Origin of the sequence: Rhodopseudomonas sp. (assembly GCF_013377015.1) — a bacterium.
Lineage (GTDB): Bacteria > Pseudomonadota > Alphaproteobacteria > Rhizobiales > Xanthobacteraceae > JARJEH01.
This window is the reverse complement of the sequence record NZ_JACABA010000007.1, coordinates 1-185,694: the sequence shown is the minus strand read 5'-3', so window position 1 is coordinate 185,694 and position 185,694 is coordinate 1. Positions and strand designations below refer to the sequence as shown.

Sequence of the window (185,694 nt, the reverse complement as noted above, 5' to 3'; positions counted from 1 at the left end):
CCTCGGCGCGGAGGTATCCACCGAGCTTGATGCAGGTATCGGTGCCCGGGATGTAATAGAAGCCCGCGCCGTACAGCGAACACACCTTCACATACTCGACCGCCTTGGCCTTGAGCGGAAGATCGGCGGCTTGCGCAGCGGCGGAGGCGACAAGGGTCGCCGCGGCCCCGAGCAGAATGCCCTTAACAAATCTCATGTCGAAGTCTCCAGTTTGCCATTGTTGGGGTCCGCCATCGTCTCGGCTTTCACGCCGGTCGAACGAGCTTCACCCGTGAACCCGCCATCTGATCGCCCGCGAAGCCGATGCGCTGGACGACCTTTACGGCCGGACGACGTCGAGGTGCCCCCTCCGTCTGTGCAGCAAACTTACGGGTTGGAAATAGTGAAAGAAAGTACCAATGTAAAATACATAAATTAGTTTCTGATGGGTGTGGCTTTCGGGCAACGATTGTGACAATTATGTGGCAGGCCAAATCGTCGAAATCACCCTGATTTTGAGGTTCTCTGTTACCTCATTGGAATCGCATGAGTTCCGGAGGTGAGCCGAACAGACATGGCGGACCCGGGACGGCGTGGCGCGTTGCCTGCTTGGATAATTTGGTTTGCGAGATAGATTTTGAAAAAACATACTACTGTTCGAAATCAACAGTGCGCTGGCGAACGACGAACGACACAGCGATCTGAGGGATGAACCGATGGAGGATGGCGGCATGCCGGATCGGCGCGATGGCCTTAAACAGCAGCCTGGCGCGATCGTCGCGGCAGCCGCCGCGGAGCGTGGGGATGCGTCCGGCGCCCACCGCGACTACGGACTGTCGCATCAGATCATCTGGGATTTCGTTTCGATCAGCAACAATCTGGAAGACATGCGCCGATCCTGGGCCAAGCTGTTTGGCATCAGCGGCTCGCAATGGCTGATCCTGATGGCGATCAACGATCTCGACCACGGCAATGGCGTGTCGGTCAGCGACGTCTCGCAGAAGGTCCACGCGGTCTCGACCTTCGTCACCACCCAGACCAAGATCCTGGAGCGGCTCGGCCTGCTCAACCGGGTATCCTCGACCACCGACGCGCGGGTGGTGCTGATGTCGCTGTCGGATCGCGCGCGCGAGCGCATCGACGAACTGATGCCGCGCTGGGAAGCGCTGCACACCTTTATCTTTCGGGATTTCGATCACGAGGCGCTGCGCGACGTCAAGGACAAGCTCGAGACGCTGAAGCGGCGAACCAAGACCGCGATCCAGCGCGTCAGCGACGAGATCTGAGCGAATCCCTGCGCCAAGAAGTTGCGGCCAGCTCTTGGGGGAGAGCTGGCCGCGCACGATCCGGTCTGGGACGGGGAGGGGTGGGGATTCGACCGGCTCGCGTATCTCCTGATTCTAGCGTTGCTTGGCGCTGGCGGTGACCACCGAGGGTCTCGGATCACCTAACGCAACCCAATTGTTCGGATCGCTCTGCGACTGCCGCTTAACGAAACGGTATCCGGTATCGGTCCAGGCCACGACCTCCTCGTTCTGGTTGTCGAGGATGAATTCGCCCTTGTCGGTCTTCACCGTCAGCACGGCGTGGCCGTCATTCTGCTTGTCGCGCACCACGGTGATCAGCAACGCTTCGCGCGGCCAGCCGGCGTCGATCAGCATCTTGCGCTTCAGCAGAACGTAGTCCTCGCAGTCGCCGTAGCCGTCGGTGGGCAGCGACCATTTCTCGACCACACCCCAATGATCCATGTCGGTCATCGGCTTGACGTTGTCGTTGACCCAGCGGTTGATGCGCAGCAGGTCTGTCCATGCGGTCTGGGTCAAAACGATATCGCGCGGCTGCGTCGCACCGCCCCGGCACTCGCCGGGATTTTCGGCGCAAAACTCGATCCAGCCGATCGGTGCCCGTGTGGTATCGCCGACGCTGGCGTAGCGAACCCGTTCCGCCGCGTTTGCCGTTGCTGCCATCGCGAACATCGCGGTGGCGATCACCAGCCTTCTACCCGTTCCCCTGCTACCAAACATTGTGGCCCCCGCTTCTTGTTGGGACCATGTTTTGCACAAGGAATTTGCGCGGCCGCTAAATCGGCCAAGTACAATTGAAGCAATTACAAGTAAAAATTCCGCTAGATTTAATCTATACTTGAATCGAATTCGACTAAAACTTGAAAGAACTGTAGTTGATTCAAATTTGAGGCATTAACGCCTGAACGCCGACGCGACCGGGGTTTTTGCAGCGGGAGGCTGTGCGCGTTAACCGGCGACGGCGCGCCGCGAGGGGCGGCCGGGCGACATCGCACGCCACTTGTCTGCCGTTGTGGTCGGAAAAAATTCGAATTGCGGTGCGGAATTCTTTACCGGGCGGTAACGCTGTCTTCGAGCGTCTCTGCGAGCTGCTCGTGAACGAACTCCAGCGCGAAGCCGTCGTCGAGGTGGCGGACCACCCGGGCCTGCACCCGGCCCAGCGAAACCAGCGACTTCACGGGCGGTCGCTGTTCCGCCGCGATCGCGGCACCCGACCGCGACATGTCGATGATCCGGCAGCTCATCGTGCTGCCGTCTTCGAGCGTGAGCAGGCAGATCGGATTGCGCGGCACGATACGGTCGTGACGGCGATCTTCCGGCAGGTTGAGAATGTCGCGGTTGGCGAGCCAGGTCAGCTGCGCCGCGAGCTTGTCGCGCTTGCGCGGCGTGGCGCCGAGATTCATCGCAAAACCGTTGTCGATGATCCGGGTGATCTTGCCTTCGACCCGACCGATATGGTCGAGATAGGCGATCACGCGATCTCCGACATTGCCGATTCCGGGCGCCAGCATGGCCAGCCCGCCGGGTGACATGTTGATGATCTGGCAGGGAAACTCGCGCCGGTCCGGCAGCATGTAGCGCCCGAGCAGATGAACTTTCACCCGCTGGAAGCGTCGCCGCTCCATCGCGTTCGGCTGAATTGAATGTTTGTGCAGCGCCATCGTTTCCGCCGGTCGACCGGACTCGTCGAGCCCCCGAACCCTACGGCTTCTACGGTTAATGGCTCGTTAGCAATCGGCCCGTTGAGAAAGGTCAGTGCGGCGCCCGGACACCGTCGACGACATCACGCAGCCGTCGCGCCAGTTCCGCCTTGCGATAGGGTTTCGTCAGGATCACCGATCCATCGCGCACCCGGCTGCGGCCGGCGACGGTATCCAGCGCATATCCGGAGGTCAGCAATACGCGCAGATCTGGGTTTTGCTTCTGCGCGAGGCCGGCTAACTCCCAGCCGTTGATGCCGCCTGGCATCACGATGTCGGTGAACAGCACATCGATCGCGACGTTCGAGCCGAGTTTCTGTAGCGCGTCGTTGCCGTCGATGGCGGCGATCACGACGTAGCCGAGGCTTCGCAGGCACATCACCGCAAAGGAGCGAACGTGGGGGTCGTCTTCGACGATCAGGATCACCTCGTTGCCGGTGGCATGGGGCTCGATCACCGGGATTCGCTCTGGCGCCTGCTCCAGTTCCTGTGACAGCGCCGGCAAGTAGATCCGCACGGTGGTGCCGAGTCCAGGCTCGCTGTAGATCGAGACATGGCCGTTCGATTGCTTGACGAAGCCATAGACCATGCTGAGGCCGAGGCCGCTGCCCTTGCCGACCTCCTTGGTGGTGTAGAACGGCTCGAACACGTGGTCGAGCACCTCCTTCGCCATGCCTTCGCCGTTGTCGGTGATGGCGACCAGGACATATTCGCCCGGCAGCACTTCCGGATGCAGACTGTGATAGGGATCGTCGAGCGAGACGTTGGACGTGGCGATGCTGAGGTGTCCGCCGCCGACCATGGCGTCCTGCGCGTTGAGCGCGAGATTGATGATCGCGGATTCCAGCTGCGCGCGATCGGCGAACGCTGGGCGCAGGTCGGGGGCGAAGTCGGCGTTGATCGAGATATCCTCGCGCAACGTCCGCCGCAGCAGCTTGTGCATGGAATCCAGCAACTCGTTGCAGTCGATCTCGACTGGCGCCAGCGTTTGACGGCGGCCGAACGCCAGCAGACGCTGGGTCAGTTCGGCGCCGCGTTCGCCGGCCCGGCCGATGTCGTCGGCGAGGTTGCGCAGGTCCTGCCTCGCCTTGAGCTGCTCGCTGAGAAACTCGGCGTTGCCGACGATCACCGTCAGCAGGTTGTTGAAGTCGTGCGCGATGCCGCCCGACAGCTGACCGACAGTTTCCATCTTTTGCGCCTGAACCAGTTGTTCCTCGATCCGCTTGCGCTCGGTCAGGTCGTGGATGATACCGACGAACACCGGCTCGCCGTCCTGCTTGGTTTCCCCGACCGACAGATCCATCGGAAATATCGAGCCGTTCTTGCGCTGGCCTTTCACCTCGCGGCCGCTGCCGATGATCTTGCGGACGCCGGTTCGATGATAGTTGCCGAGATAGCCATCGTGCTCGTCCCGATATTCATTCGGCATCAGCATTTTGACGTTCTGCCCGATCACTTCTTCCTTCGCGTAGCCGAACAGCGTCTGGCAGGCCGGGTTGAAGGTCTGGATCGTGCCCTTGGCGTCGATCAGGATGACGCCATCGACCACGGTCTCGATCAGGGCGTTGATCCGATCGTCGGCCTCGCGGATCACCTGTTCGGCGCGACGGCGCTCGGTATTGTCGCTGGTGACCTTGGCGTAGCCGATCAGGGCGTCATACTCGTCCTTCAGCGGCTCGATCACGACATGGGCCCAGAACTGGCTGCCGTCCTTGCGCAGCCGCCAGCCGTTCGCCTCGTAGCGCCCGTCGCGTCGGGCAATCCCGAGGTTGTGATCCGGATCGCCGCGCTGCCGCGCCTCTTCGGTATAGAATTCACCGAAGTGCCGGCCGAGAATCTCGTCTGCGCCGAACTGCTTGATGCGATTTGCGCCGCTGTTCCAGCTGGTCACGCGTCCGTCGAGGTCGAGCATGTAGATGGCGTAGTCGGTGACGCCCTCGACCAGCAGGCGGTAGTTGCGCTCGCTGTCGCGCGTCGCCTGGCCGGCGCGCCTGCGTTCCGTCAGGTCGCGGGTGATACCGACGAAAACCGGCTTGCCGTCCTGCTCGGTTTGTCCGATCGATAATTCCATCGGAAAGATCGTGCCGTCCTGGCGGCGCCCCTGCGCGGTCGCCGCGACGTGACCGACCGTGCAATTCAGCCAATCGCGGCTCCAGGCCGGCAGCAGCAGTCTGATATGTTCGCCGATCACCTGATCGGCGGAATAGCCGAACAGCTTTTCGCAGGCCGGATTGAACAGCTGGATGCGTTCGCCGGAATCGATCAGCATGATCCCGTCGACCGCTGCCGTCACCACGGCCTGTAGCCAAGCGGCCTCCGGTTTCTCCTGGATCATCTGGCGACGCTATCTGGCAAACGCACTGTTCGCGGCTGGAGTGGATCGTTCGGCCAGGCAGGCATCGATGACGGCCATCAACGTCGCCGGCGTGAACGGTTTGCGAAGACAGCGAGCGGCCCCCAGTTCGAGCGCCATCCTCAGGAAATCGGGCGCCGGCGACCTGTTCTCCGCAAACACATATCCGGAGATGGCGATCAGAGGCGTCGACGGCGCGCTCTGGTGAAATACCCTGACCGACTCGAAGCCGCGCATGTTCGGCATGAAGATGTCGACGATCATCAGATCGAAGCTGGCGTGCCGCAATGCGTTGAGCCCGGTGACGCCACACTCCGCGGTCACCACTGAGTGACCATTGGCTTCGAGCCAGACTCGTATCGCAGCTCTGATCAGCGGATCATCATCGACAAGAAGTATTCGTGGCATGGTCCACCCTCTAACGTTGCGCTTACTTCACCCTCCCGATCGAGGCTGCGAATCGCCCTCTTTTTGCCATGTTCGGCTCGATCCGCGAGGCTTGTCTGCCCGAATTCGGGAATACCGACGCTGTTGCGCTTATTAGTTGATTCTGTTGAAGTGATCTTGTTATGTCGTTTTCCGATCATAGGGTTAGGGGCGGCTGCGCGCTGGGGCCTCCGGTCTCGATAGTGCGGCTCACCCCTACTATCTTGGGAGATGAAATGGCTTCGTTCCGACAGTCGCCGAACGATGTGCTGACGTCGCTGCCGGAAGCCGACTTCGAATTGCTGCGCCCGCATTGCCGCACCGTCGAACTCGTCAATGGCGACATTCTGGTCGAGGCCGGGGCGCCACTGCTGCAAATCTACTTTCCGCATAGCGCTGTCATCTCCAAGATCGTCAGCCTCGCGGGCGGTGAATCGATTGAGGTTGCGATGATCGGCCGCGAAGGCGTGTTCGGCGGATCGGCCGCGCATTACGGTGAGCTTTCCCCGACGGCGGGGATCGTCCGGTTTCCCGGGGCGGCCTCGGTGATCGACGTCGGGCATTTTCGGGCGGCCTGCGCGCAAAGCGAACCGTTGCGCGCGGCGTTGATGCAACGTCAATGGCAACACATCGTGCAGGCCGAGCGGACCGCGGCGTGCAATGCCGCGCACAGCGTCGAAGCCCGGCTGTGTCGGCGCCTGTTGATGTTGCGCGACCTCGCCCGCTGCGACGAACTGCCGCTGACCCAGGACATTCTGGCGCAGATGCTGGGCGTCCAGCGCAACAGCATCTCGCTCGTCGCCATCGAGCTTCAGCAGGCGGGCCTGCTCCGCTACAGCCGCGGCCACCTGGAAATCACCGACGTCGACGGACTGATCGAACGGTCCTGCGAATGCTACGAGCGCGCGCAGCCGCATGGCGGGGGCCCGAGTGGAACCGGCGACGCGCCGGGGCGCGCGGCGCCTGATTCGGTCGCGTCCGGCCCGACGACTGGATCTCGCCCGCGCGCGGTCTGAGCGCGACGCCTTCGGCTGCGCGGGTCATTTGAGTCAGATCAATTCGCCGGCGGCCAAACCGGGTAGCACTGCGCGCCCGGTAGGAGAAAAAGACGATGACGGATCAGAGGTTCAGCGCGGATCGCTCACGGCTGGAGCCGGAATCGTTCCGGAATGCCAATGACGAGCAGATGCGCGTCCTCACGGCGCTGCTCGGCTGCCTGATCGTGGCGGAGCGAGGCGACAGCGAGGCCGCCGAGGATCGCGCGCCTCGTGCGTAACAGCAACTTTCCGCCTATTTCCCGCGCCATCGATTTGGGCGGAGGGTGGGCCGTTCCCGCTCAGCGGTTTGCATGTCGACTGCGTAGTATTACCAAGTAGATTTTGCTGCGGCTGCTGCGCAAATAATTGTCATGAGCCTGGATCGTTTCGATCCGTGCATTGTTTGGTATTTAGGTGGCGTCTCCGGCTGCCGACGAGCCGCCGCTATGACCAGCGCTCCGGCCGTCTTGGCGGGATTGGACACCATGACGACCATCCGCCAATCACCGAATGACTTGCTGGCAGCACTTCCGCTGGTGGATTTTGAGTTACTTTGCGCTCGTCTCAAACCGGTCGATCTGCGGTTCGGTCAGGTGCTGGTCGAGGCCGGCGGGCCGCTAAAGCTGGTGTATTTCCCTCACGACGGCATCATCTCCAGCATGGTGAGCCTGGGGCAGGGCGAAGCCATCGAAGTGGCGATGGTCGGGTGCGACGGCGTGTTCGGCGGGTCCGCCGCGCTGTTCGGCGGCACCTCGCCGACCGCCGCGGTCGTGCGCTATCCGGGAAAAGCCTCGGTGATCGATGTTGCGCATTTTCGAACCGTCGCCGAGCTGAGCGCGCCACTGCGCGCCGCTCTGATGCAAAAACAATGCATCCAAACCATGCAGGCCGAGCAGACCGTGGCCTGTAACGCCTCGCATAGCGTCGAGGCCCGGTTATGCCGCCGGCTGTTGCAGTCGCGCGAATTGTCCGGCAGCGATCGCCTGCCGCTGACACAGGATATGATGGCGCAGATGTTGGCGGTGCAACGCAACACCATCTCGCTGGTCGCGCATGCGCTGCAGCACGCCGGCGTGATCCGCTACAGCCGGGGGCATCTCGAAATCACCAATCTCGATGGTCTGATCCGGCGCTCGTGCGAGTGCTACGACGCCGATCATGCCCACCTCTCCAACGCCAGCGTCAGCCGCGGCGATCCGCGCCAGCGGGTCCGCAATCGCGGCGATCACCGCATGGCGGATCAGCGTAGCCCCTCATAGACGGTGAAGCCGCGCGCCACCGACCATTTGCGCAACGCCCGCGGGCCGAAACGCCGGGGCGGCTGTCCGATGGTGCGCCACGACGTCAGGTTAAAATCCCCGAGTGTGCCAGGACCGTTATCCTCGAACGGTGCCAGCAATCCGGTCATGCTGAGCGGGGTGTGGGCGCGCGGGTTGAACGGCAGCAGCAGCAATTCCAATTGGGCCGGCGAACCGCCGGAGGCCGCGGCGGTGATGCCCGCCACGATCGCCAGAGTTTCCTCGGCGACGATGCCGAGAACGTCCTCGATCTCGCGGCGGCTGGTGGGCGAAAACAGCGCGGCGAATCCATGCCCCTTGAGGTCGCGTCCGAGCAGCGCGCAGACCCGGGTTCCGGCCACCCGAAACGGATAGTCGGCGGCCGGATCGCACGACAGCACGAAGATGTCGCCGAGCAGTTCGCGCACCGCGTCGGGCTCGATCTCGCTACGGTCCGGCGCCGCGGCGCCGCCGCGTCTGTTGTCCCAGTAAGCGAAGAACGCTCGGTTGGCGGGATGTTTCATGGCTTCAAATACTCGCCCCTGACCGTGGCACCGCGGCTTGCGGGACAGTTCTGTCCCGGTATCACGCAGCGCTGGCCCCCGATGGTGTTGTGCTGGACGGGACTTGCAGCGTCCATGCCGAAAGCCGATCTGGCCGCTGCGGGGCCGGCGTTTCCGGCGTTAACGTTAAATTAACTATCAGCTTGGGTGGCGGCTGGCGGGCGGCTAGGGTGCGCTGGTTCCAAGGCGCCGGTGGTCTCCAGGCATCGGCGCTGATCTTCACAGGGTGGCTGAAAAACAAGCTGGTCGTCGCGCGGGAGGGGTGGGGATCCCCTCGCTTGAAAGACCGGGTTCGAGCAAGGGAGGGCTTTCTCAGAGCCCTCCCTTTTTTCGTCACGGGACGCCCCCGATCGGGACCGCCGCGATCCTTGGCTTGCGCCGCCAAGCCAAGCCGCCTATCTGGTCGTTTCGCTCGCGTGAGCCGCTCGTACCAGGTCGTTGGCCCTTGGAATCTTCGCTTGTATCGCCGCCGGAGCCGCCGCGCGAACCCATCCTGACGATTCCGGGCGCCCTGACAGCCTATGTGGCGCTGCTGGCGGTGATCCATCTGCGCGTGCTGCTGCCGCCGGATCTGGAATACTGGACCATCGAGGTGTTCGGTTTCATTCCGAAGCGCTACGATTCAACCCTGCTGTCGATGCCGTTTCCCGGCGGTTCCGGCGCCAAGGTCTGGACCTTTCTGACCTATTCGCTGCTGCACGCCAATCTCAGCCACATCGTCTTCAACGTGCTGTGGCTGCTGCCGTTCGGCAGCGCGCTGGCGCGCCGCTTCGGCGCCGTGCGGTTCTTCGTGTTCATGGCGGTGACCGCTGCCGCCGGCGCGCTGGCCCATCTCCTCACCCATGAACACGCGCTGGCGCCGATGATCGGAGCCTCCGCGTCGGTGTCGGGGGCGATGGCCGCCGCGATCCGGTTCGCCTTCGTGCAAGGCAGTTTCCTGTCGTTCCGGAGCGGCGACGCCGATGCCGCGGCGCGGGTGCCGGCGCTGTCGCTGTTCCGCGCCTTGCGCGACCCCCGCGTGCTGGGATTTCTCGCGGTCTGGTTCGGCGTCAACATCGTGTTCGGGATCGGCTCGATCGCGATCGGCGCCGAGGGCGCGAGCGTCGCCTGGCAGGCGCATATCGGCGGTTTTTTCGCTGGTCTGCTGCTGTTTTCGCTGTTCGATCCGGTTCCCTCGGCGGGCGACGGCCGGCCCGCGCCGGGCGGGTTCCAAGGCTGAGCGCCACGGCGCTTGCGGCGCAGACCCGTTTCATCCATCATTAATAGGTATCATTTGCATCTGGGTTGTTTGAACCCAGCGCCGCGTGCGCCTGCCGAATGCGTCCGAATGCATTCGAAGCTGATCTTTCGAAGCTGATCTGTTGGTTGAAGACTCGACAATAAGAGACCGTGCCCATTAAGGGCGTGCGAACTTTGGGAGGCGACCATGACAGTCCGTGCAATTCTCAATTCCAAGGGCCACCACATCGTCAGCGTCGAACCGGAGACAAGGTTGTCGGCCGCCGTAAAAATCCTGTCGGAACGGCGGATCGGCGCGGTGCTGGTACTGAACCAGCAGCGCATTGCGGGAATCCTGTCGGAACGCGACGTCGTGCGCGTGCTCGGCGAAAGCGGTGCCGCCGCGCTCGATCAACCGGTCAGCGCCGTGATGACCCGCAAGGTGATTAGCTGCCGGCAGGGCGACAGCGTCGGCGCGATCATGGAGATGATGACGTCCGGAAAATTCCGGCATCTGCCGGTGATCGAGGACGACAGCATCGTCGGACTGATCTCGATCGGCGACGTCGTCAAATGGCGGGTGCGGGAATTCGAGCACGAGCAGCAGGCGCTGCACGACTACATCAAGTCGGCCTGAGGCGAGGCGGACGCGCGCGGGGCGGCGCGCGAGAGTCGTCACAAATCGAGATTGATATCTTTTGTGGCCCGGTCACGACTAGATGCCTTGGTGCAGCGATATGATGCGATAGGCCAGCTCGGGTCACGCCTATCGGTTCGCCGCCAAACTCACAATGGATCCGAACTGGTTATGTATCTCGGCCGAGAGTGATTTGTTGCGGTAATTGGATGCCTTCTTCAAATAGCTTGCAGAAGCAAACTAAGTTCTGAAACACTGCCGGTAGATTTTTTTAGAAAGTACGTCCTGCCGGTTCTTTGGAATGTCCAATCGTCAATTGCTGGCTGCCGTGGAAGCCATCTACAACGCTGCGCCGGATCCATCTCGATGGGTCACCGCACTGAACGCGATTGCGAACTACTTCGGCGACGTTGGTTCGGTCCTGCTTTGGCATCGCGATGATGGCAGTGTGGGGCTGATCGCTTCACCCTCCCTTGCGTTGGTGCACAAGGACTATCAGGAAGGGGGTTGGGACCGCCGCGACATCCGGTCCAAGCGGGCCGAGGAACGCTTTTTCTCGCTGCGCCGGGAGACGATCACGGATCGCGATTTCATGGCGCCCGATGAATTCGATACCGAGCCGTTCTATTCCGAATTTCTCGCCCGCCACGGACTGCGCTACTGCCTTGCGACCAGTATTTCACCCGACGCAAATCTGACCGTCGCGATCAGCGTCCAACGCACGATCGACAAGCCGCCGTATACGTCCGAGGAAATCGACGACATGGCGCTGCTCGGACGTCATGCAGAGAATTCGTTGCGGCTGAGCATGCGATTGTTCGACGCCGAGCTGGCCAACACCAGCCTGCGCGATGCCCTGGATTGCATGGGAGTCGGCGTTTTCGCATTGGACAATCTCGGCCGCGCGGTTTTCGCCAACCGGGCTGCGGAGCGCCTCTGCGGCCAGGAGATAAAGCTGGTAGACTCACGATTGCGCATCGGGCAAGGCAGCCAGCGGGCCGAGATCGATATTGAGATCGCCCGCACGATCGGGGGAGGGACCGCGGAGCTGTTGGCGAAGCGCACGCCGATCCTGGTGAAGCGCACCACCTCGGATCGGCCGTTGGTGATTTATCTGCTGCCAATCCATTTTTCGGGCGATCAGCCCGAACAGTTTCTCACCAGCACCCGCGCCATCGTCCTGATCATCGATCCCAAGGCGAACGATCCGGCAGACCCGGCCCTGGTCCGCGACGTGCTCGGTGTGACGCTCGGTGAGGCGCGGGTCGCCGCACTCGTTGGTTCCGGCCTGGCACCACGCGAAGCGGCGGCGCGGCTCGGCATCGGCGAAGAGACGGCGCGCACCGCATTGAAGCGCGTGTATTCGAAGGTCGGCGTTTCCCGGCAAAGCGAACTGACAGCCCTGTTGACGAAGCTTGTGCTGCGATAATTCACACCGATCGTTCGCGATTGCCCCCAAATGGGAGCTGACCTGGGAACCCGTCCCCCACTTCCTGTTGAAGTCCCTAAACGTGGAGAGGGATAGGGGCGATCAATCGGATTTCAACAATGCGCACAGGATCGTACGTTGCCGCAGCTACCGCCGGGACGCTGTTGTTCTTGACATGCGCGAATGCCGCAGAGTTGAAGACCTTCGCCACCATAGCCGTCGAATCGACCCTGGAAGATTTGTTACCAAAACTGGAAACGGAAACTGGGAACAAGCTCAATATATCTTGGGCAACGGCGGCAATGCTTTCGAAGCGCGTGCAGGATGGCGAAGCAGTCGATGTCTTGATCCTCACAAAGCCAGCCCTCGACGGACTTGCTAGAGAGGGCAAGGTCATTGTCGGACACGATGCGGTCTTTGCCAGTACCGGCATTGCTGTTGCAGTTAGAGCTGGAGCTGCGAAGCCTGACATTTCAACGCCGGAGGCATTCAAGCGAGCACTCTTGGAAGCCAAATCTGTGGCCTTTAGCGATCCGGCAACCGGTGCTGCAAGTGGCGTCTACATCGCCAAGCTTATTGAGCGGATGGGCATTGCGGAAGAGATCAAGAGGAAAACGAAATATCCGCTCCCAGGAGGTTTCGCTGCGACCTTGCTAGTCAGTGGCGAGGCAGATCTAGCCATACAGCTGGAGCCTGAAATTGCCTCGGTGGCGGGCATCGAAAAGGTGGGCAGCCTCCCAGCCGAGCTGAACAACGTTACGATATTGGCAGCTGGTTTGGGCAAGGATTCAAAGAATGAGGCGGCCGCGCGCAGGGTGATAGAATATTTGCACTCGTTCGAAGCGGTGGCCGCTTTCAAAGCTCATGGCATTACCCCTGAAGGCCATTAGCTCCAGGTCTTGAGCCGAAGGTCTTGAGCCTCAGGTCTTGAGCTACGTGTTTGCTAATCGCATGAAACGGTGCAAGTGCCGGATTCGCGGGCTGATCACGATGCACGACCGGATAGCGGCTCGGCATCGGCGAGGAGACGGTCCGCATGGCGCTAAAGCGCGTGTTTTCGAAGGTCGGCGTTTCCCGGCAAAGCGAAAAGACAGCCCTGTTGACGAAGCTTGTGCTGCGATAATTCACACCGATCGTTCGCGATTGCCCCCAAATGGGAGCTGACTTGGGAAATCGCTCCCCTCATCCTGCCGATGTTCGCGACCGCGGAAATGGAAGGGTGCTGAAGCCATCCCGATCTTCACACGCCGCATGGGTCCAACATGAAGGCGCTGGCAGCGTCGGTTTTGCCACACGATTGCCAAGACTACAGTCCCGCGTTTGAGCCAAAAATCGACCGGAAGTAACTTCCGGAATGAATTTGGAGTGTTGCAAGTGAGAATTGTCGCTCTCGTGATCTTTTTCGCAATTTCTGGCGCTATATTTACGGCGTCCGTCGTGCCGGCTCTTGCAGGAAAACAGAACGGCAAGCCGGGTGGCAGGGGTTCGGCGCATTCCGATCAGCTTAAAAAGTCTGGAAAGCATAAACAGGTTGCCCCCACTGCGGCGGCGCCTGCTTGCCGCAATCCCGATCGAGCGTGCTACTGATCGCCGGGTGCGGTTGGTTTCGGAAAGCCAAAGGTGTCGTGGGCGGAACGCTAACCCTCGTCATGGTGTCGCCGCTCGTGATGCCGTGATGTGCTGGACGAATCGATCAATTGCCTCCGGAGGGAAACAGATATGGCTCAATACCGCTGTACGATGACGACATTGGCGACGTTGATGACGTTCGGGTTGGTCTTTTCGCCCGGCGGCACGATGGCCCAACAGAAAGCTCTCAAGGAGCAAATAGTCGGAACCTGGTCGCTTGTGGCGGTGGATAATGTGGAGCCAAACGGGACTCGAAGCCCGCTGTATGGTCCAAATCCGAAGGGGATTGTCGTCTTCGACTCCGGCGGCCACTACGTTCTTCAGCTCACCAATCCGAGCGTCCCCAAATTCGCGGCCAACAATCGGAACGCCGGAACGGCTGACGAGAACAAGGCTGCTGTGCAGGGCAACCTTGCTCACTTCGGCACCTACAGCATCGACGAGGCCGATCACAGTTTCACACTTCGTATTGAAGGCAGTTCGTATCCGAATTGGGCCGGAGCTCAGCAGAAGCGAGGACCTGTCGCGCTCGTGGGTGACGACTTGAAGTGGACCAACCCCGGTTCATCTGTAGGCGGTTCATCAGAGCTTGTCTGGAAGCGAGTGAAGTAGCTTTTTGGGCGGGCACATCGATGACCTGCTTTCTGCTCGTTCTAATTTCGTGCTCGTGCCACGCCTGGAAAGCAAACAAGAAGAATCGAGGAAACCATGCTACGGAGTATGGGAACATTGCCGCTACGATCATGTTTGCCGGAGCGCTTCTGGCGGCAGTCGAGGCCGACGCACAGTCGATGCCGAAGGACGTCGCCGCGCGGGTTGATATCTATGGCGGTCCCTCGCTGACCATAACCGACCATTAATTCCTAACCGGCGATTCCAAAGGCACGGAGGTCACCGTCGCCGCCGAACTGCGCATCGCCCAAGGGACCGGCCGGCTGCCGGTCGTGGTGCTGATGCACGGCTCGAGTGGGGTCGTTTCCAATACTGACCCGTGGGTGCGTCATTTCAATTCAATGGGTATTTCCACCTTGGTGATCGATGGCTTTTCAGGCCGTGGTCTGACGGTGGTCGGCCCGAACCAGGGTCTGCTCGTCCGCCTCAACCTGATTGTCGATATCTACCGCTCGCTCGAAATTCTCGCCAAACATCCTCGCGTCGATCCCGATCGGATCGTATTGATGGGGTTTTCCCGGGGCGGACAGGCCGCGCTCTATGCGAGCCTCGATCGCTTCAACAAACTCTGGAACAAATCCGGTATACAATTCGCCGGCTATATTCCCTTCTATCCGGGCTGCTCGACCTCCTATGTCGGTGATACGGAAGTGGCACCCCGCCCAATCCGCATCTTTCACGGCACGCCGGATGACTACAATCCGGTCGCGAGCTGCAAGGCATTTGTAGCGCGGTTGCAAGACGCCAAACACGACGTGGCGCTGACGGAATATCCGGATTCGCAGCACGCCTTCGATCTTGGCCTGCTCGGCATTTCCAGCAATGTGGTTTCGGCGAACGCACAGACCGCGCGCAACTGCCGCATCAAGGAAGGCGACGGCGGCGTGCTGTTGAACGCCGACACGAAAGCGCCGTTCACCTACAAGGACACCTGCATCGAGCTCAACCCGCATGTCGGCGGAAATCCTGCGACAGCGGAGGCGGCACGAAAGGCGGTGAGCGAATTCCTGCTGGCGTTGTTCAAGACTGGGTAGTGCCGGATTTCGGATGCGGGTCAGTGGGCCTGCGTTGCGCTGCCACAATAGACTGAGCGACGAACTCCGATCCCGACGGATCACACTCAGCTATCCCGCATCCGCCAAACTCGCATCGATCCGAATCCAGCCGCATGCTGATGACCCGCGCTTAGCTCGCGGCTTCGATCCTCTCAGTCGGCTCGTCCGGTTCCGGCGCGACGATCTCGATCGCTTCGCGGATTGATTCGATGGCGCGCTCGGCGGCGCGGGCGCCGTGGCCGATCATCTCGTCGGCGCGATGAAAGTCGAACCAGCCGATCTTGCCGACGCGCGGCGAGATCAACAGGTCGGGCGGATCGCCTGCCAGCCGCGCCCTGGTGATGCGGTCCTGCATGATGTTGAAGGCGTCCACCATCACCTTGGAGATTCCGGGTCGCCCGTTGCTGCCGAAGATCTCCTGCTTGACGATTCGCTCCGGCGAGAAAAACCTGCCGAAGCCGCGTCTTGCTGGCGGTGGCTCGACCGCCGGTTCAATCTCCTCGGCGATCGGGTTACCGTGCGAGAAGATCGTCGTGCCGTGGCCGAACACGTCGCTCGAGACGTTGGCGGCGATCACGATCTCGGCGCCCAGCGCGCGCGCCGCCGATACCGGCACCGGGTTGACCAGCGCGCCATCGACCAGCCAGCGATCACCGATCAGCACCGGCGCGAAAATCCCGGGCAGCGCATAGGAGGCGCGCAGCGCGTCGACGACGCGGCCCTGGGTCAGCCAGATCTCGTGTCCGGTCCGCACTTCGGTGGCGACGCTGGCGAATTTCAGGGTCAGGTCCTGGATCTGGACCTGGCCGAGCGTGGCTTCGAGCTGCGCCGCGAGCTTGCCGCCGCCGATCAGGCCCGATCCGTTCAGACGAATGTCGAGATAGCTCAGGATATTGCGCGGCTGCAGGCTGCGCGCCCACGCTTCCAGGGTGTCGAGATGGCCGGCCGCGTAGGAGCCGCCGACCACGGCGCCGATCGAGGTCCCGACCACCACGTCGGGCACGATGCCGTTGGCGAGCAGTGTCTTGATGATGCCGATATGGGCGAAGCCGCGTGCGGCGCCGCCGCCCAGCGCCAGCCCGATCACCGGCCGCCTGATGCTGCCGAGCCCGATATTGGCCCGGCGTGGCGAATTATTCGTGCCGCGTCCGATCAGATTATCCAGCACCATGGGCCTCCTCGACTGCTGTCCGGTTGCTGCGCCGCATCCCGCCACCGACGGCGCCGAGAATCGCTACTCGATCAGCGATTTAAGCGCGTCCATGGGATCGTGCCATATCGCCTGATACGGATGATTAATGCCGCGACGACCTCCGACCTACGCTGGAATCATGACCGCGCCGCGAACCGGGGCCGTCACAAAGTCTTCGCCGGTCGTTTCTGGGCCGCCAAGTATTGGTCGCACAGGCTTGAATTTGCCGCGTTTTCAGTGAAAACCATCGGCCATGGTTTCGAGCGACAATGATGGTGACATGAGCAGGCGGCGAGGCGGCTTGGTGCTGGCTTTCGCGCTGGCGTTGCTTGCGATTTGCCTCGTCACGAATCCGGCATCAGCGCAATTGTTCGGCGAGCGCCCGCCCCCGATACCGCCGGGGTTGGTCCCCGATGTGCCGGCGGGCGGCGCGATCAGTCTGGCGCCGCCATCCGGCGCAGGATCCGCGCCAAACCTGCCGACGCCGCTGACCCAGCCGCCGGTCGCCGCCGTGACGCCGCCGGTGGGGTCGCCGCTGACCGCGGTGCCGCCGCCGCCCGCGAGCCAGGGCGTGCTGGCGCTGACCGCGCGGTTTGGCACCGACCTGCCGGTGATCAATAGCGGTCTGGTCTGGCGGGTCTATTCGGATCGTCCAGACGCCAGCGGCGCGTTCAAGCTGATCCGCGAAGACCACGGCGCCACCCCCAACATCGTGGTGCCGCCGGGGAGCTATGTGGTCCACGTCGCGCTGGGGCTGGTCAGCGCGGTGCGGCCGGTGACGCTGAAGGCCGAGACGGTTCGCGAGGCCTTCGTGCTGCCCGCCGGCGGCTTGCGCATCGAGGGCCGGGTCGGAACGTCGCGCATTCCGCAGAACCAGATTTCGTTCGGCATCTACAAGGGCAGCCAGTTCGAAGCGACCGAGCGCGCGCCGCTGGTGTCGAACGTCGCCGCCGGCGACGTCGTGCTGGTGCCGGAGGGGACCTACTACATCATCTCCAATTACGGCGACGCCAATTCGGTGGTGCGTTCCGACATCCGGGTGCAGGCCGGCAAGCTGACCGACGTCACCATCACTCATCGCGCCGCCGTCATCACTCTGAAGCTAGTCGGCGACAAGGGCGGCGAGGCGCTCGCCAACACCGCCTGGTCGGTGATCACGCCCGGCGGCGACGTCGTCAAGGAATCGATCGGCGCGTTTCCCCGCGTCGTGCTGTCCGAAGGCGAGTATCGCGCCATCGCCAAGAACGAGGGCAAGGTGTTCGAGCGCGGCTTCAACGTCGTCAATGGCGTCGACGGCGAGATCGAAGTACTGGCGCGATAGCGAACCTATCGCGCGGCTGAGCTAAAACCGCGTGACGATGTCGGCGAACGCCGGACGCGGGCGGTCGTCGGGGGCGCGCTGCGCCGTGCCGATATGGATGAAGCCGGCGAGCTTCTCCTCGGGCGTAAGGCCAAGGCCGGCCATCACCCCGCGGTCATAGGCGAACCAGCCGGTCAGCCAGTTGGCGCCATAGCCGAGCGCGGTCGCGGCGGTGACGATGTTGAGGCAGCTGGCGCCGGCCGACAATTCCTGCTCCCACGCCGGCACCTTGGGATGGGCCTTCGGCGCGCTGACCACCGCGATCACCAGCGGTGCATCCATCAGCCGCGCCTTCTCGACCGCGATTTCCTCCGGAGTGGCCGAGGGGTTCTTTTCCGCGAACCCCTTCGCGATCAATTCGCCGGCGCGGGCGCGCGCGTCGCCCTCGAACACGATGAAGCGCCAGGGCGTCAGCTTGCCGTGATCCGGCACCCGGGCGCCGAGCGTGAGGATGGTGTCCAATTCCGCGGGCGAGGGGCCGGGGCCGCTCATCTCGCGCGGCTTCACCGAGCGGCGGTTTTTCAGGAAGGCGATGACGTCGGACACGGACAATTCTTTCAGCAATGATCGGGTGCGCGCCGCATAGCACGGCGCAAGCGATGTGACGAGGCTCGTTGGTTTCGAACTTATGACGGGGGCAGGGAAGCCAGATAGGCGGCGATTGCGGTCATGTCGGCGATGGTCATCTTACCGGCGTTCTCCTGCATGGGTTCGGCCATGGTGCCATTGCGCAGTCGGTGCTTGAATTCGTAAAGCTGGCGCACGATCAAGCTGGGCGAACGGCCGGCAAGCGGTGGGATGCTGTCGGTGCCTTTCAGTTTTTCGCCATGGCAGCCGGCACAGGCGGGAATGCGTTCGGCCTCCTTGCCGGCCACCAGATCCTCGCCGCGCCTGACGCTGCCAGGCGGCACATAAGCGGTGAAGGTGACGCGGAAATCGCGGTTGATGAAGTTCTCTTCGTCATCCGGCATTTCCACGATGCGCTCGCCCAACGGCTCGGTCGTGCCGTCGCGGCGGGAGGTGTAGTACCAATTCGGGATATAGCTGGTCGGGACGTCCGTGGTCTCCACCACTTTGACCCGCGGAAGCAACGTCATCGCGCTGTAATAGGCGACGATTTGGTCGATCTCCTCATCGTTCAGCTCTTTCATTGCGGCGATCATACGGAACACATGACCGCGTTCCTTGACGCCGGTGGTGCGGGCACCGCGGCGATAGTCGTCGATCTGGCGCCGCAGATACGCCGCCGGAAGGCCGGCGAGGCTGGCGTTCTCCGGTCCGCCGATCCCTTCGGGCCGATGACAAACGCCGCAGGGCCGAAAGTCGGGTCTGTGGCCCTGCGCCACGACAGCGGGCATCGGCGCATGGCCGTCGGGGAACCAGTCGAGCGCAAAGAACAGGTCGCGGATCTCGGTGAGGGTGTAGCCCTTGGCGCTGTCCGGTACATGGCGCATCGTTCCATCGTCACGGGGCGGAACGTACTCTTTCGGGGCGATCGGATAGGCCCAGACCGGAGCAGGCTCATCGGCGGCGGCCGGAGCGATCAGTGCCAAGAGGAGGGGGACAAAGGACAACCGCGCCAAGCTCAAGATGCCCCCCATCTGCTATCCCCCCTTTTTTACTGCCCGGTTTCCGGGTCGCAAGTCGTCACGCCACGCCGGACGACCTACGGTGGGGCATCCCTCGCCGGCATCTTCGCCGCGCGCTCCAGCAGGTCGTTGCCGAGGTCCTCGAGGATCTGCCGCGTCGCCAGGAACAGGCTGTGGCCGGCGTCGGTCTCGATCGCCAGCGCCACCACGGTGGGCTGGTTCGGATCGGGGATCAGCTGATAGGCCCGGATCGGATAGGCGGGCAGTTCCTGTTCGTCGGCGATCATCTGTCTGACCATCTTACGCCTCCTGCCTTGCCCGCTTGACGTCCGGCGGCGTGGCTTCCTCGACCAGCGCTGCGATTGCCTCGTCGGTCGGCAGCACGGTCTGGCCTTCGCTGCCGAGCCGGCGCACCGAGACCTGATGGGTTTCGGCTTCCTTCTTGCCGACCACCAGCAGCGCTGGAATCTTCGCCAGCGAGTGTTCGCGGACTTTGTAGTTGATCTTCTCGTTGCGGAGATCGATCTCGACTCGTAGACCGGCGCGACGGGCGGCGGCGGCCACGACCTTGGCGTACTCGTCGCCTTCCGAGGTGATCGTGGTGACGACGACCTGGGTCGGCGCCAGCCACAGCGGGAAGTTGCCGGCGAAATGCTCGATCAGGATGCCGATGAAGCGCTCCATCGAGCCGCAGATCGCGCGATGCACCATGACGGGCGCCTTCTTCGAGCCGTCGGCGTCGATGTAGAACGCACCAAAGCGCTCCGGCAGGTTGAAGTCGACCTGGGTGGTGCCGCATTGCCAGTCGCGGCCGATCGCGTCGCGCAGCACATATTCGAATTTCGGCCCGTAGAACGCGCCTTCGCCGGGATTGATAGCGGTCTTGATGCTGTGGTTGGAACCGTGCGCCTCGATCTGCGACAGCACCGTCGCCATCACCCGCTCGGCGTGATCCCACATCTCGTCGGTGCCGACGCGTTTTTCGGGCCGGGTCGACAGCTTGACCGTCAACTCGCCCTCGAAGCCGAAATCCGCGTAGGTGGACAGAATGAGATCGTTGATCTTCAGGCATTCGTCGGCAAGCTGCGCCTCGGTGCAGAACACATGGGCGTCGTCTTGCGTAAAGCCGCGCACCCGCATCAGCCCGTGCATCGCGCCGGACGGCTCGTAGCGATGCACGATGCCGAATTCGGCGATCCGCAGCGGCAGATCGCGGTAGCTCTTCAGGCCGTGCTTGAAGATCTGAACGTGGCCGGGGCAGTTCATCGGCTTCAGCGCGAACCAGCGCTTGTCCTCGGCGTCGTCGCCGGCCGACTGCGCAGCGAACATGTTTTCGCGATACCATTCCCAATGGCCGGAGGTCTCCCACAGCGACTTGTCGAGAATCTGCGGCGCGTTGACCTCGCTGTAGTCGCCGGTGAGGCGGCGGCGCATATAGGCGATCAGCGCCTGGAAGACGGTCCAGCCCTTGGCGTGCCAGAACACCACGCCGGGGCCCTCTTCCTGGAAGTGGAACAGGTCGAGTTCGCGGCCGAGTTTGCGGTGGTCGCGCTTCTCGGCTTCCTCGATCTGATGCAGGTAGGCGTCGAGCTCTTCCTGCTTGGCAAAGGCGGTGCCGTAGATACGCGTCAGCATCGGATTGTTGCTGTCGCCGCGCCAATAGGCGCCGGCCACCTTCATCAGCTTGAAGGCGTTGCCGACCTTGCCCACCGAGGTCATGTGGGGACCGCGGCAGAGGTCGAACCAGTCACCCTGCTTGTAGATCTTGATGGTCTGATCGGCCGAGATCGCATCGACCAGCTCGACCTTGAACATCTCGCCATTGTCGGCGAACACCTGCTTGGTCTGGTCGCGGGTCCAGATTTCCTTGGTGAAGGGTTTGTCGCGGGCGATGATCTCGCGCATCTTCTTTTCGATCGCGCCAAAATCCTCCGGCGTGAACGGCTCGTTGCGGAAGAAGTCGTAGTAGAACCCGTTCTCGATGGTCGGGCCGATCGTCACCTGGGTGCCGGGCCACAGCGTCTGCACCGCTTCGGCCAGCACATGGGCGCAGTCGTGCCGGATCAGCTCCAGCGCGCGCGGGTCGTCGCGGCCGATGAATTCGATTTTGGCGTCGTGGTCGATCGGATCGGCGAGGTCGGTGACGACGCCGTCGAGCGCCATCACCACGGTGCGCTTGGCCAGCGATGGCGAAATCCCCTTGGCGATGTCGAGACCGGTGGAACCGCGCGGATATTCACGGCGGTCGCCATTGGGGAAGGTGAGGGCGACCGTGGTCGCCGCGACCGGCTTCAGATTGGAAAGGCCGAATTGGAATCCCGAGGCGGGGGCAGATTTGTCAGACATCGTTGGTCTCCTGTGGCTCACTCCTGCACACGAGCGCAGGTAAGCGAATGCAGCGGTATAGCAGCGGATTCGGCCGTTGCAATCCTGTCGATTGGCGAAGCCAGCTGCTGGCTTGCAAACCGGCGGGGAAAGTTCTTATGATGGCGAGCGGAATTCAATATTACTGGATTTTACGGGACCATGACAGCCTGGTTGTCCCATTGGGGGCGACCAATTTTTTGACTATTTGCGCAAGCTTATTGATTTTGAGAATTCGATCTGAGGACGTCGATCGGAAGACGCCGATTTGAACAGGTCGATCTGAATGTGCTGGCCAATCTCGCACCATGGAGATTCGCAATGGAGCGCTTCTGGCATTTCATCTTCTTGGTTCTGAACTACCTCTGGCGCGTTTTCCGGGTGCTATGGGTCTGCCGGGTCGCGACGGTGAGCGCTGTAGGCGGCGGCCTCCTGATCGCCCGCGTCGCGCAGGCGCGCGATCTGTTCGCCGATACCGGTCTCGACCGGCCGCAATGGGCCTTGTTCTATGGCCTGCTGCTGGCCTGGGCGTGGCTGTTGCACGCCATGGCGCGACGTGCGCTGCAATTCGACGACTGGGTGCCGGATTCGCACCGGCCCGGCGGGTTGAGCGACGACGACCGGGCTCGGCTGCAGGCCCGATTCCTGGGGATCGCGATCTGGATTCCGCGCCTGTTGGGCCTCAGCATCTTCTGCGTCGTGGCCTGGGCGTTGTGGCAAACCCGGCTGACATTGTTGCCGGCGGTCGAACTGAAGCAGGCTGCGGACGCGGTCGCGTGGATCCTGGTGCAGTTGATCGCAACGGCGGTGGTGGCGACAATCTATGCGGTGACGGTGCTGTTTGCGCGCGATGTTCGTGCGCGCCTGACAGGACGCAGAAAGCAGGAGGCGCTGCTCGACGGCGCCCAGTCGATGCTGCTGCTGCTGTTCCATCCGGTGAGGAACTGGCAGACGCTGCGCAGCATCTTTTCGTCACGGTTGAATCAGGCCCTGTTGTTGGCCGCGGTCGTAATCACGCTGCTGTTCGTGGCCGCGGTGGTGGCGCCGAACGCGCTGTCCGACTGGTTCCCGCGGGTGCTGTTTCTCCCGCTGTTGCTTGGCGGCGGGCTGTTGCTGCTCGGCGAGATCGCCTCGCTGTCGCATCGTTACGCGACTCCGCTGCTGCTGTGCTTTTTCGTGGTGGGCGGGGTTCTGGGCTATCTGCAGCAGAACTACAACGACGTGCGGTTCGTGCCGGCCGCAGCGACCTCTGCGACCAGCGGGACGCGCCACGAATTGACGATCGACGAGGCCGTCGCGCGATGGAAGGCCGACAATTGCAGATCGGCGAGCGATTGCCCGCGGCCGATCGTGATCGCTGGGGCCGGCGGCGCCAGCCGCGCCGGCTTCTTCACCGCGAGCGTGATCGGCGCCATGATCGATGCCGGCGCCGCCAATCCGGCGCTCGGGCTCGGCGACGTCCGCAGCCGGATTTTCGCATTGTCGACGGTCTCCGGCAGTTCGGTCGGCGCAGTGATGATGCGGGCGGCATGGATGGATGCGCTTGAGCGCAAGGATCTCGGCAGGCCGCCTTGCACCGATCAGCAGACCACGGCGTGGTTCCGCAGCGAGGCGGCGCGGTCTCCCGACCGCAGCGCGCAAGCCGGCTCGTGGCGTGACTGTTTCCAAAAATTGCTGGCGGGCGATTTCCTCTCGCCGGTGTTCGTCGGCCTCGCCTATCGGGATATTTTTCCGCTGGGTTACCGGCTGGACCGCTCCGGCCTGCTCGAGCAGTCGTTCGAGCGCTGGTATCGGGAAATCACCGGCGCGCCCGTTGCGGCGTGCGGCACCCAGGACAATTCCGGCCTGTGCCGGCGCGTCGGCCATATGCCGGACCGGTCAGATCCGAAGGTGCGCGGCGACTGGATTCCGCTGCTGTTCATCAACGGCACTTCGGTCGCGACCGGACGCCGGATCATCGTCTCCGACGTCAGGATCGGCTGCAAGGGCCAGAAGGGACGTCTGCTCGATTACGCCTACGACTACCGCGAATTGCGCGATCCAAGCATCCGCGTCACCTATGACGATTGCTTGCCGGTTTCCCCGGCGCCTCCGATTCCCGGCGATCCCGAAGGGCAGGCGATCGACATGCGGCTCTCGACGGCGGCGATGATGAGCGCGCGCTTCCCGCTGATTTCCACCCAGGGCGTGATCCGCGACATCAATGGAAAGATCGTCGATAGCGTCGTCGATGGCGGCTATTTCGAGAATGACGGACTGGCCACCGCCGCCGATATCGTGCGCGAACTGCGCGGTCGCGACCTGCAGCCCGTGGTGATCCGGATCGTCAACGAGCCCGATGAGGCCTTTGATGTCAATCGCAGGCTCAGCAACCCGACCCCAGTAGACGGCGAGGTCGAATCGCCACGGCCGCCGCTGCCGAAATCGGAAGAGCGGTCGGTGTTCGATGTCTATACCTCGATCGGCCGCGCGCTCTATGCCACCCGCTCCGGGCACGAGGATGGTCACTTGGCCTATCTGCGCGAGACGCTCAAAGGCCCGCTGGTGCGGATCGGCGTCGATACGATCGACCTGAGCAAGCCTGGTCCGTCTCAAGCTGCTGCGAGCTTGTTCTGCCGCTCGCCGGTGAAGAAAGACACCGCGATGGATATCGTCTCGATGAGCTGGTGGATGTCGCAACCAGTGCAAGCCTATCTCGATGCGCAGTTGTGCCGGCCGCAGATCGAACGGCTGATGTGTGTGCTGCAACTCAAGGCGGGCGAGGCCCACGACAAATGCGACGTGGCGAAGCCGACCTGACCGGAATTTTACATGCAATTGCATTGAAGCGGTGCTATTGATCGGGGCGATGTCCCGCTCCTATGCCCCCACCGCCCTGATGCTCGGCAATTTTGTCACCGGAACTTCGGTTCTGGCGCCAGCCGGCATGCTGGGCGAATTGTCCGCCGATCTCGGCGTCACCATCCGCGACGCTGGCCTGCTGATTACCTTCGGCGCGGTGGTGCTGTGCATCGGCTCGCCGCTGACGGCGTGGCTGACCAGCCGGATCGAGCGCCGCACCTTGCTGGGCGCGACGCTGGCGGTGCTGGCACTGAGCAATCTGGCTTCGGCGTTGGCGCCGAGCTACGCCGCGCTGCTGATCATCCGCCTCATCATGCTGTCGATCGGCTCGCTGTACACGCCGCAGGCTGCCGGCACCGCCGCCTTGGTGGTGCCGCCGGACAAGCGCGGCGGCACCATGGCGTATGTGTTTCTCGGCTGGTCGCTGGCGGTGGCGTTCGGCCTGCCGCTGGTGACGTTCATCGCCAGCCGCTACGGCTGGCGCGCGGCCTTTGGCGGAGTCGCGCTGATCGGGGCGGCGAGCTTCGTGCTGCTGGCCTGGCGGCTGCCCGGCGGCTTGACTGGCGCGCCGGTCAATCTGAAGACCTGGACCGCCGTCGCGCGCAACCGGCTGATCCTGATGCTGCTGCTGGTGACCGCGGTACAGACCTCAGGCCAGTTCGCCGTGTTCACTTACTTCGGCCCGTTGCTGGCGCGGCTCACCGCCGCCAGCGCCGATGCGATCGGCCTGGTGTTTGCGATCTACGGCGTCTGCGGCTTCGTCGGCAACATGGTCGCCAGCCGGATCGTCGACATCTGGGGCGCCTACCGCACCTCGTTGCTGTTCATCGCCGTGCTGCTCACCGGCGCCAGCGTCTGGACGCTCGGCGCCGGCAGTTTCGCCGTGATGGCGTTCGGCGTCGGCATCTGGGGGCTCGGCTTCGCCTCGACCAATTCGATGCAGCAGGTGCGCCTCGTCGGCGCCGATCCGACGCTGGCCAGCGCCACGGTGTCGCTCAACACCTCGGTCTTGTATATCGGCCAGGCGGTCGGCTCCGCGATTGGTGGCGCGCTGTTCGCCAGCGGATGGCTGCGCGAGACCGGCTACGTGTCGATGGCGTTCATCGCGCTGGCGCTCGGCATCGCGGTGTTCGCGACCCGAGGTGGGACGCGATAGCGCGGGGAGGGCGGGCCCTGACAAATCGCGAGGTCCGATGTCTTGGGGAAAGCAGACACCCCATTGAACCCGGCGCATGTCCGCCAAGACCCGACTCGGACATGGGAGCCTCGCCCGGCACGCCGGTTCATCGCATTTTTTTTGAGGTGTTCTGCCACCCAGTCCCGCGATAGGCTGTAGCAGGGCGTTAGGGGCACGTTTTGACGAAAGCAATTGATGCAGAGCGTAGGTTAGTCGCGATCTTCGCTGCCGATGTCGAGGGATACAGCCGCCTGATGGGGGCCAATGAGGTCAGTACCCTGCGGGAATTGACCCAACGGCGCACGATCCTCGACGGCCTGATTTCCGCTCACCGGGGCCGCATAGCCAATACCGCTGGGGATAGCGTACTGGCCGAGTTCGGTAGCACCGTTGATGCCGTTCAGTGCGCCGTCGAGGCGCAGGCAGCCCTTGCCGAAGCCAATGCGGCCCTCTCACCGGATCATCACATTAACTTTCGGATCGGCATTCATGTTGGCGATGTGATGGTGAAGGGCGGTGACCTGTTTGGCGATGGCGTCAATATCGCTGCACGGCTGCAAACCCTCGCCAGTGCTGGTGGCACTTGTATCTCTGGCGTAGCGCACGATCAGGTCAGAAAAATCCTGCCTTTTGCATTCACTGATCTGGGCGCACAGCAGGTCAAGAACATCGAAGAGCCAATTCGGACTTTTGCCGTAGGTACGAAGGGCGTATCGCCCATTGCAGCGTCGTCGAATGCCTGGGTGCCGCTCGCGATCCCCGATAAACCGTCGATTGCGGTTTTGCCGTTTACGAACATGAGCGGTGATCCCGATCAGGAATACTTCGCCGACGGCATGGTCGAAGACATCATCACCGCGCTGTCGAAATTCAAATCGCTGTTCGTGATCGCGCGCAATTCGAGCTTTACCTACAAGGGCAAAGCGGTTGATGTTAGACAAGTCGGTCGCGATCTCGGTGTGCGCTATGTGCTCGAAGGCAGTGTAAGAAGATCCGGGAATCGCGTTCGTGTCACAGGCCAGCTGATTGAGGCGACAACCGACAGGCATCTCTGGGCGGACAAATTCGACGGTTCGCTGGATGATGTATTCGATCTTCAGGATCAAATAACCGCTACGGTCGTAGGCTTGATTGCGCCGCAGATCGAAGAAGCCGAGATCGAGCGTGCGCGGAAAAAGTCAACCAACAGCCTGGACAGCTACGACCTTTACCTGCGGGGTCTCGCTCAACATTACAAAAGGGCATGGGTGGAGGCCCGCGAGTTATTCAAGAAGGCATTTGAGCTGGACCCGGAGTTTGCTGCTGCATACGCGATGGCGGCGATAACACTCCATATGCAGCAGGGTGTGGGAGGCGAACCCTTGACGGCTGAAATGCGCGCAGAGGCGCTCAGGCTTGCGAACATCGCTGCACAAATCGGCAGCGAAGAGGCCTTTGTGCTGGCGCGATGCGGCCATACTCTCGTGCACCTCGGGAACGAATTCGACCGTGGTGCCGCAATGGTCGAGAAAGCGCTCACACTTAATCCAAATCTTGCCATTGCACGTTCTTCTTTCGGATGGATATCAGTGATCGCGTGTGAGCCGGAACGCGCAATCGAGAACTTTCAATCAATGATCCGCTTCAGTCCACTGGATTCCATGAGAGTAGGCTCATCTGCCGGCATAGCGTGGGCGCTGTGGCTTCAGGGCCGATATCAAGAGGGGCTCGCGCTTGCGAGGAGTGTGGCGACCGTCTATCCAAACGTTCAGGCCTTCGGATCACTGCTCGCGAACTGCGTGGCGGCTGGACAGATCGACGAAGCGAGAGTGGCGGCTGCGGAACTGATCAAACTTGATCCCAACCTCCGCTTGGCGCGTGCCCGAGAGATGTTTCCGCTCCGCAAGGCCGAATTTCGCTTCAAACTGGACGAGGCTTTGCGAACGGCCGGTCTGCCGGAATAGGCGAGCGGCCCGGACACGAACACGGCAGGTGTCGACTTCCGGTGTTGGCACGAAACCGACTTGACCCGCCCGGTCGGCCATGTCCGGTCGTGAGGGTACAACGGAAGAGGCCTTGTGTGGCCATCAGATCGCCTTTTGACTCGCATCGGAAGTCGGCCCTAGTCCAACAGCGGCCCGATATGCTTTGATGCGTAGGGCTGAACTCACAAAGTCCAGGGGTGTTCATTGACCGCCGAGCGCGTGGAACGACGACTGGCGGCGGTGTTGGCGGCGGATGTGGCCGGATATAGCCGTCTTATGGGCGTTGACGAGGAAGGCACGCTGGCCAGGCTAAAGGGCGTCAGAAAGGCCCTTGTTGACCCGACCATTGCCGCCCATCGAGGTCGGATCGTCAAGACGACCGGCGATGGCATGTTGGTCGAGTTTGCCAGCGCCGTGGATGCGGTACGCGGTGCAGTTGAAATCCAGAATGGCATTGCCAACCAGAATGCATCTGTGCCGCCGGACCAAAGGATCCAGTTCCGGATCGGCATCCACGTCGGGGACATCATGATCGATGACGACGACATCTTCGGAGATGGCGTCAACGTTGCTGCCCGCCTTGAGGGCATCGCCGAGCCGGGCGGGGTCTGCATGTCTAATGATGCCTTTCGGCAGGTCCGGGGCAAGGTTGACTTTGTCTGTGACGATATAGGACCACAGTTCCTCAAGAATATCGTCGAGCCAGTGCAGGCGTGGCGGGTTCAGTTGACTGATCGAAACCCTTTTGCAGGACAATTAGGTTCGTCATTAAGCGAACCTAAGGCATCTTTTGAGCCGAAAGTAGTCTCAACTCCACGTCTTTCCATTGTCGTGCTGCCGTTCACGAATATCGGGATCGATTCCGAGCAAGAGTATTTCGTGGACGGGCTGACCGAGAGCCTGACCACGGACTTATCGCGCATCGCTGGCGCGTTCGTGATAGCGCGCAACACCGCATTCACCTTCAAGGGAAAAGCCGTTGACATAAAGAAATTGGGACGTGAGCTGAATGTCCGCTATGTACTTGAGGGCTCTGTGCAACGTGCTGGCAACCGTCTTCGGATGAACGTGCAGCTGATCGATGCCGAAACCGGCAATCACCTATGGGCAGAACGTTTTGACAAGCCCCTTGCCGACCTCTTCGATATGCAGGACGAGATTGTATCGAGGCTCGCGAACACGCTCGACGCCGAATTGATTGCCGCCGAAGCCCGCCGAGCGGAGCGTTCACCGCACCCAGAAGCGGTGGACTTGGTCTTCCAGGGAAGGGCTTGGCTCAACAAGGGGCTGACTCCCGATTGCATGGCAAGAGCTCAAAGCTTTTTCGAGCAGGCCGTTTCGCTGGATCCCGAAAATGTCGAGGCGATGGTCGGTTTGGCGCGGGTCGATTGGTCAATTGGGGTTGCGGTTATGACCGACGATTGGTTAGCGCGGTTTGCGGCGGCAGAGACAACTATAACCAAGGTGGTATCCCTCGCACCGAACCATGCTTCTGCTCATTACATTTTGGGAGCTGTGCAAATATTTACGGGACGTGCTGCTCAGGGCATCGCTGAACTTGAGCATGCGTTGGCTCTGGATCGAAATTTGGCCCGCGCCCACGCGCTTATCGGCTACGCTAAGTATCTTCTTGGTCGGGGCGAAGAAACCGAGACTCACATCAACGAGGCGTTCCGCGTTTCTCCCCGCGACACCTTGGCTACTCGATGGTGGGCTTGGATCGGCCTCGCCAAGGCGCAACTAAACGCCGAAACTGATGCGGTCGTCTGGATACGCCGGGGTCTCGACGCAAACCCGAATTATTCCGTCAGGCATTTCGATCTCGCCGCCGTACTCGCACGACTGGGAAAACTGGACGAGGCTCGGGCAGCCGTGAATGCGGGTCTTGCGCTCGATCCGCGTTTCACCATACGACGCTACCGTGATGTTACGTATGCATACAGTGACAATCCGACGTACCGTGCCGGACGCGAACGCCTGGTTGAGGGCATGCGACTAGCGGGGGTGCCGGAGGGCTGACGTCGCTTGCCGACGAGTGATCGGATAGGGCCGCGGCTTCCGCTGTTGGCACGAAACCGCCTTGACCCGCCCGGTCGGCTATGTCCGGTCCTGAGGGTACAACGGAAGAGGCCTTATGGGGCCATCAGGTCGCCTTTTGACCCCTTTTCGGAAATGCCTGCGAGACTATTTTGAAGTTGCCGTCCCGTAGCGAGAGCGTGGAATTCGCGCGCGCGTTGTGGCCGCCGTCTCGCTCGTCTTGAGTTCGGCTTATTGAGCGAAATCAAAGGAGAAACTGCGAGTCGGATCAAAATGAAAAGTTGTGCGAACTCTCCGACCGTGAGATTGAAATGAATGACCGTCCGGTACCGGACACGGTAGACCTCACGAATTGCGATCGCGAACCGATTCATATTCCGGGGGCCATTCAACCGCATGGCGTTTTGATCGCCTTTGCGGAAGACAGCTTCCAGACCGTCAGCGTCAGCTCAAATCTGCCACAGTTCGCCCCGTTCCGGCCCGATGATGTGCTCGGCGGGTCTCTGGCCGACGTGTTCGATGCCGGCAGCACGGCGAGGTTGCGCGAGTTGCTGGGCGAGCCCGGCGTCAGCGTGGGTTCGCCGATCGCGATGCGCTTCGCGCGGGGCGTCGATGCGGAATTCATGGGCCTGATCCACCGCAACGAGGGTTTGACGTTCATAGAACTCGAGATTCCTGAGAAAGACCTCGCCGACTCGCACGCCTTCTTCGGCCGCACCAGCGGAGCCATCAAGAGGCTGCAAGCCGCGAAGACATTGGACGACGCCTGCGCGGCGGCGGCGCGCGAAGTGCGTCGGATCACCGGCTTTGACCGCGTCAAGGTCTACCGTTTCGCCGCGGACTTCAGCGGTCAGGTGATCGCCGAGGACCGCATAGAGGCGGTCGAATCGTTCCTGGGGCTGCACTTTCCGCCCTCGGACATTCCGGTTCAGGCCCGTAAGCTCTATGCGCTCAACCCGCTCCGCATCATTCCCGACATCAACTACCTGCCGGCCCCGATTCTTCCCAACCTCAACCCCCGTACCGGCCGACCGATCGATCTCAGCCTGGCGGTGTTGCGCAGCGTGTCGCCGATCCATCTCGAATACATGCGCAACATCGGGATGCGTGGCACCATGTCGATCTCGATCATGCGTGGCGACAGATTGTGGGGTTTGATTGCCTGCCACAATCGCGAACCGCGCCATGTCGGCCCCGATGCTCGCCAAGCATCTGAACTGGTGGCGCAGGTCCTCGCCTGGCAGATCGGCGTGATGGAAGAGGAAACGGTTACCCGTCAGACCCTGAAAGGCAAGGCAATCCAACGCAGTCTGATCAGCGACATCGAGCAACTACACGATCATCGCGCAGGATTGGTGCGCAACAGCGAAGCTCTGCTCGAGCTGATGGGGGCTTCAGGTCTTTGCCTCCATAGCCAGGAGGGCATCATGACTCTTGGCACCACGCCGTCCGAAGCGGAGATCGAAAGCCTCGTCAATCTGGTTGGAGGGACCGACGATGCCGAGTTGTTTCAGACTGACCGGCTGTCCGCCATCCTGCCTGAAGCAGCCGCCTATACCTATGTGGCCAGCGGGGTGCTGGCCGTTCCGTTGTCCCGCTCGCCGCCACGCCGCGTAATGCTGTGGTTTCGGCCAGAGGTCGCTCAAACCGTTTACTGGGCCGGAAACCCCGACAAGCCTGTTATCGCCGGGCAGGGAGAATTGCGCCTCAGTCCTCGAAAATCATTTGCGTCCTGGACCGAGGAAACCCGCGGCCGGGCCATCCCTTGGCAGAGCCACGAGATTGCAGCAGCCGTTGAAATTCGCGACCTTGTCATCGACGTTATTCTCCGCAACACCGAGAAGCTCGAGCGCGTGAACACGCAGCTCGCGCGAAGCAACGAGGAACTGGAGGCATTCGCTCACGTCGCTTCGCACGACATCAAGGAGCCACTTCGTCACATTGAAGCGTTTGCCGGCATGCTGGGTGAATCGATCCGTCCGATCGGCGACGAGCGGCTTCGAAACCTGGTCAGCGGGATCGAGAGTTCGTCACGGCGACTGCGTAACCTGATCAATGACCTCGCCGAATTCTCCCAAGTCGGACAGCAGGCGAAACCATTCGCGCCGGCGTCACTGCAGGAGATTGCGCAAGAAGTGGTTGCCGACCTGCACCAGCGGATCGATGAGGCGGCGGCGACCGTGGAGATCGACGCTCTGCCGATTGTGTCTTGCGACCGCAACCAGATGCGCCAGGTGCTGCAGAATCTGGTATCGAACGCGATCAAGTATCGCCATCCGGCGCGGCCGTGCCGTATCCGCATCTTCGCCTCGGCATGGCACGAGGAGGAGTATCGTGGCGACGGGACAAGGGCTTCTGCCACGCGGATTTGCGTCAGCGACAACGGCATCGGCTTCGATCCGAAATATGCCGAACAAATCTTCGAGCCCTTTCAGCGCCTGCACGGACCTGACGAATATGAAGGCAGCGGAATCGGGCTCGCGATCTGTCGCAAGATCGTGCAGCGCCACGGCGGTTCGGTCGGCGTCGAAACCGTGCCCGGCATCGGCTCCACGTTCTGGTTCACCCTGGCGAAGCCGGCTGAAAATAATTCGCTTGCAGCGGATCGGCGCTCAACATGAGCAATTCCCAGAAGTCACCGACGCCGCCAAACCTGATGGACATCTATGGGGATCGCACGGCACTCGATCTGACCGAGTGCGACCGCGAGCCGATCCACATCCCCGGAAAGATCCAGCCGCACGGCTACTTGCTGGCATTTGTCGAGCCTGAACTGCAACCCGTTTCGGTGAGCGCCAACATCGAGGCGCTTACCGGACTCTCGCCCGAGGCGGTTCTTTGCGAGCCGATGGCGGCCAGAATGACCGGGCAGAGCTTCGACAATCTGACCGCCGTGCTGTCAAGTCGGGACCTTGCCGCATTCAACCCGATCTCGATCGATCTGCTCACGCCGGCAGGCGAGCAACCGTTCGACGGCATTGTGCACCGCCATGACGGGCTCACCATCCTCGAGCTGGAACCCCGGACCTCGAATGAAAAGCCACCAGCCGAATTCTTCCGTAGCATTCGGACTGCGATCCATCGTCTGCAGGCCGCAACCGATCTCGCGACGGTCTGCGATATAGCGGCTCGCGAGGTGCGGCGCCTGACCGGCTTCGACCGGGTCAAAATCTACCGCTTCGCCAAGGACTGGAGCGGTCAGGTGATCGCGGAGGATCGCGTCGACAGCATTCCGTCACTGTACGACTTCTGCTTCCCGGCTTCCGACATCCCGGCCCAGTCACGCGCGCTGTATACGAGCAACGTGATCCGCATCATTCCCGATATCGGCTATCGTCCGACGCCGCTGGTGCCCGACTTCAATCCGTCGACCGGGGGGCCGATCGATCTCAGTTTCGCGGTGCTGCGCAGTGTCTCGCCGCTCCATGTCGAATACATGGTCAACATGGCAGTCTATGGCGCGATGTCGGTCTCGATTGTTCGAGATGGCAAATTGTGGGGGATGATCTCTTGCCACAACACGTTGCCACGCTTCGTCTCGTTCGAGGTCAGGCAGGCCTGCGAGCTGATCGCGCAAGTGGTAACCTGGCAGATCACCGTGGCAGAAGAGGCCGAGATCGTCGGCCACAACGTCCGGGTACGGGCGATGCAGAACCGGATGCTGCACGAACTCGGCGATGAGCGCGACCTCAAGCAATGGCTTGTCCGAGGCGGCGCCGATATGCTCGCGCTGATGGATGCCTCGGGGTTTGCGCTTTGCGGGTTCGACGGAATCACAACCTTCGGCATCACCCCGTCGGACAACCAGATACTCGACCTGGCGGTGTGGCTGGCGCGCAACGAGCCGCACGACGCGTTCGAAACCGACAGCCTTTCGACCCGCTATGCCGAGGCTTCGCAGTACACGCATATCGCCAGCGGAATTGTCGCCGTTCCGCTCGGCCGAGTGTCATCGACCTTGATGCTCTGGTTTCGTCCGGAGCAGGCGCAGACCGTCACTTGGGGCGGCGATCCGCACAAGCCGGTTCGGATCGGGCCGCACGGGGGAAGACTTCAAACGCGTGCTTCGTTCGACGCCTGGCGCGAGGAAGTTCGCGGCCGGTCCAAGCCGTGGCGGAGCCACGAGATTGCCGCGGCGGTCGAAATCCGCGATCTGGTGGTCGACGTTATTCTAGGCAGTGCCGATGCCCTGGAGCGTGCCAACCGCGAGCTTTCGCGAAGCAACGACGAACTGGAATCGTTCGCCTACGTAGCGGCCCACGACCTCAAGGAGCCGCTGCGCCATATCGAAGCTTTTGCCGGATTGCTCAAGGATTCCTTGTCGCCCGAGGTCAGGGCCCGGTTGAGCGCCATGGTCGACGGGATCGAGGCGTCGTCGCGACGACTGCGGACCCTGATCAATGATCTCAGTGAGTATTCGCGCGTCGGCCGCGATGCGCGGCCCGCTGTTCCGGTGCCGCTGGACGAGGTGCTGGCCGAAGTACTGGCTGACCTCAAACCGATGATGCATGACACCCGCGCGGCCGTTTCATCCGGACCGCTGCCCGTCGTGCTTTGCGACCGTAGTCAGATTAGGCAGTTGCTGCAGAACCTGATTTCCAATTCGCTGAAATACCGCGACGCAGCGCGCTCGCCGCAGATCACCATCAGCGCTACATTCGAGGCTGGAACGCCTGGCGAGTTCTCGCCCGCCAACGACGAACCGCAACGCCTTGTGCGGATCGTGGTTGAAGACAACGGCATCGGCTTCGATGAAAAGTACTGCGAGCAGATCTTCGAGCCGTTCCAGCGGCTGCACGGACCGGACGAATACGAAGGCACTGGCATCGGGCTGGCGATCTGCCGCAAGATCGTGCAGCGCCATGGCGGAAGGATTTCGGCGCATAGCCGGCTCGGCTTCGGCTCCGCTTTCGCTTTCACGCTGCCGCTGCCTATCCCGCACCGACCGGATCACAAGATATGAGTATGCATCGTGATAACACCGTGCCGACTGTGCTGGTCGCCGAGGATCACAACTACGACAAGATGATCCTGAAGGAGGTCTTCTCGCGGGCCGGAATAACCGCCGATTTGCATTTCGTCGGCGACGGCGAGCAGATGCTGGACTATCTGTATCGTCGCGGGAACTTTGCGGAAGAGTTGTCCGCGCCGACGCCTGCTCTGATTCTTCTCGATCTCAACATGCCGCGTCTCGACGGGCGCAAGGTGATCCACATTCTACGTGCCGACGAAACTCTCCGGCATTTGCCGGTGATCGCCCTGTCGACGTCCGAGAGTCAGAAGCACATCACGGAAGCGTACTCGATCGGTATCAATGCCTATCTTGTCAAGCCCGCCAACATTCCAGACTATGTGGCCAAGATCACCTCGCTGTGGCAATTCTGGATGGTGACTGCGTCGCTGCCGGTCGTGGAAACATCGCTGTCATGAGTGGTGGAACCATCAACGCACTGCTCGTCGACGATGCGGAAATCGAGTATCGGTCGCTGGACCGAATGCTGCAAAAGATAGCCGCACCGCGTTACCGCTTGGACTGGGCCTCGAGCTTTGCGGAAGGGCTCGCGGCCCTCCAAAGCGATCAGCATGAGGTCTACCTCATTGATTTCAAGCTCGGCCCGGACAGCGGGCTAGATCTCATCCGATCCGCGCGTGAGCGTGGCCTGATGAAGCCCATCATCCTGCTCACGGCGTATGGCAACGCCGCAGTTGACGCAGCCGCTACCGAAATCGGCGCCAACGACTATCTGGCGAAGGGCGAGTTCGATGCCGTCATTCTCGATCGCGCGGTGCGCTACGCCACGCGCCACGCACAAAAGGTTGCTGAAATTGCACAGCGCCTGGCCCAGACCCGGGCGGTCGTTGACGAACTGAAGCTCGAAACCGAGCGGCGCAAAAATGTCGAAGCTGAACTCTCAAATGTACTCGGTCGCACCGTCTCCGAGCAGGAAGCCGAGCGCCGGAGAATCACCCGGGAATTGCATGACAACATCGGCCAGTCGGTCACGTTGCTGCAACTCGGTCTGGGAGCGCTGGAACACTGCCCTGTTTTGGGGTGCGAACTCGCCCAGAAGGCCGCCGAGCTGAGGGGGGTCACCAGGCGCATGAGTGCCGATCTGCACCGGCTGGCGTGGGAGATCCGGCCGGCTTCGCTCGACGATCTGGGTCTCGAGACTGCGATCAGCCAGCTCGCTGCCGAGTGGGGCAGGCATTCTGGCCTGACCTTCGATCTGCACCTGGCTTTGGGTAACCGCCGATTGGCGCCCGATGTCGAGAGTGCCCTCTATCGTGTCGTTCAGGAAGCGATCACCAACGTGGTGCGACACGCCGAAGCCAAGCACATCGGAATCATCCTGGAGGTCAGGGACAACGAAGTGATCTGTATCATCGAGGATGACGGCCGCGGCGTGTCCGGCGATTCGACGCAGTCTGATGCCGGGGCGAAACGCCTCGGAGTGCTCGGGATGCGAGAGCGCCTCATGCTCGTGCACGGGGTGCTCGAACTGGAGTCCAGCGCCGGCGGCGGCACCACCTTGTTCGCGCGGGTGCCGCTTTAAGGCGCCTCGTCCGCTGCGGTCCCGCTTGGCCGCACAGTGCCTCCGATGTTTGCGCCCAAGGGGCAAGATAGACTTCCCACCACCTGCGACGAGAACAGCGGATCTATCAGCGGATGCCCTTGACCCCCCAAATGGGAGGTGACGAAGAAAAATCTCGCGCTCACGCTGAAGACGTCTCTGGCGACGTCGATCTGCCGATTTCAACCCGGGTTGCGCTTCTGATCGTCATCGTCGTTCCGTACGACACAAGCTGGCAGGGAGCATTGAAAGATGAGAGCCTTTGTTCGATCCGCCTTTCATCGCGTGTCATGTCGGGCATGGCTCGTTCTGGTCTGTGTGGCGGGCATGGCAGCGTGCCCCTCTTACGCATCAGCGGCGGATTATCCAAGCCGGCCGGTGCGATGGCTGGTCGGATTTGCCGCCGGCGGCGCGGTCGACGTTGTGGCTAGGCTGATGAGCCGCGAACTGTCACAGCGTCTCGGGCAGGAGATCGTGGTGGAAAATCGCACCGGCTCTGGTGGCAATCTCGCGGCAGCGGCAATGGTCAGTGCGCCGGCCGATGGCTACACCTTGCTGTTTGTCGCGTCGAACAATGCAATCAGCGCTTCTTTGTACAAAAAACTACCTTACGACTTCATTCGCGACACGACTCCGGTCGCCGGCATCATGCGGCTGCCCAACCTGATGGTTGTTCCTACCGCACTGCCTGTGAAGTCAGTGAAAGAGTTCATCGATTACTGTAAGGCCAATCCGGGCAAGGTTTCTTATGCCTCATCAGGCAACGGCTCGTCGATCCATATGTCGGCCGAGTTGTTTAAGGCGCTGACCGGGACCGACATGGTACACGTGCCTTATCGCGGCACGGCGCTCGCATATCCCGATCTCATCACCAACAAGGTTCAAGTTCTGTTCGACAATTTGCCGGCTGCTCTGGAGCAGATGCGCGCAGGAACCATGCGGGGGCTCGGCGTGACGTCGCCGCAGCGCTGGCCCGGCCTGCCGGACATTCCAGCGATTTCGGAGAGTGTGCCAGGATTCGACGTCGTTGCGTTTTACGGCATCTCAGCTCCGAAGGGGACACCGCCCGAGATCGTCGACGTTCTTAATAGGGCGGTGGCCGCAACGCTTAAGGACCCGAAGTTGGTCGCAAAGCTCGCCGACCTTGGTGGCGTGCCGCTGTCGATGACTTCGGTCGAGTTCGGCAATCTGGTCGCTGAGGAGACCGACAAATGGCGCAAGGTGGTTGAGTTTACCGGCGTGTCAATTGACTAGCGTGCTCGAGAGCAAGAGTTTGCAGGGAGAAGCGTCCGATACTGCATTCGCCGACGAATATCGAAATGATGTATCGCTCAGCTGATCAGTAGTGTCTGTGGAGAATAGTTCTAGCTCAATGCTGCTCTGCGATGACAAAATTCGCGACAATAGTGATGTTCGGGTTGGTGTTTTCATCCGGGGCTTGATGGCCCAGCAGAAATCTCTCAAGGAGCAGTTAGGCCGTGGACTCATTAGCGCGTAGCCAAATTCGGATTGATGCGAGTTTGACGAACGCCAGATAGTTGGCTGCGAGTTTGTCGTATCGGGGGCCCGATGTCTTCCAAGCATCGCGGTTGGACAGTTAAGCTGCCGCATTCTGGTGAATGCGCGGCCAAACCATTTGAAGGGGAAAAATATGGCGATTCTGAAAAGGATCATTGCTCCGATATTTTCGGTATTGGTGGCCTTCGTCGCGTTTGCGCCCGCGGTTTCGCAGGCGCGGATCGTGCGAATCGAGATCACCGAGGCCAAGCCGGCCTTTGGCGGTCGCAACTTCGGCGAGGTTGGCGTTTATGAGCGTGTGATCGGCAAGGCCTACGGTGAGGTCGATCCGCGGGAGTCGTCGAACTCCATGATCCAGGACATTGCGCTCGCGCCAAAAAACGCCAAAGGCATGGTCGAGTATTCCACCGACATCGAGATATTGCGGCCGGCTGATCGCAACAAGGCAAACGGTGTGCTGTTCTTCAATATTATCAATCGCGGCAACAAGGGCGGCCTTGCTCTCATCAATACGGATATTCCCGGTGGCCCTGCGAATATTGGCAATACCAACGCGCTGACCGAAGCCGGCGACGGCTTTATGCAACAACAGGGCTACACCATAGTCTGGTTCGGCTGGCAGCCCGACGTTGTTGCCGGCAACAATCGCATGACGATGCAGGTCCCCGTTGCTCGGAATGCTGACGGATCGCCGATCACCGGCGTTGTCCGCAACGAACTGACCGTACCCGCTCTGACCACGACTGTCGCGCTGCAAAGTGGCTGGTTTACTCCCGCCAGTAGACCATACCCAACGGTCAACACCGACAACAGGACGCCGTTGGCTGACGGTTTCCTGCCGACGCTCACCGTGCGTGTTCGCGAGAACGAGCCGCGGATCGTCATCCCGAACACGGAGTGGTCGTTCGGATCGTGCGAGGTCGGCAAGCCGGCCGCGGCAAGCGACACCCAGCTTTGCTATCAAGCCGGTTTCAAACCGGGCCAAATCTACGAATTGATCTACCGCGCAAGGGACCCGCTGGTATTGGGGCTCGGCTTTGCCGCCGCGCGCGACCTCGGCGCATTCCTGAAGACATCTACAAAGGATGACGGCGGTATCGCCAATCCTGCTTATGTGGCCGGCGGAAAGGCGATCGTGATGGGATCCTCCCAGAGCGGGCGGTTCATCCGGACATTGATCCATCTCGGCTTCAACCGTGACGAACAGGGCAAGATCGTCTTCGAGGGTGCACTACCCCACATCGGTGGCGGCTTAATGCCGCTTAACATCCGCTTCGGGCAGCCCGGCCGTGCCACAACCCATACGGTCGATCATCTTTTCCCCGGGGCTGAGTTTCCGTTCGCGTACGCGAGTGTGACTGACCCCCTGACCGGCCGCACACAAGGCATTCTCGATCGCTGCCAGGCAACCTCGACATGTCCGAAAATCGTTCATGCCGCTACTGCCCTGGAACTGTGGGAGTTGCGCCAGTCGCTCGGCTTTACCGATCCGCTTGGGCTTAAGGACCTCGACGAACCGGCTAACGTCCGGAGCTACATCCTGGCATCAACCCAGCATGCGCAGGCCCAACTGCCGTTGCCGACCAAGGAACCATTTCTTGCCTGCCAGCAACAGCAGAATCCAAATCCGCACAACTGGACCATGCGCGCGCTGCTCACCCACCTGGCCGCCTGGGTGAAAGATGGGACCGAACCACCGCCCAGCAGCCGGCCGACCATCACGGCGGGCAATCTGGTTGCGCCGGATCAGGTGCATTTTCCGCGCATTCCGGCCAACAGCTACGGCGGAGTTACACGGCCTGCCGTAAAGTTCATCGCCGACAACAATCCATTGCATGTCCAGGATTACGGCAGCGCATACAACGGCGCGGACGTATCAGGTATCATCTCAGGCGATCCACCCAAGCTATCCACGGGCCGCTACGGCAATCTTGTCGCGCAGGTGGACGCTGATGGTAATGATCTCGGCGGAATCCGTGACGTCTTCGTTGCGGTTCCAATCGGGACCTATACCGGCTGGAACCTATTCAACAGGAATTTCTTTGAAGATGGAATCTGCACACTTGGCGGCAGTTTCATTCCTTTTGCAGCAACCAGGCAGGAACGCCTTGCGATCGGAGATTCGCGTCCCTCGATTGAGGAAAGGTATCCGACGAAAGAGGCTTATGTTGCAGCGTTCAAGAAAGCCGCAAACGACCTCGTTGCCCAACGCTTCCTGTTAGCCGACGATGCCTCCCGACTGATCCAGGAAGCGGAGCGTGATGGTATTCGCAGCGCGCCATAGAGCGGCTTGCGGGCATCACGCAGTCAAAAACTTCAATCCATGTGTTATCGGGCCTGACTGACGATCGTCGAACACGATGACTTGTCGGCTTCTGGCACTTAGCGTCGTTTCGCTGCGCTGCGGGATTTATTCGCTATCGGAGAATAGCGGACTTTGGCGAGCCGCCCGCCGGCGAATTTTTGGGTTCACGGCCTAGTTGGAACGTGGGCGCTCGTATCGGTAAAGACGTTTCTGCCTGTCCGCACTGGAAGCCCATTATTCGGCCCAACTCCGAAGGGGGATCGTCGTATCTGAAGCCGGCGGCCGCTATGTTCTCCAACTCACTAATCCCAGCGTTCCGAAGTTCGTGGCCACTCCTAACGGCTGACCGCGTTGCTGGCGACCCGCGTCGGCGTCGGCATCGCCGCCATCTTCGCGAGCACGTCCTTCACCGGGTTTTCGGTCCAGGCGTGCGTCACGTAGTCGCGGTGGGTGACGCCGTTCGGGGTCTGTACGAACACCACGCTGCTGGGCCGCAGCGGCTCGTCCATGTCTTCGGCGACCCGGATGCCCTTGTCGCGCAGCATCCGCATCAGTTCGTCGTCGCGGCGCTTGGTGTAGCGAGTGTAGGACGAGACGAAGAAAGCGGAGCGGTTGCTGGCGATCCAGTCGGCGAATTTGTCGAGCTCGCCATACAGCGCGTCGAGCAGGAACACGCCCTTGATGCGGCCGTCGAGTCCGCCGACTGCGAGGCTGTAGGCCGCGGGCACGAAGCCGCCGCTATAGGCGACGATCACCACCGGCATGTTGGCGAACGCCTTGGCGGCGTTCGGATCGCCGGTGAGCCGCGCCAGATGTTCAGCGGATTCGGCGAGGAAACGCTTCAGTCCGCCGGGTTGCCAGAACTTGCCGGCGCTGGAATCGGCGGCGTCCACCGCGAGTTGCGGCGCCAGCAGCACGGCGTTGGCGCCGGAATCGGTGATCTGCTGCGGCACCAATTGGCGGTCGCGGACGTCGCGCTCCAGCGTGGCGCCGTTGCCGTGGAAGAACACCACGATCACGCCGGGCTTCTGCGGGTCGAACTGTTTCGGGATGTGCACCAGCACGCGGTTGTCGCTGTAGGTCTCGTCCTGCCAATAGACCCGGCCGTTGGCGCGATGGCCGCGGCGCTCGCCGTTCGAAATGTTCAGGAACGGCTCGTCGGTGCGCGGATTTTTGCCCAGATAGGGAAACGCCGAGGATTGCAGGCTGACTAGCGTGGTCAGCTCCTGGGCGGTCTGCGGCCGCTGATACGACATCGCCGGCGACAGCGCGGCGACCTTGGGCTGAGCCCGCTCGGCCTTGGGCGGAGCCGGCTCGAATGAGGCGACGCGCTTGCGGCTCGGCTCGACCGGCTGCCGCGGCGAAAACACCTCGGCGGATTGAAAGCGCTGGTCGAAGGAATGCTCTTCCGCGGCCTGGAAGCGATCGTTGAAGGAGGCGCCGGAGTGCTGCGCAGTGGCGCCGCCGTTTGGCGCCGATCCGCATTGCGCCAGCAGGCAGGAGAGCGGGATCAACGCAGACAGAACCGCAAGCCGCGGAAACCGGCGCAAGCCCAGACGACGCGGCCGTGCCGACATCATGGGCCGGCCCGATCGCTCGCGTCTCTGCATCTGGTTGGCCGAACCGTCCATCCACCCCCACAAGAAACGCGCGGGCCAGCGCTCAGCGCTGCCCCGTTTCGGATTTTTCCCATTCCGAACCAACAACCTCAGCACGAAATCGTGTCGCGATTGTGAGCACGCAGCCGCGATTGTGCAGTGCACGCGCGCGACTTCCCGGATTATAGGGTAATCTTGTACTAATTGAGCGAATTGATTAATTCATTGTTAACGCTACTTGAATTGACCGACGCCAGCCCGCAGAGTGAACGGGTCGCGAGAGGGTTGGGGACCGCATGGCCGGATCGGATACGGGGGGCACGGCAACGCCGGTCCCACATCCAGGACAAGGGCCAACAGTCTCGGTGGCGGTGGCCACCGCCATCGTGGTGGCCGACATGGTCGGCGTCGGCGTCTTCACCAGCCTCGGCTTCCAGATCAACGACACGGCCTCCGGCTTTTCGCTGCTGCTGCTGTGGGTGGTGGGCGGCGTGGTGGCGCTGTGCGGGGCGCTGTCCTACAGTGAACTCGGCGCGATGTTTCCGCGCTCCAGCGGCGAATACAATTTCCTCAGCCGGGCGTTCCATCCGGCGTTCGGCTTTCTGGCGGGCTTCGTCTCCGCCACCGTGGGCTTCGCCGCGCCGGTGGCGCTGGCGGCGATGGCGTTCGGCGAATACGGCAAGTCGATCGTTCCCGCGGTGCCGCCGCTGGCGCTGGCGCTCGGCGTGATCTGGCTGGTGTCGCTGGTGCAACTCGCCGGCGTCAGGCATTCGAGCAAGTTCCAACTGATCGCGACGATCCTGAAGGTCGCCCTGATCGTCGCGTTCCTGACCGCCGGATTCGCGGTCGGCACGCCGCAGCCGGTGTCGTTCGCGCCGGCGGCGTCGGACTGGCGCCACATCGCCAGCGCGCCGTTCGCGATCGCGCTGGTGTTTGTGATGTACTCGTTCTCCGGCTGGAACGCGGCCACCTACATCATCGGCGAGATGCGGACGCCGCAACGCAATCTGCCGCGCGCGCTATTGGCCGGGACGCTGATCGTGACCGTGCTCTATGTCGCGCTCAATGCGGTGTTTCTCTACACCACGCCGCTGCAGGCGATGGCCGGCCAGCTCGACGTCGCCCGGATCGCCGGCAGCCATATCTTCGGCGACACCGGCGGGCGCATCGTCGCGGCGATGATCTGCATCGGCCTCGTCTCATCGATCAGCGCGATGATGTGGATCGGCCCGCGGGTGATGATGACGATGGGCGAGGATCTGCCGGCGTTGCGGCGCTTCGCCCGACGGTCGCGCGGCGGCGCGCCGATCGCCGCGATCCTGTTTCAGCTCGCGGTCGCCAATCTGATGCTGCTGACCCAGAGTTTCGAGGCCGTGCTCGATTTCATCCAGTTCGGCCTGCTGTTCTGTTCGTTCTTCACCGTGCTCGGCGTGATCAAGCTGCGCATCACCGATCCCGACCTGCCGCGACCCTATCGTGCCTGGGGATACCCGGTGACTCCAATCGTTTTCCTGCTCGTGACACTGTTCATGATGTACTATCTTGCGACCGAGCGACCATTGCAGTCCTTTCTTGGCATTTTGATCATGATCTCCGGTCTTGCGATTTATGCCGTCTTTCGCAGGCGAACCAACGACGGCCCCGTGAGCGTTCCGGCAGTCAATCAAGATGCATCGATGCTTTAGACTTGCGGCGATCCTGGCGAGCCTGCTGTTCGCCGCCGCTTTGCCGGCGCGCGCCGCAGATGGCGCGACCGCCAACGACACCGCGCTGTTTCTGGCAGGCATGATGCCGTCGGCAGACTCGCCGCTGCTGCCTCTGACCAAGGATCCGGTCTGGCAGCGCCACGCCAAATTCTTCGACACCGCATTCGGCCAGCTCGAGCAGCGCCAGCTCGCGAAGATCCGGGCCTGGACCGAGATCAACCTGGCGGCGCCGAAGCCGACCATGTTCTATATGTTCAGCGGCCCGGACTTCCTCTACGCCAACGCCTTCTATTCCAAGGCGAGCACCTATGTGCTGAGCGCGCTGGAGCCGGTCGGCACAGTGCCCGATCTGTTGAAGCTGCCGCGCGGCGGCGTCGCGCTGTCGCTGCATTCGGTCGAGCGCTCGCTGAGCTCGATCCTGGCGTTCAGCTTCTTCATCACCAAGATGATGAAGACCGATCTGCACACCAGCCAGGCCAGCGGCGTGTTGCCGGTGCTCTACGTGTTCCTGGCGCGCTCCGGCAAGACCATCCGCGATGTATCGCTGGTCTCACTCGATAGCGATGGCAATGTCGTCGCGCCTACGGCCGCCGCGCCGAAACTCGCGACCCGCGGCGTCAAGATCCTGTTCGTCGGCAGCGATGGCGTGGAACGGACGCTGTATTATTTCAGCACCGATCTGAGCAATTCCGGCGTCAAGGCCAGCGGCTTTCTGAAGTTCTGCGAGGCGCTGGCGCCCGGCAACAGCCTGATCAAGAGCGCGTCCTACCTGCTGCACGCGGGCAATTTCACCACCGTGCGCGACTTTCTGCTGAAGAACAGCGCCACCATCATCCAGGACGATTCCGGCGTGCCGCTCGCGGCCTTCGACCAGAAGGCGTGGCGGTTCTTTCCATTCGGCCGCTACGCCGGTCCGATCGCCGAATTTCCGGGGCGCTATCAGCCGAAATATGCCGAGCTGTTCAGGAAAAGCCCGTCGATCGATTTCGGCATCGGCTATCGTTGGCGTCCGTACGAAACCAATCTGCTGCTGGGCATCAAGCTTCCCTGAACGCGATCGACGAAATTGCGCGCTGGAGACGGATGCGAGCCGACGCAGATTCGGCCAGGCGATTTCGTCGGCGAAATGTTTGCCTATCCTCATCGGCATGCGCGAATCCGACACAGTTCCGTCGCCATTCTTCGATCAGCTATGTTGATCGGAACAGGGGGCAGCTTTGCGACTCAAGGCGTATGGGGCTTGTGTCATAGTCTTTTTTTGTTTGGGTGCGCCGGTGCGTGCGGCTGGCGTCCAGCTTCTCGATTCCGACCCAGGCTTGGCAGGCGCCATCTGGTATCCATGCGCGGGCGAGCCGAAGGACGTGCGGCTCGGCACGCTGGCGCCTCCGGCCGATTTGGGGCTGACGGGTGTGAAGGATTGCCCGGTCCCAGCGGTGAAATTGCCTCTGGTGATTTTTTCCCATGGCCGCGGCGCGTGGTTCGGCGCGCATCACGACACCGCGGAGGCGCTGGCCGATGCCGGCTTTGTCGTCGCAGCCATCAATCATCCGGGGGATAACGGCAACGACCTGTCGCGGCGCGACGACCTGTCCGGCTATGCGTCGCGTCCACTGGATATGATCCGCCTGCTCGATTTCATGCTGCGCGATTGGACCGACAGGGCGGTTGTCGATCCCGCCAGGATCGGTTTCTTCGGCTTCTCCAAAGGAGGCTATACCGGCCTGGTGCTGATCGGCGTCACGCCGGATTTCAAACGGATCGCCGAGGTCTGTAAGGAGGAGACCGGAGCGTGCGCGCAGCTTCACAGCGGCGAAGCCGCGCCGAACCCGCCACACGATCCGCGCATCAGAGCCGCGGTGATTGTCGATCCGGCGAGCGGCGCCTTCACGCGGGACAATCTGGCCGCGATCGACGTTCCGCTCCAGCACTGGCGATCGGAACGGGGAGGCCCGGGCGTGGGCGACGGGTCGGGCAATGCGCGCATCGCCAGCAGCCTGTCGGGCAATCCGGACCTGCACGTCGTGCCGGCCGGGCATTTTGCATTTCTGGCACCGTGCTCGCCGCAACTCGCCGCCGCAATTCCGCGGATCTGCGCCGACAATCCGCCGGAGTTCGATCGGGCAGGCTTCCACCGCGAGTTCAACGCCAGCGTGGTGCGGTTCTTCCAAGACCATCTCGATGGCCGGTCCGGGCCGCGCTGAGCGCGGAACCCGGCGGGCCTGCAACGATCGGCGTTCGATTCACCGGTGCGCGCTTTGGTCCCAAGTCTGATCCGGCCCATTGACGCCGCGCCAGAGTCCGCTGTGCCCCGATGGCCGACATATTGCTGCAGAACAGCGAAATGACGTTGTGTGCCATAAACTGCCATTGAAGATGAAGGCCCGATGCTTCTACTCGATTCTGACCTGCTTTCTTCCGGATGTTCCAAAGCCTATCTTGGTTGAAAAGGCGCGAGAGGCAGCGAAATGCTACCGGAACCAATTGCTTATTGCTTCTACCGTTATCGCGGGCACTGCCTTCACACCTGGATAGTCACGACTTTCACATTCATTGTGGCCGCCGCTCCACTACAGGCTTCAGCGGCGCCAAACGCGTCAGCGTGCGGATACCTCGCTGGTCTGATTGATAAGGCACCGCCATCAGGGCCGTTGTTTCTACCCAGCTATCCGAACGTCGAATCGGGGCCTCTGCATGGCGCCGCCTACCTCTATGACAATGCGGTAGCCGCCATCGCGTTGGTCGGTTGCGGTGAGCAAGACAAAGCGTATCGGATTGGCTCGGCGCTTCTCTGGGCCATCGATAACGACCGCACCTGGCATGATGGACGGCTCCGGAACGCTTACGCCGCGGGTGTGGTGGCGAATGGCCCCGTCAAACTTCCGGGGTGGTGGGACAATGCTCAGAACAAATGGTTAGAGGATCGATATCAGGTGGGCAGCGACAATGGTAACATGGCATGGGCCATGTTAGCGTTGCTGTCGCTTGATGATGTGAACGCCGGCTCTCGGTTCCGCGATGGTGCAGCACGGCTTGGCGCCTGGGTCGCGCAATGGGCCGATACGCGCGGTACTGGCGGTTTCACGGGCGGTACGTTTGGGCACGAACCGACGCCGGAAGTGCGGACGTGGAAATCGACTGAACATAATACTGACCTTGCTGCCGCGTTTGGCCTTCTTGCGATCCGTACAGGGGATTCGCGCTGGCGTGATAAGGCAACGGTTGCTGAGTACTTCGTAAATACGATGTGGAATCCGGCATGCGCCTGTTTCGCTGCAGGGACCGCTGAAGACGGCGTCACCCACAATCCGATTTTGGCTCTCGATGCTCAGGTCTGGCCTTTAATAGCGCTCCACGGAGCGGTCGAGAAATTTGCATCGGCAATTACGACCGCCGAACAGCGAATGAGTGTCGACGGCGGCTTTTCTTACGGTGAAGACCGAGACGGTGTGTGGACCGAAGGGACGGGCCAAATGGCTCTGTTAATGAAATTGCTCGGCAGGACTGGGAGGGCAAACTCGTTGATCGCTGTAATCGAATCCCAGAGGTCGCCGGATGGTGGGTTCTATGCCACAACTGTCCGCGAGTTACCGACCGGGTTCGTGTTGGACACCGATCCGACCAAGCCGCGACTCTATTTCCGATTGTCACATCTTGGCGCAGCTTCGTGGGCTGCCCTAGCGGAACGTGGGTTTAATCCCTTTACGGTGACAAGTGGACTTCCGTAGTTGAGCCGCGGTGCTTCTCGTCTCGGCCTCTCTTTTGGTCTTTTTTGATTTCGATATGTCCGCAGCCAATATCTGGCGTTCGTCAAACTCGCATCAATCCGCTTGGCTACGCGCTAACGAGTCCACGCCCTAATTGTTGACGCCGCGCCAACGGCCGTAGCGCCACGGCAGGTACCAGCGCGCGCCGGGCGGCGGCGTGAGCGGCACATTGTCGATCCCGGAGGTTCCCCACGGATTGCAGCGCAGCAGCCGTGCCAGCGTCATCCAGCCGCCGCGCCACAATCCGAATCGCTCGATCGCCTCATCCCCGTAAACCGAACAGGTCGGCAGATGCCGGCAATTGGCGCCGACCAGCGGCGACAGCGTGTGGCGGTACAGCCAGATCATGCCGCGTCCTGCATTGCGCGGACCGCGGAGCAGGAGGCGCGCGCAATCCGGACAGATATTTGAATGGTTCATGGGCGGGTTGCCAAAATCGCGAGCAGTGATTTGCATCGTTCCCTCGCAGGGAACATCGCAAGGTCGGCATTTGCGCCACACTTGGCAAAATATCGCATTTTCGCGCGGGCGGTGCAGCAAGAGTCTTGTAGACGGCCGCAGGCGACCGAAGTTACCGTTTGATAACGAATGGATAACGGATGGATGACAGAATCGCTGAGTTGAACTGGGGACCGTGATCGCTGCCCGTGCCGGGTAGAACAAGGAACCAAGGTGAGACGAGACATTTCGCCCAGAGCCGTCGGACCGACGCTGTTTCGCGTCGCAGCGGTTTGCGTCGTTGTCGCAGGCTCAATCGGTTCCGGCTGGACCGGGTCGGCGCGGGCCGGGGGCAGTCTCGAAGAGCGCAAATTGCCGATGCGGTTCAGCTGGATCGCCTGCGAGCCGGATTGCCGCGGCTGGATCGGCGCGGTCGGCATCGTCACCGCCGACACCCCAAAGGATTTCGACGACTTCGCGCGCGGTCGGCAGCTCGACGGCGCGGCTGTGGTGCTGGATTCCAGCGGCGGCTCAGTCAACGACGCCATCGCGCTCGGGCGGCGTTGGCGCCAGCTCGGGCTGTCGACCACGGTCGGCATTAGCGCCGAAAACCGCACCCCGGCGGGAACAAGGACATCGATCGCGCCAGAAGCCTATTGTGAATCGATGTGCGTGTTCTTGCTGCTGGCGGGCCATGCCCGCTACGTGCCGGACGCGGCCCATGTCCGGGTGCATCAGATCTGGATGGGCGACCGCGCCGACGACGCCCGCGCCGCGAGCTACACCGCGCAGGACATGATGATCGTCGAGCGCGATATCGGCCGACTGGCCAAATACACCTTCGACATGGGCGGCACCGGCGACCTGCTATCGCTGGCGCTCAATGTGCCGCCATGGGAAGAGCTGCATGAATTGTCGTGGCAGGAATTGCGGCTGACCAATCTGATCACCACCGACACCATCGCCGACCTGCTGCCGCCGGCCGGCGCGCCGGCCCGGTCGGTCGCCACGGCCGCAACCAAGCCGCTGCAGGATCGCTTCGTCAGCGCGACGTCGGAAGCCGAACCGGCGGCGAAGTCGGACAAGCCGACCAAGACCGCTGAGGCGACGCCGCCGACCGGCGGTCTGGCAACGCCTGCCGCGCAGCCGCAGCGATAAGCCGTGGATTGATCAGGCGTGCTTGATTGGTGTGGGAGTTGCCTTGCGGCGAATTTTCGCGGCTCAGTTTGACGACGCGACGTGCCGTAACCGGCCGCGACAGCTCTATTCACTCAATCAGCAAGCGCACATAGGTGCTCGCCGCGTCGAGCGAGGTGTCGTGACACGGGTCTGCGATGCTCGGCGTGGCATCGCGCGAGATGCAACAATTCACCCGATTGCGACCGGCGCGCTTTGCATCGTAGAGGGCTTGATCGGCTGCCTTCATCAGGTCCGAGACGTCGTTCATCGCTCGTTCCGAAGTGGCCACGCCGATGCTGACGGTGGCGGGAATCGAATGCGGGGCCGCAACCAGCGAACTGGCGGCCACGTCACGGCGCAATCGCTCCGCTGCGGCTTGCGCCTGCGGCAAATCGGTATCCGGCATCAGCAGCGCAAATTCCTCGCCGCCGATGCGCGCCAGAACGTCGCAGTTGCGCTTGCATCCGCTGGCGAGATTGGCCAGATGAACGATCATTTCGTCGCCGATCTGGTGGCCGAAACTGTCATTGATCGATTTGAAATTGTCGATGTCGATCATCAGGAACGAGAGCGGTCGGCCATAGCGGCGGGTTCTGGTCCATTCACGATCCGCCAGGGTCAGGAAGTGCCGGCGATTGTAGATGCCCGTCATTCCATCCGTCGTCGCCAGCCGCTCCAGGTCCTCGGCATTGCGCACGATGTCGGTGACATCGCTGTAGATCAGCATGCGACCGCCGCCGGGCAGGATGGCCAAATGACACCGCAGCACCTTGCCGTCGGCCATCGTCAGATCCATCGGCTTGTTATCCCCGGATCGCACCCACGCCAGCCGACGCGCGACGTAGTCATCCAGATTGACGGCGACCGCCTGGGCGGACGCCGTCAGCATGTCGGCGTAAAGCGGCTTGGTTTCCCGAATCTCCGCGGAGGAGTTGGCTCGAAACATCACGTGCAGCACCGGATTGCTGTAGACGGCGCGCAGTTCGTCGTTGAGCACAAGCAGGCCACTGTCGACGTTGTCGAGCGCGGCATACAGCGTCTTGAGGCTTTGTTTGGCCTCCGTCAATTCGCGTTGCACCCGCGCGAATTCTGCCGGATCGGCTGCCGATACGTTGAATTCGTTCCTGCCCGATGGTTCTTGATTGTTTGGCAATTTCACAATTCCACAACACGCCTGTAATCCATTGCACTCTTTGCTTGCATGGCGAAGGCAAACAACTTCCAAATAGCTACCGACATTTTGAACAGGTAGTTAATCGGGCGTGAAATCGGCGATCGATCCCGGGGGTAGGCTACGGCAATTCGCGGCCTCGGCGCAGTCGCCGGCATGCAAGGTCTTGCTGATCATTAGCTGGCAGCCTTCGAGGCAATGCCCAATCGCGGCGCGGTGCGGATGGAATCGGAACCCACCGCGAACACGGGAAGGGGGCTGTCGTAGCCCTTGATCGGACGCGCGCCGAGCGATTGCACCGGGACGATGCCGCGCGCCGCCTCCGCCAGCACCGGATCGATCAGCACCTGGGCGTCGACCGCGGAGCCGCACAGCCGCGACGCCAGATTGATCACGCTGCCGATCGCCGTGTAGTCGGTGCGGCCCTCATAGCCGACGGTGCCGACGGTGGCCGGCCCCATCGCCGCGCCGACTCCGAAGCCGATCGCATGACCCTCGGCGCGCCAGCGCTGGATCAGCGCCTGCACCGCCGTCTGCATCTCGATCGCCAACCGCAACCCGCGGATCGCCGGCTCGTCGCACTCCACCGGCGCGTTCACCAGCACCATCAGCCCGTCGCCGGCAAAGCCGGTCAGGGTGGCCTCATGGCGGGTGATCACCGCGCCGAGCGCCTCGTAATATTCGCCGAGCACCCGCATGATCGTCTCCGGCTCGGCATGCGCGGAAAACGCCGTGAAGCCGCGCAGATCGCCGAAAATCGCCACCACCTCGCGGCGCTGGCCGCCGAGCAGCGCCTGGTTCCCGGAATGTTCGAGCAGTTCGGCCACCTGCGGGGCGAGAAATCGCTTCAGCCGACTGATGCGTTCGGATTTCTCCTTCGACACCGCGAGTTCACCCGCCATCTCGTTGAAGCGGTTGGCCAGCTGTTCGAGTTCGTCGCCGCTTGAGATCGAGATCCGGTGCTCGAACTGCCCGGCGCCGACTCGCGTCACGCCGTCCTCGAGCTGCCGGATCGGCCCGGACATCCGGTTCGCCAGCCAATATGCCAGCGCCAGCGCGAATAGCGCGCCGACCGCGATCAGCGCCAGCGCGCGCCACAGCGCCGCGCGGATCGGCGCGAACGCCTCGGCCACCGGCTGTTGCGCGATCACGGTCCAGCCGACACCGGCCGCCGGCGCCGAGATCGCGATCACCGATTGGCCGTCGGCGGCGCTGGTCACCACCGCCTTGCCATTCGCCGCGGCGACCGCCGAACGCAGCCGGGCGAACGCCTCGGAGGCGGCCACGCCGCGCAGTACCAGGCTGATATCGGGATGCGCGATCAGCCGGCCGGAATCGTCGATCACGAAGGCGAGGCCGGAGTCGCCGATCTTGATCGCGGCGATCACGTCCCAGATCAGCTTGAGGTTGATGTCGGCCACCGCGACCCCCGCGGCGGCGCGATTGCCGGCTACCGCGATGGTCATATAGGGCTCGGAATCCCGCTCATAACGCACCGGTCCGATCCAGACTTTGGCGGCGCGGGCGCCGAGAAACGCGGGGTCTGCGGACAGGTCGGCGCCACGGCCGAGCCGATTCAGCCCGAGCCGCGAGATGTAGGCGCGCTCGACGCCGCGCTCGTCGATCAGCGTGATCGCGGAAATCGCCGGCACCTGGCGCAACAGCCGCAGCGCGTCGATCCGGTGCCGCTCGTCGTCGCCGTCGGTCCACGGCAGCTGTACCACCCAGCCGAGCTGATCGCGGATGCCGTCGATGAAGGTCTGGATCCGGCCGGCGGCGGCGCGCGATTCCGCGCGCAGCAATTCGCCCAGCGTCTCGCGCTGGTCGCGGTAGCCGAACCAGGTCTCGCTGGCCGCGCCGAGCAGCAGCGGCAGCACCACCGCGACGAACAGCGTGACGAAGTATTTGACGAACAGCGAGCGCCGCGGCCGGCGCGGCGGCACCGCCGGGTCCTCGCTCACCGGATCGTCTCCATGCGCGCCGCATCCGGACACGCCGACGACGTTGCCCGGACGGACGCGGCGAATGGCCCGATCGGGGCGCGCCATCTCATGATTGATTTTCTCGTCGAAAGAGTGAGAGATTTCGGCTGCACGGGACGAAAGTTCGGCGCTCCGTGCGGCGATGTCAACTCGATCTGCGGCGGCGGGGGGATCGGATGCAGCGGCGGGAATTTCTGGCCGGCACATCGGCGGTTGCGGCCTTGTTGCTCATCCAGCCGGCCGCCGCGCCGGCCCAGCCGGCGGGCAAGATCCCGCGGCTGGCGATCTTCAGCCTGTCGGAGCCGTCGTCGCTGATGACCGAGCAGAGCGAGAACCGCTACTACCGGGCGCTGTTCGCCGAGCTGCGGCGGCTGGGCCGGGTCGAAGGACAGACCCTCGCGGTCGAGCGCTACGGCCGCGAGCGCAACGTCGCCGGCGCCGCGGCGCTGGTGGCGGAGGTGGTGCGCAGCAATCCGGACGTGGTCTATGTGGTCGGCGCGGGAACGCAGTTCTTCAAGGCGCAGACCGCGACGATTCCGATCGTCGGCCTGACCGGCGATCCGATCGCGATCGGCCTGGTGCAGAGCCTGGCGCGGCCCGGCGGCAACATCACCGGCGTCAGCGTCGATACCGGTCCGGGGATTCACGGCAAGCGGATCGAATTGCTGCGGGAAATCTTTCCCGGTCTCGGCAAGCTCGCCTTCATCACCGCCCGGCTGGTGTGGGAGGCCGTCCAGGGTGCGGCGATGCGGGCGGCGGCCGGCGCCGCCGGCGTGCCGCTGGCCGAGGTGCTGTTCGAATTTCCGGTCAGCGAAGCCGTGTTCGCGGCCGCGATCGAGCAGGCCGTCAGCAGCGGCGCCAATGCCATCATGGTCGCCGATCTTCCGGATGCGCTGGCGCACCGCGAATTGATCGTGAAACGGATCGCCACGACCGGGTTGCCGGCGATGTACGCGTTCACCGAGTCGGTCGAAGTGGGCGGGCTGATCGCCTATTCGTTCGACCTCGCCGGATTGAACAAGCGCGTCGCCGCCGACATCGACGCCATTTTGCGCGGCGTCAGCCCGGGGGAAATTCCGTATTTCCAGAATACCAAGTTCGAATTGTCGGTAAATGTGAAGACCGCGAAGGCGCTCGGCCTGACGGTGCCGGCGACGCTATTGGCCAGCGCCGACAATGTGATCGAGTGAGACAAACAAGGTCAGCGTCCTTTCAGGCATCGCGACCTGACCAGCGCCGCGATCACTCGATCACCTCGCTGGCGAAATCGAGCACGGCCGGAGGCAAGGTGAGGCCCAGCTGTTTCGCGGTCTTGAGATTGATCACCAGATCGAATTTGGTCGGCAGGAAGAACGGGATGTCGCCGGCGTTGACGCCCTTGAAAATCTGCGCGACGTCGCTCGCCAGGCGCTTGGCGAGTTCGGCGAGGTCGGGCGCGTAGGCCATCAGCCCTCCCGCTTCGGCATAGTCGCGGTAGGGATACATCGCCGGAAGCCGGTGCTGCGCGGCCAAGGCGACGATCAGCGTCCGCTGCGCCAGGAAGCTGCCGGTTTCGGACACCAGCACGGCGTCGACCTTTTGCTCGGCCATCTCGGCGAAAGTCGCGCGCAGTTGGGCTTCGTTGACATCGGTGATGATCTTCACGCCCGGCGTGATTCCCGAACGCTGCTGCTCGGCGCTCGACCCGAACAGCGACGCGACGTTCGACGCCGCCGGCACCGCTTCTCGCAAGATCTGCAAGCGCTTCGACCCCATGGCGCCGCCGGCGCCGATGCTGGCGCCGGTCAGATTACCGCCCGGGCGGGCGAGGTTTGAAATCAGACCGTCCGAAACGGGATCGCCGGTCAGGCCGACGATCGGAATCGTGGCGGTCGCCTTCATGATGGCCTTCACAAGGGCGTTGAAGTTCGAGACGATGACGTCGGGATTGGAGCTCACCACCGCCGCGGCGACGCTGGCGAAGCGATCGGAGTGCCCCTCGGCGGAATAGCGCTCGACGGTGAGATTGGCGCCCTCGGCGTAACCGAGGACGCGTAGCTCCGCATACAACCGCCTTATCCAGAATGGACCATCCTGCTGGGTGAGCTTGTCGGCCGGGATGCCGGAATGAATCAGCGCGATGCGGCGGGGCTTGCCGAGTTGCTGCGCACGCGCCGCATAAGGCCACGAAACGGCGCCACCGACGAGAGCCAAAAATCCACGCCGGTCCATGTTCGCCCCCATATATGCAACTTAACGCGATAGCTGTGGCGGCGGATGCATCCGCGGTGGTCTGGTCACTCGATCACCTCGTCGGCAAGCGCCAGCAGGGTCGGGGACACGGTGATGCCGAGCGCTTTGGCGGTCTTCAGGTTGATGACCAGGGTGAATTTACTGGCCTGCTCGACCGGCAGATCGCCGGGTTTGGTGCCCCTCAGGATTTTCGCCACGTAGGTGCCGGCATGGCGAAAGCCGTCAAGCGTGTCGCTCGCATAGGACATCAAGAGACCGGCTCGCCCGAATTCCGGATAGACACCGACGCAAGGCTTTCCCGACGCCGCGACCAGCGACATCACGCGCGCCATGTTGTTGAACAGCAGCGGCTCGCCCGAAATATATAAGGCGCTCACTGCGTCGCGCACGCCGTCCGCGAAGGCGCCTTCCAGATCATCGAGAGTGTTGATCGGATATTCCGTCACCTCGAAGCCGAGCTGACTGGACACCTTGTTTAGCGCAATCATCTCCGCCTTGTACAAGATACCCTTGGGGCCGATCATCCCGAGCCTCGTCAGGCCGGGCACAAGCTCCTTGAGGTAGTCCATGCGCTTTTCGGTAAGGCCTTCCTCGCTTCCCATCGCGTTGGTTACGTTTCCGGTGATCATACCTCCGGGCCTTACATAGCTTTGCGCATAGCCGTAGGCGATTGGGTCCACGGAAATCGAGGTAAACACCAGCGGGATGTCCGGAAGCTCGGTGCGCACCGTGCGGGCTGCCGTCGACGAGGCGACGATCACCCGCGGTTTGAGCGCGCCCAGTTCCCTGGCGAGCGATGGCAGCCGATCCAGATCGCCATCTGCAAAGCGCATCGCAAGTGAGTAGTTCGTCCCTTCGACGAAGCCCGCTTCTTTCAGGCCCGCGCGCAACGCCGCCAGAGCATCGTTGGCGGGCTCCTGCTTGCGCGGCACCAAGAGCCCGACCAACGGCAATTCAGGGTTGGGCTGGGCATGTCCCGGACGCGCCACGCTCAGCGCCGCCATGCCCGCCAGCCCGAGGAAATCACGTCGTTGCATGGTTAGTCCTGTGGTTGCCCGAATGATAAGCGGGCTTTGGAGCCGTCCACGCCGCCGCCCAAAGCGCGCCGACGGTCTGGCATCGATCAGACAGTGCGCCCTGAGTGTCAGCGCCATCGTCTTGCGACCCGCCAGACGTAACACTTCTTTGTCGCACGAGGAAATATGCATTCAGTGGGATAACCCATCCTGACGGGAATCCCGGCACAGCCCGAACGGCCTGAGTCGGGCGTCTCGAACGGTGATGAGGCGTCCCGCCTCATGGTTCGAGACGCGCGCCAAGAAGCGCACTCCTCACCATGAGGCCCTTCTGTGCCCGCCTGGTCTGCGCGGGTCGGCCATGGCAAGTATCGAAATCGCAATTGTTGCGCACCGGGATGACCAATAGACGGGCACAGCCCTGCGCGCATGCCGTAGGGCCCTGTCTTGCCGGCCACGCTGCTGGCCAGCGCCGACAATGTGATCAAGTGAGGCGAGCCGCCGCCGCCAATGCCGGACCCAGCCAGATGCGTTCTATTCGATGACCTGATCGGCGAAGGTGAGCAGCATCGGCGGTACGTCGAGGCCGATTGCCTTTGCTGCCTTGAGGTTTATTGCCAGCGTATATTTGGTTGGCGCCTGTACGGGGAGATCCTTCGGAGACGCGCCTTTCAGGATTCGATCAATGTAACCGATGGGCTGGCGTATCAGTTGGTCAAGTTCAAAAGTGTAGGAAAGCAACGCCCCACGTTCGAACGCACCGACCAGGGGATTGACCGCCGGCAGTCGAAATCGCGCGCACTGGGCAATGATCTGATCCCGATGTGCATTGGTAAACGGCTCCGGTATAACGATCAGACCGCCATGCGGCTCCTGACTGAGGGATGACAGTGCGGCTTCAACTTCGCTGTCGTTACGGCAGTATGTCTCGATCACTTGCACGTTTCCGGCCGCGGCTCTGGCCGACGCCAGCAGGGGCGGCGCATAGGGCGCGGTATCCGGATTGCAGAGGACGCCGACATGGGTGACGTCGGGCACAAGCTCCCGAAGGTATTGCATCCACTTGCCGCCGATTGAGAGGTCCCAGACCACAAAGCCGGTGACATTGCCGCCGGGGCGTCCGAGGCTTTCGACCAGGCCGAAGCCGACCGGATCGGCAACTTGCGTGAAGACGATCGGAATGGTCTTGGTTTCCCGGCGGACCGCCAGTGTCGCCGGCAATCCCTGTGCGTAGATGACGTCCGGCTGCAGCGCGATAAGCTCAGCGGCGGACGTATTGGTTTTCGTGAGATCGGCGAGGGGGCCGCCAAATCGATAGTCGATATCGATGTTGTCGCTCTCGATCCATCCGGCCCGCAACATCGCGTCGCGGAATGGCCGGAGGAATCCGTCGGCAACCGGATCGCTTGCGCTCGCCGCCAATCCGACAAGCACGCCCATCCGGCGCTTTTTCTCCGGATGCTGCGCGCGCGCCGCGAATGGCAACGCCGCCGCTCCGCCGACCAGCGTGATGAACTCACGTCGCTTCATGGCCAAATGCACCCAGCTTCCGGTAAGCCCGACCGTATGCAATTTTTCTACTCAGGTTCCAAGCGACCGTTGTCCCGTTCGGGTCAAAAGCGCCGTCTGGGCTGCGCGCCGGTCACCGACCGGTCGCCCAACTCTGGACATGTCCCAGCATTACCGAACGGATGCTTTGTGCCAACTGATTTGCGCACTACAGCAATGACTGGCGTTAGTCGATCACCTCGTCGGCGCGAGCAAGCAGCGCTGGTGGCACAGTGAGGTCAAGTGCGTTGGCAGTCCTGAGATTGATGATAAGCTCGAATTTTGTCGGTTGGTAGAAAGGAATTTCCGCCGTATTCTTACCTTTCAGGACCTCGGCGATCTGGTTGGCGACACGGCGATAAATGTCCAAGAGATCTGCTGAGTACGACATCAATCCGCCAAGCTCGACGTGTTCGCGAAACGGATAGATTGTCGGGATCCGGTACTTAGCCGCCAATTCGACGAGCAACCGGCGATACGTGAAGTGCTCGGGCTGATCGGCAACCACAAGCGCGTCAACCCGGTCGCGTTCCATCGCATGGAAGGCGCGTTGATACGCAGCCTCAGTAATTTCTTCGTCCAGACGGGCAATCGCGAACGAAATGCCGAGCTGCCTCGCCGCCTCCCGGATCGCAGCGCCGCCCGTTCCGTCCCAGGACGATTGCGACCCAAGGAGCCGCGCATTCGACGATTTTGGGGTTGCCTCAACGAGAAATTCAACACGCTTGCCATGAAGCGCCGATCCGGCATCGACGGTAACGCCGGTGATGTTACCACCCGGCCGGGCCAGGCTTTTCACAAGCCCTCCGGTGACAGGATCGCCGGTGATTGCAACGATAGGAATCATCGATGTCGCCATCTTGAAGCCCAGTGCCAAAACAGTGGACACCGGAAAGATCAGGTCGGGAGACGTGCTGACGACGTCGCGGACGAGGCCGGCATAGCGTTCAGTTCGCCCTCCGCCGGAATATCGCTCCACGACGAGGTTTTGCCCCTCAATATATCCAACACGGACCAGTTCCTCAAAAAACGCCTGATAAATCCGACTACCAGTAATGCTCATATCACCGACGGCAGTCGCCGGGCTAACGATTGCGACGCGTTTCATCTGTCCGGTTCGTTGCGCGCGCACAGCGAGTGGCCAAGCTGCTGCAACGGCAACCCCTGCGATGAAATTTCGTCGCCTCATTCGTGCTCCCGTCTAATGTACTCAATCAGAGCGTATGCAATCGTCGGCAAAGCTCCAGCATAGGAAATTTCGGATACCGGTTCCATAACGACTTGAATCGAGCGCTGCAAATAACTGACGCTTTGTGCCAAAGCGCAACTACGCTTTCAGTTCGCTCAATCAGCTCTTCGGCTTGGGTGAGCAATGCCGCAGGCAGCTCCAGACCGAGCGCTCTTGCAGATTTGATATTGATGACCAGATCAAACCTCGTAGCTTGCCGTGTCGCCTCTGCCGGAAAATCGCTGGACGGTGATATTGCGTCCCTCGAGATAGCCAAGCTTTCGCAGCTCTCTGAACAGTGCTGGATAAGCAGGATTGCCGCCAGTTTCATTCATCTCTTGGACCGAAACCGATGCTGTGACCAAGGCAATTCGATACACCTTGTCGGGCTCCGCCGCCCGAACAGCACCAGTGGCCGTCGTAGCAAGCAGCCCGGCGATCAGCTCGCTCCGATTCATCCACTGACCTCGTTGGCGTGCGCCTCAGATTGGCGTCAGAAAGACGTCGTGACCATCGTTGACCACCGGTCGGATGTCAAAATCTGATGTCGGAACGCCAGCGGTCGTACCGGAAATCGGGAATCGACCGGCTATTGTCTGCCCTCTCGGACATCTTGGGCCACGCCTGCGATGGCCTGATGGCTCAGCCCGACGCAGCTGCCGTGTCGGCGGCCTTCTCGGCCCTCTTCGCCTCGATCTGGCCGATCGCATCGACCACGGCGTCGAAGGTCAACAGCGTCGAGGCATGGCGGGCCTTGTAGTCGCGCACCGGCTCGAGCAGGGCGATCTCTTCCCATTTGCCGTCGGGTGGCGCGGCGTTCTCCTTCAGCATCCGCCGCACCGCCTCGCGCAGTTCGCGCAGTTCAGTCGCGGTCGAGCCGACCACGTGCCGCGCCATGATCGAGGAGGAGGCCTGGCCGAGCGCGCAGGCCTTCACCTCATGGGCGAAATCGGTAACCACCGGCCCGTCCATCTTGAGGTCCACCTTCACGGTCGACCCACAAAGTTTTGAATGCGCTGTGGCGGTGGCGTCCGGGTCCGGCAGCCGACCAAGCCGTTCGATATTACCGGCCAGTTCGATGATACGCCTGTTGTAGATGTCGTTGAGCATGGGACTCGCGGTTTTTGCGCCGATCCGGTCGGTCCGGTGCCGCCCTTGGCGGTTCCGGTTGGTGGTCTTATATAGGTGGGGTGCCGGGCGAAAGACAGCCCGGCCGGATGGTGCAGAGTAAGGGAGCGTCAGGCGACCGGTGGCCAATGGCTGCCCCGTCTGCCCGGTGACACTCCGGCCTCGCTGAGGCCGGTCGAACGGAGTGAAGATGGACGCAGTGATCAAGCCGCTTCGCGCGGGCAAGTCGCTAGAAGCCAAAGCTTCCGACGCCAAAGCCGCCGAGTTCCACCCTGCGGAGCTCGACCCGTCGGAATTCCTTGCAGCTGCCGTGCAACCGGACCAGCCGCGGCCGTCGCGCGCCGAGGCCGAGCAGGCGGTGCAGACGCTGCTGGCCTATATCGGCGAGAACGTCGAACGCGAGGGTCTGCTGGACACGCCGCGCCGCGTGATAGAAGCCTATGACGAATTGTTCCAGGGCTATCACCAGTGCCCGGCCGAGGTGCTGAACCGCACCTTCGGCGAGACCGCCGGCTATGACGATTTCGTGCTGGTCCGCGACATCAGCTTCACCTCGCATTGCGAACACCACGTGATGCCGTTCTACGGCAAGGCGCATATCGCCTATACGCCGGTCGAGCGGGTGGTGGGGCTGTCGAAGCTGGCGCGGCTGGTCGACATCTTCGGTCGCCGGCTGCAGACCCAGGAGCATCTCACCGCGCAGATCGCCGCCGCGGTCGACGAGGTGCTGAAGCCGCGCGGCGTCGCGGTGATGATCGAGGCCGAGCACACCTGCATGTCGGTGCGCGGCATCGGCAAGCAGGGCGCCACCACCTTCACCAGCCGCTACACCGGCATGTTCCGCGACAATCCGGCGGAGCAGGCGCGGTTCATGTCGATGATCCGAGGGCGCGGCTAGCCCTCGCCACAAATCGCGAGGGATTGGCCGTGTCCACGTCCGCGTCTTCACCACCGACCATCGACAACGTTGAGGAAGGCCTCGCGCTGCGTCCGAAATTCGACGCGGCCGGCCTCGTCACCTGCGTCGCCACCGACGCCATGAGCGGCGAGGTGCTGATGGTCGCGCATATGAACGCCGAGGCGCTGAAGAAGACCATCGACAGCGGCGAGGCCTGGTACTTCAGCCGCTCGCGTGCAAAATTGTGGCGCAAGGGCGAGAGCTCCGGCCAGGTCCAGCGCGTGGTCGAGATGCGGGTCGATTGCGATCAGGACGCAGTCTGGATCAGGGTCGAGCAGCATGGCGCGGCGTGTCACACCGGCCGTAAATCCTGCTTCTATCGCCGCATCGACCGCGATGGCGAAGGCCAGGCGCTGCTGACTCCGGTCGACGCCGAGCGGCTGTTCGATCCGGCCAAGGTATATCGCTGAAGCAGGTAGGGCGTGAGCGTCGTCACGCCGTTCACGCCAGCCGGTCGGCGATGTTCTTTTGCGATGCAATGGTGCCGTCGCCGTGGGGGTCGGCGATGGTGTCGATATAGTCCACCGCGGCCGAGCGCAGATTGCCGTCCTTCAGGCTCAGCACGCCGGACAGCGTCTGGATGTTGATCGAGCGGATATTGTACTGGGTCCAGGCCTGTTGTTGCTGCTTGCTGCCGGCGCTCGCGCCTTTGTCTTTGTTGTAGAGCTCGAGCGCGGTGTTGGCCGCCTTCAGCGCGCTCAGCCCGGCGACCGCCTTGAACTCCTTGGCAAGCTCGGGATCGTCGGCGAACAGCTTTTCGATCTTCTTTTTCCACGGCCCTTCGGTGGTGACGTTGCCGAATTTGTCGACCTGCAACCGGACGGCGTCGTCGAGATTGACGTTGAGGCCCTTGAATGCGTCAGTCAGCTTGCTGGCCAGCGCGTCGGAGCGCTTTTGCAGAATCTCGTCGAATGACAGCGTCAGGTCCGCGGTGGCGGCCTTGTCGGCGGCGGCCTTGGCGAGGATCGCCTTGGCGCGGTCGGACAATTCGACGCTGTCGGTCGGCTGGCCCGCCGGCGAATCCTTCGGCTTGGCGTCGGCGGATCCGCTCGAACCGGTGGCGATGCCGGCGAGCAGGGTGGTCACGGCTGGATTCGATGGATTGGCAGCGATCGCGGTCATGGCTACCTCCGTGGCCGAGCGATGGAATCAGCGCCGATGGCAACGCATAGAAACAAGCGAAAGTTAACGCCCTGGAAACGATGCGCGCCCGCGGCCACGCTCGGGTAGGGCGAATTCGTTAACGCCGGATTAACCATGATCGTCCAGGGTCGCGGAAACAGGGGCGCTGCTGTCGGCGCCTGGAGCGGCGATTTCGCCGGGAGCGGGGCTCCAAACCATGTCGGTCGACGCGTCGAGCACCTCATCGGCAACAGCGCTCGATTCGTCGCGGACGAAAATCGCCGGCGCGATCAAGCAGGCCGCGGGCTCGACCGGCGCCAGCTTCGAATATCTGCTGACCACCGCGAAGATGGAATCCAACTTCAATCCGTCCGCCAAGGCCTCGACTTCATCGGCGCGCGGGCTGTTTCAATTCATCGACCAGACCTGGCTCGGTACCGTCAAGGAAGCCGGCTCCGCGCTCGGCTACGGCCAGTATGCCGACGCGATCTCGAAATCATCCTCCGGCAGCTATTCGGTCAGCGATCCGACGGCGAAGGCCGAGATCATGAAGCTGCGCGACGATCCGGCCGCCGCCTCGGCGATGGCCGGCGTGCTGACCCAGTCCAACAGCTTCAAGCTGACCGGCAATATTGGGCGACGGCCGACCGACGCCGAACTCTATATGGCGCATTTCATGGGCGTCGGCGGGGCTTCGAAGCTGATCAACGCCGCGGTCGACACGCCGAACGCCTCCGCGGCGGCGCAGTTCCCCAGCGCCGCGGCGGCGAACCGGTCGATCTTCTACGATCGCAGCGGCGCCGCGCGCAGCGTCTCGGGGGTCTATGCCGAGCTGTCGTCGCGTTACGACGCCGCCGCGCAGTCGAAGGCGACGCAGACCGCGATGGCCTCGGTCGGCGGCGCGGCCGCCAGCGTGGCAGTGGCCTCCGCCGCGCCGATCGACAACGCCGCCTATCTGTCGAGCTTTCCCGATGTCCGCAACGTGACCGCGGCGAGCGCGTCGACCAATGCGGCGAACCCCGCGGCCGCGACCGCGCCGCCGCAATTCAGCACGCCGCGCACCGCGCCGCTGCAAACCGCGTCATTGCAGACCACGCCGCAAAGCGAGCCGATGTTCCGCACCCTGTTTCTCGGTGGCGACCGCGCCGAGCCGGTGTCGCCGGCGGTGCGCGACCTGTGGGTCAGCGGCAACGCCGCGACCTCCGCGACGTCGCTGCCGACCACGACGCCGACGGTGCGCCCGCCGACCACGCTCGACCTGTTCAGCGACCGCGCCGGCACCTTCAGCAGCTGACCTGCCGCGGGGGCGCCGGCTCAGCCGCGATTGTCAGGCGACCTCGACAGCAGCTGGCCGGTGCGTGCCTCGGCGCTGGCCAATGGCGGCCAGACCTGATTTCGCCCCTTGGTCTTGGCGGCATAAAGCGCGGCATCGGCCGCATCGATCAGCTCGCTGGCTGACAGCTCCCCGATGTGACAAGCGGCGACGCCGAGGCTAGCTGTGATCACGCCACCCAGGCTGGAGCCTTCGTTCGGGATTGCCGCGTCTTCGATGGCCTGGCGAATTCGCTCGGCAACATGCATGGCGTCGACCAGCTGTAGCCCCGGCAGCAAGAGCAGGAATTCCTCACCGCCGTAGCGAATGGCGCAATCGTCGGTGCCGCGCAAATTCGCGATCAGGATTGCGGCAATGCGTTTCAGGCAGAGATCCCCGGCGCCGTGCCCGTATCCGTCGTTGAGACGTTTGAAGTGGTCGACGTCGAGCATCACGATGGAAGCATAGGACGTCGCATGGTTCGGCGCTGCCCAGAGCTTTTGCAGCTCTTCGTCGAGATGGTGCCTGTTGGCCAAGCCTGTCAGCGTGTCGTGTCTCGCCGCAGCGTCTGCCTCGGCATGGCGCAGGCGATCCCTCAACGCATAGAGATAGGCCCGGCGCAGATCGCGCTCCATCGTGAAATTCGCAACCAGCGTGATGTAGGCGCAGATTGCAATTTGCACCAGGATCATGGCTGCGACTCCCCCCGGGAGGTAACTAACGGACAGCACCAGCGCGGTATGGCACAGCAGGATGATCGCCGTGACGATCCGGGCAAATCGAAACGCCAGACGATGCAGGGAGACGTTCGTATAGAGAATTGTGGGGATCACGACGTACTGATAGTGAGCTGCGCTGTCGCTGGTCGTGACCGCGAAGCCGGCATCGATCTGCAGAATGATGAGGACTGGCACGCTCGCGGCCAGAAACTCGCGCACGACCGGCCTTGGTCGTCTGGAGATCGCCCAGGCGACGATCAGCATCCAGGGCGTCACCACCGCGAAATGCAGCCACGACGCCAACCGCAGCGCGTCCGGCACCAGAAGCCAGTCAGCGATCAGAAAGAAATTATACAGCACCGCCGAGACCAGGATTCCGATGGTCAGGCGCCGGCATCGATTGGCGTTGGTATCTGCCTCGAACTGCCGCTCGATTTCAGCCGGAAAGGTGATCGCCCGCTTCCGCGGCAAGTCCATATATGCTTCGACGGTCACAAGGCTCAAAGGCGCGTACGACATTCGAACCTGCCCGCAATAAGTCTGTTGTGGGAAGAAACTACCATCGAAATGCTTTCAAACTAATTTCGCAAGAGCGGCAAAAACCTGCGCTGGACGGCCATAGTCGGTCGCGCGGCATTTGCGAGAGCGGGCTGGATCAGTTCGATGCAGCCGCGAGGGCGCGGACCGGCGATGCTTGCGAATTCGCCGTGATGTCGTCGCACATCAGGTCTGGTGACCGCGTCGCTGGCGCGCTCTGAGAAGCCCGACGCCATCCGTAGGGCGGTGAGCGCGTCTTGCAGGAGCATGTTCCGCCCGGCGACAAACCGCGACGCCCAGTGAATTCGGCGCAGGTAGTTCGCAGGTTCTGCCGGGGAGTTTTCCTCGTTAATGAAACGTCAACAAAGCCAACCAGTTATGGTGAACCCTTTGTTAAGCGTCGTGGTTTATTTTGTCTGACAGTGGCACCGCGTCACGGTGTCGATCTATGTTGCGTAAGCCGGCTAAACCATGATCGTTCGGCAGTTCATCAGTTGGATTCGAAACGCGCCCGCCAGCGAACGGGCGGAGGCCACGCGCTCGCTGGCGCGGGCCTGGCTGGTTTCCGATCTCACCGCGGACGATCGCGCCGCCGCCGAAGGCGCGCTGTTGATGCTGCTCGACGATGGCTCGCCGCTGGTGCGGCAGGCGATGGCCGAAGTGTTCGCACGCAGCTCATACGCCCCAGCAGCCATCATTCGTGCGCTGTCGACCGACCAGAATTCGGTGGCGCTGCCGGTGCTCGAACATTCCCCGCTGCTGGTCGACGCTGACCTGGTCGACATCGTCGCCACCGGCGATTGTGCCGCGCAATGCGCGATCGCGCGCCGCGCCACTCTGCCGGCTTCAGTTTGCGCGGCGATCGCCGAAGTCGGCTCGCCGTCCTCGGCGCTCGAACTGATTGAGAATCCGCACGCCGAATTGGCGCCGTTTTCTTGGGACCGCATCGTCGAGCGCCACGGCCATCTCGCCGCGATCCGCGAGTCGATGCTGGTGTTGGAAGATCTGCCCGCCGCAACGCGGCTGACGCTGATCGCCAAACTGTCCGACACGCTGGCGCAGTTTGTCGTGGCGCGGCGCTGGCTCAGCCCGGACCGCGCCGCGCGCGCGGTCGGCGAGGCGCTCGACCGCTCCACCGTCAACATCGCGGCGCGCTCGCGCGGCGACGACATGCGCGATCTGATGCGGCATCTGCGCGCCACCGAGCAATTGACCGCGGGGCTGATCCTGCGCGCGCTGCTGTCTGGCAATATGGAGCTGTTCGAACAGTCGCTGGTGGAATTGTCGGGGCTGCCGCTGGCGCGGGTCTCGGCGCTGCTGGACGATCGCGGCGGCGCAAGCCTGACCGCGCTGTTGTCGCGCGCCGGCCTGCCGGAGTCGACGCATCCGGCATTCCGCGCCGCGCTTGAGGCCGCGCACGAGATCGGTTTCATCGGCACCGTGAACGGCGCCGCGCGGCTGCGCCGCCGCATGGTCGAGCGGGTGCTGACGCGCTGCGAGACCAGCGCCGATACCGCCGGCCCGCTGCTGATCCTGCTGCGGCGCTTCGCCACCGAATCGGCGCGGGAAGAGGCCAGCCTGTTCTGCGACGAGCTGATGGCCGACGACGTCGTCTCGGCGAGGGACGATCTGATCGCGGCGTGAGCTGTTAGTTGCTTGCACGCAACTGAGTCTCCACCACGCGTCCAACCAATACCGTCGTCATTCCGGGGTCGCTCGCCTGACGGCTCGCGCCCCGGAATGACGATCGTGATGGTGTCCGCTTGGAGGGCCCGGCTATTCCACTGGCACGATGCTCGGCGCCAGGATCGCTTCGAGATGCTCGGGGCGGTCCTTGTTGACGGCGGCGAGATATTCGTCGGCGACCAACCGCAGCCGGCGGTTCAATTCGCGCTCGACGCCGGTGTTCTCGGTATTGGCGCGGGCGCGGACGATGGCGTGAATCGCCTTGACGTGGTTGGCGATCAGTTCCTCGGGCACGCGGGCGAGGTCGGGCGCGTGTTCGATCACCCGGCACAGGCTTTCGGCGGCGACGGCGGCGTAGGGGAAGCCGAAGGTGGCGGCGTCGCCCTTGATGTCGTGAGCGGCGCGGAACAGCTCGTCGCGCGCCGTGTCGCTCGCGCCGTCCTTGATGATCGCGGCGTGGGCGGCGCCGAGCCGCTCGCATTCGATCGCCATCCAGTTGCCGAATTCGCCGGACAGCGACGCCAGCGCCTGTTCGGCGCGCGCCACCGGATCGTCGAGATCCTTGTCGTTGACGATCCGGCGCAGCACCTTGCGCAGCGGATTGGGCTGGGTGATGACGTGATGGTCGGCGAAGCTCGCGACCTGAACGTCGGTTGGTTTTTTGGCCATGCTTGATAAGCGCCTTGTTCGCTATCCCGGGGTGCGGGCCTTGTCCAACAAAGAGGGGTTCTGAATCACTTCGGCTTCGCCGCCGTGGCGGCGTTCGGGGCCGATATAGCCGGTCGCCTGGTTGCGGCGGCGGTCCGGGCCGAAATAGTTCTTGGTCTTGATGAACGGCCGCGGGCTCGCCACCACGTTGAGCACGCGCTGATACAGCCCCTTGGCGGAGATCGGCTTGGCGAGGAATTCGGTGACGCCGGCGTCGCGCGCCAGCGTGACGCGGCGCTTTTCCGAATGCCCGGTCAGCATGATGATCGGCGCGTAGGGGTTGCCCTTGGATTCCGGCTGCCGGATCATCTGCGCCAGCTCGAGGCCGTCGAAGATCGGCATCGACCAATCGGTGATGACGATATCGGGCGCGTAGTGGGTGTACATCTCCAGCGCGGTGGCGCCGTCCTCGGCCTCGTAGACCTCGCGGGTGCCGAACGAATGCAGCAGCGTGCGCAGGATCCGGCGCATGTGCGGATTGTCGTCGCAGACCAGAAAGCGCAGCTTGTTGAAATCGATGCGGTACATGGCTCACTCGGCGCAAGTGGCGTCGGTATACGTCGCGTTAACCATATCCGGCCGGCGTTAACGAAGGGTTGCGAGTGGGGGCGGGGGGCGAGGGCGGTGGATACCAAACGCCGTCCTGGTTCCTCATCTGGATCCGTGCATCGTGCTCAATGCATTGATCCCGCGTCTGTTTTCGATTGCGCCTGGAGCCGCGTATTAGTAGCCGAACTGCTCGCGCAGGATCCGCTCTTCCAGGCTGTGGCCGGGGTCGAACAGCATTCGCATCGAGATCGACTTGTCGGACATCACCTCGACGCGGCGGACGTCGCGGGCCTCGTCGTGGTCGGCGACCGCCGCGACCGGGCGCTTGTCGCCCTCCAGCACCTCGATCACCACGAACGCGGTGTTGGGGAGCAGGGCGCCGCGCCAGCGCCGTGGCCGGAACGCGCTGATCGGCGTCAGCGCCAGCAAGGCGGCGTTGATCGGCAGGATCGGTCCCTGCGCCGAGAGATTGTAGGCGGTCGAGCCGGCCGGGGTCGCGACCATGATGCCGTCGGCGATCAGCTCGCTCATCCGCTCCTGCTCGTCGATGATGATGCGCAGCCGCGCCGCCTGATGGGTCTGGCGAAACAGCGAGACCTCGTTGATGGCGTGGTGGATATGCACTTTGCCGTGGACGTCGGTGGCGCGCATCAAGAGCGGATGAATCACGGTGTCGCGCGCCGCGGCGAGGCGGGCGCGCAGATCGACGGCGCTGAACTCGTTCATCAGGAAGCCGACGGTGCCGCGATGCATGCCGTAGATCGGTTTGCCGGTGCGCAGCTGCTGATGCAGCGTCTGCAGCATCAGACCGTCGCCGCCGAGCGCGACGATTACGTCGGACTCCGCGGGATCGTGATTGCCATACAGCTCCACCAGCTGCGTCAGCGCGGCCTGCGCCTCGGCGCCGGAACTCGCGACGAAGGCGATCCGGGTGTCCTTGCTGGCTTTGATCATGCAGGCTCTGCGGGTCGGCGCGGCTCGGCGCGAATGAAGCGGGTTTCGCCGCCGTCGTCTATACGACCTTTCTCGCCCTTGTCGAGCCTGCAGCTGCGCGATGGTCGTGCGCGCGATCGCCGCGCCGCAGCTGCATCCGGGGAGCATCAGCCGGCAAACGATCGGCGTCGCCAGCGGGCGGCGCCGATCGCGTTCGCAATGGCGATCAGTAGACGAGGCCGCTGCCGGGCGCCTTCTCGAGCGCCGACGCCAGCGATTTATATTCGTCGCAATTGGTGCCGCACAGCGCGGCAATGCGGCCCAGGTGATATTGCGCCTGGTCGCGGTTGCCCTGTTCGACCTGCCAAAGACCGTAATACTGCCAGGTCCTGACATGCGCCGGATCGGCCTTCAGCGCGCGCTCGTACCAGATCTGCGACACCTTGTAGTCGCCGAGCTTGCGATAGGAATAGCCGATCAGATTGGCGACGTCGGCGCGATCGTCGGCGCCGAGCGCCTTCAGCTGCGCGATCGCGCCCGCGTAGTCGCCGCGGTCGTAGATCGTCGCATAGGCGTTGCGATAACCCGCGAGAAAGGCCGGATCTTCAAGGCCGGAGCTCTTTTTCGGCGTCTTCTTGTCCTTGGTGGATTTGTCGTCCGAGGCCGGCGGCGTCGGCGACTCGCCGCCAGCGGCCTTCGCCGGCGAGAGCATCGGCGCGGCAACGACCGCCACCGAGAACATTGCAAGCGTCAGCAGCCTGAACACGGTCTTGCTCATGCGTTTCTCCCTTTTCGGTGGCGATGATCCTACACCATAGCCCTTCGATGGAAACACCGGGGCGTAAGGAACATTCCCCGCCGCTGGCCAAATTGCCGTGATGACGAAATCGTCATCACGCGGCGTTTGTGACCAAAGCTTCATACAGATGAACATTAGCCTCCGGTTCGCTTCAGGATCGGTTCAGCGCGCGATCGCTAGCGTGGCTGCATGATCGACAAGCCCGGCGAACCGTCCGGTCAACTTCGCGGTCGACGTGCCACCCACAAGCCCAACTGGAGACGACCATGATCAAGACAATTTCCGCCGCGCTGCTCGCCGTTTCGATGCTCGCCGCTCCCGCGATGGCCGCCGGCGCCGCGCGCACCGACACCGCGCCGGTGCTGAACGCCAACGCCAAGATGCATACGCCGCACGCCAGGATCCATGCGCAGCCGAAACTGCTAAAGAGCCACGCGCAGATCGTCCGGCCGCATCACAAGCATGTCCGCCATCATCGTCTCCACAACAAGATGAGCGCGCGCACCCAGCATCATGCCGCCAAGGCCACGATCAAGCACCTCGGCCAGCGCGGCTGATCCGCCGCTGCGCGGCCGCGCCGTTCCCCCCGGCCGTGCAGCGCCGAACCGCCCCGCGATCCATTGCCCGTGCAATGGGTCGCGGCTGAGCCACGGATCGGAATTCCATTCTTGCGGCCGAGCGGCTAAACCGGTGCCGGGACCAACCGGAACCTGGACTCGATGATCAAGCGGGTATTCACGCTGCTGCTGTTCGCACTGGCGCTCGGCGGTTGCGCCGGCGGCGGCAGCTCGATGACCTTCACCGATGATCGGGGCGTGTCGGGTCAGCCATTTCCGGCCAACTACCGCACCGAGCTGGTGGCGTTCTTCCATACCTATCTGACCAATCCGGTCGGCGTCCGCGGCGCCGCGATGGCCGAGCCAGTGCAGCGCAACGTCGGCGGGCGGCTGCGCTATGTGTCTTGCGTGCGCTTCACGCCGCGGCAATCCAACGGCAGCGATGCCGCGCCGCGCGAGGTCGCGGTGGTGCATGTCGACGCGCGGGTGGACCGGGTTCTGGAGGAGTCGCAGGAGGCTTGCGCCGGGCTGGCCTATGCGCCGTTCCCCGAGCTGGAAAAAATGTCGCGGTAGCACCCGACCGAAACCAGCCCGAAAGCGACCAATCCCAAGCGCCCGATTCCGCGCCGCGGCTGCTTCGTCACAGCAATGCATCATTGTTGCTTCGCCGTCGCCGCCACGAAACCAAACTGGCGCCACGTTGTTCTGCTCCTATCTGATGAGATACAAAGGGGAACCGCGATGAAAAAGCTTCTGTTCGGCGTTGCCGCCGTGTTCGCGCTGGCGGCGCCCGCGGCCGCCGCCGATCTCGGCCCTCGCACCACCGCCAAGGCCCCGGCCTATTCGGCGCCGGAACTAGTCTACAACTGGACCGGCTTCTACATCGGCGGACATCTCGGTGGCGCCTTCGCCGGCGACAGCAATATCGAGAGCAATTCGGGTCGGTTCCTGGGCGGTGTACAGGGTGGCGCCGACTTCCAGTTCGCCCGCAATTGGGTAGTGGGCGTCGAGGCGCAGTACAGCTGGCTGCCGTCCAACAACAACAATGGCGGCGTACCGTTCCCCGGTGGCGCGCTGGTGACGCAGGACACCAAGGGACTTGGTTCGGTGACCGGCCGGCTCGGCTACACTTGGGGTCCTGCGCTGCTCTACGGCAAGGGCGGCTACGCCTTCCGTGACAGCAATCTCGACGTCAGCGTCGCCGGCGCACCGGTCGGCTTCACCACCAACGGCAATCGTAACAATGGCTACACCGTCGGCGCCGGCCTGGAATACATGTTCGCGCCGAATTGGTCGGCCAAGGCCGAATATCAATACTACAAGTTCGACAACACCAGCTTCACCGGCGGACCAGCAGGCGTGCTGGGGGCTTCGTTCCGCAACGACGAACACACCGTCAAGGCGGGCATCAACTATCGCTTCGGCTGGGACGGCCCGGTGGCCGCCAAATACTGAGGCGATCGACATCCGTTGCAGGAGGCCGGCGTGATGCCGGCCTTTTTGTTGGCGGCGAGGTTTTGCACGGCGATCCCGCCGGCCGGGCAGGGGAATCGAAGGTTAACGAGCCCTGAATCGGGCGAAAAATATCGGGCGGGACTCGCCGGCTAGAATCGCCCGATGCTTTCCGGGCCATGAATACGACCCTGAAAACCTGGCTCGACGCCCTCCAGATCGGCCTTGTCGTTGCCCTGCTGCTGGCATGCTCGGTCAACCTAGTGGTCTTGTGCCGGCTATTGTGACGCCGGCCAGCCGAATCCGCCGCGGCGATTGAACCGATCCGGTTCCCGCGCGTTATCGAGGTCCACAGAGGACAACCAAATGGCAGACATCAAAGAGCATATGGAAGTGATCGGCGCCGACGGCGTTCATGTCGGTACCGTCGACAAGGTCGAGAATGGCAAGATCAAGCTGACCAAGGCCGACAGCGGCCAGGGCCATCACAAGGGCCACCACCATTTCATCGATCTCAGCCTGGTCGCGGAGGTCGAAGGCCAGAAGGTGCGGCTGTCGGCCAATAGCGACGTTGCGGTGACGATGGAACAAGAGAAGGCCTGAGCCGGCGACATTTGGCTGCGCCGGAACCGCCCGGATCGACAGAAGCCGCCTGCGGGCGGTTTTTTGTTGCGCATACCTGGCGCGGGGCGCCCTGGCGTCAATTGATTGGCATCAAACCGCTGGCGCCGATTGTCGACGATAGTGGTTTGGCTGCCGGCGCTCCGCAAAGCGACGACGCCGACTTGTCCGAAACAGAGGACCATCGTGATGACATCGACAGACGTTCTGATCATCGCCGCGGCGGCCTTGTCGACCCTGGTGATCTGGCTCGGGGTCGTGGTTCAGGGCCGGATCGCGGCGGCGCTGGCGCGACATTGACGTCGCCGACGGGTACCGCAGAAGATCATTGGCTGGATGGTGCCGGTTGAGAGGATTGAACTCCCGACCTTCGGTTTACAAAACCGCTGCTCTACCGCTGAGCTAAACCGGCATTTTCCAGAAAAAACAGCTAGCAGCGCCGCCCGGTCGGGACAAGGCCGTGGCGTCAAGTTTTGTCGGTCGGCGGCCCGTGTCCAATAGGGGGCGCATTAACGAATCGATCTTGCGTAGGCGCGCAATTGGCGGCCGCCAAATCCTTGCGCGTTAGGCTTACCGGAAGATTGGCGCTGCGCCTTAACCCATCGATCAGCGTTTTCGCTTACCTTTGCGGCCATGCAAACGAGATTTTCGATGAAGCGTGTGGCGCAGGCGCTGATGCTGTTGACAGTCACCGCCGTGCCGGCCTTGGCCGACAGCGGCGGCACCGTGATCGTGATTCCGGGTCGGCCCGGCGTGCCGATCATCATCAACGGGATCGACGCGTCGTATCGGGTGGTCGAAGGCGACTGGGGGCTGGGCCGCGGCGTTCAGGTGCAGCCGACCGTCTATGGCGGCCGCTATGTGGATCCGGTTCCACGGGTCGGCCATTATTTTCCGGGCGCCGGCGAGCGGCCAGGATACGGCCGGCTCGAAGTCGAACCGCCGGAGAACCGCAAGCTGCCAAAACCCGCCGAGAGCTTTCACCAATCCTGGTCGGCGCAATCGAATCCGCCGGCGGCGCAGCCCCCGGTGCCGCTTGATCCGCCCCAAGTGATCGTGGCGCCGCCCGAACGCGGTGGGTATTCGCCGGAACGGCGTCCAGATTTCAGCCGACCTCGAGACTAGCACCAAGCAAAAAAGCACCGACAGGAGAGAGTAATGCGTCATACGATTTCAGGATTGTTCGCAGCGTTGGCCGTATTGACTGTGGGCGCCGCGCCAGCGATGGCTTGCGGCGGCGGACTGTTCAGCAGCGGCTGCTCGCCATGCGGCCAGACCTATGTCAGCCCCTGCGCGCAGGAGGCCTACACGGGCTATGGCTACGATTATGGCGTAGCAACCTATGAGCGGCTGCCCGATCCCACCCAGTACTACTACGTCGATCAGGGCCCGACTTTCGTCGGCCCGGGTAATTTCGCGCCATATCCCACCTATCAGGAGCGTGCGGTGTCGGGCTGGCGCGGCTATCATGGCGGCTATGGCTATCGCGGCGGCCGCTATGCCAACGCCACTACACATTACTATGACGGCGCGCCGGACTGGCGCGGTCCGGTGAGCTACGGCTATCGTTCGCGTATGCATGCCCGTCCGTGGCACGCCCACACCGGTTATTACGGCCATCATCGCGGCTACGGCATGCATCACGGCTACATGAATCGCGGCTATGCACATCGCAGCATGGGCTATGGCATGCAACACGCCATGCCGCGCTACTCGCACCATGCGCCGCGCCATCACCACTACATGTCGCCGCGCCGCTACTACTGATCAAGTCTTGCGTTAATTTTGGCGCCCGTTCGCAACAATGCGAGCGGGCGTTTCAGTTCTTACGAGCGCATCAGGCCGAGCCGGCTGGCGCCGATATACAGCGCCAACACGGCGGCGTTGGAGACGTTCAGGCTCTTGATCTCGCCGGGCATGTCGAGCCGCGCCACCACACTGCAGGTCTGCCGCGTCAATTGCCGCAGCCCCTTGCCCTCGGCGCCGAGCACCAGCGCCAGCGGCTGGCGCAGCGGCACATCGCCAAGATCGTCGCCGCCCTCGCTGTCGAGCCCGACGGTGAGGAAGCCGCGGTCGTTCAGTTCGGTCAGTGCGCGCGCCAGATTCTGCACGGTGACCAGCGGCACCAGTTCCAGCGCGCCGGAGGCGGACTTCGCCAGCACCCCGGTGGCCTCGGGGCTGTGACGCGCGGTGGTGACAATCGCCTTGACGGCGAACGCCGCGGCCGAGCGCATGATCGCGCCGACATTGTGCGGATCGGTGATCTGGTCGAGTACCAGCACGATGCCGTCCTGCGGCAGCGCGTCGATGTCGGGCGCGTCGAGCGGATCGACCTCGGCGAGCAGGCCCTGATGCACCGCGTCGGGTCCGAGCCGCTGGTCGATCAGGCTCGGCCGCACGATCTCTGGTGGCACTCGCGTGTCGATATGTTCGTCGGCCAGCCGCCGCGCGGCGTTCTCGGTCAGCCACAGTTTGCGGATCGTGCGCCGCGGATTGCCGAGCGCTGCGGCCACGGTGTGCCAGCCATAGAGAATCGCCGGGCCATCCACGGGCTCGCGCTCGCGCGGGCCGGAGCGGCGGCCGAAACCATGGGCCTTGCCGCGGTCCTTGTCGTCGCGGCGCGCAAACCGCGGATTTCGTTCTCGTGGACTCATAGGGCGCTTGTCCCACGAGGCTTGCCGGTTGGCAATTTCCGTCCCGGCACGTTGCGACCAAGGGCTAGGGATATTCGCCCGGCATTGGTTGACTTTAGGGGGGCGCTTCGCCCATAACCGCGCCTGATTGGATGCCCGCGAGCGGGCTCGCTTTTGCGCCAATGGACCTTTTCAACATCTTCAGGATGGACGGGGGCCGGCGGCGTCGAGCGGGGGAGTGTCCCGAGTGGCAAAGGGAGCTGACTGTAAATCAGCCGTCTTATGACTTCGAAGGTTCGAGTCCTTCTTCCCCCACCAATCTTTTCAATCACTTCTGAGGGTTTGCTGCCGTGGCGCTGGAGCGTCGTCGGGGCCCAGCGAAAGGCTCGGTCGTGATGGTGGCTGCATCGCAGCCGGTCAGCCGGTTCTACGAATCCCAAGGTCTGCGGCTGCATTTTGTCGACTGGGGCAATCCGGCGGCGCCGCCGCTGTTTCTGATCCATGGCGGCCTCGACCATTGCCGGAGCTGGGATCGTCTGGCGCGGGTCCTGCAGCCGCATTTCCACGTCATGGCGCCCGATCTGCGCGGCCATGGTGATTCCGAATGGGCGAAGGCCAGCAGCTACAGTCTGGCCGACAACGTCTACGACCTGTCCAGACTGATGCGCGCCGCCGAAGTCGAGACCGCGACGATCGTGGCCCATTCGATGGGCGGCATGGTCGCGCTCGCCTATGCCGGAACCTTTCCGAGCAAGTTTTCGCGTCTCGCAGTGCTCGACGGGGCGTTCCTGCCGTCGACCGCCTCGGCTCCGATCCACGAGCAGATCGCCGGCTGGGTGACCCAACTCGACAAGATCTCCAATGCTGAGGTGCGCGGCTTTCGCGATATCGGTGCTGCGGCCGCGCGGATGCAAGCGCACAACCGACGGCTGTCGGCCGATTTGGCTTTGCACTTGGCCACCCACGGGTCGCGACCCAACCCCGACGGCAGTTATAGCTGGAAATACGACCCGTATCAGCGGGTGAGGGCGCCGTACCGGCTGTCGCCGGACGACTACGCCGCGCTGTGGGCGCGGATCACATGCCCGACTCTGCTGCTGTACGGCGACGAGAGCTTCCTGGCCGATCCGGAGAAGGCCGGCCTGCTGGCGCACTTCGCCGCGGCGGAATCGAAGACTATCGCGGGCGCCGGCCACTGGCTGCATCACGACAAGCCCGACGAGGTCGTCGCTGCGTTGACCGAGTTCCTCGACCTCCCGGGTGTTGCGCCGTTCGACAGCCAGTGAGCGGTCGGCGCCGGCGAATCCGGGAAATTCCAGGCCGCGCGGGAATTTGGTATTGATGCGTTGCACAATAGGTATTTAGTAACCCCAAACCGGTGCCCGCGCGGTACCTTTGGAGAGGTTCTAACCTATTGATATTCTAAACAAGATCGATTGACGCGAACAGTTGGCATTGGCAGGGTTGGCTTAATCGAGCGCGTTGTGAAACGCGTGGCGAGCCACGGGGGGCCGACCAGAATGTTTCGCTTTATCGCAGTTGCGTTGTGGGCCGCTGCGGCCCTCGGGGTGACGGCCGCGACGGCCAAGGAAATTCCGATCGGCAAGCCGCACAATGTCGAGGCCGCCGGCCTCGAAGTGGCGGCGGTGTATCTGCAGCCGATCGAGATGGAGCCCGCTGGCATGATGCGGGACGCCAAGGAGTCCGACATCCACATCGAGGCCGACATCAAGGCGCTGAAGGACAACAAGAACGGCTACGCCCAGGGTGACTGGGTCGGCTATCTCAAGGTCACCTACGAACTGGCCAAGGACGGCGCCAAGGACAGCATCAAGGGCGACGCGATGGCGATGGTCGCCAGCGACGGCCCGCATTACGGCGACAACGTCAAGCTCGCCGGACCCGGCAAGTACAAATTGAAGCTCAACGTGTCGCCTCCTGACCATTTCGGCCGCCATGTCGATAAAGAAACCGGCGTCGCGCCATGGTTCAAGCCATTCACGGTCGAATACGAGTTCACCTATGCGGGCACCGGAAAGAAGGGCGCCTACTGACGAAGATCAAGGGAGGTCCGGGTCGATGCGGTAAAGATCGCATCCGCCCGCCGACCGTCCGAAAGCGCGAGGCCCACAGGGTAGTTGATGATTGATTTCAACGATGGTTGCCGGACGGCGCGGTTGACGCGTCGTTCGGCGTTGCTGCTTGGGGCCGCGGTCGTGTCGTTGGCGCTGACGGCTGCCGCGCGCGCCGAGGACGATCCCACGTTCCGCATCGAGTTCCGGGACGGCAAAGTGACGCCGCAGCGGCTCGAGGTGCCGGCCAACCGCCGGATCAAGCTGGAGCTGTACAATCTCGGCAACGAGCCGGCCGAGTTCGAGAGCAAGGAATTGCGCAAGGAGAAGGTGCTGGCGCCGGGCGCCAGTTCCACGCTGGTGATCCGCACGCTCGATCCCGGCGAGTATGATTTTTTCGACGACTTCCATCTGGATGCGCCGCCGGCGGTGCTGGTGGCGAAATAGCAGACGGAGCAGATTGGTGGGCGGACAACTCGGCAATGTGGCGTTCGTGATCTGGCGCGAGAGCGTCGAGGCGCTGCTGGTGATCGGAATCCTGAATGCCTGGCTGAGCCGGCAGCAGGTCGATGCCGCGCGCGGCAAGCTGTTTCTGTGGGCCGGCGTCGGCGCCGGGCTGCTGATCTCGGTGGTGTTCGGGCTGGCGCTGGTACTGTTCGGCGAGTCGCTGCCCGACGACGCGCAGCGCGGCTACCAGACCGCCGCGGTGCTGATCGCCGCCGCACTGATCGTGCAGATGGTGTTCTGGATGCGCCGGCACGGCCGCACCCTGAAGCGCGAAATCGAGACCTCGCTGCAAAGCGCCGCCGATCGCTCGAACTGGTGGGGCGTGTTCGTGCTGGCGCTGATCGCGGTGGCTCGCGAGGGCAGCGAGACCGTGGTGTTTCTCTATGGCACGCTGGCGGCGGCGCGCACCGGCACGATCATCGCGCCATTGGCGGTGGCGGCGGTTGGTCTGCTTCTTGCTATAGGGACGTACTACCTGCTGCAGCTCGGAAGCCGCGTCATGTCCTGGAAAGTGTTCTTCGGTATCACCGAAATCCTGCTGCTGTTTCTGGCGGCGTCGCTGCTGGTGACCGGGGTCGACAATCTGATTGATCTCGGTCTGCTGCCGACGCTGTCCGGCCGGCTGTGGGATTCCTCGGCGATCCTGCCCGATCACGGTCCGATCGGCGGCCTGATCGGCGCGCTGACCGGCTATCGGGCAAGGCCCGACCTGATGCAGGTGCTGGTCTATGTCGCGTATTGGAGTGTGATCTACTGGGCACTGTTCTGGCCCCGGCCGCAGGCAAAGACCGCATGAGGGACCCCGATCACGCTCTGGCGCTGCCTCGCCGAGAAGCCGGAGTAGACGCCGTGCTGCGCGAGATCGGCGATTGGCTGATGCGCAACCAGCGCGCGATCCGCGCCACGCAATGGATCGTGGTCGTCGCCTATCTGGCCTTGCTGGTGGCTCCGACGCTGCTGCCGCTGCCCTCGCGCACGGCCCATCTGTGGACCAATCTGACGCTGTTCGCGCAATTCGTGTTCTGGGGTTTGTGGTGGCCGTTCGTGCTGCTGAGCACCGTGCTGGTCGGCAGAATGTGGTGCGGCCTGCTGTGTCCGGAAGGGGCGATCACCGAAGCGGTGAGTCAGCACAGCCGTGGCCTGGCGATTCCACGCTGGATGCGCTGGAAGGGCTGGCCGTTTGTCGCTTTCGCCGCCACCACGATCTACGGCCAGATGATCAGCGTCTATCAATATCCGAAGCCGGCGCTGGTGATCCTCGGCTTCTCGACCGTGGCGGCGATCGCCACCGCGCTGCTGTGGGGCCGCAACAAGCGGGTGTGGTGCCGCTTCCTGTGTCCGGTGACCGGCGTGTTCGCGGTGCTCGCCAAGCTGGCGCCGCTGCATTTTCGGGTCGATTCGCAAGCCTGGGACAGCTGGAGAAAGCCGCATCCGCGCGGCCCGGCCCAGCTCGTCAATTGCGCACCGCTGGTGCCGATCCGCACCATGAAGGGCGGCAGCGCCTGCCATATGTGCGGACGCTGCAGCGGCTATCGCGGCGCGGTGACGCTGGCGCGGCGTTCGCCCAATCACGAGATCGTTCACGTCGCCGGCAGCGACCCGCGGCCGATGGAAACCATGCTGATCCTGTTCGGGCTGCTCGGTATCGCCGCCGCGGCGTTCCACTGGAGCGGCAGCGCGATCTATGTCGAGGTCAAGCAGACGCTGGCCGAATGGCTGGTCGATCACGGCGTGATGTGGCCGCTGGAAACCGTGGCGCCGTGGTGGATCCTGACCAACTATCCCGATCTCAATGACGTCATGACGCTGCTCGATGGCGCGGTGCTGCTCGGCTACATCCTGGTGATGGCGATCGGCGCCGGCGGCGCGGTCGCGGCTTGCGTGGCGCTGTCGACGCGCCTGCTCGGGCGCTGGTCGAGCGCGCGCTTTCATCACCTGGTGCAGAGCCTGATTCCGCTAGCCGCCTGCGGGGTGTTTCTCGGATTGTCGATGACCACGGTGTCGCTACTGCGCAATGACGGCATCGTGTTCAGCCTGATCGGACCGCTGCGCGCCGCGATGCTGATCGGCGCCGGCGTCTGGTCGCTTTGGTTGGGCTGGCAGATCGCCGGGCTGTACGGCAGCGCCGCCCGCCGAGTCGTGGCGCTGCTGCCGCTGATCGTCGCGGTCGCCGCGAGTGGGGCGGTGTGGGCCAGGCTGTTCTGGTCGCTGTAAGCGCCTCCCGCAGCGCGCGATGCCATCCGGGTTCCGCGCTCACGACAGCTACGGGCTCGGCGCCCTGTGCCACCCCGGCAACCGCTTCATAGAACGATATTGGATCGGACGGCGCCGGCTTGGTCGGCCCGGGGGTCACGGTCAACGACCCGCAGCGGGGGAGGGTGTCGACTTGATCTGCGTCAAACCTGTCACGCCGCGGATCGGCATCCTGATGCGCAATTTTTCAAGCAAGAGGGAGGTTGCCGTGCCGGTCGATTCGATTCTGGTGTCCATCGCCGTGGTCGCGATGTTCTTGATCTTTGCCGGCGTGCTGCTGTGGGGCGATCGTCAGACCAGCTCGCTGTCGAACGACAACAGCGCCCGCGGCCAGCGGCATTGAGGCCTCGGATCGGACCGAGGCCGGCCGGCGCGAAGCCGGGGCTGGACCGATTCGAATAAGGAGGCGGGCATTTCTGTCAGCAAAGTCCTGACAGAGGTTGGCGCGTAATTGCGATTTACTGTGCTGATCGTTGCCGGAGAATCTTGCAGCGATGGTCATCTGCTTGATGCCTCCCCAAGGCCGCGCGATGACCAAGCATCCCCCGGGGCCATGCCGTCGTGGCCCTGGGGGATCTTAACATTGGCAAGATTCCGTGACGCTCACGCCACCTTTGACAGCCGCGCCGGCTCCGCTGCGGCGTTCTCGTCGACTTCAAGGGTGATCACCTCGAACTTCACCAGTTGTGCGAAGCCGAAGCTGGTGGAGATCGCCACGTCGGCGGCGTCGCGGCCGCGGGCGATCACGATGCGGCCGATCCGCGGATGATTGTGCCGGGCGTCGAAAGTGTACCACTGGCCATCGAGATAGACTTCGAACCAGGCGGAGAAATCCATCGGCGCCGGATCGACCGGCACGCCGATGTCACCGAGATAGCCGGTGCAATAGCGCGCCGGAATATTCATGCAACGGCACAGCGTCACCGCCAGATGCGCGAAGTCGCGGCACACGCCGATACCCTCGGCATGGCCCTCCGAGGCGGTGCGGTCGGACCGCGCGTGATGATAGCCGAACTCGATGCGGTGGTGGACGTAGTCGCAGATCGCCTGCACCCGCTCCCAGCCGGAATCGATTCCGCCGAACATCGCCCAGGCCAGGTTGGATAGCTTGTCGGTGTCGCAATAACGGCTGCCGAGCAGATAGATCAGCGCTGCATCGGGCAATTCAGCGATCGGATGCTGCCGCGCGCCGGGCGCGACTTCGTCGGGCAATCCGGAATCCTCGATCAGAAATTCGTTACTGATGTCGATCCGCCCCGGCGGGATCACGATCCTGGTGCAGACATTGCCGAACATGTCGTGGAAGTCGCGCGACGTCACCCCGGGTGACAAGCGGATCTGATGCTCGCCAATGATATGCTGCATTCGGGAGGGATGAACGCTGAGCAGCAGGTTCATCGGCGTCTCCTGAGAACACTCGTAAGCGATATTGTAACCCGCGCGAATTTTCACCTGACTCTCCGTTATTCCGACAATCGGATTTGTCGGGAAATAATCGCGAGAGGTTCAGCTTGTTCCAGATTTGGTGAAGTTGCCGCTGCAACAATTGTAGCTACGGCTGCCGCAATTAAGGGCAGTGCCTGTGGATCATTCTGTTAGTCCGAACAGCAGCAGCGATCGCGCCGTGACCTGATACATCGATCCGCACGCAAATTGCTCGCCGGGGGCGCCATCGGGAATGTTGGTGTCGAGCAGCAGCGACCATGTCGAGCCGTGCGGAACCTCCGGCAGCGTGAAGTCGACCAGGCCGTCGAAACCGTTCAGCACTAGCAGCACGGTGTCGTCCTCGGCGTGTTTGCGGATGCCGGTTTTTTGGGCGCGACCGTCGAGCAGCATGCCGAAGCATCGCATCGCAGTGTCCTGCCAATGCTCCTCCTGCATCGGCTCGCCATTGGCGTTGATCCAGATCACGTCGCAGACGTCGAGAACGGGATCGTGAATGCCGGTGAGAAAGCGGCTGCGGCGCAGCGTCGGATAGCTGCGTCGCAGGTCGGTCAAACGCTGCGTGAACTTCAGCAGGTCGCGGGCGTCGTCGGAAAAACCCCAGTCGACCCAGGAGATCTCGCTGTCCTGGCAATAGGCGTTGTTGTTGCCGTGCTGGGTGCGGCCGAATTCGTCGCCGGCCAGCAGCATTGGCGTGCCCTGCGACAGCAGCAGCGTCGCCAGCATGTTGCGCTTCTGCCGTTCACGCAGGGTGCGGATCGCCTTGTCGTCGCTCGGTCCTTCGGCGCCGCAATTCCATGAGCGGTTCGACGAACTGCCGTCCTTGTTGTCCTCGCCATTGGCCTCGTTGTGCTTGTCGTTGTAGCTCGCCCAGTCGTTTAGGGTGAAGCCGTCATGCGCGGTGACGAAATTGACGCTGGCCCAGGCGCGGCGGCCCTGATGGTTGAACAAATCCGCGGAGCCCGAGAGTCGCGGCGCCAACGCCGCCACGTCGGCTTCGCCGCGCCAATAGTCGCGCAGGGTGTCGCGGTATTTGTCGTTCCATTCCGCCCAGCCCGGCGGAAAGCCGCCGACCTGGTAGCCGCCGGGGCCGCAATCCCACGGCTCCGCGATCAGCTTGACGGAAGTCAGCAGCGGGTCCTGATCGACCGATTTCAGAAAACCGCTCTGCTCGTCGAAGCCGTAGACCTCGCGCGCCAGGATGGTGCCGAGATCGAAGCGAAAACCGTCAATATGCATCTCTCCGGCCCAATAGCGCAGGCTGTCATTGACCATCTGGATGACGCGCGGATGCGACAGGTTGACGGTGTTGCCGGTGCCGGTGTCGTTGATGTAGTGGCGCTTGTTCTCGGGCAGCCGGTAGTAGCTGGCGTTGTCGATACCCTTGAACGACAGCGTCGGGCCGAGCTCGTTGCCTTCGGCGGTGTGGTTGTAGACCACGTCGAGGATCACCTCGAGCCCGTGGCTGTGCAGCCGCGCTACCATCTCCTTGAATTCACGCAGGCTGTTGGGGACATCATGGGCGTAGCGCGGGTCGGGCGCGAAGAAGCCGATGGTGTTGTAGCCCCAATAATTGGTCAGCTTCCTGTCGAGCAGAAAGTCGTCATTGACGAAGGTGTGGATCGGCAGCAGCTCCACCGCGGTGACGCCGAGGGCGGCGATGTAATCCACCACCGACTGGCTACCGAATCCCGCATAGGTGCCGCGCAGATGCTCCGGCACGTCGGGATGGCATTTGGTGAAGCCCTTGACGTGAGTCTCGTAAATCACGGACTGGTCCCACGGGATGTTCTTGCGGCCGGGCTCGCCCTTCCAATCGTAATCCGGATCGACCACCACGCATTTCGGCACGAACGGCGCGCTGTCGCGCTCGTCGAAGGTGGTGTCGTCACCGGATTCCATCTTGTAGCCGAACACGGCGGGATCCCAGGTCAGTTCGCCGGCATGGGCGCGGGCGTAGGGATCGAGCAGCAGCTTGTTCGGATTGAAGCGGTGGCCGTGCTCGGGCTCGTAGGGACCATGCACGCGGTAGCCATAGAAGGTGCCGGGGCCGACATCCGGGATGTAACCGTGGAACACCTCGTCGGTATATTCCGGCAATTCGATCCGGCGCTCGCGGTCGCCGTCGAACAGGCAGACCTCGACCTTGGTGGCATGAGCGGAAAACAGCGCGAAATTGGTGCCCTGGCCGTCCCAGCTGGCTCCGAGCGGGAAGGGCAGCCCTTCCCGGATATTGTCATCACTCAATGGATCCCCCAATTCTGGCTTGCCGATTCCGGAGCGGTTCCAACTTACCGGGCGAGTTTAGGTTCCGGAATGACAGCACTGCCCCAACCCGCTGAAAACGCAGGGCGACGCGGCCGTAGATGCGGCCGGCGGCGGCCGCATCTTGGGTTGAGGCGGCTGGCCCGCCGTGTTAGGTCATCGGCGGTTCGCGGGTGTAGCTCAATGGTAGAGCAGCAGCCTTCCAAGCTGAATACGAGGGTTCGATTCCCTTCACCCGCTCCAGCCACCCCACAATCACGAATATGAATCAGGTCACCCGGCCGGCGTCATGGCGTCGAGCAGGGCTTGCGCCAGTCCGATCTGCTGATCCGGCAGGCCGCGGGCGCGCGCGGCCTGTTCGAGCGCGAAGGTGGCTTCGCGATAGACGCGGAAATGCGCCGGATTCTGCTCCACCGCGATGTCCGGCGACCCGGCGTCGAACACGACCTGGCGGCAGCGCGCCACCGAGGTCGAGGTGAAGGCGCGGCAAGACGGCGGCCGCGCCTGATAGACCGAGCAGCGGTCGTCGTCGCCGAGCAGCGGGCAGCGCAGGCGCAACGCGGCGGGGTTCGGAGCGGCGTTGGTCGCGGCGGCCGCCGCCAGTAGTCTGCCCTGCAGCGCGTCGCGCTCGGCGGATGTGAACCGGGTTTCGATGTCCTGGGCAATCGCCGCCGCGACGCCCGGTGGCAGCTTCACGTAGAGATGGCAGCAGGCATTGCAGCCGCTGCCGCAGGCATAGACGGGTTGCTGCGGGAGGCTGGCATGAAGCGCGGCAGCGGCGGCGTCGGCGATCGCAGCTGCGTCGCGGGCGGCATCGGCCATGCTACCTGATCGCGCGAGCGTCGCGGCCAGCGCCATGTGGAGATTGCTGAAAATCCCTTCATAGCGTCCGGACAGCGCGCGCATCAGCGTGCCAACTTCGGCGATATCGGCCGACACCTCATCGATGGCTTGCTGCCGTAGCATGCGATGATTCCCGATCCGATCCCGGCATAGTCCTGGACCGCAGAGTCGTCACGCAGAATCGGATAGGCCGGCACGACGGTGCTTTGCCCGACCAGTTTCGCCGACCGGCGCCGTGACGCTCAGCGCCCGCGCCGCGCCGCAGGCTTAGTGTCGCCCGCGTCGGTGGCTGCGTTTCCCCCCAGCGCCAGCACCGACACCGCGACGATGCGCTCAATCATGCCATCGACATCATCAAGGTCGCATTTTCCGTCCGACAGCCGCTCCAGCCGTTCGCTGTCGCGAATCGTCTGGTGCGCCATCGCCAGCGCGAAGTGCAGGCCCCAATAGATCTCGACGTCGGGCAGGCCGGGCAGCGAGCGCCGCATCGCCGCGGCGAAGCGGCGCAGATGGTCGATCTCGCGGTTCTTGATCTTGCGGATCGGGGCAACCGCCTCGATCGAGGCGCGGATCATGAAGCGCGCGGCGTCGGAGCGCTGCTTGTCGGGGCCGAGGCAGCCGCGCAGCGTCGGGCCGACCAGCGCGCGCAGCACTGCGTCGATCGGCGCGCGGCCGCCGCCCGCGGATTCCGCGGCCTTCAATTCGTTCAGTCGTTCGCGGTTGGTGGCGAGGCTGCGGCTGACGAACAATTCGGCGATCAACTCGTCCTTGCTGCCGAAATGATAGTTCACCGCGGCGAGGTTGACCCCGGCCTCGGCGACGATGTCGCGCAGCGTCACGTCGCCGAAGCCGCGCTCGGCATAGAGCCGCTCGGCCGCGTTCAGGATCGCCGTCCGTGTCGAATCCGTGGACATGCCGCGCCGTGGAATTAGGGGAAACTTGCAATTCAAACGCTTGTATGAAACTATCGTTTTATCGTCGCGGATGTCAATGCGCCTGCCGCATCGACGACCGCGGCGAACCGCCGTTGCAACCGTCGTCGCAGCTCGCGCGCCATGCGCCGCAACCAAATTTGTCTTGCGGACGACGGTGGCCGGGGAGACAGTGCCGCCAAAGATTTTCCGAACAAAAGCGAGGAACGCCCAATGGATTTCACGATGTCTGATCGCCAGCGCGAGTGGCTCGACCGCGTCTCGTCGTTCATGGACAAGCACGTGCGTCCCGCCGTGCCGGTCTACCGTCAGCAGGACGAGGAAGGTCCGCGCTGGAAGGTGATCCCGGTGGTCGAGGAGCTGAAGAAGAAGGCGCGCGCCGAGGGTCTGTGGAACATGTTCATGCCGCCGTCCGCGCACGAGGACGACGAATTCCGCGGCGCCGGCCTGACCAATCTGGAATACGCGCCGCTGGCCGAACAGATGGGCCACATCGGCTGGGCCTCGGAAGTGTTCAACTGCTCGGCGCCCGACACCGGCAACATGGAGGTGTTCATGCGCTACGCCTCCAAGGACCTGAAGCGGAAATATCTGCGGCCGCTGATGGACGGCGAGATCCGCTCCGCCTTCCTGATGACCGAGCCGGCGGTGGCGTCCTCCGACGCCACCAATATCGAGACCTCGATCGTCCGCGACGGCGACGAATACGTCATCAACGGCCGCAAATGGTGGTCGTCCGGCATGGGCGATCCGCGCTGCAAGGTGATGATCGTGATGGGCAAGACCGATCCGTCGGCGCCGAAGCATCAGGCGCAGTCGCAGATCGTGGTGCCGGCCGACGCCAAGGGCGTCACGATTGAAAAGATGCTGCCGGTATTCGGCTTCGACGACGCGCCGCACGGCCACGCCCAGGTGCTGCTGGAGAACGTCCGCGTTCCAGCCGGCAACATCCTGCTCGGCGAGGGCAGGGGATTCGAGATCGCGCAGGGCCGGCTCGGCCCGGGCCGCATCCATCACTGCATGCGCACCATCGGCAAGGCCGAAGAGGCGCTGGAGAAGATGGTGCGCCGGTTGTCGTCGCGCACCGCGTTCGGCAAGAAGATCATCGAATATTCGATCTGGGAGCAGCGCATCGCCGAGGCCCGCACCGACATCGAGATGAACCGGCTGCTGTGCCTGAAGGCGGCCGACATGATGGACAAGGTCGGCAACAAGACCGCGCAGCTGGAGATCGCGATGATCAAGGTCGCGGCGCCCAACATGGCGCTCAAGATCATCGATCAGGCGATCCAGGCCTATGGCGCCGCTGGCGTCTCCGACGACGCGGGCCTCGCGCGCGACTATGCGTCGATGCGCACGATGCGGCTGGCGGACGGTCCGGACGAGGTGCATAACCGCGCCATCGCCCGACTGGAGATGCGCAAATACGCCAACGCGCCGGCCAAGCACTAGGCCGGTTCGATTTGGAGCGAGCACGCCGCCGCAAAGGCAGCGTGCTCCCTCGCCCCGCTCGCGGGGAGAGGGGTGGGGTGAGGGGGCGTCGCGCCTGGTCGAGGCGCCCCCTCACCCGACCGGCTTCGCTGCGCTTCGCCGGTCGACCTCTCCCCGCAAGCGGGGAGAGGTGAAGCGGCGGATCGCCACTGAGAGATTGAGGGAGCGCCAAGTTGGTCGGTTTCAGGAAAGACGAAGACTACACCGGCACCAAGCCGGTCGAGGAGCGCCATCGCGTCGATGAGGCGCGGCTCGCAGCCTGGATGCAGGACCATGTCGAGGGTTTCAAGGGTCCGCTCGAGGTTGCGCAGTTCAAGGGCGGCCAGTCCAATCCGACCTACCGGCTGACCACCCCGGGCCGCTCCTATGTGATGCGGCGAAAGCCGTTCGGCAAATTGCTGCCGTCGGCGCATGCGGTCGACCGCGAATTCAAGGTGATCGCGGCGCTTGGCAAGCAGGGTTTTCCGGTCGCGAAGGCCTACGCGCTGTGCATGGACGACGCCGTCATCGGCGCGGCGTTCTACATCATGTCGATGGAAGAGGGCCGGGTGTTCTGGGACCCGACGCTGCCGAGCCAGCCGCCGGAGGCGCGCTGGGCGATCTTCACCAGCAAGATCGAAACGCTGGCGAAATTGCACAGCTACGATCCCGAGGCGATCGGGCTCGGCGATTTCGGCAAGCCGGGAAATTACTTCGCCCGCCAGGTCGATCGCTGGACCAAACAGTACAAGGCCTCCGAAACCCAGTCGATTCCCGAAATGGACCGATTGATGGAGTGGCTGCCGAGCACGCTGCCGGTGCAGGAGCGGGTCTCGGTCGTGCATGGCGACTACCGGCTCGACAACATGATCTTCCACGCCACCGAGCCGCGGGTGCAGGCCGTGCTGGACTGGGAGCTGTCGACGCTCGGCGATCCGATGGCCGACTTCACCTATCTGTTGATGCAGTGGACCATGCCCGGCCTCGACACCGCCGACTTCAAGGCGCTGAACATTCCGACCATGGAGCAGGCCGCGGCGATCTACTGCAAGGCCACCGGGCTCGCCACAGTGCCGGACCTGAACTGGTACTTCGCCTACAACACCTTCCGGCTCGCCGGCATCACCCAGGGCATCGCAGGAAGAGTCCGCGACGGCACCGCCGCCTCCGACAAGGCCAAGGAATCCGCCGCCCGCACCGTGCCGCTGGCGCAGGCCTCCTGGGCCTATGCGCAAAAGGCCGGCGCGAAGTAAGCGGGCTTGCCGTCTTCACCTCGCCCTGCTTGCGGGGAGAGGTGAAGAGGGCGCCGCGGGCGACTTCAGATTCGATTGTCAAACAGCCACTGATTTCCGGATACACGTTCGCAATCCCGCGACGCGCTGCGCCCGGGGTTTGCGGTGAACGTCCAGCCCTCTCCTTGAAGAGGGCGCGCGGAACGCCGGGTGCCCGATGCACCCGCGGCCTCGTGTGCGAAAGTCAAAAGCACACGAGCATAGTCACCACGGTCACACCGGAATCATCCGGCGTTCCGCACGCGATGGTGTTACGGCTTGTCTCGTGCTCTCCCCGGCGGACGACACGGTTTTTCGTCGCCGTCCCCGATAAGCTCTTCCCTTCCGGATTTGAAAGGGGGACTCCTCGGGTTGATGCCACGCGCGGCATCGGGACCACACGCCTTGGGCCGTACGCGCCAGCTCCGTCGTCAGCGTTTTGCCTGGTCAGGTCATGGACCCTTTGTACAAGGAGCCCACCCTCCCGATCAGCCTCCGCGCCTGACGCTGCCGCGTCCACCGCATCCCGCCCCGCGGATCGTGACGATCGCGAAACGCCCCTCTCAATGGGGCGGGACGGATGCATCATAAGCGAGGGCGCAGCACCGGGGATAAGCAGGTGACCAATATTTTCCCGCGGAAAGCCTGCAGCCGTATTGCGCTTGGCTGTATCCGGGCCACCGCCGCCGCCACACACCAAACATTAACCATGCCGGGCCATCGTGACGTCGGGGCCAACGAGCGAGTGTGTATCATGAGGATCACCGGAAAAATCGCGGCGGGTTTGATTGCGCTGGCGGCGTTCACCGCCGCGGCAAACGCCGACTCCGACCCGAGTGGGGTCTGGCTCACGCAGGCCGGCGACGCCAAGGTGCAGGTCGCGCCGTGCGGTAACGCGCTGTGCGCCACCATCGTCTGGCTGAAGCAGCCGCTCGACCCCGCTACCGGCCGCCCGGTCGTCGACGACAAGAACCCGGACCCGGCGAAAGCGCGCCGCCCGGTACTCGGGCTCAATCTGTTCGTCGGCATGAAACCCGCCGACGGCAAATGGAGCGGCCGGATCTACAACGCCGACGACGGCAAGACCTACGCCAGCACGGTCTCGCTGGTCGGCGCCAAGGCGCTCAAGGTCGAAGGCTGCGTGCTGATGTTTTGCGGCTCGGAGACCTGGAAGAAGATTTCGGGGATCGAGGTCGCGGCGGCGGGAGCGGCACCAGCGCATTAGCGCGCGTTGACATTCGAATTTGATCTCGTGAGCCCATCATTCCGGGGCGTGCGCTTCTTCGCGCGCGGCCCGGAATGATGCTGTGCGACAACGATCCGTGCGCGCCGAACTTACCGGAATCCGCCGGTGACGTGCAGCGTCTCGCCGGTGACGTAGGACGCGCCTTCAGAGGCGAGGAAGGCGACGACCGACGCGATCTCCCCGGCCTTGCCGACCCGGCCCATCGGCGTCGCCGCTTCAATCCAATTGCGCATCTCGCCATTATCGAAGCCGGCCGACACCACGCCTTCGGTGACGATCATGCCGGGATTGACGGCGTTGACGCGGATCTTGCGCGGCGCCAGTTCCTTCGCCAGCACCGCCGTGATCGCATCCACCGAGGCCTTGGTGGCGGTGTAGACCGCGGAATTCGGCGGCGCGATCGTCGACACGCCGGACGAGATGTTGATGATGCTGCCGCCGTCGGCGCTGAAATGCCGCGCCGCTTCCTGCGAGACCAGCAGCAGCCCCAGCACGTTCAGGTCGAAATGCCGGTGGAAGTGCTCCGGCGTGATGCCGTCGAGCGGCGCGAATTCATAGACGCCGGCATTGTTGACCAGCACGTCGATCGGCCCCAGCACTTTCACCGTCTCGGCAACGACGGCTTCCGCGCCGGCCGGATCGGCGAGATTGCCGTGCACGGCAACGGCCTTGCCGCCGTTGGCGACGATTTTTGTGACGACGGCGTCGGCGCCCTGCTTGCTGGAGGAATAGTTGACGGCCACCGCCGCGCCTTGCGCCGCCAGTTGCAGCGCGATTTCGGCGCCGATGCCCTTTGATGCGCCGGTCACCAGCGCCACCTTGCCTTGCAGTGTCTTGGTCATGATTGCGATCCCTGTTTCCATATTCAATAGTTCGGAAGTATGGGACTATTGAACGAAGTCAAGGGACGGCCTATATTTTACTCATGGCTCAGTTCGTTCATCCCGCAAGTCAGGACATCACGCTGGCTGGCGTGCTTGCTGCGCTGTCCGATCCGATGCGGCTGCGCATCGTCAAGTCGTTGCTGGGGCAGGCGGACTGCATGTCCTGCACGGCCGCGGCGCCGTGTCCCGACATGGCCAAATCGACGCTGTCGAATCATTTCCGCGTGCTGCGCGAGGCCGGCCTGATCCGCACCACCAAGAAGGGCGTCGAGCACCAGAACACGGTGCGCGAGGCCGATCTCAATGCCCGGTTCCCTGGACTGCTGAAGGCGATCCTGAAGCACGCCGAGGAGGGGTAGGACGCAGGGCGCAATCAATGGCGAGCATATTGCGCTTCGCCGATCAGCCCTACGGCAGGAACTGGCGGTCTACCAGTATTGAGCGCGGATCACGCGGTAGCGGTTGGTGCCAGGGGTTGGTCAGCGAGCGCGGGAAGGCGGGCGGCTGCGCCGATCCGCGCTCGCCGCGCGGTTGCGCTTCAATAGGCCTTGCGCGTGGCCCGGGGTGCCTTGGCGGTTTCGGTGGGGGCTCGGCCGAACGCATCGAACGACGTCAGGATGACCAGCGACGCCAGCGCGCAACCGGCCGCGGCAACCGCGACGGTAATCAGGAACGGATAGCCAAATGCGTAAATCAGCGCCGCAAAAATGGCCGCTGCATTGAAGGCAAAATAGTACTTCGCATCAGGATGCCCCTGGATGGCGTCCTTGGCCAGCCAGCCGACGACCGGGACGGCGTAGAGGCTCTGAATCAAGACGCTCATGCCGACATTCCTCGATCGATCCCATTGAACCTGTTCATGCCAAGCCCCTTTCGCGACTGCGAATGATTTTCAGTCTCTATATGTCGCACTGCAGCAAATTTCAAGACGTCCAGAAATTTCAACCGCGGCTGGGACTTCTCGGCCCGGACGGGGAGAAGAGGTGAAGCTCCGAGCTCCGGATTGCGCGACGCTTATCCGGGCTAAGCTTGCTTGCTATTCCCGGAGATCGCTGCGCTCATCCGGGCTACGCTTGCTACGAGCTGCCGTCGCGCCTTCCAGCAATCCGATTGCCCTCAGATTTTCGCCAAGCGCGAACTGATCGAGCGCACCGAGCGGCAGCGCGGTGAAGGCGCCAATGCGCTGATACAAGAACCGGTAGGCATCGTTGAACGCCAGTGCAATTTCGGCTGGCGAGCCGGTGGCTTCGGCGGGGTCTGGAATGCCCCAATGCGTGGTCATCGGCTGACCCGGCCAGATCGGGCAGACTTCTGCCCCCGCATTGTCGCAGACCGTGAACACAAAATCCAACACCGGCGCGCCGGGCGCGATGAACTCGGCCCATGATTTCGAGCGAAGACCCAAAATGTTGTAACCTTGGGCTTTCAACAATCGCAACGCTTCGATGTGGACATGCCCCTTGGGATGACTGCCTGCGCTGTAGGCGCGGTAATTCCCCGCGCCGACCGTGTTCAGGATCGCCTCGGCGATGATCGAACGCGCCGAATTGCCGGTGCAGAGGAACAGGACGTTGTAGGGGCGATGCGTCAACTGAAGATCCCTGGAGATCGACTTCACGTAGAATCACGAGGCCGGCGAGCGCGCCGCGTAGGCAACATACGCCAAAGCAGTCAATTGGATAGCGATCATCGCGGGTGGCCGTTCGGATCAAACCTCGCGACGGACAAGACCGAACCGCTTGCCGGCCACGCCACCTTGAGAAACAAAAACCCCGGCGTTTCCGCCGGGGTTTTGCATTTGATACTTCAACTGCGCGAATGATTGGCCGGATCAGAAATCCATGCCGCCCATGCCACCGCCGCCGGGGGGCATACCGCCGCCGCCCTGGTTCTTCTTCGGCAGTTCGGCGATCATGGCTTCGGTGGTGATCAAGAGAGCCGCGACCGAGGCCGCGTTCTGGATCGCCGCGCGGACGACCTTGGTCGGGTCGATGATGCCCTTCTTGACCATGTCGCCGTATTCGCCGGTCTGCGAGTCGAACCCGTAATTATATTGGTCCTTCTCCAAAACCTTGCCGACGATCACGGAGCCGTCTTCGCCTGCGTTGATGGCGATCTGGCGCGCGGGCCAGGACAGTGCCTTGCGGACGATTTCGACGCCGGTCTTCTGGTCGTCGTTCGCGGTCTTGATGCGCTTGAGCTGCTCGGAGGCGCGCAGCAGGGCGACGCCGCCGCCCGGCACGATGCCTTCTTCAACCGCCGCACGGGTCGCATGCATCGCGTCATCAACGCGATCCTTGCGCTCCTTGACTTCGACTTCGGTCGCGCCGCCGACGCGGATGACGGCAACGCCGCCGGCCAGCTTGGCGAGACGCTCCTGCAGCTTCTCACGGTCGTAGTCCGAAGTGGTCTCTTCGATCTGCGCCTTGATCTGGTTGACGCGGGCTTCGATGTCGGCCTTCTTGCCGGCGCCGTTGACGATCGTGGTGTTCTCCTTGTCGATCATCACCTTCTTGGCGCGACCGAGCATGGCGAGCGTCACGTTCTCCATCTTGATGCCGAGATCTTCCGAGATCGCCTGGCCGCCGGTCAGGATCGCGATGTCCTGCAGCATGGCCTTGCGGCGATCGCCGAAGCCCGGCGCCTTGACGGCGGCAACCTTGAGGCCGCCACGCAGACGGTTGACGACGAGGGTAGCAAGCGCCTCGCCTTCGACGTCTTCAGCGACGATCACGAGCGGCTTGCCGGTCTGCACGACGGCCTCCAACAGCGGCAGCAGTTCGTTCAGGTTGGAGAGCTTCTTCTCGTTGATCAGGATGTAGGCATCGTCGAACTCGACGCGCATCTTGTCGGCGTTGGTGACGAAGTAGGGCGAGATGTAGCCGCGGTCGAACTGCATGCCTTCGACGACGTCGAGTTCGGTCTCGAGCGACTTGGCTTCCTCGACGGTGATGACACCCTCGTTGCCGACCTTCTTCATCGCGTCGGCGAGGAACTTGCCGATTTCGCTGTCGCCGTTGGCCGAGATGGTGCCGACCTGCGCGATCTCTTCGTTCGACGTGACCTTCTTGGAGTTCTTGACGAGGTCGGCGACCACGGCTTCCACAGCCAGGTCGATGCCGCGCTTCAGATCCATCGGGTTCATGCCGGCGGCAACCGACTTGGCGCCTTCACGGACGATCGCGGCGGCCAAAACGGTCGCGGTGGTGGTGCCGTCGCCGGCCGCGTCGGCCGACTTCGAGGCCACTTCGCGCACCATCTGGGCGCCCATGTTCTCGAACTTGTCCTCGAGCTCGATCTCCTTGGCGACGGTGACGCCGTCCTTGGTGATGCGGGGCGCGCCGAACGACTTGTCGAGCACGACGTTGCGGCCCTTGGGGCCGAGCGTGACCTTGACGGCGTTGGCGAGGATTTCGACGCCGCGCAGCATGCGGTCGCGGGCATCGACGCCGAATTTCACATCTTTAGCTGACATATGAGTTTCCCTATGTTGGTGTTGGTCCTCATCCTTGCGCGCCCGCACGGGGCCGCAGCCGGGATGAGACGGAGACGATGCTCGCCCAAGGCGGGCGAGCGGGGCTTACGCCGCCTTCTTCTTGGCGGTGGGCAGGTCGGTGAGGACGCCCATGATGTCGCTTTCCTTCATGATCAGCAGTTCCTGACCATCGAGCTTGACCTCGGTGCCGGACCACTTGCCGAACAGCACGCGGTCGCCGACCTTGAGGTCGATCGGGATCAGCTTGCCGGCTTCGTCGCGGCCGCCCGGGCCGACAGCGGTGATTTCGCCCTGCGAGGGCTTTTCCTTGGCGCTGTCGGGGATGATGATACCGCCAGCACTCTTCTCTTCGGCGTCGATGCGCTTGACTACAACGCGGTCGTGAAGCGGACGGAATTTCATGCAAGTCCTCCTAAGTTTCTGAAGATATTTGAATTTCGGAAATTGGCAGTCGCATCCGGCGAGTGCCAGGGCGACGGTGTGGAGATAAGCCAGAGTTGTGATGGGAACAAGCCCTGATAGCAGAAAAATTGGCACTCAAATAGGGCGGCTGCCAGATTTGACCGGCAGCGTTAACGCCGCGGCGGCTCCCGGACCAGGTATTAGCACTAGCGCTAAGTCGCTGCTAACGCTGAATTTTTCAACATATCGTTAAACATTTAAGCTTGTGATGGTGGGCAGTCGTGCGTCAGAATTTTCATGCAAGCATGGAGGTTGGCATGAGCTCTCGGGTCGAGGTTTCCAGTGACTTTCGCAAGCAGGTCCTGGGCTACGGACTGACAACGGCGGAGATTCTGTACCGCCGCCCGGACCGGCACTGGCTGCTGCAAAGCTATGTCTGGCAGAACTACGACCTGTTCCCGAACTTTCCGGCGTTGAAGGATTTCCTCGCCTTCTGGGAAAAGCAGCTGGAAGGCCCGCTGGTCGCGGTCACCGTGGCGCATTCCAAGCTGATCAAGCCGGCCGAGCTCCGCGCCATCGACGGGGTGTTCAGGTTGCACTGAGCCGGGTGCGCTTACTAATTGCCGTTGTCATCAACTGCAGCTAACCTTTCCACGCGGCGCAGCATTCGGGCAAACGAATGCGCCCCGCGATGGGGAGGTTATCATGGCTACCGCACGTACTTCCGCACGTTCCGGGACGAACAAGAAGACCGCAGCGCCCGGGCGACCGGACAAGCCAGCGGCCAAATCGATGGCGAAACTGGTCACCAAGTCGGCGGTCAGGTCGAAGGCCATGCCGCCCGCGAAGCCTCCCGCCAAACCCGCATCCAAGCCCGCCGCCCCATCAGCAACCAAGGCGCGGCCGAAGCAGCGCGTCGCCATCAGCCATCTGCGCGAGGATGATTTCGTCGCCAACGGGTTGCGCGCCTATGCGCAATATCGCGATCTCGGCATCGCCCGCGCCAGCCACGGCCTGGCCCAGGCCCATGTGATCCGGCTGATCGGGCCGTGTAACCCGGCCGAAGTCTCCAAGCTGCATTTCCACGACGTCGAATTCCAGATGGTCTATGTGCTGAGCGGCTGGGTGAAGGCCGATCTCGAAGGCCACGGCGAGATCCTGATGCGCGAAGGCAGCTGCTGGACCCAGCCGCCGCGGATCCGGCACAAGATCAACGATTACTCCGACAATTGCGAATTGCTGGAAGTGATCCTGCCGGCGGAATTCGAGACGGTGGAACTGACCGCGGCGAAGTGAGCGGGCACGGACGGCGTCGCGGCGGACTCATCGCCGCGCCGTTGCAGGCGCCGGGACGTTAGTCCAACGCTTCGTCGCCCGGTCGACGTCATCGCAAATGTGCGAAGCCGACCAAGGTTGCGGCGCGCGTCGGATCGACCAGCCGGACCCGTTGCGGCATCACGATGATGAGTTGTTCCTGCTGAAGCCGGGTGAAGATCCGGCTCACGGTCTCGAATGTCGTGCCGATATAGTCTGCGATATCATGCCGCTTCATCGGCAGGATGATATCCGTCGTATCCGGCGCCCAGCGCGCGAGCTTGCGCTGCCACATCAGCAGAAACGCCAGCAGTCTCTCCTCCGGCGTCCGGCGCCGCAGCAGCACAAGCTTGTCCTGGGCCAATTGCAGCTCGGCGAGCGTGAAATCCAGGATCAGCTTCATCAGCGGCGGCGAGAGTTGCGCGAATTCGAAGAAGCGGGATCGTGCAAACCGCTTGACGGCGACCTCGCCGATGGCGTCTGCCGCGAACGACTTGTGATTGCTCTGCGGCGCAACCAGAAAGTCGCCCGGAAGCGCAAAGCCGACAATGTGGCGTCGGCCGTCTCGAAGTGTCCGGTGACGACGGACCAGGCCGCTCGACAGAAAGTAGACATAGCGGGCGTTGTCGCGCTCGGTGAAAATCACCTCATTGTTCCGGCAAATCAATTCCTCAGCCAGTGAATCCAGCCGGTCGCGCTCGATCGCGCTCAGCGGTAAATGCGCAACGCTCTTTTGGAGCATTCGGTTTCAATCCTGATTGCAATGGATCGGGGTGCTTGCGTGACGGCGTCGACGCTTGTTTTCATACTAACGAGAAATCGGATCGCCGCTGTGAGCCAGATCAAAATTGCCGACGTCGGCGTCTGACTATTTTCAGTTAGCAAAGTAGGAAGCCGTCGTGATCGAGCTGCTACGCGAGCTGGTAGCAATTTGCAGAGCGATCCGCGCTGCTGGTCCGACGATCCAGCCATGCACTAAACTTCCGGTCCGCGATTGCGCGCTGAAATGCCGCAGCATCGTGCGCCGCAGCAATTGATCGCGAACAATGTTTGGATGTTCGCCGAACAAGCACATTCCACCGAACAACAAGATTCTTCAACTCGGCGAGCTGTTCGGCGCACCGAGTCCAAGAGGGAGTGGCGAAGCCCATCTCACAAAGCAAGGAGGGACAATGTTCACTTATCAAGTACAATCGATGCCGTACGACCCAAGCGCCTCGATGACGGTCTGGTTGATGTATCTGGTTGCCGTCGTGGTTTACTTCAGTCCGATCGCGATCGCGTTTGTTCGCAATGTAAAGCATCGGTGGCTGCTGTATTTTTGCAATCTGCTGTTGGGGTTCACCGGTATCGCCTGGGTCTACTGCCTGTTCTCCGCCATCTTCGGCGACAAGGAAGGCGCGACCGGGAAGCTGCCGGCCGCGGCATGAGGTTCTGCGGGAGCGCGCCGCGTCTGGCCGCGACGCGGTGCGTTTCGGTTTCGCGCAGGTCGGCGCGACGAAACAATTGATGCAATCGACGAAGTCATTTTCCAGGAACGGCGAAGGCGGCCGGAAATGGTGACTTGGCAGTCTGGCGCTCTCGAACCACCAAGCAACGGATGGCTGCCATGCTCGCCGAAAAATTTCTGCTGGTCCTGGAATCGGTGATTCACACCCAGCGCCAGTCCTACCCGAACGGAAGCCCGAGGGTGATCAGTACCTCGCCACATATCCCGGTCGAGCTGCCGGTTGAGGGTCGGAAATAGACGCGCGGAACGCGAGATCGTTATCCACCTCGACACTATGGCTCGGCGCGCATACCGTGCGCCGCCGGCCATGAGAGGTGTGATGTGACCAAGAAGACCGTGATCAAGAAGAAGACCGTCGCCAACAAACCGGCGTCAAAGAAAAAGGCATCGATGGCCGGCCGCGTCAGCGCGGCCCGCAAGCCCGAACCGCGGCAGCCCGCCAAGCAACAGCCGCCGAGGGGACCGATCTGGCAGTGGTCGGCAGTGGACACGGCGGCGGCGATTCGCTCCGGCGTGGTTTCCTCGGTCGAGGTTGTCGGTGCTCATCTCGAGCGCATGCGTGCGGTCAATCCGAAGCTCAACGCGGTCGTCGTCGACCTGTCGGATCAGGCGCTCAAGGCGGCGAAGGCCGCCGACAGGGCGAAGCCCGGAAAGGCCGGCCTCGGCGCGCTGCACGGCGTGCCGATCACCATCAAGGAAAACGTCGACTTCGAAGGCCTGCCCAACCCCAACGGCGTCCCGGCGCAAATGCGGATCATCGCGCCCTCGGATGCGCCGGTGGTGCGCAATCTGAAAAACGCCGGCGCGATTGTCATCGGCCTGACCAATACGCCTGAATTCTCGTTCCGCGGCTTCACCGACAACCCGCTGCACGGGCTGACGCTGAACCCGTGGAGTCCCGACATCACCTGCGGCGGCTCGTCGGGCGGCGCCGGCGCCGCGGTGGCGGCTGGCATCGGCGCGATCGCTCATGGCAACGACATTGGCGGCTCGCTGCGCTGGCCGGCCCATTGCAACGGCGTTGCCACCATCAAGCCGACGCAGGGCCGCATCCCAGCCTATAATGAGAGCGCCGCGGCCGAGCGGCCGATGCTGTCGCATCTGATGTCCGGGCAGGGGCCGCTGGCGCGCAGCGTCGGCGATGTCCGGCTGGCGCTCGAAGTGATGAGCCAGCGCGATCCGCGCGATCCGTGGTGGGTGCCGGCGCCGCTGGTCGGGCCGCAGCCGAAGCGGCCGATCAAGGTCGCGCTGGCGAAACTGCCCGCCGACATGGACGTCGATCCCTCGGTGCGCGCGGCGCTGCGGCAGGCCGCCGATCATCTCGAGCGCGGCGGCTATCGCGTCAGCGAGGTCGAGGTCCCCGATATCAATGGCGTCTGGCAGAACTGGTGCGACATCATCACCAATGAGGTCGTGGTGATGCAGGAAGCCGGGATGCTGGCGGTGACCTCCGCGGATTTCCACACCGCCTGGAACGGCATGAAGGCCAAGGCCAACGTGCTCGACATGCAGGGCTGGATGCGCGCCACCGCTGCGCGCAACGGCCATATCCGCGCCTGGCAAATGTTCTTCGAGGATTATCCGGTGGTGCTGGCGCCGACCACGGTGAGGCCGACGCCCGGCCCGCGCGAAGACACCATCAGCGCAGAACGCGTGCGTGAAATCTTCTGGAACGACCTGCGCTTCATTTCCGCGATCAATGTGCTGGGTCTGCCGGGCGCCGTCGTTCCGGTCGCACTGCACGACGGCAAGCCGATCGGCGTGCAGCTGATCGCCGGGCGCTACCGCGAGGATCTCGCGCTCGATGCCGCGGCGGCGATCGAGAAGCGCGCGGGCATGCTGGTGCGCCAATTGTGGGCGCAGATGGGCTAAGGAGCGATCGGACTTACGTTATTGCCCCGACCATCGCGCCCATCAGGCAGGTCGTCAGCGTTCCGGACACGATCGATTTCAGCCCGAGCGCCGCGATCTCCTCGCGGCGCTGCGGCGCCATGCTGGCGAGGCCGCCGATCATGATGCCGAGGCTGCCGAAATTGGCGAAGCCGCACATCGCATAGAGCATGATCAACTTGGAGCGCGGATCGAGCGCGTCGGCGGGCAGCTTCGACAGTTCGACATAGGCGATCAATTCGTTCAGCACGGTCTTGATCCCCATCAGCGATCCGGCGGTGACCGCCTGATCCCACGGCAGCCCCAACATCCAGCACACCGGCGCCATCGCGATGCCCAGCATCCGCTGCAGCGAGATTGGCGCGCCGCGCAGATCGGGCAGCAGGCCGAGCGCCGCGTTGGCGAGATAGACCAGCGCCACCAGCACGATCAGCATCGCGATGATGTTGAGCAGCAGCTCAAGCCCGGCACTGGTGCCCTTGACCACCGCGTCCATGCTGCTGGTGGCGATCGTTCCGGGATCGTCGAGCGCGCCGCCGGTGCGTCGCGGCTCGGTCTCCGGCACCATGATCAAACTCACCAGGATCGCCGTCGGCGCGCCGAGCACCGAGGCGATCACAAAATGCGCGGCGGCATCGGGCAACACCGGCGCCAGCAGCGTTGCGTACAGCACCAGCACGGTGCCGGCGATCCCGGCCATGCCGCCGGTCATCACCAGGAACAATTCGCTGCGGGTCAGCTGTCCCAGATACGGCCGGATGAACAACGGCGCTTCAACCATGCCGAGAAAGACATTGGCGGCGGTGGAGAGACCAACCGCGCCGCCGACGCCGAGCGTGCGCTCCAGCAGCCACGCCATGCCGTGCACCACCGGTGGCAGGATCTTCCAGTGGAACAGCAGCGTGGTCAGCACGCTCATCACCAGCACGATCGGCAGCGCCTGGAACGCGAGAATGAAATCCGCGCCCGGCGCCTTCGGATCGAACGGCAGCGCGGCGCCGCCGAGATAGCCGAACACGAAGCTGGTGCCGGCGCGCGAGGCGGCGGAAATCACCCCGACGGCGTCGTTGATGGCGCCGAACGCATGCGCCACCACCGGCAGCTTAATCAGCAGCACCGCGGTCAACAACGTGATGCCGAGCCCGATCGCGGCCTGCTTCACCGAGACATGGCTACGATTTTCCCCGAACGCCCAGGCGAGCATCAGGAGCGCGAACACGCCGAACGCAGATTGCAGTCGAAGCATGAGTCCCCCGAGGCCGGAGGACGAGTATGATACGAGGCCGCCGCAGGCAAGCCGGTTTTGGGTGCATCGTCTCGGGCATTCTGTGCGCCGGCGCAGCGCGAACGTCTTGCGATGGCAAGCCACCCAGGACGCGCTCGCATCGCCACGCGGCCCTCCGCGGGGAGCAGCCAGCAAGTCTTCAATAGCGGCGACCGGGGGGGCGGGGCGGCGCACGGCGGCTTCGCCGCGCCGCTGGACCCATCAGCGGCAACGGTTGCCCGCTGCGGCGGCGACGGATCTCAAGACCCGTTGATGAATGACCGGCGACGTCGTCAAGGAAACGTGCCCGAGTTCGGGATCGCCCTTGAGATCGGCGTTCTGCAGCGATCCGCGAAAACGCGCGTCGCGCTGCACGGGCTTTCCCCAGCCATTCGAGAGATAGAAATTCTCCAGACGTCGGACATTGCCGGGGGCGGCCAAGGTAACCACGGGGTCGAGGGTTACCACCAGCGCGACGCGGATTCCGGCCTGCCGCAGCCGTTCGGCCATGTCCAACGCCGCGCGCGCGCCCGCCGAATGACCGATGATCACAATCGAACTCACCCGCCCGCTGTTACAGTCCTGGATGGCGCTCGCGGCAAGCGCGGCCGCTTCCGAATTGTTGGCCACCGTTGCCTCGATATTCCGCTGCCGTAGCTCGTCGGCGAACTGATCCAGGCCGGGGGAAAAGACATTCATAAATCCCCGCAACAAATAGACCTTTTCGCGCGAACTGGTTTGCGCGACGACCGACTGCGCAGTCACCGGCGGAGCGAAAGCGATGCAAAGCAAGATTGCGAGGCACTGGGTCAAAGAGCGTGTCATGCTGCAAACAGTCCGGCAAATATCGGGATGGCGCGAGTAAAATAGCCCCGACCGCGAAGTCAAGCCACGTCCGCGGCATGATTGGCCGAGGCTTGCCGCTGCGCTTCGAAACAGATGCGATGCGGGATGGGCAAAAGAGCACACCGACGATTTCGTCAGGAAAATCATCGGGGATCGCATAGGCCTACCGCTTGTACTACGTGATCTTTGCCGACGAGAACAAGGGCGTCAAAAGTCTATCGATAGCCACATAGGCTCGCCCGGCACGCAGTGCGCGGTGCGGATCAGCCCCGCCCGACGAACGGCATCTTGGTCGCCATCACGGTCATGAACAGCACGTTGGCGTCGAGCGGCAGAGCGGCCATGTAGGCGACCGCGTCGCCGACCGCCTTGGCGTCCATCCGCGGCTCCTGTTTCGAGCTGCCGTCCGGCTGCAATACGCCGGGGCCGTTGACCATGCGGTCGGTCATCGGCGTGGCGGCGTTGCCGATGTCGATCTGGCCGACCGCGATGTCATAGGCGCGGCCGTCGAGATTGCTCGCCTTGGTCAGCCCGCTGATGGCGTGCTTGGTCGAGGTGTAGGCGGCGGAGAACGGCCGCGGCGCATGCGCCGAGATCGAGCCGTTGTTGATGATGCGGCCGCCGCGCGGGGTCTGGTCGCGCATGATCCGGAATGCGTGCTGGGTGCACAAGAACGGCGCGGTGAGGTTGGTGTCGACCACCGCCTGCCACTGCGCCAGCGACAGATCCTCGAACGGCAGCGGCGGCGCGCCCATCCCGGCATTGTTGAACAACAGATCGAGCCGGCCGAATTTCTCCACTGTGGTGGCGAACAGCGCCGCGATCGAGGCCGGGTCGGCCATGTCGGCGGTGACCGGCAGGCTGTTGCCGATGGCTTCGCCGAGTTTTTGCGTTTCCTGCAGCATCGCCAGCCGGCGGCCGGCCAGCACCACGGTGAAGCCGGCCTGCATCAGCGCCAGCGACGCGGCGCGGCCGACCCCGGTGCCGGCGCCGGTGACGATTGCGATCTTGCTGGTGGCGTTGGCCATGGTGTTCTCTCCCTGATGTTTCTTGCTCTTGGGACGTTTTGCTTCGCGCGATCGTAATGGCTGCCACGCGCTTCAACAAGCCGCGCCGTCATTCCGGGGCGCGAGTCCGCAGGACGAGCGAACCCGGAATCTTGCCGCGCACACGCATCGGAGAGGATGCTTGGAGGAGGGAAGGCACTTGCCGCGAGATTCCGGGTTCGCTCGCAGCTTCCGCTGCGCGCGCCCCGGAATGACGAACTCTACCTCATGCCTCGTTAGTCTTCCTTCTTGTACGGCGGGCGCGGGATGTTGGCGTGGGCCTGGCGCAGCGCCGCCGACCAGCGCGAGCGCAGATCGTGGAAATACGGCTCGCCGGCCTCGATCCGGTGATTGAGATCAGCGTCGCAGACGTCGGTGCGCACCACCAGCACGTCGATCGGCAGGCCGACGCCGAGATTCGAGCGCATCGTCGAATCCATCGAGATCAGGCTGGTCTTCAGCGCCTCGTACAATTCGACCTCGTAATGCATCGCGCGGTCGAGCACCGGCTTGCCGTATTTGTGCTCGCCGATCTGCAGATAGGGCGTGTCGGTGGTACATTCGATGAAATTGCCGGCAGGATAGATCATGAACAGCCGCATCCGGCCGCCCTTGATCTGGCCGCCGAACAGGAACGAGACCTCGAAATTGATGTCCTCGGCCTTCAACGCCTCGGCCTCGGTGGCGTTGACGTGGCGGATGGCACGCCCGATCCGCTGCGCCGCCTGAAACATCGTCGGCGCATTCATCAGGGTTTCGATCTCGCCGCTGGTCGGGTCTTGCAGGCCTTCGATCAGCGTCGACAGCACCGACTGGCTGATCGCCAGATTGCCGGCGCTGGCCACCGCCATGATCCGCTCGCCGGGCTTGCTGAAGACGTGCAGTTTGCGGAAGGTCGAGACGTTGTCCAGCCCGGCATTGGTTCGGGTGTCGGCGATCATCACCAGACCGTCACGCACCAGAACTCCGCAGCAATAGGTCATCTTCGTCCTCGAAACGCGTCGCTTGAAAGGGGAGCATTGGCGCCGAGACGGAGCAGGGTCGGCGGCAGCGGGACACTAGCCAATTCGGCGCAGGCGTCCAGCCCCCAAAGGTCGCTTCAGCCGGCCGCGCGTCGCAGCCAAGCCTTTGGCTGGCCTCGTGGTCAGGCTTATGACTCGCCTTGCCACTGGACCTGCCGTCCCGCCTGATCGACCTTGACGGTGACCGACAGCGTTTCGGTGCCGCCGCCGTAGCGGGTGCCGCGCACCGGCGCGGCGCCGAGATAATCGAGTCCGATGGCGACCCTCGCATGGGCGTCGGTGGTGCAGATCGCATTGGCCGGATCGAAGCCGATCCAGCCCAGCACCGGGACATGGGCCTCGGCCCAGGCATGGCCGGCCTGCTGATGCACCATGCCGTCGGCGCGCAGGAAATGCCCGGCGACGAAGCGGGCCGGCACGCCGCCGGAGCGCGCGCAGGCGATGAAGATATGAGCGTAGTCCTGGCACACGCCGCGGCGCAGCGCGAACGCCTCCGCCGCCGAGGTGCCGGAATTGGTCGGGTCGCCGTCGAAGGTCATGTGTTCGTTGAGCTGCATCATCAGCGCGTGCAGGAAGCCCAGCACGTCATCCTCGGATTCCGAGCGCAGTTCGCGGGCGAACGTAGCCATCGCCGAATTGACCTCGGTCAGCGGCGTCGAGCGCAGGAAGAATCCCGGCGGAAACCGCTCCTCGGTGCCCTTCAGGATGCCGCCGGTGTCGTGGGTTTCGATCAGGCCCTCGGCGCTGATGGTGAGGTCGGTGGTCGGGCCGATGGTCAGCACGTGGGTGACGTTGCCGAACGCGTCGTGGTGCATGTCGAGCTTGGTGTCGGTGGAGACGTCGATCTGCCATTCGGCGACGTACTGGCCGTCGTGACTGCCGGGGGTCATCCGCAACACCTGGATCACGCCGGTGGCGGGCGGCTCATAGCGATAGGTCGTCGTATGGGCAATTCGCAGGCGCATGGCGTCAGCAATCCGGTTGAGGTGCGGCAGACTAGCTCAGATCAAATACTGCTTGGCGATAATTTCGCCGAGCCGGCCGTTGTCCGCGATGAATTCCTGGATGAATTCGTGCACGCCACGCTGGAAGATGTCGTCCATGTGGCTGTGCTCGAGTCGGTTGCGGACGCCTCTGGCATGGCGCTGCGCCGCGCCCTGGCGGCCGTAGGCGACGCCGATCTGGTCGAGGTTGCGCACCAGATTGCCGTAACACGACGCCAGCGAACGCGGCAGCGTGTCGTTGAGGATCAGCAGATCGGCGATCAGCCACGGCTTCAGCGTCTCGCGATAGACCCAGTGATAGGCGGTCAGCGCCGACACCGAGCGCAGGATCGAGGTCCACTGATAGTAATCCAGCGGGCCGCCGACATGTTCCTCCTCCGGCAGCAGCACGTGATACTTGACGTCGAGAATCCGCGCGGTGTTGTCGGCGCGTTCCAGATGCAGCCCGAGCCGTGAGAACCAGTAGGCGTCGTTGCGCAGCATGGTGCGGTAGGCCGAGCCGTCGAACCGCAGCGAGATCTCCTGCACGAAGCGCAGAAATTTCGTCAGCTCCTCGCGGGTCTTGGCGCCCTTGCCCCAGATCTCCTGCAGATCGATCCAGGCGCCGTTGATGGTGTCCCACATCTCGCTGGTCAGCGCGGTGCGCACCGAGCGCGAATTCAGCCGGGCATTTTCGATGCAGTTGCGGATCGACGACGGGTTGGCGGGCGAGAACGATAGATACTCGACCACGCTGGCTTCGGTGGCCTCGTCGTAGAGGCCATAGAAGCTAGCGCTGACGCCGGCGGTCAGCAGCGCCGAATCCCATTCATTGCCCTGGCCGGTGTAGGCGTTCGGCAGCGCGGTGACGCGCAGCGTCGCCTCGATGGTGCGCGCCAGATATTCGGCGCGTTCGACATAGCGGGCCAGCCAGTAAAGATTTTCAGCGGTGCGCGACAGCATGACGGCTTTTTCTCCCTCCCCCCTTGCGGGGGAGGGTTGGGGTGGGGGGTGGCAACAGGCAATGCATCGGATGTCGACCCCCGACCCCTCCCCGCAAGGGGGAGGGGAGCGGGCAGCGGGTGCTGCGCGTCCGAGTCATCACCGCAAACTTACTCATCCAAAATCCACGTATCCTTGGTGCCGCCGCCCTGGCTGGAATTCACCACCAGGGAGCCTTCCTTCAGCGCCACCCGGGTCAACCCGCCCGGCACGATGGTGACGCGGTCGCGTCCGGTCAGCACGAACGGACGCAAATCGACGTGGCGCGGCGCGAGGCCGGAGGCGGTGCAGGTCGGGCAGGTCGACAGCGCCAGCGTCGGCTGGGCGATAAACCCTTCCGGTTCGCGCTTCAATTTATCGCGGAACGCCTCGATGGTGGCCTTGGTCGCGGCCGGGCCGATCAGCATGCCATAGCCGCCGGAGCCGTGGACTTCCTTGACCACCAGCTCGCCGAGATGATCGAGCACATAGGCCAGATCGGCCGGCTCGCGGCAGCGCCAGGTCGGCACGTTCTTCAGGATCGGCTCCTCGCCGAGGTAGAATTTCACGATCTCCGGCATGTAGCTGTAGACCGCCTTGTCGTCGGCGATCCCGGTACCGACCGCATTGGCCAGCGTGACGTTGCCGGCCATATAGGCCGACATCAGCCCGGGCACGCCGAGCGCCGAATCAGGGCGGAAGGTCAACGGATCGAGGTACTCGTCGTCGACCCGCCGATAGATCACGTCGACCCGCTTCAGGCCTTCGGTGGTGCGCATGAACACCTCGTCGCTCTTGACGATGAGGTCGCGGCCCTCGACCAGTTCGACGCCGAGCTTGTCGGCCAGGAACGAATGCTCGTAATAGGCCGAATTGTAGACCCCGGGCGTCATCAGCGCCACGGTCGGCTCGGACGACGCGTGCAGCGGCGCCACCGAGCGCAACGCGGTCAGCAGTTCGTCGGGATATTTCTCCACCGGCGCGACGCGATGCCGCGCGAACAGATCCGGAAACAGCCGCATCATGATTTCGCGGTTTTCCAGCATGTAGGACACGCCGGACGGGGTCCGCGCATTGTCCTCGAGCACGTAGAAGTTTTCCGCGTCTACCCGGACGATGTCGATGCCGGCGATATGCACATAAACATCGTGCGGCACCGCCTGGCCGTTCATTTCCGGCCGGAACACCGGGTTCTGGAAGATCAGATCGTCCGGGATGATGTTGGCGCGCAGGATGTCGCGGCCGTGATAGATGTCGCGCAGGAACATGTTGATGGCGCGGACCCGCTGCTTCAGGCCCTTTTCCAGCAGCGTCCATTCCTTGCCCGAGATGATTCGCGGGATCACGTCGAACGGGATCAGCCGCTCCTGGGCCTCCGCGTCGCCATACACCGCAAAGGTGATGCCGATTCGGCGGAACAGCAATTCCGCCTCGTGACGCCGATGTTCAAGCGCGTCGGGCGGCGTATCGCTCAGCCAGCGCGACAATTCCTGATAGGCGGAGCGAAGTTCACCGCCGGGGCCATTCATTTCGTCGAACGCGACTGCCATTTAACCAGACTGCTTCCAAGTGGTCCTGCAACAGAGTGCAGCACGGAATAGGATGGTAGCAAGGCCCGGGCCAGCGCGATATGCATCGCGTGGACCCTTTTGTTGGAACCCTCGGTGAGTGTGCCTGAAAAACGGGCTGACAGGTGCTTATTTCGGCGGCAAGTCTCGCGAAATCGGGGCTTTGCTGTTAAGCGAGAACGGCGACGGGGCGAGGAGAGGCAATGACCGACATTATCACGGCGGGTATTCTGGTGATCGGCGACGAAATCCTGTCCGGCCGCACCAAGGACAAGAACATCGGCTTCATCGCCGAATATCTGACCAATATCGGGATCGACCTGCGCGAAGTGCGCGTGGTCTCCGACGACGAGGCCGCCATTATCGAGGCGTTGAACGCCTTGCGGGCGCGTTACACCTACGTCTTCACCACCGGCGGGATCGGGCCGACCCACGACGATATCACGGCCGACAGCGTGGCGAAGGCGTTCGGCGTCGGCATCGATCATCACCCCGAGGTGGTGGCGAGGTTCCGCGAGCGGTTTTCCGGCCAGGAGCTCAACGAGGCGCGGCTGCGGATGGCGCGAATCCCCGACGGCGCCGAACTGATTCAAAGCGCCACCATCCTGGCGCCCGGCTTCAAGATCGGCAATGTCATCGTGATGGCGGGCGTGCCGTCGATCATGCAGGCGATGATGGACATCGTCGCGCCGAAGCTGAAATCCGGGGCGCGGATGCTGTCGGAGACGGTGCAGGCCAATGCCCGCGAGGGCGACATCGGCGGGCCGCTGCGCGAGATCGCGCTGGCGCATCCCGACACCATGATCGGCAGCTATCCGTTTCTCGACGAGGACAAGAAGCCGAACACCAATCTGGTGGTCCGTTCGCGCGATCCGGACAAGCTGCACGCGGCGATGGCTGCGGTGAAAGCCATGCTGGCGGCGTTGCACGCTCCGCATTGACGGGCCAGAACGAATTGTGAAACGCGGCGGGTAGGACAGGCGGATGGTTGAACGTGCGGATCTGAACCCGCAGCAGCGGGCGGGCCGGCCGTTTCCGGTGTCGTGGGACCAGTTTCACCGCGACTGCCGGGCGCTGACCTGGCGGCTCAACGAGGTCGGGCCGTTTCACGCGGTGATCGCCATCACCCGCGGCGGACTGGTGCCGGCGGCGATCGTGGCGCGCGAACTCGGGCTACGGGTGATCGATACGGTGTGCGTCGCCAGCTACGACCACGACAAGCAGGGCGAGTTGAAACTGCTGAAGGGCATTTCGGACCAGACCGCGGCGCTCGGCGGCGGCAGCGGCAAGGGCCTGCTGATCGTCGACGACCTCGCCGACACCGGCGCCACCATGCGGCTGGTGCGCGACATGCTGCCGGACGCGCATTTCGCCACCGTCTACGCCAAGCCGAAGGGCCGGCCGCTGGTAGACACCTTCATCACCGAAGTGTCGCAGGACACCTGGATCTTCTTCCCCTGGGACACCGCATTGTCGTTCCAGCCGCCGATCCGCGACGGCGCGGCGTAGCCGGCGACGATGCCGCTGCAAAACCGCGTCACGCCAGCGGGCGACATCGTCGCAACGCCGGCCCGCGGCATCTTCACCGGCAATCGCGGTATCATCCACGACCCCGCCACCAAGACGCTGCTGAAGCGGCGCTGGTCGAGCCCGGCCTGGATCATCTGCGTCTGCGACTTCCGCGGTCGCCGCCGCGCCGTGATGGCGACGCGGAGCTGGACCGAATTGTTCTTCCTCGACGAAGCGACCGCGCTCGCCGCCGGGCACCGGCCGTGTTTCTATTGCCGCCGCGCCGACGCGGAGGCGTTTCGCGCGGCGTGGGCGCGCGGCAACGGGCTCGCGCGCGCGTCCGCCAAGGAGATCGACGCGACGCTGCATCGTGAGCGGCTGGACGGGCGGAAGAAGCGGCTGCATCCGCTACCCGGCGAGATGGAATCGTTGCCGGACGGCGCCATGATTCAGGCGGGAGCTGGGGCGCCGAATGCTGATGACCTAGCAGCGAGCAGCGATCAAACGAATAGCTATGTCATCCTGCAGGGCAGGGCGTTGCTGTGGAGTTTCGACGGCTATCGCCAGGTCAATGCATCGCTACGCGGCGCCATGCTGCTGACCCCGCCCTCGGCGTTGCGCGCGTTCGGCGCCGGCTACGCCCCGGTTTTGCATTCAAGCGCAAACACAACGGCTGGTTAGGCCGTGAACCCATAAATTCGCCGGCGGGCGGCTCGCCAAAGTCCGCTATTCTCCGATAGCGAATAAATCCCGCAGCGCAGCGAAACGACGCTAAGTGCCAATAGTGGAAGTCATCGGTCTATTCAATCAACTCGTCGGCGGCGATGAGTAGCGGTGTTGGAATAGTCACACCAAGAGTTTTCGCAGTCTTGAGATTGATGGCCAATTTTAGGACGGTCGGTTGTTCAACGGGTAAGTCAGCCGGTCTTGCGCCCTTCAATATCTTGTCAACATAGACAGCGGCTTTACGAAGATATTCGTCAAAGTCCTGTCCGTAGGACATCAACAGGCCGTCCCGCGACATCCCCGGATGATATCCTACAGTCGGTATTCTATGCACCAGCGCTGCCACAGCGATCCGCGCGCTTTCTCGGGTCATCATGGGTTGGGTCGCAACCGTAACCCCTTCGGTGCCGTCGTTTGCGACTTCCACAAACGCTCGGTCGATTGCATCCGTCGTCGGCGTGCTTATTGGCCGCAACTGAAGCCCGAGAGCCTTCGCTGCACTCTGCTGAGCTGACAGTTCGGAATATATAATCGATGGGTCAAAGAGGAAGGTCACACGCGAAATCGTCGGGACCGCTTCTCTCAAGAGATCCAACCGTTTGGCGATCAAGTTGCTTCCCATGAGTGACAGTCCGGTAACGTTCCCGCCTGGGCGGGGCAAACTCTCCACAAGTCCGAGGCCGACCGGGTCAGCAGAATAGACGAAGACAATAGGGACGCTGCTCGTCAACTGTTTCGCCACGTAAGCGCCAACAGACGTGACGGAAACGATGACATCGACCCTGTTATCGATAAGCTCGCGCGCAAATTTGGCAAAGTCAGGCCTTGTTTCGGGAAAACGCAGCATGAGCTGAGCGGTTTTACCTTCGATGTAGCCGAGGTCGGCGAGTGTCTTGACCAGAACATCCGAACGCGCAGAGCTTTCTGGCGTGCTATCCGCCAGCAGTATCCCGATCCTTGCGATGCGCCCACCCTTGGCATCTTGCTGCGCCCGAGCCGCGAGCGGAACCGCAATAGTGACACCTCCCAAAACACCTAGAAAATCCCGCCGCCGCATGCCCGCCTCTTGCCTCTGGATCAAGCATCATTACGGCTCAAACGAGCACTTTGACAGGGGGCTGAAAATCGTTGTCGCGGTGCAGGACAAATGTCGCATATGGGTCAATCGCTACACGGGCGACCCAGCGGCAAGTCCGGCCATGTCGGCTATCGGGCCGAAAGCGAAAGTAAATTCAGAGCATTAGCGGCTTCGCGGCGAGTGATTGCGGCTTGCTGGCCCTGCCCGAGAAGTGATTCAAGCTCCGAAACCGGAGCCTCGAATCATGCGCTACGAACTCAGCGATTATGAATGGACCGCCATCAAGCCGATGCTACCCAACAAGCGGCGCGGCGTTCGGCGGGTAAATGACCCTCGCGTGCTCAATGGCATCTTTTGGGTTCTGCGCTTTGGTGCGCCATGGCGCGACCTGCCGGAATCCTGTGGTCCCCGCACCACCTGTTACAATCGCTTCGTTCGGTGGCGGCGGGCTGGCGTCTGGGACCAGATCATGGATGCGCTGGCTGCCGGTCACGACGCGGCGGTGCAGATGATTGATACCTCCGTCGTGCGCGTGCACCAGCACGGAGCCTGTGTCGCGGACAACAATCACCAAGACATGGGTCGCTCGCGAGGGGGCCTGACGAGCAAAATTCACGCGGTCGTGGACGCCAACGGTCTGCCGATCCATGTCGCGCTCACGCCAGGTGAGGCGCACGATAATCGGCTGTGTTCGGTTCTGCTCAGCGCCTTGCTTCCGCAAACGATGCTACTCGGAGATCGTGGATACGACGCGGATTGGATCAGGGAGCTTGCCCGCCAGCAAGGCGCGTGGGCCAACATTCCGCCGAAACGCAACCGCAAAGACCCGATCTGCTTCAGCCCGTATCTGTATCGCACCCGCAACCTGATCGAACGGTTCTTCAACAAGATCAAGCAATGTCGGCGTGTCGCGACCCGATACGACAAACTCGCAGCCAATTATCTGGCGTTCGTCAAACTCGCTTCAACCAGAATTTGGCTACGTGCTAATGAGTCCACGCCCTAGTCAGAGCCGGAGTGTGTTCGAAGCGCCGAAGAAGAGACGAAGTCATTCCGGGGCGAGAGCAGCGTCAGCTGCGAGCGAACCCGGAATCTCGCGCAGGTCGGCCACGCCCCGCTGTGCAGCAAGATTCCGGGTTCGCTCGCCCAAGGGCTCGCGCCCCGGAATGACAAATTATCCGAACCGCTGCCGCGCCAGCGCCGCGCCGGCGCCGAGCGCCATCAGTTTCGCTTCGGCAATGTCGCGATGCATCGGTGCCATGCCGCAATTGGTGGTGGCGATGATGTTGCTGGCCGGCACGAATTTCATCACCGCCTCGATCGTGGCGGCGACGTCCTCGGCGGTCTCCACGACATCGCTGGCGACGTCGATCACCCCGGCCTGCACGATCTTGCCCTTCAATAGCGCCAGCAATTCGAGCGGCACCTTCGAGTTGCGGCACTCGATCGCGACCTGCTGGATCGGCGAGGCATCGATCGCGGGAAAGATCTGCTCGTATTGCCGCCACTGCTCGCCGAGCGTCTGTTTCCAGTCGGTGTTGGCCTTGATGCCGTAGCCGTAGCAGATGTGCACCGCGGTGGCGCAGGTCAGGCCCTGCGCGGCGCGCTCCAGCGCCTTCACGCCCCAGTCGGCGGCCTCGGCCATATAGACGTTGAACGCCGGCTCATCGAACTGGATCATGTCGACGCCGTCGGCCTGCAGCGCCTTGGCTTCCTCGTTGAGCAGTTCGGCGAAGGCGAACGCCATCTTGACGCGGTCGCCATAGTGGCGGTCGGCGATGGTGTCGATGATGGTCATCGGTCCGGGCAGGGTGAATTTCAGCTGACGCCTGGTGTGGGCGCGGGCGGCCAGTGCCTCAAAGGCATGGACACGATCCTTCAGCCGCAGCGGCGCCACCACCTGCGGTACCATCGCCTTGTAGCGATCGTTGCGGATTCCCATCTCGACCTTGTGGGCGAAATCGATGCCCTCGATGTTTTCCAGAAAACCGTGGACGAAATGCTGCCGGGCCTGCTCGCCGTCGGTGACGATGTCGATGCCGGCGTCTTCCTGGATCTTCAGCGCCAGCAGCGTGGCGTCGCGCTTGGCGCGCATCAGCTCGTCGCCGGAGGATTTCCACGGCGCCCACAGCTTATTCGGCTCGGCCAGCCATTCCGGCTTCGGCAGGGAACCGGCGATCGTGGTCGGAAACAGCATGGGCATCTCCCGGGGTGGATTTGGCAGCCTATGTGCCATGCCCAAAGCGCGGCGTACATGGTGGTCAGACTTGGCATTGGCGCCGGGCAAATTGCCGGGGTAGGATTGGGCAAAACGAGCCTCGCCAACGGGAGCCCCGGATGATCGACCTGCATTACGCTCCCACGCCGAACGGCTGGAAGATCTCGATCATGCTGGAGGAATGCGGGCTGCCTTATCTGCTGCATCCGATGCAGCTCGGCCGCGGCGACCAGCACCAGCCGGAATTTCTCAAGCTCAGCCCGAATGGCCGAATGCCGGCGATCGTCGACCGCGCGCCGGCCGATGGCGGCGAGCCGCTGGCGATGTTCGAGAGCGGCGCGATCCTGATTTACCTCGCGGAAAAATCTGGCCGCTTCCTGCCCGCCGAGACGCGCGGGCGGTTCGAGGTACTGCAATGGCTGATGTGGCAGATGGGCGGGCTCGGCCCGATGCTCGGGCAGCACGGCCACTTCCTGCTCTATGCGCCGGAGAAGATCGCTTACGCGATCGATCGCTACGGCCGCGAGGCGCGGCGGCTGTACGGCGTGCTCGATACACGGCTGGCCGATCGCGGCTACATCGCCGGCGACTATTCGATCGCCGACATCGCGTGTTTCCCGTGGATCATGACCCACAAGGCGCAGGGCCTGTCGCTCGACGATTATCCCAATGTCAAACGCTGGTACGCAGCTCTGCGGGCGCGGCCGCAATTGCAGGCCGGGCTTGCGGTCGGCAAGCAGGAGAAGCAGCCGATGGACGAACAGGCGCGCAAGATCATGTTCGGCGTCGACGCGCCGGCGCACGCGCAGGCGCAGCAGTGAGGGGGCGGTGGTGTGATGCAATGCGCCGCGACGATAACAGCCGTCATCGCCCGGCTTGACCGGGCGGACCAGTATTGCGGAACGCTTGCAGCGCAACGCTGACGCTCTGGAATACTGGGTCGCCCGCTTTCGCGGGTGATGACGTCAGAAGATGCGGCCGCCGCTTCCAACGACAATACCGTCAAAACAAACAACCGAGGAAACCCCGATGATCGAATTCTTCTTCGACTGCTCCAGTCCCTGGACCTATCTGGCCTTCCACAATATCCAGCCGCTGGCGAAGGAGTTCGGCGTGGACGTTGACTGGCGGCCGATCCTGGTCGGCGGCATCTTCAACAGCGTTAACCCGAGCGTCTACGCCTCGCGCGAAACGCCGGTGCCGCTGAAGGCGCGGTACATGAAGAAGGACCTGCAGGACTGGGCGCGCTCCGCCGGGCTTGCGATCAAGATGCCGCCATCGGTGTTTCCGGTGAACAGCGTCAAGGCGATGCGTGGCTGCATCTGGCTCGGCGACAAGATGGTGCCGTTCGCCACCGCGGTGTTCGAGGCCTATTGGGGCGCCGACAAGGACATTTCCAAGGACGAGGTGCTGAGCGAGATCTGCGTCAAAGTGGGAGTCGATCCGGCCAAGTTTTTCGCCGGGATTGCCGATCAGGCGATCAAGGACCAGCTCAAGGCCAACACCGACGAGGTGATGGCGCGCGGCGGCTTCGGTTCGCCGACCATCTTCGTCGACAAGACCGATATGTATTTCGGCAACGACCGGCTGCCGCTGGTGCGCGAGGCGTTGCAGCGCCGCAAGGCGAGCGCGGCCTGATGCCGACAGCCGTGGTTTGCCGTGAGCTCGGACCGCCCGAGGCGTTGCGGCTGGAAAGTTTCGAGCGCAAGCCGCTGGCGGCGGGCGAGGTCCGGGTCGCGGTGCATGCCGCCGGGATCAATTTTCCCGACGTCCTGATGTGCGCCGGCGAGTATCAGCTGAAGCCGGAGCTGCCGTTCATTCCCGGCGTCGAGGCGGCCGGCGACGTGATCGAGATCGCCGATGGTGTCGCCGGCGTCGCGCTCGGCGACCGCGTGATCGCGAAATTGCGGTTCGGCGGCTACGCGGACGAGGTGGTGGTCGTGGCCCAACAGCTGACGCCGATGCCGCGCAATTTCGACTATGCGGAGGCGGCGACGTTTCTCGCCGGCCACGGCACCGCGTATCACGGCCTGGTCGTGCGCGCGCAGATCCAGCCCGGCGAAGTCCTGCTGGTGCATGGCGCCGGCGGCGGTGTTGGGCTCGCCGCGGTCGAACTCGGCAAGGTGCTGGGCGCCATTGTGATCGCGGCGGCCTCCAGCGAAGAAAAGCTCGCAGCGGCGCGGGCGAAGGGGGCCGATCATGGCGTGCTGTACGGCGCCGAGCCGTTTCGCGACGCGGTGAAGCGCCTCACCGGAGGCCGCGGCGCCGATGTGGTGTTCGATCCGGTCGGCGGCGAGGTCTTCGAGCAGAGCCTGCGCTGCATCAATTGGGGCGCGCGCGTGCTGGTGGTCGGCTTCACCGGCGGGATCGGGATGGCGCGCACCAATCTGGTGCTGATGAAGGGCGCCAGCGTGCTCGGCGTCCGCGCCGGCGAGTCGGTGCGCCGCAATCCCGCGCTCGGCGAGAAGCGGATCAAGGCGCTGCTTGAACTGGCGGAGCAGGGCAAGATTCGCCCCCATGTCTCGCACCGGGTGCCGCTGGCGCAATGGGCGGACGGGATGCGATTGCTGATCGAACGCCGCGCCATCGGCCGGGTCGCGCTGATGACGCGTTGAGCCCCTGATTGCAACCGAAATTTTCGCTTGGCGAAGGCCCGCGCGATGTGGAATGTGCGGCCGCAAACGGTGAGGACTGCATGAATTCGATGGTGGAGCGCGACGCTTATATCAACATGGTCGGCAGCGAAGTCGGCGTGTCGGAATGGCATCTGGTCGATCAGAAGCGGATCGACGAATTCGCCGAGGCCACGGAGGACCGGCAGTTCATCCATATCGATCCGGTGCGCGCCAAGGCCGAGACCCCGTTCGGCGCCACCGTGGCGCACGGCTTTCTCACGGTGTCGCTGCTCAGCGTGTTTTCCTACGAGGCGCTACCGAAGATCAGCGGCGCCACCATGGGCGTCAATTACGGCTTCGACAAATTGCGCTTCATCTCGCCGGTGCGCGCCGGCTCGCGGATCCGCGGTCGCTTCACCCTGACCGAGGCGACGCTGCGCAAGCCGACCGAACTGCTGTCGCGCACCAGCGTCAGCGTCGAAATCGAGGGCGAGGCCAAGCCGGCGCTGGTCGCCGACTGGCTCGGCCTGATCTATTTTGCTTGAACCTCAGGAACGACACTCATGACCATCAGGTTTGACGGACGCGTTGCCATCGTCACCGGCGCGGGCAACGGATTGGGACGGGCGCATGCGCTCGGGCTGGCGGCGCGTGGCGCCAAGGTGGTGGTCAACGATTTCGGCGGCGCCCGCGACGGCACCGGCGGATCATTGACCGCGGCCGAAACCGTGGTCGAGGAAATTCGTGCGGCCGGCGGAACCGCGATGGCGGACGCCGCCGACGTCTCGAATTTCGAGCAGGTCAAGGCGATGGTCGCCAGGGCCACGAAGGAATGGGGCAGCGTCGATCTGCTCTGCGCCAATGCCGGCATCCTGCGTGACAAATCCTTCGCCAAGATGGAACTGGCGGATTTCGACAAAGTGATCGACGTGCATCTCAAGGGCACGTTCTACTGCTGCAAGGCGGTGTGGGACGGCATGCGCGAACGCAATTACGGGCGCATCGTGGTGACGACGTCGTCGTCGGGCCTGTACGGCAATTTCGGCCAGGCCAATTACGGCGCGGCAAAGATGGGGATCGTCGGGCTGATGAACGTGCTCGCCGCCGAGGGCCGCAAGACCGACATCCGCATCAACACCATCTCGCCAACCGCGGCGACGCGGATGACCGAGGAGCTGCTGCCGCCGCAGGCGCTGCAGCTGATGAAGCCGGACGCGATCACGCCGGCGGTGCTGTATCTGCTGAGCGACAACGCCCCGACCCGCACCATCATGGGCGCCGGCGCCGGATCGTTCGCGGTGGTGAAGATCCTGGAGAGCGAAGGCATCAATCTGGCGGAGGCCGACTGGACCCCGGACGCGATCGCCGAACATTTCGGCGCGATTTCCGACATGAGCAAGGCCGAGGCGCTGGAAGGCGCATTTCAGCAGACCCAGAAATACGTCGCCCAGGCGGCGGCACGGGCTGGGGTGAAGTTGTAAGGTTGCTGCGACCGTCCCGCGTAGCCTCCCTCATCCTGAGGAGCCCGGCGCAGCCGGGCGTCTCGAAGGATGGGCGACCCACCCTCATGGTTCGAGACGCGCGCAACAGCGCGCTCCTCACCATGAGGACTCAGCGCCACGGCCCAAGCGAGCAACAATTTTACAAGCCGTCGCCGAGCGTGCATAGCGTTGCGCCGTGGCAGACATTTCCAACATCGACGTCGCGGTGATCGGCGCCGGTCCGGCCGGGCTGATGGCGGCTGAAACCGCCGCACGCGGCGGCGCGCGCGTCACCGTGTTCGACGGCATGACCTCGGCCGGCCGCAAATTTCTGCTGGCGGGGCGCGGCGGCCTCAATCTCACCCACAGCGAAGCGCTGCCGGCATTTCTGGCGCGCTACGGCGCGGCGACGCCGCTTCTGGCCCCTGCGATAGAGGCGCTGTCGCCCGATGCGCTGCGGGCGTGGAGCGAAGAGCTCGGCCAGCCGACCTTTGTGGGCAGCAGCGGCCGGGTGTTTCCGCAGGCGATGAAGGCCTCGCCATTGCTGCGGGCATGGCTGCGGCGGCTCGATCAGCAAGGCGTGCGGCTGGTGTTGCGGCATCGTTGGCGCGGATGGGACGACGCCGGGCAGCTCACATTCGACACGCCCGACGGATCGCGCTGCGTGGCGGCGCGCGCGACCGTGCTGGCGCTCGGTGGCGCAAGCTGGCCGCAGCTCGGCTCCGACGGCGGCTGGGTCGCGCCGCTGGCGGCGAAGGGCGTGGCGATTTCGCCGCTGCGACCGGCGAATTGCGGGTTTGCCGTCGCGTGGTCGGAGCTGTTTCGGACGCGCTTCGAAGGCCAGCCGCTGAAGAACGTCGCGCTGTCATTCGGGGCGCACCGTGTGCGTGGCGAGGCGATGATCACCAGCTCCGGCATCGAAGGCGGCGCGATCTACGCGCTGTCGGCGCCGCTGCGCGAGGCCATCATGGCCGGCGGCAAGGCGACGCTGCTGATCGCGCTGCGGCCCGATCTCGCAGATGCCGATCTCGCCGCCAAGCTGTCGGCGGCCAGGGGCAAGCAGTCGCTGGCGACGTTCCTGCGCAAGGCCGCGCATCTGACGCCGCTCGGGGTCGGCATGTTGCATGAGGCGGCGCTGGCCGAGGGCGTGGCGCTGTCGGCGCTGGCGCCGGAGAAGCTCGCCGCATTGATCAACGCCGTGCCGGTGACGCTGACCGGCGTCGCGCCGATCGCCCGCGCGATCTCGACTGCGGGCGGCATCGCGTTCGACGAACTCGACGCGCATTTCATGATCAGGCGATTGCCCGGCGTGTTCGCCGCCGGCGAGATGCTGGATTGGGAAGCGCCGACCGGCGGCTATCTGCTGCAAGGCGCCTTCGCCACCGGCGCCGCCGCGGGCCGGGGCGTGCTGGGGTGGCTGGGGCGCCCTCATGGTGAGGAGCGCAGCGAAGCTGCGCGTCTCGAACCATGAGGATGAACTGCTCATCCTTCGAGACGCCCGTCTCCGCCCTTCGGGCTACGCCGGGCTCCTCAGGATGAGGTCAGTCACCGCAGCTTGCCGCGGGCGGCGACCGGGAGCATGCCCAAAATCTCGTCGCCGCGCACTATCACGACCTCGTCGACCATGTTGACGACGACGCAGACGTGGTTGGGCACGATGCGGAGGACGTCGCCGACATTGGGGCGGGTATTGCTGCGGCTGAGGTCGAGGAAGCCGTGCTCCTCGGCAAAGCGGGCGATCTTCGCCTCGGGATGATCGAGGATCAGGCCAAAGCCGTCGAGCCCGCCGCCGGGATCCGAGGTCAGAGTCTTCGAGCCGGCATCGAGAATGCCGCGATCGGGGCCGGCGCGGCTGACCACGGTGGCGTAGACGTTGAGCGCGCAATCGTCCCAGGAGGCGACGCCGGCGGCGACCTGCATGCGGTCGTTGTAGATATAGGTGCCGGGGCGATGCTCGGTGGCGCCCTTGAGCTGGCCGAGATTCTTCAGGTTCGGCGAACCGCCGGTGGAGACGATCATGGCGTCGAGGCCGTGGGCGCGGACCCCTGCCAGCGCATCGTCGAAGAAGCGCTGCGCGTCGGGCCAGCCGGTCTCGGTTGGATATAGCATGAAGCCCGCGAAGCTGAGGCCGGGCGAGGCCGCGATGGCGCGCGCGAGTTGGATCGCCTCGGCGGGCGTTTCGACGCCGGCGCGCTTGCGGCCGGTGTCGCATTCGACCACGACATTGAGCGAACGCCCGGCCAGCGCCGCGGCCTGCGGCAGGCCGGCGATCACCACTTCATTGTCGGCGGCGACGGTGATGTCGGCGCGCGCCTGCAGGGCGCCGAGTCGCGCCATTTTTTCCTCGCCGATCAGATTGTAGCTGATCAGGATGTCGTCGATCCCGGCATCGACCATCACCTCGGCCTCGCCGAGCTTCTGGCAGGTGATGCCACGGGCGCCGGCGGCGATCTGCAGCTTCGCCAGCAGCGGCGATTTGTGGGTCTTGATATGCGGCCGGTTGGCGACGCCGGCCTTGTCACAGGCCGCCTGGATCCGCGCGATGTTGGCCTCGACCCGGTCCATGTCGATCACCACGCAAGGCGTGCCGATCTCGCGGGCGATTTTTGAGGCGAGGGGCGTGGTCATGCGGGGCTCCGGATATGGTGATGGGCTGTCAGTACTTGCCCCTCATGGTGAGGAGCGCAGCGAAGCTGCGCGTCTCGAACCATGAGGATGTTACGCTCATCCTTCGAGACGCCCGTCGTCGCCCTTCGGACGACGCCGGGCTCCTCAGGATGAGGTCAGTGCTCGCGGCGACGTCCGACGGGGCTGCGCCGATGCTCACGCGTTCTCGATTTCCTCGCGCAGCAGTTCCAGCTCCAGCCAGCGTTCCTCGCACTCCTGCAACTCCTGCTGCGCCTTGGCGAGCGCATTGGAGGCGGTGTCGAATTTCTTGCGATCCTTCTTGAACAGATTGGGATCGTCGAGATGGCGCTGCTGCTTGGCGATTTCGGCCTGCAGATGCGACATGGTCTTGGGCAGGGTCTCTAGCGCGTGCTTGTCCTTGAAATTCAGCTTCTTCTTCGGCGCCGGCGGGGCGCCCGCCTTTTGCGCCTTGGCGCTGTCGGTCGCGGCGGTCTTGACCGCCTCGCGTTTCAGGTCGGCGCCGCGCTGGTTCAGCATGTCGGTGTAGCCGCCGGCATATTCGATCCATTTGCCGTCGCCTTCCGGCGCGATCACCGAGGTGACGACGCGGTCGAGGAAGTCGCGGTCATGGCTGATCAGGATCACGGTGCCGTCATAGTCGCTGAGCATTTCCTCCAGCACGTCGAGGGTTTCGAGGTCGAGATCGTTGGTCGGTTCGTCCAGCACCAGAAAGTTCGACGGTTTCGCCAGCGCGCGCGCCAGCATCAGCCGGCCGCGCTCGCCGCCCGACAGCACTTCCAGCGTGGTGCGGGCCTGTTCCTGCGAGAACAAAAAGTCCTTCATGTAGCTGATGACGTGCTTCGGCTTGCCGTTCACCATCACGCTGTCGCTGCCGCCGCCGGTGAGCGCATCGGCCAGCGTCGAGCGCGGGTCGAGGCTTTCGCGGCTCTGGTCCAGCGTCGCCATTTCGATGTTGGCGCCGAACCGGATCGTGCCGGAATCCGGCGGCGCGGCGCCGGTCAGCATGTTGATCAGCGTGGTCTTGCCGGCGCCGTTGGGGCCGACGATGCCGATGCGGTCGCCGCGCTGCACCCGGATCGAGAAATCGTCGATGATCTTGCGGTCGCCATAGACCCGGCCGATGCCTTTGGCCTCGATAATCAGCTTGCCGGATTTCTCCGCCTCGGAGGCGGCGAGGTTGGCGCTGCCGGCGGCGCCGCGATAGTCACGGCGCTGCTCGCGCAATTCGAACAAATTGCCGAGCCGCTTGACGTTGCGCTTGCGGCGGCCGGAGACGCCGTAGCGCAGCCAGTGTTCCTCGGCGACGATCTTGCGGTCGAGCTTGTGCTGGTCGCGCTCTTCTTCGGCGAGCACGTCGTCGCGCCATTGCTCGAACGCCGAGAAGCCGCGGTCGATCTGCTTGATCTGGCCGCGATCGAGCCAGGCGGTCGAGCGCGACAGGTTGGAGAGAAAGCGGCGGTCATGGCTGATGATCACCAGGGCGCAGCGCCGCGCGGCGAGATCGCTTTCCAGCCATTCGATGGTGGTGAGATCGAGATGGTTGGTCGGCTCGTCGAGCAGCAGGATATCGGGATTGGGCGCCAGCATCCGCGCCAGCGCGGTGCGCCGCGCCTCGCCGCCAGACAGGTTTTGCGGGTCCTCGTCGCCATGCAGGCCGAGCTGCTCCAGCAAATAAGCGGCTTGATAATGCTCGTCGCCGGCATGGAGGCCGTCCTCGACATAAGCCAGCGTGGTCGAGAAGCCGGTGAAGTCTGGTTCCTGCGGCAGATAGCGGATAGTGGCGCCGGGCTGCACGAAGCGGGTGCCCTTGTCGGGCTCGATCAGCCCGGCGACGATCTTCAGCAGGGTCGACTTGCCGGAGCCGTTGCGGCCGATCAGGCAAACCCGCTCGCCGGCCGACACCGACAATTCGACCCCCGACAGCAGCGGCGTGCCGCCGAAAGTGAGCGAGATATCCTTCAACTGGATCAGCGGAGGCGCCATAATTACTCAATTCAATCTGGTTGTTGCGCGGGGTTGTTCGCGCGGCCGCGGAGGATGCGGCGGATGGCGGTGTCGAGCGCCGAGAGGAACGCCGAGCGGTCGCGCGGCGCGAAAGATCGCGGCCCGCCAGTGACTTCACCCGTGGACCTTAGATCGGTCATCAGGTTGCGGACCGCAAGCGTCATCCCGATCGATTGTTCGGAAAACGGCTTGCCGTTCGGCGCCAGCACCTCGGCGCCGGCCTTGACGCAGCGGCTGGCCAGGGGAATGTCCGAGGTGATGACGATGTCGCCCGGGCCGGCGCGCTCAGCGATCCAGTCGTCGGCGGCGTCCATCCCGGACCCGGCCGCGATCCGTTCGATCAGCGGATGCTGCGGCACCCGGATGAAGTTGCCCGCCACCACGCTGACCGGCAGCCGGTGGCGCTCCGCGACCTTGTAGATCTCGTCCTTGACCGGGCAGGCGTCGGCGTCGACATAGATGCGGGTGGTGCGGGGCGGTTCGGTCATTCGCTCGGTTTGGGCTGTTGCGGCGGGCAGTTGGCCTTGCCGGCGCCGTGGCGTACCATCTTGCGGCAAGATCAACAACAACAGCCATTCCGGGAGAAACCATGACCGTCCGGCTCGAACCGTATCGCGTCAACGCCTACAACACCGCCAAACTCTCCGAAAACAAGATGCACGACGACACCGTGGCGCGGCGGTTCGGTTTCACCGGCGGTCTGGTTCCCGGCGTCGAGGTGATGGCCTATATGATGCATCTGCCGATCGCGCGCTGGGGCCGGGCGTTCCTGGAGCGCGGGCTGATCGAGGCGCGGTTCGTCAAGCCGGTTTATGACGGCGAGGACGCGCTGGTCACCGCCGCCGAAGCGGGCGTGGGGCTCGACCTCGCGGTCGAGAGCCGCGGCGAGGTCTGCGCCACCGGATCGGCGTCGTTGCCGGAACAGGCGCCCGCGATCCGGATCGCCGATTACATCGCGACCGCGCCGGTCGCGACGCGACTGCCGGTCGATACGTCGTCCTTTCAGCTCGGCAAATCGCTCGGCACCGCACCGCGCGACTGGGCCGGCGAGGCGGCGCGGACCTATCTCTCGGAGGTGCGCGAGACCGATCCGTTGTTCGCGACCGAGAATCTGGTGCATCCCGGCATGCTGCAGCGGATCATGAACCGCGTCATCGTCGACAATGCGATCCTGGGGCCGTGGATTCACGTCGGCAGTCGGATGCAATTGCTGTCAGCGGCGAGCTGCGACGATCAGCTCAGCGCGCGGGCGAAAGTGGTCGGCAACTACGACAAGAAGGGCCATCGCTTCGTCGAAATCGCCGCGCTGATCGTGACCGCTGAAGGCAAGCCGGTGGCGCATTGCCACCACGTCGCGATCACCCAGCCGCGCGAGCAGGCGGCGGCGTAAGGGATCGCCGCGTCTGCGGGTGCGGATCGTCTGGCGGTCAGCGCACAGGCGCCCAATTCCGTCATTGCGAGGAGCGCAGCGACGAAGCAATCCAGGGCGGAATGTGTGGCCCCTGGATTGCTTCGCTGTCGGCCGGCGCGTTGCGCCGGCCTCGGCTCGCAATGACGGAGCCGCGCGGGCGATCAGGCTTTGCCCTCACGCCACCTTCGTCTTGGCGTCCTGGATCGCGCGCCAGACCCGTTCCGAGGTCAGCGGCATGTCGATATGGCTGACGCCGTAGTCCGATAGCGCGTCGATCACGGCGTTGACCACGGTCGACAGGCTGCCGGCGCAGCCGGCTTCGCCGCAGCCCTTGGTACCGAGCGGGTTGGACTTGGCCGGCACCGGATGGTCGCCGACCGCCATCATCGGGATGTCTCCCGCGCGCGGCATTGCGTAGTCCATCAACGAGCCGGTGATCGGCTGGCCGGAGCCGTCGTAGCTGACTTCTTCCATCAGCGCCTGGCCGATGCCCTGCGCCACGCCGCCATGCAATTGCCCGGCGACGATCATCGGATTGACGATGGTGCCGAAATCATTGACCCCGGTGTAGCGCACCACGCAGGTGACGCCGGTGTCGGGATCGATCTCGACCTCGGCGACGTGGCAGCCGTTCGGGAAGGTCGAGGGGATTTCTTTGACGGTATGGTCGACGTCGAGCGACGACGGCACGCCGTCCGGCATCTTGCCTTCGCGCACGCGTTTCGCCAGCTCGATGATGTCGATGCTGCGGTCGGTGCCGGCGACGGTGAAGCGGCCGCCGGCGAACTCGATGTCGGCCTCCGAAGTCTCCAGCAGATGCGCCGCCGCAAGCTTGCCCTTGGCGCTGATCAGGGCGGCGGATTCCACGATCGCCATGCCGGTGGCGGTGATCGAGCGCGACCCGCCGGTGCCGCTGCCGCTGTGGACGATGTCGCTGTCGCTCTGCTCCAGCCTGACGCTGTCGAACGGCACGCCGAGCTCGGCGCACAACACCTGCGCGAACGGCGTGGCGTGGCCCTGGCCGTAATCCAGAGTGCCGGTGATCAGCTTCACGCCGCCGTCGGCCTCGAACACGATCTTGCCGAGTTCGGGGCCGGGAGGGGCGGTAACCTCGAGATAGCTGCCGACCGCGATGCCGCGCAGCTTGCCGGCCTTGCGGCTCTCCTTCTTGCGCCTGGCGAAGCCGGCATGGTCGGACAGCTCCAGCGCCTTGGCGAACACGCCGGCGAAATCGCCGCTGTCATAGGTCACGCCGGACGAGGCCTTGAACGGCATCTGCGCCGATTTGACGAAATTGCGCTTGCGCAGCGTCAGCCGGTCGATCCCCATCTCCTCGGCGGCGCGGTCGATCAGCCGCTCCATGTAGTAATTGGCCTCGGGCCGGCCGGCGCCGCGATAGGCGCCCATCAGCGTGGTGTTGGTCACGACGCATTTGATATCGACCGCCAGCAGCGGCGTGCGGTAGACGCTGGAGATGTTCTTGCCGGTGTTGAGCGACAGCGGCGACGGCGCCACGCCGGTGATGTAGGCGCCGAGATTGCCGTGGCCCGAAATCCGCAGCGCCAGAAACTTGCCGTCGGCGTCGAGCGCCAGTTCGGCATGGATCTGCTGGCCGCGGCCATGGCTGTCGGACAGGAACGCGGTGGAGCGTTCGTCGGTCCATTTCACCGGCTTGCCCAGCAGCTTCGTGGCGAACAGGATGCACATGTATTCGGGGTAGTTGATGTTCTTCATCCCGAACGAGCCGCCGACATTGGCGGTGAGCAGATGCACCTTGTCGTTCGGCACGCCGAGATTCTTGGCCAGATTGGCGCGGTTGCCGGAGACGCCCTGGGTCGGCACCTGGATGGTGTAGCGCTCGGCGGCCTTGTCGTAGGACGCCAGCGCCGCGCGCGGCTCCATCGCCACCACCGCGACCCTTGTGTTGGTAATGTCGAGCTTGGTGACGTGGGCCGCGGCGGCGAAGGCGGCGTCGACCGCGGCGGCGTCGCCATAGTGATAATCCAGCGCGACGTTGTTTTCGATGTGATCGTAGAGCTGCGGCGCGCCGGGCTGGGCGGCCGCTTCGGCGTCGGTCACCGCGGGCAGCGGCTCGATGTCGAGTTCGACGGCCTCGGCGGCGTCGCGCGCCTGCGCCAGGGTTTCGGCGACCACGAACGCCACCGGATCGCCGACAAAGCGCACCTTGTCGGTCATCAGCGGCAGCCGGTTGGTCTGCTTCAGTGGCGAGCCGTCGCGGTTCTTCAGCGGCAGCCCGCAGGTGAACGGGCCGAAATTGGCCGCCGCCAGATCGGTGCCGGTCCAGACTCCGCGAACGCCTGGCATCGCGAGGGCGGCCGTGATGTCGATGCCGCGGATCACGCCGTGGGCGTGCTGGCTGCGCACGATCGCGGCAAAGAGCTGGCCGGGCAGGTTGAAATCGTCGGTGTATTTGCCCTTGCCGCGCACCAGCGTGTCGTCTTCCTTGCGCCGAACCGGCTGTCCAACGCCGAATTTTTGCAGCGCAATAGCGTTGTCCAAAGACGAAGCCGAGGTGTGATCCTGCATTGCCAAATCCAAAAAGTGGGAATTTTGCGAAAAGCCGTGTCATTCGGCGGTTTTTTGTCGTTGTTTCCAGATAACGCAGCAACGTCCGAACGACAACGCATGATTGGGCATGCGGCGTGTGCGGTGGCTTGCGCCGCGCCGATGCGCTGCTAAACTTTCCGTGAATGGATATTCGACGTCGGCCGTTGGCCACGGAAAGACAGATTTAGATGAATGACGATACGCGGCTGCGCGACGGCACCTTGCCGCGCGGAGATCCGCCGCAGGCGATTGTTGCGATCACGGGGGAAGAGCAGCCGATGGCGGCGCCGATCGGCGACGGCGTCTATGCCGCGCTCGACCTCGGCACCAATAATTGCCGGCTGCTGATCGCCCGCCCCACCAGCGACGGTTTTCGCGTGGTGGATTCGTTCTCGCGGATCATCCGGCTGGGCGAGGGGATGGCCGCGACCGGCAAGATCTCCGACGCCGCTTTGGCGCGTGCGATCTCAGCGCTCGGGATCTGCCGCGACAAGATCCGCACCCGCAAGGCGCGGCGGCTGCGGTTGATCGCGACCGAGGCCTGCCGGGCGGCCTCCAATGCCAACGAGTTCTGCGAGCGGGTGCAGCACGCCACCGGGATCAAGCTCGAGGTGATCGATCGCGAGACCGAGGCCAAGCTGGCGGTGATCGGCTGCTCGCCCCTGATCGATCCGAATGGGCGGGGCGCGATCCTGTTCGATATTGGCGGCGGCTCCAGCGAGCTGGTGCGGATCGAGCGCGATCCCGATGGCGCGCCGCGGATCAGGGCCTGGATGTCGATCCCGCTCGGCGTGGTGACGCTGGCCGAGCATTTCGGCGGCAAGGTGGTGACCGCGGACTCCTATGCGACGATGGTCAACGAGGTCGCGATGTATGTCGCGCCGTTCGCCGCGGAACATGGCGGCGACCTTGCCGGCATGCATCTGCTCGGCACTTCGGGCACAGTGACGACGCTGGCGGGGCTGCATCTCGATCTGGTGCGATACGACCGCCGCCGGATCGACGGCATCTGGATGAGCGCCGGCGATCTCGACGCCACCATCACCCGGCTGCGCGGCATGAGCTATCACGAGCGCGCGCAGAACCACTGCATCGGCAGCGAACGCGCCGATCTGGTGCTGGCGGGCTGCGCGATTCTCGACGCGGTCCGCGCCGCGTTCCCGCTGCAGCGGTTGCGGGTGGCGGACCGCGGCCTGCGGGAGGGGATGCTGGTGGAAATGATGCGCGAGGACGGCGTGCTGGGCGTCGCTTAAACCCGCCCGTTTCGCGTCCGTATGTGCTAAGCATCGCGCCGGTTCCCCATTCACAAGCAAGAAATCATGGCAAAAGACACCACCGGACGACTGCGCGTCACGGTCAAGAGCGCCGGCAGGCTGAAGCTGTCGTCGAAGCTCTGGCTCGAACGGCAGCTCAACGACCCTTATGTGTTGCAGGCCAAGCGCGACGGCCTGCGCTCGCGCGCGGCCTATAAGCTGATCGAGATCGACGACAAGCACCATTTCCTGAAGGTCGGCATCTCGGTGGTCGACCTCGGCGCGGCGCCGGGCGGCTGGAGCCAGATTGCGGCCAAGCGGATCGGGGCCGCCGACGGTCGCGGCAAGGTGGTGGCGATCGATCTGCTGGAGATGCCGGAAATTCCCGGCGTCGCCTTCGCGCAGATGGATTTCCTGCAGAACGGCGCGCCGGCCAAACTGCTGGCGATGACCGGCGGCAAGGTCGACGTGGTGCTGTCCGACATGGCCGCCAACACCACCGGCCACCGCAAGACCGATCAATTGCGCATCATCGGCTTGGTCGAGGAGGCCGCGGCGTTCGCCAGCGACGTGTTGAAGCCCGGCGGCACCTTCGTCGCCAAGGTGTTCCAGAGCGGCGCCGACGCCACGCTGATGACCCAGCTGAAGCGCGACTTCACCACAGTGAAGCACGTCAAACCGGCCGCCAGCCGCAAGGATTCGTCGGAGCGCTATGTGCTGGCGATGGGGTTCAGGGGCGTGGCGGCGGAACGGGCCGAAGAGCCTTCGGCCTGATTGATCCGCGCTGGCGACTGCAAACGAATTGCAGTGTGGTTAAGGCGCGTTAATTATTTTGCGGCGGGTATCGGACTACAAACTAACTAATTTGCTCCTTCAAATATGCTGCACCGCTTTTCCTCAACGAGTCGGTTTGATCAATGGACTTTCCAACTCCTATGTGTCGCGCGTGCGGCGTCGATCGCGAACTCGTCGAGGTCGATCATCCCAATGCCAACTTCGACGTCCCGCATTTTCGCTGCCCGAAATGCCGGGATACACTCAGGCTGGCGGTGCGGCACAGCGATCAGCAGCAGCATTCGAACAACGGGTGTCACTAGATCGGTGTGATGCGGTAGCGTCATCGTCACAGCCGCTGATCGCGTGCGTCCTCGGTGCCTTCGCTGGCCGCCTTGGCGGCGGCTTGCTCGACGCCCTTGCGGCTGGAAATCTCGATCGCCTTGCGGCCCGAAATCTCGTGCCCGGCGTCGTCCGGCATCTGCCAGAAGAAATACGCCGAAATTGCCGCGAGCACTGCTACCACGATGAAGGCCGGGCCGAAATCGGCCGCCGACAGCGCCGCAGAATGATGCAGCGCCATGGTGGTTTCCACCGAGAACGCGCCAATCGCGACGCCGGCGGAAATCGCCAACTGCTGGTTGACGCTGACCAGCGTGGTGGCGCGGCTGATCTGCGCCTGCTCGACCTCGGCGAAGGCCACGGTGTTGATCGCGGTGAACTGCAGCGAGCGGAAGAAGCCGCCGACCACCAGGATGATCATGATCAGCAGCAGCGGCGTCGCCGGGGTGAACAGCGCGCAGGCGGCGAGAAACACCGAACTGACCAGCGCGTTGACGGTCATGATGTTGCGAAAGCCGAAGGTGCGGATGATCCGCGCCGCCAGCGTCTTCATCCCCATCGCGCCGGCGGCGGAGGCGAACGTCACCAGACCCGACTGGAACGGCGTCAGCCCGAAGCCGATCTGCATCAACAGCGGCAGCAGGAACGGCAGCGCGCCGATCCCGAGCCGGAACAGGAAGCCGCCGATGATGCTGGCGCGCAGCGTCGCCAGCCGCAGCAGCGAGAAATCCAGCACCGGCGAGGCGGTCCGCCGGGCGTGGATGAGGTACAGCGTCATCGCGATGCAGCCGATCCCGATCAGCGACGCCACGATCGGCCAGGGCAGCAGATTGAGGCCTGCGACCGACAGCCCGAAGGCGATGCCGGCCAGGCCAATCCCGGCCAGCACCAGGCCGTAGAGGTCGAACCGCTCGCGTACCTCGCCGCGGATCGGATCGATGTAGCGCAGCGCCAGAAAGATCCCGAGCAGCCCGATCGGGATGTTGATCAGGAAGATCCAGTGCCAGGAGAAATAGGTGGTGATGAAGCCGCCGAGCGGCGGCCCGATCACGGGGCCGATCAGCGCCGGCATTGTCATCCAGGCCATCGCATTGACCAGCGCGCTCTTGTCGATCGAGCGCAGCAGCACCAGGCGGCCGACCGGCGTCATCATCGCGCCGCCGATTCCCTGCAATATCCGCGCGATCACGAAATCGCTGACCGAGCCGGACAGGGCGCAGCCGATCGAGCCGACCATGAACACCGCAATGGCGATGCTGAACACCGCGCGCGCGCCGAAGCGATCGGCGGTCCACCCCGACGCCGGAATAAACACCGCCAGCGAAAGCAGATAAGAGGTGATTGCGAGTTTCAGGGTGAGCGGGCTGGTGCCGATATCGGCGGCGATCGCCGGCAGCGAGGTCGCGATCACCGTGGCGTCCATGTTTTCCATGAACAGCGCCGCGGCCACGATCAGCGGAATCAGGCGTTCTTTGGTCATCGGGTATTTTTTTGATTGTTCGGGCGCGGCGGGCAGGGCGGGAGTTGCGCTGTAACACCCCGAACCGCCGGCGGCTATTGCGGAACGGCGGCCGGCACCTAAATCCTGCGTGACCATACGGAGTTCCACCGATGATCTATCTGCTCGCCGCCTTCCTGCCACCGCTTGGCCTGCTGCTGAACGGCCAGCCGCTGTCGGCCGTCTTCAACCTGGTTCTGCTGGTAGTTTGCATCGTGTTGGGGCTGATTTTCCACCCGCTGCTGCTGCTGCCGTCACTCCATGCGCTGATCGCGGTGCGGATGGAACGCGAAAAGCGGATGCATCGCGAGGTCGTGGATGCGATCCGACAGCACGGCCCGCCGCCGGGCTATCCGCGCTAGCGCGTTGGATTTGGTGCAGTTTCAACGGTGTGACCAGCGATCCGCGTAATTCCGGAGCCGATGCCGCCCAGCCCCTTTGATTCGTCATCCTCGCATGCTATCGACCACCGCCAACCCCATCGATGGGCCTTGATTCGACGGCGACGCCCCGCGGCGCCGAATGGTCCGCCCATCGCTTGAGGTCCAGCGCGGCAGATCAGCCGCTGAACGGAGTTGGCGAATGGCGTTAGTAAACGGATTTCAGGGTTTTCGCGAAGCCTTTACGTTCGATGACGTTTTGCTGAAGCCGGGTCTGTCGGACATCCTGCCCTCCGAAGCCGATATCCGCTCCCGCATCACCCGCGCGATCCCGCTGAATATTCCGATCATCGCCTCGGCGATGGACACCGTGACCGAAGCGCGGATGGCGATCGCGATGGCGCAGGCCGGCGGCATCGGCGTGATCCACCGCAATTTCGACGTCGACGGCCAGGCCGCCCAGGTCCGGCAGGTGAAAAAATACGAATCCGGCATGGTGGTCAATCCGCTCACCATCGGTCCCGACGCCCAGCTCGCCGACGCCATGGCGCTGATGACTCAGCATGGCTTTTCCGGGATTCCGGTGGTGACCGGCGCCAGCAAGGGCGTCCCCGGCAAGCTGGTCGGGATTTTGACCAACCGCGACGTCCGCTTTGCCACCGATCCGGCGCAAAAGATCTCCGAACTGATGACCCACGAAAACCTGGTCACGGTGCGCGAGGGCGTCAGCCAGGACGAAGCCAAGCGGATGCTGCACAAGCATCGCATCGAAAAGCTTTTGGTAGTCGACGATCAGTATCGCTGCGTCGGCCTGATCACCGTCAAGGACATGGAGAAGGCGGTCGCGCATCCGCTGGCCAGCAAGGATTCGCAGGGCCGCTTGCGGGTCGCTGCGGCGACCACGGTCGGCGAGGGCGGCTTCGAGCGCACCGAGGCGCTGATCGAGGCCGGCGTCGACGTCATCGTGGTCGATACCGCGCATGGCCATTCCTCGCGGGTGCTGGAGGCGGTCAACCGGATCAAGCGACTGTCGAATGCCGTGCAGGTGATCGCCGGCAACATCGCCACCCGCGACGGCGCCCAGGCGCTGATCGATGCCGGCGCCGACTCGATCAAGGTCGGGATCGGCCCGGGTTCGATCTGCACCACCCGGATCGTCGCCGGCGTCGGCGTGCCGCAGCTGACCGCGATCATGGACGCGGTCGAGGCGGCGAAGAAGGCCGACATCCCGGTGATTGCCGACGGCGGCATCAAGTTTTCCGGCGACCTCGCCAAGGCGCTGGCGGCCGGCGCCGATATCGCGATGGTCGGCTCATTGCTCGCCGGCACCGACGAAACCCCGGGCGAAGTGTTCCTGTGGCAGGGCCGGTCCTACAAGGCCTATCGCGGCATGGGCTCGGTGGGCGCGATGGCGCGCGGCTCGGCCGACCGCTACTTCCAGCAGGACATCAAGGACACCTTGAAGCTGGTGCCGGAAGGCATCGAGGGCCAGGTGCCGTACAAGGGCCCGGTCGGCAATGTGATGCATCAGCTCGCAGGCGGCCTGCGCGCCGCGATGGGCTATGTCGGCGCCAAGAACCTGACCGAGTTTCACGACAAGGCGGAATTCGTCCGCATCACTGGCGCGGGCCTGCGCGAAAGCCACGTCCACGACGTCACTATCACCCGCGAAAGCCCGAACTATCCGGGCGGCGCGTAAGCCCTTTCCTTCAGAAAAGAACATTGGACATTATGGTTGACTGGACAGACGACAGGATCGCCGCGCTTTCAGACAAGGATCTGAAGACACTGCTGGTCAACGCCGAGCGCAAATCCGCCACCGAGGTGATCGAGAAGTGCAAGACCGCACTCGAAACCCGCGACGCCGCCAAGCCGCGCAAGGGGCCGAAGCCGCGCACCGAGGTCAAGGAATTTGAACACCAGATGGCGGGCGAACTCGCCGCGGTCGGCACCGCCCTGGCGGCGACATATGACCTTTCGGAAGAGACCGCGAAGGCACATTCGGCCGGCGTGAAGGGCTTCAAGGCGCACCGGCTGCTGGACGCCAAGGGCTTTGCCAAACTCGGCGGGATGCAGCGCGACGGCTCGGTGGCGATCGATCGCTACATCTCCTATCGGCGCGGCGCCGACATCGTGTCGCTGAGCGTCTTCCTGCTGAAGGACCAGCCGCTCGAGGCGCATGAGTTTCACGTCATCGCGCCGCGTGCTTTGCTGGACGGCGGCAAGCCGATCGCCGAGATCCGTCCGACCGCGACGCCGGAACAGAAGCAGTCGGCCGACAGCGGTCTTGCCTTCAGGGACCTGCCGAACGCAGCAGCGGCGTTCGAGACGGCGCTGGCCAAGATCACCGCCTGACGTTCCGTGCTTTCGGTGCGCTGCGCGCCGTGCTTCAATCGTCAAAACCAAAACCAAAACCAGAGGAAACTTCCATGTCGGCATTGGCCAAACGCGTCGTTCTCGCCGCCCGCCCGATGGGCGAGCCGAAACTGTCGGACTTCCGGGTCGAGGACTACGCCATCCCGACCGCGGGCGAGGGCCAGGTCTTGCTGCGCACCATCTGGCTGTCGCTCGATCCCTATATGCGCGGCCGGATGAGCGAGGGGCCGTCCTATGCCCAGCCGGTGCCGGTCGGCGGCGTGATGGAAGGCGGCACGGTCTGCGAGGTCGTGGCCTCGCACAATCCGAATTTCGCCAAGGGCGATTTCGTGTTGTCGCATTCCGGCTGGCAGTCCTACGCACTGGCGGATGGCAAGGGCCTGCGCAAGATCGATCCGGCGCTCGGTCCGATCTCGACCGCGGTCGGCGTGCTCGGCATGCCGGGGATGACCGCCTATACGGGGCTGTTGGACATCGGCCAGCCGAAGGAAGGCGAGACCGTGGTGGTGGCCGCGGCGTCCGGTGCGGTCGGCTCGGCGGTGGGCCAGATTGCCAAGATCAAGGGCGCGCGCGCGGTCGGCATCGCTGGCGGCAAGGACAAGTGCGACTACGTCAAGAACGAACTCGGCTTCGACGACTGCGTCGATCACCGCGACCCGGATCTCGCGGCCAAACTGATGGCGGCCTGCCCGAAGGGAATCGACGTGTATTTCGAGAACGTCGGCGGCGCGGTGTTCGAAGCGGTGTTCCCGCTGCTCAACGCCTTCGCCCGGATGCCGGTGTGCGGCTTGATCGCGCAATACAACGACACCGCGCCGACCACGCCGAAATGGGCCAGCGCGCTGATGCGCAACGTGCTGACCAAGCGTTTGACCATTCGCGGCTTCATCGTCAGCGATTTCGCCGCGCGTCATGGCGACTTCCTGCGCGACATGTCGGGCTGGCTGCGCGAGGGCCAGATCAAGCACCGCGAATTCGTCACCGAGGGCCTCGACGGCGCGCCGGCAGCCTTCATCGGCCTGTTGAAGGGCGCCAATTTCGGCAAGCAGCTGGTCCAGGTCGGGCCGGACAACAGCTTCGACGGCTAGCGTCGGCGCCGGCCGACCGGAAATGCAAGGGTGGCGCCGCTGGGCGGTCTATGCTTTCACCGCTGGTGGCGGACAAGCATGCCGCATGCGGTGATGGACGGTCGCGTGCTGAGAAGCAGCGAATGAGATGGGCGCGCGGGTCGCTGTAAGCGCGCAACGCCAGCCTTATCTTCAGATCGCTTCAGGAGCGATATGCGCTCACTGATGTTGTCGAGCGAAGCGCTTGACCGTAGCAAAGAAAGCCGGCTGTGACCGCGGTCGCAACGGCTCGGGAGCATTCACCATTCGGCGCTGGGAGCCGGCATGCTTGACTTCAACACTTGCGACAGGGCGCGGCGACAACGCGACCGGGCTTTAGATGGCGTGTTCTTCACTGCCGTCGCCACGACGGGAATCTACTGTCGGCCGATCTGTCCTGCGCAACCGCTGTCATGCAATGTGAGCTTCTATTCGAGCGCAGCCGCGGCGGAGCGTGACGGCTTCCGGCCATGCCTCCGGTGCCGGCCGGAGACGGCGCCCTTCTCGCCGGCATGGAACGGAACACGGACGACCGTCGGGCGCGCGCTGCGATTGATCCAGGCCGGGGCGCTGGATAGGGGGCCGGTCGGAGGATTGGCTGACAAGCTCGGCATCGGCGAACGCCACCTGTGTCGTCTGTTTCAAGCATATCTTGGATCGAGCCCAATGGCCGTGGCGAGAACATGCCGTGTGCAGCGCGCCAAGCGGTTGCTGGATAGCACCGATCTGCCCATGACCGAGATCGCCGCGCGCTCCGGTTTCGCCAGCACCCGCAGCTTCAATGCGACATTTGTTGACGTGTACGGGCAGTCGCCAACCTCGATCCGGACCCGACGACGTGCGCGGACAATTGGACGTCATGCCTCGGATGGAAGTACGCGCCGTTAACGCGGCGTCGCATGATTGATCGAGTCTGAAACCTGCCAGCCAGATCACGCGGTCGATGCTAGACAAAATGCGACCGACGATGTGGCTGCAATTGAGCGGCCACTTTCATTCTGTGCAAACGATCGTGGAGTCGACCGATGGCGAACCGTAGCACCAGCAAGACATTTGGCACCGTCAGCGCCGATAGGCAGAAGGAGATGAGTGGACTGGAGTTTGTTCAAGGGCTCGTCGACGGCACGCTGCCGCTCAATACGATCGCCAAGACGCTGGGCTATGATGTGATCGAGGCTGCGAGCGGGCGCGTCGTCGTTGCTGTCGAGCCGAATGGGACTCACCTCAACCCCGCAGGCACGGTGCATGGCGGCCTTGCGGCGACGCTGCTTGATAGCTGCATGGGCCTCGCCATCCAGTCGACTTTGGAAAAGGGCGTCGGTCAGACCACCGTAGAGTTCAAGATATCGCTGGTGCGACCGATCACGCCCGAAACGGGCCCGGTCAACGCAGAGGGCGTGGTGGTGAATTGCGGTCGCCGAATCGGCATTGCCGAAGGCCGAGTCACCGATCGCATGGGACGGCTGCTGGCCCATGGCACGACGACGTGCCTGATCTTTCAGGCCTAGCTATCGCCAGCCTGATCCGATCAGCCCCGAGCCCGTCCTCAAGAAAACAAACGCACGGTGTGCGGCGCTTACATCACCCGGTAGCGGATCGCGTAGCTGTCGTCCGGTGCGGTCGGCGGCGATGCCTCGACGCGATCGGCCAGGTGCCACGGGCCGAATGCCGCGGAGCGACTCGGATTGGCGGCCAGCCGCAACTTGAACAAATGCTGGCCCTGACCGGGCAGGCTGAGAATGACCATCCGGTCCCTGGTACGGAAGTCGAGCGGCACCGATCCTCGCAGGATGTTGCGGCCGGCATCGGACGATCCGACGGCTTTTAGTTGCGCGATGGTCTGGTTGCGGTCGGTGTGCAATTCGATCTGGGTGTCGCCCGTGGCCGCCGCCAGCGCGGCCGCCGGCGGCAGCCGGATTTCGAACTCGACCGCCGGCTTGTTCGGATTGATGCCGAGATAATCCAGCGCGGCGTGTCGCATGTCGGAGGCCGCGAAGGCGAGCAGCGCGAGCGCCGCGACGGTGGCGGCGCCGTGTTTCACCACGTCGCGGGTCGAGCGATAGCCGCTGCGAAAATACAAGGTGAGCGCGATGGCGACGGCGAGCGCCGCGGCGGCGCCCGCCAGCGCCGACGTCGCAAGCCCAGCCCAGCTGTCCGGGCCGTCGGCCGACAGTCCCGCGACCCTGCCGATGGTGGTGACAAGGTCTGTGATGCCGCCGCCCAGCGCGTCGATCATGGTCGTCAATCCTGAACCGATATAGGTCATCGCTCCACCGCGGGGCTCCGGCCCCAACACGACGGGAACTTTTCAAGCCTAGGTCGCGGCCGCGCGGCCGAAGGTTCAAGGCGGCCGGCCGGGATCGATTGTCATTGCCGGACGCGCTCGCTATAGCGGGGTCCGCAACGCCGCCACGGGAGGCCTCAATGTCGGTTCAGATGATACTGCTGCCGGTGTTCGTGCTGGTTACGCTGACCCTGGTTCTGCTGTTGCGGAGCCATTTTGCCCAGCGCAAACAGGGCGGCTCGGGCGGAAGCGGCGGGGCCGTGGACGACGTGCTGTTCGATCCGCAGCAACTCGCGGTATTGTTCTACGTACTGATCGCGATCGCGCTGCCGCTGCGGCATGCCGACCTGGTGATCGTGCTGTTGTCGTGGGTGTTCGTGGTGACGCGGTTCGTCCATGCCGGCATGTTCGTCACCGCAAACGGCTCCGGGAACCGTTCGATGGCCTATCTGGCCGGCGCCCTGGTGCTGCTGGCGATGTGGGTCTATTTCGCGCTGCGCATCCTGCTGCTGATCTGACGACGTCGCTGCGCCGCTCCATTCTGACCGAAAGACGTTCATGACTCCTGCCGCCCGGCTGTCCGCAGCCATCGATCTGATCGACGCCATCGACACCCAGCGGATTCCGGCCGCCAAGGCCTTGAAGGAATGGGGCACCGCGCATCGTTACGCCGGCTCCGGCGACCGCGCCGCGATCGCCGGCTTGATCTGGGACGTGCTGCGCCGCCGCGCCTCCAGCGCCTGGATCATGGACAGCGACAGCCCCCGTGCGCGCGTGCTCGGCATGCTCAAGGTCGAGCGCGGCATCGATGTCGAGGCGATCGCGGCGCTGTGCGACGGCGGCCGCTTCGCGCCGGCGCCGTTGTCCGACGCCGAGCACGCCGCCTTGGCGTCGCGCACGCTGGACGACGCGCCGCCGCACATCGCCGGCGACTATCCGGAATGGCTCGACGGCGCGCTGGCCGAAGTGTTCGGCGATCAGCGCGTGGCCGAGGCCACCGCGATGGCCAGCCGGGCGCCGCTCGACCTGCGGGTCAACACGCTGAAGGCCAAGCGCGACAAGATCCTGGGCTCGCTGGCGCATCTCGGCGCGCACCCGACGCCATGGTCGCCGATCGGGCTGCGGATCGATCTCGGCGCCGACGCTCGCAATCCCGGGGTGCATTCCGAGGAGGATTTCATCAAGGGCGCGATCGAGGTGCAGGACGAGGGCTCGCAACTCGCCGCCCTGCTGTCCGGCGCCAAGCCCGGCGAGCAGGTGATCGACCTGTGTGCCGGCGCCGGCGGCAAGACGCTGGCACTGGCGGCGATGATGCAGGGCAAGGGGAGGCTGATCGCCACCGATTCCGACAAACGGCAGCTGGCGCCGATCTATGAGCGGCTGTCGCGCGCCGGCGTGCATAATTGCGACATCCGCACCCCGAAGGGGCCAAACGACACGCTGGCCGATATCTACGCCTCCGCCGACCTGGTGCTGATCGACGCGCCGTGCACCGGCACCGGCACCTGGCGCCGGAACCCTGACGCCAAATGGCGGATGCGCCCCGGCGCGCTGGAGGTACGGCAGAACGACCAGATCGCTGTGCTGGATCGCGCGGTGCCGCTGGTCAAGCCCGGCGGGCGGATCGCCTATGTGACCTGCTCGGTGCTGGCCAAGGAGAACGGCGCGCAGATCCGCGGCTTCGTGGCGAGGCATCCGGAATTTTCCGTGGTGCCGCCGGCGCAGGTCGCCGCGGCGCTGTGGGACAAGGCCGACGGCTTCCTGGCCGCGACCTGGCCGTCCGACGAGGGGCTGCTGATGACCCCGCGGCGGACCGGAACCGACGGGTTTTTCGTCAGCGTGCTGCGAAGGCAGGGCAGCTAGCACGGCGTCATTGCGAGCGCAGCGAAGCAATCCAGAGCCGCGGGCTCAGCCTGGATGGCTTCGTCGCTGCGCTCCTCGCCATGACGGAGCGCGCTTTTCAGGGTTGCGAGCGCCCCCCCAGTCGCGTAATTCCTTGCCATGACAGCTTCCAGCAAAACCACCGTTCCGCCGTCCGATCCGTCGCCGCATGTCGCGGCGGCGCATGACAAGATTCTGATCGTCGATTTCGGCAGTCAGGTGACCCAGCTGATCGCGCGGCGGGTGCGCGAGGAGGGGGTCTATTCCGAGATCGTGCCGTTCAACAAGGCGGAAGCCGCATTTGCCGCAATGAAGCCGAAGGCCGTCATCCTGTCCGGCGGCCCGGCCTCGGTGCTGGACGACAATGCTCCGACCGCGCCGCTGTCGATCCTCACCGCCGGCGTGCCGGTGCTCGGAATCTGCTATGGCGAGCAGACGATGGCGCAGCAGCTCGGCGGCACCGTCGAAGCCGGCCATCACCGCGAATTCGGCCGCGCCCAGATCGAGATCACCGACGATTGCGCGCTGTTCGACGGGGTCTGGGAGAAGGGCGGCAAATACGACGTCTGGATGAGCCATGGCGACCGCGTCACCAAACTCCCCGAGGGGTTTCGCGCCGTGGCGAAAGCGCCGGGTTCGCCGATCTCGGTGATCGCCGACGACGTCCGCAAATTCTACGCGATGCAGTTCCACCCCGAGGTGGTGCATACGCCCGACGGCGCCAAACTGCTGCGCAATTTCGTCCGCAAGGTCGCTGGTCTCACCGGCGACTGGACCATGCGGGCATTCCGCGAGGAAGCGATCGACAAGATCCGCGCCCAGGTCGGCAACGGCAAGGTGATCTGCGGGCTCTCCGGCGGCGTCGACAGCGCGGTGGCGGCAGTGCTGATCCACGAGGCGATCGGCGATCAGCTCACCTGCGTGTTCGTCGATCACGGGTTGCTGCGCAAGGACGAGGGCAAGACCGTCGTCGACCTGTTCCGGCATCACTACAACATCCCGCTGGTGCATGTGGACGCGGCAAAACTGTTTCTCGGCGAACTCGCCGGCGTCAGCGATCCGGAACTGAAGCGCAAGACCATCGGGCGGCTGTTCATCGACGTGTTCGATACCGAGGCCAAGACCATCGGCGGCGCCGATTTCCTGGCGCAGGGCACGCTGTATCCCGACGTGATCGAAAGCGTGTCGTTCACCGGCGGGCCGTCGGTGACGATCAAGTCGCACCACAATGTCGGCGGCCTGCCCGAACGCATGAAGATGAAGCTGGTCGAGCCGTTGCGTGAATTGTTCAAGGACGAGGTCCGCGTGCTCGGCCGCGAACTCGGCCTGCCGGACATCTTCGTCGGCCGCCATCCGTTCCCCGGACCGGGCCTCGCGATCCGCTGCCCCGGCGAGATCACCGAGGAGAAGCTGGAAATCCTGCGCAACGCCGACGCGGTCTATATCGACCAGATACGCAAGGCCGGCCTCTACGACAAGATCTGGCAAGCGTTCGCCGTGCTGCTGCCGGTGAAGACCGTCGGCGTGATGGGCGACGGCCGCACCTACGAATACGTCGTCGGCCTCCGCGCCGTGACCTCGACCGACGGCATGACGGCGGATTTCTACGGCTTCGAAATGAGCTTTTTGGGCGCGACCGCGACGCGGATCATCAACGAGGTCAAGGGCGTCAATCGGGTGGTGTACGACATCACGTCGAAGCCGCCGGGAACGATCGAGTGGGAGTGAGGGCTAACGCGCTGACAACATAACCACGGCCCATCTTTGGGCCGGAGGCGAAACTCATGCTTTCCAACTGGGCCGGACTTCGTTCGCGCAGCGGTCGATGGTCCGGAAAATGCTTCCCACGCCAGCGTTTATCCCGACACTCGCGGTCCTGTTCAAATACGGACTTTTTGATAGCCCCGCCCGGTCACGAAGCCTTGTTCGAGGCACCACTTACGTGTCAATCCGGCGCCTGTGTTGTTGGAATAGGCCTTTGCATCGGGACGGAAGCGCAAAAAGGACGGCCAGGAGGACGGCGCCGGATGATTGGTCTTAACGTGTGTCAGCACCTCTTCCTCATCTCGAAGGTCCGTGATTTCCTTTACGACGTAACGGCTTCCCCGCTCCGTCGTGTAGTCTAGCGCCGCGTGCACGATAGTGTGCCGTCGCTCCGGCCTGAGGTGCCTGCGCGCGAGAACCTGCTGCAAGAGCTGATTTCGTTCATCCCAATCCCGATAGTACAGATTCGCCATGCAGTTCAGTATCTGATGCTCGTTAATTGCATCGACGTCCGCTTTGTGTATCACGTCGATCCAGCCGGCACGTTGCAAGGTGTGATAAATGGCGGAGTCGTACACGATGGCGCAGAGGCTGGGTGAAAGTGGGAGAAGAAAGACCGCGCCGGCCGTCTTAACGCCAAAGCTCCGCAGTCCCTTATGGCGGCGCTGAAGATGCAATCGGTTTGTCAGAACGGCGGGGTCATCCGAGGTAACGAACTGCCGGTCGGTGCGATTTCTCGCGATGCAGACCTTCAAATCGTCGACGATTGACATGCTATCAGCGAAATGAATCATCGCGGTCTGGACCGCGATCTTCATCGCCTCCTGCATTGAGGGAATTGGAATATCGGATCCCGGCACATCGAACATGGCGGCAGTCATCTCGGCCGCCTTGCGTGAGGCCGCCTCAGTTCGCATGTGTTGGAGCAAGACAAACCGCAGAATGACGATACGGATTTTCGGATTGACGGCAGCATTATCGCCACTAAGGAAGCGTATGACCTCTCCATATGGGCTTTCGACGGAATTAATCGCGCGTTCGAGGCGCTCATCCTTTCCGTAGAAGTAGTCCCCGGAACACTGGCTCCTCACCGGCGCATTCTCGATCGGTTTCATGCGATCGATGTTGAGGATGTTTATCGCGAGTCCCGCGCCATCAAGTGTAAACGGCTTAAGATGGACGCGCGGTACATAGTGCTGGTTCTTGTTGACTGCCATCGATCGATTGCGTTCGTATCTAATTAAATCGGGACGTACGTATAGCCCGTAAGATCAGTGAGTTGAGCGCGAAGATATTGCTGAAAATTGCGCCCAATGATTGGTGTTTCCTCAGCGCGTTGGGCGGAACATCTTAACGTATCCCACCAAACATAGCATCGCCGTCGAGAGATGCTCCACTGTGCGCCCCCCTCTTTCATTCGTCGTTCGGTCGTCATAGCGCTCTTACGCCGATCAACCCCGCCGCTTTCGTCGTCCTGATCAATCGCTGATCAAACGTCACAAACCCGTCGCAGCCTTCGGCGCTGCCGAGATGCAGCGCATCGGCGAAGTCCATGCCGCGTTCGACGCGGTTGAGGGCGGTGGCGATCAGGGCGGGGTCTTCGAGCGTGACCCGGGCGAGGCCGGCGAAGCCGCGCAGCGCGGCGCAAATCTGCGACGGCGAGAAGCCGTAAACGCTGCGCAGCACCCATTCGGTTTCCAGCAGCACCGTGGCGGAGACGAACACGTCCTTGTTGTCGATCAGCGCGCGCGCCTTGGCCGATTGCCTTGGATGATCGCCGGTCAAGTAGCGAACGATCAGATTGGTATCAATCCCGAGCATGACGTCGTCGCGCTTCCATGGCGATCCCCGCGTCCATCTCTGCGAGCGTTTTCGCTGCGCCCTTGTGGGGCAGCGACGCGAACACCTCGTTCGGCTGCGTCTCGCGAAACAGCGGCACCTGCCGCAGCAGCACGCCGTCCGGAGTGTCCTCGACCTCAAGCCGGGTCCCCGACGTCCATTGCCGTCGCTCGCGGATTGCCTTCGGCAAGATCACCTGGCCCTTGGTCGAGACGGTCGTCTTCAATTTGTCGGTCGCGGCCATCAACCATCTCCCACTGAGTAAGACAGAGGTAAGATATGTCCTCCTCGTCTGCGCTGCAAGCCGCCGGGGACGATCGAGTGGGAGTGAGCCTCTCCTAAATGTCCAGTTCGGCCCAGATTGCCGCATGATCGGAGGCCGCCTCGACTTCCCGGGTGATCTCGGGGAGATGTTCGAACAGCGTGCCGTGGGTGCCGCCCCAGACTCCTTTGCGGAAGATCCCGCCTGCAGTTGCTTTCGCGAACAAGTCCGGTGACAGCAGGATGTAGTCGATCTTGTTCGACGCCGCGCAGTTCTTGAACGTGCCGGGGCGTCCGCCATCGTCGAAACCCGGCCATTCGCTGATATCCTTCAGCCCGGTCTGGCTGAACAGCGGACTGATCGCGTCGCTGTCGGGCGTGTCGTTGAAATCGCCGATGATCGCGATGTATTTGTAGCTCTGTCGGAGTTGTCGATAGATCGTGGCCACGCGCGTGGCCTGGCGTTTGCGCTTGGCGTCCGAACTCGACTGCGTTCCATAGCCCTTGCTCTTGAAGTGATTGGTCAGGACGATCAGCTTGTTGCCCTCGGCAGTTTCGATCTCGAACTGAGCACAATCGCGGCTGAAGATCACGCCGGCATCGTCCTCGTCGTCGACGTGGCTGGCAATGGAAACAATATTGAATTTCTTCCTGGTCATCAGCCCGACGTCGATGCCCCGATCGTCATTGCCATCGATCAGCATGACATGATCGTAGCCGGTGCCGTCGACGGCCGGCATCACGTCGCGGCAGAATCGCACCAGCGCCGGACGACTCTCTGCCTCCACCACGCCGAGAACATCGGCATCAAGCATCTTGATGACCCGCGCGGTGTTGCGGGTCGCTTCTTCATTGACCTGTTCCAGCACAAGATCGACCCAGCCGATCCAGTCGTCGCGACCATTGGCGACCACCTCGACCGGCTTGTTGGGGGGACGTTTGAGCAGATGTCCACGGTTCTGACGCAGGATGGCGTAGTTGCCGTCGTCGGATTTCTTCAAACCGAGGACATCGAGAAGTTCGATGATCTTCTTCTTGTCCGCGCTGCTGTAGGTGTTCTTGCCCAGGACGGCATTGATGTCCGCTTGCGCCTTCAAGATCTGCCGGCCTTCGGCTGAAAATCCGGGGCCGCTGAGGGCCCGCGCGCGCATGAAAAGATTTTCGACGTTATAGGATGCAAGTTTCATCACAGGCTCCCACTCGAAATGCGTTGCAACTAATAGTAGAAAATCGCGCGCAGCGCCAGCAATTTTTCCTTGTATCACGTTGGAGTAGCGGGCCATCGAGGATGGTGCAAATCAGTTGTCGCTCGTGGCACATGGTCCGCAGAACGAAACAGTCTCGCGCATTCCGTTGATGTCGCGGCCATCTCAGCACGTTTCGTTGGCGATAGGCCGTGCCGCGGGCTTTGATTACTATCGAGCCGCGCCGGCGAGGAATCGATCATGACCAGGCTTCCCCAAAAATCCGATTTCCCGGTCAGCCAGGTGCGGCGCTATCTGGAGCCCGGACCGATCGTGCTGCTGTCGTCGTGCTGGCAGGGCAAGACCAACATCATGACGCTGGGCTGGCACACCGTGATGGAATTCACGCCGTCGCTGGTCGGCTGCGTGATCTCCAGCGGCAACCATAGTTTTGAGATGATTCGCCGCAGCCGCGCGTGCGTCATCAACCTGCCGACCACGGCACTGACCGATACCGTGGTGGGCATTGGCAACACGTCCGGCGCCGAGATCGACAAGTTCGCGGAATTCGGTCTCACCGCGGAGAAGGCCGAAAAGGTCGCCGCGCCGCTGATCGGCGAATGCCACGCCAGTTTCGAATGCCGACTGCACGACGACGCGCTGGTCGAGAAGTACAACTTCTTCATCTTCGAGGTCGTGAAGGCGCATGTCGCAGCAACGCCGAAGCATCCGCGGACGCTGCACTACACCGGTGACGGCGTCTTCGTGGTGTCCGGCGAGATCATCAGCCGGCGTTCGCTGTTCCGACCGAACATGCTGGGGTGACGGCGGCCGAGCGCAGAAGACTGCGACCGGCGTCGATGAGCCGATTGTATTCGATATCCGGCGCAAGCGCGTTGGCGGAATAGCGCAGCGTATTTCGCCAACCAGCGCATATCTGGCACAATACGCTCCGCAATTGCGCCCTACCTTCTTGTCCGCTGGCCGACCGGCGCGGTGATCGGTTTCCAGCAACTCGGACCCGTCGGTCCGGGCTCGGCCGTCAGCACTTCGCTGATTTGCCACAGGCGGCGGTTCGCTTGCGCGTCGAGCGTCTGCGCCGGCGCCGGGAGGATCTTGCGATTACCGAAATACTGGCCGCTCACCTCCGCGAGCTCCGGGGCGTTGGCGACATAGAGTACGCGGCGCGCGGCCCGCTCGGGAGAAGGGATCGCCCAGCCCAGCAGCCGGGCGAACAGCTTCAGGAAGACGCCCTGGGCGCCATCGGTGCCGCCGAGGTTCGATTTGAAGACGCCCGGAAAAACGCAATTGACGGTCACGCCGCTGCCCTGCAGCCGGCGCGCCAGTTCGAAGGTGAAATGCAGATTGCCGAGCTTGGACTGGCCGTAGGCCTGCATCATGCGGTAGGGGCGCCGGTCCCAGTTCAGATCATCGAAATCCAGCGCCGTGTTGATGCGGGTGCCGACGTTGACGATCCGCGCCGGAGCGCTGGCTTTGAGTAGATCCAGCAGCAGGTTGGTGAGGAGAAACGGGCCGAGGTGGTTCACGGCCAACGCGCACTCGATGCCCTCGGGGCTCAGCCGCCGCTCAGCGAAAGCTGTGCCGGCGTTGTTCACCAGCAGGTGCAGATGTTCGAAACGTTCGAGTACCGCACGCGCCAAAGCGCGGATCGCTGACTGGTCGGCGAGATCGGCGACGAAAAGATGGAGATCGTCGCTGCCCGTGGTTGCGCGGATGTCCTCTAGCGCCTTCTCGCCCCGCGCACGGTCGCGCACCACCAAGCCAACGCGCGCTCCCTCAGCCGCCAACGCCGCGGCGATGGCCTTGCCAAGGCCCGAATTGGCGCCTGTGACCAGGGCTGTTCTTCTCCCCTCAGCGCTTGTGCTCATCGGTTCTTCCGTTGTGCTGGATCAGGGATCGGACCTGGCCCGCATTGTTCACAGGTGGGCGGACTCGCTCAAGCCTTCCTGCTCACACACTGTTGCAGGCGGCGCTCTACTATGGCGTCGCGATGCGCGTGCGCGCGAGGCCGGTTCGGGTCGTGCCCGGCAAGGGCGGCGCCGCGGTGCCGGTGGCGTGCGGGAAATACTGGTACTGCATCGAGTGCATCGCCCCCGCTTCGGTGCTCCATGAATCGGTCGCAATCGGCGTCACTGTGAACGAGTCCGGGTTGTTCGGAACGATCTCCGTGTAGGTCGGAATGATTCCGCTCAGGTCCCGCTCACCCCAAATGATGCACCTGTTGCAGCCCGTACACTGGCGTCGGAATCCCTTCCATCCGCGCCTTGATTTGCAGCGACAGGAACTGCGAGTAGTGCCGCGATTGGTGCAGATTGCCACCGTGGAACCAAAGTCCCGGCTGCTGCGTCGGCTTCCACATATTGCGCTGCTCGCCTTCCCAGGGGCCGGGGTCCTTTCTGGTATTCGAGCCGAGGCCCCAGACCTTGCCGACCTTGTTCGCCACGTCCTTTGAAATCAGGTCGGCGGCAAAACCGTTCATCGAACCGTAGCCGGTGGCGTAGACCACCAGGTCGGCGGGGAGTTCGGTGCCGTCGCTCAGAATCACCGAATGCTCGGTGAGGCGTTTGACGTCGACACCGCTCTTGAGATGGATGCTGCCATTGGCGATCAGCTCCGAGGCGCCGACATCGATGTAGTAGCCCGAGCCCCGGCGCAAATATTTCATGAACAGGCCGGACTCGTCATCGCCGTAGTCGAGCATGAACCCGGCCTGCTCGAGCCGCTTGTAAAAATCGGCGTCGCGTTCGCGGATCGCGTTGTAAACCGGGATCTGGAATTCGTGCAGGATCTTGTAGGGCAGCGAGGCGAAAATCAGATCGGCCTTGGCGGTGGTCATGCCGGAACGCACCGCCTGCTCGGAATAGAGGCCAGCCAGCCCCAATTCCATCAGCGAGTCGGATTTCACCACGTGGGTGCTCGAACGCTGCACCATGGTGACGTCGGCGCCGGCTTCCCACAGCGCCGCGCAGATATCGTGCGCGGAATTGTTGGAGCCGATCACCACCGCCTTCTTGCCCTTGTATTTGTCCGGCCCCGGATGCTGCGAGGAATGGTGCTGATCGCCCTTGAACAGCTCCATGCCTTCGAATGTCGGCATGTTGGGCTTGGCCGACATGCCGGTGGCGAGCACCAGCTGTTTCGGCTTCAGCACAATCTCCTTGCCGTCGCGCTCGACCACCACGGTCCATTCGCCGGCGGCTTCGTCGTAGGACGCCTTCTTGCAGGTGGTCGAGCTCCAATAGTTCAGCTCCATCACCTTGGTGTACATCTCCAGCCAGTCGCCGATCTTGTCCTTCGGCGCGAACACCGGCCAGTTCGGAGGAAATGGCAGATAGGGCAGGTGGTCGTACCAGACCGGATCGTGCAGGCAGAGCGACTTGTAGCGCTTGCGCCAGCTGTCGCCGGGACGTTCGTTCTTTTCGATGATGAGGGTCGGTACGCCGAGCTGGCGCAGCCGGGCGCCGAGCGCGATGCCGCCCTGGCCGCCGCCGATGATCAGGCAATAGGGCTGACGCGTGAAGCCGAGCTCGGCGGTTTCGGCGTCACGCTCTTCCTTCCAGGTCTTGCGGTTGGGATCGACGCCGTGCTTGGCGCCCATCGGGCGGTCGAAGCCGAGCGGTTCTTCATATCCCTTGAGTTCGACCATGGTGGTCAGCAGGGTCCAGATCCGGCCGTCCTTCAGGCGCAGATGGCCGAAGCCGCGGGCGACCGCGGTTTCGAATTGGATCCAGCTTTCGATGATTCCGTCGGCCTCGGAGGCGTCCTCGCCATCGGCGATCTTCCAGTTCGACGGCTTGGTCTCGGCGAGCCGCGCCTTGAGCATGTCGCGGACCTGGTCCTTGCCCTCCATGGTCTTGATGTTCCAGGTGAAGGTGACGAGGTCGCGCCAGTAGCATTCGGTCTGAAACAGATCGATCGCGCGGTCGATGTCGCCGGCGCTCAAGGCGCTGTCGAGCATACTGAGCAGCGTGGAGACCTTGCCGTTGGGGGCGGTGTCGAGCATTGCTATTCCTCCCTGTAAGCCGATGGCACCTTTTGGCGCGCTTGTCCGAGCTTCGCTGCGTCGCAGCAAAGAAATCGGCGACAGGTCTGATCGACGCGCGCCGTTGTTACGATCCAGGAAACATGGTGATCCTAACACGTCGCGCCAAGGAGGCGAGCGGGAAACAAGGAAACATCGTAATCCTGATTGGTAGTTGCGCAGCCGCTCATCGGCGCGCAGCTTGATGCTGCGCGTCACTGGACGCGGCGGCGAGGTCGGGCGCCGGATTATTCGGTTAGCACGTTCAGCTTGGCGGCGCCGCGGTAGCCGTAGACGTCGAACAGCAAAGTGAGGATCTCGCCGGCGATCGCGGCGTCGCTGAAGCCGTCGAGCGGATAGCTCTTGGCGTAATTCGGCGACCGGCCGGGATCGGCGTAGCCGGCGGCGCGCAGCCTTGCGATGCGCTCCGGGGTCAGCACTGCGGCGAGCGCGGCCCAGCTCTCGGCGGATTGCGCCTCGCAATAGATCGCCACCGGCGGGGTCTCGGGCATGCACTGGATGTAGCCAATGCCGGTTTCGAAGACGACATGGACTCGGTGGGCGCTGTTGACCCGCAGGCGCTGGATTTCCGCTGTGGTGCTGCCGCCGTCGTGAGCGATCAGCTCGGCCGCGGTGTTGGCGAGTTGCGGCGTGTCCGCGCGCGGCACGTATGAACAGCCGTGCAGCGCCGTCGCCCGCATCTGCGGTGCGTCGTTGACGATCCCGGCGAGATTCTGCGACGGGCCGTTGCGCGGCGGGCAGGGCAGGTTGGGCACCCAATTGGTGTTCAGCTCGAGATCGGCAAGGTTGGCGCCGTAGCCGTCGGTCAACGTGCGCAGGATCTGCTCGGCGATCGTGGCCGTCGCGGTGTCGGGGGCGAAGCTGCGCGCGTAGTTGCCGAAGCTGGGATCGAGCACCCAGCCCAATGCGGCGAGCTGGTTCTGTCGCTCCAGCGTCAGCACCCGCTTCAACGACGGCTGCAGCGTCGGTGCCGCCGCCTCGCAGCGCATCGCGCGGTCCGGCTGCCGATGGCATTGCACGTATTTGTTGCCGTCCCAGATCGTGGCGTAGCCAATCCGCCCGACCCGGACCAGCGAGGTGATGTTCTGCAGCGCCTGATCGATCCGCTCGACCGGCGTCTGCGCGATGGCGGAGCCGTTCCCGCCGATAATCAGCGCGGCTAGCACTGCCGCGCGAAACCAGTTCCGAATCCCCATGGCCGCCCTACAACGCAACACGCCGTGGCAATCGACTCCGGGCCAATGCCCGGCTCAAAATCGCCCGAACACCGCGGAACATAATAGGAACAAATAGTGCTGTCGTCAACCCATGGTTGCGCCGACTAATCCCAGCTCATCAGCCGGCGCAGTTGCGGGGTCTTCTTGTGCTGGTTGGCGGCCATCCGCTCCAATAGCGTGTCGAGCTCGGTAATCGCCTTGAAGAGATAGGGGCCCTTGTTGAGCATCACGCATTCGGCGCGCGCCGCCATCGCCGCGTCGGTCATCTCGCCGCGCGACGGCGTGCCCTTCTTGACCAGATGTTCGAGAACCTGCGTGGCCCAGATCACCGGGATGTGGGCGGCTTCGCCGATCCACAGAATCTCCTCCTGCATCTCCGCGAGCCGCGCGAAGCCGATCTCGACCGCGAGATCGCCGCGCGCGATCATGATCGCGGTCGGTTGCTGGCCCGCCGCCTGCACCACGATCTCCGGCAGATTCGCCACCGCCTTCGGGGTCTCGATCTTGAGGATCAGCGATAGCGTCCGCCAGTCGTCCGGTCGCCGCTCGGCCAGCGCCGCCTGCAGCATTTCGACATCGGCCACCGATTGCACGAAAGAGAATTCGACGCCGTCGGCATGAGCGGCGATGAAGTCGAGATCGCAGCGGTCCTTGGCGGTGAGCGCCTCGATCTCCATCGGCGTATCGGGAAAGTTCAGACCCTTCTCGGACTTCAGCCGGACGCCCTTGTCGGCAGCGGCGGTGACGCGCCCGAGCAGGCCCCAGGGCGCGACTTTTTCGATCCGGACGCACAGCTTGCCGTCGTCGACGAACACCCGCGCGCCGACCGGAGTCAACGTGAGCGGTTCGGGCAGGGTGCATTCGACGGCGAAATACTCCTCCGGATGATCGATGCGGTCGAGCCCGCCTTCCGGCACGATCGCCAGCAGATCGCCGGTGCCGATCCGATCACGGCCGTTCGGCGCGAACACCTTGCCGGTGCGGATTTTCGGGCCGGCGATGTCCATCAAGACCTTGATGCGCCGGCCGGCGTCCTGTTCGGCGGCGCGTACATTGACGATCATGCGCTGCCAGTGCTCGGCGTCGTCATGCGCGCAATTGATCCGGACCGCTTCGACGCCGCGCTCGGCCAGCCGCTGCATGAGCACCGGATCGTCGGCGGCCTCGGTCGGGCAGGTGACGAGCAGCGCGGTGGAACGCCGCTCCGGGGAGGCGCCGAACAGTTCGAGGCTGCGCTGGCTGAGATCATGTTCGCCGGCGAAGAATCGCTTCGACGATGGCCGCTTGGCATGCGTGTCACCGCACAGCGCCGCTAGCGTCGCGCTGACCGCCTGCAGGGTCGGCAGCACCCGGCTTTCCAGCCGGCCGAGCGACGACAGCCCGAGTGCCATCAGCGAGCGCTGCAACGGCCGCAGATCGTGCCTGCGCAGCGCGAGGTAATGCGCCAGGTTGGCTGCGCTGGCTTCAAAGCCGGGGCGCTCGATGCGGCCGGCCCAGACGCGGTCTTCACCGTCGCGCTCGACCGCCGCGATCAAGTGGTCGATGCGTTGTTTCAGATGGGCAATGTCGATGGTCATGAGATGGGTCCGGAAGGCCTGGAGCGGTGGGTCAGTGATCGCTGCCGCCGGCGCGCGTGCGGCGGCTCTGAAGTTCTCTACATCACATCGGCGCGGCACGTCGTTGCGAGGTGCTGAGAACTCCGGATTCCGAACACTAAAGCGTCTATGCGCAACTCCTGTGACGGATCAAAATACCGCTAATTGCGGTCTTAGCAGCAGCGATCCGCCTGGGTGATCCGTTCCGGGTCCCAGCCACGGCATCAAGAACGGGTGGCCAAGGCCGCCGGCGACGATTACGGATGTCGCGATCCACCACCGGAGGTTTTCGTCGTGCGCATCATGCTCTATGGCATCAAGAATTGCGATACCATGAAAAAAGCCCGAGGTTGGCTCGACGGCAACGGCATCGCCTACGAATTTCACGACTACAAGACCGCCGGCATCGACGCGGCGCGGCTGACGCGCTGGGCCAGGGCCGTCGGTTGGGAAACCCTGCTGAACCGCGCCGGCACCACGTTTCGCAAGCTTGCCGACGCCGACAAGAACGGATTGAACGAACAGAAGGCGATCGCACTGATGCTGGCGCAACCCTCGATGATCAAGCGGCCGGTGCTCGAGCGCGGCGGACAATTGCTGGTCGGGTTCAAGCCGGAGCTTTACGCCAAGGAATTAGCATAGCCAGGACGGGCGACAAATTCGATCGAATTTGCTGACTCGCGATATTGCGAGCACTGAACAGCGGCCGGTTGCACGGCTCAAGACTTCGCGACGAAGCGCTGCAAAATATTGGCCTGTCATCTTTACGCTGCCCAGCATTGCATCTTGCGCAACCCTCCCGATTGACGGCATATTCCCTGCAGAGAAGGATCGGGTTCGCGGCGCCGTTTACGGGCACGCCACGGACACCGGACGTCAACAATAAATCGGCCGCGCGCGATGGCTCCGCCGCGAAGGCCGATTGGGGGAAATTTGCTTGGCCGATGACTTCATCCTTGAAACCCATGGATTGACCAAGGAATTCGCGGGCTTCTTCGCCGTTCGCGATGTCAATCTGCGGGTCCGCCGCGGCAGTATTCACGCTCTGATCGGCCCCAACGGGGCCGGCAAGACCACGTGCTTCAATCTGCTGACCAAATTCCTGCGGCCGAGCGGCGGCCAGATTCTCTACAAGGGCCAGGACATCACCGCGATGGCGCCGGCCGACGTGGCGCGGCTGGGCCTGGTGCGCTCGTTTCAGATTTCCGCGGTGTTTCCGCATCTGACCGCGCGGGAAAATGTCCGGGTCGCGCTGCAGCGCCAGCACGGTCACTCGTTCGATTTCTGGCGCTCCAAGAGCGTGCTCGATCGCTACGACCACCGCGCCCTCGAACTGCTGGACGACGTCGGCCTCAGCGAATTCGCCGAAACCGCGGCAGTCGAGATGCCCTATGGCCGCAAGCGCGCGCTGGAAATCGCCACTACGCTGGCGCTCGATCCGGAAATGATGCTGCTCGACGAGCCGATGGCCGGCATGGGCCACGAGGACATCGACAAGATCGCCGCACTGATCAAGCGGATCTCGGCGAAATACACCATCCTGATGGTCGAGCATAATCTCAGCGTGGTCGCCAACCTGTCCGACATCATCACGGTGCTGACCCGCGGTCAGGTGCTGGCCGAAGGCAATTATGCCGACCTGACCCAGGACGAACGGGTCAAGGAAGCCTATCTCGGAGCAGGTCATGGCTGAGACAATGACGGCCGGTCCGGCATCGATGGCCGCCGTGCCCGCCCCCGGCGACGCGCTACTGACGATTGAGAATCTGCAGGCGTGGTATGGCGAATCCCATATCCTGCACGGCATGGATTTCCACGTTCGTCCCGGCGAAGTGGTGACGCTGCTTGGCCGCAATGGCGCCGGCAAGACCACGACGCTGAAGTCGATCATGGGCATCATCGGCAAGCGCACCGGCTCGATCAGGTTCGACAATCACGACATCAGCCGCACCTCGTCCGACAAGATCGCGCGACTCGGCGTCGCGTTCTGTCCGGAGGAGCGCGGCATTTTCGCCAGCCTCGACGTCCGCGAGAACCTGATGCTGCCGCCGCAGGTGCGCCCCGGCGGGTTGTCGCTGGAGCAGATCTTTGAACTGTTCCCCAATCTCAAGGAACGGCTGCGCAGCCAGGGCACCAAACTCTCCGGCGGCGAGCAGCAGATGCTGGCGATCGCGCGGATCCTGCGCACCGGCGCCCGTTTCCTGATGCTGGACGAGCCGACCGAGGGGCTCGCGCCGGTGATCATCCAGCAGATCGGCCACACCATCGCGCGGCTGAAGAACGAAGGCTTCACGATCCTTCTGGTCGAACAGAATTTCCGCTTCGCCGCGACCGTGGCGGACCGCTACTACATCGTCGAGCACGGCAAGATTATCGACGGCTTCGCCAATTCCGAACTCGAGGCGAATATGGACAAGCTGCACACTTATCTCGGCGTCTGATTTTTGCGGAAAAATGCTAGAGGGAGATTGAAATGAGAAACAAAGCTTCAGCTGTTCTTCTCGGCGCCGCGCTCGCATTGGCCGCCAGTGGCGCAGCCTACGCCCAGGACAAGACCGTCAAGATCGGCGTGCTCACCGACAATTCCGGGCTGTATGCTGACCTCGGCGGCCCCGGCTCGACGGTCGCGGCGCAGATGGCGATCGAGGATTCCGGCATGGCCGCCAAGGGCTGGAAGCTCGACCTGATCTCGGCCGACCACCAGAACAAGCCCGATATCGGCACCAGCATCGCCCGGCAATGGATCGACGTCGAGAAGGTCGACGTCCTCATGGACGTGCTGAATTCCGGCGTGGCGCTCGCGGTCAACAACGTCGTCAAGGAAAAGAACAACCTGATGATCAATTCGGGGGCCGCCACCTCGGATCTGACCAACGCGCAGTGCTCGCCGAACACGGTGCACTGGACCTACGACACCTACATGCTGGCGCATTCGACCGGTCAGGCGCTGGTCAAGGCCGGCGGCGACACCTGGTACTTCCTGACCGCCGACTACGCGTTCGGCGCGGCGCTGGAGCGCGATACCACCGCAGTGGTCCTCGCCAATGGCGGCAAGGTGGTCGGCACCGTCAAGCACCCGCTCAACACCGCGGACTTCTCCTCGTTCCTGCTGCAGGCGCAGGCCTCGAAGGCGAAGATCATCGGCATGGCCAATGCCGGCGGCGACACCACCAACACCATCAAGCAGGCGGCCGAATTCGGCATCGTCTCCGGCGGCCAGAAGCTGGCGGGTCTGCTGCTGTTCATCAGCGACGTGCATTCGCTCGGCCTGCCGGTCGCGCAGGGGCTGAACCTGAGCGCGACGTTCTACTGGGACGCCAACGACCAGACCCGGGAGTTCTCGAAGCGGTTCTCGGAGCGGATGAAGACCAAGTCGAAGCCGACCATGGTTCAGGCCGGCGTCTATGCCGGACTGCTGCACTACTTCAAGGCGCTGGAGGCGCTCGGCGGCAACCCGCATGACGGCGCCAAAGTCGCCGACAAGATGAAGGAAATCCCGACCGACGATACCTTGTTCGGTAAGGGCATGATCCAGCCGAACGGCCGTGCGATCCATCCAGCCTATCTGTTCGAGGTCAAGAAGCCTTCGGAGTCCAAATATCCGTGGGACTACTACAAGCTGATCGGCACCACCCCGGCCGAGCAGGCGTTCCGGCCGCTGGCCGAGAGCACCTGTCCGCTGCTGAAGAAGTAAATTCGACCGCCCGGCGGCCGCGACGCCGCCGGGCTTTTCTTCCTTACCGCTGAGAGTTGAAGCGATATGTCGATCAATTTGCAGGCCCTGATGGCGCAGCTTCTGGTCGGGCTGATCAATGGCTCGTTCTACGCGCTGTTGAGTCTAGGCCTCGCCGTGATCTTCGGGATGCTCAACATCATCAATTTCGCGCACGGCGCGGTCTACATGATGGGCGCGTTCTGCGCCTATTTCCTGCTCAACGTGATGGGCATCGGCTACTGGCCGGCGCTGATCATCGCGCCGATCGTGGTCGGCATCTTCGGCATGATCCTGGAACGGACCATGCTGCAATGGCTGGCCGGACTCGACCATCTCTATGGTTTGCTGCTGACCTTCGGGATGGCGCTGATCATCCAGGGCGTGTTCCAGAACTATTTCGGCTCCTCGGGATTGCCTTACGCGATCCCTGCCGAATTGCAGGGTGGGATGAATCTCGGCTTCATGTTCCTGCCGATCTATCGCGGCTGGGTGGTCATATGCTCGCTGATCGTCTGTCTGGCGACCTGGTTCCTGATCGAGCGCACCAGGCTCGGCGCCAATCTGCGCGCCGCGACCGAAAATCCGACGCTGGTGCGCGCCTTCGGCATCAACGTGCCGCGCATGATCACGCTGACCTACGGGCTCGGCGTCGGTCTCGCGGCGCTGGCCGGTGTGTTGTCGGCGCCGATCAACCAGGTGCGGCCCTTGATGGGCGCCGACCTGATCATCGTGGTGTTCGCGGTGGTGGTGATCGGCGGCATGGGCTCGATCATGGGCTCGATCATCACCGGTTTCGCGCTCGGCATCGTCGAAGGCTTGACCAAGTATTTCTATCCCGAGGCGTCCAATACCGTGGTGTTCGTGCTGATGGTGCTGGTGTTGCTGGTGAAGCCATCGGGACTGACGGGGCGGACGACCTGAGATGACAGCAATGAGCGACGATACCATTCCCACCGCGCGCCGACCCGTCCGCGACGAGATGATCGCGTTCGTGATCATGACGGCGCTGCTGCTGGTGGTGCCGCTGACCGGGGTCTATCCGTTCTTCGTGATGCAGGGGCTGTGCTTCGCGTTGCTGGCCTGCGCCTTCAACCTGCTGATCGGCTATGGCGGACTGTTGTCGTTCGGTCACGCCATGTTTCTCGGCACCGCCGGCTACGTCACTGCGCATGCGCTGAAGGTGTGGGGGCTGTCGCCGGAACTCGGCATCCTCGCCGGCGTCGCCGGCGCCGCAGCGCTCTCCGTGCTCACCGGTCTGATCGCGATCCGCCGCCAGGGCATCTATTTCGCGATGATCACGCTGGCGTTGTCGCAACTGCTGTACTTCGTCTACTTGCAGACGCCGTTTACCCATGGCGAGGACGGCATCCAGGGCATTCCGCAGGGCCTGTTGTTCGGATTCATCAACCTCGCCAAGCCGATCACGCTGTACTACGTGATCCTGACCGGCTTTTTGTTCGGATTTCTGGTGATCTACCGCGCCATCAATTCGCCGTTCGGCGAGGTCTTGAAGGCGATCCGCGAAAACGAGCCGCGCGCGGTCTCGCTCGGCTACAAGACCGATCAATACAAGCTGTTGGCCTACATCCTGTCGGGGACGCTGGCCGGCTTCGCCGGCGCGCTGAAAGTGTTCGTGGCGCAGAATGCCTCGCTCACCGACGTGCACTGGTCAATGTCCGGAGAAATTGTGCTGATGACGCTGGTCGGCGGCCTCGGCACCGTGTTCGGCCCGGTGGTCGGCGCCTTCGTCATCATCGCCATGCAGCAATATCTTGCCGGGTTCGGGCAATGGGTCACGGTGATCCAGGGCGGAATCTTTGTGATCTGCGTGCTGACCTTCCGCCGCGGCGTGATCGGCGAGATCGCACACTACTTCAAGCGCTCGCTGTAAGGCAGCTGATCACGGCACCGCCCACGGCGCGAGACGCCACCGCACCGGCCTTGCGAGACGTTGTTGCAGGCCGGGCACGACCAATGGCGTTGGCCGTGCCCGGCAATTCGTCAGGCACGTGGGAAAATCTCGTATTGCAGCGAGTAATTCAGCGGCAGCAGGTCGCTGTCCTTGTGTTCGGCGTGCTCGGCCATGTGGAATGCCCCCTGCTTGCGTCGCTTGCCGCCCGACTTGGCGGCCCTTTTCGAGCGTTCCATGGCTTCGCTCATCAGATTCTCGACATCAGCGCTGAACTTGACCACCTGCGCGCTGGTGATCGGTGCCGGCTGCAGCACAGCAGCGGGTTGCTGGGCGATCAACTCGGCCGGCTCTGCCATCTCCACCGGCTCCAGGACCGCTGGCTCGGGCTCGCCGACATCGGCAGCGCTGTCGATTGCGACGACCGGCGCGTCAGTGGGCTCCACGCTCGGCGCCGGTTCGGAAGGCGTCCAGCTCACCGGCTCGTCCTCGTGCGGGTGGTGAGCATCGTCCGTCAGTGTCGGCTCGGCGTTGAGGCTTGTCCCAGGTTCAAGGTGTGTATCTGATTCAAGGTGGACTTCCGGCTTGAGGCTCGCAGCCAGCGCGCTTGCCACGACGTGCGGTCGAACCTGATCCTCTTGCGGCCAATGCAACGGCTGGCTCTGGCTGGGCCAGCCGTCTTCCTGCAGCCGTGTCTCAGGCTCCAGCCTGGCCGCGGGCCGATGTGCCGCGGTGCGCACGGGCGGCTGGTCGGCGAATTCCGCCCACCAGCGGTCCGATGCGCGGCGATAGGGCCGGTCGAAAGCCTCGAGGCCGATCGGCGGCGTCGTCATGGCGGCAATCGAAGGGGCAGGGCGCTCGACCACCGGCTCCGGTTCGTTGCGCTGGTCTTCGAGGTCTTCATTGGCCTCGATCCGCTGCCGGGCGCGTTCGACCTGGGCCTGAATCTTCGCGGCGTAAACGCTCGGCGGCGAGAAGAAGATCTTGGCGACGACTGGGACGATCTCCAGGAAGATGATGAAGAACCGGGTCATCCAGGAGAACAGCGCCATCGTCGCGCCATCCTTCGGATCGTTCTTGAGCTCCTGATAGGCCGCCATCCGGGTCAGCGGATCGACCTTCTCCTTCTTCTCCTGATAGTAGGATTCGCTCAGCGCCTTGCGCCGGAACTCGGCGACGCTGGCCAGCTTGGCGGCATCGAATTCCCGGAGGTCGACGCGGGCGGCGTCGATCTGCTTCTGCAACTCGTCGCGCTTGCGCTGGATCACCTCGCGCTCGCGGTCGCGGGTCACCAGCGTCTCGGCGGCGATCTTGGCCTGCGCACCGCGCAGTTCGTCGCGCTTGACGTGCAATTGGGCGATCTCGGCTTCGCGCGCCGCGCGCTGCGCCTCGAAGGATTCTTTCTGCTTCTTGGCAAATTCATAGCGCATCCCGGCGCCCGGCCGCCCGCTATTGGTCGGGCTGACCTTGAGGCCGAATTCCTCGGCATGCATGTCGGCGATATAGCGCTGGATCGTGCCCTCGATCTGACGGATGTCGTTGCGAATCTCGCTTTCCCGCGTCCCCAGCGCCTTGATCTGCTGCTCGATATCGTCGGAACGGGTCAGCGCCGACGGTTCGGCGGCGGCGTCGGAGGTCACCGCGTTGCGATGCAGCTGCTCCAGCGCGGCGATATTGGCCTGCCGGCGATCCGATTCGGCGTTGAGCTGAGATTCGTATTGCTCGACCTTCTGGTAGATCGGCGCATTGGCGGCGACGCGGTCGGCCTCGATCTTTTCATTGATGGTGCCGGAAAAGATCGCCAGCTCCAGGAACATCGCGATCACCCAGGCCAGGCCGAACGACATGCTGAGCCGGACCGCGATGCGAACGAACCGCCAGGTCGACTGCCGCGCTTCCGCGCTGGTCTGCTTGGTGGCGTTGTTCCACAGCGTGCCCTGGTAGAACCAGTCCGATTGGCACAGCGCGCGATCGAACATCAGCACGGTCAGGGCGATCACCACCGAGACCAGCAGCCGCGTCCAGACGCCGACGATCATGTAGCCGGTGGCGTGGAACGAAACCCCCAGCACCACGACGAACGACAGACACAGCGAGAAGCCGAGATGTGTCGCCCACATCTTGTCGGTCGCCGGACAGCTGGCCAAGGTCTTGCGATCGACGCCGGCGATTAATCCAAGTGCGCGTTGAAGCATGGCTGCCCAGTTCTGCGGAGTTCTGCGCCGCGGTTGAAAAATGACAGGACAGATTCGATTCTAGCAGAACGGTGACGATTTCAAGTCGTGCCAGGCCGGGTCGCGGTTCCCTTGCGGGTTACTACACGTCGTTAGCAATGCCGCTTAAGCATCCGTAGTTAGTAGACAAGTTTCACGCGCAGCGGGATTCACCGATGCCGTTTCGGGCGTTCAAAATTTTTTTGGAGCGGCGAGGGAATGATTAGTTGGCCAATCCCTGAATACCTTTTTGCGATGCACCTCATGAGCCACGCGCGCTACGCGATTCACTTCAAGTGATTCGTGAAGCCGCGAATCAGGAGGGGACGGACTCGGAAATGCCGGTCGGGGTGATTGCAGACGACTCCGATTGGACATGTCCTGGGCTATGAAAATCCGGGGGATCGGCCGGCGCGAGCCGCGGGCGAGGGGCGCTCGGTTGCGGCGCTTGCGCCCCACCAAACGATGGAACGAAGCGGCTGACCAATGGGCGATTGCTCCGGGTTGCGGGAAATGGTTTATGACAGTTTCGTGACAGTGACGGCCGCCCGGCGCGTTGTCCCCCAATAACTCGGATGTCTCAATGCTGCTGCGATGGTTTCGCGTCTTCCTGCCCAAGGAGGAGAGGTTCTTTGACCTGTTCGCCCGGCATTCCCAGACCTGCGTGCAGGGCGCCGAGGCGCTGCAGCAGATGCTGCGGGGCGGTGACGAGACCCCGCTGCATTGCCAACGCGTCAGCCAGTTCGAGAACGACGCCGATGGCATCACCCGCGAGGTGCTGACCGCGGTGCGCCGTACCTTCATCACCCCGTTCGACCGGGTCGACATCAAGAACCTGATCACCGCGATGGACGACGCCATCGACCAGATGCAGCAGACCGCCAAGGCGGTGATCCTGTTCGAGGTGCGCGAGTTCGAGCCGCCAATGCGGGAAATCGGAACGCTGCTGGTGGAATGCGCCAATCTGGTCGGCCGCGCGCTGCCGTTGATGAAGTCGATCGGCCAGAATGTCGGGATGCTGACCGCGATCACCGAGGAACTCGGCAAGCTGGAGGGCCGGGTCGACGACCTCCACGACATCGGTCTCAAGGAATTGTTTCTCAAGCATCGCGACGCCAACGCGATGGATTTCATCGTCGGCGCCGAGATCTACGACCATCTGGAGAAGGTGGCCGACCGCTTCGACGACGTCGCCAACGAGATCAACAGCATCGTGATCGAACAGGTTTAGGGGCCGCAGTGGACGCCACGCTTGGTCTGCCGGTCCTGATCGGTCTCATCGCAGTCGCGCTGTTGTTCGATTTCCTCAACGGCCTGCACGACGCTGCCAATTCGATCGCCACCATCGTCTCGACCCGGGTGCTGCGGCCGCAATATGCCGTGCTGTGGGCGTCGTTTTTCAATTTCGTCGCGTTTTCGGTGTTCGGCCTGAATGTCGCCAACACCATCGGCACCGGCATCATAGAGCCGAGCGTGATCGACGCCCATGTGATCTTCGCCGCGCTGATGGGAGCGATCGTCTGGAACGTCGTCACCTGGGGGCTCGGGATTCCGTCGAGCTCGTCGCACGCGCTGATTGGCGGCTTGCTCGGCGGTGGCCTCGCCAAGGCCGGATTGTCGGCGGCGGTATGGAGCGGGCTATCGAAGGCGCTCTTGGCGATCGTGCTGTCGCCGCTGGTCGGGTTCCTGCTGGCTTTGGTGCTGGTGGCGATCGTGTCGTGGGCGGCGGTGCGCTCGACGCCTTTCGCGGTGGATCGCGCGTTCCGGATCCTGCAATTCGCCTCCGCCTCGCTGTATTCGCTCGGCCATGGCGGCAACGACGCCCAGAAGACCATGGGCATCATCGCGGTGCTGCTGTATTCGCAAGGCTACACCGGCGAGCATTTCGCGGTGCCGTTCTGGGTGGTGTTGTCGTGCCAGGCCGCGATGGCGCTGGGCACGCTGATGGGCGGCTGGCGGATCGTCCGCACCATGGGGCTGCGGATCACCAAGCTGACCCCGATGCAGGGTTTTTGCGCCGAGACCGGCGGCGCCGCGACGCTGTTCGTGGCGACCTATCTGGGCGTTCCGGTTTCCACCACCCACACCATTACCGGCGCGATCGTCGGCGTCGGCGCCGCACGGCGGGTCTCGGCGGTGCGCTGGAACGTGGCGAGCTCGATCGTCTATGCTTGGGTGATCACGATCCCGGCCGCCGCCAGCGTCGCCGCACTGGCCTATTGGGCGGTGAAGCTGCTGAAGTTTTAGGAAACTGACCCTCGTCATTCCGGGGCGCGAGCCGGAGGCGAGCGAACCCGGAATCTTGCGGTGCACCCGGGCGTTATGGTCCAGCGGCGAGGTTCCGGGTTCGCGCGCAGCTGTCGCTGCTTGCGCCCCGGAACGACGGGGCAGGGCTCAGCTCGCCAGCTTCAGCCCGAAAATCCCCGCCACGATCAGGCCAATGCAGGCCAGCCGGATCGCACCGGCCGGTTCGCCCAAGAGCACGATGCCGAGGATCGCGGTGCCGACTGCGCCGATCCCGGTCCACACCGCATAGGCGGTGCCCATCGGCAGCGTCTTCAGCGCCAGGCCGAGCAGCGCCATGCTGGCGGCCATGCTGGCCAGCGTCAGCACCGACGGCCACAGCCGGGTGAAACCTTCGGTGTATTTCAGCCCGACGGCCCATCCGACTTCCATCAAGCCAGCCGACAGCAGCAGCAACCAGGCCATTCTTCGTCTCCCGATCCGCGGGTGTATCCAAGAGGAATTTCAAATGCTTGGCGGTGATCCTTGCAGCTCTATATGAGTCTGAACCGGGCCGCCGTGCAATTGCGGCCGGTCCTCGCCGATCCCCATAACGCCCTTGATTGCGCCGGCTTTCCCTGCCACAGGCTCGCTATGTCCGACCTCGCTCTCCCCACCGAACAGCCCTCCGCTGCGCGCGCCTCGCTCGCCGCCGAAGTGGCGCGCCGCCGCACCTTCGCGATCATCTCGCATCCCGACGCCGGCAAGACCACGCTGACCGAAAAGCTGCTGCTGTTCGGCGGCGCCATCAATCTCGCCGGCCAGGTCAAGGCCAAGGGCGAACGCCGGAATACGCGCTCCGATTGGATGAAGATCGAGCGCGACCGCGGTATCTCGGTGGTGACCTCGGTGATGACCTTCGAGTTCCAGGGCCTCGTCTTCAACCTGCTCGACACGCCGGGCCATGAGGACTTTTCCGAGGACACCTACCGGACCCTGACCGCCGTCGACTCCGCCGTGATGGTGATCGACGCCGCCAAGGGCATCGAGGCGCGGACCCTGAAGCTGATCGAGGTCTGCCGGCTGCGCGACATTCCGATCATCACCTTCATCAACAAGATGGACCGCGACAGCCGCGACACCTTCGATCTCTTGGACGAGATCGAGAAGACGCTGGCGCTCGACACCACGCCGATGACCTGGCCGGTCGGCCGCGGCCGCGATTTCATGGGCACCTATGATCTGGCCACCGGCGGCATCCGCCTGCTGGAAGGCGGCGGCGCCAAGACCGGTGCTGCGGAAAACATCGACGTCGCCGCTCTCGCCGGCCGCAATCCCAATCTCGATGTCGCCGAGATCACCGAGGAACTGGCGCTGGTCAAGGAAGCCAGCAAGCCGTTCGATCTGGAGTCGTTTCGCGAGGGCCATCTGACGCCGGTCTATTTCGGCTCGGCGCTGCGCAATTTCGGCGTCGGCGATCTCCTCGAAGGCCTCGGCAAATTCGCGCCGTCGCCGCGCGATCAGGACAGCAATCTGCGCAAGGTCCACGCTTCCGACCCGGAGATGACCGCCTTCGTGTTCAAGATCCAGGCCAATATGGATCCGAACCACCGCGATCGCATCGCCTTTGCAAGGCTTTGCTCCGGCAAGCTGACGCGCGGCATGAAGGCCAAGCTGGTCCGCACCGGCAAGAATATGAGCCTGTCGAGTCCGCAATTCTTCTTCGCCCAGGACCGCGCGCTGGCGGACGAGGCCTTCGCCGGCGACGTCGTCGGCATTCCCAATCACGGCACGCTGCGGATCGGCGACACGCTGACCGAGGGCGAGGACCTGACCTTCGTCGGCGTCCCCAGCTTCGCGCCGGAAATCGTCCGCCGGGTCCGGCTCAAGGACGCGATGAAGGCCAAGAAGCTGAAGGAAGCGCTGCAGCAGATGTCGGAGGAGGGCGTGGTGCAGGTGTTTCGCCCGCGCGACGGCGCGCCCGCGCTGGTCGGCGTGGTCGGCTCGCTGCAGCTCGACGTGCTGAAGGCGCGGCTCGATGCCGAATATCAGCTGCCGGTGGAGTTCGAGGTCTCGGAATTTTCGCTGGCGCGTTGGATCTCGTCGGACGATCCGAAGAAGCTCAACGCCTTCGTCGCCGCCAACGGCTCCGGCGTCGCCGACGACGTCGATGGCGATCCGGTGTTCCTGGCCAAGAACGAATTCTATCTCGGCTACACCCGCGAACGCGCCGAGGGCATCGTGTTTTCCAGCATCAAGGATGTGAAGAAGAAGGCGTGAGGCGAGGGGTGACGCGCAGGGCGGCGCTTCTCGCGTGCGGCAGCGTCTTGCCTCGCCGTCTTGCGTGCCCCGGATGCGGTGCAACGCGCCGCGCAGCGGCGCGGTGCGCTGCTGATCCGGGGCCCCGCTGATCGGCGCCCAAACCGGGGTCCCGGTTCTGCGAAGCGGCGTTGCACGCCGCATCGCGCCCGGGACACGTCCCGCGATGACCGATTCAACTTTCAAACAGCCATACCTCCGCATTCTCGCGACGCCATCGCGCCCGAGTGATGCAAAACTTCCCGCCGCTCATAAACCGATGAGGGGCGGAGGCGCGCCGCCAGGCGCGGGGGGTGGTTGGCTCGCGATCGGCATGCCGCCTTGCGACGGCGACAGCCGGACCGCGCATCGCCTCGCGGCGCGCCACCGCGGCGATTTTCGGCTCCAGGCCCGTGCTTCCGGGGACAGGCGCGATGCCGACGCACCGCTGATCCCGGCGGTTTTCCCGCCATTCACCTGTCCCGCGTCCAGCGAACTAACAAGTCGCGGAGCCTCGTAGTGGGCTCGGACGGGGACCCAGAGCCTCCCGGGGCCGTGGTTGCGAGCCACGACGCGCAGGACGCCGCCTCCCGCTCCACTCCAAGACGCCTCTAGAAGGTGATTATGCGGGACTTGACTGGTGTAGGAGGTTCTGCTAGATTGGGGACATAAGGAGATGTTCCTATGTCCCGCCGCCCGAAGCCCGTACCGCAGATGACTGTCGCGCAATTCGAGAGCGCCTTTCCTGATGAGGAGGCTTGCAAGGTGTATCTGCAAGCGCGCCGTTGGCCGGAAGGCGTCAAGTGCCCGCGCTGCCACAACGACAAGGTGTTTCCGGTTAAGTCGATGCCGTTCAAGTGGCAGTGCTACAAGTGCACGCCAAATCAAGGATACCGATTCTCTGTTATCGCAGGCACGATCTTTGAAAACACGAACAAGCCGTTGCGCGACTGGTTTCGCGTCGTTCATCTGATGCTTGCCAGCAAGAAGGGTATGAGCGCGCTTCAAATCCAGCGGATGATGGGCTTCGGCTCATACGGCACCGCACATTCGATGTGCCACAAGATCAGGGCTGCTCTGGTTGAGCCGGAAGCGAAGCTTGGCGGTATTGTTGAGGTTGACGAGACTTGGATCGGAGGCAAGGACGCCAATCGCCACTGGGACAAGAAGCACCACGGCCAAACCGGCGGCGCGGCCACTGGCAAGACGCCGGTTATCGGTGCCGTCACCCGTAAGGGCAATGTGATCGCCCGTGCGTTGAGCCGCGTCACCAAGGACGCGGCGGAACGCTTTGTGCGCGAAATGGTTTCCGACAAAGTTAGCTTGCTCGCGACTGACGAGAACCACGTTTACAGCGGTTTGACCGAGTACAATCGCAAGACAGTTGAGCACCAGAGGAAGCAATACGTCGTTGGTGCTGTACACACCAACACGATTGAAGGCTTTTGGAGCATCTTCAAGCGCGGCATCGTCGGCAGCTTCCACAAGGTCAGCGAAAAGTACCTGCCGCTGTACGTTGCCGAGTTTCAGTTCCGTTATAACAACCGCCAGAACCCCGACGTATTCGGATCGGCGATAGCAGGATGCTGAGGCGCAAGAAGAGCCGCAAAGTATCGCGGAAGCGCTCTCAGCGAAGCAGGTAAACAGGATTCATCGAACTGATGCGCCGAGCAGAGACAAAACGACAATGGATATCTGGGTTAGCAATCACGCTGACAGCCCTGATATGTCTGTTCGCGTTTTGGCGGATTTCTCCTGGCGTAACGTTCGCGATTGCTGCGATTTCGCTTATGGTATTGGTGGCGCTATTTTGGGTGGCGGGAGGAGATGACTAGGCGACTTTAGGATGGATCACTTCGACGACTGAGCGTCCGCCGCGCTTTGTCACCCAAACATCGCCGATCTTCTGCTCCTTTACTTTAAGCCGAACTGTCATTTTGATTCCTGTCCGAAGTCTTTCTTTAACGTGATCTGACTTAAGTGCCTCCAAAAATTGCATATCCTTCATTTTGGCTGTGAACTCTGGGAGTCCATCTTCGGGCTGGAAGCGCCATGATCTGGGTATCGGCAGCAATACTGGAGCTATTAGCGTAACTTCTAAGGTGGGGTAGATAACTCGTTCGGTTGGCTGATCATCTGATATGGCCCAAAGTCCACTTTTCTCGGCGAACTGAGAAGCTGGAATCATCACTAGTGGAGTACTGTCGCGGCTTTCAGTTAGGCCAGCCGCTGTGATGGCGGTATCCTTTTCGATCATTCGGAAAAACTTTTTTCGTCTCGTTTCTACCTCTGGATTTTTCTGGGCCTTTCCAATCAGTTCCCGCAGTAACGCGTTATTCTCTTCAAGCAGCTTTTTGTCATCCTCTTTTAGGGATACCTCTTGCTGCGGAGGGAAATAGTAGCTGTACGTCTGGGCCCCTGTGGTCGGCAGGAATATGGCGAGCGCCACAGCTAACTTCCTAAGCCGAGGGTATCTACTTGAGCCTTTGTCGACCCTTTCAAGCTGGCCCTCTAACCAGTCAAAGACCGCATTCAGGCGCAAACTTCCTTCGTCTGCGTCGATTAGGCCAATCCTGACCTGTGCACCTGGCTCAAGTTCTGACGCCGCAGCGCGGACGGCGTAAAGCCATTCTAGCGCAGCGTTGGCCACAATTTCGAGGTCAGCGGTTTGGTCAGGCTTGAGTTTAAAATAGAGGCTGATGTTACCTTCCGACATGCACTCCCCCAACTCTACCGGCGGGAGAGTACTTGCCCAAGGACAATCATGCTAGTAGACCATCGGGCCAGTCAAGTCCCGCATAATCGCCCTCTAGAAGCGCCCCTCGCGAGCGGGATGAATAGGAATATAATCAACATAAAACCTTTGTCAACTTCCAACTTTAGTCGTTTCCGTAGTCGTACATCCGTTCATTATGATGCGCCTCCAGCATATCATCGGTAATATATTCGGAAACGTCGATGCCAAAATAGTCGACGGGATCATGTGTGTCCTCATCAACAATTTCGTCGCCGAGATCGACAACCTGTAGTTCCTCATATCCGTTGAGCTTTAAATCGCACACCTTGCACTCAAATTTTGATGGCCAGAAAATTTTCTGAGAGACGATTTCGCCATCCCTCAATCTTGGCGTTTGGGCACCGATCGGTATGCCGACCAGATACCCCTTGCTTCCGCATGCCGGGCATTCTCTAGCAAAAAATCCAACCCCTGATTTGTGAAGCATCGATACAAATTTCGGCTCGTGTGTTGTCTGTCGAGCCGATATTTCCTCCGCACTAAGAACCTTCAAACCCCCTTTGATTTTTCCGACACGCTCCCGAACTTCCTTCGTTACATCCTGGGCTGCTTTGGCTATTGCAGCAGATACTTGCTTTGCATGTTCGCTCCCAAGGGCATCTTCGAGTGTGTTTCCGAGAGATCGAATTATTTTCTCGATCACTCGATAGAAGTTAACGACCCATTGGCCGGAGGGAAGTCCTGAGTAAGCGAATGCTCCGGTATGCAGTTCCAAGTTCCTCAGGTTGGACATTTTTGAGCAGAAATTAAAATCGTCTTCAGAAAAGTCTGTGACGACGAATTTTAACCTTGAATAGACCGTATTCGCTGGGATCGATATTGGCTTCGCAGTTGCAGGAAAGCCGAAAGCATAAAGAATATTCTTGCCGTCCTGTGGGTCGGCCAGCAGGGCGGGATGCACGCTTGCTAATGCGGCTCGTCCCAGAAATTCGAGTCCAAGACAGGCGAAGAATGGAAACATCTCACTTTTTCGATCCTCCTCAAATGCCCGGTTGATATATGTCTTTCCCTTATTCCAAAGGCTATCTCGTGACCATTCTTCCATCGCCCCAAGCCTCATATCTCATCAATTTACGGTTAGAATCGAGACCCAACTCAGGGGCATCCATTCTGGCGTGAGTACATTTCCAGTTGTCGATCAGGACTGCTGATTGCGGCTTCCATCTAACGATTTCGCTAGCGGCTCCCATGTCAGCTTCTGCGTGTCCTCGAGCTTCAATGGCGTATTTGTTGGCTGGCTGAAGGAAGTCGCAATCCCACCGATACCCTTCGTTCATGGCAAAGAGAATGTGCCCGTCGATTACACATCGTCCGCTAGCCGTCATGAGGTCCCAAATTGATCTTCGAATATCTTCTCGCAATTTGGCAGGCAAATTTTGGATGTAACAAACGCTTGTGCCTCGTTCGAACGATGTTGAATAGGGATTGCAAAGCGCGATGTATCGCGGCGGAATTGCGCGAAATGCAAAGTCGGTATGAAAAGGAAATCGTCCAGTGCCGTATTTCTTTGACAAGCTAAGTTGCCTTGCATTCTCCTTGAATTTTACCTGGAGATCGGTGGTCGTAATTCGATAATTTGATCTTCGGAGAGCGTTCAATAGCACCTCTATGGGCAGGTCTATGAACGAGAACTGACAGTATCCTGTCTGGTGCGTGGTATAAAGTACGTCGTGTAAGGATTTCATGAGATGCGGTGCTATGAGTCTTGCAATGGTTGCCAAAGAGAGAGGGAAACACAATATTCTAAATTGATTTTCTCGGGGTGTCGCTTGTTACTTCGTCTCCTCCATCGCCCTCTTGATATTCCCAAGCCCCAGCATCGCTTCGTCGTCGATCCGCTGGATCATCTCCTGCGTCGGCTCCTTCGGTCGCGCCGGGTTACGCAAGGTGCGGATGAAGCGGGTGCCGCCGTCGACGCTCTCGCAGATGTACTGCACCACGATCGGGCCCATGAACGGCGTTTGCGTCAGGCCGATCCACAGTCGCGGCGGTTCGCAGGCGATTACCAGCCAGTCGAGATCGACCGGGCCGGAGCGCGTGCTCCAGTGCTCGTGGAAGGTGTCGCCGAACCGCATCGGGCGATCGTCGCAATCGATCTGGTGCGAGGACGGCAGCCACTGCGGCCATGATTTCGGATTGGTGACGTAGTCGAACACGGCGGCCGGCTCGGCCGCGATCACGACAGAATGGCTGCGCTGGAACGGGTGGGTTGCGGCGGCTGCGGTCATGCGGACTCTCCGGTCGCTAGATCGGCGCGCGGGCCGCGCCGCGGCATTGAGGCTGTGGCGGTGGCCGTGGTCAAGCGGCGTGAACGATTCGCGCGCCGCCGCGTTGAGAATGGCCCGCCCTAATCCTTTCACCCTGATCGGTCACCCTACCATCTTGACACGAATCATCGGCGCCTGCGGCATGGCCGCGACGCCGACAATGGAGAACCGCATGCCCACGACCTCGATGTCCCAGCGCCGCCGCTCCCTCTCCACCGCCAGCGGCCTCGCAATGCTGGCGCTGCTGATCACCCCCGCCGCGGGCCTGGCGCAGGGGCTGGTGCAGGGCGTCGAGCAGGGCGCGCGCGCCGGCAACAAGGCGGCGGGGCCGGTCGGCGGCGTGCTGGGCGGCGCGATCGGCGGTTTCGTCGGCGTGGTCGGCGGCGTACTCGGTGGCGTCACCGGCAACAACGCGCGCGGTCCGGTAGATAGTTCGCGTGGCCCGGCGCGCGAGCAGCCCGCGGCGACCGCGCCGAAGCAGACCAAGGCCGAGAAGGCCGCGGAGCGCGCCGCCGAGCGGGCGGCGAACAAAGCCGGGGTCAAGGCTGCCAAACCGACACCGCCGCCCGCGCCGGTGGCGCTGACCGCGGAGCAGATCGTCGCCACCTCCGACGCCAATATCGAGCGGATCAAGGCCGAGCTGAAACTGACACCGGAGCAGGAGAAGCATTGGGGCATCTTCAGCAGCGCGATGCATTATCTCGGCCAGCACGGCGCCGACCGGCTCAATCTGCGCAACGCCCGCGCGCTGCGCGATCCGCCCGACGACATCATCGAGCAGATGCGCAACGAGGCCCAGTTCCTGGTCGACCGCGCCGCCGACCAGCGCGCCGTCGCCGACGGCGCCGAGCCCTTGTTCGCCAGCCTCGACGCCAAGCAGAAGGCGATCTTCATCGCCGAAATGGTCGGGCTGAGCCGCGAGCGCGGGCTCGACTGACCGTCGCGGCGTTCTGAGATCGCCTCATCATCTCAGGATGTTGAACGGGTCCTGCGGCGTCGCGACGTGGCATAAAGGTCACGGCCGTCGACAATGACGGCCACCTGCGCAAAAGCCGATACCCATTCGCGTCGGTTGCTCCCAAGATTGCCGGGCTGGATGACGCGGAACGATCGTCATCGACAGGAGCAGTTTGAGGCGCGACGTGAGTTTCAGGTGGAAGGCCACGGCCTGTTGTGTTGTCGCGGCCTTCGCCCTGGATCATTCCGGCGCGGCGGCGCAACAGCCCATAGTCGCATCCGCGGTGGTCCAGCAGGACTACGAGGCGCTGGCCCAGCAGATGTACCAGAGCCCGTCCGATCTGGATGTTAGCTTCAAATTCGCCGAACAGGCGGTCGCCCGCGGCGACTATGAAGCGGCGATCGGCGCGCTGCAGCGAATGCTGCTGACTAATCCAGACCTGCCGCGGGTCAGACTCCAGCTTGGCGTGTTGTATTTCAAGCTCGGCTCGTTCGAAATCGCGCGCGGTTACTTCCAGGAGGCCCTCAAGGGTGCCGATCTGCCGGCCGAGCTCCGCGGCCAGGTGATGGCCTACCTCGCCGAGATCGATCGCCGGCTGTCGCGCGATGAATACACCGTGTTCCTGCACGGCGGCGTCCGCCACCAGTCCAACGCCAATGTCGGCCCCAACGGGCTGCAGGTCCGCGCGCTCGGGCAGGACGCAGTGCTCGATGCCAAATACGGCAAGCAGCCGGACTGGAATGCGTTCCAGACCGTGGTGGCGAACTACGCCCACAAGCTGGACCTGCGCGGCGATGCCATCGAGGTCGGCTTCCTCGGCCTCGATTCGCGGCAGAACAGACTGTCGCAGTTCAACCTCGGTCTGGTCGAACTCACGCTGGGTCAGCGCGTGGCGATCGGACAGAGCGCCTCGTTCAAAGTTTACGGCATCGGCGACAAGGTCTGGCTCGGCGACGCGGACTACTTCAACGCCGCCGGCGGCGGCCTGTCGGCGCGCACCGCGCTGGGCAGCCTCGGCAGCGCCGAGGCCCTGGTCGAGAGCCGGCATCGGCGGTTCGTCGATTCGACCAACTATCCGACCGCGAGCGAGCAGAGCGGCGACCTCTTGACTGCGGCGATCGCCACCGATCTGACGTTCGGCCAGCTGCACTGGACCACGCGGCTCGGCTATGATTCCAACCAGGCGGTCGTCGGCTACAACAGCTACAAGCGCACCGCCATCGACATGGCGGTGCCGATCGCATTCGCGGTGCCGCTGTTCGGCACGCCGCATCAGTTCGTGTTCGCGCCGACCGCGGGCTACAGCAGCTCCAATTACCAGGCGGCGAATCTCGTCGTCGATCCGACCGTCCGCCGCGACAAGGAGTATCGCGTTGGCGCGATCTTCGACGCACAATTGGTCGACAATATCGGCGTCCGCACCCAGCTGAATTATTTCAAGATCGATTCCAACTTGCCAAACTACCGCACCAACAACCTGTCGGTCTCGGTCGGACCAACGGTTCGCTTTTGAGTGAGCTCGCGATGCGACGCAGGTCGGGATTGCAGATCGCAGCCCGCGCCGTCGCGCTGCTGGGCGCAGGAAGTCGGCAAGGCCTGGGCGGTCAATCCGCTGTGGGATTTTGCTTCGCCCGCCTGGCTCAGCGACGACACCAGATACTGGTTGGATGATTCGCATTTCACGAGCGAGATCGGAGCCATGATGATCGGCCGGATGTTCGGCACCGGCGCCGCGGTCCCGGCCGATTTCGGTCGCTACCGGCCGTTGGCGGTCGATTGATCGCCTGGGCAAATTCCACGGTATCACGAGCCTCTACCGGCCTCTCCCATGCGTCCGGGATCGCCGGGCTACAGACCACCGGGCAGGCCGGGATCGTGGCCCACGGGCTCAATCTGGCCGATCTTCCGGCCTCCAAAACGACAAAAGGCCCGCCACCGGGCCACATGGGCTCGATGACGGAGCTTTCTTGCAAGTGGTCGAGGGAACGACAATTTCAAGCGGTTTACCAAGGTCGCCGATTTCGGCGCGTCGCTGAGAGGTCTCGGCGGACTGCAGACATCGACCATCAAGGCGCTTCGCGGCTAGACGTTTGGCGCAGCGTCCGAGGGGCGGAAGCTCGCCGCAGGAGAGCGTAGGGCCGTTGAGGCCCAGATGCGCCGCGAAGGAAGACTCTGAGGTAACCTTGGCGAGGAGACCAATTGTGAACGCAGGACAGATTTACATCGTGGTCAACGGCGAGCGAACTTCCGTCGCCGACTTCTTGGCGATGGAACAATCAAAGATCCTCTCGATCGACGCCAGCGGCTGCACGGCGCTGACTGAGCTGAAGGCCGATGCGGCCAAGACCATCGACGCCAGCGGCTGCACGGCGCTGACCGAGCTGAAGGCCGATGCGGCCAAGACCGTCTACGCCAGCGGCTGCACGGCGCTGACTGAGCTGAAGGCCGATGCGGCCGAGACCGTCTACGTCTGCGGCTGCACGGCGCTGACTGAGCTGAATGTCGATGCGGCCGAGTACGTCGACGCCCGCGGCTGCACGGCGCTGACCGAGCTGAACGCCGATGCGGCCGAGTACGTCGACGCCAGCGGTTGCACGGCGCTGACCGGGCTGAATGCCGATGCGGCCGAATACGTCGACGCCAGCGGCTGCACGGCGCTGACTGAGCTGAAGGCCGATGCGGCCGATTACGTCTACGCCCGCGGCTGCACGGCGCTAACTGAGCTGAAGGCCGATGCGGCCGAGTACGTCGACGCCAGCGGCTGCACGGCGCTGACCGAGCTGAAGACCGATGCGGCCAAGACCGTTTGCGCCCGCGGCTGCACGGCGCTGATTGAGCTGAAGGCCGGTGCGGCCAAGACCGTCGACGCCAGCGGCTGCACGGCGCTGACTGAGCTGAAGGCCGCGCCAGGAGCCGAGATTAAGCGATCGCCTGACTACGTTTTTGCTGGCGTCGACTCGCGCGGTTACCGCTTCGAGGGTGTTGTACTAGACGAACAATGGCGCGTTTTAGCTGGTTGCCGGAATTACTCCATCGACGATGCGCGCAAGCATTGGGGACCGGGAGGCGCGAGCGATAGGCCCGACTGTCTTGCGCTCGTTGAGAAGATTGCTGCGCACGCCGCTTCACGGTCAGGGTCTGCTGCGGCCGGCGAACAGGTGGACGCATAAAGTCCCGCGCTAGGTCCCTCAAGGTAGTGAGCCGTTATACCCGCGAAGAACAGTGCGCGGCGCTGGCGTATGACTTCAACCAGATTGGGTGACCGATGACGAGGCTCGCAAGTATGTTCAGCGGACGCGCCGAAAGGTCATGGCCGCCGACACGGCGTGCGGCTTGGGGAGAAGGCCGCGAACGATCGATGAACGGAAGTGGCAAACCGCTCCGCTGATAGAGTGGCAAACCCATTGAAATCGTTGACGGTTGGCGGAAGGGGTGTCTGCCGTCAGAGAATGCGCACTTTTGCTTACTCGTGCGTTTAAGGCAGCAATTACGGACGTTTCTCTATTTATTCGCTGCTGACTCTTGCATACTAACGCACACCAATATACACTCTATTTGTGGGTACGTCTGTGGGTAGTGGAGGCTAGCTATGGCAAGGACGTTGAATAATTTGTCCGCAAAGTTCGTCGAAACGACCGAAGTCCCGGGCCGCTATTCCGATGGTGGCGGCCTATATCTGCAGGTCACCGCCGCAAAGAATGGCGGCGTCACCAAATCGTGGCTGTTCCGATACATGCGCGGCGGGACCACCTCTCGCGAGATGGGTCTCGGGCCTGTCAGCATGAACAAGCGCGACGGCGGTGTGACCACCAGAGAAGCCCGCGACAGGGCCTACTGTGCGCGCGAAAGCCTCAAGGCGGGAATTGACCCGCTGGACGCTAAGGTCGCTGCAAGGACCGCCCAGCGGCTGGAGAAGGCCAAGACGATCACCTTTCGGGAATCCGTCGAACAATTCATCCGCGACAACGAGGCGGAGTGGAAAAACCCAAAGCATCGGGACCAGTGGCAAAACACCCTGACCACTTATGCCTACCCGGTGATCGGCAGCCTATCCGTCGTCGACATTGACACCGCCCTAGTGCTGAAAGTGCTTCGGCCGATTTGGAAGGAAAAGACCGAAACCGCCAAGCGGGTTCGCGGCCGGATCGAGTCGGTGCTGAATTGGGCGAAGGCGCACCACTACCGCGACGGCGAGAACCCGGCCCGTTGGAAGGGACACCTTGAGAACGTACTGGCGAACCCGTCCAAAGTGGCGAAGGTCAAACACCATTGGGCGTTGCCCTACAAAGAGCTTCCCGGGCTCATGGGTGAGTTGCGCGCGAACAAGGCTGTGTCGGCCCGCGCGCTCGAATGGACAATCCTGAGCGCCACGAGGACCGGCGAAACCATTGGCGCGCTGTGGTCAGAGATCGACGTCGTCGAAAAGGTCTGGAATGTGCCGGCGGTTCGAATGAAAGGCGGCGTCGATCACCGCGTCCCGCTCAGCGATCGGATGATTCAGATCCTCGAAAATTTGCCGCGCGAGGGCGAAATTGTATTTCCCGGGGCGAAGGCAAAGAAGCCTCTCAGCAACATGGCGATGCTTGAGCTGGTCCGCGGAATGAAGGGCATGGGCGCCACCGTGCACGGCTTCCGGTCAACGTTCCGGGATTGGGCTGCCGAAACCACCGGCTACGCGAACGAGGTTGTCGAAATGGCGCTGGCGCACGCGGTGAAGGACAAAACCGAGGCCGCGTATCGCCGCGGAGATCTATTCGACAAGCGTGTCCGCCTCATGGCGGATTGGGAAAACTATTGTAGTGGACCGGCTGATACCAGTTGTGGGCAAAACGTAGTCGCAATGCGATATCGAGTTTAGCCAATGAAAGATCTGACCGAAATAGATTTAGAGTGGAAGATCGGGTTGGCGCAGAAGGGCGATGGCGAGTTGTTGGCGGAGTTAATCCGATCTGACGAACCAATCAAACCGATCTTGCGCGAATTTCTTGCGGATGTGGTCGCTGGCAAAATCAAGCTTGCTGTTCCGGTTTTGCGAACTCGCAGTTACATCGCTAAATCAGGTAGATGGTTGAGAGAAAAGGCGGTTGTGCGTGCCGTTAGGGTTAAGATGCGCGACGCCGGCAAAGAGCGCGACAAGTTTCTAAGAACAAAGCTGACGCGCATCTGGTGCGGAGTCTATGGGACAACTCCAAATGACGTCGAGGACTACCAAAGGCACAGCCGGAGAATTACACCTATTCCGAAGCCGACGGCTAAGCCCCGCAAACTTCGCAAAAAATAGCGGCGCTTAGCATTAGTTTCCGGATGTACCCCTAAGCGTGCGCACGCAAGCGCATGCAAGGAGGTCACATCAATGCCGACAAAGCAGTTTTGGCGACTAGAACGTGTGAAAGAGGAAACGGGCCTCTGCACGCGCGCTATCTACCAGGGAATGGCCGACGATACGTTCCCTAAGAACTTCGCAATCAGCAGGCAGGCTCGCGCATGGTTGTCCGACGACATCGAAGCTTGGAAGGCGAGCAAACTTGCCGCCGCCGGCAAGACGATGGAGGCCGCATAAAACATGGCCTCGAATGCAGCGAAGGCCGCTCACCGTGGCGACGGTGGCGACCTTCGGAAAGTTCAGTCCGGGCGGGCTGATGTTTCCGAACATATCGACGCTATCGAGCGGACGCAAGAGCGTCTGATTGACACTTGCTGCAAGAACGGCAGATCCCGATTCGAGATCAGTCTCAAAAATTTTGATGGTTTGCGCCGAGTAGTTCTCGGCGTCCGGGATGTAGACGGCTGCGGCGGTTTCAAAGCCACTGGTCCAACTCTGGTAATAGCTCCAGAAAGATTGTCCAACATTCGCGAGCTAATCGATGCCGCCGAGGTTGCGTGCCGCGAAGAGGGGTTGCTGTCATGAGCAAACGCCTTCCAAATCGCCGCGCCAGCATCGCGTTTTCTTTCGAATTCGAGGGGCACCGATACCGCGCCAGCGCCGGGTTTTTTGCAGATGGTCGGCTGGCAGAAATCTTTCTCGACACCGAAAAGGCAGGTTCTGCACTCCAGCTTCATGCAGAAACCGCCGCAATCCTGGTTAGTTTATGCCTACAGCATGGTGTCGATGTTGCGACCGTCCGGCATTCTATAAACGGGCCAATCGCTGTTGCAATTGATTACTTCACCAAAATTGTGGTGCTGTCATGAGTGGAGGCAGAGCATCGCGTGATAAGGGCAATCGCGCCGAAAGAGCGATCGTCAAATTCCTGCAGGCTCGCGGTTTTGCGGCCGAACGGGTTCCGCTGTCAGGTTCGGCCGGCGGTTCATACCTCGGCGACCTGACGGTGCCGGTGCTGGGCATCGATCGCGTAGTTGAGGTGAAATGCCGCGCTGACGGGTTCAAGCAGTTATATTCCTGGTTGATCGATCGCGACATTCTGATTGTCCGTGCCGATCGCTCCGAGCCGCTTGTCGTTCTGCCGCTCAAACTGGCCGCTGAAATTGCGGCGAAGGTGAGCGGCCATGAATAACAACGATAGCGCGGCTCAAATCGGAATTGCGCTCAAGGGGCATCGCAACGGCGCCGGCTGGCTTTGCCAGTGTCCAGTACCAAACCACGGCAAAGGGCGTGGCGACAGGCGGCCAAGCCTTTCAGTACACGACGGCGACGACAGACTACTCGTGCGGTGCTTCGCAGGTTGTGACCCGCGCGATGTTCTTGCCGAACTGCGCCGGCGCGGGCTCCTCAATGATAATGGCGAACGTCGCGAATTGCGCCGTGTATCCGTGGCGCCGCCGCCCGTTCAGCCGGTTGAACCAGATCCGCGAGCGTTGGCGATCTGGCGGGGGGCGACGCCATGCTGAACGAAACCGAAATCGTCCAAAAATATCTGCGTTGTCGCGGCATCACGATTCCAACACCGGCGTCAATCAGGGCCTGCACCGTTCGGCGGCATGGTCAGTCGTTTCCCGCGATGATAGCAGCCGTGCAGCGGGCCGAAGATCGGAAAATCATAGCAGTGCAAGCGACGATGATCCGCGATGATGGAACTGACAAAATATCGATTGGAATTCCGCGCATGACGATTGGTGCTCTCGGCACCGGTGCGGTACGGCTCGCCGCAGCAACTGACGTGGTCGGCCTTGCCGAAGGTGTCGAAACCGGATTGTCCGCAATGCAGCTGTTTCAAATTCCGGTTTGGTGCGCCCTGGGCGGTACGCGAATGCACCGCGTAGCAATTCCGGAAAGCGTGCGCGATCTGATCGTTTTTGCTGACAACGATGCAACAGGCCGGCGATATGCGGAACGCACCGCGCACGAACACCGGGAGGCAGGGCGCCGCGTCGAAATCAGGACGCCGCGGGAAGTCAAAGACTGGAACGACCTGCTATGCCGCCGCACGGCGGAGGCCGCTGCATGAACAAGCACGACGAATTTCCACTCGACGAATCTATTTATCCGCTTGGCCCGCGACCATCGCCAACGCTTCCGAATTGCCAGCCAGAATTCGAAAACGATGAACCGCGTGCAGATTACACATTGGTTGCCTATGAGCCGGCGGCGGAAGCGCAGCCAATCCATGCGACTCCTTACAAATGGAAGGACCCGGCGAAGATTGCCCGACGCGAATGGCTCTACGGGCATTTGCTTATCCGCAAATTCGTGACTGCGACGGTTTCGCCTGGTGGTGTTGGCAAGTCATCATTGATCGCTGCCGAGGCGCTTGCCGCCGTTTCCGGGAAACCGTTGCTTGACGTGGTGCCAGTCCGCCGGCTCACGGTCTGGCTTTGGAATTTGGAGGATCCGCAAGAGGAGACCGAACGGAAAATCCAAGCCGTGGCGCTCCACTACGGACTGACGCCATCCGACATCAGTGATCGTCTGTTTGTCGATAGCGGCCGCGATCAACCGTTGGTCATGGCAACCGCAACCCGCAACGGCACCACAATCGCCCGTCCGGTGGTGGACAGCCTTGTCGCCGAAATCATCAATCGCGGCGTCGACATCCTAAACATCGATCCATTCGTGTCCTGCCATGAGGCGTCAGAAAACGACAACACCGCAATGGACATGATCGCCAAGGAATGGGGGAGGGTCGCCGATCGCGGCAATTGCGCGGTGCACCTCGTGCATCACACTCGAAAAGGCGAGCAGGAGGTGAACACTGAAAGCGCCCGGGGTGGCAAGGCGCTGACCGACGCCTGCCGGGTAGTGCGCGCCGTCAATCGAATGAGCAAAGAGGAGGCCGTTCGAGCAGGTGTTGAGAACCACCGCCTGTACTTTCGCACCGTCAACGACAAGGCCAATCTGGCCCCGCCGGTGGACCAATCCGACTGGTTCCGGCTGGAGAGCGTTCATCTCGGCAATGGTCCGCTCAATGGGCCCGGCGACAGCATCGGCGTGGTCACCGCCTGGAAATGGCCGGATCCGCTTTCCGGCGTGACGGGAGCCGACTTCGACAAGGCCGCCGCCGCAATACGTGCCGGCAAGTGGCGTGAAAACTCCCAGGCTAAGGATTGGGTAGGGAAAGCCATAGCCGAGGCGTTGGACCTCCCCATCGAAACCAAAGCCGGCAAGGCCAAGGTGGCGGCCATGATCAAGGTCTGGCTGGCTGCCGGCTCGCTGGTGAAGGTTGAAGATATCGACGAAAAACGAATGACAAAAATGTTCGTTCAGGTGGCCGATCAGCCATGATTTGCCGCACCTCACTTAACCAACAAAAACCTGCCGCGCCGCACCCCACCCCCCTAGTAAATAGGGGGTGGTGCGGCAACGACAGCGCCTCACTTGCCGAACCATTGCCGCACTTGAGGTGAGTCAGGTGCGGCAGGTATGAAACAGGGTCAGGATTGACGGGGTGTACCAGTTGGCGGAAAGGCCACCCCTATCCGCGTACGTTCGCGACGGCACTCCGAGGCGGTTGCGTCATGAAGTGCGATAGCTTGGTCGCAATGGTCGGGTGCAGCGGAGCCTATCTCCGCCAACTTTCTCCTTTTGCTGTTGAGTTTGTTGAATATTCGCACGGCTCGCTTTCAGACCCACAAGCCTACCCACAAAAAGGGCTTGAAACGCGATGATTTGTCGTGCATCTTGATCGCGTCGGCTGATTTGCCGGTGTATTTGCTCATGGGCCGAAAGGCAGCGGGCTTCCAACCAATAGGAAGCCGACGCTTGAGCCGTAACCACTCGCAACGCTGCCAAGTCTGCCGCCACCCGGAGCGTTGGCGGGTTGAGCTGTTGAAGGCCGGCGGTGCATCGCTTGACAGCCTGGCGGAAAAGTTCGCGCTGGAGCGCGACGCCATCCATCGGCATTGGCACAACCACGTCAGCCCGGAAATGAAAGCCTCGTATCTGTGCGGGCCTGCTCAACTTGCCGAGCTTGCCCAGAAGGCCGCAGCCGAAGGTGATAGCGTCCTCGATCACCTTCGAATGATCCGCACCGTCCTGACCGGTCAGCTTGCGGCAATGACCGAAGCCGGCGATGGGCGCGGCGCTGCCTATGTGGCCGGCCGGCTGACGTCAACACTGGAGACCATCGCGCGCATCACCGGCGAACTGGGGGAATTGGCTCGATCGACCATCAACATCAACGGCAACGTCGCGATCATGCAGAGTTCGGAGTTTGCGAAGGTGCAAGCGATCATGCTTCGCGCCCTTGCGCCATTCCCTGAGGCCCGCGGCGCGGTGGTGGTGGCGCTTCGCGGCCTGGACCAGGAGAACGAACCGGCGAGCCTGCCAAGCGCGGCAATCGGCAAGGTGATCGACCATGTCGCTGCGTAGTGGACTCGCCGCATTGCTTGCCGACACGCTCGCCGATGGTGGCTGGCGAGCCAAGGCGCGACCGTCGCAATTGCCGCCGCCTGGTGATTGGAACGGCTGGGCCGTCATCAGTGGGCGCGGTTTTGGCAAAACGTGGGTAGGCTCGAATTGGACGAACGAACTTGCTGAAACCGGCGTTGCCAAGCGCATTGCGCTGATCGGTGCCACCGCAAGCGACGTTCGCGACACGATGATTGAAGGCGAAAGTGGAATCCTCGCCACGGCGCCGAGTTGGAATCGGCCGCAATACGAGCCGAGCAAACGTCGGCTGACATGGTCAAACGGCGCGATGGGCACTGCTTATTCCAGCGAAGAGGCTGACCGGCTTCGCGGCCCGCAACACGATTTCCTCTGGGGCGATGAATTGGCGGCCTGGAATGATCCGCAATCGACCTGGGACATGGCGATGTTTGGTTTGCGGCTTGGTCAGCACCCGCGATGGCTGGTCACGACTACGCCGCGACCGATCAAGCTGTTGAAACAGATACTGGCGCGCGAAGGTGCCGACGTGGTGGTGTCGCGCGGTTCGACATACGAGAACGCTGCGAACCTCGCCGGGCCGTTTCTGGACGCCATCAGGGCTCGATACGAGGGCACCAGGCTTGGCCGGCAGGAATTGAACGCAGAACTGCTGTTGGACCATCCCGGCGCGCTCTGGACGCGGGAAATGATCGAGCAGGCAGCTTTCCGGGGCCGATTACCAGACATGAAGCGAGTGGTGGTCGCGGTCGATCCCTCGGGCACGCGGGGCGAGGAGGACACTGGCGACTCTGTCGGCATCGTGGTTGCGGGATTAGGCACTGACGACTTCGGCTATGTGCTCGCTGATCGCACCTGCAAGCTGTCACCGGCCGGCTGGGGCCGGGCAGCGGTGGATGCCTATCGGGAGTTCAAGGCCGATCGCATATGCGCCGAACGCAATTTCGGCGGTGCGATGGTGGAACACGTCATTCGCACTGTTGATCCGAACGTCTCGTATCGCGAGGTGACGGCGAGCCGCGGCAAGATTGCTCGGGCTGAGCCGATTGCCAGCTTGTACGAGCAGGGCCGCGTTCGTCACGTCGCGATGTTCCCAGAACTTGAAGATCAGATGACCGCAATGACCGGCGACGGTTTCATTGGCGGCGGTTCGCCGGACAGGTGCGATGCGCTGGTTTGGGCTTTGACCGAACTGATGACCAAGCCGCAGGCTGTCGCCGCGTCGATGGCTTACTATTCACGAACATCCGCACTGCCACTGACCCGCTTGCAAAAAGAAGCGCAAGGCTGGTCGGCGCCGTGCACCGTGCTTTGAAAGGATCGAGAATGACTGCCACACCGACGAAACCGCTGGGCCGCATGACGCCGCGCAAGTCGATCATGCCGAACGACGGCCAACCGCGCCGCGTTCGTTTGTGGACGCTGGACGCGCCGCCCGGCAGCACGGCGGAACGATTGCTCAAAACCTATCTCGGCGCGCTGGACGCGGTGGATGCGATCGACTCCGCCAAGGCAAGGATCAACGCAGACCCGGAATTGACCGATGCCGGCAAGGCAAAGCAGATCAAGCTTGTGGTTCTTGGCGAGACGGTGCCGGCGATAGCAAGGGGCCGGATTGAGCTTGCGAAGGCGAGGCGAGAAGTCGAGACGCGCCGCACCGCACTGGTGCCGCCGAAGGCAGACCCAGCCGACGCTGCGGGTGCAGTTCGCCGGCAGGAGTTGCGCGCATTTCTTCGCGGCCTGGACGACAAGGCGCGGGCTGCGTTCCTCAAGTCGAACAGCGGCGATCAGGAGGTCACCACCGCAATTATTGAACAGCCGGCGGCGTTGAGCGGTATCCGCGACTCTCTCCGAGACCAAATGCTCAATGACGCCATGCAATCGAAATACGCGGACCAGATCGAGGCCATTCAGGAACTTGAGGAAGCGATCGAGGTGGCGGCCAGCGCAATCGATAGCGGTCGCGAAGAGGCGCACAAAGAGGCCGCCGCCGCTGATCCTGCTCTGCGAGACCCGGACGCCTTTCACGCGGTCGCATCGGCGATCGAGGCACGGACACCGGCGCTCTGGATCAAGCCGCACACTGAGAACGGCGCCGAAGTGATGCGCTGGCTCGATTGGAACGAGGAATCGCAATCCGGGACGTGGCGCCTCGCGGAGCAAGAGCACTTGGATCGCGGCATCGTCGCAAAAACTCGCGATGAGTTCGATCAGGTTTCGCAGAACATTGCCGTTCTTGTGACCGGCGAAACCACCGCAGAAGCCCGATCCAAGCGCGCCGCGTTCGTCGATGAACACGGTGCCGAAGCATATTTCAACCGCCGCAGCGATGCCGCTGCCTGACACGAAGGGACACACGATGGAAAACGCACTCCCGCCCGGCACCAATCACAAGGCCGCTTCGGACGCATTGACGCGACAGACCGAGGCCGCTGTTAGCACCGTCACCGCGCAGCAGACCGCTCCGCGACCGCCGGGTCCGAAGGCGACCACGCGAGTTGAGTTGCCGGTGAAAAGTTTGCGATCGGGCGGGGCCTAATCCCACCCAGAGCCTTGAGCGCGAAGGGACCGGGCCGGCGGGATGCCGAGCCCGGTTCGCTCGCACCGAAGCCAACGGAAGCGAAAGATGATCCACCCCTCTGAGCAATATCAGGTTGGCGATCAAGTCATTCTTCGGGGCGATGGATCGTGTTGCTCCGAAATAATCGGCTACGCCTGGACGCAGGATGAACCGCCGCGCATAGATCGATATCTGCTCGCAAATGGGGAGCGGGTCGCGTGGTGTGACATTCACAAAGCCGTTTTTCGAATGTAAAAGAAAGGTTTTGCTTTGGCAGCTAGCAATCTCAATTTTGCCGCTCAGGTCGACGCATGGTGTCGCAAAAGCGAAGCGCGGCTGCTTACAGTGTTTCGCGAGAGCACTCAACGCACAGTGTCCATTGCGCAAGAGAATCTGCGAACCGTTGTGAACGTCCAGACCGGCTTTCTTCGTGCTTCTGTGCGGGCATCAACTGAGCGAATGCCGACAATCGACAGCGGGGCTTATCCGGTTCCGGGAAAATCTTATGCGTACAGCGGCGATGAAATTGTGTTGGTCATAGCCGGCGCCCAACTAGGTCAGACAATTTTTATCGGCTGGACCGCTGCTTATTCCGGGTTCATCGAATTCGGCACGACCCGTATGGCTCCGCGGGCCTACGCCAGGCTGGCAGCGCTTCAATGGCAAACGACAGTCAGCAGTGTGATTGCTGAGGCTAAATCAAGGACGCTTCAATGACGGATATCGCATCGGTTGGTTTTGCAGTGGATAGTTCGCAGGTGGAGTCAGCGACCGCGAGCCTCAAGAATTTCGGCACAGCGGCGACGGGGGCCGCGCAAGGCGCGAACACCTTCAACTCTGCCGCCAAGCTGACGGACGGACAGACGCGGGCGCTACAGGCGTCAGCGGATCGTCTCGGCATCTCATTTGACGAAATGGTTGCCCGATTTCGTGCCGCGCCAGGTGTTATTGCCGGCGGCACGAGTGCGATGTCGCAGCACGCCAAGATGACCGATCAGGTTACGCGAGCCAACGCGCAGGCGATGAGGGCCACCAATGACAACAACGTGGCAATAGGCGGCCTGACCAACACCGCCAACAACAGCAACACGGCGTTCGACCGGCTCGCCAATACGATCACGCGGCGATTCATTGCCGCCCTGGTGGTGAAGGAAATCCGCGACTTCACGCAGTACTTGATCGGGTTGAACACTGCGATTGCGAACACGGCCGACTCAGCGGAGCGGGCCGGCGTCAGTTATCAGAAGTTCCAGGGCCTCACGACCGCCGCAGGCTACAAGGGCATCACGTCCGACACCTTCGGCAATGCGATGCTCGATTTCAATAAGCAGGTCGATCTCGCCAAGGATGGACTCGGAACCCTGAAATCGCTGCTTGCGATCAACGGCAAGACAGTCAGCGACACCGCGACAACGCTCGGCACCGTGGCCGACCTGGTTAAGAAAGCCGCCACCGAGGCGCAAAAGCTTGAGATCCTTCAGGACGCGGGCCTGCCGGCGAACCGGGAGTTCGCGAAGCTCATGGAGCAGGGCGCCGCCGGCATCAACAGCGCGGCCATAGCGTCCACCAAGCTGACGGATCAGCAGATGAATGAAGCCAAGCGCATCAACGATGCTTGGAACAAGATGTGGACCGACTTTGAGAATTGGGGGAAACGAGCGATCGTCAACACGCTTGGGTCCATTTCGTCCGGCGGACAGCAGCCCGTCAGGGTGCAGGTTTACGCTCCGTGGGGAGGCCAGAGCGACGACGACGCGGCCAAGAGCCTGCAACGGCAAAAGGATCTGATTGCGCTGGAACAGGCGCGCATCACCGCCATGACCAAGGCACCGACGGTCGAGCAGTTGATCGAGGCGGCGCGCAAGGCGGCGAATACCAACACACAGCGGAGCGGGAACGATGTCGGCACACAACGTCGTTCGGCTCGCGCGGCATAACGCCGTGATTCTGGCCGCGGATACTGCGGCCTATGACCATCGCGGCGTCGTGCAAGCGTTCGCGTCGAAACTGACGCCGGTCGACCGCTGGCCGGGAGTGATCGGCGGCACCGGCAACATGGCATCGGCAGAAATGATTTCCGCGGCGCTGGTCTATCGGTTCGAGTTGTTTGACGCCGCCGTGGCCGGGATCGAGCGAGAGTTGCCGCAGATCGTCGCCGAGACAGGACTCGACAACGCGCGCTATGACCTGGTGCTAGCGGGCTGGTCAGCAGCGAGACAGCGGCCGGAAAGCTACAACATTAAAACCATGTCCGACGTGCCAAGCGACACACCGCTGGATCAGGTCGACGCAATGCGCGCGGCTGGCATCTTTGATCCGTATCGGCTGATGGAATTGCCCGATTGCGTCCAGACGCCAACGCCATCAACCGCGCTGATCATCGAAGCGAGCTACGAGGGCTTCGCCGACGACGACACGCCAGAGACGGCGATTCAAAAACTGCGGCTGGTCTTGGAAATGCAACGGCACCACCAGGACCGGGCGCACGGTCTGCATTGGGTCGGCGGCGCAGCGGAGATCGCCACGGTTACGCCGGATGGTGTGACGACCGATTTCATTCACGTTTGGGATGAGGACGACGAAGGGCAATTGATCCGGCCGATGCCGATCGACTGGACGGAGTTCCGCGTCTCGCTGGGCTTGCCGCCGGGTAAGAGCCGGAAAGAGCGCGATGCGATCTCAAAACAATTCGCAGACCTAGAGGCGCAGCTTGCCGCGGCGAGGAAACCGACCACGACGCCGCTCGTGATTCCGGACGGTCTATCGCCCCTGAAACGCCAGATGCTGGAGCGCAAGCAGCGCAAAGCGAAATTGAGGGCTGTTTGATGCGCACTGCACGCGAGAAGATGTTGGACGACTGCATGGCCCATGCGAACCGGGCACGCCGGCAGGCCAAAATGAAGGGCATGGACCCTGCCGACATCGGCGCCGCCATGGTCGCCGAAGCACTGGTGGCGATGTTCGGGATCGAACTGATCGACGCGTTTCCGATCGGCAATCGATGCATCGGCTATGCCGCCGAACTGATCAACCGGCAGCAGGGCGGAGCACCGTTGAACTTGGCCGCAGAACAGCAACTGATCCCTGAGGCGATCTCGGCATTCGAGCAGGCGTTTGCAGCCGTTGAGCAGAAGTTCAAGGCTGATTTTCTCGGGAGCACCATTCTTACACCCAAGTAACGGGAGGCCGCGATGCCCGCACTAGCAGTTCGTGATCGAGCTTCGCAGAATGCCGCCGCCGCCGGGCAGCGGGGCCGCCTGGTGCGATTGCCGCGACGGCGCGGGCAAAGGCCCAAGGCGAGCCCCGATGCACTGGCGGCCATCCTAGACGCGCTGGAAATCGAACTGATCGGCACCGCTCAAACCCGCCGCGATCACCAGACCGCAGCCGGCGAGACGCTGCGCAACTTGCTGGCCCTGTATGGTTCCGATCACGTTACATTCCTTCTGCGCACCGTGCGGGAATCCAGCGGTAACGAGCGGGCGCTGACTGACCCGATCTTGCGGGCAATCAGCGCCGTGATGCTGGCATTCCCGGCGTGGCCCGATACCGGCTTGCGGTGGATTGAGACCTTCGACGGGCTCCCGCTTGTCGAAATGTATACGAAGGCCCGGCCGTTGAAATACGCGGCGCCGGCATCGGCTTGGGCCTTCCTCGCCGGCATGATCGCCGAGCGGCTGTATCCGGTGTTCGAGGCACCAACGGTTGCCAAGCTGTCAATTGAGGAGCGGCGCAACGCAAAACTGGAGCGGAAGGCCGCCGAGCGCGCGCGGCGCATGGAATCGCGGGCCACGACCAACAGCGCGCGGATCGAGATCGGTCAGCAACTGATCGAGATGAAACGAACCGCCGGCTATCGCCAGTTCACTCGCTTGGCAATGCGACGTTTCGATGAGTTGCGGTGCAGTCATCAGCCGGCCGAATACATGAATGTTGCTGTGCGTTACGCTGATCGTCCAGCGATTTTGCAAGGTTTATCTTGGCAAGTAATTGCTTTACTGTCATCGCCAACACTTCCCGAAGATTTGAGAAGCGAATTCGAGCGCAGGATTGAAGCCGGCGAACGGGTGACGCCGTCAGAGATTGCCGCGCGCCGTGCCGCACATCCCGAGGCGCCAAAGGGGAGCCGCTGACGCGGTGCGTTGCTGATTGTAACTTTCAGGCGACCCATAGGAAACCGAGGGCCGTCATTCTGTGGCTCTCGCGCCGGATCATCCCGGCCGCCTATGGAGCCGACATTATGCGCATCGACCCGAACGAACTTATTCGCCTCGCCACCGCGTTCATTGAATTGCTCACCAGGTTGATCGGCTGGTGGCAGGGCTGACGGCGGTGCTGGGGCGGCGAGAGCATAGAGAATGGATGGTTTCAAATCCAACATCATGTTCGATTTGATGCCGGACGTCTCAGCGACGTTCATGATGCGCCGAGCGTGCTGCTCACTCATCCCGAAGTCCGCATCGATCCACGGCAGGAAGTTGCCGTGGCCGACGCAGTCATTGACCGCGATAAGATCGCGGCCAATTTCATTGATGTTCCGCGCTACGTTCGTGAACCTCGACGCGCTGTCCTCGCTCATCCCGGGAATCTTTCAAGTGCCCGCGGCTGGTTTTCTAGCAATCTGCTTTGTTGGCTTTCGACGCATGGGCGGCGGTGGAGGGGCTGGTTGAGCCATCGGCTGCAGCGTCACCACCACCGGATTTGGGTGGTGATCGGTAGCTGCGCCGGTCACGGCGTCCACACCCATGCCGATCACGCCGCCGACGATAAGATTGCCTGCAAAACCTGCCGCGCCAGTCCCCACGACTTCGCGAGATAGCGGGACGACTGCCGGCTCAAATCCATCTTTCGCAAATGCAACTGAAATATCGGCATTTCGCTTGACGACCACGACACAGGGCGTGACGCACGTCATCGGGTTGTCGAGCCCGCTAACTGTTGCCTCTGCACCAGGGGGCGAGGAATTGAGGCTGATATTTTCGGTTGTCCCGCGAGTTGCCGAAGCGCAGCCGCCGAGCGCGGCGCATAACACCGCCAACTTCAGAATACGCATAACTATTCTCCCCAGCCCGTGGGGATTGTTTCGCAACTGTCGCGGGCGCGCAAGAGGGATGACAACCGGACCCGGACCTAGGCTACCTGGCTTTCTTAAGCGCCTGATCCACCAGCCGCCGGATGGCCTCGGGGCGAGAAGGGCCGCTTTCCTGCTTTTCAATCCACGTATCGAGGCTGGAAAGCTGTTCTGGATCAAGGCGAACCATGACGCCGGCACCGCGACCGCCGGTTGACGGCCGACCACGCTTCTTTTTTGGGATATCCCGAATTGACTTTGCCATAAATATAGGATATCCCAAAATCAAGCCGAGAGAAAGCGCCAACTTTCTCCCGGCTCTAACCAGCAACATGAGGGCTTAATCCATGTCACAGGCTGATTCACATTCTACCACAAAACTGTCGTCCATGATCCGCGACCCGTTCGTCCGTGCCGCCTTCGAAGCGGCGGAGGATGACGGGTTGGCGCCGAGCCTGGCTCAGCCCTCCACCATCGCGAGGACGCGGCGGCCGGACGTTTCCGTCATGCGTTCTGCAGCGCCACCGTCCAGCCGCCGCGTCCTCGCGATGGTGGAGGGCTGAGCCATGAGCAAGCATGTCCCGCCGCCGACAGGCGAGCCGCTGGATTCGTTGTCGCTTGAAGCTGCACTCGGAAAGCGGGAAGCCGAAACCCTGCTCAGTGACCTTCCCAGACTCAGGAAAGAGGCTTCCCGCCAGATCGAATTCTTGATCGCGTTGTTGGACGCCACAGAGCCGGATCCTGACCTTGAACCCTCGCTCGGCAGCGGCCGCGACGGCGGCGACGATCGAGAAATGGAATCGGAGCATGACGAGCCCAGTCTTTGCGGTGTCACAGTGCGGACCGATCTGAGCGCGGGTGAGGCGAAGCCGATCTCGGCAGCTTCGACCGCATGATGGATCAAACCAAATCGACGCGCGTACGGATGACTTGGGACGGTGGCGGCGTCATTGATCGAGAGCTGGACGATTGCGACCGGGAGGATGACGACCCGGCAGAACTCAGCGAGGTGTTGCTATGACCACCGCTAACACCATCGACGCAACAAACCCCGCCTCCCCAGAGGAACGCGGCCGGCGGCGAGAGAGGAACTCCAAGCTGTATCTTGGTATGGAGTCCGAGGTTTACGACCTCTCGCGGATGGCTGGTGCGACGCTATTGCTCCTCGAAGTTTACACCGAGGAGCGGAATGAATGTGCCGCCAGCGGCCAATTCACGGGGGCCCAACTGATGGAGCATTTGGAGCCATGGAGCGACGCGGTGGATTTTATGATGCACCACTTGGGCGATATGGCGCACCAGATGAAACGCCACTACGAGTGAGGGATGCCCTCACGTGAAGCAAGCGCCCGCCGGCTCACCCCGGCGGGCTTTTGATTTGTGGGTTGAATTGTGGGTTGCCTGACGAAGAAACTGAAAATGTAATAAAACCAACAACTTAACAGGTAAACTGGCGGAAGGGGTGGGATTCGAACCCACGGTGCCCTTGCAGGCACGCCGGTTTTCAAGACCGGTGCCTTAAACCACTCGGCCACCCTTCCAAACAACCGTTGATGTGGTTGCGTCCGTCCGCGCCCTGGCGTGTGGTCGCAAGCCGCGCATTGTCGCGAACCGAATTGGACAAGGCTGGCGGAGACGGAGGGATTCGAACCCTCGATAGGGCTTTACAACCCTATAACGGTTTAGCAAACCGCCGCCTTCAGCCACTCGGCCACATCTCCAGCACGGCCCGATATGCCTGACACGGTGCCGAGCCGCAAGCGCCAGATTGCGCATTTCGAGTCATTGATCCTGCCTTGGCCTGTCGGCGTGGCGATTTGTGCGTGGTGAACTCGCGGTGGCGTGGTCGCCGCGGGGGCGCGGCCGATCCGTGCTGCCCGGCATCCAGCATGATCGGCCGGAATTTCGGTCCAGGTCTTTGACGGCGTTCCGTCGGATTCGGGCAAGCCGGAATTGGCTACCGCAACGCAATAATGAATATGAATTCATACTATAACAGTTTTATTGCATAAATATTACAATACCATAGGAGGGCCTTATGGCCTTGCCCGACCCAATTCTAATTGTGCTCCTTTTGCCACAGAGAGCGTCAAACCCGATCTGCGACATCAAGTTTCATCCCTTCGTCATGCTGCAGCGCGATGGCCGGGTTAGGGTTGTGACGCGGCGGAAGGGGGGCATTCCCGATGTCGTATCGCAACAGGGGAACGCCGAAGGCCGCGCATCGCTGGCCTTCGCAAAAGCGCAGCCCGACTGAGTGATTTTTGCGGGATTGGATGCCGGTCGGAAGGCGCCTCGCGCTTTCGGGTCCGGATCTCCCCCGATAACAAAGCTTGGAGGCTTCAATGAAGTTAGTTAAACGGCTCATCCTCGGCTCGGCTGCCGCATTGTTCGCTGTCGGCGGCGCTCAGGCGGCGGATCTTCCGCTCAAGGCCAAAGCGGTTGAATACGTCAAGGTCTGCTCGCTGTACGGCGCGGGCTTCTACTACATCCCGGGCACCGATACCTGCATCAAGCTCGGTGGATACCTCCGCGCCGAGG

General features: G+C 63.0%; 177 protein-coding genes, 5 tRNA genes and 2 pseudogenes. 111 read left to right on the top strand and 73 right to left on the bottom strand.

All coding sequences use genetic code 11. The annotated features are described in order from the left end of the window. Nucleotides 1-196: porin (locus HXX15_RS22125; protein ID WP_296519008.1), on the bottom strand; the 196-nt coding region annotated here is incomplete at its 3' end. A gap of 514 nt (nt 197-710) precedes the next feature. On the opposite strand from HXX15_RS22125, the gene HXX15_RS22120 reads away from it, so the two are divergent. Further along, nucleotides 711-1,265: a MarR family winged helix-turn-helix transcriptional regulator gene (locus HXX15_RS22120; protein WP_296519006.1), complete on the top strand. Its 555-nt coding sequence runs from the start codon at nt 711-713 to the stop codon at nt 1,263-1,265. 114 nt (nt 1,266-1,379) lie between these two features. Here the strand turns inward: HXX15_RS22120 and HXX15_RS22115 are convergent, their stop codons facing one another. The 4 genes from HXX15_RS22115 to HXX15_RS22100 form a co-directional block, all read right to left on the bottom strand. Then, nucleotides 1,380-2,003 (bottom strand): transglutaminase-like cysteine peptidase, encoded by a 624-nt coding sequence (locus tag HXX15_RS22115; protein ID WP_296519004.1) that lies wholly within the window; start codon nt 2,001-2,003, stop codon nt 1,380-1,382. Nucleotides 2,004-2,332: 329 nt separating this feature from the next. Beyond that, nucleotides 2,333-2,944 carry a PilZ domain-containing protein gene (locus HXX15_RS22110; RefSeq protein WP_296519001.1) on the bottom strand — a complete coding sequence of 204 codons (612 nt, stop codon included), beginning with the start codon at nt 2,942-2,944 and terminating at the stop codon, nt 2,333-2,335. A gap of 91 nt (nt 2,945-3,035) precedes the next feature. Next, entirely contained in the window at nt 3,036-5,318 is a 2,283-nt protein-coding gene (locus tag HXX15_RS22105; protein WP_296518999.1) for a PAS domain S-box protein, read from the bottom strand. Nucleotides 5,319-5,327: 9 nt separating this feature from the next. Next, nucleotides 5,328-5,744, bottom strand: a complete 417-nt coding sequence (locus HXX15_RS22100; RefSeq protein ID WP_296518997.1) for a response regulator — start codon at nt 5,742-5,744, stop codon at nt 5,328-5,330. A 284-nt stretch (nt 5,745-6,028) separates the two neighbouring features. Here HXX15_RS22100 and HXX15_RS22095 point away from each other — a divergent pair, with 284 nt between their 5' ends. From HXX15_RS22095 to HXX15_RS22085, 3 genes are all read left to right on the top strand, one after another. After that, a complete protein-coding gene (locus tag HXX15_RS22095; RefSeq protein WP_366558604.1) occupies nt 6,029-6,778 on the top strand; it encodes a Crp/Fnr family transcriptional regulator in 750 nt (249 codons plus the stop codon). Nucleotides 6,779-6,873: 95 nt separating this feature from the next. Further along, entirely contained in the window at nt 6,874-7,038 is a 165-nt protein-coding gene (locus tag HXX15_RS22090) for a hypothetical protein (RefSeq protein WP_296518996.1), read from the top strand. 246 nt (nt 7,039-7,284) lie between these two features. Continuing rightward, nucleotides 7,285-8,058 (top strand): Crp/Fnr family transcriptional regulator, encoded by a 774-nt coding sequence (locus tag HXX15_RS22085; RefSeq protein ID WP_296518994.1) that lies wholly within the window; start codon nt 7,285-7,287, stop codon nt 8,056-8,058. On the opposite strand, the gene HXX15_RS22080 is transcribed toward HXX15_RS22085, so the two are convergent. Continuing rightward, entirely contained in the window at nt 8,040-8,600 is a 561-nt protein-coding gene (locus tag HXX15_RS22080) for a PAS domain-containing protein (RefSeq protein ID WP_296518992.1), read from the bottom strand. The two genes, HXX15_RS22085 and HXX15_RS22080, sit on opposite strands and share 19 nt — an antisense overlap. Nucleotides 8,601-9,084: 484 nt before the next feature. On the opposite strand from HXX15_RS22080, the gene HXX15_RS22075 reads away from it, so the two are divergent. From HXX15_RS22075 to HXX15_RS22050, 6 genes and pseudogenes are all read left to right on the top strand, one after another. Beyond that, nucleotides 9,085-9,858: a rhomboid family intramembrane serine protease gene (locus HXX15_RS22075; protein ID WP_296518990.1), complete on the top strand. Its 774-nt coding sequence runs from the start codon at nt 9,085-9,087 to the stop codon at nt 9,856-9,858. A gap of 207 nt (nt 9,859-10,065) precedes the next feature. Further along, nucleotides 10,066-10,494, top strand: a complete 429-nt coding sequence (locus tag HXX15_RS22070) for a CBS domain-containing protein (protein WP_296518989.1) — start codon at nt 10,066-10,068, stop codon at nt 10,492-10,494. A gap of 301 nt (nt 10,495-10,795) precedes the next feature. Further along, nucleotides 10,796-11,923 carry a PAS domain-containing protein gene (locus tag HXX15_RS22065; protein WP_296518987.1) on the top strand — a complete coding sequence of 376 codons (1,128 nt, stop codon included), beginning with the start codon at nt 10,796-10,798 and terminating at the stop codon, nt 11,921-11,923. Between the two features lie 119 nt (nt 11,924-12,042). Beyond that, a complete protein-coding gene (locus HXX15_RS22060) occupies nt 12,043-12,813 on the top strand; it encodes a substrate-binding domain-containing protein (RefSeq protein WP_296518986.1) in 771 nt (256 codons plus the stop codon). 829 nt (nt 12,814-13,642) lie between these two features. Beyond that, nucleotides 13,643-14,164, top strand: a complete 522-nt coding sequence (locus tag HXX15_RS22055) for a lipocalin-like domain-containing protein (protein ID WP_296518984.1) — start codon at nt 13,643-13,645, stop codon at nt 14,162-14,164. A gap of 131 nt (nt 14,165-14,295) precedes the next feature. After that, a pseudogene (locus HXX15_RS22050) lies at nt 14,296-15,258 on the top strand (dienelactone hydrolase family protein). A 151-nt stretch (nt 15,259-15,409) separates the two neighbouring features. Here the strand turns inward: HXX15_RS22050 and HXX15_RS22045 are convergent. Further along, the gene (locus tag HXX15_RS22045; RefSeq protein WP_296519025.1) at nt 15,410-16,447 is read right to left on the bottom strand and encodes a patatin-like phospholipase family protein; all 1,038 of its coding nucleotides are present in this window, start codon (nt 16,445-16,447) and stop codon (nt 15,410-15,412) included. A 304-nt stretch (nt 16,448-16,751) separates the two neighbouring features. On the opposite strand from HXX15_RS22045, the gene HXX15_RS22040 reads away from it, so the two are divergent. After that, nucleotides 16,752-17,792 (top strand): hypothetical protein, encoded by a 1,041-nt coding sequence (locus HXX15_RS22040; RefSeq protein WP_296518982.1) that lies wholly within the window; start codon nt 16,752-16,754, stop codon nt 17,790-17,792. A 21-nt stretch (nt 17,793-17,813) separates the two neighbouring features. Here the strand turns inward: HXX15_RS22040 and HXX15_RS22035 are convergent, their stop codons facing one another. The 4 genes from HXX15_RS22035 to thrS all read right to left on the bottom strand — a co-directional run bounded on the left by HXX15_RS22035 (nt 17,814) and on the right by thrS (nt 21,766). Then, complete coding sequence (locus HXX15_RS22035; protein ID WP_296518980.1) at nt 17,814-18,377, bottom strand: nitroreductase; 564 nt, start codon at nt 18,375-18,377, stop codon at nt 17,814-17,816. Nucleotides 18,378-18,457: 80 nt separating this feature from the next. Continuing rightward, nucleotides 18,458-19,432, bottom strand: coding sequence for a c-type cytochrome (locus HXX15_RS22030; protein ID WP_296518978.1), 975 nt, complete (start codon nt 19,430-19,432; stop codon nt 18,458-18,460). A 65-nt stretch (nt 19,433-19,497) separates the two neighbouring features. Then, entirely contained in the window at nt 19,498-19,719 is a 222-nt protein-coding gene (locus tag HXX15_RS22025) for a hypothetical protein (protein ID WP_296518976.1), read from the bottom strand. Nucleotide 19,720: 1 nt separating this feature from the next. Next, a complete protein-coding gene (gene thrS / locus HXX15_RS22020) occupies nt 19,721-21,766 on the bottom strand; it encodes a threonine--tRNA ligase (protein ID WP_296518974.1) in 2,046 nt (681 codons plus the stop codon). Between the two features lie 339 nt (nt 21,767-22,105). Here thrS and HXX15_RS22015 point away from each other — a divergent pair, with 339 nt between their 5' ends. From HXX15_RS22015 to HXX15_RS21975, 9 genes are all read left to right on the top strand, one after another. Then, entirely contained in the window at nt 22,106-24,583 is a 2,478-nt protein-coding gene (locus HXX15_RS22015) for a hypothetical protein (RefSeq protein WP_296518972.1), read from the top strand. Between the two features lie 49 nt (nt 24,584-24,632). Next, nucleotides 24,633-25,781: an MFS transporter gene (locus HXX15_RS22010; RefSeq protein ID WP_296518971.1), complete on the top strand. Its 1,149-nt coding sequence runs from the start codon at nt 24,633-24,635 to the stop codon at nt 25,779-25,781. A gap of 200 nt (nt 25,782-25,981) precedes the next feature. Further along, on the top strand, nt 25,982-27,745 hold the full coding sequence (locus HXX15_RS22005) for an adenylate/guanylate cyclase domain-containing protein (RefSeq protein ID WP_296518969.1): 1,764 nt from the start codon (nt 25,982-25,984) through the stop codon (nt 27,743-27,745). 225 nt (nt 27,746-27,970) lie between these two features. Further along, nucleotides 27,971-29,785, top strand: a complete 1,815-nt coding sequence (locus HXX15_RS22000; RefSeq protein WP_296518968.1) for an adenylate/guanylate cyclase domain-containing protein — start codon at nt 27,971-27,973, stop codon at nt 29,783-29,785. Nucleotides 29,786-30,114: 329 nt separating this feature from the next. After that, nucleotides 30,115-32,424 carry an ATP-binding protein gene (locus HXX15_RS21995; RefSeq protein ID WP_296518966.1) on the top strand — a complete coding sequence of 770 codons (2,310 nt, stop codon included), beginning with the start codon at nt 30,115-30,117 and terminating at the stop codon, nt 32,422-32,424. 35 nt (nt 32,425-32,459) lie between these two features. Next, on the top strand, nt 32,460-34,766 hold the full coding sequence (locus tag HXX15_RS21990) for an ATP-binding protein (RefSeq protein ID WP_296519023.1): 2,307 nt from the start codon (nt 32,460-32,462) through the stop codon (nt 34,764-34,766). Between the two features lie 2 nt (nt 34,767-34,768). Next, complete coding sequence (locus HXX15_RS21985) at nt 34,769-35,233, top strand: response regulator (protein ID WP_296518963.1); 465 nt, start codon at nt 34,769-34,771, stop codon at nt 35,231-35,233. Beyond that, nucleotides 35,230-36,357: an ATP-binding protein gene (locus HXX15_RS21980; protein WP_296518961.1), complete on the top strand. Its 1,128-nt coding sequence runs from the start codon at nt 35,230-35,232 to the stop codon at nt 36,355-36,357. Before HXX15_RS21985 ends, HXX15_RS21980 begins: the two co-directional genes overlap by 4 nt. Nucleotides 36,358-36,702: 345 nt before the next feature. Further along, nucleotides 36,703-37,629, top strand: a complete 927-nt coding sequence (locus HXX15_RS21975; RefSeq protein WP_296519021.1) for a tripartite tricarboxylate transporter substrate binding protein — start codon at nt 36,703-36,705, stop codon at nt 37,627-37,629. Nucleotides 37,630-37,846: 217 nt separating this feature from the next. Here HXX15_RS21975 and HXX15_RS21970 read toward each other — a convergent pair. Then, nucleotides 37,847-37,936, bottom strand: a pseudogene (locus HXX15_RS21970) (IS5/IS1182 family transposase); the annotation flags it as partial. A 90-nt stretch (nt 37,937-38,026) separates the two neighbouring features. Between HXX15_RS21970 and HXX15_RS21965 the strand changes: the two are divergent. Next, nucleotides 38,027-40,177, top strand: coding sequence for an alpha/beta hydrolase domain-containing protein (locus HXX15_RS21965; protein WP_296518959.1), 2,151 nt, complete (start codon nt 38,027-38,029; stop codon nt 40,175-40,177). Between the two features lie 356 nt (nt 40,178-40,533). On the opposite strand, the gene HXX15_RS21960 is transcribed toward HXX15_RS21965, so the two are convergent. Continuing rightward, complete coding sequence (locus HXX15_RS21960; RefSeq protein ID WP_296518958.1) at nt 40,534-41,778, bottom strand: alpha/beta hydrolase; 1,245 nt, start codon at nt 41,776-41,778, stop codon at nt 40,534-40,536. A 314-nt stretch (nt 41,779-42,092) separates the two neighbouring features. Between HXX15_RS21960 and HXX15_RS21955 the strand changes: the two genes are divergently transcribed. The 4 genes from HXX15_RS21955 to HXX15_RS21940 all read left to right on the top strand — a co-directional run bounded on the left by HXX15_RS21955 (nt 42,093) and on the right by HXX15_RS21940 (nt 47,227). Beyond that, nucleotides 42,093-43,481, top strand: a complete 1,389-nt coding sequence (locus HXX15_RS21955) for an amino acid permease (RefSeq protein WP_296518955.1) — start codon at nt 42,093-42,095, stop codon at nt 43,479-43,481. Next, a complete protein-coding gene (locus HXX15_RS21950; protein ID WP_296518953.1) occupies nt 43,465-44,553 on the top strand; it encodes a hypothetical protein in 1,089 nt (362 codons plus the stop codon). Before HXX15_RS21955 ends, HXX15_RS21950 begins: the two co-directional genes overlap by 17 nt. Nucleotides 44,554-44,719: 166 nt before the next feature. Beyond that, nucleotides 44,720-45,703: a hydrolase gene (locus tag HXX15_RS21945; protein WP_296518951.1), complete on the top strand. Its 984-nt coding sequence runs from the start codon at nt 44,720-44,722 to the stop codon at nt 45,701-45,703. A gap of 447 nt (nt 45,704-46,150) precedes the next feature. Further along, nucleotides 46,151-47,227, top strand: coding sequence for a hypothetical protein (locus HXX15_RS21940; RefSeq protein ID WP_296518949.1), 1,077 nt, complete (start codon nt 46,151-46,153; stop codon nt 47,225-47,227). 129 nt (nt 47,228-47,356) lie between these two features. Here the strand turns inward: HXX15_RS21940 and yidD are convergent, their stop codons facing one another. Beyond that, the gene (gene yidD, locus HXX15_RS21935) at nt 47,357-47,686 is read right to left on the bottom strand and encodes a membrane protein insertion efficiency factor YidD (protein ID WP_296518947.1); all 330 of its coding nucleotides are present in this window, start codon (nt 47,684-47,686) and stop codon (nt 47,357-47,359) included. A gap of 396 nt (nt 47,687-48,082) precedes the next feature. On the opposite strand from yidD, the gene HXX15_RS21930 reads away from it, so the two are divergent. Next, nucleotides 48,083-48,862, top strand: a complete 780-nt coding sequence (locus tag HXX15_RS21930) for a hypothetical protein (RefSeq protein WP_296519019.1) — start codon at nt 48,083-48,085, stop codon at nt 48,860-48,862. A 109-nt stretch (nt 48,863-48,971) separates the two neighbouring features. Here HXX15_RS21930 and HXX15_RS21925 read toward each other — a convergent pair whose 3' ends face one another. Together HXX15_RS21925 and HXX15_RS21920 are read right to left on the bottom strand one after the other, a co-directional pair. After that, complete coding sequence (locus tag HXX15_RS21925) at nt 48,972-50,108, bottom strand: sensor domain-containing diguanylate cyclase (protein WP_296518945.1); 1,137 nt, start codon at nt 50,106-50,108, stop codon at nt 48,972-48,974. A gap of 122 nt (nt 50,109-50,230) precedes the next feature. After that, nucleotides 50,231-52,015, bottom strand: coding sequence for a cache domain-containing protein (locus tag HXX15_RS21920; RefSeq protein WP_296518942.1), 1,785 nt, complete (start codon nt 52,013-52,015; stop codon nt 50,231-50,233). A 242-nt stretch (nt 52,016-52,257) separates the two neighbouring features. On the opposite strand from HXX15_RS21920, the gene HXX15_RS21915 reads away from it, so the two are divergent. Beyond that, a complete protein-coding gene (locus tag HXX15_RS21915) occupies nt 52,258-53,226 on the top strand; it encodes an ABC transporter substrate-binding protein (RefSeq protein WP_296518941.1) in 969 nt (322 codons plus the stop codon). 52 nt (nt 53,227-53,278) lie between these two features. Here the strand turns inward: HXX15_RS21915 and HXX15_RS21910 are convergent, their stop codons facing one another. The 6 genes from HXX15_RS21910 to HXX15_RS21885 all read right to left on the bottom strand — a co-directional run bounded on the left by HXX15_RS21910 (nt 53,279) and on the right by HXX15_RS21885 (nt 59,170). After that, complete coding sequence (locus HXX15_RS21910; RefSeq protein ID WP_296518939.1) at nt 53,279-54,229, bottom strand: ABC transporter substrate-binding protein; 951 nt, start codon at nt 54,227-54,229, stop codon at nt 53,279-53,281. Between the two features lie 83 nt (nt 54,230-54,312). Next, nucleotides 54,313-55,305 (bottom strand): ABC transporter substrate-binding protein, encoded by a 993-nt coding sequence (locus tag HXX15_RS21905; protein WP_296518937.1) that lies wholly within the window; start codon nt 55,303-55,305, stop codon nt 54,313-54,315. A gap of 513 nt (nt 55,306-55,818) precedes the next feature. Then, nucleotides 55,819-56,814 (bottom strand): ABC transporter substrate-binding protein, encoded by a 996-nt coding sequence (locus HXX15_RS21900; RefSeq protein WP_296518935.1) that lies wholly within the window; start codon nt 56,812-56,814, stop codon nt 55,819-55,821. A gap of 205 nt (nt 56,815-57,019) precedes the next feature. Continuing rightward, entirely contained in the window at nt 57,020-57,940 is a 921-nt protein-coding gene (locus tag HXX15_RS21895; RefSeq protein ID WP_296518933.1) for an ABC transporter substrate-binding protein, read from the bottom strand. Between the two features lie 320 nt (nt 57,941-58,260). Beyond that, on the bottom strand, nt 58,261-58,518 hold the full coding sequence (locus tag HXX15_RS21890) for a hypothetical protein (protein WP_296518931.1): 258 nt from the start codon (nt 58,516-58,518) through the stop codon (nt 58,261-58,263). Between the two features lie 184 nt (nt 58,519-58,702). Beyond that, a complete protein-coding gene (locus HXX15_RS21885) occupies nt 58,703-59,170 on the bottom strand; it encodes an iron-sulfur cluster assembly scaffold protein (protein WP_296518929.1) in 468 nt (155 codons plus the stop codon). Between the two features lie 208 nt (nt 59,171-59,378). Between HXX15_RS21885 and folE the strand changes: the two genes are divergently transcribed. Together folE and hisI are read left to right on the top strand one after the other, a co-directional pair. Beyond that, the gene (gene folE, locus HXX15_RS21880; protein WP_296518927.1) at nt 59,379-60,086 is read left to right on the top strand and encodes a GTP cyclohydrolase I FolE; all 708 of its coding nucleotides are present in this window, start codon (nt 59,379-59,381) and stop codon (nt 60,084-60,086) included. A gap of 29 nt (nt 60,087-60,115) precedes the next feature. Continuing rightward, nucleotides 60,116-60,556: a phosphoribosyl-AMP cyclohydrolase gene (gene hisI / locus HXX15_RS21875; RefSeq protein WP_296518924.1), complete on the top strand. Its 441-nt coding sequence runs from the start codon at nt 60,116-60,118 to the stop codon at nt 60,554-60,556. 31 nt (nt 60,557-60,587) lie between these two features. Here hisI and HXX15_RS21870 read toward each other — a convergent pair whose 3' ends face one another. After that, nucleotides 60,588-61,268 carry a hypothetical protein gene (locus HXX15_RS21870; RefSeq protein ID WP_296518922.1) on the bottom strand — a complete coding sequence of 227 codons (681 nt, stop codon included), beginning with the start codon at nt 61,266-61,268 and terminating at the stop codon, nt 60,588-60,590. Nucleotides 61,269-61,485: 217 nt separating this feature from the next. Between HXX15_RS21870 and HXX15_RS21865 the strand changes: the two genes are divergently transcribed. Continuing rightward, nucleotides 61,486-62,562, top strand: a complete 1,077-nt coding sequence (locus tag HXX15_RS21865; protein WP_296518920.1) for a transglycosylase SLT domain-containing protein — start codon at nt 61,486-61,488, stop codon at nt 62,560-62,562. A 20-nt stretch (nt 62,563-62,582) separates the two neighbouring features. On the opposite strand, the gene HXX15_RS21860 is transcribed toward HXX15_RS21865, so the two are convergent. Beyond that, a complete protein-coding gene (locus HXX15_RS21860; protein ID WP_296518918.1) occupies nt 62,583-63,818 on the bottom strand; it encodes a diguanylate cyclase in 1,236 nt (411 codons plus the stop codon). A 489-nt stretch (nt 63,819-64,307) separates the two neighbouring features. Here HXX15_RS21860 and HXX15_RS21855 point away from each other — a divergent pair, with 489 nt between their 5' ends. Then, the gene (locus HXX15_RS21855) at nt 64,308-65,480 is read left to right on the top strand and encodes a DUF2336 domain-containing protein (protein ID WP_296518916.1); all 1,173 of its coding nucleotides are present in this window, start codon (nt 64,308-64,310) and stop codon (nt 65,478-65,480) included. 132 nt (nt 65,481-65,612) lie between these two features. Here the strand turns inward: HXX15_RS21855 and HXX15_RS21850 are convergent, their stop codons facing one another. From HXX15_RS21850 to HXX15_RS21835, 4 genes are all read right to left on the bottom strand, one after another. Beyond that, nucleotides 65,613-66,191 carry an Hpt domain-containing protein gene (locus HXX15_RS21850; RefSeq protein WP_296518915.1) on the bottom strand — a complete coding sequence of 193 codons (579 nt, stop codon included), beginning with the start codon at nt 66,189-66,191 and terminating at the stop codon, nt 65,613-65,615. Nucleotides 66,192-66,212: 21 nt separating this feature from the next. Then, nucleotides 66,213-66,758 carry a response regulator gene (locus HXX15_RS21845; protein ID WP_296518914.1) on the bottom strand — a complete coding sequence of 182 codons (546 nt, stop codon included), beginning with the start codon at nt 66,756-66,758 and terminating at the stop codon, nt 66,213-66,215. 195 nt (nt 66,759-66,953) lie between these two features. After that, complete coding sequence (locus HXX15_RS21840) at nt 66,954-67,733, bottom strand: NAD kinase (RefSeq protein ID WP_296518912.1); 780 nt, start codon at nt 67,731-67,733, stop codon at nt 66,954-66,956. Nucleotides 67,734-67,938: 205 nt separating this feature from the next. Beyond that, nucleotides 67,939-68,490 carry a tetratricopeptide repeat protein gene (locus tag HXX15_RS21835; protein WP_296518910.1) on the bottom strand — a complete coding sequence of 184 codons (552 nt, stop codon included), beginning with the start codon at nt 68,488-68,490 and terminating at the stop codon, nt 67,939-67,941. 287 nt (nt 68,491-68,777) lie between these two features. On the opposite strand from HXX15_RS21835, the gene HXX15_RS21830 reads away from it, so the two are divergent. From HXX15_RS21830 to HXX15_RS21810, 5 genes are all read left to right on the top strand, one after another. Beyond that, nucleotides 68,778-69,068: a hypothetical protein gene (locus HXX15_RS21830; RefSeq protein WP_296518908.1), complete on the top strand. Its 291-nt coding sequence runs from the start codon at nt 68,778-68,780 to the stop codon at nt 69,066-69,068. Nucleotides 69,069-69,230: 162 nt separating this feature from the next. Next, entirely contained in the window at nt 69,231-69,641 is a 411-nt protein-coding gene (locus HXX15_RS21825; RefSeq protein WP_296518906.1) for a hypothetical protein, read from the top strand. Nucleotides 69,642-69,809: 168 nt separating this feature from the next. Beyond that, nucleotides 69,810-70,523 (top strand): outer membrane protein, encoded by a 714-nt coding sequence (locus HXX15_RS21820; RefSeq protein ID WP_296518905.1) that lies wholly within the window; start codon nt 69,810-69,812, stop codon nt 70,521-70,523. Between the two features lie 363 nt (nt 70,524-70,886). Beyond that, nucleotides 70,887-71,123, top strand: a complete 237-nt coding sequence (locus HXX15_RS21815) for a DUF2171 domain-containing protein (RefSeq protein WP_296518903.1) — start codon at nt 70,887-70,889, stop codon at nt 71,121-71,123. Nucleotides 71,124-71,330: 207 nt separating this feature from the next. After that, the gene (locus HXX15_RS21810; RefSeq protein WP_296518901.1) at nt 71,331-71,441 is read left to right on the top strand and encodes a sodium:solute symporter; all 111 of its coding nucleotides are present in this window, start codon (nt 71,331-71,333) and stop codon (nt 71,439-71,441) included. A gap of 37 nt (nt 71,442-71,478) precedes the next feature. Here the strand turns inward: HXX15_RS21810 and HXX15_RS21805 are convergent. Beyond that, nucleotides 71,479-71,553: transfer RNA gene (locus HXX15_RS21805), tRNA-Thr, on the bottom strand. A 239-nt stretch (nt 71,554-71,792) separates the two neighbouring features. Between HXX15_RS21805 and HXX15_RS21800 the strand changes: the two genes are divergently transcribed. After that, nucleotides 71,793-72,266, top strand: a complete 474-nt coding sequence (locus HXX15_RS21800; RefSeq protein ID WP_296518900.1) for a hypothetical protein — start codon at nt 71,793-71,795, stop codon at nt 72,264-72,266. A 33-nt stretch (nt 72,267-72,299) separates the two neighbouring features. After that, on the top strand, nt 72,300-72,908 hold the full coding sequence (locus HXX15_RS21795) for a hypothetical protein (RefSeq protein ID WP_296518897.1): 609 nt from the start codon (nt 72,300-72,302) through the stop codon (nt 72,906-72,908). A gap of 59 nt (nt 72,909-72,967) precedes the next feature. Here HXX15_RS21795 and rlmB read toward each other — a convergent pair whose 3' ends face one another. Next, nucleotides 72,968-73,795 carry a 23S rRNA (guanosine(2251)-2'-O)-methyltransferase RlmB gene (rlmB, locus tag HXX15_RS21790; protein ID WP_296518895.1) on the bottom strand — a complete coding sequence of 276 codons (828 nt, stop codon included), beginning with the start codon at nt 73,793-73,795 and terminating at the stop codon, nt 72,968-72,970. Between the two features lie 211 nt (nt 73,796-74,006). Here rlmB and HXX15_RS21785 point away from each other — a divergent pair. The 7 genes from HXX15_RS21785 (at nt 74,007) to HXX15_RS21755 (ending at nt 78,949) form a co-directional block, all read left to right on the top strand. Next, a tRNA-Tyr gene (locus HXX15_RS21785) sits at nt 74,007-74,092 on the top strand. 77 nt (nt 74,093-74,169) lie between these two features. Continuing rightward, the gene (locus HXX15_RS21780) at nt 74,170-75,060 is read left to right on the top strand and encodes an alpha/beta hydrolase (protein ID WP_296518893.1); all 891 of its coding nucleotides are present in this window, start codon (nt 74,170-74,172) and stop codon (nt 75,058-75,060) included. Between the two features lie 234 nt (nt 75,061-75,294). Further along, entirely contained in the window at nt 75,295-75,828 is a 534-nt protein-coding gene (locus HXX15_RS21775; protein WP_296518892.1) for an iron transporter, read from the top strand. 87 nt (nt 75,829-75,915) lie between these two features. Beyond that, the gene (locus HXX15_RS21770; protein ID WP_296518890.1) at nt 75,916-76,293 is read left to right on the top strand and encodes a cupredoxin domain-containing protein; all 378 of its coding nucleotides are present in this window, start codon (nt 75,916-75,918) and stop codon (nt 76,291-76,293) included. Between the two features lie 16 nt (nt 76,294-76,309). Further along, a complete protein-coding gene (locus tag HXX15_RS21765; protein WP_296518888.1) occupies nt 76,310-77,149 on the top strand; it encodes an FTR1 family protein in 840 nt (279 codons plus the stop codon). Further along, a complete protein-coding gene (locus HXX15_RS21760; protein ID WP_296518886.1) occupies nt 77,146-78,567 on the top strand; it encodes a 4Fe-4S binding protein in 1,422 nt (473 codons plus the stop codon). The genes HXX15_RS21765 and HXX15_RS21760 overlap by 4 nt, the downstream gene beginning before the upstream one ends. 247 nt (nt 78,568-78,814) lie before the next feature. After that, the gene (locus tag HXX15_RS21755) at nt 78,815-78,949 is read left to right on the top strand and encodes a hypothetical protein (RefSeq protein ID WP_296518885.1); all 135 of its coding nucleotides are present in this window, start codon (nt 78,815-78,817) and stop codon (nt 78,947-78,949) included. Between the two features lie 260 nt (nt 78,950-79,209). Here HXX15_RS21755 and HXX15_RS21750 read toward each other — a convergent pair whose 3' ends face one another. Together HXX15_RS21750 and glgX are read right to left on the bottom strand one after the other, a co-directional pair. Beyond that, nucleotides 79,210-80,058 carry a transglutaminase family protein gene (locus HXX15_RS21750; protein WP_296518883.1) on the bottom strand — a complete coding sequence of 283 codons (849 nt, stop codon included), beginning with the start codon at nt 80,056-80,058 and terminating at the stop codon, nt 79,210-79,212. 135 nt (nt 80,059-80,193) lie between these two features. Beyond that, a complete protein-coding gene (gene glgX / locus HXX15_RS21745; protein WP_296518881.1) occupies nt 80,194-82,296 on the bottom strand; it encodes a glycogen debranching protein GlgX in 2,103 nt (700 codons plus the stop codon). A 187-nt stretch (nt 82,297-82,483) separates the two neighbouring features. Here glgX and HXX15_RS21740 point away from each other — a divergent pair. Further along, nucleotides 82,484-82,557, top strand: a tRNA-Gly gene (locus HXX15_RS21740). A gap of 30 nt (nt 82,558-82,587) precedes the next feature. Here the strand turns inward: HXX15_RS21740 and HXX15_RS21735 are convergent. Beyond that, nucleotides 82,588-83,280, bottom strand: a complete 693-nt coding sequence (locus HXX15_RS21735) for a YkgJ family cysteine cluster protein (protein WP_296518879.1) — start codon at nt 83,278-83,280, stop codon at nt 82,588-82,590. 119 nt (nt 83,281-83,399) lie between these two features. Next, nucleotides 83,400-84,071, bottom strand: coding sequence for a TetR/AcrR family transcriptional regulator (locus tag HXX15_RS21730; protein ID WP_296518876.1), 672 nt, complete (start codon nt 84,069-84,071; stop codon nt 83,400-83,402). 231 nt (nt 84,072-84,302) lie between these two features. Between HXX15_RS21730 and HXX15_RS21725 the strand changes: the two genes are divergently transcribed. From HXX15_RS21725 to HXX15_RS21715, 3 genes are all read left to right on the top strand, one after another. Then, nucleotides 84,303-85,541 carry an acyl-CoA dehydrogenase family protein gene (locus HXX15_RS21725; RefSeq protein WP_296518874.1) on the top strand — a complete coding sequence of 413 codons (1,239 nt, stop codon included), beginning with the start codon at nt 84,303-84,305 and terminating at the stop codon, nt 85,539-85,541. Nucleotides 85,542-85,753: 212 nt separating this feature from the next. Continuing rightward, nucleotides 85,754-86,812, top strand: a complete 1,059-nt coding sequence (locus HXX15_RS21720; RefSeq protein ID WP_296518871.1) for a phosphotransferase family protein — start codon at nt 85,754-85,756, stop codon at nt 86,810-86,812. A 772-nt stretch (nt 86,813-87,584) separates the two neighbouring features. Then, nucleotides 87,585-88,055: a DUF2147 domain-containing protein gene (locus HXX15_RS21715; RefSeq protein ID WP_296518869.1), complete on the top strand. Its 471-nt coding sequence runs from the start codon at nt 87,585-87,587 to the stop codon at nt 88,053-88,055. A 110-nt stretch (nt 88,056-88,165) separates the two neighbouring features. Here the strand turns inward: HXX15_RS21715 and HXX15_RS21710 are convergent, their stop codons facing one another. Continuing rightward, complete coding sequence (locus HXX15_RS21710; protein WP_296518867.1) at nt 88,166-88,918, bottom strand: glucose 1-dehydrogenase; 753 nt, start codon at nt 88,916-88,918, stop codon at nt 88,166-88,168. An 83-nt stretch (nt 88,919-89,001) separates the two neighbouring features. Between HXX15_RS21710 and HXX15_RS21705 the strand changes: the two genes are divergently transcribed. Next, nucleotides 89,002-89,319: a helix-turn-helix domain-containing protein gene (locus HXX15_RS21705; RefSeq protein WP_296518866.1), complete on the top strand. Its 318-nt coding sequence runs from the start codon at nt 89,002-89,004 to the stop codon at nt 89,317-89,319. A 179-nt stretch (nt 89,320-89,498) separates the two neighbouring features. Here HXX15_RS21705 and HXX15_RS21700 read toward each other — a convergent pair whose 3' ends face one another. The 4 genes from HXX15_RS21700 to HXX15_RS21685 form a co-directional block, all read right to left on the bottom strand. Then, on the bottom strand, nt 89,499-89,783 hold the full coding sequence (locus HXX15_RS21700) for a hypothetical protein (protein ID WP_296518864.1): 285 nt from the start codon (nt 89,781-89,783) through the stop codon (nt 89,499-89,501). Nucleotides 89,784-89,996: 213 nt separating this feature from the next. Beyond that, a complete protein-coding gene (locus HXX15_RS21695; protein ID WP_296519017.1) occupies nt 89,997-90,551 on the bottom strand; it encodes an arsenate reductase ArsC in 555 nt (184 codons plus the stop codon). A gap of 240 nt (nt 90,552-90,791) precedes the next feature. After that, nucleotides 90,792-92,435, bottom strand: a complete 1,644-nt coding sequence (groL, locus tag HXX15_RS21690) for a chaperonin GroEL (protein ID WP_296518862.1) — start codon at nt 92,433-92,435, stop codon at nt 90,792-90,794. Nucleotides 92,436-92,540: 105 nt separating this feature from the next. Further along, nucleotides 92,541-92,858 carry a co-chaperone GroES gene (locus HXX15_RS21685; protein WP_296518860.1) on the bottom strand — a complete coding sequence of 106 codons (318 nt, stop codon included), beginning with the start codon at nt 92,856-92,858 and terminating at the stop codon, nt 92,541-92,543. A 317-nt stretch (nt 92,859-93,175) separates the two neighbouring features. Between HXX15_RS21685 and HXX15_RS21680 the strand changes: the two genes are divergently transcribed. Beyond that, a complete protein-coding gene (locus tag HXX15_RS21680; protein WP_296518858.1) occupies nt 93,176-93,460 on the top strand; it encodes an usg protein in 285 nt (94 codons plus the stop codon). Nucleotides 93,461-93,563: 103 nt separating this feature from the next. Beyond that, nucleotides 93,564-94,154 carry a cupin domain-containing protein gene (locus HXX15_RS21675; protein WP_296518857.1) on the top strand — a complete coding sequence of 197 codons (591 nt, stop codon included), beginning with the start codon at nt 93,564-93,566 and terminating at the stop codon, nt 94,152-94,154. Nucleotides 94,155-94,242: 88 nt separating this feature from the next. Here the strand turns inward: HXX15_RS21675 and HXX15_RS21670 are convergent, their stop codons facing one another. Then, on the bottom strand, nt 94,243-94,914 hold the full coding sequence (locus HXX15_RS21670) for a helix-turn-helix domain-containing protein (protein WP_296518855.1): 672 nt from the start codon (nt 94,912-94,914) through the stop codon (nt 94,243-94,245). A gap of 304 nt (nt 94,915-95,218) precedes the next feature. Here HXX15_RS21670 and HXX15_RS21665 point away from each other — a divergent pair, with 304 nt between their 5' ends. Both HXX15_RS21665 and HXX15_RS21660 read left to right on the top strand, forming a co-directional pair. After that, nucleotides 95,219-95,602, top strand: coding sequence for a superinfection immunity protein (locus tag HXX15_RS21665; protein WP_296518854.1), 384 nt, complete (start codon nt 95,219-95,221; stop codon nt 95,600-95,602). A 401-nt stretch (nt 95,603-96,003) separates the two neighbouring features. After that, nucleotides 96,004-97,554, top strand: coding sequence for an amidase family protein (locus HXX15_RS21660; protein ID WP_296518851.1), 1,551 nt, complete (start codon nt 96,004-96,006; stop codon nt 97,552-97,554). Nucleotides 97,555-97,567: 13 nt separating this feature from the next. On the opposite strand, the gene HXX15_RS21655 is transcribed toward HXX15_RS21660, so the two are convergent. From HXX15_RS21655 to HXX15_RS21625, 7 genes are all read right to left on the bottom strand, one after another. Next, nucleotides 97,568-98,818 (bottom strand): nucleoside transporter C-terminal domain-containing protein, encoded by a 1,251-nt coding sequence (locus tag HXX15_RS21655; RefSeq protein WP_296518850.1) that lies wholly within the window; start codon nt 98,816-98,818, stop codon nt 97,568-97,570. Nucleotides 98,819-99,058: 240 nt separating this feature from the next. Further along, complete coding sequence (locus HXX15_RS21650; RefSeq protein ID WP_296518848.1) at nt 99,059-99,661, bottom strand: thioesterase domain-containing protein; 603 nt, start codon at nt 99,659-99,661, stop codon at nt 99,059-99,061. 284 nt (nt 99,662-99,945) lie between these two features. Beyond that, on the bottom strand, nt 99,946-100,710 hold the full coding sequence (locus tag HXX15_RS21645) for an SDR family oxidoreductase (RefSeq protein ID WP_296518846.1): 765 nt from the start codon (nt 100,708-100,710) through the stop codon (nt 99,946-99,948). Nucleotides 100,711-100,964: 254 nt separating this feature from the next. Next, the gene (locus HXX15_RS21640) at nt 100,965-101,711 is read right to left on the bottom strand and encodes a proteasome-type protease (protein ID WP_296518845.1); all 747 of its coding nucleotides are present in this window, start codon (nt 101,709-101,711) and stop codon (nt 100,965-100,967) included. 167 nt (nt 101,712-101,878) lie between these two features. Then, nucleotides 101,879-102,715: a transglutaminase family protein gene (locus tag HXX15_RS21635; protein WP_296518843.1), complete on the bottom strand. Its 837-nt coding sequence runs from the start codon at nt 102,713-102,715 to the stop codon at nt 101,879-101,881. Between the two features lie 36 nt (nt 102,716-102,751). Further along, nucleotides 102,752-103,696 (bottom strand): alpha-E domain-containing protein, encoded by a 945-nt coding sequence (locus tag HXX15_RS21630; protein ID WP_296518841.1) that lies wholly within the window; start codon nt 103,694-103,696, stop codon nt 102,752-102,754. 149 nt (nt 103,697-103,845) lie between these two features. After that, a complete protein-coding gene (locus HXX15_RS21625; protein WP_296518839.1) occupies nt 103,846-105,264 on the bottom strand; it encodes a circularly permuted type 2 ATP-grasp protein in 1,419 nt (472 codons plus the stop codon). A 221-nt stretch (nt 105,265-105,485) separates the two neighbouring features. Between HXX15_RS21625 and HXX15_RS21620 the strand changes: the two genes are divergently transcribed. Genes HXX15_RS21620 through HXX15_RS21610 form a run of 3 tightly spaced genes read left to right on the top strand, consistent with a single transcriptional unit; the run spans nt 105,486 to nt 107,472 of the window. Continuing rightward, nucleotides 105,486-106,223, top strand: a complete 738-nt coding sequence (locus HXX15_RS21620; protein WP_296518838.1) for a molybdopterin-binding protein — start codon at nt 105,486-105,488, stop codon at nt 106,221-106,223. Nucleotides 106,224-106,266: 43 nt separating this feature from the next. Next, a complete protein-coding gene (gene gpt / locus HXX15_RS21615; RefSeq protein ID WP_296518836.1) occupies nt 106,267-106,791 on the top strand; it encodes a xanthine phosphoribosyltransferase in 525 nt (174 codons plus the stop codon). Nucleotides 106,792-106,800: 9 nt separating this feature from the next. After that, nucleotides 106,801-107,472, top strand: a complete 672-nt coding sequence (locus HXX15_RS21610) for a hypothetical protein (RefSeq protein ID WP_296518834.1) — start codon at nt 106,801-106,803, stop codon at nt 107,470-107,472. A 118-nt stretch (nt 107,473-107,590) separates the two neighbouring features. Here HXX15_RS21610 and HXX15_RS21605 read toward each other — a convergent pair whose 3' ends face one another. Continuing rightward, complete coding sequence (locus HXX15_RS21605) at nt 107,591-108,574, bottom strand: ABC transporter substrate-binding protein (RefSeq protein ID WP_296518832.1); 984 nt, start codon at nt 108,572-108,574, stop codon at nt 107,591-107,593. Between the two features lie 265 nt (nt 108,575-108,839). On the opposite strand from HXX15_RS21605, the gene HXX15_RS21600 reads away from it, so the two are divergent. After that, a complete protein-coding gene (locus HXX15_RS21600) occupies nt 108,840-109,601 on the top strand; it encodes an IS5 family transposase (protein ID WP_296518831.1) in 762 nt (253 codons plus the stop codon). Between the two features lie 168 nt (nt 109,602-109,769). On the opposite strand, the gene HXX15_RS21595 is transcribed toward HXX15_RS21600, so the two are convergent. Then, nucleotides 109,770-110,792 (bottom strand): methionine synthase, encoded by a 1,023-nt coding sequence (locus HXX15_RS21595; RefSeq protein WP_296518829.1) that lies wholly within the window; start codon nt 110,790-110,792, stop codon nt 109,770-109,772. Between the two features lie 140 nt (nt 110,793-110,932). Here HXX15_RS21595 and HXX15_RS21590 point away from each other — a divergent pair, with 140 nt between their 5' ends. The 6 genes from HXX15_RS21590 (at nt 110,933) to HXX15_RS21565 (ending at nt 116,380) form a co-directional block, all read left to right on the top strand. Further along, nucleotides 110,933-111,634 carry a glutathione binding-like protein gene (locus HXX15_RS21590; protein WP_296518827.1) on the top strand — a complete coding sequence of 234 codons (702 nt, stop codon included), beginning with the start codon at nt 110,933-110,935 and terminating at the stop codon, nt 111,632-111,634. Between the two features lie 208 nt (nt 111,635-111,842). Beyond that, a complete protein-coding gene (locus tag HXX15_RS21585) occupies nt 111,843-112,451 on the top strand; it encodes a 2-hydroxychromene-2-carboxylate isomerase (protein ID WP_296518825.1) in 609 nt (202 codons plus the stop codon). Beyond that, nucleotides 112,451-113,428, top strand: a complete 978-nt coding sequence (locus HXX15_RS21580) for an NADPH:quinone oxidoreductase family protein (protein WP_296518822.1) — start codon at nt 112,451-112,453, stop codon at nt 113,426-113,428. Before HXX15_RS21585 ends, HXX15_RS21580 begins: the two co-directional genes overlap by 1 nt. A gap of 80 nt (nt 113,429-113,508) precedes the next feature. Continuing rightward, nucleotides 113,509-113,973, top strand: coding sequence for a MaoC family dehydratase (locus tag HXX15_RS21575; protein WP_296518820.1), 465 nt, complete (start codon nt 113,509-113,511; stop codon nt 113,971-113,973). Nucleotides 113,974-113,991: 18 nt separating this feature from the next. Next, complete coding sequence (locus HXX15_RS21570; protein ID WP_296518819.1) at nt 113,992-114,909, top strand: SDR family NAD(P)-dependent oxidoreductase; 918 nt, start codon at nt 113,992-113,994, stop codon at nt 114,907-114,909. 196 nt (nt 114,910-115,105) lie between these two features. Beyond that, nucleotides 115,106-116,380 (top strand): TIGR03862 family flavoprotein, encoded by a 1,275-nt coding sequence (locus HXX15_RS21565; RefSeq protein ID WP_296518817.1) that lies wholly within the window; start codon nt 115,106-115,108, stop codon nt 116,378-116,380. A 74-nt stretch (nt 116,381-116,454) separates the two neighbouring features. On the opposite strand, the gene HXX15_RS21560 is transcribed toward HXX15_RS21565, so the two are convergent. The 3 genes from HXX15_RS21560 to HXX15_RS21550 all read right to left on the bottom strand — a co-directional run bounded on the left by HXX15_RS21560 (nt 116,455) and on the right by HXX15_RS21550 (nt 120,050). Beyond that, a complete protein-coding gene (locus tag HXX15_RS21560; RefSeq protein WP_296518816.1) occupies nt 116,455-117,537 on the bottom strand; it encodes a D-TA family PLP-dependent enzyme in 1,083 nt (360 codons plus the stop codon). Between the two features lie 195 nt (nt 117,538-117,732). Continuing rightward, nucleotides 117,733-119,541, bottom strand: a complete 1,809-nt coding sequence (locus tag HXX15_RS21555; protein WP_296518814.1) for an ATP-binding cassette domain-containing protein — start codon at nt 119,539-119,541, stop codon at nt 117,733-117,735. 11 nt (nt 119,542-119,552) lie between these two features. Beyond that, nucleotides 119,553-120,050, bottom strand: coding sequence for a YaiI/YqxD family protein (locus HXX15_RS21550; RefSeq protein WP_296518812.1), 498 nt, complete (start codon nt 120,048-120,050; stop codon nt 119,553-119,555). 101 nt (nt 120,051-120,151) lie between these two features. Between HXX15_RS21550 and HXX15_RS21545 the strand changes: the two genes are divergently transcribed. Then, nucleotides 120,152-120,952 (top strand): hypothetical protein, encoded by an 801-nt coding sequence (locus tag HXX15_RS21545; protein WP_296518810.1) that lies wholly within the window; start codon nt 120,152-120,154, stop codon nt 120,950-120,952. A 195-nt stretch (nt 120,953-121,147) separates the two neighbouring features. Here the strand turns inward: HXX15_RS21545 and HXX15_RS21540 are convergent, their stop codons facing one another. Beyond that, the gene (locus HXX15_RS21540) at nt 121,148-123,520 is read right to left on the bottom strand and encodes a xanthine dehydrogenase family protein molybdopterin-binding subunit (protein WP_296518808.1); all 2,373 of its coding nucleotides are present in this window, start codon (nt 123,518-123,520) and stop codon (nt 121,148-121,150) included. A gap of 209 nt (nt 123,521-123,729) precedes the next feature. Here HXX15_RS21540 and HXX15_RS21535 point away from each other — a divergent pair, with 209 nt between their 5' ends. After that, nucleotides 123,730-124,794, top strand: a complete 1,065-nt coding sequence (locus HXX15_RS21535; protein WP_296518806.1) for a Ppx/GppA phosphatase family protein — start codon at nt 123,730-123,732, stop codon at nt 124,792-124,794. A gap of 66 nt (nt 124,795-124,860) precedes the next feature. Next, on the top strand, nt 124,861-125,568 hold the full coding sequence (locus tag HXX15_RS21530) for an RlmE family RNA methyltransferase (RefSeq protein WP_296518805.1): 708 nt from the start codon (nt 124,861-124,863) through the stop codon (nt 125,566-125,568). Nucleotides 125,569-125,708: 140 nt separating this feature from the next. On the opposite strand, the gene HXX15_RS21525 is transcribed toward HXX15_RS21530, so the two are convergent. Together HXX15_RS21525 and HXX15_RS21520 are read right to left on the bottom strand one after the other, a co-directional pair. Further along, nucleotides 125,709-125,870, bottom strand: coding sequence for a hypothetical protein (locus tag HXX15_RS21525; protein WP_296518803.1), 162 nt, complete (start codon nt 125,868-125,870; stop codon nt 125,709-125,711). Between the two features lie 47 nt (nt 125,871-125,917). Continuing rightward, entirely contained in the window at nt 125,918-127,390 is a 1,473-nt protein-coding gene (locus HXX15_RS21520) for a DHA2 family efflux MFS transporter permease subunit (protein WP_296518797.1), read from the bottom strand. A 131-nt stretch (nt 127,391-127,521) separates the two neighbouring features. Between HXX15_RS21520 and HXX15_RS21515 the strand changes: the two genes are divergently transcribed. The 6 genes from HXX15_RS21515 to HXX15_RS21490 all read left to right on the top strand — a co-directional run bounded on the left by HXX15_RS21515 (nt 127,522) and on the right by HXX15_RS21490 (nt 132,778). Beyond that, entirely contained in the window at nt 127,522-127,770 is a 249-nt protein-coding gene (locus tag HXX15_RS21515; RefSeq protein ID WP_296518795.1) for a hypothetical protein, read from the top strand. 220 nt (nt 127,771-127,990) lie between these two features. After that, nucleotides 127,991-129,487, top strand: coding sequence for an IMP dehydrogenase (gene guaB / locus HXX15_RS21510; protein ID WP_296518793.1), 1,497 nt, complete (start codon nt 127,991-127,993; stop codon nt 129,485-129,487). 32 nt (nt 129,488-129,519) lie between these two features. Next, complete coding sequence (locus tag HXX15_RS21505) at nt 129,520-130,143, top strand: hypothetical protein (protein WP_296518791.1); 624 nt, start codon at nt 129,520-129,522, stop codon at nt 130,141-130,143. 74 nt (nt 130,144-130,217) lie between these two features. Next, the gene (locus HXX15_RS21500) at nt 130,218-131,252 is read left to right on the top strand and encodes an NADP-dependent oxidoreductase (RefSeq protein ID WP_296518789.1); all 1,035 of its coding nucleotides are present in this window, start codon (nt 130,218-130,220) and stop codon (nt 131,250-131,252) included. A 303-nt stretch (nt 131,253-131,555) separates the two neighbouring features. After that, complete coding sequence (locus HXX15_RS21495) at nt 131,556-132,158, top strand: Ada metal-binding domain-containing protein (protein WP_296518786.1); 603 nt, start codon at nt 131,556-131,558, stop codon at nt 132,156-132,158. A gap of 137 nt (nt 132,159-132,295) precedes the next feature. Beyond that, entirely contained in the window at nt 132,296-132,778 is a 483-nt protein-coding gene (locus tag HXX15_RS21490; protein WP_296518784.1) for a PaaI family thioesterase, read from the top strand. Between the two features lie 68 nt (nt 132,779-132,846). Here the strand turns inward: HXX15_RS21490 and HXX15_RS21485 are convergent, their stop codons facing one another. Further along, nucleotides 132,847-133,506: an acriflavin resistance protein gene (locus tag HXX15_RS21485; protein ID WP_296518782.1), complete on the bottom strand. Its 660-nt coding sequence runs from the start codon at nt 133,504-133,506 to the stop codon at nt 132,847-132,849. A gap of 188 nt (nt 133,507-133,694) precedes the next feature. Between HXX15_RS21485 and HXX15_RS21480 the strand changes: the two genes are divergently transcribed. The 3 genes from HXX15_RS21480 to guaA all read left to right on the top strand — a co-directional run bounded on the left by HXX15_RS21480 (nt 133,695) and on the right by guaA (nt 137,163). Further along, nucleotides 133,695-134,072, top strand: a complete 378-nt coding sequence (locus tag HXX15_RS21480; RefSeq protein WP_296518780.1) for an MAPEG family protein — start codon at nt 133,695-133,697, stop codon at nt 134,070-134,072. 40 nt (nt 134,073-134,112) lie between these two features. Beyond that, nucleotides 134,113-135,417, top strand: a complete 1,305-nt coding sequence (locus tag HXX15_RS21475) for an RsmB/NOP family class I SAM-dependent RNA methyltransferase (RefSeq protein ID WP_296518778.1) — start codon at nt 134,113-134,115, stop codon at nt 135,415-135,417. A 138-nt stretch (nt 135,418-135,555) separates the two neighbouring features. Then, nucleotides 135,556-137,163, top strand: coding sequence for a glutamine-hydrolyzing GMP synthase (gene guaA, locus HXX15_RS21470; RefSeq protein ID WP_296518777.1), 1,608 nt, complete (start codon nt 135,556-135,558; stop codon nt 137,161-137,163). Between the two features lie 152 nt (nt 137,164-137,315). On the opposite strand, the gene HXX15_RS21465 is transcribed toward guaA, so the two are convergent. The 4 genes from HXX15_RS21465 to HXX15_RS21450 form a co-directional block, all read right to left on the bottom strand. Then, nucleotides 137,316-138,416, bottom strand: a complete 1,101-nt coding sequence (locus tag HXX15_RS21465) for a DUF4238 domain-containing protein (protein ID WP_296518776.1) — start codon at nt 138,414-138,416, stop codon at nt 137,316-137,318. A 214-nt stretch (nt 138,417-138,630) separates the two neighbouring features. Then, nucleotides 138,631-139,020: a type II toxin-antitoxin system VapC family toxin gene (locus tag HXX15_RS21460; protein WP_296518775.1), complete on the bottom strand. Its 390-nt coding sequence runs from the start codon at nt 139,018-139,020 to the stop codon at nt 138,631-138,633. Beyond that, on the bottom strand, nt 139,007-139,282 hold the full coding sequence (locus HXX15_RS21455) for an AbrB family transcriptional regulator (RefSeq protein ID WP_296518773.1): 276 nt from the start codon (nt 139,280-139,282) through the stop codon (nt 139,007-139,009). Before HXX15_RS21455 ends, HXX15_RS21460 begins: the two co-directional genes overlap by 14 nt. Nucleotides 139,283-139,376: 94 nt before the next feature. Further along, nucleotides 139,377-140,582 carry an endonuclease/exonuclease/phosphatase family protein gene (locus HXX15_RS21450; RefSeq protein WP_366558603.1) on the bottom strand — a complete coding sequence of 402 codons (1,206 nt, stop codon included), beginning with the start codon at nt 140,580-140,582 and terminating at the stop codon, nt 139,377-139,379. Between the two features lie 162 nt (nt 140,583-140,744). On the opposite strand from HXX15_RS21450, the gene HXX15_RS21445 reads away from it, so the two are divergent. Beyond that, nucleotides 140,745-141,308 (top strand): flavin reductase family protein, encoded by a 564-nt coding sequence (locus HXX15_RS21445; RefSeq protein WP_296518772.1) that lies wholly within the window; start codon nt 140,745-140,747, stop codon nt 141,306-141,308. Between the two features lie 140 nt (nt 141,309-141,448). Here HXX15_RS21445 and HXX15_RS21440 read toward each other — a convergent pair whose 3' ends face one another. Then, nucleotides 141,449-142,372, bottom strand: a complete 924-nt coding sequence (locus tag HXX15_RS21440; protein WP_296518769.1) for an SDR family NAD(P)-dependent oxidoreductase — start codon at nt 142,370-142,372, stop codon at nt 141,449-141,451. A 92-nt stretch (nt 142,373-142,464) separates the two neighbouring features. Here HXX15_RS21440 and HXX15_RS21435 point away from each other — a divergent pair, with 92 nt between their 5' ends. Continuing rightward, nucleotides 142,465-142,677, top strand: a complete 213-nt coding sequence (locus HXX15_RS21435) for a hypothetical protein (RefSeq protein ID WP_296518767.1) — start codon at nt 142,465-142,467, stop codon at nt 142,675-142,677. 27 nt (nt 142,678-142,704) lie between these two features. Here HXX15_RS21435 and HXX15_RS21430 read toward each other — a convergent pair whose 3' ends face one another. From HXX15_RS21430 to HXX15_RS21420, 3 genes are all read right to left on the bottom strand, one after another. Further along, a complete protein-coding gene (locus HXX15_RS21430; protein WP_296518766.1) occupies nt 142,705-144,507 on the bottom strand; it encodes an NAD(P)/FAD-dependent oxidoreductase in 1,803 nt (600 codons plus the stop codon). 266 nt (nt 144,508-144,773) lie between these two features. Next, nucleotides 144,774-145,742 (bottom strand): hypothetical protein, encoded by a 969-nt coding sequence (locus HXX15_RS21425; RefSeq protein ID WP_296518764.1) that lies wholly within the window; start codon nt 145,740-145,742, stop codon nt 144,774-144,776. A 125-nt stretch (nt 145,743-145,867) separates the two neighbouring features. Further along, nucleotides 145,868-147,340, bottom strand: a complete 1,473-nt coding sequence (locus HXX15_RS21420) for a pyruvate kinase (RefSeq protein ID WP_296518762.1) — start codon at nt 147,338-147,340, stop codon at nt 145,868-145,870. 312 nt (nt 147,341-147,652) lie between these two features. On the opposite strand from HXX15_RS21420, the gene HXX15_RS21415 reads away from it, so the two are divergent. From HXX15_RS21415 to HXX15_RS21390, 6 genes are all read left to right on the top strand, one after another. Next, complete coding sequence (locus HXX15_RS21415; protein WP_296518760.1) at nt 147,653-148,000, top strand: ArsC family reductase; 348 nt, start codon at nt 147,653-147,655, stop codon at nt 147,998-148,000. Nucleotides 148,001-148,295: 295 nt separating this feature from the next. Continuing rightward, nucleotides 148,296-149,051: an ABC transporter ATP-binding protein gene (locus HXX15_RS21410; RefSeq protein WP_296518759.1), complete on the top strand. Its 756-nt coding sequence runs from the start codon at nt 148,296-148,298 to the stop codon at nt 149,049-149,051. 4 nt (nt 149,052-149,055) lie between these two features. Next, a complete protein-coding gene (locus tag HXX15_RS21405; RefSeq protein ID WP_296519013.1) occupies nt 149,056-149,799 on the top strand; it encodes an ABC transporter ATP-binding protein in 744 nt (247 codons plus the stop codon). 32 nt (nt 149,800-149,831) lie between these two features. Then, nucleotides 149,832-151,052, top strand: a complete 1,221-nt coding sequence (locus tag HXX15_RS21400) for an ABC transporter substrate-binding protein (RefSeq protein WP_296518757.1) — start codon at nt 149,832-149,834, stop codon at nt 151,050-151,052. A 78-nt stretch (nt 151,053-151,130) separates the two neighbouring features. Continuing rightward, nucleotides 151,131-151,994: a branched-chain amino acid ABC transporter permease gene (locus HXX15_RS21395; protein WP_296519011.1), complete on the top strand. Its 864-nt coding sequence runs from the start codon at nt 151,131-151,133 to the stop codon at nt 151,992-151,994. 1 nt (nt 151,995) lies between these two features. After that, nucleotides 151,996-152,964 (top strand): branched-chain amino acid ABC transporter permease, encoded by a 969-nt coding sequence (locus HXX15_RS21390; RefSeq protein WP_296518755.1) that lies wholly within the window; start codon nt 151,996-151,998, stop codon nt 152,962-152,964. 110 nt (nt 152,965-153,074) lie between these two features. Here HXX15_RS21390 and HXX15_RS21385 read toward each other — a convergent pair whose 3' ends face one another. Then, nucleotides 153,075-155,177: a DUF4407 domain-containing protein gene (locus tag HXX15_RS21385; protein ID WP_296518753.1), complete on the bottom strand. Its 2,103-nt coding sequence runs from the start codon at nt 155,175-155,177 to the stop codon at nt 153,075-153,077. 604 nt (nt 155,178-155,781) lie between these two features. Here HXX15_RS21385 and HXX15_RS21380 point away from each other — a divergent pair. Continuing rightward, nucleotides 155,782-156,426 (top strand): DUF47 domain-containing protein, encoded by a 645-nt coding sequence (locus tag HXX15_RS21380; protein ID WP_296519009.1) that lies wholly within the window; start codon nt 155,782-155,784, stop codon nt 156,424-156,426. 8 nt (nt 156,427-156,434) lie between these two features. Further along, a complete protein-coding gene (locus HXX15_RS21375; RefSeq protein ID WP_296518751.1) occupies nt 156,435-157,442 on the top strand; it encodes an inorganic phosphate transporter in 1,008 nt (335 codons plus the stop codon). A gap of 147 nt (nt 157,443-157,589) precedes the next feature. Here HXX15_RS21375 and sugE read toward each other — a convergent pair whose 3' ends face one another. Then, nucleotides 157,590-157,904 carry a quaternary ammonium compound efflux SMR transporter SugE gene (gene sugE / locus HXX15_RS21370; protein ID WP_296518748.1) on the bottom strand — a complete coding sequence of 105 codons (315 nt, stop codon included), beginning with the start codon at nt 157,902-157,904 and terminating at the stop codon, nt 157,590-157,592. Between the two features lie 168 nt (nt 157,905-158,072). Between sugE and HXX15_RS21365 the strand changes: the two genes are divergently transcribed. Continuing rightward, nucleotides 158,073-159,698: a peptide chain release factor 3 gene (locus HXX15_RS21365; protein ID WP_296518746.1), complete on the top strand. Its 1,626-nt coding sequence runs from the start codon at nt 158,073-158,075 to the stop codon at nt 159,696-159,698. Between the two features lie 702 nt (nt 159,699-160,400). Beyond that, nucleotides 160,401-161,306: an IS1595 family transposase gene (locus HXX15_RS21360; protein WP_296518745.1), complete on the top strand. Its 906-nt coding sequence runs from the start codon at nt 160,401-160,403 to the stop codon at nt 161,304-161,306. A 241-nt stretch (nt 161,307-161,547) separates the two neighbouring features. On the opposite strand, the gene HXX15_RS21355 is transcribed toward HXX15_RS21360, so the two are convergent. The 3 genes from HXX15_RS21355 to HXX15_RS21345 form a co-directional block, all read right to left on the bottom strand. Then, nucleotides 161,548-162,432: a hypothetical protein gene (locus tag HXX15_RS21355; RefSeq protein WP_296518743.1), complete on the bottom strand. Its 885-nt coding sequence runs from the start codon at nt 162,430-162,432 to the stop codon at nt 161,548-161,550. 163 nt (nt 162,433-162,595) lie between these two features. After that, on the bottom strand, nt 162,596-163,558 hold the full coding sequence (locus HXX15_RS21350; RefSeq protein ID WP_296518742.1) for a hypothetical protein: 963 nt from the start codon (nt 163,556-163,558) through the stop codon (nt 162,596-162,598). 727 nt (nt 163,559-164,285) lie between these two features. Further along, on the bottom strand, nt 164,286-164,741 hold the full coding sequence (locus tag HXX15_RS21345; protein ID WP_296518740.1) for an SRPBCC family protein: 456 nt from the start codon (nt 164,739-164,741) through the stop codon (nt 164,286-164,288). Nucleotides 164,742-164,952: 211 nt separating this feature from the next. On the opposite strand from HXX15_RS21345, the gene HXX15_RS21340 reads away from it, so the two are divergent. From HXX15_RS21340 to HXX15_RS21250, 19 genes are all read left to right on the top strand, one after another. Continuing rightward, a complete protein-coding gene (locus HXX15_RS21340; RefSeq protein WP_296518738.1) occupies nt 164,953-165,717 on the top strand; it encodes a Spy/CpxP family protein refolding chaperone in 765 nt (254 codons plus the stop codon). A gap of 205 nt (nt 165,718-165,922) precedes the next feature. Beyond that, the gene (locus tag HXX15_RS21335; RefSeq protein WP_296518736.1) at nt 165,923-167,251 is read left to right on the top strand and encodes a tetratricopeptide repeat protein; all 1,329 of its coding nucleotides are present in this window, start codon (nt 165,923-165,925) and stop codon (nt 167,249-167,251) included. Next, nucleotides 167,252-167,518 carry a hypothetical protein gene (locus HXX15_RS21330; protein WP_296518735.1) on the top strand — a complete coding sequence of 89 codons (267 nt, stop codon included), beginning with the start codon at nt 167,252-167,254 and terminating at the stop codon, nt 167,516-167,518. A gap of 421 nt (nt 167,519-167,939) precedes the next feature. Continuing rightward, on the top strand, nt 167,940-168,908 hold the full coding sequence (locus HXX15_RS21325; RefSeq protein WP_296518732.1) for a hypothetical protein: 969 nt from the start codon (nt 167,940-167,942) through the stop codon (nt 168,906-168,908). Nucleotides 168,909-169,327: 419 nt separating this feature from the next. Continuing rightward, complete coding sequence (locus HXX15_RS21320; protein ID WP_296518730.1) at nt 169,328-170,596, top strand: site-specific integrase; 1,269 nt, start codon at nt 169,328-169,330, stop codon at nt 170,594-170,596. A gap of 3 nt (nt 170,597-170,599) precedes the next feature. Further along, nucleotides 170,600-171,019, top strand: coding sequence for a hypothetical protein (locus tag HXX15_RS21315; protein ID WP_296518728.1), 420 nt, complete (start codon nt 170,600-170,602; stop codon nt 171,017-171,019). 72 nt (nt 171,020-171,091) lie between these two features. Further along, nucleotides 171,092-171,298 (top strand): AlpA family phage regulatory protein, encoded by a 207-nt coding sequence (locus HXX15_RS21310; RefSeq protein ID WP_296518727.1) that lies wholly within the window; start codon nt 171,092-171,094, stop codon nt 171,296-171,298. A 344-nt stretch (nt 171,299-171,642) separates the two neighbouring features. Further along, a complete protein-coding gene (locus HXX15_RS21305) occupies nt 171,643-171,930 on the top strand; it encodes a hypothetical protein (protein WP_296518724.1) in 288 nt (95 codons plus the stop codon). Beyond that, complete coding sequence (locus HXX15_RS21300) at nt 171,927-172,253, top strand: hypothetical protein (RefSeq protein ID WP_296518721.1); 327 nt, start codon at nt 171,927-171,929, stop codon at nt 172,251-172,253. Before HXX15_RS21305 ends, HXX15_RS21300 begins: the two co-directional genes overlap by 4 nt. Before the next feature lie 327 nt (nt 172,254-172,580). Then, nucleotides 172,581-173,144, top strand: coding sequence for a toprim domain-containing protein (locus HXX15_RS21295; protein WP_296518720.1), 564 nt, complete (start codon nt 172,581-172,583; stop codon nt 173,142-173,144). Then, complete coding sequence (locus HXX15_RS21290; protein ID WP_296518716.1) at nt 173,141-174,418, top strand: AAA family ATPase; 1,278 nt, start codon at nt 173,141-173,143, stop codon at nt 174,416-174,418. Before HXX15_RS21295 ends, HXX15_RS21290 begins: the two co-directional genes overlap by 4 nt. A 477-nt stretch (nt 174,419-174,895) precedes the next feature. Beyond that, nucleotides 174,896-175,504 carry a hypothetical protein gene (locus tag HXX15_RS21285; RefSeq protein ID WP_296518714.1) on the top strand — a complete coding sequence of 203 codons (609 nt, stop codon included), beginning with the start codon at nt 174,896-174,898 and terminating at the stop codon, nt 175,502-175,504. Further along, nucleotides 175,491-176,837: a terminase family protein gene (locus HXX15_RS21280; RefSeq protein ID WP_296518712.1), complete on the top strand. Its 1,347-nt coding sequence runs from the start codon at nt 175,491-175,493 to the stop codon at nt 176,835-176,837. The genes HXX15_RS21285 and HXX15_RS21280 overlap by 14 nt, the downstream gene beginning before the upstream one ends. Nucleotides 176,838-176,848: 11 nt before the next feature. Further along, on the top strand, nt 176,849-177,865 hold the full coding sequence (locus HXX15_RS21275; RefSeq protein WP_296518711.1) for a hypothetical protein: 1,017 nt from the start codon (nt 176,849-176,851) through the stop codon (nt 177,863-177,865). A 487-nt stretch (nt 177,866-178,352) separates the two neighbouring features. Next, nucleotides 178,353-178,799, top strand: a complete 447-nt coding sequence (locus HXX15_RS21270) for an HK97 gp10 family phage protein (protein ID WP_296518708.1) — start codon at nt 178,353-178,355, stop codon at nt 178,797-178,799. After that, nucleotides 178,796-180,019, top strand: coding sequence for a hypothetical protein (locus HXX15_RS21265; protein ID WP_296518706.1), 1,224 nt, complete (start codon nt 178,796-178,798; stop codon nt 180,017-180,019). The genes HXX15_RS21270 and HXX15_RS21265 overlap by 4 nt, the downstream gene beginning before the upstream one ends. Further along, on the top strand, nt 179,982-180,908 hold the full coding sequence (locus HXX15_RS21260) for a hypothetical protein (protein ID WP_296518703.1): 927 nt from the start codon (nt 179,982-179,984) through the stop codon (nt 180,906-180,908). The genes HXX15_RS21265 and HXX15_RS21260 overlap by 38 nt, the downstream gene beginning before the upstream one ends. Continuing rightward, nucleotides 180,908-181,261 carry a hypothetical protein gene (locus HXX15_RS21255; RefSeq protein ID WP_296518701.1) on the top strand — a complete coding sequence of 118 codons (354 nt, stop codon included), beginning with the start codon at nt 180,908-180,910 and terminating at the stop codon, nt 181,259-181,261. The genes HXX15_RS21260 and HXX15_RS21255 overlap by 1 nt, the downstream gene beginning before the upstream one ends. Before the next feature lie 12 nt (nt 181,262-181,273). Further along, nucleotides 181,274-182,215 carry a hypothetical protein gene (locus tag HXX15_RS21250; RefSeq protein ID WP_296518699.1) on the top strand — a complete coding sequence of 314 codons (942 nt, stop codon included), beginning with the start codon at nt 181,274-181,276 and terminating at the stop codon, nt 182,213-182,215. A gap of 458 nt (nt 182,216-182,673) precedes the next feature. Here HXX15_RS21250 and HXX15_RS21245 read toward each other — a convergent pair whose 3' ends face one another. Both HXX15_RS21245 and HXX15_RS21240 read right to left on the bottom strand, forming a co-directional pair. Next, nucleotides 182,674-183,135 (bottom strand): translation initiation factor 2, encoded by a 462-nt coding sequence (locus tag HXX15_RS21245; RefSeq protein WP_296518698.1) that lies wholly within the window; start codon nt 183,133-183,135, stop codon nt 182,674-182,676. An 82-nt stretch (nt 183,136-183,217) separates the two neighbouring features. Then, the gene (locus HXX15_RS21240; RefSeq protein ID WP_296518695.1) at nt 183,218-183,487 is read right to left on the bottom strand and encodes a hypothetical protein; all 270 of its coding nucleotides are present in this window, start codon (nt 183,485-183,487) and stop codon (nt 183,218-183,220) included. Between the two features lie 232 nt (nt 183,488-183,719). On the opposite strand from HXX15_RS21240, the gene HXX15_RS21235 reads away from it, so the two are divergent. Beyond that, nucleotides 183,720-184,049: a hypothetical protein gene (locus HXX15_RS21235; protein ID WP_296518694.1), complete on the top strand. Its 330-nt coding sequence runs from the start codon at nt 183,720-183,722 to the stop codon at nt 184,047-184,049. 121 nt (nt 184,050-184,170) lie between these two features. Continuing rightward, the gene (locus tag HXX15_RS21230; RefSeq protein ID WP_296518692.1) at nt 184,171-184,476 is read left to right on the top strand and encodes a hypothetical protein; all 306 of its coding nucleotides are present in this window, start codon (nt 184,171-184,173) and stop codon (nt 184,474-184,476) included. Nucleotides 184,477-184,604: 128 nt separating this feature from the next. On the opposite strand, the gene HXX15_RS21225 is transcribed toward HXX15_RS21230, so the two are convergent. Then, a tRNA-Ser gene (locus HXX15_RS21225) sits at nt 184,605-184,694 on the bottom strand. An 86-nt stretch (nt 184,695-184,780) separates the two neighbouring features. Then, nucleotides 184,781-184,874, bottom strand: a tRNA-Ser gene (locus HXX15_RS21220). A gap of 317 nt (nt 184,875-185,191) precedes the next feature. Between HXX15_RS21220 and HXX15_RS21215 the strand changes: the two genes are divergently transcribed. Together HXX15_RS21215 and HXX15_RS21210 are read left to right on the top strand one after the other, a co-directional pair. Beyond that, complete coding sequence (locus HXX15_RS21215) at nt 185,192-185,410, top strand: hypothetical protein (RefSeq protein ID WP_296518690.1); 219 nt, start codon at nt 185,192-185,194, stop codon at nt 185,408-185,410. An 88-nt stretch (nt 185,411-185,498) separates the two neighbouring features. Further along, nucleotides 185,499-185,694 (top strand): porin (locus tag HXX15_RS21210; protein WP_296518688.1); only part of this gene is annotated, 196 nt, incomplete at its 3' end.

Bases quoted from the DNA above. Each gene is read 5' to 3' on its own strand.
- HXX15_RS22120 (WP_296519006.1), top strand. From the start codon at position 711: ATGCCGGATCGGCGCGATGGCCTTAAACAGCAGCCTGGCGCGATCGTC.
- HXX15_RS22115 (WP_296519004.1), bottom strand. From the start codon at position 2,003: ATGTTTGGTAGCAGGGGAACGGGTAGAAGGCTGGTGATCGCCACCGCG.
- HXX15_RS22110 (WP_296519001.1), bottom strand. From the start codon at position 2,944: ATGGCGCTGCACAAACATTCAATTCAGCCGAACGCGATGGAGCGGCGA.
- HXX15_RS22105 (WP_296518999.1), bottom strand. From the start codon at position 5,318: ATGATCCAGGAGAAACCGGAGGCCGCTTGGCTACAGGCCGTGGTGACG.
- HXX15_RS22100 (WP_296518997.1), bottom strand. From the start codon at position 5,744: ATGCCACGAATACTTCTTGTCGATGATGATCCGCTGATCAGAGCTGCG.
- HXX15_RS22090 (WP_296518996.1), top strand. From the start codon at position 6,874: ATGACGGATCAGAGGTTCAGCGCGGATCGCTCACGGCTGGAGCCGGAA.
- HXX15_RS22085 (WP_296518994.1), top strand. From the start codon at position 7,285: ATGACGACCATCCGCCAATCACCGAATGACTTGCTGGCAGCACTTCCG.
- HXX15_RS22080 (WP_296518992.1), bottom strand. From the start codon at position 8,600: ATGAAACATCCCGCCAACCGAGCGTTCTTCGCTTACTGGGACAACAGA.
- HXX15_RS22070 (WP_296518989.1), top strand. From the start codon at position 10,066: ATGACAGTCCGTGCAATTCTCAATTCCAAGGGCCACCACATCGTCAGC.
- HXX15_RS22065 (WP_296518987.1), top strand. From the start codon at position 10,796: ATGTCCAATCGTCAATTGCTGGCTGCCGTGGAAGCCATCTACAACGCT.
- HXX15_RS22060 (WP_296518986.1), top strand. From the start codon at position 12,043: ATGCGCACAGGATCGTACGTTGCCGCAGCTACCGCCGGGACGCTGTTG.
- HXX15_RS22055 (WP_296518984.1), top strand. From the start codon at position 13,643: ATGGCTCAATACCGCTGTACGATGACGACATTGGCGACGTTGATGACG.
- HXX15_RS22040 (WP_296518982.1), top strand. From the start codon at position 16,752: ATGAGCAGGCGGCGAGGCGGCTTGGTGCTGGCTTTCGCGCTGGCGTTG.
- HXX15_RS22030 (WP_296518978.1), bottom strand. From the start codon at position 19,432: ATGGGGGGCATCTTGAGCTTGGCGCGGTTGTCCTTTGTCCCCCTCCTC.
- HXX15_RS22025 (WP_296518976.1), bottom strand. From the start codon at position 19,719: ATGGTCAGACAGATGATCGCCGACGAACAGGAACTGCCCGCCTATCCG.
- thrS (WP_296518974.1), bottom strand. From the start codon at position 21,766: ATGTCTGACAAATCTGCCCCCGCCTCGGGATTCCAATTCGGCCTTTCC.
- HXX15_RS22015 (WP_296518972.1), top strand. From the start codon at position 22,106: ATGGAGCGCTTCTGGCATTTCATCTTCTTGGTTCTGAACTACCTCTGG.
- HXX15_RS22010 (WP_296518971.1), top strand. From the start codon at position 24,633: ATGTCCCGCTCCTATGCCCCCACCGCCCTGATGCTCGGCAATTTTGTC.
- HXX15_RS21995 (WP_296518966.1), top strand. From the start codon at position 30,115: ATGAATGACCGTCCGGTACCGGACACGGTAGACCTCACGAATTGCGAT.
- HXX15_RS21990 (WP_296519023.1), top strand. From the start codon at position 32,460: ATGGACATCTATGGGGATCGCACGGCACTCGATCTGACCGAGTGCGAC.
- HXX15_RS21985 (WP_296518963.1), top strand. From the start codon at position 34,769: ATGCATCGTGATAACACCGTGCCGACTGTGCTGGTCGCCGAGGATCAC.
- HXX15_RS21980 (WP_296518961.1), top strand. From the start codon at position 35,230: ATGAGTGGTGGAACCATCAACGCACTGCTCGTCGACGATGCGGAAATC.
- HXX15_RS21975 (WP_296519021.1), top strand. From the start codon at position 36,703: ATGGCAGCGTGCCCCTCTTACGCATCAGCGGCGGATTATCCAAGCCGG.
- HXX15_RS21965 (WP_296518959.1), top strand. From the start codon at position 38,027: ATGGCGATTCTGAAAAGGATCATTGCTCCGATATTTTCGGTATTGGTG.
- HXX15_RS21960 (WP_296518958.1), bottom strand. From the start codon at position 41,778: ATGATGTCGGCACGGCCGCGTCGTCTGGGCTTGCGCCGGTTTCCGCGG.
- HXX15_RS21955 (WP_296518955.1), top strand. From the start codon at position 42,093: ATGGCCGGATCGGATACGGGGGGCACGGCAACGCCGGTCCCACATCCA.
- HXX15_RS21950 (WP_296518953.1), top strand. From the start codon at position 43,465: ATGCATCGATGCTTTAGACTTGCGGCGATCCTGGCGAGCCTGCTGTTC.
- yidD (WP_296518947.1), bottom strand. From the start codon at position 47,686: ATGAACCATTCAAATATCTGTCCGGATTGCGCGCGCCTCCTGCTCCGC.
- HXX15_RS21930 (WP_296519019.1), top strand. From the start codon at position 48,083: ATGCGGTTCAGCTGGATCGCCTGCGAGCCGGATTGCCGCGGCTGGATC.
- HXX15_RS21905 (WP_296518937.1), bottom strand. From the start codon at position 55,305: ATGCAACGACGTGATTTCCTCGGGCTGGCGGGCATGGCGGCGCTGAGC.
- HXX15_RS21900 (WP_296518935.1), bottom strand. From the start codon at position 56,814: ATGAAGCGACGTGAGTTCATCACGCTGGTCGGCGGAGCGGCGGCGTTG.
- HXX15_RS21895 (WP_296518933.1), bottom strand. From the start codon at position 57,940: ATGAAACGCGTCGCAATCGTTAGCCCGGCGACTGCCGTCGGTGATATG.
- HXX15_RS21890 (WP_296518931.1), bottom strand. From the start codon at position 58,518: ATGAATCGGAGCGAGCTGATCGCCGGGCTGCTTGCTACGACGGCCACT.
- HXX15_RS21885 (WP_296518929.1), bottom strand. From the start codon at position 59,170: ATGCTCAACGACATCTACAACAGGCGTATCATCGAACTGGCCGGTAAT.
- folE (WP_296518927.1), top strand. From the start codon at position 59,379: ATGGACGCAGTGATCAAGCCGCTTCGCGCGGGCAAGTCGCTAGAAGCC.
- HXX15_RS21870 (WP_296518922.1), bottom strand. From the start codon at position 61,268: ATGACCGCGATCGCTGCCAATCCATCGAATCCAGCCGTGACCACCCTG.
- HXX15_RS21865 (WP_296518920.1), top strand. From the start codon at position 61,486: ATGTCGGTCGACGCGTCGAGCACCTCATCGGCAACAGCGCTCGATTCG.
- HXX15_RS21860 (WP_296518918.1), bottom strand. From the start codon at position 63,818: ATGTCGTACGCGCCTTTGAGCCTTGTGACCGTCGAAGCATATATGGAC.
- HXX15_RS21855 (WP_296518916.1), top strand. From the start codon at position 64,308: ATGATCGTTCGGCAGTTCATCAGTTGGATTCGAAACGCGCCCGCCAGC.
- HXX15_RS21850 (WP_296518915.1), bottom strand. From the start codon at position 66,191: ATGGCCAAAAAACCAACCGACGTTCAGGTCGCGAGCTTCGCCGACCAT.
- HXX15_RS21845 (WP_296518914.1), bottom strand. From the start codon at position 66,758: ATGTACCGCATCGATTTCAACAAGCTGCGCTTTCTGGTCTGCGACGAC.
- HXX15_RS21840 (WP_296518912.1), bottom strand. From the start codon at position 67,733: ATGATCAAAGCCAGCAAGGACACCCGGATCGCCTTCGTCGCGAGTTCC.
- HXX15_RS21835 (WP_296518910.1), bottom strand. From the start codon at position 68,490: ATGAGCAAGACCGTGTTCAGGCTGCTGACGCTTGCAATGTTCTCGGTG.
- HXX15_RS21830 (WP_296518908.1), top strand. From the start codon at position 68,778: ATGATCAAGACAATTTCCGCCGCGCTGCTCGCCGTTTCGATGCTCGCC.
- HXX15_RS21825 (WP_296518906.1), top strand. From the start codon at position 69,231: ATGATCAAGCGGGTATTCACGCTGCTGCTGTTCGCACTGGCGCTCGGC.
- HXX15_RS21820 (WP_296518905.1), top strand. From the start codon at position 69,810: ATGAAAAAGCTTCTGTTCGGCGTTGCCGCCGTGTTCGCGCTGGCGGCG.
- HXX15_RS21815 (WP_296518903.1), top strand. From the start codon at position 70,887: ATGGCAGACATCAAAGAGCATATGGAAGTGATCGGCGCCGACGGCGTT.
- HXX15_RS21810 (WP_296518901.1), top strand. From the start codon at position 71,331: ATGACATCGACAGACGTTCTGATCATCGCCGCGGCGGCCTTGTCGACC.
- HXX15_RS21800 (WP_296518900.1), top strand. From the start codon at position 71,793: ATGAAGCGTGTGGCGCAGGCGCTGATGCTGTTGACAGTCACCGCCGTG.
- HXX15_RS21795 (WP_296518897.1), top strand. From the start codon at position 72,300: ATGCGTCATACGATTTCAGGATTGTTCGCAGCGTTGGCCGTATTGACT.
- rlmB (WP_296518895.1), bottom strand. From the start codon at position 73,795: ATGAGTCCACGAGAACGAAATCCGCGGTTTGCGCGCCGCGACGACAAG.
- HXX15_RS21780 (WP_296518893.1), top strand. From the start codon at position 74,170: ATGGTGGCTGCATCGCAGCCGGTCAGCCGGTTCTACGAATCCCAAGGT.
- HXX15_RS21775 (WP_296518892.1), top strand. From the start codon at position 75,295: ATGTTTCGCTTTATCGCAGTTGCGTTGTGGGCCGCTGCGGCCCTCGGG.
- HXX15_RS21770 (WP_296518890.1), top strand. From the start codon at position 75,916: ATGATTGATTTCAACGATGGTTGCCGGACGGCGCGGTTGACGCGTCGT.
- HXX15_RS21760 (WP_296518886.1), top strand. From the start codon at position 77,146: ATGAGGGACCCCGATCACGCTCTGGCGCTGCCTCGCCGAGAAGCCGGA.
- HXX15_RS21735 (WP_296518879.1), bottom strand. From the start codon at position 83,280: ATGCTACGGCAGCAAGCCATCGATGAGGTGTCGGCCGATATCGCCGAA.
- HXX15_RS21730 (WP_296518876.1), bottom strand. From the start codon at position 84,071: ATGTCCACGGATTCGACACGGACGGCGATCCTGAACGCGGCCGAGCGG.
- HXX15_RS21725 (WP_296518874.1), top strand. From the start codon at position 84,303: ATGGATTTCACGATGTCTGATCGCCAGCGCGAGTGGCTCGACCGCGTC.
- HXX15_RS21715 (WP_296518869.1), top strand. From the start codon at position 87,585: ATGAGGATCACCGGAAAAATCGCGGCGGGTTTGATTGCGCTGGCGGCG.
- HXX15_RS21710 (WP_296518867.1), bottom strand. From the start codon at position 88,918: ATGACCAAGACACTGCAAGGCAAGGTGGCGCTGGTGACCGGCGCATCA.
- HXX15_RS21705 (WP_296518866.1), top strand. From the start codon at position 89,002: ATGGCTCAGTTCGTTCATCCCGCAAGTCAGGACATCACGCTGGCTGGC.
- HXX15_RS21700 (WP_296518864.1), bottom strand. From the start codon at position 89,783: ATGAGCGTCTTGATTCAGAGCCTCTACGCCGTCCCGGTCGTCGGCTGG.
- groL (WP_296518862.1), bottom strand. From the start codon at position 92,435: ATGTCAGCTAAAGATGTGAAATTCGGCGTCGATGCCCGCGACCGCATG.
- HXX15_RS21685 (WP_296518860.1), bottom strand. From the start codon at position 92,858: ATGAAATTCCGTCCGCTTCACGACCGCGTTGTAGTCAAGCGCATCGAC.
- HXX15_RS21680 (WP_296518858.1), top strand. From the start codon at position 93,176: ATGAGCTCTCGGGTCGAGGTTTCCAGTGACTTTCGCAAGCAGGTCCTG.
- HXX15_RS21675 (WP_296518857.1), top strand. From the start codon at position 93,564: ATGGCTACCGCACGTACTTCCGCACGTTCCGGGACGAACAAGAAGACC.
- HXX15_RS21670 (WP_296518855.1), bottom strand. From the start codon at position 94,914: ATGCTCCAAAAGAGCGTTGCGCATTTACCGCTGAGCGCGATCGAGCGC.
- HXX15_RS21665 (WP_296518854.1), top strand. From the start codon at position 95,219: ATGTTTGGATGTTCGCCGAACAAGCACATTCCACCGAACAACAAGATT.
- HXX15_RS21655 (WP_296518850.1), bottom strand. From the start codon at position 98,818: ATGCTTCGACTGCAATCTGCGTTCGGCGTGTTCGCGCTCCTGATGCTC.
- HXX15_RS21650 (WP_296518848.1), bottom strand. From the start codon at position 99,661: ATGACACGCTCTTTGACCCAGTGCCTCGCAATCTTGCTTTGCATCGCT.
- HXX15_RS21645 (WP_296518846.1), bottom strand. From the start codon at position 100,710: ATGGCCAACGCCACCAGCAAGATCGCAATCGTCACCGGCGCCGGCACC.
- HXX15_RS21640 (WP_296518845.1), bottom strand. From the start codon at position 101,711: ATGACCTATTGCTGCGGAGTTCTGGTGCGTGACGGTCTGGTGATGATC.
- HXX15_RS21635 (WP_296518843.1), bottom strand. From the start codon at position 102,715: ATGCGCCTGCGAATTGCCCATACGACGACCTATCGCTATGAGCCGCCC.
- HXX15_RS21630 (WP_296518841.1), bottom strand. From the start codon at position 103,696: ATGCTGTCGCGCACCGCTGAAAATCTTTACTGGCTGGCCCGCTATGTC.
- HXX15_RS21625 (WP_296518839.1), bottom strand. From the start codon at position 105,264: ATGGCAGTCGCGTTCGACGAAATGAATGGCCCCGGCGGTGAACTTCGC.
- HXX15_RS21620 (WP_296518838.1), top strand. From the start codon at position 105,486: ATGACCGACATTATCACGGCGGGTATTCTGGTGATCGGCGACGAAATC.
- gpt (WP_296518836.1), top strand. From the start codon at position 106,267: ATGGTTGAACGTGCGGATCTGAACCCGCAGCAGCGGGCGGGCCGGCCG.
- HXX15_RS21610 (WP_296518834.1), top strand. From the start codon at position 106,801: ATGCCGCTGCAAAACCGCGTCACGCCAGCGGGCGACATCGTCGCAACG.
- HXX15_RS21605 (WP_296518832.1), bottom strand. From the start codon at position 108,574: ATGCGGCGGCGGGATTTTCTAGGTGTTTTGGGAGGTGTCACTATTGCG.
- HXX15_RS21600 (WP_296518831.1), top strand. From the start codon at position 108,840: ATGCGCTACGAACTCAGCGATTATGAATGGACCGCCATCAAGCCGATG.
- HXX15_RS21595 (WP_296518829.1), bottom strand. From the start codon at position 110,792: ATGCTGTTTCCGACCACGATCGCCGGTTCCCTGCCGAAGCCGGAATGG.
- HXX15_RS21590 (WP_296518827.1), top strand. From the start codon at position 110,933: ATGATCGACCTGCATTACGCTCCCACGCCGAACGGCTGGAAGATCTCG.
- HXX15_RS21585 (WP_296518825.1), top strand. From the start codon at position 111,843: ATGATCGAATTCTTCTTCGACTGCTCCAGTCCCTGGACCTATCTGGCC.
- HXX15_RS21580 (WP_296518822.1), top strand. From the start codon at position 112,451: ATGCCGACAGCCGTGGTTTGCCGTGAGCTCGGACCGCCCGAGGCGTTG.
- HXX15_RS21575 (WP_296518820.1), top strand. From the start codon at position 113,509: ATGAATTCGATGGTGGAGCGCGACGCTTATATCAACATGGTCGGCAGC.
- HXX15_RS21570 (WP_296518819.1), top strand. From the start codon at position 113,992: ATGACCATCAGGTTTGACGGACGCGTTGCCATCGTCACCGGCGCGGGC.
- HXX15_RS21560 (WP_296518816.1), bottom strand. From the start codon at position 117,537: ATGACCACGCCCCTCGCCTCAAAAATCGCCCGCGAGATCGGCACGCCT.
- HXX15_RS21555 (WP_296518814.1), bottom strand. From the start codon at position 119,541: ATGGCGCCTCCGCTGATCCAGTTGAAGGATATCTCGCTCACTTTCGGC.
- HXX15_RS21550 (WP_296518812.1), bottom strand. From the start codon at position 120,050: ATGACCGAACCGCCCCGCACCACCCGCATCTATGTCGACGCCGACGCC.
- HXX15_RS21545 (WP_296518810.1), top strand. From the start codon at position 120,152: ATGACCGTCCGGCTCGAACCGTATCGCGTCAACGCCTACAACACCGCC.
- HXX15_RS21540 (WP_296518808.1), bottom strand. From the start codon at position 123,520: ATGCAGGATCACACCTCGGCTTCGTCTTTGGACAACGCTATTGCGCTG.
- HXX15_RS21535 (WP_296518806.1), top strand. From the start codon at position 123,730: ATGAATGACGATACGCGGCTGCGCGACGGCACCTTGCCGCGCGGAGAT.
- HXX15_RS21530 (WP_296518805.1), top strand. From the start codon at position 124,861: ATGGCAAAAGACACCACCGGACGACTGCGCGTCACGGTCAAGAGCGCC.
- HXX15_RS21525 (WP_296518803.1), bottom strand. From the start codon at position 125,870: ATGCTGCTGCTGATCGCTGTGCCGCACCGCCAGCCTGAGTGTATCCCG.
- HXX15_RS21520 (WP_296518797.1), bottom strand. From the start codon at position 127,390: ATGACCAAAGAACGCCTGATTCCGCTGATCGTGGCCGCGGCGCTGTTC.
- HXX15_RS21515 (WP_296518795.1), top strand. From the start codon at position 127,522: ATGATCTATCTGCTCGCCGCCTTCCTGCCACCGCTTGGCCTGCTGCTG.
- guaB (WP_296518793.1), top strand. From the start codon at position 127,991: ATGGCGTTAGTAAACGGATTTCAGGGTTTTCGCGAAGCCTTTACGTTC.
- HXX15_RS21505 (WP_296518791.1), top strand. From the start codon at position 129,520: ATGGTTGACTGGACAGACGACAGGATCGCCGCGCTTTCAGACAAGGAT.
- HXX15_RS21500 (WP_296518789.1), top strand. From the start codon at position 130,218: ATGTCGGCATTGGCCAAACGCGTCGTTCTCGCCGCCCGCCCGATGGGC.
- HXX15_RS21495 (WP_296518786.1), top strand. From the start codon at position 131,556: ATGCTTGACTTCAACACTTGCGACAGGGCGCGGCGACAACGCGACCGG.
- HXX15_RS21490 (WP_296518784.1), top strand. From the start codon at position 132,296: ATGGCGAACCGTAGCACCAGCAAGACATTTGGCACCGTCAGCGCCGAT.
- HXX15_RS21485 (WP_296518782.1), bottom strand. From the start codon at position 133,506: ATGATCGACGCGCTGGGCGGCGGCATCACAGACCTTGTCACCACCATC.
- HXX15_RS21480 (WP_296518780.1), top strand. From the start codon at position 133,695: ATGTCGGTTCAGATGATACTGCTGCCGGTGTTCGTGCTGGTTACGCTG.
- HXX15_RS21475 (WP_296518778.1), top strand. From the start codon at position 134,113: ATGACTCCTGCCGCCCGGCTGTCCGCAGCCATCGATCTGATCGACGCC.
- guaA (WP_296518777.1), top strand. From the start codon at position 135,556: ATGACAGCTTCCAGCAAAACCACCGTTCCGCCGTCCGATCCGTCGCCG.
- HXX15_RS21465 (WP_296518776.1), bottom strand. From the start codon at position 138,416: ATGGCAGTCAACAAGAACCAGCACTATGTACCGCGCGTCCATCTTAAG.
- HXX15_RS21460 (WP_296518775.1), bottom strand. From the start codon at position 139,020: ATGCTCGGGATTGATACCAATCTGATCGTTCGCTACTTGACCGGCGAT.
- HXX15_RS21455 (WP_296518773.1), bottom strand. From the start codon at position 139,282: ATGGCCGCGACCGACAAATTGAAGACGACCGTCTCGACCAAGGGCCAG.
- HXX15_RS21450 (WP_366558603.1), bottom strand. From the start codon at position 140,582: ATGGCCCGCTACTCCAACGTGATACAAGGAAAAATTGCTGGCGCTGCG.
- HXX15_RS21445 (WP_296518772.1), top strand. From the start codon at position 140,745: ATGACCAGGCTTCCCCAAAAATCCGATTTCCCGGTCAGCCAGGTGCGG.
- HXX15_RS21440 (WP_296518769.1), bottom strand. From the start codon at position 142,372: ATGAGCACAAGCGCTGAGGGGAGAAGAACAGCCCTGGTCACAGGCGCC.
- HXX15_RS21430 (WP_296518766.1), bottom strand. From the start codon at position 144,507: ATGCTCGACACCGCCCCCAACGGCAAGGTCTCCACGCTGCTCAGTATG.
- HXX15_RS21425 (WP_296518764.1), bottom strand. From the start codon at position 145,742: ATGGGGATTCGGAACTGGTTTCGCGCGGCAGTGCTAGCCGCGCTGATT.
- HXX15_RS21420 (WP_296518762.1), bottom strand. From the start codon at position 147,340: ATGACCATCGACATTGCCCATCTGAAACAACGCATCGACCACTTGATC.
- HXX15_RS21405 (WP_296519013.1), top strand. From the start codon at position 149,056: ATGACGGCCGGTCCGGCATCGATGGCCGCCGTGCCCGCCCCCGGCGAC.
- HXX15_RS21400 (WP_296518757.1), top strand. From the start codon at position 149,832: ATGAGAAACAAAGCTTCAGCTGTTCTTCTCGGCGCCGCGCTCGCATTG.
- HXX15_RS21390 (WP_296518755.1), top strand. From the start codon at position 151,996: ATGACAGCAATGAGCGACGATACCATTCCCACCGCGCGCCGACCCGTC.
- HXX15_RS21385 (WP_296518753.1), bottom strand. From the start codon at position 155,177: ATGCTTCAACGCGCACTTGGATTAATCGCCGGCGTCGATCGCAAGACC.
- sugE (WP_296518748.1), bottom strand. From the start codon at position 157,904: ATGGCCTGGTTGCTGCTGCTGTCGGCTGGCTTGATGGAAGTCGGATGG.
- HXX15_RS21365 (WP_296518746.1), top strand. From the start codon at position 158,073: ATGTCCGACCTCGCTCTCCCCACCGAACAGCCCTCCGCTGCGCGCGCC.
- HXX15_RS21360 (WP_296518745.1), top strand. From the start codon at position 160,401: ATGTCCCGCCGCCCGAAGCCCGTACCGCAGATGACTGTCGCGCAATTC.
- HXX15_RS21355 (WP_296518743.1), bottom strand. From the start codon at position 162,432: ATGTCGGAAGGTAACATCAGCCTCTATTTTAAACTCAAGCCTGACCAA.
- HXX15_RS21350 (WP_296518742.1), bottom strand. From the start codon at position 163,558: ATGGAAGAATGGTCACGAGATAGCCTTTGGAATAAGGGAAAGACATAT.
- HXX15_RS21345 (WP_296518740.1), bottom strand. From the start codon at position 164,741: ATGACCGCAGCCGCCGCAACCCACCCGTTCCAGCGCAGCCATTCTGTC.
- HXX15_RS21340 (WP_296518738.1), top strand. From the start codon at position 164,953: ATGCCCACGACCTCGATGTCCCAGCGCCGCCGCTCCCTCTCCACCGCC.
- HXX15_RS21320 (WP_296518730.1), top strand. From the start codon at position 169,328: ATGGCAAGGACGTTGAATAATTTGTCCGCAAAGTTCGTCGAAACGACC.
- HXX15_RS21315 (WP_296518728.1), top strand. From the start codon at position 170,600: ATGAAAGATCTGACCGAAATAGATTTAGAGTGGAAGATCGGGTTGGCG.
- HXX15_RS21310 (WP_296518727.1), top strand. From the start codon at position 171,092: ATGCCGACAAAGCAGTTTTGGCGACTAGAACGTGTGAAAGAGGAAACG.
- HXX15_RS21305 (WP_296518724.1), top strand. From the start codon at position 171,643: ATGAGCAAACGCCTTCCAAATCGCCGCGCCAGCATCGCGTTTTCTTTC.
- HXX15_RS21300 (WP_296518721.1), top strand. From the start codon at position 171,927: ATGAGTGGAGGCAGAGCATCGCGTGATAAGGGCAATCGCGCCGAAAGA.
- HXX15_RS21295 (WP_296518720.1), top strand. From the start codon at position 172,581: ATGCTGAACGAAACCGAAATCGTCCAAAAATATCTGCGTTGTCGCGGC.
- HXX15_RS21290 (WP_296518716.1), top strand. From the start codon at position 173,141: ATGAACAAGCACGACGAATTTCCACTCGACGAATCTATTTATCCGCTT.
- HXX15_RS21280 (WP_296518712.1), top strand. From the start codon at position 175,491: ATGTCGCTGCGTAGTGGACTCGCCGCATTGCTTGCCGACACGCTCGCC.
- HXX15_RS21275 (WP_296518711.1), top strand. From the start codon at position 176,849: ATGACTGCCACACCGACGAAACCGCTGGGCCGCATGACGCCGCGCAAG.
- HXX15_RS21265 (WP_296518706.1), top strand. From the start codon at position 178,796: ATGACGGATATCGCATCGGTTGGTTTTGCAGTGGATAGTTCGCAGGTG.
- HXX15_RS21260 (WP_296518703.1), top strand. From the start codon at position 179,982: ATGTCGGCACACAACGTCGTTCGGCTCGCGCGGCATAACGCCGTGATT.
- HXX15_RS21255 (WP_296518701.1), top strand. From the start codon at position 180,908: ATGCGCACTGCACGCGAGAAGATGTTGGACGACTGCATGGCCCATGCG.
- HXX15_RS21250 (WP_296518699.1), top strand. From the start codon at position 181,274: ATGCCCGCACTAGCAGTTCGTGATCGAGCTTCGCAGAATGCCGCCGCC.
- HXX15_RS21245 (WP_296518698.1), bottom strand. From the start codon at position 183,135: ATGCGTATTCTGAAGTTGGCGGTGTTATGCGCCGCGCTCGGCGGCTGC.
- HXX15_RS21240 (WP_296518695.1), bottom strand. From the start codon at position 183,487: ATGTTGCTGGTTAGAGCCGGGAGAAAGTTGGCGCTTTCTCTCGGCTTG.
- HXX15_RS21235 (WP_296518694.1), top strand. From the start codon at position 183,720: ATGAGCAAGCATGTCCCGCCGCCGACAGGCGAGCCGCTGGATTCGTTG.
- HXX15_RS21230 (WP_296518692.1), top strand. From the start codon at position 184,171: ATGACCACCGCTAACACCATCGACGCAACAAACCCCGCCTCCCCAGAG.
- HXX15_RS21215 (WP_296518690.1), top strand. From the start codon at position 185,192: ATGGCCTTGCCCGACCCAATTCTAATTGTGCTCCTTTTGCCACAGAGA.